Source organism: Allobosea sp. P4_H5 (assembly GCF_056400825.1).
In genome coordinates this window covers 330,156-512,238 of the sequence record NZ_JBFUKM010000003.1, presented here as the reverse complement: position 1 = coordinate 512,238, position 182,083 = coordinate 330,156, and the positions used below count along the sequence as shown (strand labels likewise).

Here is a 182,083-nt window from a genome sequence, read left to right as displayed (position 1 = left end):
GGCCTCGGCGATGTGCTCGCGCTCGAGCTCGGCCGGGGCGTCGCGATAGTCGATCCATTTCAGGCCGTGGGTGGCGATCTCCCAGCCGGCCTCCTGCATCGACGAAACGATCTCGGGATAGCGCTGCAGGGCCGAGGCCACCGCGAAGACTGTGACCGGCAGGTTGCGCTGCGTGAACATCCGCCAGAGCCGCCAATAGCCGGCGCGCGAGCCGTATTCGTAGATCGACTCCATGTTCATGTGGCGCTGGCCGGGCCAGGGCGCGGCGCCGACGATCTCGGAGAGGAAGGCCTCCGAGGCGGCATCGCCGTGCAGGATATTGTTCTCGCCGCCCTCCTCGTAATTGACCACGAACTGCACCGCGATCCGGGCCTGCCCCGGCCAATGCGGGTGCGGGGCGCTCCGGCCATAGCCGACAAGGTCGCGCGGATAAGTCGTGCTCATCAGGTGATTCAAGTCCATGCGAGGGTGAGTCAGGGGCGGCCGCCAAGCCGTTGGCGACAGGTCCGTTTTTCAGCTGCCGCGATAGGTCGAATAGCTCCATGGCGAAGCGAGGAGGGGCACGTGGTAATGCCCATTCGGCTCGGCGATGGCGAAGCGGATCGGTACGAGGTCGAGGAAGGCCGGCTCGGGCAGCTTCGTTCCGAGATGCCGGAAATAGTCGCCGATCGCGAAGGTCAGCTCATAGCTGCCGACCGGCAGCTTGCCGGTGAGCAGGGGCGCATCGGTACGGCCATCGGCGTTGGTCACCACATCGGCGATGCGGCTGCGGCTGCCGTCCGGCAGCAGCGCGTCGAGCGCGATCGCGACGCCCACGGCCGGCTTGCCGTTGACCGTGTCGAGCACATGCGTCGACAGACGCCCCATGGCCTATAACCTCTCGTTGAAGCTGCGCTGAGCAGCTGGAATGCTGCTTGCCTTCCAAGGCTGCGAACCTAGTCTGGACTGCGATGCAAGTTCCCTCCCGGATTCCGCCCTGTCAATTCGCGCGCATGCGGCCCCGATCGGAGCCCGCCCGTGCTTGAGGCCTATTTGATGGAATGGGGCAGCCAGCTCTTGCGCTGGCTGCATGTGATCGCGGCGATCGCCTGGATCGGCTCGTCCTTCTTCTTCATCCACCTGGACGCCTCGCTCAGGGCCGCGCCCGATGCGCCGAAGACCGAATCCGGCCAGCCGACGCAGTTCCTCGCCTGGCAGGTTCATGGCGGCGGTTTCTATGCGATGCGCAAATACCTGGTCGCGCCGGAGGTGCTGCCGAAGGAGCTGACCTGGCACAAATGGCAGGCTTACTGGACCTGGATCTCCGGCTTCTTCCTCCTGGTCTGGGTCTATTACGCCCAGTCCGAGCTCTACCTGATCGACCCGGCGGTGATGGCGCTCTCGCCCTTCGCGGCGGGCGCGATCGGCATCGCCGCATTGGCCGGCGGCTGGCTGTTCTACGACCTGCTCTGCAAATCACCGCTCGGCAAGAACGATGTCGTGCTCGGCGTGCTCGGCTTCGGCTATGTGGTTGCCGCCAGTTGGGCCTTCGCCTCGGTCTTTTCCGGGCGCGGCGCGCTGATCCACACCGGCGCGCTGATGGCGACGATCATGTCGGCCAACGTCTTCTTCGTGATCATGCCGGGCCAGCGCAAGACCATCGCCGCGATGGTCGCCGGCGAGACGCCCGATCCGAAATACGGCAAGCAGGCCAAGCAGCGCTCGCTGCACAACAACTACATCACCCTGCCGGTGCTGTTCCTGATGCTGGCGAACCATTACCCGGTGACCTACGCCAATTCGGCGGTGATCCCGGCGCTCGTCGCGCTGATCATCGTCGCCGGCGCGCTGATCCGGCATTTCTACAATGTCCGCCATGCCGACCATGCCAAATCGCCCTGGTGGACCTGGGCCGTGGCAGCGCTTGCGCTCTGGCTCGCCTTCTGGGTGGCGATGGCGTCCTCGCCCGGCGGCCGCGAGCGGCTCGGCCTGAAGCCGCTTGATCCGGTGAAGCCGGTGATGCTCGCCGGTCTGGTGCCGCCTTCGCCGGAGGTCGCCAACATCGTCACCGGCCGCTGCGCCATGTGCCATGCGCCCGAGCCGTCCTGGCCAGGCATCGGGATCGCGCCCAAGGGCGTCTTCCTGCACGAACCCGAGCTGATCGCCCGCCAGCGCCGCGCCATCGGCGTGCAGGCGGTGCTGACCCATGCCATGCCGCCAAACAACCTCTCGGGGATGACCGCGGACGAGCGGCGCGTCCTCGCCGCCTGGGTAGCGCAGAAGCGCTGATTCCGCCGCGCCGGCGCGGCATGGTGACGCTGCCACGCCACAGTCGGGCGCCTGATCCACAGCGTTCAGTTTCATTCAGTTTCGGTTCATCGCGGAACCATCATCGTCGAACGTGATCACATCGGCGTGATCGGCGCGTGATCATGCGCGCCGGGTGCGCCAGGGGCCTTGGGGGTCCAGTTGAAAGCGGTTTGGAGATCGGGCTCCAGCTACTGGCTGGCGGCTGCGCTGTTCTGTTGCGCCTGGGTGGCGCTGTGCTGGCCCTGGCTGTCGGGGGCGGTGACGATTCCGTTCGACGCCAAGGCGCATTTCCAGGCGCAGATCCAGTTCCTGGCGCAGGCGCTGCATTCGGGGCAGTCGCCGTTCTGGACGCACAACGTCTTCGCCGGCTCGCCGCAGGTCGCCGACCCGCAATCGCTGATCTTCTCGCCGGCGATCCTGCTGGCGCTGTTCAACCCCTCGCCGAGCTTCCGCGCGGTCGATGCCTATGTGCTGGCGCATCTGCTGGTCGGCGGGCTCGCCATGCTGATGTTCTTCCGAGACCGCGACTGGCATCCGGCCGGCGCGCTGCTCGCGGCGCTGGTCTTCGCCTTCGGCGCTTCGGCCGCCTGGCGGGTCCAGCATGTCGGGCAGATCGCCAGCTTTGCCTTCTTCGGACTGTCGTTCTGGCTGACGGCGCGGATGCTGCAGCGCGCCTCGCTGCGCTATGGGCTGCTCGCCGGCTTTTCCGCCGGCATGATGGTGCTCGAGCCCGACCAGGTCGCGCTGCTCGGCGCCTATATCCTGATCGGCATGGTGGTGGCCTACTGGCTCTGCGAGGGCTGGACGGGTTTGCGCGAGAGTCTCGCGCCGATCGCGGCCGCCTGCTTTGCCGGTATCGTCACCATCGCGGTGCCGCTGCTCTGGACCTGGCTCTTCGCCGAGGCGACGACGCGTCCCGCCATCGATCTCGTCGAAGCCGGCAGGGGCTCGCTGCACCCGGCCTCGCTGCTGACCGCCTTCGTCGGCGACCTGTTCGGCGTGCGTGACCCGTCCGTCGAATTCTGGGGACCTTACGCCCCGGACTGGAACGCCAAGGAACTCTTCCTCTCGAAGAATATGGGGCAGGTCTATCTGGGAGCGCTGCCTTTCCTATTGCTGATCGTGCCGGGCCTGACGCGCGGCTGGCTCTGGGACAGGGCGATCCGGCCCTTCACCATCCTGTTCGTGTTGATGGTGCTGTTCGCGCTCGGCCGCTACACGCCGGTCTTCCACCTGGCCTATGACTATCTGCCGGGCGTCAAAGTGTTCCGCCGGCCGGCCGATGCGACCTTCCTGATCGGCGGGCTCGGAGCCGTGCTCTCGGGCTATCTGCTGCATCGCATGCTCAGCGAGGAGAAGCAGGGCGCGATCTGGCGCGATCTCGGCATCGGCGCCGGCGCGATCGCCATACTGATCGGCGTTGCCCTGCTGGTAGCGCGTCAGGCCGGACATCTCGGCCAGGCCTGGCTGCCGAGCGCCACCGCCGCCGCCTGGTTCGCCAGTGCGCTCCTGCTCCTCGTCGTGCTGACGCGCTGGCGCGGCGCTGCGACCCCGCTTGCCGCAAGCCTGTTTATCACGGGCGTCGTCGCTGCCGACCTTGCCGCCAATAACGGCCCGAACGAGGCTACGGCGCTGGCGCCCGAGGTCTACGACGTGCTCAGGCCGGAGACCAAGAACGAGACCGTCGCCGTGCTGAAGAAGCTCACGGCGCAGCCGTTGGATTCAGCCCGGCGCGACCGGGTCGAGCTGCTCGGCATGGGGTTCGAATGGCCCAATGCCGGCATGATCCACGGCTTCGACCACACGCTGGGCTACAATCCGCTGCGCCTGGCAGACTTTTCGGACGCGGTCGGCACGCGCGATTCGATCGCGGCGCCGGGCGAGCGCGTGTTCACGCCGCTGTTCCCGTCCTATCGCTGCCGCCTCGCCGACTTCCTCGGCCTGCGCTACATCGCGACGCGGGTGCCGATCGGCCAGGTCGACCGCTCGCTGCGCGAGGGCGACCTCAAGCTCGTCGCCTACACCAAGGACGGCTACATCTACGAGAACCCGCGGGCGCTGCCGCGCGTGATGTTCGTCGGCGGCTGGGAGCTCGCCGATTTCGATGGAATGAAGTCGGCCGGCAAGTGGCCGGACGCCGATCCGCAGCGCGTCGTCCTGCTCGACCAGGAGCCGGAGCCCGGCGTGCCGGAGGGGCCGGTCGCGAGCAATGCCGAGGTCAAGCTCAAGCGCTACCGCAACACAGTGGTCGAGATCGAGGTGACGAGCGCGCAAGCGGGCTTCGTCGTACTGAACGACATCTGGCATCCCTGGTGGAAGGCCGAGCTCGACGGCCAGGAGGTCGAGATCCTCAAGGCCAATGTCCTGTTCCGGGCCGTGCAGGTCCCGGCGGGCACGCACAAGATCCGCTTCAGCTTCCACCCTCTGGAGGGCGCGATCGCCGAACTGCGCGACCGCGTGACGCCGCCGGAGGAGGAGGGCGTGGTCGCGGAGGCGCCGACGCATAGCGGTCCCTCGGGCTCGCCGGCGACGCGCATCCAGCCGGTGCCGCGGGAGCCGGTCTCGCGCCCGGCGCACGACATGGCCGCACATGAGATGCTGCCGTCCGCGTCGGCGATATCGGTGGTGCGGTAGACCCACGACGCGACTTCCCTTCTCCCCCTGCGGGAGAAGATGGCCCGAAGGGCCGGATGAGGGGTCGCGCAGGTCTTCGAAGGTCTGGATGCTGGGTTCGCGATTCCTGTCGCGCGACCCCTCACCCTAGCCCTCTCCCGCAAGGGGAGAGGGGACGGCGCGAGCCTCAAACCACGCCGAGCTTCTTCTGCAGGGCGCTCGACGAGGTCGTGTACTGGAAGGTCAGCCGCTTCTCCGGATAGACGTAGCGGTGGACCTTCTGGGCGGCGAGTGCGGCCTCGTGGAAGCCCGACAGGATCAGCTTCAGCTTGCCGGGATAGGTGTTGATGTCGCCGATGGCGAAGATGCCAGGCACATTGGTCTCGAACTTCTCGGTGTCGGCCGGGATCAGGTTCTCGTGGAGGTTCAGGCCCCAGTCGGCGATCGGGCCGAGCTTCATCGTCAACCCGAAGAAGGGCAGCATCGTATTGCAGGCGATCTCGAACTCGGCGCTGGCATTGTCGCGGCAGATCGCGCCGTGCAGGTCGTTGCCTTCGCCCTTGAGGCCCAGGACCTGGCCGAGCCGCAGATCCATCGCGCCGGAGGCGACGAGGGCGCGCATCTGCTCGACCGAATGCGGCGCGGCGCGGAAATCGTCGCGCCGATGCATCAGCGTCACCCGCTTGGCGATCGGCTGCAGGTTCAGCGTCCAGTCGAGCGCCGAATCGCCGCCGCCGACGATCAGGATCTCGCGGTCGCGGAAGACCTCCATCTTGCGGACGGCATAGTGTACGCCGCCGCCGTCATGACGGCCCTCATAGGCCTCGATGCCGGGAATCGGCGGCTTCTTGGGCAGGAAGGAGCCGCCGCCCGCAGCGATCAGCACCGTCTTGGCCTCGAACACCGTGCCGCCATCGGTGCGCAGGCGGAAACGCGGGGCCTCGGCTGAGCCGAGCACCTCGATCTGCTCGATCATCTGGTTGAGATGGAAGGTCGCGCCGAAGGGCTTGATCTGCTCCAGCAGGTTGTCGACCAGCCCCTGGCCGGTGACGAGCGGAAAGCCGGGGATGTCGTAGATCGGCTTCTCCGGATAGAGCTCGGCGCATTGGCCGCCGACCTTGGGCAGGATGTCGACAAGATGAGCCTTGATGTCGAGCAGGCCGAGCTCGAACACGGCGAACAGGCCGCAGGGGCCGGCGCCGATGATCAGCGCGTCGGTCTCGACGGTCTCGCCCTCGATGATGGCGGCGATGTTCATGGGTCTTCGTTCCTCAGGACGGCTTCAAGGGCCGCCGGTCGCCCCCCGTTGCCGGAAATCCGCCGGCCTTGCAATGCGACATGGCGCAAGGCCGGGCGGGCCGGGCCGCATGCGGGTGGAGGCGCTCAGCCGCCGGTTTCGGCGGTGAGGCCGGCTGCGGCGATGCCGGCGAGTGCCGCCGCCTCGTCATTGTCCGAGGTGTCACCGGAGATGCCGACGACGCCGATGAGATTGCCGCCGGCATCGCGGATCAGAGCGCCGCCGGGCACAGGCACGACCGGGCCGCCGACCGAGAGAGCGACGCCGTTGATGAAGTGCGGGCGCTCCATCGCCATCTTGTTGAGCGTGCGCGGGCCGACGCCGAGCGCGATCGCGCCATTGGCCTTGCCGAGTGCGATCTCGCCGCGCTTCAGGCTGGTGCCGTCCTGGGCGAGGAAGAATTTCTGCACGCCGCGCGCGTCGAGGACCGCGATGGCGAGCGGCTTCAGCCCGTTCTCGCGGGCATATTTCAAGGCGCCATCGACGATCACGCTGGCCTGTTCGAGGGTAAGAGCAGTCATGGCTGGCCTTTCACGGTGTCGGCATCGTTAGGCTCCGTTCTGCCAGCGCCGGCGACGCGAGGGAAGGGCGAGCAGCAGGTTTCGTCTTGCAGTTGTCGTTCCAAATGGGCTTGATGGATTGCCCGTCCGGGAATGTGTTCCGCAAGGTGACGCCACTTTTGCGACTAGAACATGCTCCAAGGCTGTCGGGTTGCGTGAAGTCCTAGCGTTCGACCAATCCTGGTCGAACGGAAGGCGCGCCAGGAGAGCATGCTATGGGTCTGTTCAACTTCATCAAGGAAGCCGGCGCCAAGATCTTCGGGTCGAGCCCGGCCAATGCGGCGACGGCAGATCAGTTGCAGAAGGAACTGGCCGGCCACGGCCTGCCGTCCGACGTCAAGATCGACGTCTCGGGCGACAAGGTGAAGGTCTCGGGCAAGGCGTTGAGCACCGAGGAGGCGGAGAAGATCATCCTGGCGATCGGCAACACCGCCGGTGTCGGCTCGGTCGAATCGGAGCTGATCGTCAACAAGGAGGCCGCCGCCGCCGTGTTCTACACGGTGAAGAAGGGCGACACCCTCTGGAAGATCGCCGAGGAGAACTACGGCAAGGGCAAGGGCGCCAAGTACACCGAGATCGTCAAGGCCAACACGCCGCCGGTGAAGGATCCCGACCTGATCCAGCCGGGCTGGGTGCTGCGCATTCCGCCGCTGGCCTGAGCCGGCGCGGCGTCTCCGCCGCTTGCCAATTGGTTGCAAATGAAACTATTATGACCGGGAGGCCGTCGACGACGGCCTCCCGGCTTGCGTTCAGGCCGGTTTCCACCTCAATAGTGCAAGACGCGAGACGGGACGGGCGGCCAGGCCGCCGAAGACCCGCGGCAGGGCGAACGCAACAACCGAGATCTTCCGGGGAGGGACAGATGACTTTTGACCGCCGCAGATTCCTGACGCTCGCCGGCTCGGCCGTGGCTGCGCCCGCCGTGCTGCGCGCCACGCGCGCCAATGCCCAGGAAGTGACGCTGCGCATGCACCATTTCCTGCCGCCGGTGGCGAACGGGCATTCCAAGTTCCTGAAGCCCTGGGCCGACAAGGTCGGCGCCGAATCGAACGGCCGGATCAAGATCGACATCTTCCCGTCGATGCAGCTCGGCGGCACCCCGCCCCAGCTCTACGATCAGGCCCGCGACGGCGTCGTCGACATCGTCTGGACCTTGCCCGGCAACACGCCCGGCCGCTTCACCGGCATCGAGGCGTTCGAACTGCCGTTCGTGCCGAACAAGCGGGCGCTGGTGAACTCGCTGGCGCTGACCGACTACGCCGCCGAGCACCTCAAGGACGAGTTCAAGGACATCCATCCGATCTGCTTCTGGGCGCATGATCACGGGCTGATCCACGCCAACAAGCCGGTGAAGACGATGGAGGACCTGAAGGGCCTCAAGCTGCGCTTCCCGACCCGACTCGCCGGCGAGGCGCTGCGTGCACTCGGTGCCAACGCCATCGGCATGCCGATCCCGCAGGTGCCGGAATCGCTGGCGCAACGCGTCATCGACGGCTGCGTCGTGCCCTGGGAAGTGGTGCCGTCGATCAAGGTGCAGGAGCTGGTCAAGAATCACACCGAAATCCCGGGCTCGCCGACCTTCTATGTCGCGACCTTCGTGCTCGCGATGAACAAGGCCAAGTACGAGGGCCTGGCGCCCGATCTCAAGGCGATCATCGACAAGAACTCGGGCGCTGCCGCTGCAGCCATGGCCGGGAAGGTCTGGGACGAGCAGGCCGTCGTCGTCTCCGAGATGGTGAAGAAGCGCGGCAACACCATCATCACGCTGGAGCAGGCCGAGGCCGAGCGCTGGCACAAGGCGACCGCGCCGGTGATCGATGGTTGGCTCAAGACCGCCAAGGACAAGGGCCTCGACGGTGAGAAGCTGCTCGCCGCTGCTCGCGCCGCGCTGACCAAGCACCAGAACGCCGCCTGACGCGATGACCGACAGGGCAGGGGAAGAGAGGCCGCCATCGCGCATCGACGCGGTGGCGGAGGCGGTCGCGCTCATCGGCGGAGCGCTGCTGATTGTGGTCGCGACCATGGTCGTGGTCAGCGTGACCTTGCGCAGCGATCTTATCGGCGCCGCCGGCGTGCCCGGCGATTTCGAGCTGGTGCAGATGGCGACCGCGGTCGCCGCCTTCTGCTTCCTGCCGCTGTGCCAGTTGAAGCGTGGCAACATCTTCGTCGATACCTTCACGCTGAAGCTGCCGCAGCGCTGGCGCGACGGCATCGATGCGCTCTGGGACGTGGTCTATGGCCTCGCCATGGCGCTGATCGCCTGGCGGCTCGGCGTCGGTGCGCGCTCGGCGCTCGCCAGCGGCGAGAACACCATGGTGCTGCAGCTGCCGGCCTATCTGCCGATCGCGATCTGCGCGGTGCTCGCCGGTTTCGTCGCGCTCGCGGCCTTCGTCAGCGCCAGCCGCCTCATGAGGCAGCCCCGATGAGCGGCTTTTCTCTCGCGATCACCGGCTTTGCTGTCATGCTGGCGCTGATGGCGCTGCGCCTGCCGATCGGCCTCGCCATGCTGGTCGTCGGCAGCGCCGGCTATATCCAGCTCAACGGGCTCGAGCCCTTCCTCAATTACATCCGCACCACGCCCTATCAAATCTTCGCCAATTACACGCTCTCGGTGATCCCGCTCTTCGTGCTGATGGGTGCCTTCGCCGAGCGCTCAGGATTGGCGGGCGACCTATTCAAGGCGGCCTCGGCCTTCGTCGGCCATCGCCGCGGCGGCCTCGGCATGGCGATGATCGGCGCCTGCACCGGCTTCGGCGCGATCTGCGGCTCCTCGGTCGCGACCACCGCGACCTTCGCCCGCGCTGCGTTGCCGCAACTGCGCAGCTACCGCTATGATCCCGGCTTCGCCTGCGGCGTCACCGCGGTCGGCGGAACGCTCGGCATCCTGATCCCGCCCTCGGTGATCCTCGTCGTCTACGCGATCTCGACCGAGCAGAACATCGCCAAGCTGTTCCAAGCGGCGCTGATCCCCGGCCTGATGGCGGCGACGTTCTACTGCATCACCATCTGGATCATGTCGCGGGTCGACGGCACGCTCGCGCCCGCCCATCAGCGCACGCCCTGGCGCGAGCGCTGGCCGCTGCTGCTCGGTGTCATCCCGGCTCTGGCGGTCGCGGTGATCGTGGTCGGCGGCATCTATGGCGGCGTCTTCACGCCGACGGAAGGGGCATCCGTCGGCGCCTTCATCATGCTGGCGATTGGCCTGTTCCGGCGCACGCTCGGCTTCGACGGCGTCAAGCAGGCGATCCTGCAGACGGCCGAGACCTCGGCGATGATCTTCGCGATCCTGCTCGGCGCCGAGGTGTTCAACGCCTTCCTGGCGCTGACGCAGGTGCCGACTGCGGCCGCGGAGATGATCGCGGCCTCCGGCTGGGCGCCCTATACGGTGCTGGTCGGCCTGCTGCTGTTCTATATCGTGCTCGGCGGCGTGATGGACGAGCTCGCCATGATCCTTTTGACGCTGCCGGTGTTCTTCCCGATCGTGACGGCGCTCGATTTCGGCATGCCGGTCGACGACATCGCGATCTGGTTCGGCATCCTCGTGCTGATCGTGGTCGGCATTGGCATGACCTGCCCGCCGATCGGGCTCAACGTCTTCGTCGTCGCCTCGCTGGCGCGCGATGTGCCGGTGACGCGGATCTATCGCGGCGTTCTGCCTTTCGTCGCCTCCGACGTGATCCGGCTCGGCATCTGCGTGGCATTCCCGGCGCTGAGCCTCTATCTGGTGAAGCTCCTGAACTGAGCGACCGCGAGAGCAGCAGCATGATTGTTGCGGTACCCGATGGATGCCGCAGGGGGTGTCTGTAACACACTGTGATATATAGGTAATTGCTCGAAACGTGCCGCATCAATCTGTGATTGTAACCCGAACTGCTTCCTCAGTTTTCTGCTCATGATTTCGAGGGGTTTGCTGAGGCAAACAACAGGTACAAAAAAGCCTCCGAGAACCGGAGGCTTCAGGATTCCAAATTGACCGGCGAATAGAACGACTATTTGGCGAGCTCGGCGATGCAATGCGCGACGACGGTCCGTTCATAAAATCTGGCTTGGACCTTCTGTCGGTCTAAAGCGGGTTCTATTCCTTTCTCTCGGAATTTGTCTTCCATTTTCCGGAAGGAAACGCCGGACTCCCTTGCCAGGGCATGAAGTGAAGCGAAGCGAAGTGAAAAACAGTCCATGTCTTCCATCGATACGACGCGTTGCTTCCAATGTGTTGTTGAATTTATAACAGATTTAGCAGGAATTATTCCAAGATCAACGAGGTTTACGACAACTTTATAGTTGGTTTTCAATTTTTGCGTGACTTCTCTCAGCGAAAGAATCCCGTCGTTTGTCTTGTCGAGAAGCGAGCAAATCTCATCTGGGTCAACGAAGATTGCTGGGAATCCCGAAATCTCTGGTCGAAATCGAATCCGCTTAAGTTTGCCGCTTAGAATGAGGTCGACAATCTGAACAGCAGTGCAAGCACCTCGGGTCGCTGCACCGCTAATTGGCAGAAACCCCTTTTCGCCTGGCTTAATCTCGAAAGCGTCCTTCATCAGGCTTTCAACGAACAGATCGAGGTCTCGCTTGGCGAAAGCATGATTGAACGAGCGGTCGATACCGCCGACCATGAAGGGGCGCAGGTGCCCTGCTTGAAAGAGTTGCCGTTCAGTATGATTGGGAATATTCAAATATTTCCCCGCTTCCTGTAGCGACATCTCCTCTGAAATAAGACCGAGCAGATCACGGGCGGCGTTGGCGTCGAAAAAAATGGCCTCGTCAGTTAGAGCGAGCTGAGCTGTCGAAATATGACCGGCCGCATGAAGCAGCTTTCGCAGGCGTCCCGTGTGGGCTCCCGTCTCCCGCCCGGCGGATCGTACTGAATGCAGACGGCGGATCGTCACCTCTCGGCCGAAGATCACGTCTCCTGGTCCAAAGGGGAGCGTCTCGATAACATGCTGCCTAAAAACTTCCTGAACCGGATCATAGGCGGGATCGCCCATTTGCAGGCGCAGCCACCTGTACACGCGCCCAAAGAGAGACTGAAGGCTCCACTTGCCATTTAGCGGTCCAGCCTGCTCTTGCAAGCTGGTAAGAAGGCCTCGCACACCTTTCTCTCCTATCGCCGCTATCTCATACCCAGCGCTCCCCGCGTCGTGCCACTCGGCGTCAGTAAGCGAGTTCATACTGACGCGCTTCCCCGAAACAGCAACCGCCCCAAACACTTCGCAGGTCTTCGCCGCAGCATAGAAGGGCAGGGTGTTTAGGAATGACGCCTCGTGCTGATTCTTACCGCTCAGCCGGTTGGACAGGTAGTTTTGAAGTAACGACGGCAGGCGCCGAGGAGCTTCCCCAACCCAATGGCTCAGATCAGATAGCGCCGGCTGCACATGCCATGCGAAGTCGTGCAGCCGCGCGGAACGCCTGTCGTCTGCGATGGTCACGAGCCCAACTCCGTGCTCTGGGCAGGTTCGAAGCGGCTCAATGAGCCAGTTCAGTCTGCCAAATGGCCGGGTGGAATTTGGGCCTCGGCCTGTCTCAATGTCGAGAGCGAGGCAGTGGGGGCAAACCCGGACTGCCGCTCGACACAGCGATTCTCGCGTCAAGATTTGATCGCCGATCGCGTAGTCGCGGCCGCTGACTTTCACGGTGGCGGCTGCGCGGAGTGCGGTAGAATCCGCTCGGCAACGGTAGGCTAGGCGATCAAGGGAAGGCGGGACGCCATCGACAATGTCCTGGAACGCAAATCCAGCATCCTTGCAGAAGTCGCGCGCCGTTCTACCAACCAGCAGGGCATTGCGAGAGCACAGGCTTGCGGGCGTTTCATTGTTGCCCAGAGCAACGGTCATTCTAGGGGGAAGCTGAGTCACTTGTTTCTCGTATCGCGGGGAGCTTTGAATTTCGCCGGGATGGCGCTTGCGTCCGGGCTTTCGCCTAGAATTTCGCGCTTGAGGACCTTTCGCGGGTCGATCAGATGCCATTCGGTGATTGCCGCGTTGAACACGTTATCACCGGGTAGACATCCGGTTCGTGCGGCGAACGCCGCCGCGAAATGCTCCATCGCGAGCGATCGCGACTCTTGCAGAAGCCCGCTCCAGATGGCGTCCTGCACGAACTCTATCGCGATGCCGAGGCGATAGATGGAGGCATGAAGGAGGCGAGCGATGAACTCATCGCTCTCCAGGCTTTCGATGGAAAGTGCGGCCTTTTCACCGCCGAACGACTTAAGCAAATGTCGAATGAGCGGAGCATCCTTCGCCAGGTTCAGATCCTCGAACACGACGAAACGCGTGCGCCGCCAGACCTGCTGATCACCGTCCTCGCCTGCATCTTCATCGCCAGAGAGCATTGAAGTGATTGACGGCAGACCAGATAGGATCAACCAGACCGGCCATCGCGGGCTTTGCATCAAGCCCTTCAGCGAGTCCTGCACCTTTCCTATTTCAACGACATTCCGCGACTGTTGGACGTGCTGTAGCTCGTCGATATGCAGGAAGCGGATGCCACGGAGCTGGAGCTGATGGTGAACCAGCTCCCAGACAACGTTCTCCCTGAGCTCCCTGCTTGTCGTGTAACGGAGCGCGTTCAGAATGCTCACCCCGAGTAACCTTAGCGTGCAGGGGGACGGGGTTGTGAGCGAGATCAACATGCAGTCGGAGTCTGGGTCACCGTAGCCGGCGAACTCCTCACGCTTCAGAAAATGTCGATCGAGAGTCCGCGACTTGCCGGTGCCCGAACCTCCAATGATGGCTAGGGCGCGCCCCTCCTTTAGGCGCCCCACGCAGCGGGCTGAGCCCGCTATGGAGGCACCCTCGGCCAGGAGGAAACTATCGATATGTTGGTCGACCTCGGCATCCACCACTCGGTCACGCGCAGTGACGAAATAGGCAGATGAGATGCCGGCCATGACCTCCGCACTGTGTGTGCGCCGCCCCGATTGGAGGCGGCGCATACGGCTGACAGGATCTTCATGCAGATCGGTTGTGATCGTGGTTTCGCCCATGATCAAATCAATCCTCCATGAAGAAGCTATCGCCGCCGGGGAGAACGTCCGACGCGCGTGCAGAGTCATCGGCTGCCGCCGGCGGCTCGAGTTCATCCATCGCGTCGAAAATGGCGGGGGCGGCGCCTGCATCCGATGCGATTTCGAAGTCGCGGAAACGCGCCTTCTCGAACTTGGCAATCTCGGCTGAACCAAGAATTGGAGATGCGATGCCCGCTCGACGCGCAGCCTGATCTGCAGTCTCCTGGACGTCCCGAACGGCCTGCTGCACCACCGGCAGAGCCAGGGCAGCCATGCTCGCATTCGTCCGTCGCAGGAGGCTCTCGGCTTCAAGCCAGCGCGTCACCGAAATGCCATCGAAGCCCGACTTCACGCAAGGCACTTCGCACCACCCCACCTGGGTACGAACGGAGATCTTGCCCAGATCGGCGGGATTGACGCGGACGAGTACCGGCTTCTGCCGGAAATCAGCACGCAGCCGCTGAAGCTGGAGGCTCTGGTAGCGCAGTCCCAGAACACGGATGCCTTCATTGCCGATGCGGCGCTCAAGTGTAATGCCAAATATATGGCGATTTACGTCGGGGTCTGGGTTCGGAAGGACAGGAAAATCGCGGGTGAGCCGCAGCCAGGCGTTCCGCGGGGTTTCGCCTCCGAGGCCCGAATGGGGCCTATTGTGGTACACGTCCACGATCCACCGAACGATCATCCGGCCGATTTCAGCGATGTCAAGGGTTGCGCGGGCTTCGGCATCGTAGTCCCCCTTCGCGACCACATTCGCAAACGTCTGCCCGTCCATCCGCGAGAAGAGGCCATTCAAGGTGCGGAAGCCGCGCTCCTTCCGGCCGCGCATCTGTGGCAAGCCTGCAGGAGGAAAGAGCAGTTCCGCGCCCAGATCGGTGACGGCTGCGCAATACTCGTGACTGAGGAATTGCGAACCAGAGTCCTGTACGACGCATTCGGGCGACCCGTACATGTCCCATGGCGTCAGGCACCCGGCGGCCGCCGCGTAGGCCGACTTGTCGTTAACTGCCATCTCGAGCGTGGCCACGGCGGTTGACGCTGAGAGATTTTCCACGAGTAGAGCTGCAGTGTAGCAGCGCGTTGCAGCATCGATCGCTGCAGAGAGCCAATAGCGCCCGCGCTTGATCTCGTCCTTCAGCTTCGGCGAAAGGGTTTCCCAGATTCCCGCATCGATCAGGATTGCCTGCAGCGGGATGAGGGTTTCGTCGAGTTCTAGACGCTCGAACGGCCGGGTAACCTCCAGTCCACCGCGCACGATGAAGAACTTCTTCCGAGCAGCTTCCGGAGAGGTTCGGCCTGCTTCGACTTCGAAAGGATCCAGCGCGTTGATGACACGCTCAAACGCCTTTCGGCTGGGCTTGAAGAGAGGGCGCAGGCCTTGCTTTTTGCGGTCCTCGTTCTGCAGATCAATTTCTGCGTGGAGATCGTGCAGCAGGTCTGACCTCTTTGGCTTGCGATTACTCTTGTACATCTCGGCATATTTGGCCATGAGGGCGCGCTCCTCAGCTCCGAAGCGCACGCTCCTGCGGTCGCCGCACCGACTCCAACCGTCGGAGAACGCCATTGCGTTGTAGTGGCACGCTTCATATTTGCGGAGCCAACGACGCAACGTCCGAGGGCTGGGCGGTCGCTTCACGGACACGTCGGCGGAGCCGCAACGGCCGTTAGCGAACTCTCTCGTGAGGAGTTCGGCGACAATCTGGGCGACTGCCAGCTTCAGCGACTTGTCCGAGCGACTAACCTTGCCCTCGGCCTCCAGTTTCAGAATGCGATCGCAGATCGTTTTGCGCCAAAGCACCTTTATCTGCGTCTTGGGGCTGAGATCGGTGATCCGCGACGTACCGCGTGGGAGGCGCAGCTTCGCCGTTGTCTTCTTGTAGAAGCCAGGATCGATACTCAGGCGGCCAGCCTGCCGCAAAGCGTGAAATTCTTCGTGGGTGAAGGATTCGTGCAGATCGGGGTTGTCGACACGCCGGAGGACATGACCGATCCAATCATATGTTGCTGGCGAATATTCGGTGCCGTCGATGGTGATCTTGTCTTGATGCGAGAGGTTCCACCGCGGAGCGGTGCTCGAGTGCACAAGACGCGTGGGGTTCAAAGCATTGGTCATGTCATCTTCTTTCAGAAATGGGTTTCGGAGGTGCAGGAAAGGCGCACGAAGCTAGTTCGGGAGATGCGCCCGGGGCCGAGGTGCTGCAGCACGCCATCGGCGATGAGGCAGAGAAGGGCCATGAAGCCGAAGCCATCGTTGCGGGTGACCGAGAGCACGTCGCGGATCGTCATCGAGCCGCGGAGCGTCCTGGCAAATTCGAGGACCGTCTCGATGTCGTCACTGTCCCTGGATCGTAAAGCTCGGTGCAGCAAACGTGCGTCTGCCGAACGATCACGGGTGATGTGTTGCTCAGTGCGGATATGAAAATGGCCCGCGACATGGGGCTGCTGGTCCCGGATCAGGGCGACAGTTTTGCGAATGCCGCTGGGTTCAACCCTTTTTGCGGGCTTCACAAAGAAGGCTGTGCTCGTGCCCGCCTTCATGTCTGCGACGAGGTCGATGGTGTGCTGGTGGATCTCGCCGTTTTCGTCGACGTATTCGACCGGGCCGACTTGTTCGCGCAGGTTCGCCACGGATGGCGTAGTCAGCGCAATATAGGCCAGATCGCGCTCTGGGATGCTCTCGAAAACAATCTCGCGATTTGTGCGAGGGTTTACGAGCGATCCTCGGAATGAGGCCCGCGACTTCTTGGCTGGCCGTCTACTCGCGACAGATGCTCTTGGCGGAATCCAAACTCTGTCGAGCCTATCCCGCTTGAGTTCGCGATTTTGGTCGAGAGTGAGCGGGGGGTGAGCTTCCGCGCTTGGCGTAGCCGGCTGTTGGGTCTTGGCCTGTTCATAAATATTCTTAGCGTACGGCGGCGGAGGAATTGGATATTTCGGTAGTTTCGTGAATGAGATCATTTGGGTTTCTATGCGATAGACACACTACCGCGTTCCCAATATCTCGCGAACACTGCTTGCGTTCGTACGCAAGCTCGTGTATAAACGAGAAACTGAGTTCGGCAGCTGCCGGATTTGGTTTAGGCTTGCTCTGAGGTTGTGAGGCCTGGAGGAGCTTGCCGCTGAAGGGGGCGTCCTGATTGCAGTCAGGGTGCCCCTTTTGCTTGGGCGTGTTGATTACGTGTCTACATATGCGGCTCCTTGTCGTTTTCGGGCCGGTGGCACACGATCACCGGAAATTCGATTATCGTTGCAGTTCGGGCCGGCTTCGCTTCCGCCTCGGCTGCTTCCACCCGCCTTCGTCTTCCGTCGCGCCGCGTTGCGCGCAAGGATCTGCTGCGGTCGCAATTGGATATCTCGCGCATGACTTGAGCCAGGATGGCATCTATTTGGTCTTCAGTACGACTGGCTTTTAGCTCGGCGTTCTTTCGTTCGACGCGCGTGACGGTCTGCCATCGAAAGTAAATCTTGGGTGCCTAAGATTCCACTATGCACCGGATAATAGTTCTGAGTTGCGCTGTGGTTCATTGATCAGAGCACCGATTTGGGCGCGAGCCGGCGGTCTCGACAAAGCGAATCCCTTGCGCGAACGTGGGTGCGCGCGTATGGGAGACGCGTAGTCGAGTAGCGGCTTCGGTCATTACAAGGCACCGATCGGATGTCCGTGGGTTCTCAGGCCTCTGGGGACACCGATCGAACGGATAGCAAAAACGGCATCATGCTTGCAGGCATGATGTCCTTTTTGCTTTTACTCATCTTTCTCTTGCGAGATGAGGACTAGGGGCACAATTGCGCAAGCGGGTCTGGCTGCGTTTGCTGCTCGCTGCTCGGCAAGCTCAAGCACAAACCGCGCAACAGCGATCGAGGCCGCATGCGATGCTTGCTCGAAGGCGGTGTCGCCGAACTCGACTTTGATGGTCACCAGTCTAAGAGCGATCCCTGCTAAGCACGTCATGTTGCACCCCTCCGATTGTTGCAAAGGCCATGGCGATGCGTTCTCGCGGTCCAGCGCGAGGCGAATTTCATCTACATTCTCGTTCCTCTTCCTCACAGTTCACTGGCTTTGAGAGCGGGATCGGTTTTCCGATCGCCTCACAGCTTTTCTATTCCGTTCTGGAATTGGGGGGTGATTAGCCCTCGGCGAACTGATTCGCTCGACAAGTATGTTTCTGCCGGATGATTGGTTTCCTTTGCAAGTGGAATAAAATCGGCCTAAAAACCAATAAATCGGCCTAAAAATAGCGCTATGTGAAGCGGATTATTTTTCGCGTTGACGGGATTTTTTTGCGTTGCTAACGGAGACTGATTCGAATACGCAAATTCGCTGCCGAAAGATATCTTTCGGCAGACCGGTCCCCTTTTGCGCTGATCGCGGCGCCGGTATAATTAAATTGAAAATTCAGTTAGGGTTTTTAAGGCTGTAAGCCGTATTTTTCGCGCGTCGAAAGAAGCTATCTTTGGATTTATTCTTGCGGCTGTAATGCGACATATAGCCGCGATTCTTGACTGGAATTCACGATATTTTGCAATATCGACAACGACGGTCGAATTTCGCTTTCCCCAACCTGCGTAAGCCGAGCAAATACTGACCGGCCACGATTGGTAGACGAAAATTGCGCGTGGCGTTGCGCCGAAGTTTCGCGCCCTCGGTCTACGCGACTCTTCCTCTTGGAATGGCTGACTGGGGAAGAGCGCGCTCTTGACCTGGCTCCGTGGCGCCAGTCGCCGCAGAAGCACTCTCTCTGCTATGGCTGATTAAAAATTCGCAAGAGCACCGGCACCTCGCAGCCGATTTCATCGAATTCCTCATCGAGGATCGATGCGTCGTCCATGGGGTTTCCGCCCGGCCAGCGGCGGGCGGAATATGGACGTTGCCAGTCTGAACTCGAGATTGGCGCGGAACGCATCGCAGCTCGTGCCTGCGTTGGAGTGGGGCGCACAACGTGGATCATTGAAGTCCTCATGGTAGGGAGAAGTTCAGGGTAGCCAGTAGGCGCGGGCGGATTTCTCCATGCGTCTGCACTGCGGTGGCGTCCGCCGACGGTTGCAAGCGCGAGCAACGATAAAATTATACATAATTAATAAAATATTGCACTGATGGTTTGGAAATATGGTTAACGGGCGGCCTGGCTCGCCGATTGAATGGTCGTCGTCTTGAGCTCTGGCTCGGTATAGACCACAACCCCTATCACGGACTCGCCGCAGACAAAATTAGCTCCGGCGTCTTCTAGGGCCCGTCTAATTCGGTTGTTCAGCGCGATTTTCGGCTCGATGAAGCCGCTTTCGAAATCGTTGATCGTTTTCCGCGAGACTGCGGAATTCTCCCAGAGCCAGGCCTGCGCCTTGTCGAGCAGCAGGCGAGCGGCCTTGCACACGAAACCCGGAATTGGCGCATTCGGGGGGAGAGGGAAAAGCGGTTGGCCGGTGAAAACGGCCGGTCCCGATTCATTTAGGTGGAATAATTTTATAGAACTTGTATAATAGCGTCTGTCGCTGAACGGCCTCTCAGCGCTGGGCGGCTTCTCCTTCGGCGATCGGGTTTTGGGCGGAGATGTCATTCGGGCTGCTGCGCTCTTCACCAAATTTCTCAATGAAGCCCTGACATCGGACTTAGATCCACCGATCGCGGTGAGCCGTGCAAGGCGAGCTTAGGGCTGTCGGTCGAGTCGGATTCTGTCGTTCGTCAAACATGACAAATGCGCTGCCGCCGGTCGAGGCCAGCGGTGCGCGAATTTCCAACTAACCACCGCTGACCGCGCTCCGGCGCTAGTCAGTGGACTTAGCACTGGCCTGAAGTGCGCAGCCGAGTTCCCGGTTGCGCGCCGACGCCTCGCTATCGCTGGCGAGGACACTCACTCCAGAACGAGGATTGTCATGATCGAAGCGAGCTTCGAAGAACGCGCCCGCGTGAGCGCGCCGGCGATGCGGACATTCTTAAACATTGGGCGCCGATGGAATTTATCCGAAGAGCAGCAGTCAAGGCTGCTGGCGTGCGACGTCGCGACGTTACGCGAATGGGCTGAAATCGCTCAACAGCACAAGTCGCTTGCCCTCGAAACAGATACGTTGATGCGTGTTTCTGTTGCCCTTGGGGTGTTTGCTGACCTCCGTCTGCTCTTTATGCCGATCGCGGGTGCACGCGAGGAGCGTAGGTGGCTGTCGCGCCCGCGTCAGCTTGCTCCTTTCCACGGCCGCGCTCCGCTCGAGCTCCTTTACGGCTCATTCGAGGAACAGATGACGGTTCGTCGGCACCTCTCTGCAGGGGGAGAGGGTGCAAGCCCGCGGACCGAGATCGCCCTAGATGCGACGGCCCATACGGAGAGTGACATCGTTTGGACGGGCGCCCAATCTGATGGGATCAAGGCCATTTGCTTTGATGCGTTCGGCACCGTTGTCGAGATCGCCGACAAGCGCCGCCCGTTTCACACGCTTCTGCAGAACGAGCCTTCGACGCTTGCCGTCAGAGCACTCACACAATCTGTCGGGTTGCGGGAACTCTCGCGAGACATGGCCGCGCCAGAAAGTGACGAGCGGCTAGCGGGACTCGAAGCAGATGTTGCGGCGGAATGCGCTTCGGTCCAACTGCGACCGGGCATGGAGCAAATATGGGCAGCCTTGCGCCGGGCAGGGCTCAAGATCGCCGTTTGCTCAAACTTGGCGGTGCCCTACGAACAGGCGCTGCTCGCGCAGCTTCCGGGGGAGCCGGATGCGCTCGTGCTGTCATTTCAAGTGGGTCTGATGAAGCCTCAGCGTGAGATCTATCAACTGGTCTGCAACCAGCTCGCGCTGCAGCCGCCCGAAGTCTTGTTTACGGGGGATAGTCTGGAGGCCGATATCGTCGGCCCGACCGATGCGGGCGCTTTCGCGATGCCAATCCCGGAATTCGAAGCCTCGTTCGCGGCGCGCGCATCCATTTATGCACCGCCTGCCATCGCTCAGCTGTTCGAGCGAATTGCCGCGGCAAAGGCAGGCTGACTGCCGTAGGTCATACCTGTTCGAGTTTCCTCAATCTCAATCGATTGGAGGCTGTATGCGCTTGCTCGTCATTTCTGATTTGCACCTCGAATTCGGCCCGTTCAAATTTTCTTCGGCTCTACCGGACTTCGATGTTGCAGTGTTCGCCGGCGACATTGGCAAGCCCGTCACCGCCGCGATCGAGTGGATTCAATCCGAACGGCAGAAAACCCTGAAGGATCGCCCGGTGATCTATATCCCCGGGAACCACGAATTCTACGGGAGCGAAATGAAGTCGGCCCTTGCCAACGGTCGTGCGGCAGCGGAGTTGGCCGGTATAGAACTCCTTGCCCGCCAGTCGGTTGTCATCGACGGAGTGCGATTTATCGGCTGCATTCTGTGGACGGATTATCGGCTGCATGGAAGGCCCAAGATGTCGATGATCGTGGCCGGGCAGGAGCTCAACGATCATCGGCTGATCCGATACCGTGAGCATGATGGCCACTATAGCCGATTTATGCCGTGGCACGCTGCCGCCGAGCATCGGCTCGACCTAGCATTCATCCGCAGCGAACTCGCGGCTGTCCACGATGGGCCGACTGTCGTCGTCACTCATCATGCACCGCATCCAGGATCTGTGCAGCCCCGACACCAGGGAAGTTCACTTTCGCCCGCCTTCGCATCAGACCTTGGTACGCTCATCGAGGAGTTTCAGCCGGAAATCTGGATTCACGGTCACAACCATGGATCACATGACTATAGAATCGGCCGTACGCGGATCTTCGCAAATCAGGCTGGCTATCCAAACCTGCATGGTGACCGAGAAAATCCCGGGTTTGATCCGCATTGCGTCATAGAGGTTTGAACCCGCGCTGATGGCAACGTTCTCCTCCTTCAGCGCCAGCGAAGCTCGTGTGCAGAAGCGCGATATTGATGGCCCCTCCACCGTCGCCTTGAACTTCGGCAGCAAGCTTTCCGGGGCGTGAGGCTTCGGAAAGCTGATTCCGTGGACAACGACATCTCGGCGGCCGACCTTGCCGGGCAGGGGAATGGCTGCCGCTGAACCTTTGAAAAACGCGACGCTGTCGGGAAAAACAAGTTCCCTGGCGATCCGCGACTCGGCATCGTGATTGCCGCGAATTCCGAATGTCCGAATTTCGGCTTCATCGAGCCGGCGGAGCTGCGCGGCGATAGAGCCGGCCGTTTTCATGGACGTCTGATCGCCGTCGTAGAGGTCGCCCGCGATCAGCAGCGCATCGACTTTCTCATCGAGGCACAGATCAATCGTCGCGACGAACGCCTTTCGCGTCGCGCTCGCCACTAGCTCAGCGAGCTCGGGGTTCCGCAGCGCCAGTGACTTTAGCGGGGCGTTTATGTGCAGATCCGCGCAATGGACGAAGCGAAAACCGGAAATGACGCTCAAGCCTCCATCCGTAAGCAAGTTCCCAAGCAGCATAATGGGTGCGTGGCATGGTCCGATAGAAACGCTACTGAGCTTGTCCGCAACAAAATCAGCCTGCAAGGCAAGCCCAGAGGCTTGTCACCATAGTCGGCGGGCTACTCCGGCTTGGCAGTATGAGATTCGCATCCGCCCCCTGAAGCGGTTGCTCTCACATTCGTGCGTGGACTTTTTCAAGGTCCGCGGCGTGCCTCTAGAAAAAAAGGGGGCGCAAACAGACAATCAGGCGAGCCCGGGCGATAATTTGCCTTGATCTGCTCGAAAACATTAGACGCTGTATCGAAATGGATTCTCTGCAGAGAAGCCGCCGGAGTTTGAGATGTCAGAAGCCAACGCGGAAACCATCGATCTCGTTGCCCATATCGTATCGGCCTACGTGTCGAATAACAGCGTTCCAGCGGCGGAGCTTCCCGCACTGATCGCCACCATTCATTCGGCGATCACGGCCTTGGGCAAAGAGCCGGCCTTGCCGACGCCCGCCGAGAAGCCCGCGCCGGCAGTCTCGATCAAAAAGTCGATCACGGCCGACTTCCTGATCTGCTTGGAGGATGGGAAGAAGTTCAAGTCGCTCAAGCGCCACCTGCGCACGGCCTACGACATGACGCCCGATGAGTATCGCGCGAAATGGGGCCTGCCGCCGGACTATCCGATGGTTGCTCCTGCCTATGCCGAAGCTCGCTCGAACCTGGCCAAGTCCATGGGTCTGGGGCAGCAGCGCAGGAAGAGTCCGCGCGGCAAGGCGGCCTAGCATCGGAGCGGGCCTGCGCTCGCCGACGCTTGGACTGTGTCCGCTTCGAGAGCGAGCACGATCCCGACTTTCTTGTTTTGGCGCCGACGGACAGACGGCCGGCGAAGGAAGTGACGGCTGCACAATGAAGTCAGTATCCACCCAGATCGACCTGTTCGACGACGCACCCGGCTACAGGGAGGCGCCTCGACCGGCCCCGCGAAAGCGTGGGGCCAGTGCGCCGGCGCTTTCAGCAGGTTGGAATGAGGAAGAAGCTGCGCAGCGGCTGGAGCAGGGCGGTCGCTACAGGGTTCTGCGCAAACTCGTGCCGCGCGCGGTGATCCCGCGCGCGGAAAGCGCGTTTCCAAACCTTGCGGTCCTGGTCGATACGGAGACGACAGGTCTCAACCACGCCAAGGACGAGATCATAGAAATTGGAGCTGTCGCCTTCACCTACGACGAGGGATCGATCGGCGACGTCGTGGGCATCTATAGCGGCCTGCGTCAGCCCTCGGCCCCGATTCCGGCAGAAATTACGCGGCTGACGGGCATTACTGACGAGATGGTTGCTGGGCGCGATATCGATGTTACAGCGCTAGATGCATTGATCGAGCCTGCCGATCTCGTGATCGCCCATAATGCAGCGTTCGACCGGCCGTTCTGCGAAAAGCTCTCGTGGTCCTTCGTATCGAAAGCCTGGGCGTGTTCGGTCAAGGAGATTCGGTGGGCGGATCTTGGCTTCGAGGGAAACAAACTCGGATACCTCGTGGGCCAAACTGGCCTGTTCCATGAGGGCCACCGCGCGACGGATGATTGTAATGCGCTTTTGGAGGTACTGGCGAGGCCGGCGGGGGAGGGTGGTGCGCCGCCATTCTCGCAGCTCTTACGGTCAAGCGAGCGTAGCCGCGTCCGCATCTATGCGGAGAACGCGCCATTCGACATGAAGGACCACCTCAAAGGCAGAGGCTATCGCTGGTCGGATGGAAGCGACGGCAGGCCGAGAGCTTGGTGGACGGAGATCGATGACGCGCTCGAGGAGGAAGAGGTCCGCTACCTCCGCACTGAGATTTACTGCTGGGAGGATGCGGAGCCATTGATACTGCGGCTTACAGCGCATGATCGATACCGTGCCTAACGGACGGCCATCACTCTGACAGAAGCTGGCCCTTAGCCGAAGTTGGGAGCGTCGGGTTTGGGGCAGTGCAGTCAGCGATTGCACAAGTCGCTGGCCCGGATTTCCGCCAGTGTCAACCTCGCTCTTCTTCATCGGAATGCCCCGGCGGCCAAGACCCGAGCATGTCAACATGTTCGTCTGCCTGCGCGTAGAGCGGCCGACCGACAGCCCTATCCGACCGTTTCGGGGCTTCCTAAGCACTGCCGCAAGATTTCATATTTTTCCGGGATCGAGCCGCCCATTAGACCAATGCCGTAACGCGTCCCCCGGGGCGGGGCGCGAAAAAATCGGCAAGGGCGGACAATGTCAGTTGAGAAGATAGACACGCTCGTCATCGGTGCCGGCCAGGCGGGGCTTGCCATGAGCGAGCATCTTGGCCGCAGCAGCGTGCCGCATCTCGTGCTGGAGCGGCATCGCATCGCCGAGCGCTGGCGCTCTGAACGCTGGGACTCGCTCGTCGCCAACGGTCCGGCCTGGCATGACCGCTTTCCCGGCATGACCTTCGCCGATGTCGAAAGCAGCGTCGGGCCGGACGATTTTCCGGGCAAGGAAACCGTCGCCGATTATTTCGTCGCCTTTGCCAAGAAAATCGCGGCCCCCATCCGCTGCGGCGTCGAGGTGCTGAAGGTCGAGCGCAACCCGGGCCGCCCCGGCTTCCGGGTCGAGACCTCGGAAGGCGTGATCGAGGCCGAGCGCATCGTCGCCGCGACCGGGCCCTTCCAGACGCCCATCATCCCCGCCGCGGTTCCCGAGCGGGCCGGGCTGCTGCAGATGCACTCCACCGGCTACCGCAATCCCGCGCAATTGCCTGATGGTGCGGTGCTGGTCGTCGGTTCCGGCTCGTCCGGCACCCAGATCGCCGAAGAGCTGATGCAGGCGGGACGGCGCGTCTATCTCTCGGTCGGCCCGCACGACCGGCCGCCGCGGGGCTATCGCGGCCGTGATTTCTGCTGGTGGCTGGGAGTGCTCGGCAAATGGGACGCAGCAACCCGTGAAGCGGGCAAGGAGCATGTCACCATCGCCGTCAGCGGCGCGCATGGCGGCCATACCATCGATTTTCGCCGCCTCGCCGCCCAGGGCATGATCCTGGTCGGGCGTACGGAATCCTGCACGGACGGCGTCGTCCGCTTCGCGCCCGATCTCGTCGAGAACCTGCGGGCAGGCGATGAGAACCATGACGCCCTGCTCGACGAGGCCGACGCCTATGTCGCCCGCAACGGCCTCGACCTGCCCGAGGAGCCTAACGCCCGCGACCGCGTCCCGGATGCCGACTGCATCGCCCGGCCGATCCTGTCGCTCGATCTCGCGGAGGCCGGCATCGGCACGATCATCTGGGCGACGGGTTTTCTCGCCGATTACGGCTGGATGCAGGTCGACGCCTTCGACGAGAGCGGCAAGCCCAAGCATCAGCGCGGCGTCTCCTCTGAACCCGGCATCTACTTCCTCGGCCTGCCCTGGCAGTCGCGGCGCGGCTCCAGCTTCATCTGGGGCGTCTGGCACGATGCGAAATACGTCGCCGACCAGATCGTGATCCAGCGCCAGTACATGGCCTATCACGCCGCCGCCCGGGGCGAGCTCGAACTGGCCTGACCCGACACACTTCAACAGACCCGACGGAGGCCGAGATGGCGCATACCCGCATCCGCAAGTTCAATACCAAGGACACCTATCCCGAGCAGAAGCTCGACAATGACCTCGCCCAGGCGGTGGTGACCCAGGGCGGCAAGATCGTCTGGCTGCGCGGCCAGTGCCCGCAGAACCTCGACGATGCCAAGAACCTCGACAGCCACGACCCGGCCGAGCAGACCCACAAGGTCATGCAGAACATCAAGCAGCTGATCGAAGAGGCCGGCGGCTCGATGGAGCATCTGGTCAAGGTCGTCGTCTACATCACCGACGTTCGCCATCGCGAGGCGGTCTATCGCACCATGGGCGAATACCTCAAGGGCGTGCATCCGGTCTCGACCGGCCTCGTGGTGCAGGCGCTTGCTCGGCCGGAATGGCTGGTCGAGATCGACGGCACCGCCGTGATCCCGGAGTGATCGCGTGACCTTCTCTCTGGTCGCCCGCTGCGCCCGGACCGGCATGTTCGGGGTCGCGATCTCCTCGTCCTCGCCGGCCGTCGCGGCGCGCTGCTCCTACGCGCGCGCCGGCGTCGGAGCCGTCGCCTCGCAGAACGTCACCGACCCGACGCTGGGCCCGCTGGCGCTCGACCTGATGGAAGGCGGTATGAGCGCTGCCGCGGCGATAGCCGAGGTCCGCCGGCGCGGCAAGTTCATCGAATACCGCCAGGTCCTGGCGGTTGACCGCGACGGCGAGACCGCGATCCATTCCGGCCCGAATTCGCTGGGAATCTGGACGCAGGCGCAAGCACGGGACGTCGCCTCCGGCGGCAATCTCCTGGCCAATGACGGCGTGCCGCAGGCGATCGTCGACGGTTTCCTCTCCTCTTCCGGCGATCTCGGCGACCGGCTGATCGCGGCGATGCGTGCCGGCCTGGCGGCTGGCGGTGAAGCCGGGCCGGTGCGTTCGGCGGGGCTCAAGATCGTCGACAAGGTCAGCTGGCCGGTCGCCGATCTGCGCTGCGACTGGACGGAAGACTGCCCGATCGAGGCGGTGGCGACGGCCTGGGAGGTCTACAAGCCCCAGCTCGACGCCTACATCCAGCGCGCGATCGATCCGCGGCAGGCGCCGTCCTATGGCGTTCCTGGAGACGAGTGAGCCACGAGTTGCCGCTCCGCTGGTCGCAGTGAGGTCAAGCCTCGACGCGCGTCCGGTCCGTCATGACCGGAGCGATCATGCCGGGGATGTAGGCGCGCGAAATGCGCGCTTCGCAATGCGCCTGGAAGGCCTCGATCAGCTTCGACTTGGCGAGCGACGCCAGCGTCGCGACGCCGATCGTCATCGGGCGATGCTGGCCGGCGAGCCGGATCGAGACCAGCTTACGCCCATCGAGCGACTGATCAGAGCGCGGCCGCACGTTGAACAGCGCATAGCCGGCGCCGTTGGCGACCATCGCCCGCACCACGTCCGGATAGGCCGAGCGCGCCGCGATCGTCGGTACGACGCCCGCAGTCATGAACAAGGCCAGGAAATATTCGCGGCTCAGCGGAAGGTCGAGCAGCACGAGCGGCTGTTCCGCCAGTTCCTCGAGCGTGGCCGCGCTCTGCTGCGCCAGCGGGTGCGTATCCGCCACGACGATATGGGGCGGCAAGTTGACCAGCGGTACGAACGCGATGTCGTCGGGCACCTGCAGATCGTAGGTCAAAGCCACATCGACCTCGGAACGGCGCAGCCCCCTCAGAAGATCCTCCTGGTTGCCCTCGACATGGCGGATCGTGGTCTCTGGGAAAGCCGCGACGAAACCATTGCTGAGCTCCGGGACCAGCATCGGCGCCAGCGTCACCATGCAGCCGAGCGAGAGCGTGCCACGCACGGTGCCAATCGTGTCCGCAGCGACGGTGTAGAGGCTTTCGGCCTGGCCGACGACCCGTTTCGCCTCGCTCAGCAGCGCCCGGCCGACCGGCGTCAGCGACAGGCCCTGGGCGTGATGGCGGATGAAGAGCTGCACATTCAGCTCCCGCTCCAGATGCGAGATCGCGGTCGAGATGGAAGGCTGCGAGATATGGATCATCTCGGAGGCGAGGGTGATGCTGCCCGTCTCGCCGGCCGCGATGAAATATTCGAGTTGGCGCAAGGAGAACCGCATCTGGCCAGCATAAAGCACGATAGAAGCGGGCCGGCAAAGCGGAGGATCAGGCCGCGATCCTGTCGAGCAGCCGGTCCATCATCCGGTCGCAGGCCGCGAGTTGGACGAGCGCGATGAACTCGTCCGCCTTGTGCCCCTGCTCCATCGAGCCCGGCCCGCAGACCAACACCGGGATTCCCAGCCGCTGGGAGAACAGCCCGCCCTCGGTGCCGAAGGCCACTTTGCACAGGGCGCTTTCGTCGAGGATCCCGCGCAGGAAGGCGACGGCCTCGGAGGAAACCGGCATCGCCAGCCCCGGATAGTCGTTCAGGCGCTCGAAACCGATCCCGGCATCCGGAAAGCGCTCGCGCCGCGCTGCGACGAGGGCGGCCGCCTCGTCCATCAGCCGGGCCAGGACCGCCTCGGGGTCGTCCTCGGCGACGTTGCGGATCTCGAAATCGATCGTGCAGCGCTCCGGTACGATGTTGAGTGCGGTCCCGCCCGCGATGCGCCCCGCATGCAGCGTGGTGTAGGGGATGTCGTAATCGGTGTCGCGCGAGCCGTCCCGCTCGATCTCGCTCTGCAGCCCGCGCAGCGCGCCGATGAAATCGCAGGCGAGATGGATGGCGTTCAGCGTGTTCGGCGCCAAAGCGGAGTGCCCGGTGACGCCGCAGCAGGTCGCCCGCGCCGCGAGCTTGCCCTTGTGCCCGGTCGCGATCGCCATCGCCGTCGGCTCGCCGATGATGGCGAGCTTCGGCCGCAGCGGCCGGCCAGCCAGCCGCTCGATCAGCGAGCGCACGCCGACGCAGCCGATCTCCTCGTCATGGCTGAAGGCGAGATGGAGCGGCGTCTCGAGCTTGCGCGCCGAGGCCCGCGCGGCCAGCGCGAGCGCCGAGGCGACGAAGCCCTTCATGTCGGCTGTGCCGCGTCCATAGGCGCGACCGTCCGCGATCCTCAACCGGAACGGGTCGTGGCTCCAGTCCTGGCCGTCCACGGGCACGACGTCGGTGTGGCCGGAGAGCATGACGCCCGGCCGGTCCTTGGGGCCGATGGTGGCGAACAGATTGGCCTTGCGCCCATCCTCGGCCTCGATGATCTCGCTCTCGATGCCATGCCCGGCGAGGAAGTTGCGCACGAAATCGATCAGCGGCCGGTTCGGATCACGGCTGACCGTGGCGAAACCCACCAGCCTGTCGAGGATCGTCAGCGTGTCCATCGCCGCGTTTGCCTGGGCTTAGAGATACAAATGCCGCACGGCATCGCTGCCGAGCAGCTCGGCGGCGTTTCCCGCCGCCACGACCCGCCCCTTGGTGAGCAGGATGCCGCGATGGGCGATGGAGAGCGCCATCTCGGCATTCTGCTCGATCAGCAGCACGGTCGTGCCGTTGCGGTTCACGGCCGCGACCGTGTCGAAATACTCGTCGATCAGCTTCGGCGAGAGGCCGAGCGACGGCTCGTCCATGATCACGAATTTCGGCTTGCCGACGAGCGCGCGCGCCAGCGCCACCATCGCCTGCTCGCCGCCCGAAAGCGTGCCGGCGCGCTGGCGGATGCGTTCGCGAACGCGCGGAAACAGCTCCAGCATCTCCTCCAGCCGGTCCTCGAACCCGGCCTGGTGCCCCTGCGCCTCGTAGCCCAGGCGGATGTTGTCGCGCACCGAAATGTCGCCGAAGAGGCGCCGGCCCTCCGGCACGAAGCCGACGCCGAGCGCGCTCAGCGCCTCGGTCCGCGAGCCCTTGAGGTCCTGCCCCATGATCGCGATGCGGCCGCGCGCCAGCGGCAGAAGCGCCGAGATCGCCCGGAAGATCGTGGTCTTTCCGGCGCCGTTGGGCCCGAGGATGCAGACCAGCTCGCCCGGCTCGACGCTGAGCGAGACGTCGCGCAGCATCGCCACCACGCCGTAATTGGTGTCGACGTTCTCAAGCCTGAGCATGCTGCGCCCCCTTGCGGCCGAGATAGGCCTCCTGCACACGCGGGATCAGGCGGACCTCCTCGAAGGTGCCCTCGGCGAGCTTCTGGCCGTAGTCGAGGACCAGCACCCGCTGCGGCAGCGATGCGATCAACCGCATGTCGTGCTCGATGATCATCAGGGCGAGGTCCGGCCGCTCGGCGCAGACCGAGCGGATATCGTCCATCAGCGCGTCGGTGTCGGCATCGTCCATGCCGGAGGAAGGTTCGTCGAGCAGCAGCACCTTGGGCTCGCTCGCCAGCGCGCGGGCGATCTCGAGGCGCCTGCGGTCGGCCTGCGGCAGCTCGCCCGCCGGCCTGTGGCGCTGGGCGTGGAGCTCGCGCGAGACCGCCTTCAGCAGGCGCTCGGCGATCTCGGCTGCGGCGTCGAGCTCGGCATCGGCCTTGCGGCGGTTGAAGATCGCATCGAACACCCCGGTCTTCATGTGGGTGTGGCGGCCGATGATGACGTTGTCGAGCACCGAAAGGTCCGCGAAGAGCCGGCTCGACTGGAAGGTGCGCGCGATCCCCTTGGCGACGATGCGATGCGCTGGCTGGCCGTTGAGCAATTCGCCTTCCAGCCGGACCTCGCCGGAGGACGGCACGTAGAGCCCTGTGATGATGTTGAGCAGGGTCGACTTGCCGGCCCCGTTCGGCCCGATGATGCCGAGAACCTCGCCCTTGCGCAGCGAGAAGTCGACCTCGGCCATGGCGACCAGGCCGCCGAAGCGCATGGTCAGGTCCTGGCCTTGCAGGATGATCGCGGAATCCATGGTCAGCCTCCGTAGCGGCGCAGCCGCTGCGGGAAGATTCCCTGCGGGCGGATCATCAGGAAGGCGATCACGGTGATGCCGAAGAACAGGATGCGGTAGTCGGAGAAGGCGCGCAGCTTCTCGGGCAGCAGCGTCAGCAGGAAGGCGCCGACGATCACGCCGAGCGTGTTGTCCATGCCGCCTGCGATGACCATGGTCATGATCGTCACCGAGACCAGGAAGGTGAAGTTGTCGGGCGAGATGAAGCCGACATAGAAGGCGTAGATCGTGCCCGCAAAGCCGGCCAGGAACGCGTCCACTGCGAAGGCAAGCACCTTGTACCAGGTCGTGTTGATGCCCTGGCAGCGAGCGGCGAGCTCGTCCGCCCGCAGCGCGTTCCAGGCCAGGCCGATCCGCGAATGGTGCAGCCGCCCGGCGAACAGGATCGCCACGCCGACGAGCAGCGCCGAGAGGTAGTAGAAATTCGCCTGGGACGGCAGCGAATGCCCGAAGATCACGAGGGGCGAGGCGAAGGAGTGGCCGAAGAGCTCCGGCGCCGGGATTCCCACCAGCCCGTTGGGGCCGCCGGTAAATTCCAGATTGTTGAGGAGCTGGTGCACGACGACGCCGAAGGCGATCGTCACCAGCGCCAGATAGCTGTCCCGCGTGCGCATCGAGGGGATGCCGAGCAGAAAGCCGAAGATGGTAGCGACCACCGCCGAGGCCGGCAGCGCCAGCCAGAAGCTGACGTCCCAGTGCAGAGCGAGCAGGGCCGAGGCATAGGCGCCGATGCCGTATGAGGCGCCGGTGGCGAAGTTCGGGATGTTGGCGCTGCCGAGCTGGAAGTTCAGCGCCAATGCCAGCACGGCATAGAGCTGCGCGATGATCAGCAGATGCAGCGCATAGGAGCTGTTCTGCAGCACGAAGGGAAAGGCGAGCACGATCGCGATGCCGAGCAGCGCCGCGAAGCGCCGGTTAGCGCCGAAAGCCTGCTCGATGCCGGCCTCGATCGCCGGCAGGCGCTGCATCGCGACGAGCGCGCCGCCGAACAAAGCGAGCAGGCCGACCACCGCGCGCCAGTCGTCGACCAGCAGGAACTGGCGCAGGAAGGCGGCGCCCGCGATCTCCGTCAGCGCGACGAGCACGAGGCCACTGGCGGCGCCGAGCGTCGCGCGGGCGGGGACTGTCACATCCGTCATCGGTTCAGACCTTTTCGACGACGGTGCGGCCGAAGAGGCCGGCCGGCCGGAACACCAGCACGCCGATCACCAGCAGGAAGACGAAGACCAGGCGATAGGCCGCGCCGTTCGGCACCACCGCCTGCACCAGCGTGTCGAGGCCGGCGATCACCAGGCTGCCGATGATCGCGCCGGGCATCGAGCCCAACCCGCCGACCACCGCCGCGGAAAAGCCGATCAGCCCGACATCGATGCTGAAGTCGAAGCGGACGATGCCGGCATAGCCTGCGAAGAACAGGCCGCCGACGGCGCCGACCGCCGAGGCGATGAAGAAGGTGATCCGGAAGATCTTTCCGGGCGCGATCGAGAGCAGGCGCGCGGCGTCGCGGTCCTGCGAGACGGCCTTGATGTGAAGGCCGAGTCGGGTGTTGCCGAGCAGGAAGAAGAGCCCGCTCACACACAGCACCGAAACCGCGATTGCGACGAGGTTGAAGACCGGCACCGTCACGCCGAGCGCATTGATGCTGCCCTGGACGAGACGCGGCACCGCATGCGGATTCGAGCCGTTGGGGAAGAGATGGCGGATCAGCTCGCGCAGCACGATGCCGAGCGCGACGGTGGCGACCAGGGCCATCATCGCGGGCGCGTTGCGGAAGCGCTGGATGACGAGGAAGTCGAGCAGGATGCCGAGCAGCCCCGTCAGCGCGATGGCGAGCGCGACGGCGAGCAGCATGGTGCCCGGCGTCGCTGCCGCCCCGAGCGCCGCCGCGAAGGTCTGTATCAGCGCGAGCGCCAGGAACGGTGCGATCAACGCCACGTCGCCATGGGAGAAATGGATGATGTTCAGCACGCCGAAGAGCAGGCTGAAGCCGACCGCAATCAGGGCATAGATCGAGCCGAGCGTGATCCAGTTCAGGATCTGTTGCAGGAGCTGCTCGGCCATTCCGTTCCCCTCTTTGTCTTGGCAGTCGCCTTGTGGCCGCTTGCCCGGCTGTGCACCAGCCCGCATGCGGACAGGAGTCGTAATTTCGGAATCTCTGCTTTGATTGTCTTGAGGCAGCAGCCGGATGGGTTCGTTCCGCTCCCGGCCAGTTGCTTAGGGAAACCGGGGCCCGGGGTTCGAAATATCCGATTTGCTTCGCGTTTCCGGAACGGCGGATTGTCCCGCCGAAGCATCTTCGGGACCGGCATGGCCGACCGTTGGAGCTCGACATACATCCTGGAGGGGATCATGACTTTCAAGTTCGGCGCCGGCACCGGCTCATTTTCGGCATTGCTGCGCGCCTCGACGATCGCCGCGGCGATGGCATGGAGCGCTGCGACGGCCTACGCCCAGGAAACCGTCAAGATCGGCTTCATCGGCCCGCTGAGCGGCGGCAACGCCCAGCAAGGCCTTTCGGCCCGCAACGGCTTCCAGCTCGCCATCGATCAGGCGAACAAGGCAGGCCTGCCCTTCAAGCTGGAGGCCGTCATCCTCGACGACGCCGCCAACCCGCAGACCGGCGTCGCCGCAGCGCTGAAGCTCACCAATGATCCGCAGGTGGCAGCCGCGACCGGCCACTGGAACAGCGGCGTCGCACTGGCGACCATCCAGGTCTTCCAGCGCGCCGGTGTGCCCTTCATCGTCTGGGGCGCGATCTCGCCCAAGATCACCGAGCGGAACAACCCGATGATCTCGCGGGTCGTGACGACGCTGGTCAACACCAACGAGCCCTTGGCCAAATGGGCCGCCGAGTCGGTCGGCAAGAAGGTCGCGATCGTTTCCGATACGAGCGACTACGGCTTCGCCAACTCCCAGAACTTCTCGAGGTTCTACAAGGCCGCGGGCGGCTCCATCGTGGCCGCCGAAGCCGTGCCGGTCGGCACGACCGACTTCCGCGCTCTGCTGACCAAGGTCAAAGGCAGCGCCCCCGACGCGATCTATTTCGGCGGTGTCGTCACCGAAGCAGGGCTGGTGCGCCAGCAGATGGTCGAGCTCGGCATGGCCATACCGATGATCGGCGTCGACGGCTTCCATGACGCGGAGTTCATCAAGATCGCCGGCGCGGCTGCCGAAGGCACCGTCTCCGGCATCGTCAAGGAGAAGGGCAATCCGCAGCTGGAGAAGCTGACCAAGGATTATCAGGCTGCGAACTTCGCCGAGCCGGCGACGACCTACACCAAGAATGCCTTCGATTCCGCCAACATCCTCATCGAGGCGATCAAGAAGGCCGGCACCAAGGACAAGGCCGCCATCGCCAAGGCGATCCGTGAGACGCAGTACGACGGCGCGATGGGCCACACCAGCTTCGACGAGAACGGCCAGACCAAGCTGCCGGTCGAACTCGAGTTGCGCACGGTGAAGAACGGCGCCTGGACGACGCGCTGACAGCCCTATCCTGAGCAGCCGCTTTCGGAAGCGGGTCGGCGGACGACGCGGACCCGCTTCATTCGCATCTGGGCGCTTGGATACGCGACAATACGGCCGGCTCCTCGATGGCCGAGTCGCCTTGATAGGCCTCGATCCCGCGCTCTACGGGACGCACAGCCTTCGGCGGACGAAAGTTGCGTTGATCTGCTAGAGAACCGGAAACCTTCGGGCCTGTCAGTTGCTACTGGGCCATTCCAAGCTGGAAAGCACCGTCCGTTACCTTGGCATCGAAGTTGATGATGCCCTGATCCTGTCGGAGCAAACGGACCTATAGCTCCACCACCGCCACTGGGGGCCTCGCGCTGGACTCCCTAGCCCGCGGCTCGCCAATCTCGCCGCGGTGCTTGTGCATGTCCGCAAAGAGTCGGAAGCGGATGGAGATAGCTCGGGCTGCCAACTTCCGCTTTCGGGCTTACCTCGAATGTCGGCTCCTGGCGCATTTGGCCAGCGACCGGCCGACAATTGCACGATGTGGCCCAGCTTCGTCCGTTTCAAGCCGCAGCTGGGACCTTGGTTCAGATCCGGTTGTCCCACACCTGGAACTGGTGATCCTGGAGCATGTCCTCGATCACCTTCGACAGGACATGGGCACTTGCACGCCAAGCTCAATGATCGGCGTGCTTCTTGTCACCGAACAATTTCACCAACGGTCGGACCTGAGCGCATTCGCGAAGCGCCGGCTGCCAGAGCGAGGGCGACTATAAGAAGTAGCGCCGCAGCGAGAAACGGGATTTGCGGCGATATCTGATGTAGGGCCGCCCCGGCAAGCGGACCTATCGCCAGGCCCATTCCCTGGCCGACCACATTGAAGCCCGCAGCCTTTCCCTGGGCATCCACTCCCGCCCGCAGACTGAGTGAAGCAAGGTTGCCGGGCAGCATCAACCCGAGCGCAGCGCCGAGCAGAACGAGCGCGCCGAACAGCTCGGTGTAGCTTCGCGCGAATGCAGCCAGCAGCAGGGCCACGGCCGCCAGCAGCGCACCTGTGCCAAGCAGCGTCTCCGGCTTGAAGGCAAGCATGCGCAACACCACTCCCTGCACGATAATCATCGCCAAGGCTGTTGCCATCAGCGCCAGTCCTGCCTTGGCGATAGAGGCGTCCGACGTGAAACCGAACGCATCTTGCAGGCGGAGCGCCACGGTCTGCTGCACGATGCTGTGGGCGGATATGGAAACGAGCGTGATGGCGAAGAACGGCCAGATCCGGGAGAGATTGAGCCCGGTAGTCGGAGTGGCGGCCTCCTGATCGTCGTGCCTCGGTTCCGGGGCCATGAGTGTGACGCTCATGAGCGCCAGCCCGGCGAGACCCGAAACGAGCAGAAGGGCCAGGACCGCATCGCTGCCTCCGATGCGCCATGCAAGAGCCGACCCGATGATCGCCCCGAGTCCGTAGGCTGCGCCGAGGATGCCCATACCACCAGCGCGCGCCTCCGGCGCCGTGATGTCCGCGACATAGGCCTGAGATGCAGGGAGGAGTCCCCCAGACAGTAGCGTCTGCGCCGATCGCGCCGCGAAGAACAGGCCGAGCGCCAGGACGGCGCTTATCGTCCCGTCCAGCCGCCGCCCGACGATGAAGCCGAACGCCAAGGGAGCCAGCACCGCGCCGGCAAGGGCGATCATGATGACGGGGCGGCGTCCGATGCGCTCGCTCAGATAACCCCAGACCGGCGCCGCGATCATCAGCAAGAGCGCGGAGGCTGAAAGGATCGCTCCCGTCTGTATGTCGGTGAATCCGAGGCGGCGCCCGAGCGGTGGCAGCACGACGAGCAGAAAGGACTGGCCTGCCGCGTTGGCCATGAGGGCGAGGAACAACGCGGCCTGTGCCAGGCTATGTCGGGATGGCGGCATGGTGTCCTCGAAACGGGATATGCAGAGCGAGCTTGGAGCCTTACCGGCCGTTGCCGGAGAACCGACACGCGATCAATCGGATCCATCTCCTTCCGCGAAGCGGCGGAGCGCTCCGGGGTTGATGATGGTGATCGAGCGGTAGGTGTTGCTGAGCCATCCGGCCGCAGAGAAGCGCTTGATGGCGGCGTTGACCTGTTTGCGCGAGGCGTTCGCCATGACACCGATCTCGCTCTGGGTCAGCGGGATCGGCGCCTCTCCGATCCAGGTCGTGCGCTGAAGCACCGAAGCGATCCTGCGATCCGCCTCGGGCTTCTGGAGATCGTGGATCACGCGAAACAGGAACTCGACGTTCATCATCAGCATGACCGCGACATGGCGCACCACCGCCGGATCGCGCGCGGCCAACTGATCGAGCGCATCGAGGGGAAGATGCAGCATGGTCGTTTCGACCAGCGCCCTCAGCTCGCCGCGACGCGGCTGCCGCGTGAGAAAGCAGCCTTCGCCAGTCCAATAGCCGGGAGCGCCCAAGAGAATCAGGCGCGGCGTCGCACCCGCTGGGGCAAGGCTGATGCTGACGGTCCCCGCCACAAGCCCGTAGACCCCTCCCGCGGGATCATCGAGGCGAAACACGGTCTCGCCTGGGGCAAATTGCTGCAAGACCGAGCGCTGCAGTACCGCGGTTTGAAAGGCTTTTGGTAACAACGGCAGCCAGCCACGCTCGCCCATGATCGTATCGGCTTCAACCCGACTGATCTGCCTCATAAAAAAAGCTCCGGCATTGTCCGATTTCGGACAAATACGGATTTTGGGGTGTCTACACTAGCACGAAGGTTGCGCAGCCCCCGTTTTTCTTGGTGCTACCCATAACTTGCTGCGCTCATTGAGCAGAACGAACGGGGCGTATTGCAACGGTGTGAGGATAGATCGTGGCCGTTGGCCACGAAGTCTCGGAACAATCGAGGGAGAGGCAATGGCCATGCCGGAAAGTCAGACGCGTCGAGAGCCTGAGCTGCTAATGGTTGGCGCCTTGACTGTCATCGCCTTTCTGGCAGCGACGCCGGCTTCTGCCCTGCCGATCGCAATGCCCATCCATGATCCGGGGTTAGTGACGCCCGCCGCGACGGTGGTTCGCTCGGGCATGGTTCGAGGGCCGCGTGGCGGTGTCGCAACCGGACGTAGCGTCGTGACGACGCGCCCGGTCCGCCCGCCGCGGCCGGCCGTGCGCCCGCTGCCTCCTCCCGTCCGATGGGTCAGGCCGGCATCCTATTGGTGGCGCCCAGGCATGGCAGTCGCAACCGGCGCAGCCATCGGCTTCGTCTCCGCTGCCGCCGCCGCGAGCTGGGCCGGGTCCCCGCCGGCATCCGGTTACTGTTGGTACTACACCGACGCTGATCGGACGAAGGGGTTCTGGGATGTCTGCCCGAAATAAGCTCGTCGCCGGGCGCTGCGGCCAGCTCCTTCCAAGCCATATTAAGAGTAGGAATTCATGAAGCGGATTCTCGCCGTCTCAGCGATCCTGGCCTGCAGCCTGCCGGCAGCCGCCGCGGATCTCGCGCCTGCTGTGAAAGCCCCGTCCTCGTTCGCCCCGGTCGTCGCTCCGAGCTTCTCCTTCACCGGTTATGGCTGGGCCTCGGCCCTTCATGGGCGCGCCTCGACGCTGCCGCCGCTGCCCGCCGCCAAGGTCGACCTCAGCTTTGGTGACATCCTGAAGGACTTCAACGGCGGGCTGATGGGCGTAGCCGAGATGCGGATGGGCAACTGGGGCTTCATCGCCGACGCCATGCTCAGTCAGGTGACGTCGGGAGCAGCGCTGCCGGGGCCGTATTTCTCCAGCGTGAAGCTGCGCTCGCAGACACTCACCTTGCAGGCCACTGTCCTGTACCGGCTCTACAGTGACGCCAGCTTCGACGTCGACCTCGGCGCGGGCCTGCGCTTCTGGAATCTCGACAACCGCCTGACGATCGGCCCCGGCGCGCTGAACCTTGCCATCCAGCATTCCGAAGGGGAGAGCTGGCTCGATCCGGTGGTGGCCGCCCGCCTGGTCGCTCGCCTGGGCGGGCCATGGAGCGTGACCTTGATGGGGGATGTCGGAGGCTTTGATGCGGGCTCCCGGCTGACCTGGCAGGCGCTCGGCACGGTGAACTACCAGTGGAATGAGAACTGGCTGTTCCACGCCGGTTATCGCGCCCTGCATGTCGACTACCGCAAGGGGCGCTTCCTCTACGGCACGACCATGCACGGCCCGATCCTGGCCGCGACCTACCGGTTCTGACGGGGCTCCGGAGACGATCATGTCCGTGCTCGATATCTTCGCCTGGCTCGTCCTGGTCGTGCTGCTGTTCAGCTCGGTCACCGTCGTGGTCCTGCTTGCAATGCTTCCCGGCCTGATCGCGCGGCGGCGCGGCCACCCCTGGGCCACCGCCGTCGCCGTCGGCGGCTGGGTCACGCTTTTCCTCGGCTTCGTGCTGTGGCCCGTGGTGCTGGTCTGGGCCTATGTCGACGTGCCGTTGCGGCCGGCCGATGATGCGGAGGCCGTGCGATGATCATCGTCCTCCTCAACGTCTATCTCGTCCTGCTCTTCCTGCTGGTGAAGCTTGGGATCGTGCGCTTCAACCTGTTCTGGAAGGTCTCGCCGGTCCTCGTTCTGCTGCTCCTGCTCATCGGTCTCTTCATCCCGATGAACTGGGGCGCTCCCCAGGGCGCCGCGCTCGTCGTGCGCAACTCCGTGGCCATCGTACCATCGGTCGCGGGCGAGGTGATCGACGTTCCCGTCGAGGCGAATCAGCCGCTCAAGGAGGGAGACGTCCTGTTCAGGATCGACCCGGTGCCGTTCGAGGCCAGCGTCAAGGCGCTCAAAGCCCAGCTGACCTTTGCCGAATTGCGACTTGAACAGATGAACCAGCTCCAGAGCCGCGGCACCGGCAGGAGCTTCGATGTCGAGCAGCGCGAGGCGGAGGTTGGGCAGTTGCGCGCGCAGATCGAGGCCGCGCAATGGAACCTCGACAAGACGACTGTCCGCGCTCCGGCCGATGGTTATGTAACGAATGTCGCCCTGCGGAAGGGGGCACGGGTGGCCAGCCTGCCACTCGCCCCGGTGATGGCCTTCATCGACACATCGAAGACCATGATCGGCGTCTCGATCGATCAAAATGCCGTTCGCTATGTGAAACCGGGACAGCCCGTCGAGCTGACGTTCAAGCCACGGCCTGGCGTCGTTGTGACCGGGCGGGTCGAGAGCGTCCTGCAGGCGATCGCGACCGGTCAGGCCCAGGCTTCGGGGAGCGCGATCGCGCCCCGCGCCGTCGTTGCAGCGCCCTTCGTCGTCCGGGTCAAGCTCGATGACGCTGGCTTTGCCGACGCGCTTCCCGCAGGGGCCGTCGGCGATGCCGCGATCCTCACCGAGCGGGTCAAGCCCGCTCATCTGATCCGCCGTGTGATCCTCCGGCAGATCGCGATCGTCAACTACGTCAATCCGTTCTGAGCCGTTCGGACCTCGGCTGGGAGAATAACATCATGGCAGGCACCGTTTACATCAACAGACGGGCTCTGCTCGCGTCGGTCGCGAGCATCGGTGCGGGGAGCTTGCTCGGCCCGACCGCAAACCCGTCGGGGGCCGCGGCGAGCGAAGCCGAGACGTTGCGCGCGATCGCGAAGGAGGCGACGATCTGGGGCTTCCCGCTCGTCGATAACTACCGCATCCAGTATTCGTACTTTGCGGACCGCGGTGGCCCCGAGTTCAAGGCGCCCTGGAACGTGATCGCCAACACGGCGCGCGTCTATACGCCCGAAGACAAGGCGATCCAGACGCCGAACTCGGACACGCCCTATTCCTATATCGGCGCCGACCTGCGTGCGGAGCCGCTGGTGATCTCCGTTCCCGCGGTGGATGCCGGGCGCTACTACTCGCTGCAATTCATCGACCAGTACACCTTCAACTTCGCCTATGTCGGCAGCCGCGCTACCGGCAACGAGGCTGGCAGCTTCCTGCTCGCCGGGCCGAGCTGGAAGGGGCGCAAGCCTGCGGGCGTGAAGAGCGTGATCCGCTGCGAAACCGATTTCGCCTTCGTGCTCTATCGAACCCAACTCTTCGAGGCGGCCGACATCGAGAAGGTCAAGGCGATCCAGGCGGGCTACAAGGTGCAACCGCTCTCGCAATTCCTCGGCAAGCCGGCGCCGAAAGCAGCTCCCGCCATCGACTTTCCCAAGCCGCTGTCACCCGAGCAGCAGCGCAGCTCGGCCGAGTTCTTCCAGATCCTGAACTTCATCCTGCGCTTCTGCCCGACGCACCCTTCCGAGCGCGACTTGCGCCGACGCTTCGCACGCATCGGCGTCGGACCGGGCAAGGCGCTGCATATCGCCAAGCTCACGCCTGAACGGCGCAAGGCTCTTGAGGACGGCATGGCCGATGCCTGGAAGGCGTTCGCCGCCTTCAAGGCCGCTGAACTCGACACCGGCAAGCGCGCGCCGGCAGAGGGCTTCGGCACCCGCGCTTTCATGAAGAACGACTATATGGCCCGGATGGCGGGGACCGCGCTGGGCATCTACGGAAATTCCAAGCAAGAGGCGCTCTATCCCGTCTACTACACAGACTCCGCTGCCAAGCCGTTCGATGGCAAGAATGGCCGCTACACGATGCGGATCGATCCCACGAAGGACCTGCCTGTCAACGCCTTCTGGTCGCTCACCGTCTACGAACTGCCGCAGAGCCTGCTGTTCGCGAACCGGCTGAACCGATACCTGATCAACTCGCCCATGCTGCCTTCGCTGAAGAAGGACCCGGATGGGATGGTGACGCTCTATCTCCAGCACGAATCTCCCGGACCTAATCTCGAGGCCAATTGGCTTCCTGTGCCGCCTGGGTCGTTCTGGGCGATCCTGCGGCTTTACTGGCCCAAGCCGGAAGCGCTCGCGCAAAGCTGGAAACAGCCGCCGCTGGTCCGCGCGAACTGACGATAAAGGAAACAATCATGCGAAAGACGCTTGCCCTTTCCGCTGCGATCGTCCTCTCGGCCGTCAGCATCGCTCGAGCCCAGGCGCCCGAGCCCAAGGCAAACCCCGTGACGGTCGAGAATTTTGCTCGCGCCGAATCCGATCTCTACTTCGGAGGCATCGTCAGGAACGGGGGCTTCGGCAAGTTCGATCACACCCGCGAACCCGCGCCGCTCGACAAGCAGACGATTATCCGTCTCAACCGGGACACGCTCTACTCGTCAGCGGTGTTCGACCTCGATGCCGGGCAGGTCACGATCACGATTCCCGAAGCCGGCAAGCGCTTCGTCTCGATGCAGGTCTTCGACGAGGACCAGTACACGCACCAGGTCGCCTATAAGCCGGGCAGCTATACGCTAACGCGCGGCGCCATTGGCACTCGCTATGCCGCCGTGGCCTTCCGTACGCTGGCCGACCCGGCGAACCGGCAAGACATGGCACAGGCCCACGCCGCGCAGGACGCGATCAAGGTCGAGCAGCCGGGTGGGCCGGGCAGGTTCGAAGTGCCGGCCTGGGATCAAGCCAGTCAGAAGAAGGTCCGCGATTTGCTGATCGCTCTCAGCGATACGCTGCCTGACAAGAACCGGATGTTCGGCACCCGAGCGGAAGTCGATCCAGTGCGCTTCCTGCTGGGGGCGGCCTCCGGCTGGGGCGGCAATCCCGAGAAGGAAGCCACCTATCTCAATGTTTTTCCGGAGAAGAACGACGGCAAGACCGCCTATGGTCTGAAGGTGCCGGCGACGGTGCCGGTCGACGGCTTCTGGTCCGTCACGGTCTACAACGCGGAAGGCTTCTTCACCCCGAATGAGCTCAACGCCTACTCGCTCAACAATATCACCGCGAGGAAGAGCGCCGACGGCAGCTTCGATATCCAGTTTGGCGGGTGCGACGGCAAGATAGCCAATTGCCTGCCGATCACCAACGGTTGGAACTACATGATCCGTCTGTACCGGCCCCGTGCAGAGATCTTGAGCGGCAGCTGGGCGTTTCCGGTTGCCGCGGCGAAGTAGGTCGCATTTCGATGCCTGATCCCCGTTCTTCCTCCCCGGCCTCGACGCGGTCATTCTTCCGTCTGCTCTGCGCTGTCGGCGTCCTGTGCGGCGGAGCTTCGCATGCTGCAGCCCAGATGCGAGATGGCGTGCCCGAGCTCGCTCCCGGGGTCCCGGCAGGCTATCGGAAGAAGGAGCAGCGGCTCGCGGGCGCCGCGCTCTTGCCAGCGCCGCCGACCTCCGGCTCGGCCGCCGCGGCCTTCGATGCGCAGATGCATGCCAGAGCTGCCACACTGCGCGGCACGCCGCGTTGGCATCTGGCGATCCGCGATGCGAGCCTGGATCCGGACAAGCTGACAGGCGTTTTCGCGTGCCCCGTGGGCGTTGCAATCACGCGAAAGGATATGCCCCGGCTCTATCAGCTGTTGCAGCGGATCGCAGTCGATACGGGCCTGTCGACGGAAGACACCAAGCATCGCTACAGGGCGATCCGCCCCTTCGTCGCCTATGGCGAGACGAATTGTACGCCCGACGAGGATGCGGAATTGCGCGCGGATGGCTCCTACCCGTCGGGCCACACGGCCCTCGGCTGGGGGATGGCTCTGGCGCTCGCCACCGTCGATCCTGAAAGTGCCCAATCCGTCCTCGCGCGCGGCCGCGCCTTCGGCGAGAGCCGTATGGTCTGCAATGTGCACTGGCAGAGCGACATCATCGCTGGGCGCTTCATGGCCTCCGCGACGATTGCGCTGCTCCATGCAGTGCCGGAGTTCCGCGAGGATATCGCGATCGCGCGCGTTGAGTTGGCGGCCGCGAGACAGAGGAGCACCAAGCCAAACGAGGATTGCGAAGCGCAGGCCAAGGCTCTCGCAATTGGCCTGCCCGGCGCGCAATAGCCAAGGCTTCGACGCATACGTTCGCGAGTTCCGAGGATAGCTATCAACGAAACGCTGGGGGTATCGGCCCCGATTTATAGGTAGGGAGCTTCACCAACCCTGCGAGGAATGCCCGCTTTCGGGCGGCGAGCCAATGTCCGATTGTGGCGCAGCACGGTCGCGAGGCTGCCTGCTTCCAATGTTCTCGCAGAAGCCGGATCAGAACCGCATCTCGACGCGCCCCTTGAGGGCGTGATCGCGGGAGCGTTCGCCGATGGCGGCGGAGTAGGTCAGGCCGAGCGCGGTGGCTTGCGAGATCCGCCAGTCGAGCCCGGCTTCGGCGGTGAGGGCGTCGCGGTCGATCCTGGCGGCGAAGACCGTGGCCGGGGTGGTGCCGGCGACGAAGGCCGTCCTGGCCTGCGGGGTGAGCTCGCCAAAACCGTGGCGCCAGCCGAGCATGGCCCGGGCGAACAGCGGCATCGCCCCGATTTGCGCCTCGGCCCGCAGGCCCAGCGTGGTGAAGCCCAGCGTCTGGTCGGAGGAGAGCACGCGCAAGGCCGCCGCCCCGCCGCGCTCGGTGCCGGCATCCGTGCTGACGCGGATCAAGGCGAGTTGCGCGAAGGGCTCGAGCGCAAAGCCCTGGAAGGCGAAGCCATAGCCGAGCTCGGCGAAGCCTTGCGTCACCGAGCCCGGACGCTGCAGCCGCAGCAGGTCGCCGAAGCCGCGGATCTGAACCTGGCGGCGGATGTCGCTCTCGGACCAGGAATAGGCCGCGCCGGCGTCGAAGCGCAGGTTGCCGAAACGCGCCCCGGCATAGAGCGCGGCATGGCCGCTCTCGAGCTTACCCGAGGACAGGCGGGCATCGAGATCGAAGCGCGACTGGCTGTAGCCGCCGGCGACGCCGAGCTTCAGCGACGAGCCCGGCGCGTCATAGAGCATCAGATCGGCGCCGAGCAGCGCGCCGCCGCTGCGGCGGCTCATGCTCGCGGCGTTGCCGTCGCCATCGCTGTTGCCGGTGCTGCCGAAGGCGGTGCCCCAGAGCGCATAGCGCGGCTGCGGCACCGGCGCGGGCATCACGACGCCGCCCTTGCGGCCGGGCAGATCGGCGCTGAAGCTCGCCGCGACCTGAGCGGGCGCCTGCGTCAGCAGCGGGCCGCGCAGATGGCCGAGGATGGTGTCACGCACCAGCCGGCTCTCGTCGATCATCACCGAGACCGCCTGGGCATGGGCTTCGCCCGAGAGCAGGTCGAAGCCGGCGCGGGCTTCGGCCGCCGTCGCCGAGACCAGCGCGTCATAGACCGCATTGCCGACCCCGAGCCGCTCCGCCGCCACCGCGATGAAGCCCTGATTGCGGGTCGCGGCGATGTAATTGCCGCCCGTGCTGCCGGAACTGCTGCCCCCCGAGCTGCCACCGTTGCCCGGTCCGAACGAGGTGTCGTTGCGGGTCATGGTCAGCGTGACGTTCTGACTGTCATAAGCCAGCGACGGTGTCAGGAAGGCGAGGTTCGAGGTCACCGCCGAAAACCGGCCGGAGACCCCGCCGCTTGCCGTCAGGATGGTGTAGTTGGTCGAGGCCGCGTAATTGCCGTTCTCGGCCAGCACCTGCACCGTACCGCCGCTGATGCTGGCACTGCCGGAGGCGACGATCCTGTCGCCCTGGCCGGCGGCGTTGACCTCGACCTGGTAGGTTGAGCCTGAGGCGAAGGCGACGTTGCCCGAGACGGTCAGCGTCCCGATCGAGTTGCCGGGCGCAACCGTGCCGCCGCTGGCGACGCTCACCCCGCCGATCGTGCCGGAACCACCGAGCGTCGCCCCGCTCATCACGGTGACCGCCGAGGAGGCGAGCGATCCGTTGACCGAGAGCTTGCCGACCTCGACCGTGGTCGAGCCGACCAGCGCGCTCGTGCCTGTCAGGTCGAGATTGCCCGCACCGCGCTTGGTGAAGGAGCCGGTTCCGTTGATCGCGTTGGCGAAGCTTGCATCCGTCAACTGGTCGATGACGAGTACGCCGCTATTCATGATCTGGCCGACGCCGAAGCTGCTGGCCGAGCCGATCAGCGTGCCCTGCGCGATCAATGTTCCGCCGGAATAGGTGTTGGCGCCGGTCAGGGTCAGCGATCCGGCCCCGCGCTTCTGCACGTCGCCCATGCCCGAGATCGCGCCGGCGAAGGAGATGTCGTCCGAGCGGTTGAAGGCGAGCGTGCGGTTGTTGACGACAGCGCCTGTGATCGAGCCCGAGGTGCCGCCATCGCCGATCTGCAGGACGCCGTCGGTGATCGTGGTCCCGCCGGCATAGGTGTTTGTTCCGGTGAGCACCAGCGTACCGTTCCCGGTCTTCGCGAGGGCGCCGCTGCCGCTGATGCCACCCGACCAGGACAGGTCGGCGTCGGCCTGGAAGATGCCGCCTGCGGCATTGAGTACGACATTGCGGGTAGAGGAGAAGCTTGCCGTCGTCCTCAGCGTGCCACCGTTCAGACTCAGGCCGCCAGAGATCGCGCCGAGATTGGCATCGGCCGAAACCTGCAGCGTGCCGCCATCGATCGCCGTTCCGCCGGTGTAGCTGTTGTTGCCCGAGAGAATGAGCCTGCCGCCGCCGACCTTGACGATGGCCGTGCCGCTGCCATCGACAATGGTCGAGGCGATACTGGCGACGACGCCGTTGTCGACATTGAAGGTACCGGCCCCTCCACTCGCGGGCGCGATCGAGAGCGTGCCGCCGCTTAGCACATAGCCGCTGGTCGAGAATTGCAGCGTGTCGAAGCTCACCGTGCCTGACACGCTCACCGCACCGCCCGCGGCACCGGCGAAGATGCCAACCGAACCGCCCCAGCCCCCATTGGTGCTGCCGGTGCTGTCGGTCCAATTGGTGCCGAACGCCGACCAGGTACCGGCGCCACCGTTGACGGTGCCGTTGGCCGTGGTGTTCGCGCCGTCCCAGAATTGCATGGTCTGGCCGGTGCCGAGCACGACGAGATTGACCTGTCCCGCCACGGCCGTATCGACTTGCGCGCTGGCGATGGCGAAGCCGCCGCGGGTCGAGGTCACGCTCTGGCTGTCGAAGCTGCCGGTGAGCGTGCCGCCATAGTCGAACAGGCGATAATAGCCGGCCGCCGCAGCGCGCGCGTCGAGCGCGCCGCCGAGCGTGAGGTTGCCCGTAACTTCGACGAGGTCGTTGCCGGTGACGGGGTCGCTACCGCCGACCACTCCCGGCGTGTTCAGCTCGAAGACCGAGGTCGAGCCGCTGTTGAGCGTCAGCGATCCGACCGTCAGCGTGCCTGGGCTGTGGCCCGCCGACAGAGTGCCGTCCACGGTCACGGCCCCGGCGATGCTGCCGGCCCCGGACAGGGTCGCGCCGGCTGCGACCGTCACCGCGCCGAGTCCGGTCAGCGCGCCATCGACCCGCAACTCGCCGGCGGAAACCGTCGTGGTGCCGCCATAGCTGCTGGCCCCGCTCAGCGTCTGCCGGCCGCTGCCCTGCTTGACGATGCCGCCGGTGCCGCCGATCGAGCCGGCGAAGACCTGGTTCGTCGCATTGCCGAAGGCCAGCGTATTGGCGCCGAGCGTGATGGTGCTGCCGGCGCCGCCAGACAAGGAGCCGGTGGTCCGGTTGCCGGATGCCCCACTGATGTCGAACCCGGCGCCGGTACCGGAGAGGCTGAGGCTGCCGCTCGACGCGAGGCTGCCCGCGCCGCTCAGCGCGAGCGTGCCGTCGTTGATCCTGGTGCCGCCGGTGTAGGTGTTGGCGCCCGTCAGCGTCTGTCGGCCGCTGCCCTGTTTGACGATGCCGCCGGTGCCGCCGATCGAGCCGGCGAAGGTCTGGCTCGTCGCGTCGCCGAAGGTCAGTGTATTGGCGCCGACCCAGATGGTGCTGCCGGCGACGCCGGACAGCCCGCCGATGGTTCGGTCGCCGGATGCGCCACTGATGTCGAACTCAGCGCCCGCCGCGGCGAGGGTGAGGCGGCCGCTCGCTGCGAGGCTGCCCCCACCGCTCAGGGCGAGCATGCCGGCATTGACCGTGGTGCCGCCCGCGTAGGTATTGATGCCCGTCAAGATCAGGGTGCCCGTGCCCTCCTTATTGAGCCCACCATCGTTGCCCGAGATCGCACCACTGAAGGTGGAGCTCGCATTTTGCGAGCCAACGGTCAGACCCGCGCCGGGACCAAGCACTATCAGCCCACTGCCGCTGAGATCGTTCACCGCCAAAGAAGAGTTCAGTTGGTGCGCACCGTCTATCTGGAGATTGCTGGAGCTTTCCACTGCCGCGGGGTTGCTGGTCGTCAACGTCACGCCGGGGCGAACCTCGAGAGTACCGATGCTGGCGCCGGTGCCGGTCCAGGTGCTGTCCCCGGAGAAAATGAGGCGCGACGCTCCTGTTATACTGGTCGAAAATGTTCCTCCGCCGATCGTAAGTGGTTGTCCGGCAATGCCGATCTGGCCATTGCCCTCAAGACGGGAGATCGTGGTCGCGTCACTCGAGAGATAGACTGTCGCATTGTTGTTGATCGTGAGGGATTTAGCCTGGCTCAACACGGCGCTGAGTGAATGAACGACGACGCCACCGGGCGGTACGAGCATAGACGTCAATGTCCCGCCGTCCACGACAATATTGAGATCGATTCCTCCTGCCCCTTCCCAGCCATTGAAGTTGATATTGCCCGTATCCGAGGCCGACCCGAAATAGACAGTCGCTCCTGTCAGGAAACCGTGGAAGTAGACATTCATGGAATGTCCGGCAACCGCAGATATTCGACCGACTGACCCTGTATCCGCGATTATTCTGCTACCAAGGCTGAGATCGTCGAGAGCGCGGATATGGCCCGCCGTTCCCACGAACATAACCCTGTCGTAGGGGAATGGGTTATCAGTCGAAACTTCGGCCAGGCCTCCAATGTTGCCAACAGTTTGGGAGATCGCAAATTTACAGTCGGCGTTCTGAATTAATAGAACTAAGAACGTGAGAAGAATTCGTTCTTTGTACGTTGAGCGTTTTGATTTCGCTGATTGAGCGGTACTGCCAGCCTGTGGCCGGATGCCTGCTGGATCCCCCGGGCGAGTAGCGGTCTTTCGCATGGCAGGCTATGAATCGGCTCAGTCGATTGTCGTCGGGGCAGACGCATCAAGCCATGCCGACCTTGCGTTGCAAAGTCCAAAATCCGCACGCATCCGGCCATGCATGATGCTCCGGAACCGGCTGCGCGCGCCGATTTGCTCCACCGCTCAATCGCGCTCCATGTCGACAGAGGTCCATGGCCCTATGCCGCCAGCCTGATCCACCACCGCGGGTTCCGCGATGCGCTACGCTTATATTGCGCTGCAGTGATCCAGCGACCGGAGATGCCCTGGCCGGCGGATAAATTCTTCGGCCAGAGGCTGCGCTATCTTGTGTCTTTTTCTCTGATCGGTCTCGATGCGCGCTGGCGCCGGGGGGGCGGCGAGGCGCCGACGCTCGCTACACTCCAGCGTGTCGCGCCAGCCAGCGCTCGGCAGATCGCAGAGCTAGTCGTCACGCTCAGGCTGGGCGGTTACGTCACCGCGCAGCGACTGCCCGCAGACCGTCGAGCTTTGCGGTTGAGCCCCTCGATGACACTGCTTCAGGAAATCGGCCGCTCACCCCTGGCTTTTCTGGAGGCCTCCGAACGCTTGGTTCCGGCTGCGTCGCCGATGGTTGCGAAGCTTCGGTTGGATGCTGCTGCGTTAGCGGATTGGCTCGGAGCCTCCTATGAGATGTTCCTGCAGGAGGACGTCTACTTCGGTCCCTTTTGCAACGTAGTCGAATTCACCGGTCAGGATTGTGGGTACTCCGTGCTGTCGGCCGTGCTGGCCACACACTATGCCGCGCTGTCGGGCGTCGCCGCCCCGGCGCCCCTATCCTACAGCGGATTGGCCGAGCGATTTCGAGTCTCACGTCAGCACATCGGCAATATCCTCTCGAGCGCGGAACGACGCGGATGCTTCAGCGTCGGCCGCGGCGGTCGCAGCGTTGCCATTTCGGCAGACTTCTTGTCGGAGTTTGAGACTTGGGCAGCAGGGCAGATGGCACATTACCGCGTGCTCGCCGAGCGTGTATGACGGGTGCGGGCAATGTATTCGGTGTAGTCGCCGCCATAAGCAGTGAGCTAGGTGGGCTTACAGGCCCGCCGTGAACGTAGGTGTACGTCTGCTTTCGGGCAGAGTCTCAAGGTCGGCTCCTGGCGCATCAGACGAGCGACAGATGCAGCATGATGCGCTTCGGATGCGGCATCCCGATGGAGGATGCGTCATGCTTGTCGAAGCTCAGCAGACCCATCAGCGTCCGGCTTGGAATACCGGCCGCATCATAGGTCCAAAGCCGCCCCTGAAGCCGCGTCATATCTGGGCGATCAGGACACGGCTTCAGCACGACCGACGCGTGCGAGATTTGGCGATGTTTAATCTCGCCATCGACAGCAAGCTACGTGGTTGTGATCTCGTCCGGCTTCGTGTGGGCGATGTCATGCTCGGCGGAACCGTGCGGCTGCGAACATCGATCATTCAGCAGAAGACCGGCCGGCCAGTGCCTTTCGAGCTGACGGATCCGACCCGAGAGACGTTGACAGCCTGGCTTAGGAGACGACCAACGGCAACCGGCGATTGGCTCTTCCCGAGCCGCAGCCGACCCGGCGATCACTTGACGACGAGGCAATACGGCCGGCTTCTCGATGGCTGGGTCGCCTTGATCGGCCTCGATCCCGCGCTCTATGGAACGCACAGCCTGCGGCGGACAAAAGTTGCGTTGATCTACAAGCGAACCGGCAACCTTCGTGCCTGTCAGCTGCTATTGGGCCATTCCAAGCTCGAAAGCACGGTCCGATACCTCGGCATAGAAGTTGATGATGCCCTGCTCCTTTCCGAGCAGACGGATCTATGAGCTTTCCAGTCTAGCAAAAGAAGCCCTGCCGCTTGCGGAATTCCAATGGTGGCCCTGCGGTGAACATGGGCGAGGCGGCTTTGATTGCCGCCTCGCCCATGCATGTCAGCCCCCGACGAATGTCAGGATGTCCCTGTTCACGACATCCGCATGGGTCGTCGCCATGCCGTGGGGCAGCTTGTTGTAGATGTTCAGCGTCGCTCGCTTGAGCAGCTTGGCGGTGAGCGGAGCGCTGTCGCCGATCGGGACGACCTGATCGTCATCACCATGCATCACCAGCACCGGGGCCTCGATCGCCTTGAGGTCATCGGTGAAGTCGGTCTCCGAAAAGGCCTTGATGCCGTCATGGTGAGCCTTGGCTGCGCCCATCATGCCCTGGCGCCACCAGTTCTGGACGAGGCTCGGATCCGCTTCGACGCCCGGTCGGTTGAAACCGTAGAACGGTCCCGCAGCGAGATCGGTGTAGAACCTGCTGCGATTGGCCGCGATGCTCTTGCGAAACCCGTCGAATACCTCGATCGGCAGGCCGCCGGGGTTACGGTCGGTCTTGACCATGATCGGCGGCACTGCGCCGATCAGGACGAGCTTTGCCGTGCGCTTTTTGCCGTGACGGGCGACATAGCGCGTGGCCTCGCCGCCACCGGTCGAATGGCCAACATGGACGGCATTGCGCAGGTCGAGATGCTCGACCACGGCCGCGACGTCGGCAGCGTAATGGTCCATGTCATGACCGTCGGAGACCTGGCTGGAACGGCCATGCCCACGCCGGTCATGCGCGACGACCCGGAAGCCCTGCGCCAGGAAGAACAGCATCTGCGCGTCCCAGTCATCGGCGCTGAGCGGCCAGCCATGGTGGAAGACGAATGGCTGCGCCGATTTCGGGCCCCAATCCTTGTAGAAGATCTCGACGCCATCACGGGTCGTCATATAGTTCATGCGTTGGCTCCTTCTGCTATTCCGAGGGGAAACGGCGGCGGGTTGTGCGAAAGACGAGAGCGGGAGCGTGCCAGCCGCCGCCACGCAAGCGCCGCCGCACAAGAGGCCGCGCCGGCTGCAATCAGTTGGGCTGGACGATGGATCGTTCGGCATTGGCGCCTCCGAGGCGCGGCTATGGGGTTGCAATCGACGCCTCCGGGCGATGCTTGGCTGAGCATCTCCTGAAGAGCCGGCATTGAGGCCGCTACAAATATTTCGAGAATCTTGCGGCTTATCGAAGCTCTTCAAGCTTGGACCAAGCATATTTTCAATCAATAAGCTCGGCGTCGGTTCATTCTATGCTAACGTATAGGTCATATCGACTTTTGAATATTTGTTTTCAACAAGCCTCGCCTCAATCTCGGATCTCTTCAGATGGAGATCCGCATGAACAAACTCTCGAACAAGGTCGCTGTGATCACCGGCGGCAATAGTGGCATCGGTTTCGCGACGGCGCGCGCCTTCCTGGCGGAAGGCGCGAATGTCTTGATCGTCGGGCGCCGCCAGGAAGCGGTCGATCGAGCCGTGGAGGCCCTCGGGCAAGGGGCGATCGGTCTTGCCGGCGACGTTGCCGATCTCTCCACGCATGAACGCGTCGCCGCCTTCGTGGCGCAACGGTTCGGCAAGGCCGATATCTACATGGCGAATGCCGGCGGCATCCGGGTCCAGCCGAGCCTGGCGGTGACGCCACAGGATTACGACGTGCAATTTCTCGCCAATGCGCGCGGCACCTTCTTCGGCGTGCAGAAGATCGCCCCGGTGCTGCGCGATGGCGGAGCTATCCTGCTGACCAGCTCGATCGCCAGCCGCAAGGTGCTCGACGGCCACGCCGTCTATGCCGGCAGCAAGGCTGCGATCGAGGCATTCGCCCGCAACTGGGCTTTGGAGTTCAAGGATCAGCGTATCCGCGTCAACGTGCTCAGCCCCGGTCCGACCGCGACGCCGATCATCGGAAAGCTCGGCATCCCGGCCGAGGCGCTGTCACAGGTCGAGAACGTGGCCGCACAGGCGATCCCGTTTGGCCGGATGGGCGAGGCCGACGAGCTCGCTCAAGCCGCGCTTTTCCTGTGTTCAGCGCAGAGTGACTTCGTGACGGGCGTCAATCTCACCGTCGATGGCGGCATGGCGCTGACTTGACCGCAGGCAGAGCGCTCGTTCTTGCGCATCGGGCGCGGTGATCGGACTGCCGCGCTTGGAGCCTGCTCCATGCCGTTGTTCATCCCACCGCGCCACCGCGACCACTTCCGGTTTCGCTCAAAGGTCCTACGCGGCGTTGGTCGCGCGCATTCTCACCGGCAGGGCTTCCCAGGCCCGGATGAGTTCGCCGATCGAGGCGACCTCCATCTTCCGCATCAGATTGCCTCTGTGCAGCTTGACCGTGACCTCGCTGATGCCGAGGTCGAAGGCGATCTGCTTGTTGAGACGTCCCCGCGTCACCTCATGCATGATTTCGCGCTCCCGCGGCGTCAGTGTCTGCACCCGCTCGACATAGCCCTTGATCTTGGCGGCTTCCGCGCGTCGTACCGCATCCAGCCCGATCGCAGCGTTGACCGCGTCCAGCAGCGTCTGATCGCGGACCGGTTTCGTCAGAAAATCGACGGCGCCGGCCTTCATGGCCTGGACGGTCATCGGGATATCGCCATGCGCCGTCAGGAAGATGATCGGCTTGGGATTTCCGCTCGACGTCAGATGCCGCTGCAGATCGAGCCCGCTCGAACCGGGCATGCGGACGTCGAGGATCAGGCAGCCCGGCTGATCGAGGGCGCTGGTCTCAAGCAGGGCTTTGGTCGAGTTGAACGAAATCGCCTCGAAGCCGGCCGACAGCATCAACTCGCACAGCGCCTCACGAACCGAAGCGTCGTCATCGACGATGATGACGAGGGGATGCTTCGCCCCGTCCTGGCGTTGTGCCGGCAGCGACCTCGACCTTGGCGAGAGTGAGCGATCAATGATCATGTTCCAACTTCCACATCTCTCAGAAGCATTGTCTGCGCCGGTCGCTCTTGTTCACGCGAACCGGCGCTCATTTCGCTGGAAGACGCACTATCGACGCAGGGCACGCGCGATCGCCGCGAGCAGCGCCTGGCCGTCGAAGGGCTTGCAGAAGAAGCTCTCCACGGCACGCGCCCTGATCTGGTCGGCGATCTCATGGCGCCCGGTGATCAGAAAGACCGGCAGTTCCGGGCGCTCCCTGTTCACGAGCTCGCGCAGCTCGAAGCCATCCAGGCCCGGCATGCCGATATCGGTGATGAGGAGGTCCAGCCCGGAGAGACCGGCTTGGGTCAAGGCTGCCGCCGACGGGAAGCTGCGAACCGCATAGCCGGCGGATTCGAGCAGATCTTCGAGCGATTCCAGCAACCGCGGATCATCATCGACGACAGCCACGATGTATTTGTGCGTGCACAAGCCTAGATTCCTCCCATCCGGCGCGAATGCTGGATCGGGATTTCCAACCGTTCGGCAATTCGCACCAGGTCGGCGAGCGATGGCGCCGCCATTTTTTGCATGACGTTTCTTCTGTGGATCTGCAGGGTGACTTCGCTGATGCCGAGCTCGGCCGCGGCCTGCTTGTTGAGCAGCCCGCTCACCACCAGAGGCAGGACTTCACGCTCGCGCGGAGACAGCTCCTGATAACGCTGGCGCAGCAGCGCGACCTCGGCACGTTTCGTCCTCGTTTCCCGGTCCTGCGCGATCGCCGAGCCGATCGCCGCCATAAGCGCGGTATCGCTGAACGGCTTGGTCAGGAAGTCGACGGCACCATGCTTGATGGCGCGCACCGATGAGGGAATGTCGCCATGGCCGGTGATGAACACGATGGGCGGATGGTCATCCCGCGCGATCTGTCTTTGCAGTTCGAGCCCGTTGATATCGGGAAGCTCAACGTCGAGGATGAGGCAGGCGGGAAGGTCCGGCTTGTCGGCGCCGATATATTCACCGGCGGATTGGAACAGCGCCGACCGGACTCCGTTGGCCTCGAGCAATTCGCCCAGCGCCTCGCGCAGAGCCTCGTCATCGTCGACGATGAACACGATGGTGTCGTCAACGATCATGGTCCGCTTTCGCTTCGACAGGCAGGGTGAAAATGAAGATCGCCCCTCTGGGCTGATTGTCCTCGGCCCAGAGACGCCCGCCATGGGATTCGATGATGGTGCGCGATATCGCGAGCCCCATGCCCATGCCCTTGGATTTGGTCGAGAAGAACGGCTCGAAGACCTTCTCGATGGCGCTGATACCCGCGCCCGTATCGCGGACTTCGGTGCGGATGAGATCGTCGGTACGCATCGACCGGATATGAAGCGCCCCGCGCTGTGTCGGCTCCATCGCCTCGATACCGTTGCGGATCAAATTGACCAGAACCTGCTGGATCTGGATGCGGTCCAGGGCCAGCGGTGGCAGCCCTGGCTCGACATCGATCTCGATGCGGATCCGCCGCCGGGTCGCCTCTTCCAGCATCAGGTCCCTGGCCTCGCGGAGGATGGTGTCGAGCTGCCAGAAGCTCCGCGCCTCGACCGTCTGCCTGAACAAGGCGCGGACCCTGCCGACCACGTCGGCGGCGGAATTCGCGTCCCGGATGATGCGCTCGACGGTCTTCTGCGCTCGCTCCAGATTGGGCGGGTCCGAGGTGAGCCAGCGTTGGCAGGCATGCGAGTTGGCGACGACGGCCGCGAGGGGCTGGTTGACCTCATGGGCGATCGAGGCGGAGAGCTCTGCCAGGCTCGCGGCCTGTGCTGCGCGCGCGAGCCGTTCCTGCGTCAGGGTCAGCGCTTCCTGCGCCCGCACCTGATCTTCGATCTCGAAGCAGATGCCGTTCCACTGGACGATCTCGCCCTCGGCATTCCGCATCGCGGCGGTTCGCGTCTCGACCCAACGGTATGCGCCGTCGGCTCGCCTGAGGCGATGCTTCATCGCGTAAGGGATGCCCATCGCCAGTGAATGCGCATATCGCTCTTTGACGTCGGGGAGATCGTCGGGGTGGATGATCGCGTCGAGGGTGCCGGTCAGACGCGTCTTGCCCTCCTCGTCCTTGTCACCGAGCCCGAAGCCAAGAAATTCCCGCAGCTTCTCGCTGCGATAGATCGGCTCCCCGTTCGGTGCGGCGCAGTAGATGAGGGCCGGCAGCGTCTCGACCAATTGGCGCAGCGAACGCTCGCTTTCCCGGAGAGCCTCCTCCACCCGCAATTGATCATCAACGTCGTGTGACAGGCCGTGCCACTGGATGATGCTGCCGTCCTCGTCCAGGAGCGGCTCTGCGCGCCCATCCATCCAGCGATAGACGCCATCGTGGCGGCGCAGGCGATAACGCATGGCGAAAGGTCGGCCGCTGCTTAGACAAGCCTTGAGACCGGCCCACACGCGCGCGGCATCGTCCGGATGGACCGCAGCCTTCAGCGCTGCCGCATATTGCTCCGTCTGGGGCTGTTCGAGGCTGCCTTCGTCGAGGCCCAGGAAATCGATGAAGCGGCGGTTGAAGAAGTTCGGCGCCCCAGTTGGAGTCAGCCGCCAAAGGAAGCTCGGCACCAGATCGACGAGCCGCGTCAATTCCTGCTTGCGCAGATGCAGCTCCGTCTGCGTGGTGATCAGATCGTGGATATCGACCGATACGCCGTACCACCGGATGATCTGGCCCGCCTCGTCGCGCAGGGCCTCAGCTCGCGTTTCAGTCCAGCGATAGGTGCCGTCGGCGCGGTGCTGAAGGTATTTGATCGCGTACGGCGCACCCGTTGCGACGGATCGGGCGAATGTCCGCTCCGCCTGCTCCAGAAAATCGGGATGGATCATCCTCTTGAGCGTGAGTGACCCATCAGTTGCCGTAACGGTCTCGGTCGTGGCGCCCGTTACCTCCATCATCCGCCTATTGAGATAGACGGGATGGCCTGCCCCGGTCATGCTCCAGATCATGGCCGGGACCGTGTCGATCAACTGCTCGAGATGTTGCTCTCTGGCGCGCAGGGCAGCCTCGGTCTTCTTGTAGACGTCGATGTCGATCGAGGTGCCGAACCAGCCTGTGATCTGGCCATTGTCATCCCGCGTCGGCCGCGCCGAGATGCGGTGCCAGACATATTGCCCGGTCGCGCGCAGCATCCGGTATTCAATGTTCCACGGCTCGCCAGTCTTCAGGCAGTGACGCAGGGTGGAGGCTGCCCTCTCGACATCGTCGGGATGGACGCCGCGCATCCAGCCGGCTTCGCCGCCGTCGATGAATTCGCGTTCGCCGAGGCGGCGATTGAGGTCCTCCAGGGCCATGTCGATCGCGACCTGGGCAGCCGGCGTGACATAGGTGAACCTGCCCATCGCATCGAAGGCCCAGGCCTTGCCATGCAGGCTCTCGAGCACCTTGGCTGCCTTGACCGCCTCCATGGTCGTTCCTAGGGATTCCGCGACGCTCCACCGATCATCCGGTCGGGAGACCATCGCGTCGACGTCGACGCTCACGCCATAGCCCGGCTCGGCGCGCAACTCCGTCCAGTGGTAGCTGCCGTCCGGCTGGCGCAGCCGGTAGCCCGTCACCTGCGGCACACCCGTCCAGAATGCGTAGGCCGCGGCATGCGCGATCGCGGCCCGATCATCGGGGTGGATCGCGCCGTGCGCCGGAACTGGCCCGAACCCCTCCGGCTGCCCCAGTTCTGGTCGCCGCGGCACAGCGGAATGGTTGCCGCGGCGAAGCGGGGCGGGGACAAGCAGCAGGCCGATACAAGCGGCGACAGCGACAAGCGCCCCGAGCGAAAGCGCAGCTTCCCTTATGGCTCCCGGATAGAACAGGGCAGCTAAGGCCGACGCGGCGAAGGCGATCAGCAGCCCGATCCAGACCGCCAGGATCCAATAGCCCCGAGCATAGAGAAACACCGCGCCCAGCGGAGCCAGGACGCCGAAGAGTGTCCCGGTTGACCAGCATGCCGCGAGACCGACAGCCAGCGAGACGATCATCAACGCCGGCGGCGTTCGGCGAAGCGCTGATACCATGATCGGCTGTCCCTTTCGGAGACGGAATGCCTGGAAACCGTCACAGCTTCGTCTAGCACCAGTCTTCCAAGGCGCGACTGGCTAGCTCACCAGAAACTAGCGCCGGGACGCCGCAGCCGCACTTATGGAAATCCATGACTTGCCGGAAAATCGAGTCGTGAAGAATGAGGCCTAGGCCGGCTCGGCCAGCGAAAGGCCGCTTGCTGCGCAGCAATCATGGATAAGGTCGATGATCTCGTTCCTAGCGGAGGTCCCCGAGGCGAGGCTCGCGATGCGAAACTGCAGTTCCACCTCGATCGCCTTCGCGTCGATACCCTTCAGGGCGACGGCCGGCGGCGGCTCCTTGACGATCCGGGTGCTGGCTTCCAGCACGGATTGCATGGCGCCCTCGACGATGCGCGGCCTTTGCCCGGCGGTAAAGCGAACGCCCAATGTGATGAGATGGGACTCGTCGGGACGGCTCAGGCTGGTCAGGCTCTGCTTGGCCAGCAGGCTGTTCGGCAGCACGACGATGTTGTTCAACCCGGTCAGAAGATTGGTGGAGCGCCAGTTGGTTTCGGTGACGCGACCAGCCGTGCCGTCGCTGAGCTGCACCCAGTCGCCGATTGCATAGGCCTTGCCGAGCGTCAGCGCGATGCCGGAAAAGACGTCGCCGAGCGTATTCTGCAACGCCAGGCCCAGGATGAGCGCGACGACGCCGGAGGTCGTCACCAGGGTGGCGATCGGCAGGCCGAAGACGAAGCCCATCACCGACAGCGCCACGCCGAGATAAATGGCCGCAACTGCCATATCCAGGATCAGGTGCGCCTCCCGCGGCTTGCGGTTCAGCCTGACATAGATGTGGATGAAGCCGATGATCGTCCAGGCGAGATGGGTCCACCAGAGAATCCTGGCGGATTTGGAGAGCAACGCGGTCAGGCCTTCGGCATAGGCATCGTCGGGCTGATGCGGAGCGATGCCGCCCAGGTAGAGCACGAGGCTCATGCCGGCGAAGAACATGATCTGGACAATCAGGCGGCCTGTCGGGCGGTCGCAACCCTGGATGTGCCAGATGACGATGCCGGCAAGTCCCAGGACGTTGATCAGGACAAGCGGGATGGTGTGGTCATCGCCGAACATGAAGGGAGGCCTCGATCACGATCGCCCGCGCTGAGAAGGGCGGTGCCGGGTCGAAACCCGGCTTGCTCGTCTACTTTTTGAGCGGGAACGTGAGTTCCTGCTGGGCGGTATCGACGACGAAGACGGCCAGCAGCTTTGCCGGCTGCGTCCTGCTGGCGTTCTCGCTAACGCCGTGGCGGTCGCCCGGCAGTTCCGAGAAGCTTTCGCCGGCCTTGTAGACCGTGGCGGGCCCGTCATTGACCTGGCTGCGGATCGCCCCTTCGAGCACGGTCGCATAGATGAAGGCCGAAGTCGGGTGCGTGTGGCCCTCCGAAAAGCCGCCAGGTGCGTACTCGACCAGCACACCCCTCATGCTCTTGCCCGGTACGTTCGGCAGTTCGTGGTCGTAGACCACTGTGACCTTCGCACCTTCGCCGCCACCAGGCGTGTCATGCGCCAGAGCCGGGGCAGACAGGAGAGCCGTCAACGCAACGGCACGTACCAATGATCTGATCATGCTTATCGTCCTTTCATGAAGGAACCGATGAGCCGGTTCGGGGCCGGCTCGTCTGCAGGCCGTTACTTCCGGAGAGCCGTCGCGAACCAGCGATCGAAATCGATGCGGCCGATACGGGGGTTGTTGTCGGAGACGAGCGAGCCGGCCTCCAGCCTGGTCCCGAAATAGCGGGCCTTCGGATCGGGGACGACGGTGCGAGAATCTCCGATCGCCTTGAGGTAGCGCGCGACGAAATCGCAGAGGCGCGCGCGTTCGGGGCCGGCGATTTCGACGATGCCATCGGTCGGTGCGGCCAACGCTGCCTCAGCCACGAAATCGGCGACGTCGTCGGAGGCGATCGGCTGCAGATTGCCTGTCGACAGATGGGTGGTCCCGCCAACCGTTCCCGCCTGGGCGATGCCGCCGAGGAACTCCATGAACTGGGTCGACCGCAATATGGTGTAGGGAATGCCGGCCTCGCCAACGATTCTTTCCTGCGCCACCTTGGCACGAAGATAGCCGCTTTCCGGCAGCCGGTCGGTGCCGACGATGGAGAGCGCGACATGGTGCTTCACGCCCGCCTTCTTCTCAGCCGCCATCAGATTCCGGCCCGATGTCTGGAAGAATTCGAGCACGGCCTTGTCCTCGAAGGAGGGCGAGTTCGCGAGGTCGATCACGACCTTGGCATCCTTCAGCGCTTCCGCCAGGCCCTCGCCCGTGATCGTGTTGACGCCGGTATTGGGGGCGGCGGCAACGACGTCATGCCCTTTCTGGCGCAGGCGCTCCGCAGTCTTGGAACCGATCAGGCCGGTTCCGCCGATAATCACGATTTTCATCTGATGTCTCCGTTCGCTGCTATCCCTGCGGCACGCCGTTCGTCAGGCTTGCGGACGAACAGCGCCGATGGGGACGGCCTTGGGCCGAACCGCATATGTCCTAGAGGCGCCTCGGTTCGGCTCGATCGAGAAAGGTTCAGTAGTCCCAGAAGGCCGGGACCCAGCGGAAGGCGTTGCCGTCGACGGCTACCCGGCCGACGGACGGGAACGGCAGATGGGTCGCCACCAGTTGCTCGCCGGTCGCCGCGAGTTCCGTCAGAAGACGAACCCGGACGCGGGCGGCCTCCTCGGGGTCGTGCTCGAAACCATTGTGCCAGTCGGGGTGGTCGAAACCGACAGTGAAGACGGCGTCGCCGGCGAAGGTCAGCCGATCACCGCCAGATGCCAGGCGGACCACGCTGTGACCGGGGGTGTGGCCGCCGGTGCGGCGCACGATCACCCCCGGCGCGATCTCATGCTCCTCGTCGAACGGCCGCAGATGGTTGCGATACTCCCGGGCGAAGCGCTTCGCAGTGGCCCGCAGTGCATCCGGGAAGCCGGCGGGCATGTTGACCTGGCTGAAATCCGGCGCTTCCCAGAACTTGACCTCGGCGGCAGCGACATGGATCCGCAAATCCGCACGAAGCTGCTCTTTCACGCCTTCGACCAGCAGCCCGCCGACATGGTCCATGTGCATATGCGTCAGCACGACATCGGTGACCGATGCGAGGTCGATACCGGCGGCCGCCAATCGCTTGATCAGCTGGCCTGCCTTGGGCAGGTTCAGGTTCGGGTCCAGTCCCAGTCCCGCATCGACGAGAATGGTCTGGTCGCCGCTGCGGACGACGACCACGTTCAGCGACCAGTCGAAGGCGTCCTGCGGCAGGAACATCTCGTTCAACCACGTCGCCCGCTCGGTCGCGGCGACGTTGTGGCCCAACATCTTGGTCGGAAGCGGCAATACGCCATCGCTGATGATCAGCACCTCGATATCGCCGATCTGCACCGCATAGCGCGATGGAACAAGCTCTTCGGGTCCTGTCCTGCTTGGGCGTGAGGCGGTGTCCGGGCTCATGACTGTCTCCTATTGACGCCGCTCTGCTCACGGCACCGGAGACGCTATTGGGAGCCCGTTTTTCGGTCGATTGGGTCTAGGAATAGGGCGAGCCATACCAAATCATAGGTTCGCACCGTCCGGCTGGCTGCCTGGCCCAGGGGCGCGCCGCTCAAACACATCGAAAGGGGCTGCCGCTGAAGGCAAGAATGCGGGCGATGCGAGAACGCGCCCATCCGATGCCGGGCGCAGAAGGGTCCACTCCTATCCATTGGTGTGCATCGACTAGACCGTTGCCTGATTACGCCGGGCACCCGTTCCGAGCCTATTTGCCGACGCCGTTGCCACCGAGAACGTGGCCGATGCGGCGCAGTTGCAGGATTGGCAGGAGGCTCCCGTGGGACAGCCACAAACGATGAAGACCTTTAAGACCGAAGACAGGCCGGGGCCTGACGACCTCGTTCCGTCGCGCTACGCAGTGCGGGTCGGCGAGATCGATGTACTCGTGATTAGCGACGGCGTTCTGGAGCCGCCTGCCGAGTCGATGGCGACCAATGCCGACCCGGCGACCCGGAATGCGTGGCTCGACCGGTCCTTCCTGGCGCATGACACGTTCGATTGGGCGCTGAACGCTGTCGCGGTGCGCAGCGGGGCCCAGACCATTCTCATCGATAGCGGGATTGGTGGTGAAGTTCCGGACTTCACGCGTGCCGGGCTGTTCGGCCATCGGCTGGCCGCCGCAGGCGTCGATCTGGCTGCCGTGACCGATGTGGTGCTGACGCATCTGCACTTCGACCATGTCGGCGGGCTGCTCGTCGAAGGGGTGAAGGAGCAGCTACGTCCGGACCTGCGGATTCATGTCTCCGCCGCGGAAGCCGCATTCTGGAAAGCGCCTGATTTCTCACGCACCGGTATGCCACCGGCGCTTGCAGAGATCGCCAGAAATGCGTCGAGGCGCTTCCTGGATATGTACCAGGCTGAGTTGCGCACATTCGAACAGGAACAGCAGGTTGCGCCGGGCGTGGTCATCACGCGCACCGGAGGCCATACCCCCGGGCACAGCGTGGTCCGCATCGCATCGGGCAGCGACAGGCTGATGTTCGGTGGCGACGCCATCTTCCCGGTCTCGTTCGACCATCCCGAATGGCATAACGGCTTCGAACACGATCCCGAAGAGGCGACCCGTGTTCGGCTGCGCCTGATGCAGGAGCTGGCGACGACTGGCTCCTGGCTGGTTTCCACGCATATGCCCTTCCCGTCCGTCGGGCGCGTGGCGGCGGAAGGGAAACTCTTTCGCTGGGTGCCCGCCTGGTGGGACTACTAAGCGGCTGATCGGACGCTGCCAGGTTGAAAGCCGGCAGCGCCAGAGCGTGGAAGATCTCGGCTGAACCTCACGAACGTACCGAGATCGCGCCCGCTATCCATCCTCAGTGGAGCCAGCCAGTCGCAGCTCACGTCGCAGAGGTTCGATGGCTCCACCGCCCTGTAACGCATACTTGACGGTTGCGGACCGACGTCAGTCGTCCTGGCCGACGCACAGGATGTCCGCTTCCAGGTAAGGATCGAATGTCTGGTTATGGCGCATCAGTTGCGACAGGTCCGATGGCTCTCGCATTGAAGATGGTTGTTGCCTGCGCGTTGCGGACTGAAAGTCCCAGGGGCGCGGCTCAGGCGTATTCGGGGCGGCGCGGCGTGAACACGTCGAGATTGATCACTGGCTCGTCGCCGACGACCTCGCCCCAATGCTCGACATTCGACGGGATCACGACCAGCCCTCCCGGGCCGATCAGATGCTCCTCTCCGCCGATGACGAAGCGGATCGTGCCGCTGACGATATAGGCGATCTGCTCATGGGGATGGCTGTGCGGCTTGGGCTCATGGCCAGGCATCAGCCGGTGCAGCGCCAGCGTGGCGGCACTGCCGGAAAACGCCTTGCGGTCAACGCCCGGGCGCACCGGCGTCCAGGGGATCCCGCTCCAGTCGATCTTGTGGATGTCCATGGCAACTCTCCGATTGTCGCTTTGATTGTCACTTGGCCGCGCCGAGAATTCCCGACGGGCGGATGAACAGGAACAGCAGCAGCACCGACAGCGCCGCGACGTTCTTCAGCCCCGCGCCGAGGCCGACGATGGCGAGCGCCTGCAACAGTCCGAGCAGCAGTCCCCCGAGGAAGGCACCGAAGGGACGCCCGAAACCGCCGACGATCGCGGCGATGAAGCCGCTGATCGCAAAGGGCACACCGACATTGAAGGCGGTGTACTGCGTTGGCGTGATCAGGATGCCGGCGATGGCGCCCAGCGCCGCGCTCAGTGCGAAGGCCAGCGCCAGCATGCGCGAGACGGGAATCCCCTGCAGAGCCGCGGCCTCGCGGTTGATCGAGCAGGCGCGCATCGCCTTGCCGGTGCGCGTCAGGCCGAAGAAGGCGGCGAGTGCGCCCACGATCGTGAGCGATCCGACGATGATCCAGATCAGCTGGTAGCCGAGTGCGACGGAACCGATCATCACCGGCGGCCGGTCCGTGAAGACGGGCAGGGTCTTGGGCTGGTCGCCGACTGCGATCAGGGTCAGTCGCTCGATCACGATCTGGGCGGCGAGCGTCGCCAGGATCATCACGAACATCGTCGCCTTGCGGTTCCAGAGTGGCCTGACGACGACACGCTCGATCGTGACGCCGAGCATGGCGACCGCAGCCACCGCGATCAGTGCGGCGACCGGCAGCGGCACGCCGTTCCGCGCAAACAGCACCTGGGTGATCATGCCGCCGAGCATCACGAACGCGCCCTGGGCAAAGTTCACGATGCCGCTGGCGTTGTAGATGACGCAGAAGCCGATGCCGATCAGCCCATAGACGCAACCGATGCCGAGCCCGCTGACGAGCACCTGCGGGATATAGGACCAGTCAGCCATGGGCCGCCTCCTGTGTGGCTGACTCCCCGGCAGCAGGCTTGCCCATGCCGAGATAGGCCGCGATCACCGCGGGATCGGCGCGGACCTCGGCGGGGGTGCCCTGCGCGATCTTGCGGCCGAAATCGACCACGACGACGCGGTCGGCGGTGTTCATCACCAGCGTCATGTCGTGCTCGATCAGCAGCACGCTGGTGCCGTCCTCGGCGATGCGGCGAATGATCCGCGACAGGGCCGCCGATTCCTCGGTGTTGAGACCGGCGGCCGGCTCGTCGAGCAGGATGAGCCGCGGGCCTGCGGCCATGGCGCGCGCCAGCTCCAGCATGCGCTGGCGGCCATAGGGCAGGGCCGAGGCGGGTTCGTCCGCGAAGGCGGAGAGGCCGGCAAAGGCGAGGAGATCGCGCGAGCGCGCCTCGACCGCCTGTTCCTCGCGGCGCGCGGACGCCGGCCGCAGCAGCGCCGCGAACAGTCCGGCCTTGCCCTGCAGATGGCAGCCGACCTTGACGTTGTCGAGCACGCTCAGATCCTCGAACAGCTTGACGAGCTGGAAGGTCCTGACCAGCCCGCCGGCAGCGATCTCGGCCGGCGGTCGGCCGGTGATGTCCCTGCCCTCGAAGGTGATCCGTCCGGCGCTCGGCGCCAGGAAGCCGGAGATCAGGCTGAACAGCGTGGTCTTGCCGGCGCCGTTCGGTCCGATCACCGCGGTGACGCCCTCGGCCGGCACCTCGAAGGAGACGTCGTCGACCGCGACGAGCCCGCCGAAGCGGCGCGTCACCCCTTCCAGTCTGAGCCGGATCATGAGCGGCCTCGCGGGGAAAACAGGCTGGCGAGCCCGCGCGGGGCATAGATCAGCAGCACGATCAGCACCGCGCCATAGGCCAGGTCCTGATAGTCCTTGAAGGCGCGGAAGGTCTCGGGCAGCAGGCTGACGATCAGCGCGCCGACCAGCGGGCCGGCAACCGTCCCGATCCCGCCGACATAGAGCATGGTGAAGGTGACGATGACCATGTGCAGCCCGAAGACCTCGGGGCTGACGAAGCCGACGACATGGACGAAGAGCGAGCCGGCGAGCGCCGCGAAGCCCGCCGAGAGCAGGAAGGCGATGAGCTTGTAGCGGGAAACCTCGATGCCGAGCGCCGTCGCCGCCTCCTCGCTGCCTGCGACCGCCGAGAGCGCCCGTCCGAAACGCGAACGCCGGATGCGCGCGGCGGCGAAGGCGCAGGCCGCGACGACCAGCGACAGCAGGATCAGCTGGCCGCGATCCGAGGTGACCTCATAGGGGCCGATGCCGAAGGGAGGGATGCCCGAGATGCCCATATAGCCCTGCGTCACCGACTGCCATTCGACCGTGATCTCATAGGTGATCAGGCCGATGGCGAGCGTGCCCATGGCGAGGTAGTGGCCCTTCAGCCTGAGTGTCGGAAAGCCGACGATCGCGGCGACCAGCACGGCGGCCACGATGCCCAGCAGCATGGCGGGCAGGGGCGGCCAGCCATGGCTGGCGGTCAGCACAGCCGAGAGATAGCCGCCGATCGCGGCGAAGGCGTTTTGGCCGAAGGAGACCTGCGCGGCAAAGCCCATGAACAGGTTCAGGCCGGTGACGAAGACCGCATAGATCAGCGCGAAGGAGACGACGGTCGCCGCATAGCCGCCGACCACCATGGCGTAGCCGACCACGATCGCGGCGAAGAGCCAGGGCAGCAGGCCGACCAGCCCGAACGAGCGCCGTTCAGGCGAAGTAATGCTGGGCGAGGTCGTCATGGGAGGTGATGTCACGCGGATCGAGTTCGGCGACGATGCGCCCGAGCGAAAGCAGGTAGACGCGGTTGGCGAGCTCGAGCGCCAGCGGCGCCTTCTGCTCGACCAGCACGATCGACAGGCCTTCGCGGTTGAGGAGGCCGAGCGTCTCCAGGATCTCCCCGGTGACGCGCGGCGCAAGGCCGAGCGAGGGCTCGTCCAGCAACAGGAGCTTCGGCCCGGCCATCAGTGCGCGGCCGAGCGCGAGCATCTGCTGCTCGCCGCCCGACATCGAGCCTGCGGCCTGGCCGAGCCGTTCCTTCAGGCGCGGGAACAGCGTCAGGACGCGTTCGCGGCGGCGGGCGAACTCGGCCTTGTCGCGCAGGCGATAGGCGCCGAGTTCGAGATTGTCGGCGACGCTCATCGGGGCGAACAGGCCGCGCCCCTCCGGCACCAGCACGATGCCGCGTGCGGCGACCGCGACCGCATCGTTCCGCGGCAGCGCCTCGCCGCGGAAGCGGACCTCGCCGCCATTGGCCGACAGCCCCATGATCGCGCGCAGCAGCGTCGACTTGCCGGCCCCGTTGGGGCCGAGCACGGCAACGAGCTCGCCTTCGCCGATGCGCAGGTCGACCCCATGCAGCGCATGGATATGGCCGTAGCGCGCCGAGAGGGCGGTTGCGGTCAGAATGGGCGGGGCAGTCCCCGCCCGGGGCACGGCCGCGGCGGCAAGGCTCATTGCACCACCTTGACCTTGCCGCCTTCGATCGTGGCGAGCACGAACGGGTTTTCGGTGATGCCCTGGTGCAGCTCCGGCTTGAAGTTGTAGATGCCGGTCGTGCCCTGGAAGCCGCTCAGTTCTTCATAGGCGGCGCGGACCTTCTCGCCTTCGAAGGACTTCGCCTTCTCGATCGCGGCGGCCGTCAGCATGACGCCGTCCCAGCCGCGCGAGGCCCAGTTCGGGTCACGGTCCTTGAATTTCTCGCGCCAGGGATCGAGGAAGCCCTTGATGCTGGCCTTGAGCGCGCCTTCCGGCAGCGCCTCGTAGACCTGCGAGGGCGAGGCGACGAAGAAGAACTTGTCGCCCAGCACCTCGGCAACCGGGCCGAACACGGCGAGGTCTTCCAGGCTGGTCAGCAGCAGCATGTCGGCGCCGAGCTGTTTGATGTTCTTGGCGGCGGTCAGGGTGGTGCCGCCGAGCCCGATCTTCAGGATCGCCCCGGCGCCGGCCGAGCGCGCCTTGCTGATCTGGACGCTGAGATCGGCGTCGTCCTGCTTGTACTGGTCGACTGAGACGACTTCGAGCCCGAATTTGGCGGCGTTGCGCTCGGCCACGCTCTTCTGGAGGTTGGCGTAGGGCGTCGGGTCGTGCAGCACCGCGATCTTGCGGATTTGGGTCTTCTCCTTGAGGTATTCCAGGCGCTTGTCGACCTCGAAGCCGGCCGGCGGCAGCGTGCTGAAGGCCCAGACCAGATGCTCGGCCTGCGTCGGCAGGATCGAGCACAGCATCATCGGCACCTTGGCGCGCTGCAGCAGGCCGGCCGCGGCGAAATTGCCGGCCGAGACGCAGCCGCTGACGAAGACGTCGACCTTGTCCGAGCTCAGCATCTTCCGGTAGACGGTCACCGCCTCCTGCGGCTCCGAGCGGTTGTCCTCGACGACGACCTGGATCTTGCGGCCCATCACGCCGCCCTTGGCGTTGAGCGCGGCAGCGGCAAGCTCGACGCCGTCGCGCCAGGCACGGTCGACGGTCGCGGCATAGCCGGTCAGGCCGGCGGAGACGCCGATCTTATAGGGCTCCTGGGCTCTGGCGGGCAGCGCGCCAGCCAGTGCGAGGCTTGCGGCAAGGCCTGCCGCCAAAAGGGTCTGCTTCATCATCCGTCCTCCCCGTTTTGCGTGATCCCGGCTCGTGGCCCCGCTGCGAGGCCCTGCCTTTTTCTAGGCTTGTTCAGTCTGGTGGCGGCCGCCATCAGGTCGGCTTGCCGTAGCCGCCGCCGCCCGGCGTCTCGAGCAGCACAACGTCGCCGGCCTGCATGGTCAGCTTCCTGGCCTCGCTGACGGACTTGCCGTTGACGAGGAAGCGGCCGGGCGCGCCGGCAAGGCCGCCATCGATGCCGTCAGGCCCGCGGTCGAGCCGGCTCGGCACGGCATTCAGCAGCCAGGGATGCTCGGTCAGCACATGGAACTGGATGATCTGGCCGTCGCCGCCCTGCATCCGGCCCTTGCCGCCCGAGCCCGGCCGCAATTCCTTGCGGTCGAAGACGATCGGCATCGCCGCTTCCAGGATCTCGATCGGCACGGCCGCGACGCCGGTCGGATAGCAGGTCGCGCTGGGGCCGGGCTTGCCGGCGCGGGCGCCCATGCCGCCGGAATAGTTGAACATCGACGAGGTGAAGGGCTCGCCGCTGGGTTTACGGCCCTGGATCTGGATGGTCCAGACCGCACCCGACCCTTCCGCCAGCACACGCTCGGGCATGACCTGATGCAACGCCTTCAGGATCGGCATTGGCACATACATGCCGACGACGTGGCGCGCATTCACCGGCGCCGGATAGGCGCAGTTGACGATCGAGCCGACCGGCGCCCGGACTTCGATCGGCGCCAGCGAGCCGGTGTTGTTCGGCAGCTCCGGATTGAGGCAGGAGCGGATCGCGAAGGTCGAATAGGCGTGGGTATAGTTCAGGACGACGTTGATGCCAGTCGTCGTCTGCGGCGAAGAGCCGTCGAAGTCGACGATGATCGAGCCGTTCTCGGCATCGACCGTGACGGCCGTCCTGAGCGTTATGACCTCGCCGCCCGGCACGTCGAACACCGCCTCGCCGTGATAGGTGCCCGGCTTCAGCTTGCGGATGGCGTTGCGCGTCGCCTCCTCGGAGCGGCTGATGATCTCGTCCGACAGGGTCTCGATGTCGGCAATGCCATAGCGCTCGCACAGCGTGACCAGATGCTCAGCCGCGGCCTCGCCGGACGAAACCTGCGCCGAGAGATCACCGAAGACGGCGTCGGGCGTGCGGACATTGTGGCGGATGATATCGTGCAGCATCTGGCTGGGCTTGCCGCGCTCATAGAGCTTGAGCGGCGGAATCCAGAGGCCTTCCTCATGGACGTCGCGAGCACCCGCTCCGATGCCATAGCCGCCGATATCGGTGTGGTGGATGGTCGAGCCGATATAGGCGAGCAGCTTCTGTCCGTCGAAGATCGGCGTCAGGATGGTGATGTCGAAGAAGTGCCCGGCCGAGAGCCAGGGATCATTGGTGATCAGCACGTCGCCGGGCTCGCAGCGATCCTTGAACAGGCGCACCAGATGGGCGCCGGCGAAGGCGAGCGAGTTGATGTGGCCGGGCGTGCCGGTGTTGGCCTGCACCACCATGCGCCCGCGCTGATCGAACAGGGCGCAGGCGAGGTCGCCGGCCTCGCGCACGATCGGGCTGAAGGCGATGCGCTGCAGCGCCTTGGCCCGCTCGGTGACGATGCCGATCAGGTTCGACCAGAGGATTTCGAGCTCGACGCCATCCATCGGATGTGACCTTGCCATCGGGTTCAACCTTTCGTGGCGACGATGCAGCCGAGCGCGTCGATCGTCGCGCTCCAGCCGAGCGGCAGCGCGGTCGTGGTCTCGCGCTCCTCGATGATGGCGGGGCCTGCGATGGTCTGGCCGGTGGCGAGCGCCGAGCGCTCGTAGACAGGAACCGACTGGCCGTCCTCCCAGGCATGGACCGACCGGTGGCGCTTGGGCGTCCCGGGCGCGATCGCGGGCACGGTCCGGCCGGCGGACTGGGGCAGGGGGCCGCGCGCGACCACACGCCAGGTCACCAGCTCGATCGGGACATGCGAGGGGTTGACGCCGTAGAGCGTGCGATAGGCCTCCTCGAACTGCGCAGTCAGCGCGCCCGTATCGCGGCCGAGCCGCGGATCGGCTTCGAAGATGATCGTGACCTCGTGCTGCTGGCCGACATAGCGCATGTCGGCACCGACCAGGATCGTGACCTCGGCGGGCGCGCAGCCGGATTCGCCCAGCGCCGTCAGCCCTTCCTTCTCGAGATCGCCGAGGACGCGGTCGACGCGTGTCCAGTCGAGCTGGTCGATCCGCGTCAGGTCGCTGCGCACGAGATCGAGCCGCACGGGGGTGACGAGTGTGCCGAAAGCGGAGAGCACGCTCGATTGCGGCGGCACGATCACGCTGGTGCTCTGCAGCAATTCGGCGACGCCGCAGGCATGCAGCGGCCCGGCGCCGCCGAAGGCGAACAGCGGCAGGCCGCGATAATCGACGCCGCGATCGGTGGCATGGGTCCGCGCCGCCGAGGCCATTGCTTCGGTGACGACGCGGTAGATGCCGCGTGCCGCCTGCACCGGGCTGAGGTCGAGCGCCTGCCCGAGCCGGGTCATGGCGCCGTCGCAGGCCGCCTTGTCGAGCGACATGTCGCCGCCGAGGAAGTTCTCGGCATCGATCAGGCCGAGCACGAGATCGGCGTCGGTGACGGTCGCATTGCGGCCGCCGCGGCCATAGCAGGCCGGGCCGGGATCGGAGCCGGCGCTCTCGGGACCGACCTTGAGCAGGCCGAGATCGTCGACATGGGCGATGCTGCCGCCGCCGGCGCCGATCTCGATCAGGTCGATCGAAGGCACGGTGACGGGCAGGCCGCTGCCTTCGCGGAAGCGATAGCGACGGTCGACCTCGAACAGCCCGGTGATTAGTGGCGTACGGTTCTCGATCAGGCAGGCCTTGGCGGTGGTGCCGCCCATGTCGAAGGACATCAGCCGGTTGATGCCGAGGAGCTCGGCATAATGGCAGGCCGCGAGCGCGCCCGCGGCCGGTCCGCTCTCGATCATCCGCACCGGGTTCCGGCCCGCCGTCTCGGCCCCGACCACGCCGCCGGAGGACAGCATGATCAGCGGGGTGTTGGCGAAGCCCTCGCCGCGCAGCCGGTCGCTCAGCCGCTTCAGATAGGGCTGCGAGATCGGCATCGCATAGGCGTTCACCGTCGCCGTCGAGGCGCGCTGGTATTCGCGAATCTGCGGCGCGACCTCCGAGGAGGTGCAGATGAAGACGTCGTTGAGTTCGCGCGCCAGGGCGGCCGCGACCAGCGCCTCGTTGTCCGGATTGGCGAAGCTGTTGAGGAAGCAGATCGCGACGGCGCGCGCGCCGCTGGCGCGGATCTCGGCTGCGAGCCTGGCGATGTCCTGCGGGCTCGGCGCTAGCGCCAGCGTGCCGTCGGCGAGGACGCGCTCCTTCAGGCCGAAGGTCAGCTCGCGCGTGACCAGCGGCTCGGGGAACTCGATCTGCGGATCGTACATGTCGTAGCGGTGCTCGTTGCGGATCGCGAGCACGTCGCTGAAGCCCTCGGTGACGACGAGCGCTGTCGGCAGGCCCTTGCGCTCGATCAGCGCGTTGGTCACGACCGTCGTGGCATGGACCACGACACCGTCGACTGCGTCCGCGCCGATACCGGCTTTGTCGAGCACGGAATCGACGCCCCGGAAGAAGCCTTCCAGCAGGTCGTGATGCGTCGTCAGCGTCTTGTCGACGCTGAGGCCGCCGCGGGAATCGCGCAGGACGATGTCGGTGAAGGTGCCGCCGATGTCGACGGCCAGCGAATAGGTCATGCTCTTAGTCTTTCCAGGTCAAGCCGCGCGAGATGCGCGCGGCGCTGCTGACGACTTCACGGATCTGTTCGGGATCGGGAACGGGCGGGATGAACTGCGTCGCGCCGACGATGGCGATCGAGCCGACCAGTGCCTTGCGATGGTCGAAGACGGGGGCCGCCAGCGTGTTGACGCCGGTGATCACCTGATCGGGCGCCGTTGCCCAGCCGCGCTCGCGGACGAGCGCGATGTCCGCCAGCAGCGCCTCGCCGGAGACGATCGTGTGCGGCGTCCATGCTTCCAGCTTGCCGCCGGCAACGGCCTGGCGACGCTCCGGCGAGCCGAAGGCGAGCCAGATCTTGCCATGCGCGCTAGCGTGAAAGGCGAGGCGGGTGCCCGGCCGCATGGCGAATTCGATCATCGTGCGGCCCTGGATCAGCTCCAGGACGATCAACTCCTCGTCGATCACGTCGCAGAGTGTGACAGCCTGGCCACTGCGGTCGCGAAGCGTCATCAGCTCCTCGCGCGCTGCCGAGACGATGTCGAAGCGCTGCCGCAGGGCCTCACCCAGCACCATCAGCTTGATCCCGGCCTCATAGCGCCCGGTTTCGGATTCCTGCCGGACGAAGCCGTGGCGCTGCAGCGTCACCAGGTGGCGATAGATCGTCGCCTTCGAGGCGGAGAGCGCATCGGCGATCTGGGCGAGCGAAGCCGGACGGCTCTGCTGCACCAGATACTCGACCGCGTGAAGCGCGAGATCGAGCGTGCTGGTGCCGGCAGGCGCAGGTTTCCCCGCAGCTTTTGGCTGATCCGTCGGCAAGAGCGTTCCTCTCAATGCATTTCATATATTGAAATGTCATTTTATTATTTGATACGCTACGAGCTAATCGATCTTGCTGTCAAGATGCCGGCAAGGCTGCCACGCCGGGAGCGGTCAAACGTTTGGATTGGCGCGATGGTCGATTGGCGAGGCTGATGAGGCGCACCCAACCAGTGCTGCCCAAACACATCGCCCAGATCTGCAAGGAATCGCCGAGGGACCGTCGCGGGCGGCACCGAACGTCTGCAGCTGGACAATCGCCCGACGTCCGCAATTGGCGCATTTGGCCGCCTGGCTGACGTCAGCCAACGGCGACGACGGGATCTGAAGCCTGTTCGAGGTTGTGGCCTACGCAAGATCAACCGTTGGGGCAAAGCATCTGCCGAAGGTCCTCGTGGAGATCATCCTGATGCTCTAAGCCGACCGATAGCCGCACGAGGCCGGGTGGACAGTCGGATGCCTCTCCTTCCGTGCCCCGCCGGTGCTCGATCAGGCTCTCGGGCGATCCGAGCGAGGTTGATAAACGGAAGACCCTAGCGCGGGAACACAGCGCAATGGCTGCCGCAGCATCATCCAGCTCGAAGGAGAGCATACCGCCGAAGCCCCCCTCAAACTGGCAGCGGGCCAGTTCGTGCTGCGGATGCTGCGGCAGGCCAGGATAATGCACGGCCCGCAGCTGGGGCTGGGTTGCAAGCCATGAAGCAAGCGCCCAGGTCGTCTTGGAGACGCGTTCCATCCTGAGCGCAAGGGATCGCATGCCGCGCAGGAGGAGCCAGGCCTCAAAGGGTGGCAGAATGCTGCCTTGATCCTCGCGGGCAGCTACGATCTCACGCCACCACGCGTTGTTTTCGGATGCGACGAGGACGCCAGCGACCAGGTCGCCATGGCCGTTCAGATACTTTGTCGCCGAATGCAACACGAGATCGGCGCCCAGCGTCAGCGGCCGGCAGAGCACCGGGGTCGCCGCCGTCGCATCGACCAGCAGCTGGGCGCCGTGACGATGCGCGAGCGCCGCCAGCGCAGCGAGATCCGGCACCCGCCAGAGTGGGTTGCTCGGGCATTCGGCCCAGACGAGCCGCGTAGGCGCGGCAGCGAGACACCAGGCAACCGCATCGGGATCGCAAAGGTTGACCCGCTGCAGTCCCAAGCCGAAGCGTTCGGCGAAGGCCCCGATAATGCGTCCGAACTCGTAATAGAGGCCGCTGTCGATCAGCAGCCGATCGCCCGGCCTGAGGGTTGCGAGCACAGCCTGAGCAGCAGCAGCGCCCGCCCCGAAGGCAGCAGCCGCTTCGCCGCCATCGAGCTGGCGAAGAATGGTCTCGACGAGCTTCGCCCCTGCGTTTTCCGAGCGGGCATAGCCCATCGCGCCATTGCTGCCGGATCGTCGATGGGTCACGCCGGGATGGATCGATGGCACCAGCCCTCCTGTCGAAGGATCGGCTACGTGATCAAGCTGGGCGAGAATGGTTGCGGCGCGCATCGGAATATTCTGCTCCAGGGTCGGCTCACTTTAGAAACCTATTGTCGATTGTCGATCCTCGATCCAATTGCGATGGCCGAGGATCCGTGCGACGTTCGGTCTCCCTTACCGTCCGTCAGAGCCAAGATGTCCACCGACCGCCCCAACGATCCCGCCGCCGACATCGATCGGCACGTTGCGGCCATCGAGCCGCAGCTGATCACGGTCCGGCGCGACATCCACGCCCACCCGGAAGTCGGTTTCGAGACGGTGCGGACGGCCGAGCTCGTCGCGCGTGAACTGGAGCGGATCGGGCTCGCGCCGCAGCGTGGGGTCGGGCGCACCGGCGTCGTCGCCGAGATCGCCGGCGGGGCACCTGGCCCTTGCTTGCTGATCCGCGCCGACATGGATGCGCTGCCGATGCAGGAGCGGACGGGGCTTCCTTTCGCCAGCACCATCCCCGGCAAGATGCACGCCTGCGGCCACGACCTGCACACGGCAACCCTGCTCGGCGTCGCCTCCGTGCTGCAGGCGATGGCGCCTCAGCTGCGAGGCAGCGTGCGGCTTGTGTTCCAGCCGGCGGAGGAGACTGTGGAAAGCGGAGCCGCCGCTATGGTCGCCGATGGCGCTGCCGACGGCGTCGCCATCGCGCTCGCCTTCCACAACCGGCCCGAAATGCCGGTCGGCCGTTTCGGCTATATTCGGGGAGCATCCACAGCCTCGAGCGATGAGTTCGACGTGATCGTGCGTGGAAGGTCCGGCCATGCGGCCCGTCCGCATTCCGCGCTCGATCCGATCGTGGCGGCGTCGGCGATGGTCATGCAGCTCCAGACCGCGATCTCGCGCGTCATGGACCCGACGCGCTCGGCGGTTCTGACGATCGGCCACATCCAGGGCGGCTCGACGCACAACATCATCCCCGACAGTTGCCTCTTCCTGGGCACTGTTCGCTGCCGCTCGCCGGAAAGCCGCGATACGATGGAAGCAACCTTCCGCCGCATCTGCGAAGGTGTCGCCGCCTCCATGGGCGTCACCTGCGAGATCGACTACAAGCGCGGCGCTCCGGCGCTGATCAACGATGACAATGTCGTCGACGCGGTGATCGGCTCGTTGAGCGCCCAGTTCGGTGCCGGCCGGATCGACCAGCTCGAGGGCCGTTTCGGTGCCGAGGATTTCTCCTATTTCTCGGAGCGGATCCCATCATGCCAGCTGCTGGTCGGCTCGTCTCAGCCCGGCCGAGACGACCGGGTCCATAATTCCGATTACCAACCCGACGAGCGCTGCATCGGGCTCGGCGTCGCGGCGCTTTCCCGCACCGCACTCGACATCCTGTCCTGATCCCCCAGCCATTTTTGACAAGGCACCGGAGACCTCGCCATGACGATCACACGCTCCGATTTCCTCAAGCTCGGCCTCGGCGCTGCAGCCGGCATGGTGCTCGGCGCCGCCCCGCGCTCCGCCACTGCAAAGGAATGGAAGCTCATCCGCGTCGCCACCGAGGGCGCCTTTCCTCCCTACAACATGCATGCCCCGGACGGACGCCTGATCGGCTTCGAGCCGGAGCTGCTGCAAGAACTGTCGATCCGCATGGGCGTGAAATGCGAGATGATCGCCCAGGCCTGGGACGGCATGATCGCCGGCCTGACCGACGGCAAATACGACGCCGTCATGGACGCGGTCTCGATCACGCCGAAGCGCGAGGAGGTCATCGCGTTCTCCCGTCCCTATGCTGCCGCCGGCTCGGGCTTTGCGATCATGAAGGAAGGCAGCATCAAGTTGCTGCCCGGCACAGGCGCGCCGCGTGTGCCTTTCGCGGATGAGGTTGCCGCCAAGAAGGCGATCGACGAGCTCGCCAAACCCCTCGCCGGCAAGACCGTCGCCGTGCAGGTCTCGACCATTCAGAACGATGTCCTCAATCGCTATTTCAAGGATGTGCTGACCATCCGGACCTATTCGTCCGGGCCCGACACATTCCTCGACCTCAAGAGCGGCCGCGTCGATGCGGTGATGGCCTCGCAGATCAACATCCAGGCCAACGCCAAGAAGTCGAACGGCGAGATGATCCAGTCCGGCTACCTGTTCACCGGGGGACTGCTCGGCGTGGGGTCCGGGGTCGGCGTGCGAAAGAGCGATCCGGAACTGAAAGAGATGTTCGACAAGGCCCTGAAGTCGACCATGGACGACGGGACCCTGAAGAAGCTGGCGCTGAAGTGGTTCGAAATGGATATTACCCCCGCGAGCTGACGCAGGCGGATCCAGCGGGATGGATGACAGCCTGACATTGCTCGGCTTTGGCCCCGAGGGCTGGGGCCATGCGCTCTTGAATGGCGGGCTGATGACGCTCGCTGTCTCGGCCTGTGCCTTTGCGCTCGGCCTCGGACTGGGCACATTGCTCGCCTGGGCCCGGATCGCCGGAGCGGCGCCGGTGCAGCGTCTCGCGCAGGGCTACGGCGTCGTCATGCGCGGCATCCCGGACCTGCTGGTCATCTATCTGTTCTACTTCGGTGGCCGGCAGATCGTATCTGCCGTCGCCAAGCAGTTCGGGCATGTCGGGACGGTCGAGATCAGCGGCTTCGCGGCCGGCTGCCTCGCCATCGGCCTTCTGTCGGGCGCCACGCAGGCGGAGGTGCTGCGCGGCGCCTTCCACGCCATCGCACCAGGCACGCTCGAGGCAGCGCGCGTGACCGGCATGGGCCGCTGGACGATGTTCCGGCGCATCATCGCGCCGCTGGCGCTGCGGACGGCACTGCCGGGCCTCGGCAACCAGTGGCAGTCCGTCATCAAGGAATCGGCTCTGGTTTCCGTCACCGGCCTGGTCGAGACGCTGCGCGCCGTGACGGTCGCCGCAAACTCGACCGAGCTGCCTTTCCTGTTCTTCCTCGCCGGCGGCGCGATCTATCTCGCCATCACCACCATCTCGGGTTTTCTGTTTCGCATCGCCGAATGGCGCTCCATGCGAGGGCAGCCAGCCGCAGCCGGACGAGGCTGAGCGATGGATTTCGCCTTCATCGCTCAAACGTTCCCCAAACTGCTCGCCGGCCTGCCGCTGACGCTGCTGCTGGCGGTGCTGTCGCTGCTCGGTGGTGGCCTGATCGCGCTCGGCCTTTCCGGCCTGAGAGCCTCGTCCTGGTTCGGCGCGCGCATCGCAGATTTCTACGTCTACATCTTCCGTGGCACGCCGCTGCTGATCCAGATCTTCCTGATCTATTACGGGCTCGCCCAGTTTTCGGCCGTGCGCCACTCCGTGCTCTGGCCGCTGCTGCGCGAGCCCTATGTCTGCGCGCTGCTCTCGCTGATGCTGAACGACGCGGCTTATACGTCCGAGATTCTGCGGGGAGGCCTTCGTGCCGTGCCTGCCGGAGCGATCGAAGCGGCCCGCGTCGCCGGCATGACGCGGCCGACGCTGCTGCGCCGCATCGTGCTCCCGCTGGCCTTCCGCCAGGCCCTGCCGGCTTACGGCGCCGAGATCACGAGCATGGTCAAGGCGACCTCGCTCGCCAGCGTGGTGACGCTGATGGAAGTGACGGGTATCGCGCGCGCCGAGGTCTCCGAAACCTATCGCGCCGTCGAAATCTTCCTCTGTGCTGCGGTGATCTACCTCGTGTTGGTGACGGTGATCGCGCGGGCGGTCGATCTGCTGGAGCAGCGCCTCACCCCCTATCGCCGCCCGACCAGCGCCCGGAGCGTGGCATGAAGCCGATCACGGTCAAGCTGACGCATATTCACAAAAGCTTCGGCAGCCAGGAGGTGCTGCGCGGGGTTGATCTCGCGGCCCGCGACGGCGAGGTCATCGCCATCATCGGCGCCAGCGGCTCCGGCAAGAGCACCCTGCTGCGCTGCATCCCCCTTCTAGAGATTCCCGATCAGGGCGAGGTCAGCGTCGGCGACGCGCAGATCCGTATCAAGGATGCTGGACACCGCTTCTCGCGGGCTGAGCGGCAGGCCGTCCGCCGGTTACGCGGCCAGCTCGGCTTCGTCTTCCAGAGCTTCAATCTCTGGCCGCATATGACGGCGCTGCAGAACGTCATGGAGGTACCGCTGCATGTGCAGGGGCGCCCCCGCGCCGAGTGCCGCGAGGAGGCCGAGGCGATGCTCGCCAAGGTTGGCCTCGCCGACAAGTTCGATGCCTGGCCGGCGCATCTGTCCGGCGGCCAGCAGCAGCGTGTCGCCATCGCCAGGGCCTTGGCAATGCGGCCGCGCGCGCTGCTCTTCGACGAGCCGACCTCGGCGCTGGATCCCGAGCTCGTCGGTGAAGTGCTGCGCGTCATCCGGGCACTGGCCGAGGAAGGCCGCACGATGCTGATCGTGACACATGAAATGGCCTTCGCGCGTGAGGTCTCGAACCACGCCATCTATCTGCAAAATGGACGTATCGAAGAGCAGGGTACGCCTGAGCAGATCTTTCTCGATCCGCAATCCGAACGCACGCGCCGTTTCGTCGGCATGCAGCGCGGAGGCTGAGGAGGTCGTCATGCCGCTGACAAGCGACCAGCAGCCGATCGAGCGGCTCAGCCTCGCGGATGTTGCGATGCGCCGCCTCCGCGATGAGATCGTGCGCGGCCGACTCTTGCCGGGCGAAGTGCTGACCGAGATCGCTCTGGCGGCCCGGCTCGGCGTTGGGCGCGGCACGGTGCGCACGGCGCTGTTCGCGCTCGAGGCCGACGAACTCGTCGTGCGCGCGCCCTATTCCAACTGGCGCGTCGCCAGCCTCGACGATCAGGTCATCTGGGAAATCTACACGCTGCGCGAGGCGATGGAGGGGCTCGCGGCCCGCATTCTCGCCGAACGGGCCGAGAAGCAGTCTAAAGGTGCTATCGCGGCCGCCTTCGCGCAGTTGGCGCCGGCGGAAACCGGTTCGATCGATGAGCGTGTCGCGGCCGATCTCGGCTTTCATCGGGCGATCGTTGAGGCCACGCGCCACCGTCATCTGATCAAGCGCTACGGCGCACTCTCCACCAAGATGGAGTGGCTCTATCGCTGGTCCGAAACGCATTGGCCAGCGCGCTTCCCGCTTGAGGCCGATCATCGCGCCTTGTTCGAGGGTGTGACGCGCGGCACGCCCGACGAGGCCGAACGGGCCGTGCGCGCCCATATCGACCCCAGCCTCGCTGCGGATCTCGATGGATATCAGGGACTCATGGCGGCTGGCGGCACGTTTTCGGAAACAGCGTCGTGAAGAGCGGTTGGTGATGGCGGATCAGGTGATCGTGCTCGATGGTGGGATGGGCCGCGAACTCAAGCGTATGGGCGCTCCGTTCCGCCAGCCCGAATGGTCCGCGCTGGCGCTGATGGAGGCGCCGGAGACTGTGGTCGCGGCCCACCGCGCCTTCATCGAGGCCGGCGCCGAAGTCATCACCACTAACAGCTATGCGGTCGTGCCCTTCCATATCGGAGAGCAGCGCTTTGCGCAGGATGGCGCGCGGCTGGCCGCTCTTTCGGGCCAACTCGCGCGGCGCGCCGCCGATGAGGAGTTGCGGCGCAGCGGGCGCACCATCAGAGTGGCCGGATCGCTCCCGCCGCTGTTCGGCTCCTATCGGCCTGATCTCTTCGACGCCAAGCGGGCTCCCGAGATGCTGGCGGTGCTGATCGAGGCGCTGTTGCCATCCGTGGATCACTTCCTCGCCGAGACGCAAAGCTGCATCGAAGAAGCGTTGGCGGCATGCGTGGCGGTCGTCCCCACGAGCAAGCCGATTTGGATCTCTTTCACACTGCAGGATGCGTGCGGTGTCGGCTGCCTGCCGGCACTCCGCTCCGGTGAAAGCGTCGCGGAGGCCGTCGCCGCTGTCCGAAAGGCTGGAGCCGCCGCTGTGCTCTTCAACTGCAGCCTGCCGGAGGTGATGGGCCCGGCTGTCGACGTCGCGCGCTCCGTGCTCGGCGATACCGGGCTCCCGATCGGCGTCTATGCCAATGCCTTCCCGGAAAAAACCGGGAACGCTGCGGCCAACGAGGGCCTCAGCGACCTGCGCGACGATGTCGGGGGCCAAACCTATCGTGACTTTGGGCGAGATTGGCGCCGCCGCGGGGCACGCATCATCGGCGGTTGCTGCGGCATCGGCCCGGATTCGATCTGCGCGCTCCATTCTGAATTCAAAGCCGATTGAACGTCCGCTCCTGGCCAAAGTGCCAAGTTCCGCTTCTGGCGCATCCCATCCGGAAAGAAGGCGGGCTTGGGTGCCCATAGCTGACGCCTGGAGCGTCCGCTTTTTGGCATTTCAGCTCAGCGTCTGGCCGCAAGTTAGAAGTTGGCCCGTTTGCGGACTCAGAGGCTGTCAGCTTTCGGGCGGTCTCATTACCGAACCTGATGTGCGTGTCCTTGCTGTCTTGGCCGTCGGGCTGGTAGCGATGCGGAAGGCCGAGCAGGACGATTGCGGGCGTGGTCGCGGCGCTCTTGTCAGTCGGGCGGACATTCAGCTTCCGGGCGACGGCATCGCCGATCGCATCGACCAGGGCGTCGAACTGCGCCTTGCTGAGCCCCGCCGGAGGTTGAGGTGCTTGGGCGAAAACGGGAGGGGCGGCGCCCGCGATCGCGCATAGCAGGAAGCAGCCATAGAGCCACGCAATCAGCCCCGCCATGCCCCCTCTCGCCGACTGGCGGCGGGGACGCTCCGATGCCGCTAGCCGATCACCGCCCATCAGGTTTCACCCCTAGCTCCGGTCTATTGCTACGAGCGGCATCCGCCGCTCGCCGTCAGTGGCCACTGAAGACAAGGGTCTTGACCGGCAAGACGAGCGCCTGGATGCGCAACAACAGGGCGTGCACCAGGCCAACAGCATCGACAGCGTGCAACGCGATGCGCCGCAGCGTGCCGGTGTCCTTCGCTGCGATCACGTCGTGGTTGCTGCTATAGGCGTTGGCGATGCAGCTGCTACCGGGCGTCACGCCGTCGAGTCCGCCCTGGTAGAGCGGTTCGAGGAAGGTGAGGATCGTCCCGGGCCGAACCACTTGCTGGGCATCGATCAGTTGTTCGCCGCTGCGGAGCTGGCCCGCGGCGATGAAGTCCTGCACGCCCGTCACAACCATCGGAATCACCTGCCATGGCTTCGAGATGCAGGTGACCTCGGCAACCATGCCGACCTTGATGACCTGAGCCTCGATTTGACCGAAGCCGGCCTGCAACCGCCCGCGGCCGGCTTCTTCCGGGATGATGATCCCGGCCGGGCGCATGAAGGGGTTGACGACATCGCCGGGCCGCAGCGTGAACTGCTCGATATGCCCGTTGAAGCCAGCCCGCACCACGGTCTTGGCCAACTCGACCTCGGCCTGGGCCAGTGCAGCCTCGGCGCTGGCGCGTTCGGCCGGAAGCAAGGTGGAAATCTTAGTCTGGGCGGCGCCCTGCGATGCCGTCGTCGAGGCGACCGCCGCCTCGCGGCCAGCGACGATGTTCTCGAGCTTCTCGATCTCGCGGGTCGCGACGATGTCGTCGTTGCGGCGCTTCAATTCGCGCTTGGTCTGCAGCTCGTCGAGCGCCTGCTGCAGCGCACTCTTCGCTTCCTGGATCTTGCCGTCATAGCTGAGGATATCGGCCTTCGCGACGACGAGCGCGGCATCGACCTCGGCGAACTTGCGCCGCGCAGTCTCGACCGTCGCCTGTTGGCTGGTACTGTCGAGGGTGAAGATCGGCGTGCCCTGCGCGACCTTACCGCTGGCGCCGACATGCACCTGTGCAACACGGCCGTTGATCTCCGGCACGATCGGCACCGTTCGGAAGAAGACCGTGGCGCTGGTCGTCGACGGATGGTTGTAGAAAATCACCGTGATCAGGCCGACGGTCAGCATCACGCAGGTGACGATGCCCCAGCGCAGCTCGAACCAGACTGAGTAGAACGTGATCTCGCGACCGAACCGTTTGCCCTGGCGGTAGCGGCGATAGAGATAGTCGGGGAGGATGGTGAAGAGCGCGCAGACGAGAAGCTCAAGCATGGTTCTTCTCCTCAATGCCGGCGCCCGCGTCCAGCGTGTTTCCCTCCGGCCCGGGCAGGGCGGCCTCTGCGTCTGATGCCGCGTCGCCGCCCCGGCCCGGCGCGATACCGGCCATTTTTTCAAGGGAGCCGGCCATGCGGCCGAACATCCCGGGAATGTCGGGCAGGTCGATCAGGGCGAGCAGCAGCCCCGCGACCCAGAAGGCATGGACATGCGTGAAGAGCGCGAGCAACCCGAGAACGGCGACGATCTCGAACTGGATCTTGTGCGTCTTGTGCGCCATCCGCTCGGGCAAGGTGTGGAGGCGTAGGAAGAGCAGGCCGATGCCCAGCACCGCTCCGAGGAGGACGATCGCCGCGACCACCATCAGGTAGTCCGTTCCCCCCGGTGCGGTGATGAAGCTCGGCAGGTGGTGAGGGGCGGTGGGGTTCACGGCGGCGTTCATGGCGACATCCCTGGCTTCGGGAAGCTACGGGCGGACCTACTGCTTGAATCCGATCAGGACGCCGTCGGCGCCCAACGAAAGCTGCAGGCCTCTCCTTTGCGTCGCCAGGTGCATCATCACGCCCTTGGCATTGCGCAGCCAGAGCGTGCCGCGGCCCTGGCCGCCGATCGCCCAGCCCTCACGGATCTGGACATAGGCGCCCGCGATATCCTCGACCTGGTTCAGGCCATAGACCGAGCCGGTCGCCGTTAGTCGCGACGCGCCGATGCCGCCGATGCCGAGGCCGCCGATGGTGATGTCATAACTGCGGTTGTGGAAGCGGAGTGTGCCACCGCCGATCGCCCCAGAGCCGACGAAGGCGACCTGGAGCTGCTTGATGCGAACGGTGGCGCTGGGCGGGCCGCTGGGGCGTGCCTGTGCGTAGGCGCCTCCGCCAGCCAGCAGGAAGCTCAGAATGAGGGCCGCTATCCTGACAATCATGGTGTTCTCCGGATGGTTGTTCTTTGCGCGTCTCGGGCCGACTGAGCCCAAGCTTGGTTCGGGAGCTCGGATAATCGGCTTTCGGATCCGCCGCCGGTTGAAGCGCGGCGAGCCCAGTCATGAAAGGCAATCGAGGACCGAACTTTCGCTGGCAGGCCCTATCGATAGCGATCCAATGTCGCCTCGACCTCGGCCGCGAGTTCGTTCATCAGGCTGCGATATTCGACGGTGCGAGCCTCCTTCACGGGGGACGACGATTGCTCCCAGTGCAGAAGTGCCGCTTTGGCCTCGGCGAGATCGGTGCAAAGCGAACAGAATTCCTCGTTCGTCCTGGCGAGTTCCTCAATGGCATGTCCCCGATCCGGAAAATGGGCGACGGCGACCAGCAGGTTTCGATCCATGATGCAAACCGGACGGCTGCTGAAGGCGATGCGGATGCGCCACCTCACGATCGGGAGCATTGCGCTGTAGCTGGCAACCCGGGAGTAGTTTACGGTAGGATACGCTGGCGCAATGTCGGAACGGATCTGGGGGTCCTATGCTCGACGGCCACAGCATCGCCGATGGAACGGATCAGGCGCGCGCGTTGCCTTCGGCAGACGACGTGCGGGCGGAGCTTGACCGGCTCATCGCGAGTCCCGAGTTCAACATCCCGGGCCGGGCCAAGAAGTTCCTGCGCTATATCGTCGAGGAAACGCTGGCGGGACGCGCGGCCCGCATCAAGGCCTACACCGTCGGAACGGAGGTCTTCGACCGCGATTCCGCTTTCGATGCCCAGAACGACCCGGTGGTGCGGATCGAGGCCGGGCGACTGCGGCGCGCGCTGGAGCGCTACTATCTGATCGCCGGAGCGGCGGATTCCGTCACCATCTCCATTCCAAAGGGCGGTTATGTGCCGCTTTTCGAGTTGCGTGCGGCCCGGCAGGCCGCGCCGTTAGCCCCAGTGTCGCCTGCGCCCGACCCGGCTTCCTTGCCGCCGCCGCAGCGACGTGTGGCCTGGCTCGGAGCCGGCATGGTCCTGTCCGCCATTCTGTTCATCGGTATCGCTGTGTTGAGCGGCCCACGCGACGTTCCCAAGCCGACGATCGAAGCCCCGGCGGTATCGACTCTTGCCATCACGCCGTTCGTTAATCTCGGCGATATCCCGGAGGCGAAGATCTATGCCGAAGGGCTGACCGAGGAGGTCATGAGCCAGGTCGCGCGCTTCAAGGAACTGTCGGTCCTCGGGCGCGAAACCTCTCGGAATATCCCGCCCGGCGCCGATGCAGCGCAGATCTATCGCACGCTTGGTGCTAGATATGTCCTGGAGGGAAGCGTTCGCGCCGCGACCAATCAACTGCGGGTCACTGGCCGGCTGCTCGATGCGAGGACTGGGACAGTGCTGTGGTCCCAGAGCTATGACAACGACTTGCATGTGCGCGATCTCCTCACAATCCAGAACGATGTAGCGCAGAAAGTCGCCACCGCCATTGCGCAACCCTACGGCATCATCTTCCAGGCCGACGAACTACGGACCGGCGCGAAGGCGCCGGACAATCTCGAGGCCTATGCCTGCTCCCTCAGGTTTTACGGCTATCGAACCGCACTCTCCGCCGAGAGCCATGGCGCCGTCCGCGGGTGCCTCGAACAGGCCGTCGCCGCCAATCCCGGCTATGCAACCGGCTGGGCGATGCTGTCGATCCTGTATCTCGACGAGAATCGCTTCGGCTTCAACCCAAAGCCGGGCTCGCCAGCGGCCATTCAGCGTTCGACAGATGCAGCGCGCCGCGCAATCCGTCTCGATCCCGCAAATGTGCGGGCGCTTCAGGCACTCATGATGGCGCTGTTCTTCTCCCAGCAACCGGCGGAAGCGCTCGAAATCGGCGAGCGGGCCGTGGCCTTGAATCCGAACGACACCGAGTTGCTCGCCGAGCTCGGTACGCGCGTGGGGCAAGTCGGCGCCTGGGCCCGCGGCACTGCTCTGCTGGAGCAGGCACTTGCCCGTAATCCCGCGCATTCCGACTTTTATAATGGGGTCTTGGCTCATCACGCCTATATGCAGCGCGATTATCGGCGCGCCGAAGCGCTGATCCGGCAGGTCAGCCTGAACAAGTTCCCACTCTACCACTTCGTCGCCGCCATCATCTACGCCCAGCTCGACAGGAAGCCGCAGGCGGCGGCGGCGAAAGGCGAGTTCCTCCGCCTGCTCCCGAAATTCTTCGAGGATTGGGAGCATGAGATGACCAAGCGCAACTACCGGCTGGAAGATGCCACCCACCTGGCCGAAGGCGCGCGGAAGGCCGGCTTTCCGTTGCCGGCCACGACGGCGGCGGAGACCGCTTTCGGGGGCGCTTCCCCGCAGCACTGAGCGCCGGGGCCACCCCGAACATACAGGATGCTACATGCCATGTAGCTGCGCCCCTGCTAATCGGGGACAAGGCGATCCGGTGTTTCGAGGCGGCCAGAGCGAACTTCCGACAGGCTAGCTGCCCCGACGCGGTGGGGGCCTTTTCGGATAGAGCGGGGCAACGGCAGTGTGCATGGCCACAGCGGAGCACGTCAGAATTCGAACCTGGCTCATCGCAACGCTTGCCGTGGCGGTGCTGGGAGCAGGTTGTGGGACCCGGCCGGAGACCGGCTTCCTCGCCCCAGTTGCAGCGATCGACGCAAAGGGGACGGCCCACACGATCCTGGTTGCGACGACCCGTAAGCGGGATGAGAGGCCGGGCACCTTCTTCGGCGGGGAACGCGCAACGCCTCTGGATTTCGCCAGGATCGAAGTCTCGGTCCCTCCCGGGCACAAGTCGGGCGAAATCGAATGGGCCTCGACGGCGCCGGGGAACGCACAGACCGATTTCGTCGTTCGCCGCGCCGGCTATCTAGACGGCGAGAAGGCGTTCGTCCGATCGCTCAATGCGCAGCTCGCCGCGCGTCCGCGCGGCAACCGCAAGGTGATGCTGTTCATCCACGGCTACAACACGATGTTCGCCGAGGGGCTCTACCGTTTCGCCCAGGTCGTTCACGACGCCAAATCACCCGCCGTGCCGGTGCTGTTTACCTGGGCGTCGCGCGGTGAGCTGACGCAGTACGTCTATGACAACAACAGTGCGACGACGGCGCGCGACGATCTCGAACGGACCATCCGCCTGATCTTCGCGAGCGACGCCGAAGAGGTGAATATCCTGGCCCATTCGATGGGTAACTGGGTCACGGTTGAGGCGCTTCGGCAGATCAAGATCTCCGGCGGACTGGCGCAGGTCGGCAAGCTCGGCAACCTCGTGCTGGCGGCGCCCGATATCGACATCGATGTCTTCAAGTCGCAGATGCAGCGCTTCGGCAAACCCAAGAAGCCCTTCTTCATCGTCCTGTCCAAGGACGACAAGGCGCTGGGCGCCTCGCGCTTCATCGCTGGTGGCCAGGAGCGTCTCGGCGCCGGAAGCAACACGGCGGAGCTCGCCGAGCTCGGCGCCGTGGTCATCGATCTGTCGGACGTTGCGGCAACGGACTCGTCCAATCACGGCAAGTTCGCTCAACTCGCGGCCATTGCACCGCAATTGGAGCACGCATTGGCCCAGGGCGTCGACAGGAAGCCCGGCGCCGCCCAAGAGGCGATGGGAGAGTCCCTGAGCACCGTCATTTCGCTACCGATCAAGATTCTCGGCCTGCCGCTGAAGATCATCGCGCAATAGCCACGAGCCGACGCAGAACGACCGGAGACCTATTCGATACGCCCATTCAAACCAGCGGAGGAGACACTCATGACGGCGAAATTTTCTGTCCTTTCGGCCTCGGCACTGCTGGGCGGGCTCATGACCCTAGCCCCGATCCAACCGGCGGAGGCGGTTGTCTACTGCAAGACGGTCGGCATCCCGAAAGGCTGCGTCGCTCGGGTCGGAGCACCCGTCGCTCGGCGCGCTGTCGTAACACCGGGTTTGGGTGCGGCCGGCGTCGGAATACGCCCCGGCACGCCGATGAACCGTGGTGGGCCGGTGAACCGAGCCGGCAGGCGCTAACTACCGGCTTCGATCTCGCTTCCCGGGGCGATTGACGGTGTTCAACTTCACATATGCGAACTCGCAACGGGCTTTGAGCAGCTTGCGGCGCGGCTGGAACTTGGAAGGTGCGCTGCCGGTGCTTGTACAGGCCGATAGCGATGAGGCGGTGGAATGACGAATGGCGTTCATTTCGGCTTTGCAGTTCGACGCCGACGAAAGCCGAAAATTGTTCGTAAGATCTGCAAAATGGAGATGTCCGATGTTGAAGAGCATGAGCGTGATCGTCGCAGTTTCGCTCGGGCTGGGGGTTGCGGGTTGCGCGACCAATCCGACAGTCACGAGCCAGACAGTCATCGTGGCCGGTATCGGGCCGGTGGAAGTCGAGCGACTTGATGTCGAGGTCGCCGCCGTAAATCCCGCCGAGCGCATTGTGGTCATTCGGCAGGGCCGCCAAACATGGCCGGTCGCAGTGCCGGAAGTATTCGGAAACCTGCAAAACATCGGCCCCGGTGACAGGGTCGAGGTTCAGCGCGTCGAAGGCGTGATCCTTGGCGCCAAGCGTGCTCGCAAGGGTGCCAAGCCTGCGATCATCTATACGGAGGCGGTCAGCGACCCCTCCTTCCAGAACCTGCCGGAAAAGTTCGTCGTGCGGTCGCTGACGTTGACCGCGAGGTTCGAGAGTTTCGATCCGACAACCAACGTCGTGAACTATGTCGGACCGGCCGGAGCGCGGACCCATACTGTGTCGGACCCCGTCATCCAGAACGATCTCAGGCGTCTGAGGCGCGGTGACATGGTCGAACTGACCTTCGCACAAGCCTTCCACTTCCGGAAGTACTGACCCCTCGGCTCATCGAGGCGTATGGATGGCTAGGTCGGGCGCGAGCTCAAATCCAGAAGGAAGCGAGCATCGCGTCCAGCTCCGGCGAGAGCGCCGGAGAACACATCTCCAGCAATATGCTGAGGGGGAGGTTGGCGCATTGAATCAGCGCCGGATGTTCGATGATGGCCCATTGCCGACGTTCGGAGTGTTTGCTTTAGGGCAGCTGTCAGAGCCGGCAGTCAAGCAGCCCAGATTGCCTCACGGTTTGCGGGATTCATCGGGTCCAGATAGGCGGCTTTTGCTGTTTATTCAGTTTAGGCCGCAAGCAGATCGCCAGTGCGAATGGCGAGCTCGTCGGCGACAGTCAGGTTGGGGCTGACGATCGGTTCGAAGGAAAACGAGTCACCACCTCGTTCGTCGCGTGGCTGAAACCGGCAGGAAGCTCCCGGTCCAACCCGCGGGTTGCGGGTCGAACGTTACGCCAGGCAGTCGCCATGCTTGAACTCACTCGCTCCACCGATGAGGCTGACTGACCCGCCACTTGCACCCAGCGCTGTAACGCCGAGCCTGCGACATGATCAAAGCCATACTCAATAGCGTCGCCACAGCCTGGATTGCGCGCGATGTCGAGCGCGGCGACATCCCTGAGGGGATGACCGTTCCATTGACGCTGCTCGCGGCAAGGTTGCCCGCGCCGATCCTCGTGGTTGGAGCGCTTGGCTACGGCCTCTACCGTCTCAACATCGAAACGCGAGCGCACCACGCCAAGGACGTGACTCTCAAGCGCCGACGCTCAGCGCCACGGAAAGCGCCTTCAACCTCGGCGCGCCGCGGCCGCGGCAGCACGGCTCAGAGCTGATCCGTTGTTCGGAGATCAGCTCTTCTTGGTCCGCGTCCGATCAGGCAAAGCGTCGATCGCCTCGGCAGCGCCCTGATCCCTATGGAGCACGCCTTCGCGCAACACCTTGCGGGCGGCCTCATTCTTCTTGTTGGGGTCGGTCGCTAGCGGTTTCGTCTTAGGCGTCGCTTCAAGGCCGATATCCTTCGGCTTCTTGCCAGCGTTCCTGGCGCTGGCCGCAAAGGTGGCGAGAGCTTCGGGTTGCTTGGCCATGGCTTTTCCTCCGTTTGCGTTGCAACCGGAGCGGGGCCTGGTTGTTCCCTGGCTTAGGAAAGCCGCCGGCCGGCGGGCTGGTGGCGTAGCGTGCGAGCTGCGGAGACGGCCTACTCGGCCTTGAGATCTTCCGCAGACGACTTGCCCGACCTCTTGTCCGCAACGACCTCGTAGGAAATCTTCTGACCCTCTTGCAGTTCCCGAAGGCCGGCGCGCTGCACCGCGCTGATATGAACGAACACGTCCTGACCGCCTCCGTCCGGCTGAATGAAGCCGAAGCCTTTCGTGGTGTTGAACCATTTCACTGTGCCGGTCGCCATTCCCGCCTCCTTGTTGGGATTGCGAGCATGGCTGCCGTCGCCTTGGAGGGCAACTGTGCGGGAGGGGCTTTAAATTTTCAGAACCCTGTCATTTGCTATTGCGCCGTTGAGGGGCTCCAGCCATGGAGGCCAGCCCCTAGAGTCTGCTTATGCCTATTACTCCCGCGCAATTCCTCAGATCGAACCTCCTGCTGCTCGCAGGTGGTGCGATTGCTCTGCTGATCATAGTTCTCGCGGCGTTCTGGTTGACCTGGGTCTCCGAACGCCAGTTCGAGGAAGTGGTCGCGGTACGCGAAACACGAAGTGCGACAGCCGACCTTCTATCGCTCGCCCAGGATGCCGAAACCGGCCAGCGCGGCTACCTGTTGTCGCGTGATGCCGCTTATCTTGCGCCCTACACCGATGCCGTGGCCAAGTTCGAGACGACGCTGCAGCGCGCGAAAGCATCCGCCGGAGCCGCCGAACTGGCGCAAGCAGAGGTCGCGCGACTGGAAGAGGCGCTGCGCGGGAAGCTGGCTGAGCTGGCGCAAACCGTCGCCTTGGCGCAACGCGGCGCCTGGGACGACGCAATCGCCACACTTCGTCGAGGCTCCGGCCGCGATCTGATGGATGAAGCCCGCGTTGGACTCGGCAAGGTCATCGCGCAATCCGAGCAACGGTTGCAGCAGGCGATCGCCGACCAGGAAACCGCATCGGCGCGGTTGCGCTGGACCATCGCTCTTGGTGCACTGGTGATCATTCTCTTCGCGGCCGCGGCATTCTGGACGATTGCGCGATATACTCGCGAGATCATCCTCGCCCGCACCGAGGTCGCTGCCCTGAACATCGGGCTGGAAGACCGCGTGCAGCAGCGCACCGAAGCGCTCACACGGGCTAACGAAGAGATCCAACGCTTCGCCTATATCGTGACCCATGATTTGCGAGCGCCGCTCGTGAACATCATGGGCTTTACGAGCGAGCTCGAAGCGACTGCGGCACCCATCAAAACCTATTTCGATGCCGTCGAAGCAGCTACCCCGGCGATACTGGAGGAAGCCCGCACGGCGGTCGACGTGGACCTGCCGGAAGCGATCAGCTTCATACGGTCCTCGACGCGCAAGATGGATGGACTGATCAACGCCATCCTGAAGATCTCGCGCGAGGGAAAACGGATCCTGCGCGCCGAAGCGATCGATCTCCCATCCGCGCTCGAAGCTGCTGCGGCGGCCGTCCATCATCAGGCGAGTGAGAACGGCGACGGCATCACCGTCGATTGTCCGCCGCTCAAAATCCGTAGCGACCGTTTATCGATGGAACAGGTTCTCGGTAACCTCCTGGACAATGCGATCAAGTACCGGTCGCCGAAGCGCGAGCTCAAGGTGCTGATGCGCGCGAAGCGGGAGAAGTCCGGCTGGGTAGTCATCGAGATCGAAGACAACGGCCGAGGCATTGCACCGACCGACCACGAACGGATTTTTGAGCTCTTTCGTCGATCCGGAACGCAAGACAAGCCAGGCGAAGGCATCGGGCTGGCGCATGTCCGGACGATCGTCCGCAATCTCGGCGGCGACATCACCGTCAGGTCCGAGTTGGACACTGGCACGACCTTCTCGATCTTGTTGCCGCCTGACCTCAGCGCGGTTCAGCGGAGTGCCTCCACGTGAGCAATGGAAAGCCGGTTTCGATCGTGATGATCGAGGATGACGAGGGGCATGCCCGTCTCATCGAAAAGAACATCCGCCGAGCAGGTGTGAACAACGAGATCATCCCGTTCCAGAACGGCACGGACGCGCTGGCGTTCCTGTTCGGTGCGGACGGGACGGGTGAAGCCAGCTCCCGTCGGCAGCTGCTCATCCTGCTCGACCTGAACCTGCCGGACATGGCTGGCGTCGACATCTTGGAGAGGGTCAAGGCGAACCAACATACCCGCCGCTCGCCGGTCATCGTTCTGACTACGACCGACGACAGCCGCGAGATCCAGCGCTGCTACGATCTCGGTGCGAACGTCTACATCACGAAGCCCGTCGACTACGAGGGCTTTGCCAACGCTATCAAGCAGCTGGGGTTGTTTTTCTCGGTGATGCAGGTTCCAGAAACCGAATGATGCGATCGGCGGCGACGCGGTAATGCCCAACCGCACAATCAAGGTCCTGTACATTGATGACGACGCCGCCTTGGGGCGGTTCGTTCAGCGGATTCTTGGTCGCCGCGGCTACCAAGTCGATCACGTGACGACCGCCGAGGATGGGCTCGTGCGTCTGGACGAGGGCGAAATCGACGCGGTCATTCTCGACCACGACCTCGGCGCGACCTCAGGCCTTGCCGTCCTCGAGGATCTGAAAGCACGCGAGCAAGCGCCCCCAGTCGTCTATGTCACCGCTTCGACTGAGCTCTCCATCGCGGTCCAAGCGCTCAAGGCGGGCGCCGTCGATTATGTCGTGAAGGCAATCGGCGATGATTTCGAAGTGCTACTGGTTGCTGCGCTTGAACAGGCCGTCGAACGCGCCCGACTGATGCGGGCGAAAGAAGCTGCTGAGCAAGAGGTTCGGCAGGCCAGGGACCGCGCCGAAATGCTGCTGGCGGAGGTCAACCACCGCGTAGCTAACAGCCTGGCGCTCGTCAGTTCACTAGTCCGGATGCAGGCCGGTGCTGTGAAAGAGGCTGGCGCCAAGGCGGCGTTGGCAGAGACGCAGGCACGCATCACGGCCATCGCGAACCTGCACCGTAGCCTCTACACCTCGACAGACGTCCAGCGGGTCGATCTCGCAGCCTATCTGGAAACGCTCGTCGGCGAATTGGGCAACTCGATCACCGCTTCGGGCAGGACGCCGATCGTCAAGCTCGACGCCGAGCCGGTCTCGATCAAGACGGATCGCGCCGTCTCCGTCGGCATGATCGCGACGGAACTCGTCACCAATGCCCTGAAATATGCCTACCCGGCCGGCGAAGGAGAGGTCCGCGTCAGCATTACCCGGACCCAACCCAATCAGATCACGCTCAGTGTTGCTGACGACGGTATCGGCTGGACGAGGGACGGGACGGCAAAGGGCAGCGGGCTTGGCGCGAAGATCATCGCCGCGATGTCGAAAAGCCTGGGATCGCACCTTGAATATCGCAGCCAGCCAATCGGCACGCTGGCGTCGATCACATTCGATGAAAAGCTGGGATAGAGCGAACGCTAGGCTAGCGCGCGACCGTCGGCCTCGGACTAGAGGTTGATTGCAATCGCCAACGCCAGATTGAGCGCCAGGGCAAGATAGATCCAGAACTCCAGGGAAAGGTCGCACCGCATTCGATTTATTCCTCGCTCGTCGCGAGCAATTCCGCGGCAAGCGGATCGTTCCGCGTTCCGGGGGATTTGATGCAAATGCCAGAGATGTTGGTGAACGATCGGTTGCCATCGCCCGCATTGGAATCTTCGAGCGCGCCTCAGCCGCTCCTCCGTTGACTCGTGCAACAGGTGGAACATGACGATGAACTGGATAACGGCCGCAGGCGCCATTGCCGCGGTTTGCTCGATGGTCAGCTTCGTGCCGCAGGCCTGGCGCATCGTCAAATCTCGCGACACCAGCTCGATCTCGCCTACGATGTACAGTTTCACCGTGGCGGGTTTCGCACTTTGGACCTTCTACGGCGTTGGACTCGGCGAGTGGCCGTTGATCGTGACGAATAGCGTCTGTCTGCTGCTTGCCTCCTTCATTCTCCTGATGACGTTGCTGCCGCAGGCGAAAAAGGACGCAATGGCTGATACCATGGATCCTGATTCATAAGATCGAGGGCTGATGGACAAGGACCATTATCTTCGCGGGCTCGTTCGGAAGCTCGAGACGAGTTCGCCCTTGCAATCAGAGGAGCGAGACCAGCTTCTCCGGCTGCCGCTGATCCTCAAACAGTTCGAGAGCGGGCACGACATCGTCAGCGAGGGGGAGCGCACGAAGCAATGCTGCCTCGTCGCTGAAGGGCTGGTTTGCCGCTATAAGATCGTGGGCGACGGGCAGCGCCAGATCCTATCCTTGCACCTGCCGGGCGACATCCCCGATATCCATTCGCTCCTCATCGAGCTGATGGATCACAATCTCGCAACGCTCACGCCCGCGACCGTCGGCTTCATTCCTCATGAGGCCGTTCGGGCCCTGACCCGCTCTTATTACCGGATCGCGGAAGCATTCTGGCGCGAGACGCTCGTGGAGGCCGCCATCTACCGCGAGTGGATGGTGGGAATCGGCCGGCGCTCGGCTCCGAGCCGTATCGCTCACCTGTTCTGCGAGTTCATCACCAAGATGACGGCGATCGGCCTTTCCGACGGCAAGACCTGCGAGCTGCCACTGACGCAGCCGGAAATCGCCGATGCACTTGGACTCTCCACCGTTCACATGAACAAGAAGCTGCGAGAGATCAGGCAAGCTGGGCTAGTGCGCCTTCGGTCAAACAGGCTGACGATTCTTGATTGGGCAGGCCTGTGCAAGCTGGCGGATTTCGATCCCGACTATCTGCATTTGCGGGAAGTCCGCTCCAAAAAGTGAGTTTGCGCTGGAACACCGGAGGGCGAGCCGCATTTGACAGGCATGCCCCGGTATTTCTTTCACACGCGCGACGGCCAGCACGTCGAATTGGACGACGAGGGCACTGAATTGCCCAATGACCAAGCTGCCAAAAATGCTGCGAAGGAGCTTCTCGCTGGAATCAATCGCGAAAAGCTCCCCAATGGCGACCACATGGAATTGGCGGTCGTCGTAAGGGATGCCGCTGGTGCTGACATCTATACGGTGACCCTGAATCTCGACGGCCACTAGGGGCTCGCATTCCCGCTCAACCGTTTCAGCAAACCGCGGCGTTTCGAAGCAATCCACCGAACCACTTCAAGGCGCTGACACGGAACTTCTCTTCGCTGCCGCCGTTGTTTGTAGCAACTGGCTAACTCTCTGGCACATAAGGAGATTCCGATGCGAAACGTGGTTCTCACGTTCCTTTTCTGCGCCTTGATGTCGACGGCGGCCATCGCGCAAACGTCGACCACCGCCCCGACGCCGTCGCCGAACGCTCCGGCGGACGCCAACGCGCCGCTACCCGGCGCCAACAGCTTCACCGAAGGGCAGGCCAAGAGCCGGCTTGAGGCCAACGGCTATTCCAATGTCGGTAGCCTCAAGAAGGACGACAACGGCGTCTGGAAAGGCACTGCGACCCATTCCGGCGCACAGGTCAGCGTCTCAGTCGACTATCGCGGCAACATCACCCGCAACTGACCACCGGCCTTCTATCTCAAGACGAGGAGAATTCTCATGCGTACTGTCACCCGTTCCTACGAGACCTACGATGCTGCGCGCCGGGTGGTCGACGATCTCCAGGCTGCCGGATTCCCCGCGGCGAACATCAGCCTAATCGGCCGCCACGCGAGCACTGACGACAGCAACGCTGGGGAGGGCGCCGGCATTGGTGCGGCTCTCGGCGGCGCGGCGGGCCTGCTCGCCGGACTCGGCCTTCTCGCCATCCCCGGGATTGGCCCGGTCGTCGCGGCTGGTTGGCTTGCGTCCACCGCAGCCGGTGCCGCGGCGGGCGGCGTGACCGGCGGAATCATCGGCGCGCTCACGAGCGCCGGCGAGGATGAGGCGAGCGCCAACTATTACGCCGAAACGGTGCGGCGTGGCGGTAGCGTCGTTTCGGTGAAGGCCCACGAGGACCAGGCGCCGGCGGCGGAGGCCATCATGGATGGCGCGGCTCCGATCGATCGCGACGCACGGCTCACGGACTATAGGAATGAGGGCTGGTCGCAGTTCGACGAGCGCGGCGAGCCGTACCGTCCCATCATCTGATCTTGCATCGCCCGATCTTGCTCCGCCGGCCAATCTGGCGGGGCATTTCTTTTGTCTGAGTGATTAGGAACCGGGCGGCTGCGCAAGGCGTTTTCTGGCGGATTGATCAGCCCGAGAGGCAAGCCTTGCCCGTAGATGACTTCGTTTCTTGCGAACGCGACCCATTCGCGGTGCTGGTCGACCCAGTGGACATCGCGCGCGTCCATGCTGCCGTCGACTGCGCCTGGTCGGCGCTGCGATTGCGGTGCCTCATCCCGTCTGATTGCCAGCCTGCAAGAGCGAGCCTGTATGGGATCGTGGCGAGCAACATCCATTTCGCGACCGATGATCATGAACTCATTCGCCGGTCGGTCGATCGTTTCCTGATCAGCCGCCGTCGCAAGCGCGCAAGAAGCAACTAGGCCACAGGGCCGCGCGCGCAACACCAGGGATTCCGCGGTGAAGTTGGCCAGCTTCAACATCAACGGCATCAAAAGCCGTTTGCCGGTCCTGCTGCGGTGGCTGTCCGAAGCTGAGCCGGACGTCGTCTGCCTGCAGGAGCTGAAGGCGCCTCAGAGCAAGTTCCCGGAAGCCGCGATAAGAGCCGCGGGATATGGGGCAATCTGGCACGGGCAGAAGAGCTGGAATGGCGTTGCCATCCTGGCCCGCGGTTCCGACCCGATCGAAACACGCCGAGGTCTGCCGGCCGATGAAGAGGCTGCTCCGAGCCGCTATATCGAGGCTGCCATTGGCGGGGTGCTGATTGGGTGCCTCTATACGCCGAACGGCAATCCGGCGCCGGGTCCAAAGTTCGATTACAAGCTCGCCTGGCTGGAGCGGCTCACCTCTCATGCAGCTGAGCTGCTCGCTCACAAGATTCCGGTCGCTCTGATCGGCGACTTCAACGTGATTCCGACCGAGATTGACGTCTACAAGCCGGAACGCTGGGTCGACGATGCGTTGTTCCGGCCTGAGGTGCGCCAGGCCTTTCGAGACCTAATCGCGCAGGGATGGACCGACGCAATTCGGGCCATGCATCCGGATGAGCAAGTCTACACCTTCTGGGACTATTTTCGGAATGCCTGGGGCCGGAACGCGGGGCTTCGGCTCGACCATTTGCTGCTGAGCTCGGAACTATCCAAGCGGCTCGTCGCCGCCGATGTTGATCGGCATGTGCGCGGCTGGGACAAGGCGAGCGACCATGCTCCGACGTGGATTCAGCTGGGCCCGGCGAAATAGTCTCGTTCGGGTTCAGTTCGCTGCAATAGCGGCCAGCAGATCAGCGCCACATGCCTCGCATCTTGGCGCGAACGTCGATCTTTGGCCCGGTCGAGGCCGACCGTCCGTCAGCGGGCGCTACGAGAGGCCAGGCGCGCCGCTTGAAATGCATCAAGAGATTGTTTGGGATGAAGCGCGTGCGCGCTGCATAGACGTGCCGGTCACCAGTCGACGACTGGCCGTGTGTGAAGAAGCGCTGCGGCACCATCAGATGCAGATCATCTTTGGCGCGCGTCATCGCGACATAGAGCAGCCGGCGTTCCTCCTCGATTTCGTCCTTGGCGCCTGCGCCTAAGTCGATCGGAATGCAGCCATCCACCACGTTCATGACGAAGACCGACTTCCACTCCTGCCCTTTGGCCGAATGGATGGTCGAGAGGATCAGGTAGTCCTCGTCGAGATGTGGCATGCCGGCTTGGTCGCTGGTGGCATCGGGTGGATCGAGCGTCAGCTCGGTCAGGAAACGCTCGCGCGAGGGATACCCGCCAGCGATCTGCTCGAGCTGCAGGAGATCGGCCTGGCGCGTCGTCGCGTCCTCATGGATGCGCTCCAGATGCGGTTCGTACCAAAGCCGGGCGCGCTCGATCTCGGCCGGCCAGCCCGACTTGCCGGAGCGCAGCGTCTCGATCGCCTCAACGAACGCGGTCCAGTCCTCGCCGGCTCGGGCCGGAGCGGGGGCATCGCGCAAGGCTTCTGCCCCGTCGGGCGCCTGCGCCAGGTGCTCGATGACACGCTGGGCCGAGGTCGGCCCGACGCCCGGCATGAGCTGCATGACGCGGAAGGCGGAAACCCGGTCGCGCGGGTTCTCGACGAAGCGCAGCAGCGCGAGCAGGTCCTTGACGTGCGCGGCGTCGAGGAATTTCAGCCCGCCGAATTTTACGAACGGGATGTTCCGGCGCGTCAGCTCGATCTCGAGCGGGCCGCTATGGTGCGATGCCCGGAAGAGCACGGCCTGCTGTTTCAGCGCCGCGCCGGCCTCGCGGTTCTGCAGCACCATCTCTGCGATAAAGCGCGCCTGGTCGGCCTCGTCCCGGACATTGACCAATTCCGGTGCTGCCCCGGCGGCGCGATCGGTCCAGAGGTTCTTGGTGAAGCGCTCGGCGGCGAGATCGATCACTGCATTGGCGGCCCCGAGGATCGCCTGTGTCGAACGATAGTTCTGGTCGAGCGTGATGACTTCGGCCGGCGGCGAGAAGGCGAGCGGGAAGTCGAGAATGTTGCGGACGGTCGCGGCGCGGAAGGAATAGATCGACTGCGCATCGTCGCCGACCACCGTCAGTCCGCGGCCATCGGGCTTAAGCGCCAGCAGGATCGACGACTGCAGCCGGTTGGTGTCCTGGTATTCGTCAACCATGACGTGGTCGAAGCGTTCCCCGACATCGGCAGCGAGGTCGGCGTCGGTCATCGCCTGCGCCCAATAGAGTAGCAGGTCGTCGTAATCGAGCACGTTCTGCTGCTGCTTGGCCTCGACATAGGCCGCGAAGAGCAGCTTCAACTCCTCCGCCCAGGCGATGCACCAGGGATAGGACAGCCGCAGGACGTCCTCGATCGGCTGCTCGGCGTTGACGCAGCGCGAATAGATCGCGAGGCAGGTGCCCTTGGTCGGAAAGCGCGCCTCGGTTTTCGAGAAACCGAGCTCGTGCCGGACCAGGTTCATCAGGTCGGCGGCATCCTCACGGTCATGGATGGTGAAGGCGGGATCGAGTCCGATTTGCTCGGCGAGATCGCGCAGCAGCCGCGCGCCGACGCCATGGAAGGTGCCAGCCCAGTTCAACGCATCGACGGCGACTCCGGCGCCTTCACCCATCACCTTGCGGGCGATGCGTTCGACGCGGCGGATCATCTCGGAGGCGGCTCGGCGCGAGAAGGTCATCAGCAGGATGCGCCGCGGGTCGGCGCCGCAGACGATGAGATGGGCGACGCGATGCGCCAGCGTGTTGGTCTTGCCAGAGCCGGCGCCAGCGATGATCAGCACTGGTGGGGCAGGGGTGGCATCGCCGCCATGCGATACGGCCCGTCGCTGCGCCGGATTGAGGCTGTCGAGATAGACGTGCGCGTTCATGTCGATTCGGTCTGCTGAAGTTGAAAGGCAGCACGGGTTGTATGCGTCGGCGATGTGGAATGACTGCTATCACGTTGCCCGCGGGCGGCCTGAGCGACGTCCACACATCCGACTCCGCCACGCCAGTTCTTATTATGTTCTCACGTCGGAGGGCAGAACGCAAAGCTGCCAGAGATTGCGCTCTAGCCCCTCATCCGCCTTGCCCGAGTAGCGCTCATTTTGCTTGACCGGCGACACTTGAAAGTCGGTCGGGTTGAGTGCCCAAGCCGTGATCGATGTCGGCGGATTCCTCGGTATCAGCGCGAAGCCGGTAGCCGTCCCTTTGAGCGAGCTCGAGCTCATGCGCGTTGAGGACGATGACGTTCACGCTGTCACGACTTGGACGAAGGATCAATTGAAGGCGATGCCGGAGCACGTCGACGCGTAAGGACGCGGGCCTGCTGCGTTGTAATGATCGGCCCGGTCTCGCTCGCGCGGGGCCGGGCCTTTTTGTCTTTTGATATTGCCGGCTCTCACGGCCGGGCTAAAATTCCACCGTTGGTGACATAGTCTGGAGAAAGGAGATGCCATTCTCATCACTGACGGACCCGGTCGAACTTGCCCGGGCGCGCGCAGCGCTTGACGCAGCCTGGGACGAAATCCGGTTGAGCCTGCCCGATCCATGCGACGAGCGAGAGCGATTGCGCCTCGCTTACATCATCGCCAGCTTGACGGTCATTGCGGAGGATGAGGACGATCTGACCCGACGCGCCGTTGAGCGGTTCCGACGAGCACAAGCATCTTGAGGAACGGCCCGTCGGATCTCCGGCGGGGCCATTTTGCACTACTGCGCTGGAAGCGCCTTTGCGTGCACCTTGTCCATCCTCGCTAAGGCGGATTGCAATTTGACCAGGGTTAGCGGATCGAACAAGAGTTCGACGTCGGTTGAGCCGTCGATTGCGAGTTTGATGATTGCTCCCTCCGTCGGATCCTCGCTGATGATGATGTTGATCACATCGAGCACCGTCGACGGTGTGCTTGGCTTTCCGTGCATGTCCGGCTCTCGCCTACTGGAACGGCGCCGGTCGCCGCTCGGATATTTTGACCCGAGATTTCGCCGGCCTCAAGTCAGCCTGGGGTAAGCGCTGGCCTTCCACAGCCTCCAAACAGGGTGGGTATCGCGTATGGAACCTCATCGCGGTGTTAGCGTGAGCCTTGGCGCTCTATCCGGGCAGTGCCTCTCTTCGATTGGTCGCCCCCAACAAGGCATCGGCGAGAGGCACCTTCCTCAGGCGTCGCCCAGACGATCGACGCGTTCGGTCGTCTCGATATCCTCGTCAACAACGCCGGTGAGCAGCATCCCGATCAAGAGATCGCCGATATTACCGAAGAGCAGCTTCGCAGGACATTCCAGACTAATATTTTTGGCATGTTCTTCATGACGCAGGCTGCCAGGCCACATTTGAAGCGGGGGGCAGCGATCGTCAACTGCACGTCGGTCACCAGCTACAAGGGCTCGTCAGAGCTGCTCGACTACAGTTCAACCAAGGGCGCAATCACGGCCTTTACGCGCGCTCTCGCGGCTAACCTGGTCGGAGACGGCATTCGCGTCAACGCGGTGGCACCGGGTCCTATCTGGACGCCGCTCAATCCTGTGGGCGGCGCGAGCAAGGAGAAGTTGGAGCACTTCGGCGAAGGCACACCAATGAAGCGGCCGGGGCAGCCCAACGAAGTGGCTCCCAGCTTCCTGTTTCTGGCGTGCGAGGACGCCAGCTATATGACTGGCCAAGTGCTGCATCCCAATGGCGGAACGCCGGTCAACGGATGATCATTGGCCCCTCGGGCTCTTCAGCTCGGTTGTGCCGCCAGCTTTTGGACGTACGTTTCGAGAGTTGTAGCGCCTCGGACCGGATCGTCGGAGAGATCAAAACCTCCATCGAGGCTGACTTCGGTCATTCGTGCATAGGAGGCAGCCGCCGCCTCGGAGAAACCGAGTAGGAGGAACGCTTCCTTCCACTTACTGCGCGGCGTGACCTCAACTTTAACTGGATCGCCGAGGGCACCCGAGAATGCCTCGGCGACGTCTTCGCTCGAATAGCGTTTTGGACCTTCAACATATCGAACGCCAATGTCAGTGGGCGGTGACAGAAGTCTCTCGGCGGCAACTTTGCCGAGATCATCTGGTGCGACCATCGGGATCGAGACATCCGCCGGAAACATGGTCGGCAGCTTGCCCGTTCGGCGGACGGTCTTGAGCAGCCCATCCCAATTGCTCATATAGTAGCCGGCGCGATTTATCGCTGAAGGGATCGATTGCGCACGGAGGCCTTCTTCGAGTTCCCAGAGAACATTGAGATCGCCGATGCGCTCACCAGGCTGGGCGCCACCTGTCGACTCCGCGACAACCTTCTCCAGCCCTGAGCCATCCAGAGCGCGCAAGATGTTGGCGACTGTGCGTCGTTCGACGACATCCGTGTTCTGCGACGTGTCAGCGGGAGGATTGAGCAGGAAGGCCCGTCGTCCTCGCTGAAATGCAGCCCTCAGGGAAGGCACATCCGCGACATCGGCCTTCACAAGCTTAGCGCCCTTCGCGAGCCATCCGGCAGCATGATCCGGGTCGCGCGTGACAATCGTCACCGCTTCGCCTCGGCTCAATAGCATAGCAGCTGTTGCCGAGCCGACGTGCCCGGTCCCGCCCATGATGACGAACATGGATGGTTCCTCCGTTCTCGTATCCGAAATCTGGTGACACAGGCGCAGCGCGGCCGTCGTGTGGGTCCAGGAACTGTGATGCATAAGCCGCATCGCGCTCCGGATGGCAGCTGCTCAAGATTGATGTGAGCGGCAGAAGCCCGCTCCGAAGAGCGGGCCTGTCGATTAGGTACCTGGCTGCGGCCGCGCACCGGCCAGCCGATTATTCGATTATCTGGACGACTCGACCCGTGTTCGGCTCGACGAGAACGGTCCGGTTGTTGACCACGGTGTAGCGATAGCCGCTCACGCCGTATTCGGTCGGAACCTCGCGATATACGACGCCTTGCTGCGGCAGGACGGTGCCGACCGCCATCGGCTCGGCATAGGTGTAGGAAGGGACGCGCTGCTCGACCACATACGCTCGGAAGCGCGGCGAATCGTCGATCATTACCCCACCGGCCGGGTCCCGCTTTAGGGGGGCCTCCACGCTGCCTGCGCCGAGCGCCGGATCGCGGGTTGAGCCGCCGGCTGGATCGCGGACGACTACCCCAGAATTCTGTGCGAACGCCATGGCAGGTAGCAGTGCGAGCCCGGCAGCGAAAAGAGCATTCCTGAGCATGTGACGTTCCTTCATCACGGTGAAAGCCGAAGTTCACACTTCGCTATCCCTCAGCCCGAAGAACTGCCCGACTATGCGGAGGTTCCGATGTGGAGCAGAGATCAAGTCAGCCGCTGGGCCCGCGGTCTTTGTTGCCACGGCTTGCGGTTTCGATCGCGGTGGCGAGAGAGACTAACTTGAGCCCCATCGGCCTGTGCCCGCATCGCCCTCAGAGGAGATCGGCGGAACATTTTATAGGGATTCTAAGTTGTCGGCACGATCTGGGGGGCACCCACCAGGAGGTCGACATGAAGAAGATCATTCTAGCTGCCGCAATCGCAATGGCACCTATCGGGGCTTTCGCCCAGAACCCGCAAGGCGCGCAGGGCGGAGCTGCGGCTGGCGCGGCGACCGGCGCAGTTGGCGGTGCGGTTGTTGGAGGCCCGGTAGGCGCGGTCGTTGGTGGAGTTGGCGGCGCGGTTGTCGGCGGCATCATCGGAGACAACACCCCGCGGTTCAAAACCTATGTGACAGAGCAGCGGGTGCCTTCTTACACCTACAAGGAGGAGGTCCACGTGGGGGCGGTTCTGCCCGAGCGCGGCGTGACCTATCGCGAAGTGCCGGCCGAGTACGGCGCCAAGGGATATCGGTACACGGTGGTCAACAACCGCACGGTCCTGGTTGAGCCGGGGACGCGCAGGATTGTTCAGGTGATCGAGTAGCGCGCCCAGGCCCCGCGTGCACGCGGGGCCGTCCCGTTGGTTGATCTCTCAGAATTGAGCAGTTCTATCAGCACCGACCTGCGCCTCGCTGCCTTCGCCGTCTAATGGCCGACGCATTACCGCGTCGGCCGCTTTTCCAAGGGCCATGGCATTGCACGTTCCTTCTCGCCGCACAGTTCTCGCGTGGGCCTCTAGCGCTTGCGTACTGGCAGACCGATCTGTTCAGGCCCAGGCGCCTGCAGGGCCAGCCAGACTCTTTAGCTATGACGAGGTTGTTGAACGGGCGACTGCACTGGCGAAACAGCCATTCGACGCCGAGGGCGCAAAGATTCCCAGAGAGCTGTCGACTCTGAGCTATGACAGCTATCGAGAAATCCGCTTCCGTCGCGACAAAGCATTTTGGCGTGATGGCGGATCGGATTTCCGGTTACTTCCATTCCATCTCGGTTTTCTACACGACAAGCCCGTTCAGGTTCACATCGTCAACAATGGCAACGCGGTGCCAATCCCGTTCACAACCAGCCTGTTCGAATACGGCAAGGTCCTCGTTCCGAAAGGGCTGTCGCCAGCATTGGGGTTCGCTGGCTTCGCAGTGACCACTAACCTGAACGACCCGAAGGTTCAGGATGAAGTTATCTCCTTCCTTGGCGCTAGCTATTTCCGGCTGATCGGCCGGGGGCACCGCTACGGGCTTTCGGCGCGCTCGCTTGCGCTGGACGTCGGTGGCAAGGGCCCCGAGGAGTTCCCCTTCATGCGGGCGCTATGGGTGGAGGAGCCGTCCCGCGAAACGACCGAACTCGTCATCTATGCTCTGCTCGACTCCCCTTCGGTCGTTGGAGCCTTTCGTTATGTCGTCAGTCCGGGTCGCGACACCTACATGGACGTCACTGCAACCGTCATTCCGCGAAGGGAGATCGAACGGATCGGCATCGCACCGCTGACGTCAATGTTCCAGGCCGGCGAGGGGGATCTTGGCCAGCGAACCGATTTCCGTCCCGAAATCCACGATTCTGATGGGCTGATGATGCAGTCCGGCACTGGAGAATGGATCTGGCGCCCCGTCCGAAATCCCAAGGCACTGCGCATATCGAGCTTCGGGGACAAGAAGCCGCGCGGCTTTGGTTTGATGCAGCGGGACCGCGACTTCGGCAGCTACCAGGACCTCGAAGCGCGCTACGATGCGAGACCGGGTTACTGGGTCCAGCCGCAAGGGGACTGGGGGGAGGGACGGATCGACCTTATCGAAATCCCCACTGTGAACGAAGCCTTCGACAACATCGTCGCGTGCTGGATACCCAAAATGCCCTTGCCCAGCGGACAGGCTGCGGAATTCCGCTATCGCATCTCGGCGATCTCGACGACCTGGCACCTGCATCCCTACGCGCAAGTTCAGCAGACATTTAATGGCTCTGACATCGAAGACGGTGTTGTCGACGGGAACGGAACCAAGCGCTTCATCGTCGATTTTGCCGGTGGGAATCTCGCATATTATCAAAGTGATCCCGATCGCCTAGAGCTGATCGCAACGGCGACGGGCGGCACCGTCACCTCGAAGATATTGACGTTTAATACGCCGCTGAAAGGGGTGCGGGCTATCGTCGACGCATCGCTGCCCGACGGTCAGTCAGCCGAACTACGCATGTTCCTTCGGGCAAGAAATCGCACTTTGAGTGAGACTTGGACGGCGACCTGGTCGGTTCCGCCCGGCGATTCCACACGGCCACAACCACCTCGGACCGAGCCGGCGCGCAATTGACGGCCTGTCCATTCGTGTTTCCACGCTCATGACAGTTCGACGGCATCCTCTGATCGTTGCAGTTCTCTCGGTGGTCCTCGGAGCCGTGGGTTGCCTCGTCATAAGCAACCTGCTGCCAGAGCCTCAGGAACTAAGGGAACCGATCCCCCACAATCTGACTGCCTCGGATCGCCAGCTCAAAACATCGATGGGCGCCCTTTTTGGATCGAACTATATCCCCGGGAACAAGGTTGAGACACTCGTCAACGGCAACCGGATCTTTCCCGCGATGCTGCGCGCCATCGGCGAAGCACGGCAGACGATCAATTTCGAGACGTATATCTACTGGCGCGGCGCGATTGCTGAGAACTTCGCGGACGCTCTTTCCGCGAAGGCTCAACAGGGCGTTAGCGTGAAGGTGCTACTTGACTGGGTCGGCAGCTTACCAATGGAGGAGAAGCTGATTGAGCGGATGCGGCACGCCGGCGTCGAGGTCGTCCGGTTCCGCCCGATCGCTTGGTACTCCTTGGACCGGATTAATAACCGCACGCACCGCAAATTGCTGGTTGTCGACGGGCGCGTAGCATTCACTGGCGGTGTCGGCATTGCCGACGAATGGAACGGCGACGCGCGTTCGCCGAACGAATGGCGCGACAACCACTATCGCGTCGAAGGGCCAGCAGCGGCCGAATTCCAGGCGGCGTTCGCCGAACACTGGATCGAGGCAACCGGCGAGCTACTACTAGGCGACCGCTTCTTCCCGGAGATTGTCCCGGAAGGCGACCGTGCTGCCCAGGTCGTCGTCAGCTCGACCCATCAACGAAACGTCATGCACCTGATGCTCATGAGCGCGCTCGCCTCCGCGCAAAAGAGCATCCGGATCGCAACGCCCTATTTCGTACCAGACGAGCTCACGCGCCGACATTTGCTCGAGGCCCGGAAACGGGGTGTCGACATCCAGATCCTCGTCCCCGGTCCCCAGACCGATGCGCGCCTAGTGAGAAACGCATCCCGCCACTTGTGGGGTGATTTGCTCCAGGTCGGGGTCAAGATCAGCGAGTATCAGCCCACTTTCTTCCACTGTAAGCTTGTGATCGTGGATGATCTCTGGACGTCGGTTGGGTCGACGAACATCGACGATCGTGCCTTGAGACTCAACGATGAGGCGAACATCAATCTGTTTGATCCGGAATTCGCCCGTACTCAGACGATCTTGTTCGGCGAGGACGCCGCCGCTTCCAAGCCCTACACCTTTTCAGATTGGCAGAATCGCTCGGCGAGCAAGAAAATATCGGATTGGCTAGCCAGCCTAAGCCGGTCGCAGATCTAACAAGATATCAAAGGAACTCGATCGCATTCCCGCACGTCCAGCGGGGGCACGCCGAGAGGCCAAAGCGGCGAGCTATGCTGTGCAATCTCCGGGGCCGCAAACCTAGTTCCAAATTGGACGTCATCGGAACGACCAGCCGCAAGTCGAGTTGAGAGACTGGCAGGTCAGATGAGAGTCGTCTCTCCGGCTCCGATCGGTGGCAAGCGGCATCAGCAATGAGGACACCGTCATGGCGACTTCCAAGGGACGTGCTTCAAACGACACGACCGCGCGACTCGGTTCGGGTGGGGAACTGCACCAGTCGTCCAGCGATCCCGAGACGCGCATCACTACTAATCACGGCGTTCCCATCAGCGACAACCAGAATTCGCTCAAAGGCGGCCAACGCGGTCCGACCTTGCTCGAAGACTTTGTGTTGCGCGAGAAAATCCAACACTTCGATCATGAGCGCATTCCCGAGCGCATCGTTCACGCCCGCGGGTCAGCGGCTCATGGCTTCTTCGAACTGACAGAGTCTTTGGCGGAATTCTCGCGCGCCAAAATCCTGACCGAGGTCGGCGCCAAGACCGAAGTTTTCACCCGCTTTTCAACTGTCGCGGGCGGCGCCGGATCGGTCGATACGCCGCGCGACGTGCGCGGCTTTGCCGTCAAGTTCTACACGAAGGAAGGCAACTGGGATCTCGTCGGCAACAACATCCCGGTCTTCTTTATCCAGGATGCGATCAAGTTTCCCGACCTGATCCACGCGGTGAAGATGGAAGCCGATCGTGGCTATCCGCAGGCGGCGAGCGCGCACGACACCTTTTGGGACTTCGTCGGCCTGATGCCCGAGTCGACGCATATGGTGATGTGGGCGATGTCCGACCGTGCCATCCCGCGCTCGCTTCGCATGATCGAGGGTTTCGGCGTCAACACCTTTCGCCTGCTGGACGACGAGGGCCGGCCGACTTTCGTCAAGTTCCATTGGCGCCCCAAGCTCGGCACCCAGTCGACCTGCTGGGACGAAGCGGTGAAGATAGCAGGCGCCGACCCGGACTATCACCGTCGCGACCTGTACGAGGCGATCGACAAGGGTGACTTTCCCGAATGGGAGTTCGGCGTGCAGTTGCTGAGCCAGGACGAAGCCGATGCTCTGCCCTTCGATATCCTTGATGCGACCAAACTGATCCCCGAGGAGCTGGTGCCGATCCGCGTAATCGGCCGGATGGTGTTGAACCGCAACCCGGACAACTTCTTCGCCGAGACGGAGCAGGTTGCATTCCTCCCGACCAATCTGCCGCCCGGCATCGACGTCTCGGAAGACCCGCTGCTGCAGGGCAGGTTATTCTCCTATCAGGACACCCAGCTCTCGCGGCTCGGTACGGTGAATTTTCATCAGCTGCCGATCAACAAGGCGAAGGGCTGTCCCTTTCAGAATCTCCAGCGCGACGGGCACATGCAGACGCAAGTGTTCAAAGGCCGCGCCAACTACGAACCCAACAGCCTGTCGGCAGCCGGCGAGGAGGGTGGTCCGCGCGAGGATCCGGTCGGCGGGTTCCGCACGGCCGCGGTGCCGGTTGAGGAGCACAAGGTGCGACTGCGGGCCGAGAGCTTCGCGGACCATTATAGCCAGGCGCGTCTGTTCTTCCGCTCGCAGAGCGAGATCGAACAGGCGCATCTAGCCAGCGCACTCGTCTTCGAGCTCTCGAAGGTCACGCTTGAGCATGTTCGCAACAGAGTACTCGCCAACCTGGGCAATGTTGACGCCGACTTGGCAAGGCGCGTCGCTGAGGGCTTGAACGTCCCGCCGCCGAAGCCTTCAAAGGCTGCACTCACTCCCCAGAACATGGATCTATCGCCTGCGCTCAGGATAGTGGGGAAATATCCGGAGACGCTGAAAGGCCGAGCGGTAGGCATTCTTGTCACCGATGGAGCCGATGGCGCGACGGTCGACGCGGTTAGGAAGGAAGTCGAGGCAGAGGGCGGCACAGTCAAGATTGTGGCGCCGAAGATCGGCGGTGTGACCTTGAAGAATGGCAAGATCCTCAAGGCAGATGGCCAGCTTGCCGGCACCCCGTCCGTAATCTTCGATGCCGTTGCTCTTGTTGTCTCCCGGGAAGGGTGCGCGCAACTGCTTAAAGAAGGCGCGGCTATCGCATTCGCGATGGACGCCTTTGGGCACCTCAAGGCGGTCGGCTTTACAGATCATGCCAAGCCACTACTGGATAAGGCAGGCATAGTCGCCGATGGAGGCGTGGTCGATCTAGCGCTCAACGCTGCGGATTTCCTGGCCGCCGCGCGAACGCGGCAATGGGACCGAGAGCGGAGTGTTCGATCCTTGGCCTGAGGCTGGCTACGCCTTTTGGTTCACGATCGAACCCTTCACGCAATTTGTGCTGAGTGAAGGGGTCAAGGCCCGAGAGGCCACGCGTCCACAACATGGCTATTCAGGACCCTGTCAAATGATGGCGCGCTCCAAGGGAGGCATCGCTAATGTGCGACTGCCAATTGAGCCTGACTCCGAGAGGCATGTGCAATTGGGCGCTGCCTCGCAGGCCGGTGGCTTGGAGCAAACATGGACCATCAATATGCGGTAGGTGATCGTGTCAGCCTCGCTTTTGGCTTTCACGACATGGATGCCATCGGCACCTACATCGTTTCACGGCTTCTCCCGTCGCTCATTGATGGAGAACCTCAGTATCGGGTGAAGGACTCCGATGATCGAGAGCGCGTAATCGGGGAAGCACAGATCGCGGGAGCCAAACGGCAGGGTAACCGGGTTCAACGGCCGCAGAGCCCGCAGAATCCGATAACCGGCTTGCTCAATCGCTCGAACTAAAAGCTGAAGCAATTGTCGAGCCGCGCCTATGCACGGCGCAGCCGGACTGCAACTTTCTTCAGCACGCCTTGTAGGAACCCAATCATTCGCCGGGTGTTGCGCTTTCATCATCCCCGGGAACAGCGCAATGGACATTCGCGTCGGCTATCGCATCGAAATCGTCACCGCCCAGCCCACCCCCGCCATCCTCCTGCTCGACCCTCACCCAAGCCGCGACGCTGATCTCGTTCAGGGGAGGGGCCCCGTCATCTCGGCATTGAGCGACGGCGCTCCCATCAGCGCATCGGACTATACGGATGGGTTCGGCAATCGCTGCAGGCGGCTCGCGGTGCCGGCAGGCGGCGCGGTCTTCTCGCATGATGCGGTCGACCGCCCCGTTCCAAAGACGTGAGCGGACATCAGTGCGTCGTTCCGCGGCTCCCATACATAGGGCGGGCTCGATAGTGGTTGCAGCAGACGAGCACGATACCCAAGCTGTGCTCAAGCAAGCCGCGACCAAAAAATTATTACCTGCCAAAGAGATGAGCCGGAACGGCCGGGGCGCTCGCGCATTCCCTTTGATCGGAGAAGGCGCCATGGCAAAGTTTCGGATAACAACCAAGGACGCAACGGGACGCTCGACGAGCAAGATCGACGCCCCCAACGAGCAGGTCGCAGCGGCTGAAGCGCAGCGGGCCTTGGCCGACATGGCGAAGGACGAGTTGCCCAACGGCAAGCGCTTCTCCTTCAAGGCGCGTGTTCGAAACGAGGCTGGCGATGAGACATATCGCGCCTCTCTCAATTTTCATGGCCGAAGCCGAAAAGCGCCGCATGGGAGAAGTTAGATTAATCGGCGGGTTCCAACCGCGCGTTTGAGCGCCGCACTCCCGCCGACCGTGGCCTGCTTCCTTCCTGTCGCCCCGCCCAGCCCGCAGTATCAGCTGCAAGGGCACCGCCTGGGTACATCCGAGCTCGCAGCCGAGGGATGCCTATCGCGGCTGGAGTCATAGCAAGAAACTGCGGCATGCCCCCCTCAAGGGCCTGCGAGACATTGCCGACGATGCGATGATCCCCCGGGTTTTCTAGCCGCAGGGCATTGTCTTTTGACATGGACAACTGGCGCGAAGGCGCGCCCTATGGGGTGGCCGTTGTCTCCATACTGCTTCTGGAAATGACCGCGTGCGGCGCGTTGTGACGCCGCCAAGCGGAGACACGCTATGATTACCGGAAAGGGCTTTTTGAACCTGCGCGATAGGCGCAGGGCGGAAGTATCGTACCAATTCGCTAGCGATTATGACATGCGCCGGGCGGGTTATCTTCTCTTCGACACGACCGAGTTCGACGATGGCCTGTTTTGCCATCGCGTCGTCCTTGAATGCGAGGATCGTACGGCCGTCCTTCTCGTGGTCATGAATCGCAGTGACAGACATCTGGCCGTCCGTGGTCGGATTCTTGTACCTGTCGACGAAGCCCCATAGGGCCAGCATAAATGTCTCCGGAGCGAGTGACTGCGACCTTCCCATGGTACGAGGAGGCGGATTTTAGCGAACTTATGGTTCTCGCCGGCGATGCGGGTCCGCCGCATCTGAATTATAAACTCTGGTATCGCAGTGCGATGCAGACGGTTGATGGCTTTCTTCGCGCCGGTCACCCGAGTTCGCCGCTGCTCGAATGGCGGAACTAGACAAGGCAGGAGCGTGCCGTGCCAGAGCTCATAGGTCCGTTTGCTCCGAAAGGAGAAGTGCGTTCAACTTTGATGCAGAGGTAGCGAACGGTGCTTTCCAGTTTCCTGTGCCTAGAAGAATCTGGCGAGCGCGCAGATTAATCTATCATCCAACTGCCTCGGAGCGATGCTGCGACGATCATGCGCTGTGGAACCTCTGGCGGGCGGGATGCGTTTCGTTTGATGTTGAACATATAGTGAACATGGAGGCTTGCTTGGCGCAGCTCACCACGCTCCAGAAGCTGGAGATCCTCAGCGACGCGGCGAAATATGACGCCTCCTGTGCCTCCTCCGGCACGACCAAGCGCAGCTCGGTCGGCGGCATGGGCGTTGGCTCGACCACGAGCTCGGGCATCTGCCATTCCTATGCGCCGGACGGGCGTTGCATCTCGCTGCTGAAGATCCTGCTGACCAATTTCTGCTCCTACGATTGCGTCTTCTGCATCAACCGCAGTTCGAGCAATGTCCGGCGGGCGCGCTTCACGGTCGAGGAGGTCGTGGCGCTGACGCTGAATTTCTACAAGCGCAACTATATCGAGGGCCTGTTCCTCTCCTCCGGCATCATCCGCTCGCCGGATTACACGATGGGCGAACTGGTACGTGTCGCCGAAAGCCTGCGGCTCGATCACGATTTCCGCGGCTATATCCATCTCAAGCTGATCCCAAGCGCCAGCCAGGACCTGATCGACCGCGCCGCATTGTTCGCCGACCGGGTCTCGATCAATGTGGAATTGCCGAGCGAGACCTCGCTGAAGCGTTTCGCGCCGGAAAAGCAGCCGCTCGACATCCGCAGCGCCATGGGCGGCCTCAAGCTGAAGATCGACGAAGCCGCAGTCGAGCGTGAGCGCTCCAGGCGGGCGCCGGCCTTCTCGCCGGCCGGGCAGAGCACGCAGATGATCATCGGCGCCGACGATGCCAGCGACGCGACCATCCTGCAGCGCAGCGCCCATCTCTACGGCGCCTATGGTCTGCGCCGGGTCTATTATTCCGCCTTCAGTCCCATCCCTGACGCGTCGAAGCAATTGCCGCTGTCGGAGCCGCCGCTGATGCGCGAGCACCGGCTCTACCAGGCCGACTGGCTGACGCGTTTCTACGGTTTCGAGGTCGATGAGATCATGGATGCAGCGCCCGGTGGCATGCTCGATCTTTCCGTCGATCCCAAGCTCGCCTGGGCCCTGCGCCATCGCGGCCGCTTCCCCGTCGACGTCAACCGCGCCGAGCGCGAACTGCTACTGCGTATTCCGGGGCTCGGCACGCGCAGCGTCGATCGCATCCTCGCCATGCGGCGGTTCCGGAGCCTGAGGCTGGAGGATGTCGGGCGGCTGGTGCGTTCGCTGCGCGTGCTCAGGCAGTTCATCGTCACCACGGACTGGCGGCCAGGGGCCGCGCTCGACGGCGACAGGCTGAAGGCGCAGCTGGCGCCGAAGCCGCAGCAACTGGCGCTGCTCTGATGTTCGTCGCGCGTCTTTCCCATCCCGCCGATTTCGAGGGCTGGCGCGGCTTTGCGCGCCGCTTCGCGCAAGCGCTGGTGGCGCCGTCGGCGATCGACTGGCGTGTCGGCGACCATGATACCGGCCTGTTCGGCGAGGATGTGGTCGAGGGCGGCGAGGGCAGGGCGCTGAGCGTGCCGCGCGCCTTCATCGCCCTGGCGCAGGAGGTTATCTGCCACAGCGATCCCGCGCGTTTCGATCTGCTCTACCGCCTGCTCTGGCGCCTGCAGGAGGAGCGCGAACTCCTCCAGATCGCCTCCGACCATGCTGTTCACCGCGCCGAGGCGTTGGCCCGCTCGGTCCGGCGCGATATGCACAAGATGACCGCCTTTGTGCGCTTCCGCGAGGTCGATGACGGGGAGGGTGGCGAGGCCTTCGTCGCCTGGTTCGAGTCCGAGCACCACATCCTTCAGAAGGTCGCGCCCTTCTTCGTCGAGCGCTTCACCACCATGCGCTGGACGATCCTCACACCGCGCGGGACCCTGCTCTGGGACGGACGCGAGCTCAGGCTCGGCGAGGCGGCGACGCGCGCGCAGGCTCCAACAAGCGACGCGATGGAGGAGTGGTGGCGGACCTATTACGCCAGCATCTTCAATCCGGCCCGGCTGAAGCCGAAGGCGATGAAGGCGGAGATGCCGGTGAAATACTGGCGGAACCTGCCCGAGGCCGAACTGATTTCTCCCCTGATCGCCGATGCGGCGCGGCGAACGCAGGAGATGATCATGAGCGCTCCGACCTTACCGCAGAAGCGACGGGCGGCGGCAGCCTCTCCCGACCCGGCCGCTTCCGACCTTTCCGCGATCGAGAGCTGGGAGGAGGCCGCGGCCGCCGCGCGCGCCTGCCGGCGCTGCGATCTCTGGTGCGATGCGACGCAGACGGTCTTCGGCGAAGGCCCGCGCAGTGCTCCGGTCGTCTTCGTCGGCGAGCAGCCGGGCGATTACGAGGACCTCGCGGGCAAGCCTTTCGTCGGCCCGGCGGGCAAGGTCTTCGACCGCGCCATGGCCGATGCCGGGCTCGATCGCGCCAAAGCCTATGTCACCAATGCGGTGAAGCACTTCAAATTCCAGCTGCGCGGCAAAAGGCGCATCCACGAGAAGCCGAATGCGGGTGAGGTCAAGGCTTGCCGCTTCTGGCTCGATCTCGAACTCGGCTTCGTCAAGCCGCAGCTCGTCGTGGCGCTGGGCGCGACCGCGCTCAAGGCGCTGACTGGCCATGCCGGCCCGCTGACGGCGGCGCGCGGGCGCGAGCTTGCCTTGGCGGACGGTACGCCGTTGCTGGCGACCGTCCATCCATCCTATCTGCTGCGCCTGCCGGACGAAGAAGCGAAGTCTGCTGAGACCAAGCGCTTCATCGCCGATCTCAAGCATGTCGGCAGCCTTGCGCCGGGCTTGCGCTTGCCGAGAGCGGCTTGACGGGGCGGGCTCACGTTGGGCGTTGCCCCCAGGGATCGCTCGCCATCTGCCATCTCGCTTTGATGGAGCGCCCTAGTTTCGAAGTGGAAGATTGTTATCTCGACAAGCCGACATCGGGATGTTGCTTTCGGGTATCGCACCGTCCGCCAATTTTTAGTTCCACGAACGTCCGCACGCTGGCCGCTCTCCAACGTCCGCAAATGGCGCATCGCGGCGATATGGCATGGTCGCGATGTGCGTCATAGATGCGATCAGCGTCGGCGAACCCCTCAATATGATTTCGGCTGCCCGAGCACCTTTTCAGCGATGAAAGAGAGGATCAGCTGCTCGCTGATCGGGGCTAACCGGGTCACCAGCACTTCGCGCAGCAGACGCTCGACCTGGTACTCCTTGGCATAGCCCATGCCGCCATGGGTCATGACCGCCTGCAGGCAGGCGTCGTAGCCGGCGCGGGCGCCGAGGAACTTGGCGCCATTCGCTTCGGCGCCGCAAGGCTTGCCGGCGTCGTAGAGCGCGGCCGCCTTCATCGCCATCAGCCAGGCTGCCTCGAGTGCGATCCAGCGCTCGGCCAGCGGGTGCTGGATGCCCTGGTTCTGGCCGATCGGCCGGCCGAAGACATTGCGTTCCCGCGCATAGCGCGCGGCCCGGCCGAGCGCGTCCTGGCCGATCGCGATCGCCTCGACCGCGATCAGGACGCGCTCGGGGTTAAGGCTGTCGAGCAGGTAGCTGAAGCCCTTGCCTTCCTCGCCAATGCGGTCCTCATCCGGGATGAAGACGTCGTCGATGAAGACCATATTGGAATCGACCGCGGCGCGGCCGTGCTTGGCGATGCTCTTCACCTCGAACTTCGAGCGGTCGAGGTCGGTGTAGAAGATCGTCATGCCCTCGGTCGGACGCTTGGCGTCCTTGCGCGCGGTGGTGCGGGTGAGCAGCAGGATCTTGCTGGCGACCTGCGCGGTCGAGGTCCAGATCTTGCGCCCGGAGACGCGATAGCCGCCCTCCACTTTGGTCGCGAAAGTGGTGATGTTGGTGGTGTCGAGCCCGGCATTGGGCTCGGTCACGCCGAAGCAGACCTGGTCTTCGCCCGAGACCAGCCGCGGCAGCCAGCGCTGCTTCTGCTCAGGCGAGCCGTGCACCACGATCGGATGCGGGCCGAACATGTTGATGTGGATCGAGGAGGCCGCCGCCATCGCCCCGCCACAGCCGGCGACGGTGTGCATGACCAGCGCCGCCTCAGTGACGCCGAGCCCGGCTCCGCCGAATTCCTCCGGCATGGTGACGCCGAGCCAGCCATCGGCCGCCATCGCCTGGTGGAACTCTCGCGGGAAGCGAGCGTCGCGGTCGCAGGCGGCCCAGTATTCGTCGTCGAAACGCCTGCATACCGCGGCGACGCCATCGCAGAGCGCTCGTTGGTCGTCGTTCAGCTCGATCATCTCAAGAACTCTCGCTTGATCTAGAAGGCCGTCTTGTCGGCGCCCTTGAGGCCGAGCATGGCGCGGGCATCGGCGGGGCTGGCGATCTCCAGCGAGAGCTCGCCGAGGATGCGCCTGATCTTGTCGACCTGCTCGGCATTCGAGCGCGCCAGCACCCCCTTGCCGAGATGGAGCGAGTCTTCGAGCCCGACGCGCACGCAGCCGCCGAGGATCGCGCCCATGGTGACGAGGCTGGTCTGGTGGCGGCCGGCGCCGAGCACCGAGAGGATGTAGTCGTCGCCGAACAGGGAATCGGCGACGCGCTTCATGTGCATCAGGTTCTCGGTGTCGGGGCCGATGCCGCCCAGCACGCCAAAGATGCACTGCACCAGGAACGGCGGCTGAACCAGCTTGCGCTCGACGGCCCAGGCCAGGTTGTAGAGATGGCCGACATCATAGCACTCGAACTCGAACCGGGTGCCGTGGGCGCTGAGCTCGCCGATGCCGCGCTCGATCTGCGCGAAGGTGTTGGAGAGGATGAAGTCGCGCGTCATCTCCAGATAGCCCTGTTCCCAGGGCTGCTTGTAGGCCTTGATCTTCTCAGCCGCCGGGAACAGCCCGAAATTCAGCGAACCCATGTTCATCGAGGCCAGCTCGGGTTTCAGCGTGTTCGCGGCGAGCAGACGCTGGTCGAGGCTCATGCCGAGCCCGCCGCCGGTGGTGATGTTCACCACCGCGTCGCAGCCCTGCCTGATGCGCGGCAGGAAGCGCATGTAATCCTCCGGCGCCGACGAGGGCGAGCCGTCGGCCTCGTTGCGGGCATGGAGATGCAGGATCGCAGCCCCCGCTTTGGCGGCATCGATCGCGTGTTTGGCGATCTGCTCGGCATTGACCGGCAGCGCCTCGGACATGGACGGAGTGTGGATCGAGCCTGTCACGGCGCAGCTGATAATGACCTTGTCGAGACGCTTCATGATCTACGCTCCGGCTTGGCGGCAGGCGGTGGCGATCGCGGCTGCGACGGCGCGGATCTCGGCATCGACCGCATCGACGTGGTTGTGCAGGCGGGCGAAGCCATGCGGCAGGCCGGCGGCGCAGCGATGCGTCACTGGCACGCCGGCCTCTGCGAGCCGGTCGGCATAGGCCTCGCCCTCGTCGCGCAGCACGTCGTATTCGGCGGTGACGATCAGGGCCGGCGGGAGGCCGGAGAGATCGGGCGCTCTCAGCGGTGAGATGTCCGGATCGCCACGCTGCGCCCGCGGCGCGTAATGGTCGAAGAACCAGAGCATGTCCTTGCGCGTCAGCGGTAGGCCGTCGCCATGCTGGCGATAACTCGGCCGGTCGAAGTCGCAATCGCTGACGGGGTAGAGCAGGGCCTGCAGCGCGAATGCGACGCGGCCGCGCACCCTGCGCGCCGCCACCGTGCCGAGATTGGCGCCGGCGCTGTCGCCGGCCACGACCAGCGGGACGCTTGCGCCGCAGAACTCCGCCACCTTCTCGGCAGCGAAGAGCAGGGCATCCTCGCAATCCTCCAGCCCGGCCGGAAATTTGCGCTCCGGCGCGAGCCGGTAGTCCGGCAGCAGCACGGCGCAGCCGCTCAGCGTTGCGAGATGGCGCGCCAGCACCTCGTAATCGTCGAGCTCACCGATCACCCAGCCGCCGCCATGGAGATAGACGACGAGCCCAGTGGGAGCCGTCTTCGGCAGCACAAGCCGCGCCGGGATCGCGCCACTGCGTGTCGGGATCGAGAGGTCGGTGATCGACCCGACTTCGGCTCCGGGCCCCAGCGCCGCACGTCCCGCCGCGACGAGCGCGCGGCTCTGCTCCGGCGTGCCGTCCGACAAGGCCGGCCGGCCGGCTGCGGCGAAGCTCTCCATCATCATCTGGAAGAACGGGTGCAGCGGCATCGCACGGCTCTCAGGGGGTCAGCACGACGCGGCCGAGGACCTGCCCGCGGCGCAGATCGTCGAGTGCGGCGGGGGCAGCAGTCAAAGGGCGACGGTCGAGTGGCGTCGCCGGCAGGCCATGCTCGCGCACCAGCGCCACCAGCTCGCGCAGCTCGGCCGGGCTGCCGATATAGCTGCCCTGGATCGTCAGCGCCTTCATCGGCACCAGCGGGACGGCGAGGGTCATCGCTCCGCCGAACAGGCCAACGATCACGAGCCGGCCGCCCTTGTCCAAGGTCTCGACCGCGAGCGTCGCGGTCTCGCCGCTGCCGACGAGGTCGAGCACGCCGAGGACGCTGCCGCCGAGGGCCTTGCGCAATTGGGCCGCGGCGTCGGGTGCTTTCGGGTCGACGGTTGCGAGTGCGCCGGCGGCCATCGCTGCCTCGCGCTTGCGCGGATCGAGCTCGACCACGACTGCGCCCTTGCCGCCGAGCTGCTTCAAGAGGCCGATGGCGATCAGCCCAAGCCCGCCGGCCCCAATGATCGCGAGCGGCTGACGCTGGAGCAGCGGTCCGAACTTCTTCAACGCGCTGTAGGTGGTGAGGCCCGAGCAGACGAGGGGGGCCGCGGCGACGGGATCGAGATCGCCGATCTCGACCAGATAGCGCGGATGCGGCACCAGCACGTAGTCGGCATAGCCGCCGTCGCGGTTGACGCCGAGGAAACGCGGCGCCGCGCAGAGATGCTCGTCGCCGACGGAGCAGGCGGCGCATTCGAGGCAGCCGATCCAGGAGCAGGCAAGGCAGCTTGCGCCGATCGTGACACCTTTCGCCTCGGGGCCGAGCGCGACGACCTCGCCGGCGCTCTCATGGCCGAGCGTCAGCGGCAGTTTCAACCTGTCGGCGAAGGAGAGCTTGCGCTCGCCACCAAGATCGTAATGGCCCTCCCAGAGATGCACATCGCTGTGGCAGACGCCGGCGCCGCGTACCTTGAGCAGGACCTCAGTGCCGGTGGGCTGCGGGCGCGGCTGTTCGCCGGCAGCGAGGGGCTGGCCAAATCCGGTCAGCTGATAGCAGCGCATCATCGCTCGCATCGGTCTTCTCCTCCCAGCCGCATTCTTTCGCCTCGGTGGCCACGCTTGTCTTGGGACATGGGTAGCTCTCAGTGATTAAATCGTCAAATGGTTTGACCATTTAATGGTCGCTTGTTATCAACAAGCCAACTGGGAGGATGGAATGGAAGGGCTCGCGACGCCGATCGCCTATGCGATGGCCGGCGACTACGCCGCGGACGGACTGCAATTGCTGATTGGCGGGGCATGGCGGAAGGGCCGCGGCCCGGCGCTGCGCGTCACCAATCCAGCGACCGGCGGCGTGCTCGCCGAGCCGACAGGCGCCTCACGCGATGATCTCGACGCAGCGCTCGCCAGCGCGGAGGCAGGGTTCGAGCTCTGGCGACGGACGCCGGCGACCGGTCGCGCTGCGGTCCTCGCCCGAGCTGCTCAGCTGCTGCGTGAGCGAACCAAGGTGATTGCCCGGCTGATGACGCTCGAACAGGGCAAGCCACTGGCCCAATCCGAGCTCGAGATCAGTCTCTGCGCCGAGACCTTCGACTGGTATGCGGCCGAGGCCGGCCGTGCCTATGGCCGCATCATCCCGGCGCGAAGCCATGGTGCACGGCAGATGGTGCTGCCGGAACCGATTGGCCCTGTCGCCGCCTTCACGCCCTGGAACTTTCCGGCGCTCCTGGCCGCCCGCAAGGTCGCGCCGGCGCTGGCTGCGGGCTGCAGCTGCATCCTGAAACCGGCGGAGGAGACGCCCGCCTCGGCGCTCGCACTTGGCCGTGCCCTGGTCGATGCCGGCCTGCCTGCCGGCGTGCTCAACATCGTCTTCGGAGACCCCGCCGAGATCTCGCGGCATCTCATCGCGTCCCCGGTGATCCGGAAGGTCACCTTCACCGGTTCGGTCCCCGTCGGCCGGAGCCTTGCGGTCCTGGCGGCGGAGCGGATCAAGCCGTGCACGCTGGAACTGGGCGGGCATGCGCCGGTCATCGTCCTCGACGATGCCGACATCGATGCGGCTGCGGCTCTGTCGGCGATCGGCAAGACCCGCAACGCCGGCCAGGTCTGCACCTCGCCGACGCGCTTCTACGTGCAGCGGCCGGCCTATGAACGGTTCGTCGAGCGTTTCGGCCAGGCACTCGCAAGCATCAGGCTCGGCGATGGCCTCGACCCGAATGCCGGCATGGGCCCGCTGGCCAATGCGCGCCGCCCGGAGGCGATGGAACGGCTCGTCGCCGACGCCATCAGCCATCAGGCCGAGGTCGTGACCGGCGGCGAGCGGGCAGGGGAGCGCGGCTTCTTCTGGCGTCCGACCTTGCTCGCCAATGTGCCCGACGATGCGGCGGCGATGAGCGAAGAGCCCTTCGGCCCGCTCGCTTTGGTGAGCGCGTTCGACGAACTCGACGAGGCCATCGCCCGCGCCAACCGCAGCAAGGTCGGCCTTGCCGGCTACGCCTTCACGCGCTCGGCTTCGGCTGCCGTCAAGCTTGGCGAGGAGCTCGAGATCGGCGTCCTCGGCCTGAACTCCTTCGCCGTCTCGCACACCGAAGCGCCGTTCAGCGGCGTGAAGCAGAGCGGCTACGGCTACGAGGGCGGCAGCGAAGGGCTCGCCGGCTTCCTGCACCAGAAATACGTCCATCACAGCTGACGGCATCATCAGCCGGGCCGGCCTTCGCGCTGGCATCGGGCAATAACGCAGCGCTCAGGGAGGAGCAGCCATGTCACCGAACGCCTTCGATCAGCCTCCAGCTTCTCGCCGCCGTCGGCTGCTTGCCCTCGCGGCGCTGCCCATCGCGCTTGCTCTGACTAGTCTGGAACTTCGGGCTCAGCAGCCGGCGCCGTTCAAGATCGGCGCGCTCAGCGACATGTCCGGCATCGTCGTCGACCTGTCGGGGCCAGGCACGGTCACCGCGATGAAGCTGGCGGTCGAGGATTTCGGCGGAACGGTGCTTGGCCGGCCGATCCAGGTGCTCGAGGCCGACCATCTCAACAAGCCCGATGTCGGCATCACCGCGGCACGCAAATGGTATGACGAGGGTGTCAGCGCGATCTTCGACGTCGGCATCACCTCGGTCGCGCTCGGTGTGCAGGAGCTCGCCAGGGACAAGAACAAGCTCGCGATCTATCTGAGCTCGGCCTCCAGCGACCTCACCGGCAAGAACTGCAGCCCGAACGGCATCCACTGGACCTACAACAACTACAGCCAGGCGCTGGGCGTCACGAAATTCTACACGCAAGCTGGCGAGAAGAACTGGTACTTCATGACGGTGGACTACGCCTATGGCGTCAACGTCCAGCGCGACACGACGGCGATGATCGAAGCCGGTGGCGGCAAGGTCGTCGGCGCCTCCCGCCATCCCTTCGACACCAAGGATTTCTCCTCCGACCTGCTGAAGGGACAGACCTCCGGCGCCAATGTGATCGCACTCGCTACCACGACCGCCCATGTCGCCAGCATCGTCAAGCAGGCTGACGAGTTCGGTGTCCGCCCCAAGCAGAAACTCGCCGCGCTCAGCCTGACCTTGCATGACGTCAAGGCCATGGGCCTGTCGACGGCTCAGGGTCTCTTGGTGACCTCGCCGTTCTACTGGGACCAGAACGACGAGACCCGGGCCTTCGCCAAGCGCTATTTCGAGCGCTTCAAGAAGATGCCGAACATGGTCCAGGCCAGCGCCTATGGCGCGGTCATGCACTATCTCAACGCGGTCAAGGTTGTCGGCGAGGACGACGCCATCAAGGTCGCGGCCAAGATGAAGGAGACGCCGGTCAACGACTTCATGACCAAGAACGGCAAGATCCGCGCCGATGGCCGCGTCGTCCGCGACATGTACATCTTCCGCGTTAAGACGCCGGCAGCCTCGAAGGGGGAATGGGACCTCTACGAGACGCTGGCGACGATCCCCGGCGAGGAGGCCTTCCAGAAGGCCGATCCGGCTGCCTGTCCGCTGGTCAAGGGCTAAGGCACCTTCCAGCCGGCCCTGGCTTCGTGCCAGGGTCGGGCCTCCGGGTGCGAGTGAGGAGACGACGATGACGAACCGCCAATGGCGCCTTGCCTCGCATCCGCAGGGCCTGCCGACGCTCGAGACCTGGAGCCTGCATGACGCGCCGATGCCGGAGCCCGGGCCCGGCCAGATCCTGGTCCGGACGCAGTGGCTCTCGCTAGACCCCTATATGCGCGGCCGCATCAGCCCCTCGACGAACTATGCCAAGGGTGTCGGGCTCGGGGAGCTGATGCAGGGCGGCGGTGTCGGCGAGGTCGTCGCTTCGAACCATCCGGACTGGAAGCCCGGCGACATCGCCGAGGCGATGGGCTTCGGCTGGCAGGAATATGCGGTGCTGACGCCGGACCTGCCCGGCGCTGCCAAGGCCAACAAGGTCGATCCGGCGCTCGGCCCGCCGCAGGCAACGCTGTCCTGGCTCGGCATGCCCGGGCTAACCGCCTATATCGGGCTCTTCGAGATCGGCCGGCCCAAGCCCGGCGACACGCTCGTCGTTTCGGCGGCCTCGGGCGCCGTTGGCCAGCTCGTCGGGCAGATCGGCAAGCTCTGCGGGGCGCGCGTGATCGGCGTCGCCGGCTCTGACGAGAAGCTGGCCTGGTGTCGCTCCGTCGGCTTCGACGCGACGCTCAACTACAAGACGACGAACGACCTCACCGCCGCTCTGGCAGCACTCGCGCCCGGCGGTATCGACGTCTTCTTCGACAATACCGGCGGGCCGATCCATGACGCCGTGCTGCGTAATCTCGCAGTCGGGGCGCGCGTCGCCATCTGCGGCCGCATCGCGCTCGCCAATGACTTCGAGCAAGAGGATATCGGGCTGCGCGCCTCCTCGCGCCTGATCGTGACGCGGGCGCTGGTCCAGGGCTTCATCGCCTTCGACTGGTGGCATCGGCGCGGCGAGGCGATGGCGCGGCTTGCCGCCTGGCACCGCGAGGGCAGGATCCAGACCAGGGAGGATGTCCTCGACGGCTTCGAGCGCATGCCCGAGGCGTTCCTGCGCATGATGACGGGTCGCAATTTCGGGAAGCAACTCGTACGACTGAAGGCGTGAGCGAATCCCCTGCACCAAACCTTGCGCCGCTGGCCGGCGTCCGTGTCGTCGACCTGACGGCGATCGTCATGGGGCCGCTGGCGACGCAGCTGCTCGCCGATCTCGGCGCCGACGTCATCAAGGTCGAGCCGCCCGAAGGCGATATCCTACGCAAGGCAGGCGCGCCGCCAGGCTCGGATCGCGGGCCGCTCTTCGTCCATCTCAACCGCAACAAGCGCAGCGTCGTGCTCGACCTGAAGAGCCCGGAGGGGCGCGCGGCACTGCTGCGGGTCGTCGCCGAGGCCGACCTGTTCGTGCACTCGATGCGCCCGCAGGCCATGGCCCGCCTCGGGCTCGGCTACGAGGCGCTCTCGGCGCTCAATCCGCGCCTGATCTATGCCGGACTGTTCGGCTTCGGCCAGCGCGGACCCTATGCCGAGCAGGGCGCTTTCGACGACCTGATCCAGGCGATCTCAGGCCTCGCCGACCTGCTCGGCCGCACCAGCGACGGCCAGCCGCGCTATGTTCCCGCCAATCTGGCCGACCGCACGGTCGGGCTCTATGCTTTCGGCCTGATGAGCGCGGCGCTGTTCCAGCGCGAGCGCACTGGCATTGGCTGCGAGCTCGGCATCCCGATGTTCGAGACGCTGGCGAGCCTGCTCTTCGGCGACCATCTCTTCGGCGAGACCTTCAAGCCTGCCTCCGCTCCTATCGGATATCCGCGCCTGATGGTGCGCGACCGCGGTCCATTCCCGACCAAGGACGGACACATCTGCTGCATGATCTACACGGACGCGCAGTGGCGCAGCTTCCTGAAGGTGGTCGGCCGCGACCCCGATTTGTCACGCGATAGCCGGCTCACCGACATGACGGCGCGGACCATCCATAGCGATGCCCTGTTCGAGATGGTCGGTGCGATCACCCGTGAGCATCCGACCGCTCATTGGGTCGCAACCTTGCGGGAGGCGGGGCTCACTGCGGTCGCGATGCGCTCGCTGGAAGAGCTCTGCGATGATCCGCATTTGCTGGCCACGGGCTTCTTCCAGGACGCGACCTGCGAGGACGGCCAGAGATTGCGGCTGTTCGGCCCGGTCGGCGACTGGAGCAATTGGCGGCCGGCCTTGCGACGTTTACCGCCGCATCTTGGGGAACATACGCGCGCGGTACTGGACCAAGGTGGCTGGGGCTAGCTGCCTTCTGCCTTGTCTTTGCTCTTACCATTATACCTTTTCAGGCGTATGATATGGCTTCCCGCCTGCGGAACCGAGCGAGATGACGAAACGGGGCGATTCTCCGGAGCCGATGCTGGGACGGATCTCCGTCCAGAAGTCCTATGAGGTGCTGGCCGACAAGCTGCGCCAGACCATCCTCGATGGCTCGCTGGAAGAAGGCACGCATCTGCCGACCGAGCGCGAACTCGTCAGCCAGACTGGCCTGAGCCGCGGTTCGGTGCGCGAAGCCCTGCGCAAGCTCGAGGTCGAGGGGCTGGTGAAGACCAAGCTCGGCCGCCTTGGTGGCAATATCGTCAGCCGGCCCGGCAACGACTCGATGGCGCATTTCGTCACGCAATTCGTTCGCGGGCGGCGCCTGTCGCTACGGACGCTGCAGCAGACGCGCGAGACGCTGGAGCCCGGACTTGCGCGTCTTGCCGCCGAGCATCGTAGCGCCGACGACATCGTCCGCCTGCGGGATCTGAACGCCGAGATGGCGCAGGCGCTGGGCGATCGCGATCGCTTCGCCGAGATCAATATCGCCTGGCACAACGCGGTCGCGACGGCGAGCTGCAACGATCTGCTGGCAGCCTTCCTCTACTCGATCTCCTATGACGTCGTGGTCTCGACCGTGAGCGACGAATACGACACCTCCAGCCTGCGCCAGGAGGTGGTGAAAGCGCATGAGCGCATCATCGCGGCGATCGTGGCAGGGGATGGCGATGCCGCCTTCCGCCGCATGGAGCGTCACGTCAAGGCGACGCGCGCCAAGACCAGGGCACGCGAGGAAACCGACCTGCCGGACTAGGCTCCGCGTTCAACCTTCCGCCGCGACAACAATCGCACGAGCCAGCTTCAGATGCGGGATGTCGTACATCTTGCCGTCGATGCCAATCGTGCCGATGCCAGGATCGGCGTCGAAGGCAGCGACGATCCTTCTGGCCTGTGCCAGATCCTCCGCCGAAGGTGAGAAGCAGCGGTTGATCGTCTCGACCTGATCAGGGTGGATCGCGATGCGCCCGGTGAAGCCGTCGCGCTGTGAGATGCGGCAGCTTTCCTCCAAGCCCACCGGATCGCGGAAATCGGCATAGAGAGTGTCGATGCGTGCGACCTCGGCCGCGGCCGCGGCGAACAGGCACATGCTGCGCACGACCCGATAGGGCTGGGTCCAGTCGCCGTCCGGCTGCTTGTTGGTGCTGGAGCCGACGACGGCGCCGAGATCCTCCGCACCCCAGGTCAAGCCGGCGAGGCGCTCATGCGCCGGGGCATAGCTGCCGAGATTGAACATCGCGACCGCGGTCTCGGTCGAGACGACGATGATCTTGACCGTACCGCGCGCCATGCCGCTGCGGGTTTCCAGCGCGTCGAGATAGTGTCCGATCCGGACGATGTCCGCCGCGCCATTGGCCTTCGGCACCATGATCCCGTCGAGCCCGGGCCGGACCACGGCTGAAAGGTCCTCCAATGTCAGCCCGGTGTCGAGCGCGTTGACGCGGACCCAGAAGCTCCAGCTTCGCGGCGCGTCCGCGGCGAGCATCTCCTGAACCATCTCGCGCGCCACCGGCTTTCGCGCAGGGGCGACCGCGTCTTCGAGATCGAGGATCAGGCCGTCGGCGCCGCTAGCCTGGGCCTTGGCGAATTTCCGCTCGCTGTCGGCGGGAACGAAAAGCAGTGAACGCAGTCTCATGGGGTCGCCTCCCTATGTCGTGACGACAGGGTTAGCGCGCCAAATCGATAATCGTCAAATGGTTTGACCATTTTATAATTTGCGCTAGCCTAGCGTCCAAAGGCGGTAACGCGTTGCCGCCGGGCAGGAGGACGCAGCTCATGACAATGGAGGCCAACAGCCGGCCGGCCGGCGACAGCCGCTTCGATGTCGTGATCGTCGGCGCCGGCTTTTCCGGGCTCTTCATGCTGCACCGGCTGCGCGGCCTCGGCTTTTCCGTCCGCGTCTGCGAGGCCGGCTCGGATGCCGGCGGCACCTGGTTCTGGAACCGCTATCCCGGTGCGCGCTGCGACGTCGAAAGCATGCAGTACTCCTACTCCTTCGACGAGGCGCTGCAGCAGGACTGGCGCTGGAGCGAGCGCTTCGCCACCCAGCCCGAGATACTGAGCTACATCAACCATGTCGCCGATCGCTTCGACCTGCGCCGCGACATCAGCCTCGATACGCGCATCGCATCGGCGACCTATGATGAGGACGCCGCGGAATGGGCTCTGACCACGCAAGCGGGCGAGCGGATCGTTGCCCGCTTCTGCATCATGGCGACAGGCTGTCTCTCGGCCGCCCGCATCCCCGATTTTCCCGGAATGGTGGACTATCGCGGGCGCGTCTATCACACCGGCCACTGGCCGCATGAGGGCGTCGACTTCAGCGGATTGAACGTCGGCATCATCGGCACCGGCTCGTCGGCGATCCAGGCGATCCCGCCGATCGCGGCACAGGCCAGGCACCTCACCGTCTTCCAGCGCACGCCGAATTTCAGCGTGCCGGCACGTAACTGGAGGATGACCGACGCCTATGAACAATCCTGGAAGCAGGACTATGCCGCATTACGCCGGCGCGCTCGCGAGGAGACGCGGTCCGGCACGATCTACGAGTTCAGCGACAAGGGCGCCCTCGCTGTCGATGCCGAGACGCGCTGGCGCGAGTACGAGCGGCGCTGGCAGCAGGGCGGTGCCAATTTCATGCACGCCTACAACGACATCCTGGTCGACAAAGCGGCCAATGACACAGCCGCCGAGTTCGTTCGCGGCAAGATCCGCGAGACCGTCGCCGATCCGCAGACCGCGGAGGCACTGCTGCCGCACGGCCACCCGCTCGGAGCCAAGCGCATCTGCGTCGACACCGATTATTATGAGACCTTCAACCGCGACAACGTCACGCTGGTCGATGTTCGCCGGGCGCCGATCGAGCGGCTGACGCAGGGCGGCCTGCGCATCGGCGGGCGGGACTACGCCTTCGACGCCATCGTCTTCGCCACCGGCTTCGATGCAATGACCGGCGCGCTCGACGCCATCGCCATCCATGGCCGTGGCGGTGCGACGCTCAAGGAGGCCTGGTCGGCCGGCCCCCGAACCTATCTCGGCCTGATGAGCGTCGGCTTCCCGAACTTGTTCACCGTCACCGGCCCAGGCAGCCCCTCGGTGCTGAGCAATGTCATCGTCTCGATCGAGCAGCATGTCGACTGGATTGCCGACTGCCTGGCGCATCTGCACCGGCAAGCGATCAGCACGATCGAGCCCGAGCAGGCGGCGCAGGATAATTGGGTCGCCCATGTCAACGAGGTCGCGCATCGCACGCTCTACCCGCAGGCCAACTCCTGGTACATGGGCGCCAATGTCCCCGGAAAGACGCGGGTTTTCATGCCCTATATCGGCGGTGTGAATGTCTACCGGCGCATTTGCGACGAGGTCGCCGCTGAGGGCTATCGCGGCTTTCGCCTTGCCGGCGCACCGGCGCTCGAGATCAAGCTCGAACCATGCGCAGCGCTTTAGTGACAGGCGTGCCGGGCGGTCATTTCCAGGGAGATTGCGGATGACGGGTTTGACGAGGAGAGCGCTGCTGGTCGCGGCCGCGCTGGCGGCTGGGATTGGAGCCGCGCAGGCACAATCCGAGAGCTATCCGCAGCGGCCGGTCACGCTCATCGTGCCGTTTCCTGCCGGCAGCGCCACTGACGCCGTGGCGCGCAAGGTCGGCGAGGGCCTGCAGAAGCAGCTCGGGCAAGGCTTCATCGTCGAGAACAAGGCCGGCGCCGACGGCATCATCGCCGCGCGCCAGGTCGCGAGCGCAACCCCGGACGGCTACACGCTGCTAATCACCACCAATACCACGCACTCCGCCAATCCGAGCATCTACCAGCATCTGCCCTATGATCCGAAGAAGGACTTCGCCCCGATCGGCGGCGTCATCCGCATCCCCTACATGCTGGCGGTTCGCTCCGATTTCCCGGCCGACGATTTCGGCGGCTTCGTCAAGACGGCCAAGGCTGCGAAGCCGCCACTCTCCTATGGCAGCGGCAATACCGGCGGGCGCGCTTCCGGCGAGTTGCTGAAATCCCTGCTCGGCTTCGACATGGTCAATGTGCCCTATCGCGGCACGCCGCAGGCGATGACCGACTTGATCGGCGGGCGCATCGACGTCTTCTTCCCGGATCCCGCCAGCGCGCTCGGCATGATCCGGGAGAAGAAGTTCAAGGTGCTGGCGGTGACGGGGCCGAAGCGGATCGGGAGCCTGCCGGAGCTGCCGACCCTGATGGAGCTCGGTGTCCGCGACTTCAACATCGTCGCCTGGGTCGCCGCCTTCGCGCCGGCCGGCACGCCGCAGCCGATCGTGCAGAAGCTCAACACGGCACTCAACACGCTGCTGCGCGATCCCGAGATGATCGGCTTCATCAACCAGATCGGTTCGGAGGTGCTCTCGACCAGTCCGGCGGAGCTTGGCGCCTTCGTCGAGGAGGATGCGAAGCGCTGGGTCGATCTGGTCGAGATCGCCAAGATCGAGCGCAAGTGATCGCGGCCGGGCCCTGCCCATTCCCATCAGACAGAGTGAAGCGCCCGGCCCAGGGCGCGGGAGATCGATCGTGGCCAAGCCGCTTCAAGGTGTGAAAGTCCTCGACCTGACCAAGGTCCTCGCCGGCCCGCTCTGCGCGCAATATCTCGGCGAGATGGGCGCTGACATCATCAAGGTCGAGCCGGTCGGCACCGGCGACGAGACCCGCGGCTGGCCGCCCTTCCGCGCCCCCGGGCTCGGCGCTGTCTTCCTCAGCGCCAATCGCAACAAGCGCAGCATCGCTGTCGATCTCAAGACCGAGCAGGGGCAGGCGGTCGTGCATCGCCTCGCCACGAGCTGCGACATCGCGATCGAAAGCTTCGGCACCGGGGTGGTCGAGCGCCTCGGCATCGATGCCGCAACGTTGCGCGGGCTCAATCCGCGGCTGATCTATTGCAGTATCTCGGGCTTCGGCCGCGCCGGGCCGATGCGCGACGCGCCCGGCTACGATGTCATCCTGCAGGCCTTCTGCGGTGTGATGGCGCTGACCGGCGACGAGAGCGGCGGCCATATCCGCAGCCCGATCTCGCCGATCGACCAGATGACCGGCACGCATGCGCTGAGCGGCATTCTCGCCCTGCTTTATCAGCGTGCGGTGACCGGGCAGGGCGGCACCGTCAACGTCTCGCTCTACGACACCGCAATGGGCCTGCTCGGCTATAATCTCCAGACCTTCTGGGAGAAGGGCGTGCAGCCGGCGAAATGTGGCTCGAGCCACGAATCGCTCTGCCCCTACCAGGCCTTCGAGGCGCAGGACGGGCCGATCATGATCGGCGTCGCCAACGACAATCTCTGGCGCAAGTTCTGCGCGGTCGTTGGCCTTGAGGAGATCGTCGATCACCCCGATTTTCGCAGCAATGCCGATCGCGTCCGCAACCGGGCCCGGACACTCGCGCAGGTTCAAGCCGCGCTGGCAGGGGGAACGGTGGCGCATTGGCACGCGACGTTGTCGCGGGCCGGCATTCCCTGTTCGCCGATCAATTCGCTGGCGCAACTGCTGGCCCATCCGCATACCGCCGCGAGCGGGATGGTGCTCAACTACGAGCACCCCGCCGCCGGTGGTCTCAAGGGCATCGCCCAGCCGGTGCGCTTCGATGGTGAGCCGGTGAGACCGGGCCTGCCGCCGCCGCTGCTCGGGCAGGATACGGATGCGGTGCTGGCCGAGATCGGCCTCTCCCAGAACGAGATCGCGGCGCTGCGTGAACTGCGCGCGGTCGCCTGAGGAAGTGAACGAGGCTCATGTCCATCGACCTCGACCGGGACGGCGCCGTCGCGATCATCACCATCAACCGCCCGGAGCGGCGCAACGCCATGGATGCCGAGCATTATGCCGGACTCTCCAGGGCCTGGACCCAGGTCCGTGACAACCCGGTGATCCGCGCAGCGATCATCACCGGCGCCGGCGACAAGGCCTTCAGCGCCGGTGCCGACCTCAAGAGCTTCACCGCCGCGCCGGCACCGCTGGCCGAGCTGATGCTGACCCAGCAGGGTCAGCTCCTCAATCGCGGGCTCGAGATCTGGAAACCGGTGATCGCGGCCGTGAACGGCGCCTGCCTCGGCGGTGGCATGACGCTGGTTCTGGCGACCGATATCCGGGTTGCCGCTCGGCATGCGAGCTTCTCGGTCGCCGAGGTCAAGCGCGGGCTCTTTCCCGCCAATGGCGGCACCCAGCGGCTGATCCAGCAATTGCCGCATGCGATCGCGATGGAGCTTCTCCTCACCGGCGACAGTATCGATGCCACGACGGCCGAGCGCTGGGGGCTGGTCAATCGGGTCGTCGAGCCCGATGAGCTCATGCCGGCGGCGCTGGGTTACGCCCGCCGCATTGCCGAGAACGCGCCGCTGGCCGTCCAGGCGGCGAAGGAGCTGGCGCTGCGCAGCCGCGATGTCGACCTCGCCAGCGGCCTTCGGCTGGAGCAGCTGATGCTGCGTCTGCTCCAGACCAGCGCCGACGCAAGCGAGGGCGCCTCCGCATTCAGCGAGAAGCGGCCACCTCGTTACACCGGCGCCTGAACCGCAGCATTTTCAGCCGAGGAGCGACAATGGCCGGCCTTTATTTCGATGAGCTCAGCGTCGGGCAGATATTCCGCCACGAGATCCGTCGCACCATCACGGAAGCGGACAATGTCTGGTTCAGCGCGTTGACCCACAATCCGGCCTATCTGCATCTCGATGAGGAATATTGTCGAACCGAGACCGAGTTCGGCCAGCGCATCGTCAACAGCGCCTTCACGCTCGGGCTGATGGTCGGCATCTCGGTCGGCGATACCACGCTAGGAACCGCGATCGCCAATCTCGGCTGGGATGAGGTGCGCTTTCCCAAGCCGCTCTTTCATGGCGATACGATCAGGGTCGAGACCGAGGTCGTCGAGCTCCGCGAAAGCCGGTCGCGACCGCAGGCCGGCATCGTCACATTCCTGCACCGTGCCTATAACCAGCACGGCGATCTCGTCGCCCAGTGTCGGCGCTCCGGACTGCAGAAGAGGCGGGCCGTTGTCTGATAATTGGGAAGTGATTACGGATCGCAATGGGCCGCCATGCATCAAGAAGTCAGGCAGTTCGAGGAGATGCTCAATCCTCTTGAAGGTGCGCGCCTTGGCAGCGCCGGCGCGGCGATGCTCGTATCGCGCTTAGTCTGATCGTCAGCCGTCACGGCGTGGAGCGACATTCGGCGGCACGCCGCACTCTTGATCGAACCTCGCGCGGACGTTCTCGTTCATCCCTTCAGTCCGCTCCGATCTTTTTCGTGGCAATGGGGAGAGCGGAAGTTCGCTCTCGGGAAAGTGGTGCTTCCGGACATCGATCAAGCCAGCTCCCGCTTGATCGAGGTAAGCCTCCGCAATGGAAAAATGTGAGGTCCCACGACCCGTCTCATGCGACCGCTTCCATATCTGACGTCGGGTCTCCGCGGCCAAGGCTGGTCTTCAACCTAGCCGACATCGACAACCGCAGCGCCAAAGCGGCCAGCGCCGCGGCGACAAAGCCGAGATTGCGCGGCCCCCTTCGATGCTGAGGCCACCGATCGAGCCGGACAGCCGATAAGCACGGCGTCGGTCTGCTTCGGCGGGACGGGCTCTAACGTATGCATGCGCCGGGGCATGTGAACCGCCCCGGGTTTGTCGGAGGCCCCAACTCCTGAGAGGATGGGGCTATGACGAGCAAGACGACGAACAAGTTCTCGCCTGAGATGCGCGCGCGCGGTGCGGATGGTGCTGGATCACGAAGCCGAGCATCCGTCGCGCTGGGCGGCGATCATGTCGATCGCGGGCAAGATCGGCTGCACGGCGCAAACGCTGAACGAGTGGGTGAAGAAGGCTGAGGTCGACAGCGGCCGAAAGCCCGGGCTGACGACGGACATGGCGGCGAAGCTCAAGGYTCTCGAACGCGAGAACCGGGAGCTGCGCCAAGCGAATGAGATCCTGCGCAAGGCGTCGGCGTATTTTGCCCAGGCCCTTTCGGCGAATGCAGGCATTCGCCTGTCGGGTAAGAGGAGCTCGACCGCCGACACCGGTCATGATCGCGTTCATCGACGATCACCGCAGGGCCTATGGGGTCGAGCCGATCTGCAAGGTGCTGCCGATCGCCCCGTCAACCTATCGTGAGCATGTCGCCGAACGGGTCGATCCGGGGAAGCTGTCGGCTCGGGCGAAGCGGGACCTGGAGCTGAAGCCTCAGATCGAGCGCGTGTTCGGGGAGAACTTCGAGGTCTATGGCGCGCGCAAGGTCTGGCGGCAGATGTTGCGCGAGGGGTTCGACGTTGCCCGCTGCACGGTCGAACGCCTGATGTCGGACCTTGGCCTGCAAGGTGTCATTCGCGGCAAGCCGATCCGCACGACTATCCAGGACAAGGCCGCGCCGTGCCCGCTGGATCATGTCAACCGGGTGTTCCRCGCACCGGCGCCGAACCGGCTCTGGGTCTCGGACTTCACCTACGTCTCGACCTGGTCAGGCTTCGTCTATGTCGCCTTCGYGATCGATGCCTATGCTCGGCGGATCGTCGGCTGGCGAGTGAGCCGGACRGCTCATGCCAGCTTCGTGCTGGATGCTCTTGAGCAGGCTCTTCACGAGCGTCGTCCTGTTCACCGGGGCGGCCTGGTGCATCATAGCGACCGAGGCTCTCAATATGTGAGCATCCGCTATACCGAGCGCCTGGCCGAGGCAGGCATCGAGCCCTCCGTCGGCAGTGTGGGCGACAGCTACGACAACGCTCTCGCCGAGACGATCAACGGGCTCTACAAGGCCGAGCTGATCCATCGGCGCGGGCCGTGGCGATCCTTCGAGGCTGTGGAGTTCGCGACGTTGACCTGGGTCGACTGGTTCAACCATCGCCGATTGCTGGAGCCCAGCGGCAACATTCCGCCGGCCGAAGCCGAGGAGCGCTACTACGCCATGCTGGATGAGCCAGCCATGGCGGCGTGACTCAAACCAAACGGCCTCCGGCGAACCCGGGGCGGTTCAGCACTGCCTGCAAGCGGGCATTCACATCAAGAGATATCGGCGGTCCGGACAGGCGCCCTATTTCACACTCGGCAACACTAGACCGAACGGTACGGCTGGTCGGCCATACCGTTCGGGCTTGCGTATCCGTCAGAACGCTGGAAGCGGCTTCCAGGCGTCGCCCATCCACTTCTCATAGGCCTTGGGGATGGCGCCGTTCAGGATGTTCACGAACAGGAAGGTGTTGACCCAGCGCTGGAAGTCGAAATCGCCGCGGCGCACGCCCATCGCATAGACATTGCTGGTCAGCGTCAGCTTGCGCTCGAACTTCTTGTCGGGATAGCGCTTGTTCAGTTCCGAGGCGAGGTAGGAGACCGTGCCGGCGGCATCGACCTGCCCGGCGACGAGCGCGTTGAGATTGGCGCTGTCGTCGGCGAACTGGACGAGCTGCAGGCCCGGGATGTTCGCCTGGGCGATGAGATTGGCGTAGGCCGAGCCGCGCGCGACGCCGACGCGCTTGCCGGCGAGGTCGGAGAGCTGCGTCGCCTTCAGCTCCGGCGGGCCGATCACCATCGATTCATGCATGCCATAGGGCGCGGTGAAAAGCACCGATTTGGCCCGTTCGGCCGTGATCTGCAGCGTCGAGGCGATCACGTCGGCCTTGCCGGTCAATAGGCTCGGGATGCGGTTCTCGTTGTTGACCGGCACGATTTCGAGCTGCACGCCGAGCTCCTTCGCCAACATCCTGGCGATCTCGACGTCATAGCCGTCCGGCTGCATCTCGGCATTGGTGGTGCCGAAGGGAGGCGAGGCGGTGTTCACTCCGACCAGCACCTTGCCGCGCTTCAGCACGGCGTCGAGCGTCTGGGCCTGGGCGGTCGCGCCGGCCAGCACCAGCGGGATCACGGCTGCCAGGTTGCGCAGCCAGTTTCCGAACCTCATCGTCATCGTCTCTTTCCCCTCTTCTAGCGTTGACGGACTAGGGTTTCAGTGGAACCGTGCCTGGCGCTGCTCCAGCCATTCGGAGAGCAGGGTGAAGGGCAGGCACATCACAAAATAGGCCGCCGCCACCGCGCTGAAGGCGAGCAGCGGCTGGAAGGTCGCGTTGCTGACGATCTGGCCGGCGCGGGTCAATTCGATGAAGCCGACGATCGAGGCCAGCGAGGTGTTCTTGATCACCTGGACGACGAAGCCGCAGCTCGGCGCCAGCGCGATCCGCAGCGCCTGCGGCAGGATCACCAGCCGCATCCTGAGCCAGCGTGACAGGCCGAGCGCCGAGGCGCCTTCCCATTGGCCCGGCGGCACCGCCCGGATCGCGGTGAGCCAGATCGTCGAGAAATAGGAGCCGGCATAGAGCGTCAGCGCCAACGCGCTCGACAACAGCGCACCGATGTCGAAACCGGCGGCGCTGAGCCCGAAATAGGCGATCAGCAGCAGGATCAGCAGCGGCGTGCCCTGGACGAATTGCACGAACAGCATCTGGCCGCGGCGGACGAATGGGCGGCGGCTCAGGCCGAGGCCCGTGAGCAGCGCGCCGAAGGCGCCGCCGCCGGCGAGCGCCAGCAGCGACAGGAGCAGCGTCCAGCGTAGCGCCAGGACGATATAGGTCAGCTCGTTGACGCCGATGCTGCGCATGGTTCAGGCCCAGACCCGGCTGCCGCGGAACAGCCTCAGCCCCAGCAGCCAGAGCAGGAGCCGCTGCAGGTAGTTGAGGAGGAGGTAGAGCCCCGCCGCCACCGAGAAGGCCTCGATGCTGCGGAAGGTGTCGGAATTGATGTCGGAGACGACGGCGGTCAGCTCCTGCGCGCCGATGGCGCAGGTGATGCCGGTCGACAGCATCAGCAGCACGTTCTGGCTGATCAGCGCCGGATAGACGCGCGCCAGCGCCGGCGGCAGCACGATGAAGGCGAGGATCTGCCAGGGCCGCAGCGCCAGGCTCTTTCCCGCCTCGATCTGCCCGCGCGGCGTCCCGGCGAGCCCGGCGCGGATGATCTCGCCGGTATAGGCGGCGTTGTTCAGCACCAGCGAGACGCAGGCCGCCGCGACCGGCGAGAGGCGGATGCCGAGCGAAGGCAGTCCGAGATAGATGACGAAGAGCTGCACCAGCAGCGGCGTGTTGCGGAAGATCTCGACATAACCGCGCGCGAGCCAGCGCAACGGCCAATGCGCCGAGCGCCGTGCCAGCGCGATGGCGAGGCCCGCGCCGGTGCCGAGGAGCATGCCGACCAGCGTCAGCAGGATCGTCAGGACGAGCCCGTCCACCAGAAGCGGCCATCGCTCGAGGACAGGCCCGAAGGTGAGCGAATAGCCGGTCATCGCGCCGCGATCACGGTAGCGGGCGCGGCGTCATCATCGGCCCGGCGGCCGAGAGACTGTCGGCGCGGCAGAGCCCGAGCGCCGCCGCGCTGTACCACCAGGAATTGTCGGCCCAGCGCACGATCATGCATTCGGTGCTGACCTTGATGTGCTGCCCCTCCATCGAATGGCCGAGCGCGATATGGGCGATCGTCTCCGGCAGCCCGGCCGCCAGGCAGATATGGGCGCCGTAGACGGAGTGGCGCAGCGAGGGATAGCCGGCCTGGTCGGGCCGCTCCTGCCAGCGGGCGAGGTTGACCGGGTCGCATTCCCAGCACTTGCCGATGTCGTGGCAGAGCGCGCCGGCGAGCACGAGGTCGCGGTCGATCTCGACCTGCGGGAAGGTCGAGGTGAACTCGTCGACGATCGCCATGGCGAGCTTGGCGACCCCGCGCAGATGCAGCTCCTGCGAGCCCTGGTGCAGCACGAAATGATTGGGCGCGCCCTCGCCCGGCATGTCCGAGATGCGGGTGAAGGAGGAATCGCGCAGCGACAGGGCCCAGGCGCGGATCACCGCCTCGCGCAGCGCCTCGTCGCCGATGCCGAGGATCTCCGGCAGGTCCTCCAGGATGCTCGCCCGGACCTGCGGCGGCACATTGCTCAATTCCGATTCGGGCAGGGTCGGCACGAAGAACCTCGGCTGTCTGGCGCGTCTTGGGAGAGGAGCCTAAGCCCAGCCCTTTCCTGGTTTCCAATCGAAAATGCGGCTAGGCTGATAGAGCCATTGTATCGGATTGCCGATGACGAGCCTGAAACTGATCGAGGCCTTCTATTGGGTGGCGAAGCTGCGCAGCTTCCACGCCACGGCGCGACGGCTCAATGTGACGCAGCCGACCGTGACCTACCGGGTCAAGGAGCTGGAGCGCCAAATCGCCCGCCCGCTGCTGGTCCGCAGCGACCAGCCGGTGCGCCTGACGCCGCAGGGCCAGGCGGTCTTCGCCTATGCCGAGCGGTTCGTCAGCCTGATGGAGGAGATGCATGAGCATCTCGGGCGCGACAGCCCGGTGAGCGGCGTGCTGCGGCTCGGCGTGATGGACGCCTTCGCGGCGATCTGCCTGCCCGACCTGCTCCGGGACCTGTCCGAGCGGCATCCGAACCTCGCCGTCTCGGTGGTGGTCGACCTCAGCCACAGCCTGACGCTGAAGCTCGATGCCGGCGAGCTCGACATCGCCGTGGTCTCGACCCCGCCGAGCATCGCCGGCCTGCGCTATCTGCGCCTCGGCGCGCTGAATGTCGCCTGGATCGCGACGCCGCATTATCGCGGCATCGTCCGCGATGCCCGCACCTTGTCGCGCCAGCGTATCTTCTCGACGCCGCCGCCCTCGAATGTCGGCACGATCATCGCCGACTGGTTCCGCAATGCCGTGATCGATATGCCGACGCTGAGCATCTGCAACAGCATGCCCGCCATCGTCGGGCTCGTCACGGCCGGCGCCGGCATCGGCGTGATGCCGGTCAAGCTGGTCGAGGCGGCGATCAAGGCTGGAACCTTGTGCGTCCTGGAAGAGATCGAGCCCGTGGCCCCGCAGGACGTCTTCATTGGCGTGCCTGTCGGCGTGCTCGACCCGGTCATACCCGTCACGACAGATGCGATCCGTGCCGTGGCCGGCCACCACGCCTTTTGTGACTGACGTCGGTTTGCAAGCAGTCGGGCCGCAAATGGGTGCTTCGCTCAGCTCCACGTATCCGGGAGCTCGGTTATCATGCAAATTCCGCTGAATGGCTCGCCGCGTCGAAGTCATGATCGGCGTTGGCGACTTGCCAGACATGCAAGCTGCGCCACCAGCAGACTCTGGCTCACGACCCGACGACTTAGCCGTCGAGCCGGCGGGTAGTCCCTCGTGGACCAGCGTCGATGGCGACCGGTTGTAAGTCCAAGCATGACTCAGACAGTGCTTGTGACCTTCCGGTATCGCGAGCTTGCACCGCAACTGTGGTTAGGCTTCAACTCTATTAACTCTAACATCTGGGGTTAAGCGCAGCACGTCCTCCAGATCGAGGTGGCTATGACCGGTTCGAAGACAGAGCTTGTGGCTTCGGCCGAAAGGTCGCAATTGCCCCATACCCCGCCTCCTTCGATGCCCACAGGGCTGAAGTCCGACCGGCAAAGCCGATCGGAGACAGGCTTGCCGACAACCGACGTGGGCACACTGCTGCTGCATTGGCTGACGGTCGTGGCGGTCATAGTGAGTCTCGCCACCGGACTGCGCATTTCGGCGGATGCGCTCGATGCGGTGATCTCGCGATGGATGGCGCCCATCCTGCCGCAAGGCGAGATCTGGACTGTCCATATCATCGCCGGCTTGACGCTTTTCGGCGCATCGACGGCTTACGTCATCTATATGGCGTCGAGCGGTCTCGGCGGTCGCGTCGCTTTGCGGCGGCTTAAGATGTGGCGGATGGCCGGCGCGCCGAAGCTGCAATGGATGAGCTTCAACACCCTGCTCCATTGGCTGCTCTATGCCCTGGTTGTCGTGCTGATGATCTCGGGCATTCTGCTTTATCTCGGCTTCGGCGGCTGGGTGGTCTCCGTCCACTTGACGGCCGCCATGAGCACGCTCGCCTATACGTTCATCCACATCCTGGCGCATTTCGGCTACGGCGGTTGGCGCCAGCTCATCCGGATCTTCAGGCCGGCCCGGCTCGTGCCCACGGCAGGGCAACGCAGTCGATGGCCCTTGCTGCTGGCCGCCGTTGTCGCGATTCCTGCGTCAGTCGCCGCGATCGGTCTCGACTTCGGCAGCCGTGACGAGCTGATCGCGGCGCAGACGCGAACGCCACCGAAACTCGACGGCGTGCTCGATGACGAGGCCTGGCGGATTGCCCGGCCGGTCCGCGTCAGGACCCAGCAGGGAGCCAATCTCGGCGGCTCGGGCGAATCGACCGTCGAGATCCGAGCCGTTCAGGATGGCAACAAGATCTATTTCGCATTCCGCTGGCAAGACCCGACGCGCTCGCTCGCTCGGCTCCCCCTGCTCAAGCAGCAGGACGGCTGGCACCTCCTCGGCGCCCATGCCGGCAATGCAGATGTCGTCGACTTCTACGAAGATAAGTTCGCAGTGATCTTCTCGCGCTCGGACGGCTTCGGAGCCGGTGGAGCGACGCATCTCGGCCCGAAGCCTCTCGACGACAAGCCGTCATCGCTCAATCAGCGCGGCCTGCATTACACCAGCGACGGCTCGATCATCGACATGTGGCAATGGAAAGCTTCACGCGGCGGCCTGCTCGGCTACATGGACGACCAGTATATCGGCCCGCCGCGCGAGCCGACGGCCGACGAAGCCGCCAAGCGCGCCCGTTACCAGGGCGGATACTGGAACGACCCCGGGCGAGCCTTCTACAGCTATAATTTCGGCTTCGAAGGACCCGGCGGCTATGCCGGCCCGGTCACACCGAAGCGGCTGCCGATCGATCCGGCCGCGGCGATGGCGGCTCTCGGCCGCTTCGACGCAAAGAATCCCGAGCTGATTCACGATGAAGGCACCCGGTGGTGGCTGACCGAGACCGACAGCGCGCCCTATACCGCGGAGGCCGATGCTCGCATCCCGGTCGGCACGATCATGCCGGGAGTGCTGATCCTCGGCGCCTACGAGGGCGATCGCGCCCAGATCCGTGCCGGAGCGCGCTGGAAAGACGGGTACTGGACCCTGGAGGCCTCACGCGATCTCAAGACGGGAAGCGCCTATGATGTCGACTTCGAGCCGGGCAAGCCGATCTACCTGTGGGTGGCGGTCTTCGACCACACGCAGACGCGCCATACGCGCCATGTCCGCCCGATCGCGCTCAAACTGCCTTAGTGCCGATCCGGCCGGGCGGAGCGGCCGGAGAATCCGTTTCCAAGTTGACAATACAGGACGCTCACCGAGACTTGCCGCCCCGATCAGCAACCGCGAACAGTGCAGGCTATGGCTAAGCCGATATCCCTTGTCGTGAATGGGGCAGCGGTGGCGGTCGCGCGGGGGGACACCCTGCTCGAAGCCGCGCTGGGCGCCGGCATCGTCATCCCGCATGATTGCTGTACCGGGCAATGCGAGACCTGCCGCGTTCGGATCTATGCCGGCGAGGTCAATGCGCAGGGAACGCGGCAGGGCGATACGGTACTGGCGTGCCAGGCGCGAGTGACGGGCGAGGCCGTCCTCGAATTCGATGCCGTTCCCGAGGTCCGCAAGCTGACCGCAACCGTCGCGGATATCCGGCAGATCTCTCCCGACATCGTCGAGACGACCCTCCTGCTCGCGCGGGACTTCACCTATCTTCCGGGGCAGTACGTCAAATGCAAGTTCAGCGGCTATCCCAGCCGCGACTACAGTCCGACGCTGCGCAGCGACGGGACGGGCGAGCGCAATGAGCTGATCCTGCAGATCCGTCGGCAGCCCAGCGGGGCGGTGTCCCCCGATCTGGGAACGCGCATCCGCCCTGGCCACAAGGTGACCTTGCGGGGGCCGTTCGGCAGCGCGTTTCATCGGCTCGACGCCGGGCGGATCATTCTGATCGCGGCGGGCACCGGCTGGGCCCCGATCTGGGCCATTGCCCGCGCCGCCCGCTACCGGGAGCCGTCACGGGAGATGGTCGTGATCGTCGGAGCGCGCGATCCGCGCAATCTCTACATGGCCGAGTCGCTGGCCTGGCTGGCCGAGACCGGTGCCGCGAAGATCATGCCGACCAGCAGCGGCGGCTCGGCGGCCGGCATCCTGAGGGGTCGCCCCACCGATCATCTGCCGGAGCTGCGGCCGGACGACACGGTCTACGTGGCGGGAGCCCCTGAACTGGTGGCGGCGGTGCAGGCGCGTTGCGAGGCGGCCGGCACGACCTGCCATGCCGACCCTTTTGTCGTATCTCCGACGAAGCGGACGATCAGAGACAAGATCGCAGGTCTTTTCTTTGCGCGTGCGGCGTTATGGCCCAAGGCGCGGCAGACGCAGCCTTCACCCTTGAACGCGAGCTTCAAGGGGTAATCGGAATGGCGCCGAAATCCCGGATCACGTTGCCTGCGTCCGGTATCCGAGTGAAGGCGATGAACTTCTCGGCCTCCGGCGTCAACGCACCTTGTTTGTAGACATAGGCGACCTCGCCGCTGCTTGCATAACGCGCGTCCGAGGGATGGAGACCGTCGATCGTCAGCACCTGCGTGCCGATGTCGAGCAGCCGGCTATAGGGTCCGAAGCCGATCGCGCCCTCCGTCAGGCGAACCGTCTCGACAGCCTCCTGTGTCGACGTCGCCGTCTTCGAGCGTTCGGTGATCGCGAGCTCCCGCCAGCCCGGCATTGTCGCGCGCAAGGTCGTGAGAGTGCTGTCGGATTCCTCGCGGCGCACGACGCGGATGCGCTGGTCGGCTCCGCCGACTTCCTTCCAGTTGCCGAACCGGCCAGTGTAGATGCCCGCCAACTGTTCTACGCTCAACTCGGTGATGCCGGCGCTCGGGTGAACGAAGAAGGCACAGGAAATCTTGGCGACCGGCACGTAGACGAGGCCCCGTGCCCGTTCGGCATCCGTCAGGACCCGAGCGACGCGGGCCAGCTTGGCCGTTCCCGACCCGACTGCGGCGATGCCGCCGCCCGAGCCGATGCTGGGAGGGATCTTGACGTCTATGCTCGGCTCGACGTCGCGGAAGCGCTTGGCGACGGCTTGCAGCATCTCCACACCGTCCCCGGTGCCGACCACGATCAGCTCGTCCGCCCGAGTGGGATTGCAGAGGGCCAGCAGGCCAAAGATCAATGCAGTAGAGCGGGATATCATCGAAGGATAAAATTTTCCGCGAAGCTCTGCCAGAACTGGCATGGCCGTATGAATAAATTCTAACCAGAAACATAAAAATAAGAGGTTCATTCTGCTAGATTTTCATTTACGCAAGCTTCAATGGTAGCGGCTAGTATGGGCGGGGATGTTTATCGTGGAGTAGACTGAGTGCCGCAGGAGCAAGCCAGAGCCGGGCGGGCCAGTGAAGCTGGTCGAGCCACCGCGGACGGCTTCCTGCGCCCTGCTTTGAAGTCCATCGGCGCCTGGAGAACGCGTTTGCGGGCTGCCTGGCGTGTCTGGATTTCGACATCCCATATCGGGACACATCTCGCCTTCGTCGTCATGCTGACAGGGGCTGTGACTTTTGCCGTTGTCGGACTCGTCGCGCTGCTGCGCCTCAACGAGGACGCCGTCGAACAGGCGCGGGCGCTGGCACAACTGTCGCGCCAGCAGGTCGCGCGCAGGCTCGATGCCGAGGCCTCGCTTGCCCAGGCGCGCGTCTCCGTGCTGCTGGACGAGGCCAGCCGCCAGACACGCTATCTCGCGCAGCGGCTCGATATCGTGAAGGCGGTGGCCTCAGGCAATCATATCGCGATTCAGGAGCTGCTCGCTCCTGCCGGTGTGACAGGCGAACTCGACGCCTTGCTGGTCGTCGACGCGACCGGCGCCGTGATCGGCGGCAGCCGCACGCCGGATCTCCTAGCCGCTTCGGAAGCCTTGACGCTCCTGGGCGTCAAGGAGGTCGTCACCTCGATTTTCAAGGACAATCAGCGCTCGGTGAGGCGGGCGCACCATGCGACCTACCGCGTGTCGGAAAGCTTCGGTTCCGCGGTGGGACTTCCGCAAGATCGGGCCATCGCTCATCTCGCGGCAGAACCCGTCTTCGACGATTTCGGCGACGTAGCGGGTGTGCTGATCGGGCTGAAGACCCTGGCTCCGTCGGAAAGAACGCTGGAGCTCTTCGCCGGAATCGTTCAGGCAGGTGTCGCGGTGGCGGATGGCGACCGGGTGATTTCCGCCGGTGGCGAGCCGCCGGTCGGCCTTCGGCCAGCTGTGCCGCAAACGCCCGGCGGGCTGATCACCATACCGGGAAGCGGGCGTGTGGCGCGCTGCATCGCAGACAAGATCGGCCTCCTGGTCTGCGTGCATGTCGATGCCGGAGAGGTCGAGGCAACCCAGAGGGAGCTTCAACGCGTCAGCGAGGAACAAGCCGGCACGCTGTTCCGTTGGTTCTTGCTGCTGGCGGCGGGCTCAATCAGCGTTCTGGTGTTCGTGGTCCTGCTGAGTGTCAAGCGGGCGACCCGTGGCCTGCCCCAATTGGCTTCCGCCGCCACGTCGGTCGCACGTGGCGATCTCGATATCCCGTTCAACGCATCCGGCATTGGCGAAGTTCGTAGCCTCGGGCTGGCGTTCGAGGTGATGCTCTTCAATCTCCGGGAGAGCCTCGGCCGCATTCGGCAACTCGCCTTTTTCGATCAGATGACGGAGCTCTCCAACCGGGAGAAGATCCGCATCGACGGAGCCAGCACCCTGTTGAACGGCAAGGATGAGGTGGCCTTCTTCTTCATCGATGTCGATCGCTTCAAAGCCATCAACGACACTTTCGGCCACAAGACCGGCGACGTGCTGCTGCGCCAGTTGGCCTCTCGCCTCACTCATTTCTTCAAGGCGCGGCAGGAGGCCGGAGAGCTTCGCCATTTCTCGGTCGGACGCCTGAGCGGCGACGAGTTCCTAGCTATCTTGAGCGGAGCGCTGACCATCGACGGTCTTCAAGCCTGCGCGGAGGCTTTGATCCAGAGACTGGGCGAGATCTACGTCATCGACCGCACGCATATGACGGTCGGAGCCAGCATCGGCATTGCAGTCGCCGGACGAGATGGCACCGGCTATGACGAACTTCTCGTCAATGCCGATGTCGCGATGTACGAGGCCAAACGGAAGGGGCGAAACGCCTTCGCCTTCTTCACCGCGGAAGCGGCGGAGCTCATGCATGAGCGGCGAACGCTCGAGCAGGATTTGCGAGCTGCGCTGCGGGACCGCTCGCTCGATGTTTTCTACCAGCCGATGATTTCTCTGATCGACCATGGCGTCGTCGGTGCCGAAGCCCTGGTCCGCTGGGCTCATCCTACGCGGGGGGATATTCCACCGGGGAAATTCATCGGCATCGCGGAAGAAGCCGGTTTGATCGCCGAGCTCGGCCAATTTGTCCTCGAGCGCGCGATCGAGGAGGTTCGCGGCCTGAACGACATCACGATATCGGTCAATGTTTCCGTGCTCCAATTGGAGGACCCGACTTTCGCAGCCTCGGTCGAGAACTGCCTTCTGAAGGTCGGGATCCCGCCATCGCGCCTGGAGCTGGAAGTCACGGAATCCGTGGCCATGCGCGCCTCGGACGTCGTTCAGAGGCAGCTGCGGCAGTTGCGGACGCTTGGTGTCCGCTTCTCGATCGATGATTTTGGAACTGGCTACTCCAATCTCTCGATGCTGGCCCGTCTGCAGTTCGATACGCTCAAGATCGACCGTTCTCTGATCCAGGGGGCGCGCGAAAGTATCCAGCAGCAGACGATCGTCCGAACGATCTTATCGCTAGCCCGATCATTGGGCTTTGGTACCATTGTCGAGGGCGTCGAGCGGATCGACGACTTGGCTTTCGTGATGAAGGAAGGCGCGGCCGTAGCGCAGGGCTATTATTTCAGCGAAGCCCTTCCAATCGGAGCTTTCGAAGTCTTCGTGAATGCAAGACGCCTGCGTCAGCTCTCCAAATTAGGGCAGCGGCACTCAAGACAACCCGAACCTTACACTGATACTAAGCGCCTATCACGGTAGATCGAGACATTTCAAACATCTTCGATCTGAGCTTGTCGCGCCCGACAGGGCAGTGAACGCATTCCGTCGGCTCTGCACCTCAGGCCGCCCCAATATCGGCTCGCATTCGAGATAGGGGCCGAATGATGCCGCAGGCATACCTGACCGTATCGGCGAATCTCCCCTTGTCGGTCACTCAAAAGCGACGAATCAGAAGCCTGCGTTGCTCCAGAAGCGGAAATTGGCGTGAAGCCGCAAAGCAGACATTGTCAGTATGCTTGAGCACTAGCTTAAATTAGCAGGGGCGCTGCAGAATGATATCCATCACAATGCTTTCTCGCGGCCTGAGTTAACGGCGAAAGCACAAAATCGATCATTTTAAGCTATCTGCTCTGATAATATTCTCTCTTAAATAAAGACCGTACCAATTCCGCGTGCTTCGAACCTTTCTCATTTCCATGACGCCAAAAGACCACATAGCGGTAAGTTGCGGTTGGGCGGAACGGGATAATCGCGAGATCGTTTCCCAGCGTTTCATACTGCTTCGCGTTGAATTCATTATCGACCGATACGCAGAGCCCGTTTGCGATATACAAGGCACCCAACCCGATAGAATCGACATAAATATTGGCCGCAGAGGCATCTCGCCTCGGACCCGAAACCCTCGATCCCAGCGGGTTGGCCGCATATTGGCGTTCGATCGAGAGCAGTTTCTCGGAAACGAGATCGTCCTCGGTGATGAACTCCTTCCGTGACAGCGGATGATCTGCGCGCATGACGCAGACATTCTGGATTTCAGCGATCTCCAGCCACTGGAAAAACCTTTCGTCCAAGGGCAGTCGCGAGATGCCGAGACGAGGGCCAGGGAACCGTCGATGTCGAGAATGCAAGGCAGGAGTTGCATTCGCTGAGGGCGCGACGAGCGCGCGCGTCGGATCGCGATTGGCGCGCCCTCAGCTGAGTTTGCATGTCGAATGCTGCGAGGACATTTGCTGCGAGGACATCGAAGCGCAGCGTCGATGAATCACAAATAGAGCTTTTCCCAAGCCCACTCAGCTTTGGGCTGCGCGTGAAGGCCCCAGAACAGATCGGCGACCTCCTCCGCTTCCGCGCTAGCCGGGCTGACCAACTTCGCCACGGTGACGACCCCGACATGGACGCCGTGGCCGCGGCTGACCTCAAACAGGCCTTGCGCCATAGCACGAATACCGGCCTTGCCGACGCTCAGCGTCAGCAGATCGGGATGGGGCGTGGTGGCGAGGCCCCCGCCCGTGAGCAGTATCGATCCCGAGCCACGGTCGTAGAAAGCGGGCAGCGCTGCACGAAGCGCGGCGAGAGCGCCGGTGACGTTGACGGCGACGTCGTCCTCGATCGTGTCGACGGCCAAGTCGCCCAGCGGGTCGGTGCGCAACTGCCCGTCGCTATAACGCAGTACGCCGGCATTATAGTGCAGTACGTCGATGTCGGGTGCGTAACGGGAGACCAGCGCGTCGACTGCGGCAGCGTCGCGGACGTCGACGATCTCCTCGACGACGTCGGCACCGTGCCCCGACAGCGTATCCGACATGCCCTTCAGCTTGTCGGCGTTTCGAGCGGCCAGCACGACACGAAAATCCTCACGGGCGAAGCGCTCGGCCGTGGCGAGCCCAATACCCGGACCCGCTCCGATGATGAGAACGGCTTTCGACATGATGGTTGTCCTTGAATGTGGTTTGAACAGGAGTGGACCTCGCCCGGCACCTCAGGCAGCCGGAAAGTCTGCGCCCTCGGTGACGGCGGCCCAGGCGTCGAAGTCGGTCCGGAGCTCGGCGAGCTTTTCGCGCGCACCGGCGAGCGCGGCCTTGCCCAGCAGCAGCCGCAGCGGCGGTTCGGTCGCATTGACCGCCATGACAATGGCTCGCGCCGCCCGCTCGGGATCGCCCGGCTGCTGGCCGTCATAGCCGGTGATGGTGCGGCGGAAGGCACCAGCTGTATCCGCGTAATCGTCGATCACCGTGCCGGCATGCCCTGGCGAGCGGCCCGCCCAGTCCGTCCGGAACGGACCCGGCTCAACGATCAGCACCTTGATGCCGAGGGGCGCGACCTCGCGCGACAGGCTCTCCGAAAGCGCCTCGACCGCGAATTTCGTAGCCGCGTAGAAACTGAGCGAGGGTAAGGCGCGCAGGCCGCCGATCGAGGAGATGTTGACGATCGTGCCGGCGCGACGGCGGCGCATGCCCGGCAGCACGGCGCGAGACATCTGTGCCAGCCCCCAGACATTGGTCTCGAACATGGCGCGCACCGCACCCATGTCGCTTTCCTCGAAGGCGCCGAAGTAGCCGACGCCGGCATTGTTCACGAGTACGTCGATGCGGCCGAAGCGCGCCTCGGCGGCCTGGACGACCTCGGGGATGTCGGCTTCCCGCGTGACGTCGAGCTTGAGGACGAGGGTGCGCTCTGCGTGGTCGGTCCCGATATCCGCGATCTGCGCCGGGTTGCGGGCGGTGACGACGACGTTGTGTCCGAGCGCGACGACGTGCTGGGCCAACGCGCGGCCGAAGCCGGTCGAGCAGCCGGTGATGAGCCATGTCTGTGGCATGGAACGAGCCTCTAAAATTGAGAAAAAGGTTGGGGCGCACGCCGCCAGTCGCGGCGCGCGACGGGGATCAGACGACCTGGGCGAGCTCGATCAGGTTGCCGAAGGGATCGGCGATGAAGGCGAGCTTGCGGCTGATGTCGTCGAGCTTGAACGGCTCGGTGACGACCGTGACGCCCCGGGCCCGCAGTGCCGCAACGCTCGCATCCATGTCGGCAACGTTGATGCAGAAATGGTGCAGGCCGGCCTGGCGCAGGCTCTCGCCGAGATCGGCATAGGTCGGAGCCGGTGTCGGCAACGGATCGCCACCCGCCAGCAGCTCGATCATGAAGTGGTCGTCATTGGGCAGTGCGAGATAGGCGAGCTTCTGATCGGCATAGGGCCACTGGTGGACAATGCGGAAATCGAGCTTCCCGACATAAAACGCGATCGCGTCGTCGAAGGACGGCACGCGCAGCGCGACGTGGTGGCCGCGCAGGTCGGCGAAGGGCGAAGCGGCGTTGCGAGTGGGCAAGGTGAAGTCGGCCATGGAAACCTCCATCCGGTGATCGGCCGGCGGGATGCCGGCTGCGATGACGTGAAGGTGGCTCAACTCGACTTCCGCGATTAGATCGGTAAATCTTCGCATGATGCTGAGTGAGGATCATCAATGCGTGCGACAGAACTCTCAGAGCTTTCCGCCTTCGACGCTGTCGCGCGCAACCTGAGCTTTCGCCGAGCCGGGGAGGAGCGCGGTGTCACGGCGTCTGCCATCAGCCATGCCGTCAGCAACCTGGAGGAGCGCGTCGGCATCCGGCTGCTCAACCGCACGACCCGCAGCGTCTCATTGACCGATGCCGGCGGGGTGCTGCACGCACAGCTCTCGCCCGCCTTCGCGGATATCGGCGCAGCACTCGACGCGCTCAACAGTTTTCGCGATACGCCCTTCGGCAAGGTCAAACTCAACGTGCCGAGTTCGATCGCGCCCTTCGTGCTCGGCCGTGTGCTCGGTCCGTTGGTCAAGGCCAACCCGCAGCTCCAAGTCGAGATCGTGGCGACCGACCAGCTCGTAGATATCGTCGACGAGGGCTTCGACGCCGGCATCCGACTCGGCGAAAGCCTGCGCGAGGGCATGGTGGCGGTGAAGATCCGGCCTCGGCTGCGCATGGCCGTCGTCGGCTCACCCGCGTACTTCGACGAGCGGCCGATGCCGATGACCCCGCGCGAGCTCTCTCAGCATGTCTGCGTCCAGAACATGTATCCGAGCGGCGTCCGCTACGCGTGGGAGTTCGAGTTGAAGGGGGACGCGATCGCCTATCACCCGACGGGTCCGATCGCGCTCGATGATCACGAGCTCATGGTCCAGGTCGCCCTGTCGGGTGCTGCGCTCGCCTATGTTTGGGAAAACCGAGCTGAACGCGACATCCTTGACGGCCGCCTTGTACGCTGCCTCGACGAATGGTGTCCGCCCGAAGACTGGCTCTACCTCTACTATCCCAGCCGCCGGAACATGTCGGCAGGGCTTCGCGCGTTCATCGACGCGGTGAAGGCCTGATCAGGATGCAGCAACGCGCCAGGAGCGGACATGGACCCGTTGCCGAAAAGCGGATGTCGACATCGTGGCTAGGCGAAGGCGGCTCTGTTCAGTGCGCCTGCTGCATGGCTCGAGCGGAGGATATCGATGAATTGCCCATGGAATTGCCGGGGCGCGACGACGAGGCTGCGGCATTGCAGCGGGTCGCCCTTGCCGTCGATCTCGGTCGCCAGGCATCCGGCTTCGCGCGCGATGATCACGCCGGCCGCCAGGTCCCAGAGATCGAGCTTGGCGCCGGAGGCCCAGAAACCGTCGAAACGGCCTTCGGCGACATAGGCGATCTCCAGCGCAGCCGAGCCCGGACTGCGGATGCCGGAGACCCGCGGCATGATCGCCGCCATCTCTCGGGCGGCCTTCTCGGTGTCGCCCTTGCCATTATAGGGAAAGCACGTTCCGACGACCGCATGGGCGAGGGACTTGCGGCTGGAGCCGTTCAGCCGCCTGTCGCCGAGATAGGCACCTTGCCCGGCCGCAGCCCAGAACATCTCGCCGCTCAGGGGATTGTAGGTCACGCCCGCTGTCACCTCGTCGCCTTCCATCAGGGCGAGCGAGGCCGAGAATTGCGGTATGCCGTGCAGGAAATTGTTGGTGCCGTCGAGCGGGTCGATGATGATCCTGAGCCCGTTTCCGGCATCGGGCGAGGCTGCGCCCTCCTCGCCGAGCACTGCGACGTCCGGCAGTTTTTCGTTGAGATGGGCGATGATCAATCGTTCGGACTCGATGTCCGCGGCGGAGACGAAATCGGACGGGCCCTTCTCGAGGATGGGGAGGGCGGAGAGGCGCGCGAAATTCTCGGCGAGCGAGGCACCGCCGATGCGCGCGGCTTCCTTCATGGATCTGACGATCTCGCTGCGGGTCCGGGGCTTGTTGGGCATGATGGCTGACCTGGCTGAAGTCGAAGGACTCACCGGCGATTTCACGCCGCTGGCATGATCCCAACTCGCGGCGCCGCGATCCGGTTTAGCGCCGCCTGATGCAGCTCGGGATTGGCCGCGGCCAGGCAGCGCCCGCTCGAATGCAGGGTCAGCGGCGCTCCGTCCCAATCGGTGATGACGCCGCCGGCATTGGCGATGACCGGGACATGGGCGAGGACGTCATGCGGGGTAGTGAAGCGGTCGATCGCGATATCGATCCCACCCGAGGCGAGCCGCCCGTAGGAATAGCAGCTGCCGCCATAGACGCACCAATGCACGGATGAGCGCAGCGCCTGGAAAATCGGCAGGCTCGCGGGATCGTAGAGCTCGATATTGCTGGTCGAGAGGACGGCTTCGGGCAGGAGCTTGCGGCCGGAGGTCGTGACGCGGGTGTCGTTCAGGGTGGTCGGGTAGCCCTCGGCGCCGACCCAGCGCTCGCGCGTCATCGGCTGGTCGATGACGCCGAGTATGGGCAGGCCGCGGCGGGTGAGCGCGATCAGCGTGCCGAAGACCGGGATGCCGGCGACGAAGGCTTTTGTGCCGTCGATCGGGTCGAGCACCCAGACATATTCGACATCGGTCGCCTGCGCGCCGAATTCCTCGCCCTGGATGCCGTGCTCCGGAAAGGCCTCGCCGATGCGGCGGCGCAGTTCCGTCTCGACGCCACGGTCGATCTCGGTGACCGGGCTGTCGTCGCCCTTCGAGACGAAGGCGTTGTTGTGGCGGGCGGCGTCGCGGATGATCGTGCCGCTCGCCTCGGCCAGCCCCTGGGCGAAGGCGATGAAGTTCCTGATATCGCTAGTCGGCATGACGGACCTGTCCGGGAATTGCAGCTGTGCTCGTGAGCGGGCGCTGGTGCTTGCTGAGCGCGTATTCGAGGTATTTGAAGCAGCGCGTGATCACGAGCGTGATCGCGAGGTAGATCAGCGCCGCCATGATGAAGACCTCGTAGGGGGAGAAGGTGCTGGCGACGATGGTGTTGGCGACGCCGGTCAGCTCCATCAGCGTGATCGTGCTGGCGAGCGAGGTGCCCTTCAGCATGCCGATCGCCTGGTTGCTGTAGGCGGGCAGCATGAGCCGAAAGGCGATCGGCAGCACGATCAGGCGCTGGACCTGGAAGGCGGACATGCCGCAGGCGCGGGCCGCCTCGACCTCGCCGGCGGGAACGGCCTGGATCGCACCCCGCAGGATGTTCGTCGTATAGGCGGTCGAATGCAGCGCGCAGGCGAGCAGAGCGCAGATGAAGGGCTGGCGCAGCCAGGGCCAGAGAAAGCTCTGGCGCACGAGATCGAACTGGGCGAGGCCGTAATAGACGATGAAGATCTGCACCAGCAGCGGCGTGCCGCGAAAGAAATAGACGAAGCCGTAGATCGGTGCGCGCGTGAGGCGGGAGCCATTGGCGTAGAGGATGCCGAGCGGCAGCGCGCAGACGAAGCCGATGATCTCCGTCAGCAGCAGCAGCTTGAGGGTGAGGACCGCTCCTTCCAGCAGGCGTGGGAGGCTGTCGATCATGAGCGACATGTCCATGATCAGACCCTCCGGACGCCGCGGTTGGCGCGGTTTTCGAGCAGCTCGATGATGAGGGAGTTGGTGATGGTCAGCAGGAGATAGATCAGGGCCGCGAGCATGTAGAAATGGAACGGGCTGCGCGTCACCGAGGTCGCGATGTAGCTGACGCGCATCAGCTCCTCGAGCCCGACCACGGAGATGAGCGAGGTGTTCTTGATCAGCGAGATCCAGATATTGCCGAGCGCCGGCAGGGCGTAGCGCCACATCAGCGGCAGGCGGATATAGATGAACAGTGTCAGCGGCGACATGCCGAAGGCCTTGGCCGCCTCGATCTGGCCGGGCGGGATGGCGAGGAAGGCGCCGCGGAAGATCTCGGCCGCATAGCCGCCGAAGACGAGGCTGAGCGCTAGCACGCCGGCACCGAGCGCCGGCATCTCGAAATAGGTGTTCGGGCCGCCGATCCAGCGTAGGGCCGCCGAGAGCGCTACCGTGCTGCCGAAATAAACCAGGAGGATGATCAGCAGTTCCGGCGTGCCGCGGATGCAAGTCGTATAGAGATCACCCGCTGCGCGTAAGGTCCGCGACGCGGAGAGCTTGGCGAGCGCGACGAGGAGCCCGATCACGAGCCCTGCCAGCAACGACAGGAACGCGACCTTGAGCGTGACCATCGTTCCCCAGAAGAGCTGGGCGCCCCAGCCCTGAAAGAGATCAGCCGTCATGGTTCAATCCCGTGAGGGGCGGCGCGGGAGGCAAGGTGGTGCGGCGCACAAGCCCTGCTCCCGCTCGACGAGGCCGGCTGGCTCAATCGTTCCAGACGCTGGGCAGGACGGTGAACTTCCAGTACTTCTGGTTGATCGTCTTGAAGGTCCCGTCGGCGTACATGCCCTTGAGCGCGTCGTTGACCTTGCCCAGCAGCTCCGCCTCGTTCTTGCGCAGGCCGACGCCGACGCCCGGCCCGAAATACTTGATGTTCTCGAGTTCGGGGCCGATGTACTTGAAGCCCTTGCCCTGCGGCTCGGCGAAGAAGCCTTCCATCTTGATCGGCCCGGCCATGATCAGGTCGACGCGGCCCGAGACGAGGTCCAGCAGCAGGGTCTCGTAGTTCTCGTAGCGCGAGATCTGCACACCGGGGAACAGCTCGGAGAAATAACGGTCATAGGTGCTGGAGCGGATCAGCCCGACGACCTTGCCGTCGAGCGCCTTGGGACTGGGTGTGCCGTCGGCCGTCACCGGCTCAAGCTTGGAGGCGTTCGGGCCGACGAAGCGGCCGGTCGACGAGCGGTAGGGAATGCTGAAATCGATGCTCTTCTGCCGAGCCTCGGTGATCGACAGGCTGGCGAGCACGAGATCGAACTTGCGCGCCGTCAGCGCCGGGATGACCCCTTCGAGCGACTGGCAGACGAAGCTGAGCTCGAAACCGGCGCGCTTGCCGATCTCGCGGGCGATATCGACATCGAAGCCGGCTAGTTCTCCGTTTGCGGTGCGGTAGTTGAAAGGCGGGTTGGTGCATTCGGTGCCGACCTTGACCTCTCGGGCGAAGGCGGAGCCTGCCAGCAGCAAGGCTGCGCTGGCCAGTAGGGTGAGAGCCGTCTTCTTCATGGGTCTTCTCCTCACAGAACCCGCTGCAGGAAGCGCCTGCACCGCTCGGAGGCCGGATTGCCGAAAATGTTGTCCGGCGTGCCGCGCTCTTCGATCTTCCCCTCGTGAAGGAAGAGCACCTCGTTCGAGACTTCGCGGGCGAAGCCCATTTCGTGGGTCACGACGATCATGGTCCGCCCCTCCTCGGCCAAGAGGCGCATGACCCTCAGGACCTCACCGACCAGTTCGGGATCGAGGGCGGAGGTCGGCTCGTCGAAGAGCAGCAGCTTGGGCTCCATCGCTAAAGCGCGGGCGATGGCGCAACGCTGCTGCTGGCCGCCGGAAATATGGGCGGGATAGTGGAAGCGCTTGTCGAACAGGCCGACCTTGGCGAGCAGGGCCTCGCCCCGCTCCCTAGCCTGCGCCTTCGGCACGCCAAGCACCTTGATCGGCGCAATCGTGACATTGTCGAGGACGGTGAGGTGACTCCAGAGGTTGAAGCTCTGGAACACCATGCCCATCCGGCTGCGGATCCGGCTGATCTGTCTGGCGTCCAGGACCGGAGCGCGGTTTCCGCTGCGGCCGAGGCTGATCTGCTCGCCCTCGAAGGCGATCGTGCCGATTTCCGGCATTTCGAGCAGGTTGATGCAGCGCAGGAAGGTGCTCTTTCCCGAACCGCTCGCCCCGATCATGCAGATGACGTCACGCTCGCGAGCAGCCAGGCTGACACCCTTGAGAACCGGGAAGTCGCCATAGCTCTTGTGGATATCGTCCGCCGTGAGGACGGTTTTCGCCTCGGGTCGAGACACGTTATCCCTTTCGCGCGTGTTGCATGACCGGCTTTGTCCGATCGCGATTGGCAGGGACGGTATCGGCGGCTAAAAATTGCCTCAAGTACCAATTTCTTTAAGTAGAGCATACCAATCTTGAGGTATGCTTGACCGTTCGCGTCGCCGGCCGCTCAATCCACGGCAGCAGCAGGCCGGCCCGCCCCGACCGCATCCGCGACAGGATATGAACGCGAGCTTCAACTATCCCTTCTGGAACACGATCGCGCTGGCGCCGGACGGGCCGGAGCCGCTCTATGACCAGATTGCCGGGCAACTTCGGGCGCTGGTCGTCGCCGGCGCGATCCCGCGCGGCATGCGTCTGCCGCCTTCGCGCCAGCTCGCAGGTGAGCTCGACGTCTCCCGCTCGACGATCGTGCTCGCCTATAACCGCCTGAAGAACGAAGGCTATGCGCATGGGCGCACGGGCGCGGGCACCTATATCGAGAAGGACCTGCCCGAGGATCTGCACCGCCGCATCGGCGAACCGGCGCCGGCGACACCGCCACTCCGGCAGCCGCGCGTGCTGGCCGCGCGCGGTAGTGCCCTGATGGGGTTGGCGCTGCCGAGCGAGCGCGAGCTCGGCTATGATCTCAGCCCGCTGCTGCCGGCGCTGGACGAATTGCCGTTCGGGGATATCAGCCGCAGCACCGCCGAATACTGGGGCTCGGAGCCCTGGCCCCAGTTCAATTTCAGCGAGCGCCTCGGCCTGCCGGCCTTGCGCCAGCAGATCGCGAAATATCTAGGAGAATACGAAGGCGTGCCTTGCCGGCCGGAGCAGATCGCCGTCGTCGCCAGCACGACGCAGGCCTTCATCCTGCTTGCGCAGCTGCTGCTCGACCCCGGCGGCGGTGTCGTCATCGAAGACCCCGGCTATCCGACACGGGTGGCCGCGCTGGTGGCGAATGGTGCACGCGTCCTGCCCCAGCGCGTCGATCTGGAGGGGCTCAGTATCGACCGCTTCGGCCCGGAGACCGACGATGCCCGGATGGTGATCGCTTCGCCGACCAATCAGTTTCCCTATGGCTCGACCATGTCGATGGAGCGCAGGCTCTCCCTGCTGGCCTGGGCTCGAGCCCGGAACGCCTGGGTGATCGAGTACGACTACAGCAGCCCGATCGGCATCAACCGCCAGCCGCTGGCGTCCTTGCTCTCGCTCGACGCCGACCAGCGCGTCATCTTCATCGGCAATATCAACCGGATCTTCTCGCCCTCGTTCGGCCTGACCTATCTGGTGCTGCCGCCCGATTTGGTCGAGCTGTTCTATCGCGCGAAGCTGGTCTTTTCCTGCTATCTGCCGCCGCCGCTGCAACAGATGGTGGCCGACATCATGGGCCGCGGTGTTCTCGCTAAGCATGTCCGGCGCATGCGGCTCATCTATCGCGAGCGGGCGACGATCCTGGTCGATGCCTTGCGGCAGGCCCTGGATGGCCGGCTGCTCATTCCCGACGTCACGGCAGGGCTGCACCTCACCGCCCATGCGTTGGGACCGCTCGACGACGCCGCAGTCACCGATGCGGCGCGGCAGCGCGGCATCGATGCGCCCGCTTTGTCGCGCTATCGGTTGCAGGACCGGACGGCGACGGGCTTCGTCTTCGGTTTCGGCAATACCGCGCCGGAGCGCATCACCCCGGCCGTGCGGCGCTTCGCCGAGATCATGGCTGTGGCCTAGGGTTTTTGGAAAGCGATCGTTTCGCCCGGCGGCAACAGAGCCGGGACAGGAGGATGGGATGATGGACAGGGATGGCTTGGCCGCGAGGCTGATCGGCGAGCATAACGGGAAGGAGAAATTCCGTCCTTTCGCCGCGGCGAACGGCATCGCCTCGTCGACGACGCCTACGCCGTGCAGGAGCGCTATGTCTCTCTGCTGAAGCCTCGCTGTGGCGCTCCCGTCGGCTACAAAATCGGCCTGACCTCGCAGCGCATGCAGGTGATGTGCGGGATCGACCAGCCGATCGCCGGCATCGTGCTGGCCGACCGGCTGCACCGCTCCGGCGCACGCGTCGCGATCGCCGACTACGGCCGCATCGGCCTCGAATTCGAGATCGCCGTGCGCATTGGCAGCGATCTTCCTGTCGGAGGGCCTGCCTGGACGCCGGAGAGCATCGCAGCGCATGTCGCCGGCGTCTGCGCCGCCATCGAGATCGTCGACGACCGGGCTGCCGACTATGCCGCGCTCGACGTGCTCTCGCTGGTCGCCGACAATTCCTGGAATGGCGGCGTGGTGCTGTCGGAATTCCGCAGCAGCTGGCCGGCGCTGGATGCCGTCGCGGGGGTCGTCAGCCGCAATGGTAGGGAGCTCGACCGCGGCCACGGACGCGACGTGCTCGGCCATCCTTTCGCGCCGCTCGCCTGGCTCGCCAATGCGCTGGCGGCAAAGGAGCAGAGCCTGCGGGCCGGCGAGATCGTGATGACCGGCAGCCTCGTCACCACCCGCTTCCCGATCGAGAGCGAGACCTATCGCTTTGAACTCGAAGGCATCGGCGCCGTTGAGCTCAACGTCACTGCCGCGGCAGAACACATGCCGGAGCCCAGCAATGACGCATCGCCTCGCCGCCCTGATGAGCCGGGCCCTGCACCACTGACGAGGCCCTGATCCTCCAGGGCGGCCAGCAGGGGTTCAATCTCGTCGCCAAGATGCTGATCGACAAGAACGACATCGTCGTTGTCGAGGACCCGACCTTCCTGGGCGCGCTGATCGCCTTCAACGCCTGCCAGCCGCACTATGTCACCGTCAGCATGGACGAGGAGGGCATGGATGTCGCGCCGCGCGACGAACGAAGCACTAAATGCGCGGCACGCGCTCCTAGCCGATTTAGTCGCGCGGAAGCAGAGATCTCTATCGTCGGCTAGGGGCCATTCCGGGCCGCCCGACTGCCGCGCTCAGCATTAGCAGGCTGCCCCGGAGCAGACGTTCCAGAGGTCGGCTATGGGCCATTTGCGGAAGTGGAAGCTCTGCGAGAGCCGGCTACATAAGCAGCGACTTGGACTCCCTACTGAAGCCGGATCATCCAGTAAGCTCATGAATTCGATCGTTTTGAAGGTTGAAGTATCGCGAATTTAGATCGAACGTAGCCGCAGAGCGTCGATTCTCCGTGTAATATCGGTCGCCGTTCTCGCCGAGGAACCCGACCGTGGCGTTCAGCCAGAACCGGAATTCTCCTACCGAGAAACTGAACACATTGCCTCTCGGCTGCGAGCACCACGACGCTCGCACCTGCGATAGGCGGCAGACGGTGACGATGAGCATGATCGGATTGTTGTTGCTCCGCGCCCATAGAGGGCCATCCCCAACGAATGAATCGATATCCTGCTCCGAAAACTCGAAACCGCGTGACAGCCCGACTGATGCGACATCTTTGAAGGGATGCGAGTGAAACTCCCCCCAGGAACGCGAAGTGAGGAGACCACCGCGCGACGAAGTTATCCTTCAACGGCAACGCTTGCGGGTTCGGAATGACATAGCTGTCGCCTCGGCGTGCCGAGATGTTGACCGAAGCCTTCGCGATGAAAATCGTCGTGAGGTCGAGACTGATTTTCCTGTGCCCCCACAGATAACCGAACGTCTCGACCTGCTCGAAATCTCGGCCTTGCCCGTCTCCTAGGCAACACGCCTCAATCGCTGCCAAAGCCAGAGATTCAAGAGCATCGTCGGCTATCCTGATCAGATATCGCATCACAGAACGGCAAAGTTCTCAACGCGTTTGGCTGCGCGCGACACGGCGATCGCGCCTGCATTTGAAGTCCGTCCCCTTCAGCCGGCACCCACGCATCGATGTCCCCCCGCGCATGCCCGATAGCCCGTTTGAGCGTCTCGTCGATTCGGAAACCCGCAGCCGCGATGCGCATTTCGGGCGCGCAACGGCATTTTAGCGCCCTCAGCGTGACCCCACAATGGATTTGGCCCCGGAGAATCCAGACAACCCATTGAAATGACCACGCTTTCTGAGGATTTCGTTCTATGCCTCAGTTCTTTGAGACTAGGGCTCTGAGTACGAGCTGCACGATCCCTAATCCTCGCCGCTACCCGCAAAAATCGCCGCTCAAGCGGCAAAATCATCGGAACCTGCGCACCTCGGCGTAGGCATTTTCAGCGATTGGGCTTTTGTAGGCGATTTTGTGAGTCGCTGATGAGTGCTTTAGAATTTTCTCAGCAAAATCAGCACATTATAGGATAAAATGGCGGACAGGGAGGGATTTGAACCCCCGATACCCTTGCGGGTATGCCGCATTTCGAGTGCGGTGCATTCAACCACTCTGCCACCTGTCCGCGGTCGCTCTGGTCGAGGCGGGGTGCTTACTACACACTGCATCCCCGCTGCACAAGCCTTTCCGGAGCGATGCGTCCCCAACGCCGTCATCGCCCTGAAATCAACCGTTGCCATGCTGCTTTTCCTTGACGGCTCGCCCCTGCGCGACTAGGAAGCCGCGTCCGGCGTGGGGAAACCCGCGCCTGATCTCTTTTGGCTGCCGCCGACCATGCCGCTTCGATGCGGCAGGCGCAGCAGGCCTCAAAGAGCAAACCCGACCACGCAACCGACTGCCAAAAAGCCGTCCCGCGTGCGCCCTCCAGGGGCACATGACCGGGCGGGGCTCAACATGGAGAACACTAAGATGTTCGCAGTCATCAAGACCGGCGGCAAGCAGTTCCGCGTCGCCGCCAATGACCGCATCACCGTCGCCAAGATCGAGGGCAACCCGGGCGACACCGTCGCTTTCGGTTCCGTCCTGATGCTGACCGATGGCGAGAAGTCGACGATCGGCGCCCCCTTCCTCGGCGACATCACCGTCGCCGGCGAGATCGTCGAGCAGGCCCGCGGCGAGAAGGTCATCGCTTTCAAGAAGCGCCGCCGCCAGAATTCCAAGCGCAAGCGCGGCTTCCGCGCCGAGCTGACCGTGGTGCGCATCACCGACATCCTCACCGGCGGCAAGAAGCCGGAGATGAAGAAGGGCGAAGCCGCCCCGGTCGCGCTCAAGGCCGGCAGCGAAACCGTCAAGGGCAAAGCAGCGGCCAAGCCTGCCAAGGCCAAGGCTGACGCCAAGGCCGAGGGCCTCGACGCCTCCAACCTCTCGCTGATCTCGGGCGTCGGCCCGACCATCGAGAAGAAGCTGCGCGCAGCCGGCATCACCTCCTGGAACGACATCGCCGCCTGGACCGAGGCCGATATCGCCAAGTGGGACGAAGAGCTCAAGCTGCGTGGCCGCGCCACCCGCGAGGAGTGGGTCGAGCAGGCCAAGGAACTGCTCGCCGGCAAGCCGCCGCGGGCCAAGGCCGACCAGGCCGAGCTCGCTTCCGGCGAGGACTACTGATCGGCGCTGACAGGCACCGCGCAGCTTCACGCCCGGTCGGGGTGGCTTTTGCCGCCGATTCGGGTTACATCGACTGAAGAGTTTTTGAGGTAGGGCGTTATGGCTCACAAAAAGGCAGGCGGCTCGTCCCGCAATGGTCGCGACTCCGAAAGCAAGCGCCTCGGCGTGAAGCGTTTCGGCGACCAGGCGGTCGTGGCCGGCAACATCATCATTCGTCAGCGCGGCACCAAATGGCACGCCGGCGTGAACGTCGGCATGGGCAAAGACCATACGCTCTTTGCCACGTCGAACGGTCGCGTCCGATTCACGACGAAGCTCGGCCGAGCTTTCGTGAACGTAGTCCCGGCCCAAGAGGCCGCAGAATAAACGGCGGATAGGGAATGTTCTCGATCCGCCGGTTCCATCGAACCGGACGGATCAAGGGAATAAAAGCCCGAAAGCGGGTTTCCCGAAGGTCAGCGAGGGGGAGATGGGACCAAAGCCCATCTCCCCCTTTCGTTTGCGCCGACGGAGAGACCCGATGTTCCCCGAATTGACGAGAGACGACGTCTTCCGGCTCGAGACCAGGCGGCTGTGGCTGCGCTGGCCGCGGATTGCCGACGCCACCGCCATCCTGCGCCTTGCTGGCGAGAAGGCCGTGGCCGAGATGACCGCCTCGATTCCGCATCCCTATCCGACCCAGGCGGTCGACCCCTTCGTCTTCGCGACGCGCAAGGGCAATGCCCTCGGCGAGCATCTCGTCCTGGCGATCACCCCGCGCGAGAAGCCCAACGAGCTGATCGGCATGATCGGCGCGCACAAGCAGGCGACCGGACGGCCGTTCATCGGCTACTGGCTCGGCACGCCGCACTGGAACAAGGGCTATGCCACCGAAGCGGTGCAGGCGCTGATCGACACGATGTTCTCGCTGGTCGAGATCGATGCGGTCGAGGCCGACACCCGCGTCATCAACCCGGCCTCGCGCCGGGTGCTGGAGAAGAGCGGCTTCCGGCAGGAGGGTTCCTTCCTGAAGTCGCTGCCGGCACGTGGCGGCCTGTTCCCCTGCGAGCAGTTCCGGCTCGACCGCTCGACCTGGGCGGCGCTGAAGAGCTGGAGCGCCTCCGGCTGGACGCCGCTTCCGGCGGATGAACAGCAGCAGCAGGCCGACAGCCGCAGCGAAGAGCCCTGCCTCGCTTGAAGCCCTCGGCCCCGCCCTCCCGGGCGGGGTCGAAATCCTTCTTCACCGCATCAGCCCGGCCGAACGCAGCGCATCCTCGATGATCTTGCGCACGCCAGTGGCTGCAGGCGGCGTAGCCGACCGATCGGTCACGCGCGGTTCAGGCTCCGGCTGCGCCGGGCCGGCGGCCGTGGCAGGCTCTTGCACCGGGAGCGGAGCGGCCGGCGTTTTCGCGTCCGGTTTGGCCTTCTCTGCCTCACCGGCCGCCAGCCCCCAGAACCGGGCGATCCGCTGTGTCGAGGAAATGCCGGCGGCCAGCATATACGGCCCCGGTCGGCCGATTCCGTCGCCGGCAATCGGCGTACCATGGCCCATTCCGGCAATGCTGTACTCCTCGATCAGGTTGCGGCCATCGGCGTCACGCCAGACCCGGCGCCTCTGGCCGTCGACCGTTTCGCTCGCAGACGGCTCGGCAGGCAGGTCGTGGACGCCGCGCCATTGCGCGATGAGCGCTGCGGCATTGGCAGGGGCGACGGTGCGGTCGGCGCTGCCCTGCCAGATCGAAATTGTCGGCCAGGGTCCATCATGCTGCGAAGCGGAGCGCACCAGATCCTGCAGCCTTTTCTCCCCAGGCAGTCCATGGGCCCGCATGCGGTCGAAGGCTTCGGGAATGGTGGCCGCGACGCCATAGGGCAGACCCGCAATGATCGCGCCACCGGCGAGGAGCTCGGGATAGGTCGCGAGCATGACGCCGGCCATGGCCCCGCCAGCTGATAGTCCGGTGATGAAGACGCGGTCCCGATCGAGGCCATGGCGTGCGATCATGGCTTCGATCATCTGACTGATCGACCGCGCCTCGCCCTTGCCGCGCTGCGTATCGCCCGGCTCGAACCAGTTGAAGCAGAGATTGGCGTTGTTGGCGCGCTGCTGCTCGGGAAACAGCAGCGCAAAGCCGTCGCGATCGGCCAGTGTCGACCAGCCGGAGCCAAGATCGTAGCCGGAAGCGGTCTGGGTGCAGCCATGCAGCACCACGACGAGAGGCGCGCCGGCAGGAAGCCCGGGCGGAAGATAGGTCCGGGCGAGCAGAGCGCCGGGATTGCTGCCGAACTCCGGCAAGGTGCCGAGGCGGCCAGACGCATCGATACTCGCCCCGCCCCCCAGCTGGGTGCGGTAGGCCGATAGGCGGGCGATTGTGTCGGAGAGCTTTCGCATCGTCATGGCCCTTGTGTCGTCAGCCGCCGGAGTGGCGCTGGCGGGTGACAACGTCCGAGATGGGCATTCGTTGCTGCACTGCAACATAATTTCGGAAAAGAGCGACGCAGTCGGACCGGAGAAGCGTCGCGACGCATTGCTCTCCTGCGCTCATGCGACTACCTACTCCTCCATGAAATTCCTCGACCAAGCCAAGATCTACGTGAAGGCCGGAGACGGCGGCGCCGGCTGCGTCTCATTCCGGCGCGAAAAATTCATCGAATTCGGCGGACCCAATGGCGGCGATGGTGGGCGCGGCGGCGACGTCGTGGTCGAATGCGTCCAGGGCCTGAACACGCTGATCGACTTCCGCTTCCAGCAGCACTTCAAGGCCAGGATCGGCGAGCACGGCATGGGCAAGGACCGCCATGGCGCCAATGGCCCGGCGATTGTCCTGAAGGTCCCCCCGGGCACCGAGATCCTCGACGAGGACGGCGAGACGCTGATCGCGGACCTGACCGAGCCCGGCCAGCGCTTCGTCCTGTGCAAGGGCGGCAATGGCGGCTTCGGCAACGCCTATTTCAAGACCTCGACCAACCAGGCGCCGCGCCATGCCAATCCCGGCCTGCCGGGCGAGGAGCGCTGGGTCTGGATGCGGCTCAAGCTGATCGCCGATGCCGGCCTCGTCGGCCTGCCCAATGCCGGCAAATCGACCTTCCTCGCCACGGTGACGGCGGCCAAGCCGAAGATCGCCGATTATCCCTTCACCACGCTGCATCCCGGCCTCGGCGTCGTCCGCGTCGACGCACGCGAGATGGTGCTCGCCGATATTCCTGGCCTGATCGAGGGCGCGCATGAGGGCCATGGCCTCGGCGACCGCTTCCTCGGCCATATCGAGCGCTGCCGCGTGCTGCTGCACCTCGTCGAGGGCGCAACCGAGCATGCCGGCAAAGCCTACAAGACGGTGCGCAAGGAGCTTGCCGCCTATGGCGCCGACCTCGACGAGAAGCCGGAGATCGTCGCGCTCTCCAAGGTCGACGCGCTGACGCCGGAGGCACGCAAGGAACAGCTCGCCCGCCTGAAGCGCGCCAGCGGCCGCACGCCGATCGCCCTGTCGGCCGCCTCGGGCGAAGGCGTCGAAGCGGCGCTGCGCGCGGTCTTCGCGGTGGTCGAGGAAGCGCGCGCCCAGGAGGTCAAGGACGAGGCTCCGGCAGAGGAGAGCGGCTGGCATCCTTGACAGCCGTTCACAACTTCGACTTGCGCGGCGGTCACTCCTGGTCTTGAAGTCGGCGATTGCCCGCTTTGGACCATTCCAGCCATGCTGAGACGACAGACTGCCCTCGCCTTCTCCGCCACTCTCCTGGCAGGAACGGCTTTTGCCCAGGCGCCGGCGCAACGCCCCGCCCAGCCGCGCCCGGTCCAGGCGCAGGCGACTCCGACGCCCGGCGCCGTCTCCCAGCCCGACAATACCACCGCGACCTATGGCGACTGGATCCTGCGCTGCCAGCAGAGCGTTGCAGCCCGCGTCTGCGAGATCGTCCAGACCCTGGAACAGCAGGGCCAACGCGGCCCGATCGCGCTGGTTGCCATCGGCCGCCCGGTCAAGAGCGAGCCGATCAAGCTGGTGATCCAGGTGCCGCCGAACCTTGCGCTCGGCGACAAGGCCAGCGTGCGCGTGGTCGTTGCCGAGAAGGACGAGGCGCTCGCCGTCTTCCAGCGCTGCCTGCCCGGTGGCTGCTTCGCCGAGGCGACACTGAGCGACGACGTCTTCAAGCGCTGGCGCGGCTTCAGCGAGGCCGGCCAGATGCGCTATCTCGACGCCGGCAAGCGCGAGGTCACGCTGCCACTTTCCTTCCGCGGCTTCCCGGCGGCCGCCGAGGCGCTGCAGCGCGAGCCCTGATCCTGCGCGTCAAGCCCGGGCTTGCCCCGAGCATCTCAGGCCGGAAGAGGTGCTAGTCAGCGCCTTCTCGTCAGGAAATTCTCGGGCCAAGCCCGAGAATGACGCTCTTCAATGCGCCGCCGACGGCTTTGCATCGCGCAAGGTCGTCAGCGCCACGGCGATGCAGAAGACCATGCCGGCGATCGCGATCAGCGCGACCGCATGGAAGCCGGTCATGAAGGCCTCACGCGCCGCCTGGAGCAGATGTGCCGACTGCTCGTGCGTCAGCCGCTCGGCCGCGGCGAGCGCCCCGCCTAGCGTCGAGCGCGCCGGCGCCAGCGTCGCGCTGTCGACGCCCGCGACCGAAAGCCCCGCCATGCTCTGGCGATAGAGCGCCGCCCCGAGGCTGCCGAACACCGCGACGCCGAGCGCGCCGCCCAATTCGATACTGGTCTCGGACATGGCCGAGGCTGCTCCTGCCCGCTCCTGCGGCGCCGAGCCGACCACGATCCCGGTCGTCAGCGCGATCACCGGTGTGAAGCCGATCGAGAACAGGATCGACGAGGCGACGATCGGGACGAGGTTCGGAGCGAAGGCAAGCCAGGCGAAACCAAGGCCGGAGAGCACCATGCCGCCGGCCATCAGCGTCGCGGGCTTGAAGCGCACGGACAGCGGCGTCACCGCGAAGGAGGCGAGCGTGAAGGCGACTGCAGAAGGCAGCGACCAGATGCCGGCTTCCAGCGGCGTCAGCCCGGCGACCAGCTGCAGATACTGCGCCATGAAGATGAAGCTGCCGAACATCACCATGATGCCGGCGAGGTTGATCGCCAGCGCCGCGCGGAAGGCGGCAATCCCGAACAAGGTGAGATCGACCATCGGATCGGCAAGGCGCGTCTGCCGACGCGCGAACACCAGGCCGAACACCAGCCCGGCGACGATGCAGCCGGCGGCATAGGCCGAGAGTCCGAACTCGGCCCAGTGCTTGATCCCGTAGATCACCGGCAGGATCGCCGCCAGCGAGAGCAGAGCGCTCGGCAGATCAAGCCGCCCTGCCTGCGGCGCCTTGTATTCCGGCAGCAGGATCGGCCCGATCACCAGCAGGATGAGCATCGGCGGCACTGCGATCAGGAAGACCGAGCCCCACCAGAAATACTCGATCAGCGCACCACCGATCAGCGGGCCGATCACAGCCCCTGCCGAGAAGCTGGCGATCCACATCGAGATCGCGAAGGTGCGCTCGGTCTCGTCCTCGAACATCACCGCGATCAGCGAGAGCGTCGAGGGCGCCAGCGTCGCCCCGGCGATGCCAAGCAGCGCCCGCGTCATGATCAGCATCTCGGTACTGCTCGAGAAGGCAGCGACGGTCGAGGCCAGGCCGAAGGCGGCCGCGCCGATCAGCAGGAGCTTGCGCCGGCCGATCCGGTCGCCGAGCGTGCCCATGGTCATCAGGAAGCCGGCGACCATGAAGCCGTAGATGTCGATGATCCAGAGCAGTTCGCCCGCTGTCGGCTTGAGTTCGCGCGTCAATGTCGGGACCGCCAGGTTCAGCACCGTCAGGTCCATCGAATAGATCATGCAGGGGAAGGCGATCGCGATCAGGCCCAGCCATTCGCAGCGGGTGGCCTTACGCGCCGGCGCGGCGGCGTTCGTCGGGGTCGTCACGGCAGAGACTCTTTCAATTTTTTAAGCCGGAACACTGCCAACAGAATGTGGCAGCTCCTGTCAGCAGCTGCCCGCCACGCGCGCATGCCCGGCATGCTTGCGGCAGCGCCGACACGCCAGCTTGGCGCTATGCCGGCCGCGCCCGCCGCAGCAGCAGCGTGTCATGCCCGGAGAAGCTGACGATGCGCTCGTCCCGGAAGCCGAAGCGGCGCGCCAACCGCAGTGAAGGCTGGTTTTCCGGCGCGATCAGGCAGACCGAGCTGTCATGCGCGCCTTGCCCGTCGAGCCAACCGAGCGCGGCGGTGAGCGCCTCGCTCGCGAACCCCTGCCTGTGCGCCCAGCCCGCCAACACCCAGCCGGCTTCGGGGATGCCGCGGATCGACGGCTCGATCGCCCGGTGGAAATCAGCGAAGCCGAGATCGCCGACGAAGCGACCGCTCGCTTTCTCGGTCAGCGCCCAATAGCCGTAGCCGAGCAGCGGCCAGAGCCCGCGATAGCGCAGCAGCCGCATCCAGGCGTCCTGAGGCGTCGAGGGCTGGCCGATATGGTGCACCACCGCCGCATCGCCCCACATCAAGGAGAGCGGCTCGAAATGCTCGACGCCGTGCAGGTCGAGGACGAGGCGTTCGGTCTCCAGGCGAATAGCTTCAACCCTCCGCGAATTGCAGCCTATAGAGTCGTGCATAGGCGCCGTCGCGCGCGATCAACCCGTCATGGTCGCCGGTCTCAACCACCTTGCCCTCGTCGAGCACGACGATCTGGTCGGCCTCGCGCACGGTCGACAACCGGTGCGCGATGACCAGCGTCGTCCGGCCCTTCATCAGCTCCGCCAGCGCCTCCTGCACCAATCGTTCCGACTGGGTGTCGAGTGCGCTGGTCGCCTCGTCGAGCAGCAGGATCGGCGCATCCTTGAGGATGGCGCGGGCAATGGCGAGGCGCTGGCGTTCGCCCCCCGAAAGCCGCGAGCCGCGCTCGCCGACCTTCGTGTCATAGCCGTCGGGCATCGCCATGATAAAGTCGTGCGCCGCCGCCGCCCTGGCCGCAGCGACGATGTCCGCCTCGCTCGCACCCGGACGGCCGAAGCCGATATTGGCGCGCACCGTGTCGTCGAACAGCACGACATCCTGGCTGACCACGCCGATCTGGCCGCGCAGGCTGCGCAGGGTCACGTCGCTGATGTCCTGCCCGTCGATCTCGACCCGGCCCTCGGTCGGATCATAGAGCCGCGGCACCAGCGCCAGCATGGTCGACTTGCCCGAGCCGGAACGGCCGACCAGCGCCGTGGTCTTGCCGGCCTCCGCGACGAGATCGATGCCTTCGAGCCCGCGCTGGTCGTCGCGATAGCGGAAACGCAGGTCGCGGAAGGCGACCTCCCCACCATTCACCGCCAGCGGCCTGGCATCCGGGCGCTCGGTGATCAGCGACTTCTCGTCGATCAGCGCGTAATAGCGCTTCAGCGAGGCGCCGGCCTCCTGGACGATGGCGTTGAGATTGCCGAGCGAGCGCATCGGCTGGGCCGCCAGCAGCAGCGCCGAGACATAGCCGGTGAAGTCGCCGACGGTGGAACTGCCCGAGGTGATGCGCACGCCGATCGCCGAAAGCACGCCGGCGACCGCGAGCCCGCCGGCGACCTCGAGCAACGGATCGAGCCGGCCGCGGGCATTGGCCGCCTTCATCTTCAACGCCCGGATCGTCTCGAAGGCCCCGGCCGCGCGTTCCTTCAGATAAGGCTCGAGCGAATCGGTCTTGGCGACGCGCGCGCCCTGCAGGCTCTCGGTGACCAGGCTCGCCATGAGTCCGGTCTGCTCCTGCTGCGAGGCCGCCATACGGCGCAGCTTCTTGCCGATCCGGCCGATCGGCCTGGCGACGATCGGCGCGATCAGTAGCACGACCGCGGTCATCTTCCAGTCGATCCAGAGCATGGCGCCGACCAGCGCTATCGCCGTCATCACGTCGCGGACCGCGATGTTGACCAGCCGGGTCAGCGCCTCCTTGACGAAGGTGAAGTCGGTGGTGAAGCGCTGCGTGAGCGAGGCCGGGTTTTCCCTCTGAAGCTGCGCCAGGTCGGCATCGATCAGATGGTCGTAGAGCGCGCTCTGCATGTCGGCCTCGATCCGGCTGACGACGCTGTTGGTCATCACCGTCTGCGTCAGCAGCGAGAAGCCCTTGATCGCGGTGACGATCACCACGACGACGGCGACGGCGTTGACGACGCCGATCTCGAAATCAATCGACTTCGACACCAGCCGCTCCATGCGGCGCACGAAGCCAGTCGCCTCGGCCCCGATCGGGTCGGCGAAGGCGTCGAAGGCCGCCTTGATCAGCAGCGGATAGAAGCTCGTCGTCGCCGCGATGACCACGACGAGACCGAGGATGGCGAGGAGTTGCGGCGTGTAGTGCCGCCCGCGCTCGCGCCAGACTCGGGCAAAGAGCGCAAAGGTGTCGTCGGTGACGCGGCCGATCTTCATGGCGCGCGGCCTAACATGGCCGCCATGCAAGCGCCACTGCCGGTCTTGCTCCGGACACGAAGCTGACGTCCGATGGCCATGAGTTGATTCACCAGATTCGAGAGCACATGCCCCTTTCCCCGCCGGCCCGGCCCGGACAGTCCTTCGCCGAGATCGATACGCCCGCCTTGATCATCGATCTCGACGCCTTCGAGCGGAATCTCGTCACCATGGCGGCTTTCGCCGAGGCGACGGGCGTACGCCTGCGCCCCCATGCCAAGACGCATAAGAGCCCGGAGATCGCCCTGCGCCAGATCGCCCATGGTGCGGTCGGGCAATGCTGCCAGAAGGTCGGCGAGGCGGAGGTCCTGGTCGCCGGCGGCGTCACCGATGTGCTCGTCACCAATGAGATCGCCGGCGCCGCCAAGCTCGACCGGCTGGCCAAGCTCGCCCGCGAGGCCCGAATCGGGCTCTGCGTCGACCATATCGAGGGGGTGCGCGAGGCGGCCGAGGCGGCAGCGCGCAACGACGTCGTCCTCGACGTGCTGGTCGAGCTCGACATCGGCGGGCGCCGCTGCGGCGTCGCTCCGGGCGAGGCTGCGGTCAGGCTCGCCGAGGCAGTGGCGCGTAGCAACACGCTGCGCTTCCGCGGCGTGCAGGCCTATCACGGCTCGGCCCAGCACATGCGCTCGGTCGACGAGCGCAGCGAGGCGATCGAGCGCGCCGGCCTGCTCACCCGCAATGTGATCGAGCGCCTCGCCCAGGCCGGTCTCGCTTGCGACACCGTCGGCGGCGCCGGTACCGGAACCTTCGAGCTGGAGAGCCGCTCCGGCGTCTGGAACGAATTGCAATGCGGCTCCTACATCTTCATGGACGCCGACTATGCCCGTAACCGCATGGCCGACGGCTCGACCTTCAACACCTTCCAGCACGCGTTGTTCGTGCTCGCCGGGGTGATGAGCAAGCCGGTGCCGGACCGCGCCATCGTCGATGCCGGCCACAAGACCGCAGCGGTCGATTCAGGCATGCCGGTGCCCTGGCAGCGCGACGGCGTAGTCTACACCAAGCCCTCCGACGAACACGGCATCCTGACCGGCGATCCCGTCGCCGTGCCGCATCGCGGCGAGCGCGTCCTGCTCGTGCCCGGCCATTGCGACCCGACCGTCAACCTGCACGACTGGTATGTCTGCGTGCGCGGCCTGGGTGGCCCGGACGCTCATGTCGAGGCGGTCTGGCCGGTCGCAGGGCGCGGCGCGCTCGGCTGATTGCAGGGGGCATGATGTCGTCCGAAAACCGGCATCCCCTTTCCGGCATCATGCCCTGATGCTCGCCGAGCTGGCACTGCAAGCCCTGACGCCGGCTGCGCCGCTGGCGCGCCGGTTCGGCCTGCTGCGGGAAGGGATCGCACTATGGTCGCGCGGCCGGCGCCAGCGCAAGGCCTGGGAGCCGCATCAGGCCCGCTGCCGCGCCATCATCGCCGAGGTCGCAGCCTCCCTGCCACGCCGCCGCAAGGTCGTGGTGCTCGGCTCCGGCCCTGCGCGCGACATCCCGCTGGACGCGCTCTGCGCCAGCTTCGAGGAGGTCGTGCTCGTCGATATCGTTCATCTGCCGCTGCTGCGCCTGAAGCTCTGGCGGCAGGGCAAGGTCAGCCTCCTCAGCCGCGACCTCACCGGCGCGATGGCCTGGCTCACCGGCGAAGCGGAGGGCCGGCAGGACCCGCTGGCGGACCTCGCCAACGACGACAGGATCGACCTCGTCATCTCGGCCAATTTGCTCTCGCAACTCGCCTGGCCGGTCGCCGACTGGCTCGAGGACAACCCCGCCCGCGCCGCTGCCCTGCCCGACAATCTGCCGGCCCGCTGCATCACCTGGCATCTCGACGACCTCGCCCGCTTCAAGGGCCGTGTCTGCCTGATCAGCGATGTCGAGATGATCGAGCGCGACCGCGGCGGAGCGATCCATGATCGGCTCGATCTGATGTACGGCGTCGGCCTGCCACAGGAGGACGAAAGCTGGCTCTGGCCGGTCGCACCCTTCGGCGAGGCCGAGCGCAACCGGGAATATGTGCACAAGGTCTGCGCTTGGCGAAGATATGAGGGCCGCTCGTCAGCCCTCTGACACCGTGTAGACCTTGTGGACCACCCCGTTCTCGGTCCTGTGGGTCCGGAAGCCTCGCGCCTCATAATAGGCAAGGCCTAGCGGGTTGTCGTCGCGGATAGCAGCATCGATCCGGCCGATGCCCGCCTCCGAAGCAGCCTGCTGCGTGACCGCGAACAGCGCCGTTCCGACACCCTTCCGGCCCGCATGCGGCGAGACATGCGTCCCGATGCTCCCCCAGCCATCCGGCGTTCCATAGGGATCGCCAAGCCGCGCCCGGCGCAGGGACTGAAAACCGAGGACTGTCCCGGCATCATCGAGCGCGACCGTGCAGGCGATGCGGTCGGGATGGGCGATATAAGTCGCGAGAACAAAGTCGGGATCACTGGGACGCTCCCGCCCATACGCGACGATGATGGCGCGTAGGACCGCGCTCATCGCTTCCGCATCGCTGGTAACGGCCGGTCGCGTGCGCATATCGACGAGTCCTTCAACTGCGAGGTTCGCCATCACGCCACAGCCAGACGCCGCCTGACGATCTCGGTGTGGAAGCGTGCGCCGTGGATCAGCCCTTCGTCGTCAAAGTCGTAGCGTGGGTTGTGCAGCGGAGCGCTGTCGCCATTGCCGACGAAGGAGAAGCAGCCCGGCACATGAGCGAGGAAGCGGGCAAAATCCTCCGAGCCGGTGAAGGGCTCCGACACCACCGAGACATTCTCAGGCCCGAGCACGTTCCGCGCCGCCTCCAGTGCCGCCTCGGTTTGGGCCGGCTGGTTAAGCAGCGGCACGAATTCGCGCGTGTAGCTCACCGACTGCTCGACATTGTAGGCGCGCGCGATGCCTTCGCTGATCACGCGCATCTGCGCCTCGATATCGGCGCTGACCTCGGGGTGGAAGCTGCGGGCATCGCCGAGGATGCGCGCCTGTCCCGGCAGGGCGTTGCGGGTGCCGTCGGTGATCAGCTCGGTCACCGAGACCACGGCGATGTCAGCCGGGCTGAGGCGGCGCGAGACGATGGTCTGCAGGCTCGTGACCAAAGCGCAAGCGGCGACCAGCGTCTCGTTGCCGACATGGGGGCGGGCGGCATGGCCGCCGACGCCGGTGAGGACGATCTCGAAATTGTCCTCCGCCGACATGATCGGGCCGGTCCGGGTCTGGAACTTGCCGACCGGCAGCTTCGGCGCATTGTGCAGCCCGTAGATCTCCTCGAACGGAAAGCGCTCCATCAGCCCGTCATCGAGCATGGCGAGCGCGCCGCGCCCCCATTCCTCGGCCGGCTGGAAGACGAAGCGCACGGTGCCGTCGAAACCGCCCTCCTCCGCCAGCAGCTTCGCCGCGCCGAGCAGCATGGCGGTATGCCCATCATGGCCGCAGGCATGCATGACGCCGGGATTGCCGGAGCGGTGGGAAAACTCGCTTTGCTCGGGGATGCGCAGCGCATCCATATCGGCCCGCAGCGCGATCGCCCGGTTGCCGCTGCCGCGCGTCAGCGTGCCGACCACGCCGGTGCCGCCGACACCCTCCGCGACATCGTCGAGGCCGAACTCGCGCAGCTTGGCCGCGACGAAGGCGCTGGTGCGCGTCTCCTCGAAGCCGAACTCCGGATGGGCGTGCAGGTCACGTCGCCAGCCGGTCATCTCCTGCACGAGCTTGTCGAGATCGATCGTCACGGGCTGTCCTCGCCTGCTTCACTCCGCCGGAAGACTATGTCGACGCGAGCGCAACAGGCGCTGCAATTGCCCGCCGCATTTGCAAGCTTGTTTCGCAAGCGTCCGCTTAGCGGTTCAGCCGCACGCTCCCACTGATCGAGAGGTCATAGCCACCGAACTCCCTTGCTCGCACCGCCATGTCGGCACCGTGCATCCAGGCGAGCAGCTTCTGCGTCGTCGGCTCGAAATAGCTCCGCCGGCGCATCACCAGATCGACGTGCTCCCAGACCAGCGGCAGGAAGGCGAGGCCGAAGGCCATGGCGATGGCGCGCGCGGCGATGCCGCAATCGGCCCGTCCAGAGCGGATCGCCAGCGCCAGATCCTGGCCGGTGGCGCAGACGCCGTCGGCGAGGATCATCCGATCAGAGGGAACCCCGGCGCACTCCAGCAGGCTGAGCAGAAGCAATTGCGCCCCGGCACCGCGCTGGCGCTGGGCGAAGCGGGCGCCCTTGGCGATCGCCGCGCCGAGCCCGTCGATCCCGAGCGGATTGTCGGGTGCGATCAGCAGCCCCTGCTCGCGCCGGGCGAAGTTGATCACCACCGCATCGTGCAGGGAAGGTTCGGCGCGGATCGCCGCGAGGTTGGCGGCGTCATCATCCGGCATCGCGTGCAGATGCAATGCGGCGATGGCGACCTCGTTACGTACCAGCCGGTCGAGCCCGGCCTGCGACCCCTCGGCCAGTAGCGCCAGCCCACAGCCGGATTCGCGGATCGCGAGCTCCAGCAGCGAATCCTGGCTGCCACCGACGATCGGCGGTGGCGGGACCGCGTCGAACCCGGCCGGGCGCGACAACCCGGCCTCGAGCCAGCGGTCGAGGCCGCCGCGCGGGAACAGCCATTTGCCGGAGACCTTGGTGCAAGGCACCGCGCCTTGCCCGACCAGTTCGTAGAGCTTGCGCTCCTTGAGGCGCAGATAGGAGGCCGCTTCCTCGGTGGTAAGCCAGACCTGATCCTGCATCAGCCTGCACATGCCTGCGCTGGTTACGACATTGGCATTTGGTCGCATTGAACTCTACCAATTGCAAATGCTTGCAATCTCAAGGCGAGCGCGCGGGAGCAGGCTTTGGACGTCGGCGCGATCTTTCAGGCGGCCTTTGCGCTGGTGGTCGGGCTCGACCCCGGCTTCCTCGGTATCGTCTTCCTGTCGCTGCGCGTGACGCTCACCGCTGTGTTGATCGCGGCACTGATCGGCCTGCCGCTCGGCGCGGCGCTGGCACTGGCGCGGTTCCCGGGCCGCTCCGCCATCATCGTCTGCCTGAACGCGCTGATGGGCCTGCCGCCGGTCGTCGCAGGCCTTGCCGTCTTCCTTCTGCTCTCGCGCTCCGGCCCGCTCGGACCGCTCGGCCTCTTGTTCACGCCGACCGCGATGATCATCGCACAGGTGATCCTGGTGCTGCCGATCGTGATCGCGCTGACCCGGCAGGTGATCGAGGATCTATGGAGCGAATATCGCGACCATTTGCGCTCGGTCGGCCTGGAGGGCCTGCGCGCCATCCCGACCCTGCTCTTCGACGGGCGTTTCGCGCTGGCAACGGCGCTGCTCGCCGGCTTCGGCCGGGCCAGCGCCGAGGTCGGCGCCGTCCTGATCGTCGGCGGCAACATCGCCGGCTACACCCGCACCATGACGACGGCGATTACGCTGGAGACCTCCAAGGGTGACCTGCCGCTGGCGCTCGGCCTCGGCCTCGTCCTGCTCTCGCTGACGCTCGCCATCAACGCCATCGCCTTCGGCGCCAGCCGCATCGGCGCGCGCTATGCGGGTTGAGCGATCATGCTGAGCGTAACCTCGATCCTACCGCTCACAGTCGAGGCCGCCGCCTTCTCCGGCGACGGCAAGCTCTTGGTCGAGCCCAACAGCTTCATCATTCCAGCGGGTGGGCTCACCGTGCTGCTCGGACCGAACGGCGCCGGCAAGTCGCTGACCCTTCGCCTCTGCCATGGCCTGCTGACGCCGAGCCGCGGCGCGGTGCGCTGGGCCGCAGGAACCGAGGGCCGGTCCAAGCGCCACGCCATGGTCTTCCAGAAGCCGATCATGCTGCGCCGCTCGGTCGAGGCCAACATCACCCATGCCCTCGCCGCCGCCGGTGCCAATAGCACCGAGCGAAAGGCCCGCGCCGCACAGGCGCTTGACCGCTTCGGCCTCACCGGACGCGCCAGCCAGCCGGCTCGCCTGCTTTCCGGCGGCGAGCAGCAGCGCCTCGCCATCGCCCGCGCCTGGGCGCTAAGGCCCGAACTACTCTTCTTGGACGAGCCGACCTCGCAGCTCGACCCTGCAGCGACGCGCCAGATCGAGGACCTGCTCTCCGGCCTCGTCGCCGAGGGCATCACCGTGATGATGTCGACCCATGATCTCGGCCAGGCCCGCCGTCTCGCCGACCGCGTGCTCTTCCTGCATCGCGGCCGACTGGTCGAGGACGCGCTTGCACGGGACTTCTTCGCCGGCCCGCACTCGGCTGAGGCGCGCGCCTTCCTCGCCGGCGAACTGCTCTGGTGAACCACAAAGACCAACGACAGGAGAAACGCCCGATGACCGCCTTGCCCCGCCGCTCTCTCCTCGCCGCCGGCCTGTTCCTCGGCCTGGCCGGCGTCGCGCTTGCTCAGGCTCCGGCCGGCGAGCGCTTCATCACCGTGGCCTCGACCACCTCGACCCAGGATTCTGGCCTGTTCAACCACATCCTGCCGCTGTTCAAGGCCAAGACCGGCATCGAGGTCCGCGTCATCTCGCAGGGCACCGGCCAGGCTCTCGACACCGCCCGCCGCGGCGATGCCGACGTCGTCTTCGTCCACGCCAGGGCGCAGGAGCTGAAATTCGTCGAGGAGGGCTTTTCGACCGAGCGCCGCCCGGTGATGTACAACGACTTCGTCCTGATCGGCCCCAAGAGCGATCCGGCCGGCGTCGCCGGGACCAAGGACATCGTCGCCGCGTTGAAGAAGATCCAGGAGAAGGCCGCGCCCTTCGTCTCGCGCGGCGACAAGTCCGGCACCCATGCCGCCGAGCTCAATCTCTGGAAGGTCGCGGGCGTCGACATCGCCGCGCAGAAGGGGCCCTGGTATCGCGAGATCGGCCAGGGCATGGGCGCGGCGCTCAACACCTCCGGCGCCATGGGCGCCTATGTCCTCTCCGACCGCGCCACCTGGATCTCGTTCAAGAACCGCGGCGATCTCGTCATCTCGGTCGAGGGCGACCAGCGCCTGTTCAATCAGTACGGCGTGATGTCGGTGAACCCGGCCAAGCACCCGCATGTGAAGGTCGCCGACGGCAAGCTCTTCGCCAACTGGCTGACCAGCCCGGAAGGCCAGAAGGCGATCGCCGACTACAAGATCGACGGCCAGCAGCTCTTCTTCCCGAACGCCGGCCAGGCGGGAGCCTGAGCCGATGCGCAGGCTCGCACTCGCCGCCCTCGTCAGCCTGTGGCCGGCGCTCGTCCCGGCGCAACAGGCCGAAAAACCGGTGCTGCTCCATGCCGCCGGCAGCCTGAAGAACGCGCTGACCGAGGTCTCCAGGGCCTTCGAAGCCTCGGCGCGCATTCCGGTCACGACCAGCTTCCGCCCCTCCGGCCTGCTGCGCGAGGCTCTTGCCAAGGGCGAGCCGGCGGAGGTCTTCGCCTCTGCCAACATGGATCACCCGCTCGCGCTGGCGAAGGACGGCAAGTCCGGCCCGGTCGTGCTCTTCGTGCGCAACGAGACCTGCGCCTTCGCCCGTCCAGGGCTCGACGTGACCAGCAACACGCTGCTCGCGCAGATGCTCGATCCGAAGCTCAAGCTCGGCACCTCGACGCCGAGGGCCGACCCGTCCGGCGATTATGCCTGGCAGGTCTTCGCCAAGGCCGAAAAGCTCAAAGCCGGTGCGAAGGCGGCGCTGGAGGCCAAGGCGCTGCAGCTCGTCGGCGGCCCCAACAGCGCCCCGACCCCGCCCGATCGCAACGGCACCGGCCATCTGCTGGCGACCGGCGCGGCCGACCTCTTCCTCGGCTACTGCACCAATGCCGACCCGATCGCGCGCGAGCAGCCCGGCATCCGCATGGTCCGGCTGCCGGAGAAGCTGCTGGTCGGCGCGGACTATGGGCTGACGGTGATGAACGGCGCCTCGCCGAACGCCTACCGGCTCGCCATGTTCATCCTCTCGCCGGACGGGCAGCGCATCCTGGCGCGGCACGGCTTCGTCGCGCCCGGCCTGCCTCGCGAGGGGAAGTGAGATCTTGACTGCGCCAGCCTCGGTGAGCCTGCACGCCGCTGGCAGCCTGCGCGGCGCCCTGCTCGACATCGCCGAAACGTTCCAAAGCGAGACCGGAGTTCCCGTCTCCGCGCAGTTCGGCGCCTCTGGCCTGCTCAGGGACCGGCTCGCCAGAGGCGAGGCCGGCGAGGTCTTCGCCTCGGCCAATCTGGAGCATCCGCAGGCGCTGGCACGGGCCGGCCTCGCCGGGCCGGCCGTGCTCTTCGCCCGCAACGAGCTCTGCGCTTTCCTGCGGCCGGGACTGGTCGCGACGAGCGCCAATCTGCTCGATCTGATGCTCGATCCCAAGGTCAGGCTCGGCACCTCGACGCCGAAAGCCGATCCATCGGGCGACTACGCCTTAACCGTCTTTGCGCGGGCGGAGGCGGTGAAGCCCGGCGCCAAGGCCGCGCTCGAAGCCAAGGCCTTGAAGCTGACCGGCGGACCCGAATGCCTGCCGGCACCGGAAGGTCTCAACGTCTACGGTCACAAGCTGGCGAGCGGCGAGGCCGACATCTTCCTGGCCTATTGCACCAATGCCCAGCCGCTGGCGAAGGAACAGCCGGGGATCGCGATGCTGCGCCTGCCGGACCAGCTCGCAGTGGGTGCCGATTACGGCCTGACGGTGATGAACAAGGCCTCGCCGGACGGCTACCGGCTCGCCATGTACATCCTCTCGCCGCAGGGTCAGGTGATTCTGGCAAGGCATGGCTTCGTCGCGCCCGGCCTGCCGCGCGCGAGATAGCGGGAAGGGCACCGTCATGGATTGGCAAGCGACCCGGCCGGGCGAAACCGAAGCCGCTTTGCCCGAGCGCAGCGATGCCCGCCTCGTCTTCATCGGCCGCATCCGCACGCCCTTCGCGACGCGCGATGATTGCCCGCGTCAGGGTAGCCAGGACGGACCCATTTGCCGCGTCGAGATCGATCCGCATTGGCATCAGGCGCTCAAGGGCATCGAAACCTTCGGCGAGCTCGATCTGCTGTACTGGATGCACGAAGCCAGGCGCGATCTGCTGACGCAGACGCCGCGCGGCGGCGGCACGCTCGGCACCTTTGCGCTGCGCTCGCCGGTACGCCCGAACCCGATCGCATTGTCGCGGGTGAAGCTCGAAGGCGTCGAAGGAGGCACCCTGCTCGTGCGCGGGCTCGACTGCCTCGACGGCACGCCGCTGCTCGACATCAAGCCTTTTCGCTGCAGCCATTCGCACGGCACACCGGGAACGTCCCATGCCGCATCCTGATCGCCGCGCCGTCCTCGCCGGCCTCGGCGCGACGATCGCCACCCCGCGCCTCGCTCGCGCCGCAACCATCCGCGACGGCGCCGGCCGCGAGGTCCCGGTCCCCGGCAAGGTCGAGCGCATCTTTCCGGCCGGGCCGCCCGCCGCGATCCTGGTCTACACGCTGGCGCCCGACCTGCTGATCGGCTGGCCGCGCGCCAACCGGCCGGAGGAGCGCGAATTCCTGCTGCCAGGGATCGGTGACCGGCCAGAGGTGGGCCGGATCACCGGCCGCGGCAACAGTGCCAATCTCGAAGCCGTGTTGCAGGCCAGGCCAGACCTCATCATCGATTCCGGCTCGACTGGCCGCACCTATGTCGAGCTCGCCGAGCGCGTGCAGCAGCAGACCGGCATCCCCTACGCCCTGCTCGACGGCCGCTTCGACCAGACTCCGGCAAGCTATCGCATCCTCGGCCAGCTCACCGGCCGCAGCGAGCGCGCCGAGACGCTGGCGCGCTGGTGCGAGGACAGTTTCGCGACGATCCGCGGCCGCATCGCTTCGATCCCACCCGAGAAGCGCCCGAGCGTCTATTATGCCCGAGGCCCGCGCGGGCTTGAGACCGGGCTCGGCGGCTCGATCAATGTCGAGACCCTCTCCTTCCTCGGTGCCCGCAATGCCGCCGCCGAGCAGCAGGGCAGCGGCCTTGCCCAGGTCTCGCTCGAGCAGGTGCTGGCCTGGAACCCCGATGTGATCGTCACCATCGACCTTGCCTTTGCCGAGAGCGTGCGCAGCGATCCGAATTGGGCCGGCGTGAAGGCGGTACGCGAGGGCCGGGTCCATCACTCGCCGAAACTGCCTTTCGGCTGGGTCGATTTCCCGCCCTCGGTCAACCGCGCCATCGGCCTGTGGTGGCTGGCAAAGCTGCTCTATCCCGCGCAATTCCCCGAGGACATCCGCAAGCTCGCCCGCGACTTCCACACGCTGTTCTACCAGGTGACGCCAAGCGAGGCACAGCTCGATCGCGTGTTGGCGGGGCGGGGGTGAGGGGATGATGCTCTTGCTGCAGGTCGCCTCGCCTGCTTCGCTGCGCCCGCAATGACCTCCTCCCTGCGCGGCAATCTGATCGCCCTTGTGCTGCTGGCGTTCGCCGTGCTCGCCGCCTTCGCGCTTGGGCGCTTTCCGGTCGCCCCTGGCGATCTCGGCCGCCTCGCCTGGTCGCTGGTCACGGGCGAACCCTCCGGCCTGCCGCCTCAGATCGAGACCGTGGTCTGGAACATCCGCGGCCCGCGCATCCTCGCGGCGATCCTGTGCGGGGCCGCGCTTGCCATCGCCGGCTGCGCCTTCCAGGGCCTGTTCCGCAACCCGCTGGTCTCGCCCGACATCCTCGGGGCCTCCTCGGGCGCAGCGCTCGGCGCTGTCATCGGCATCTATCTCTCGCTCGGCCTGTTCGGAATCCAGCTCGCTGCATTCGTGGGTGGGCTCGTCGCGGTCGGCGCCGTCTATGCCGTCGGCTCGACGATCAGGCGCGGCGATCCCGTGCTCGTGCTGGTACTGACCGGCGTCGTCGTCGGCTCGCTGCTCGGTGCCGGTATCGGCCTGGTGAAGTATTGGGCCGACCCCTACAACCAGCTCCCGGCCATGACCTTCTGGCTGCTCGGCAGCCTCGCCGGCACGGCCAAGCCCGACCTCATCCCCCTGCTCGGCCCGGTCCTGATCGGCGCCGTCATCCTGCTGGCGCTGCGCTGGCGCATGAACGTGATGTCGCTGCCGGAGGAGGAAGCGCGTGCCCTTGGCCTCGCCACAGGCCCCTTGCGCATCGCCATCATCGCCGCGGCCACGCTGGTGACGGCGGCGAGCGTCGCGGCGGCCGGTATCATCGGCTGGGTCGGCCTCGTCGTGCCGCATCTCGCCCGCTTCCTCGTCGGCCCGGATTTCGGCCGGCTGCTGCCGACGGCGGCGCTGCTAGGCGGCGGCTATCTCCTCGCCATCGACACGTTGGCGCGGACCGCCGCCCCGGTCGAGACGCCACTCGGCATCCTCACCGCCGTGATCGGCACGCCCTTCTTCATCTGGCTGCTTGCTTCGGCACGCGGAGGCTGGTCGTGAGCCTCGAAGCCAGCGCCCTGGCCTATGGCTATCGCGAGCGTGAGATCGGCCGCGACATCGCGCTCGATCTCGCCGGCGGAGAAATCCTGGCGCTGCTCGGCCCCAACGGCCATGGCAAGACGACGCTGCTGAAGACGCTGCTCGGCCTGCTGCCGGCAAAGGAGGGAACGCTCACGCTCGATGGCAGGCCATTGGGTGCACTCTCGATCGGCGAACGAGCCTGCGCCCTCGCCTATGTCCCGCAGGTCCATGCCGGCACCTTCGCCTTCTCGGTGAGCGAGGTCGTGCTGATGGGCCGCACCGCCCGCTCCAGCCTGTTCGCGGCACCGTCTGGCCATGACTGGGACGTGGTGAGCGCGATGCTGGATCGGCTCGGCATCGCGCATCTGGCGCAGCGCCCCTACACCGAAATCTCCGGCGGCGAGCGCCAGCTCGTCATGATCGCCCGCGCTCTCGCCCAGGAGCCGCGTTACGTCATCCTCGACGAGCCGACGGCGAGCCTCGATTTCGGCAATCAGGGCAAGGTGATGAACCAGATCCGCCGCCTCACCGGCGAAGGGCTCGGCGTGCTCTTCACCACCCACGATCCCAACCAGGCGTTGCGCTATGCCGACCGGGCGCTGCTGCTGCGCGAAGGCCGGGCGCTCGCCAGCGGCAAGGCGAGCGAGCTGCTGACGCCGGAGCTGCTCGCAGCGCTCTATGGCGTCGCGATCGAAACCGTCAGGGGCGACGGAAAGCTCGCCTTCCTGCCCGGCTGAGCAACCTCGCGGTGCAAGCGCCGATCCCGTCACAATCTCCTGATCCCATTTACCTACGGTCAGAACATCGCGTGTGATCGTGGCGCCGCCGGCGGGCGTACCGCTTTCGGCGGCATGATCGGCCGGCCTATGCGATGCCTTGGGGGATAGTGAATGAAGCGCATCATCGGAGCCGCGCTCCTCTGTGGCCTCGCCGCGATCTCGGGCACATCGAAAGCAACCGCGCAGCAGCCCACGCAAGGCTCGATCGAAGCGCTGCTGCCGGAGTTCGAGAAGCAGGTCGCCGAGGGCATGAAGGCCTTCTCGGTGCCGGGCGTCGCCATCGGCATCGTCCATGACGACAAGCTGATCTACGCCAAGGGCTTCGGCATCCGCGAGCTCGGCAAGCCCGAGCAGGTCACGCCGGAGACGATCTTCCAGGTCGGCTCGACCACCAAGGCTTTCCTCGCCACGACGCTGGCGCAGGCGGTCGATGCCGGCCGCCTCGGCTGGAGCGATCCGGTCATCGACCATACTCCCGAGTTTCAGCTCGCCGACCCCTGGGTCACCCGCGATTTCCGCGTGCTCGACCTTGCGGCCCAGCGCTCCGGCCTGACGGCTTACGTCAACGACGCGCTCACCATGCTCGGCTACGACAAGCAGACGCTGATCCGCTCGCTGCGCGTCGCGCCGCAGCTGGGGATGTTCCGCTCGGATTTCCGCTATCTCAACATCCCGCATGTCGTCGGTGGCGAGATCGTCGCCAAGGTCAACGGCGCACCGTCCTGGTTCGACTCGCTGCAGAAGAGCCTGCTCTTCCCGCTCGGCATGGCCGCGACCACCGCCACGGCGGAGACGATCACAGCCGCTCCGAACCATGCGCAGGGCCATCGCCTCGCCGACAAGCCGGTCGCCGTGCCCTTTCACCCGTCCTTCCCCTATGCGCTGGGTCCCGCCGGGGCGCTCAACTCGAACATCCCCGACATGGCCAAATGGCTGCGCCTGCAGCTCGGCCGCGGCCAGTTCGAGGGCAAGATCCTGGTCTCCGAGGACAATCTCGACGTCACCTGGACGCCGCGCGTCGCCATGAACGAGCGCAGCTCCTATGCCGTCGGCTGGGTCGCGACCGCGACGCCGCGCGGCCGGATCATCTGGCATAATGGCGGCACCTCCGGCTTCGGCGCGCATGCCGGTTTCCTGCCCGACGGCAAGACCGGCATCGTCATCCTGACCAATCTCGAGAATATCGGCCTGCCGGACGCGCTGGCGATGTGGTTCTACGACCGCGTGCTCGGCAACCCTGCCGTCGACAACGTCGCGCTCGCGGCCGCCGCTGCGAAGACCCGTCGCGAGGCGGCGCAGGCCGAGGCAGCCGGCTTCGCGCCCGGCCCGCTGTCACCGCTCGCCGCCGGCTTTTCCGGCAGCTACGCCTCGCCGATCCTCGGCGACGCCACCGTGGCGCTCACTGGCGGCAAGCTCAGCCTGACGCTGGAGAAGACCGAGGCGCAGCTCCTCCTCGAGCCGAACAAGGACGATCCCTACCTGTTCCAGGCGCGGCTGGCGCCAATCGGCGCCTTCGTCGCGCCGTCCGAGATGTCCGGCGGCGAGCCCTTCGTCCGCCTGCGCTTCGAGACCGACGCCGCCGGCAAGATCACGCAGATGCGCTGGCTCAGTCCCGAGCTGCCGCATAGCTTCGCGCGCGCAGCGCAGTGACGGGAGGGAGCAGCATCATGACGATCCGCATCGCCCTCCTGTCGTTCGCCACCGTTCTCGCCATCAGCTCCACCGCCTCGGCCGCGCCGGCCTTCGCGCCTCTGCCCGAGACTGCCGCCTCCCTACCGGTGGAGCCCGCCCGCTCGGCCCTGCGCAAGTTCTTCGACGCGCTCGGCGACGACGACGTCCATGACGATCATTACGACTGGAACGACTATCGCGACGCAACCTCGCGCAAGGACCGCATCCGCGACTGGCAGCGCATGCAGCTCGACGCGCAGAAGGACTACTGGCGTCAGCAGAAGGACATGCAGAAGCGGGCGATCAAGGCCCAGCGCGGCTGGTAGGTCGCCAGCGTCGCAGCGGTCACGTCAGGGGCTGGCAGGAAACTGCCCCACCCCCCTTACCTTTCCCCATCGGGCTGTTGCATAGTCGCCCAGACGTGGCGTCATGGCGCCACAGGATGGGGAATGGACATGAAGACCTTTGCTCTCGCCGCGGCGCTGCTCGCCGCCGGCACCCTCGCCGCTTCCGCACAACAGCTGGCGCCCAGCCCGACGCTCGATGCGATCAAGGCGCGCGGCCATCTCGAATGTGGCGTGCATCTCGGCCTGCCCGGCTTCTCCTTCGCCAACGACAAGGGCGAGTGGACCGGGCTCGACGTCGACTATTGCCGCGCCCTCGCCGCCGCCGTGCTCGGCGATGCCACCAAGGTGAAGTACACCCCGACCTCGGTTCAGCAGCGCTGGCCGATCCTGCAGTCGGGCCAGGTCGACGTGCTCTCGCGCAACTCGACCATCACCTTCTCGCGCAACGCCACGCTCGGCCTCAACTTCCAGGGCATCAACTTCTACGAGGGCCAGACCTTCATCGTCCGCAAGAAGGCGAACGTGAAGTCGGCCGAGGAGCTCGACGGCGCTTCGGTCTGCGTCGCCGCCGGCTCGACCGAGGAGAAGAACGCCGCCGACTGGTTCCGCGAGCGCAACCTCAAGGTCACCATCACCAATTTCCAGAAGAATGACGACGCCATCACCGCCTATGACAGCGGCCGCTGCGACGCCTACACCGCCGGCGTCGGCGCCCTCGCCGGCCAGCGCGCCAAGCTCAAGGTTCCGGATGACCACACCATCCTGACCAAGCCGATTTCGAACGACCCGCAGGGCCCGGTCACCCGCTATGGTGACGAGCGCTGGCAGCTGATCGTGCGCTGGGTGCTGAACGGCACCATCGCCGCCGAGATGCTCGGCGTCACCTCCAAGAACGTTGACGAGATGAAGGCCAACTCGAAGAACACCGAGGTCCGCCGCCTGCTCGGCGCCGAGGGCGGCTTCGGCGCGATGATGGGTCTGCCCGACGACTGGATGTACAAGGCGATCAAGCAGGTCGGGAACTATGGCGAGAGCTATGAGCGCACCGTCGGCCTGGGCTCGCCGCTGAAGCTTGAGCGTGGCCAGAACCAGCTCTGGACCAAGGGCGGCCTGCTCTTCACCCCGCCGTTCCAGTGAGCGCGCGGCGGCTCGACGCGTGAGCCGCTGTCACTCCGGACAAGCCGCATAGCGGCGCAGTTCCGGAATCCATCGTAAAGCGCCGGAGTCCTGCCATGGATTCCGGCTCTCCGCTTCGCTCCGGCCGGAATGACGGCTGGCCCTCAGCGTTTCCTGCGAGGTCGAGCATCGTGGCCAAGGCCTTCGCCTTCATCAACGACAAGCGCGTCCGCGACGTCTTCTACCAGGCGGCGCTGCTGATCGGCCTCGTGGCGCTGCTGGTCTATTTCATCCGCAACGCCTCGCAGAACATGGTCCAGGCCGGCATCGCCTCGGGCTTCGACTTCCTCTGGCGTACCTCGGGCATCGAGGTGCCCTTCGTCCTGACCAACTACACCCAGTCGGACAACATCCTCGCGCTGTTCTGGGCCGGCGTCGCCAACACGATGCTGGTGACGGTGATCGCGCTGGTGCTGTCGACGGCACTCGGCTTCCTGATCGGCATCGCCCGGCTCTCCTCGATCTGGCTGGTCCAGGCCATCGCCGGCGCCTATGTCGAGTTCGTCCGCAACATCCCGCTGCTGTTCTTCGTGCTGTTCTGGTATTTCGGCGTCATCGCCGCCTTGCCCGCCCCGCGCGAGAGCCTCTCGGTCTTCGGCGTCGCCTTCCTCAACAATCGCGGCCTGACCATCCCGCTGCCGGATGCCGGCGCGACTTTCAAATACGCCTTCATCGCGATCGCGATCTCCTGCCTGCTGCACTGGCTCTTCCTGCGCTGGGCCAGGCGGCGCAAGGAGGAGACCGGCAAGGACGCGCCGATCCTGCGCGTCGGTCTCGTCCTGCTGCTGCTCATCCCCGCCCTCGCGCTCGCCTGGGCGACGCTGGCGACGCGCTGGGACATTCCGGTGCTGCGCGGCTTCAATTATCGCGGCGGCTTCGTCGTCATCCCTGAATTCGTCGCGCTGCTCGCGGCGCTGGTCACCTACACCGCCGGCTTCATCGCCGAGATCGTGCGCGGCGGCATCCAGTCGGTGCCGCACGGCCAGATCGAGGCATCGAGCGCGCTCGGCCTGCGCCCCGGCCCGACGCTGCGCCTCGTCACCATCCCGCAGGCGCTGCGGGTGATGACGCCGCCGATGACCAACCAGTACCTCAACGTTCTCAAGAACTCGTCCTTCGGCGCGGCGATCGCCTATCCCGACGTCGTCAGCCTGTTCATGGGCTCGGCGCTCAACAACACCGGCCAGGCGATCGAGATCATCGCGATGACGCTCGCGGTCTATCTCGTCATCGGCCTCGCCGTCTCGGCCTTCATGAACTGGTACAATGCCCGTATCGCGCTGGTGACCCGATGAGTGCCGCCGCAACGCTTCCGACCAGATGGCGCGAGCGTCTGTTCGGCACGCCGACCATCACCGTGGTGACGCTGCTGCTCGCCGCGCTGATCGCCTGGATCGCCGTGCCGATCATCCGCTGGGCCCTGATCGACGCGACCTGGAGCGGCCAGACCCGCAATGACTGCACCGGCACCGGCGCCTGCTGGGTCTTCATCAAGGCCCGCTTCGGCCAGTTCATGTACGGGTTCTACCCGCTCGAGGAACGTTGGCGGCCGAACCTCGCCGGTCTCGCCTTCGCGCTCTCCGGCGCAGCGATCGTCCTCGCGCCGAAGCGGCTGAAGCTGGGCCTTGGCCTCGCTGCGCTCGTCATCCTGCCGCCGCTCGGCGTCTGGCTGCTCGGCGGCGGCTTCGGCTTGCGCGCGATCGAGACGCGCGAATGGGGCGGGCTGATGCTGACCGTCTTCATCTCGATCTATGCCAGCCTGATCGCGATCCCGCTCGGCATCCTGCTCGCACTCGGCCGCCAGTCCGAGCTGAAGGTGGTCAAGCTGATCTCGGTGCTGTTCATCGAGTTCTGGCGCGGCGTGCCGATCATCGCAGTGATCTTCCTGGCCTCGCTGCTGCTGCCGCTCATCATGCCGGCCGGCATCGGCGTCGACCGGCTGGCGCGCGCCGTGATCGGCCTCGGCTTCTGCATCGCAGCCTACATGGCCGAAGCCGTGCGCGGCGGCCTGCAGGCGCTGCCGAAGGGCCAGCGCGAAGCGGCGACCGCGCTCGGCCTGTCCTACTGGAAGGCGACCTGGTTCATCATCCTGCCGCAGGCGCTGCGCATCTCGCTACCGGCGATCACCAACGAGTTCATCGCGCTGGTCAAGAACACCACGCTCGTCCTCGTCGTCTCGATCCTTGATCTGCTCGGCATCGCCCAGGCCTCGCTCGCCGATCCCAACTGGGTCGGCATGAACATGGAGGCCTATGTCTTCTCCGGGGCCCTGTACTGGCTGATCTGCTTTGCGCTCTCGCGCTGGAGCCGGAGCCTGGAGACGAAGCGAGGGCGGTAGCATTCCGCCGTCATGCTCGGGCTTGACCCGAGCATCTCAGGCCGAAGGAGGCTCCGGCCAGCGCCTTCTCGTCATGAGATTCTCGGGTCGGCGCTTCGCTCCGCCCGAGAATGACGGTGAACCTTCACCCCTTCATGTAGTCGTGGATCTTGCGGCCGAAGGGCAGTGTCAGGTCGGCGATGAAGTGATGCGCGCCCAGCACCTTGCGCACCGGCAGGTCGGCGACCGGCGCGTTGACATGCGGGATCAGATGCAGCCGGCCGGGGCCGATCCATGAGCCCTTCACCGTGATGTCGGTGAGGTTGAGCGCGACGAGCTGGCAGATCTCCGGCTCGCCGTCGACGCCGGGAATGATCTTCAGGTTGACCTGCGTCTTGGTCAGCATCGCCGTGGTCTTCACGCCATTGCCGGCGAGGCTCTCATGCTTGTAGCCCATCGTGCCCATCGCGACCTGCTGGCCGGCATATTCGAGCGTGCCGGTCAGCGTGTCCTTGACCACTTCGAGCTTGGGATGGGCGTATTTCTTCGGGAAGCCCCAGATTTCGCGGCCTGCCGAGATCGGCGGCTCGATGTCGAGATACATCTGCGAGACGAAGCTGACCTCCTCCTCGCCGAACAGGCAGGGGATGACGATCCCGGTCTCGGTATAGGTGCCGAAGCCGGAGGAATCCGGCATCTTGATCCATTCATAGTGCACGATCGGCTGCGCCGTCGGCATCAGCGGCTCGGGCAGATGATGGCGGATCAGCTCCGGATCGGTCTCGTAGCTGATGATCATGTATTCGCGGTTGATGAAGCGATAGGGCCCGGCCGGATAGCTCGGCCCGGCGAGCGGCATCGAGGGCAGGTCGAGGATCTGCTGGCGGTTCATGGTCGTGCCCTCACTGCGCGGTCCAGCCGCCATCGACCGGCAGGATGACGCCGGTGATCGACTTTGCCGCATCGGAAGCGAGGAAGACAGCGAGCGCCGCCACCTCCTCGCTGGTGACGAACTGCTTGGTCGGCTGGGCATGCAACAGGACATCGTTGATGACCTGCTCCTTGGTGAGATTGCGCGCCGCCATGGTCTCGGGAATCTGCTTCTCGACCAGGGGCGTCCAGACATAGCCGG

The 182,083-nt window shown here is 64.8% G+C and carries 170 protein-coding genes, 1 tRNA gene, 5 pseudogenes and 1 other annotated feature (1 of these 177 running past the window's edge); of the genes and pseudogenes, 96 read left to right on the top strand and 80 right to left on the bottom strand.

The annotated features are described in order from the left end of the window. Both AC1DS0_RS09005 and uraH read right to left on the bottom strand, forming a co-directional pair. The coding region (locus tag AC1DS0_RS09005; protein WP_476814015.1) for a polysaccharide deacetylase family protein at positions 1–444 on the bottom strand (444 nt) is incomplete at its 3' end. A 69-nt stretch (positions 445–513) separates the two neighbouring features. Beyond that, positions 514–867 carry a hydroxyisourate hydrolase gene (uraH, locus tag AC1DS0_RS09000; protein WP_476814014.1) on the bottom strand — a complete coding sequence of 118 codons (354 nt, stop codon included), beginning with the start codon at positions 865–867 and terminating at the stop codon, positions 514–516. Between the two features lie 168 nt (positions 868–1,035). Between uraH and AC1DS0_RS08995 the strand changes: the two genes are divergently transcribed. After that, positions 1,036–2,268 (top strand): urate hydroxylase PuuD, encoded by a 1,233-nt coding sequence (locus AC1DS0_RS08995; RefSeq protein WP_476814030.1) that lies wholly within the window; start codon positions 1,036–1,038, stop codon positions 2,266–2,268. A 180-nt stretch (positions 2,269–2,448) separates the two neighbouring features. Further along, positions 2,449–4,923 carry a YfhO family protein gene (locus tag AC1DS0_RS08990; RefSeq protein WP_476814013.1) on the top strand — a complete coding sequence of 825 codons (2,475 nt, stop codon included), beginning with the start codon at positions 2,449–2,451 and terminating at the stop codon, positions 4,921–4,923. Positions 4,924–5,089: 166 nt separating this feature from the next. On the opposite strand, the gene AC1DS0_RS08985 is transcribed toward AC1DS0_RS08990, so the two are convergent. Further along, positions 5,090–6,160 (bottom strand): NAD(P)/FAD-dependent oxidoreductase, encoded by a 1,071-nt coding sequence (locus AC1DS0_RS08985; protein ID WP_476814012.1) that lies wholly within the window; start codon positions 6,158–6,160, stop codon positions 5,090–5,092. 125 nt (positions 6,161–6,285) lie between these two features. Further along, positions 6,286–6,720 (bottom strand): GlcG/HbpS family heme-binding protein, encoded by a 435-nt coding sequence (locus AC1DS0_RS08980; protein ID WP_476814011.1) that lies wholly within the window; start codon positions 6,718–6,720, stop codon positions 6,286–6,288. Between the two features lie 254 nt (positions 6,721–6,974). Here AC1DS0_RS08980 and lysM point away from each other — a divergent pair, with 254 nt between their 5' ends. The 4 genes from lysM to AC1DS0_RS08960 all read left to right on the top strand — a co-directional run bounded on the left by lysM (position 6,975) and on the right by AC1DS0_RS08960 (position 10,501). After that, the gene (gene lysM / locus AC1DS0_RS08975; protein ID WP_476814010.1) at positions 6,975–7,418 is read left to right on the top strand and encodes a peptidoglycan-binding protein LysM; all 444 of its coding nucleotides are present in this window, start codon (positions 6,975–6,977) and stop codon (positions 7,416–7,418) included. Between the two features lie 203 nt (positions 7,419–7,621). Beyond that, complete coding sequence (locus AC1DS0_RS08970; protein ID WP_476814009.1) at positions 7,622–8,674, top strand: TRAP transporter substrate-binding protein; 1,053 nt, start codon at positions 7,622–7,624, stop codon at positions 8,672–8,674. Between the two features lie 4 nt (positions 8,675–8,678). After that, positions 8,679–9,185, top strand: coding sequence for a TRAP transporter small permease (locus AC1DS0_RS08965; RefSeq protein ID WP_476814008.1), 507 nt, complete (start codon positions 8,679–8,681; stop codon positions 9,183–9,185). Continuing rightward, positions 9,182–10,501, top strand: a complete 1,320-nt coding sequence (locus AC1DS0_RS08960) for a TRAP transporter large permease (RefSeq protein WP_476814007.1) — start codon at positions 9,182–9,184, stop codon at positions 10,499–10,501. Before AC1DS0_RS08965 ends, AC1DS0_RS08960 begins: the two co-directional genes overlap by 4 nt. A 247-nt stretch (positions 10,502–10,748) precedes the next feature. On the opposite strand, the gene AC1DS0_RS08955 is transcribed toward AC1DS0_RS08960, so the two are convergent. From AC1DS0_RS08955 to AC1DS0_RS08930, 6 genes and pseudogenes are all read right to left on the bottom strand, one after another. Beyond that, complete coding sequence (locus AC1DS0_RS08955; protein ID WP_476814031.1) at positions 10,749–12,185, bottom strand: MerR family transcriptional regulator; 1,437 nt, start codon at positions 12,183–12,185, stop codon at positions 10,749–10,751. A gap of 12 nt (positions 12,186–12,197) precedes the next feature. Then, positions 12,198–12,590: pseudogene (locus tag AC1DS0_RS08950) on the bottom strand (TniQ family protein); the annotation flags it as partial. 17 nt (positions 12,591–12,607) lie between these two features. After that, on the bottom strand, positions 12,608–13,744 hold the full coding sequence (locus AC1DS0_RS08945) for an ATP-binding protein (protein ID WP_476814006.1): 1,137 nt from the start codon (positions 13,742–13,744) through the stop codon (positions 12,608–12,610). Positions 13,745–13,751: 7 nt separating this feature from the next. Continuing rightward, positions 13,752–15,878 (bottom strand): transposase, encoded by a 2,127-nt coding sequence (locus tag AC1DS0_RS08940; protein WP_476814005.1) that lies wholly within the window; start codon positions 15,876–15,878, stop codon positions 13,752–13,754. A gap of 11 nt (positions 15,879–15,889) precedes the next feature. Further along, positions 15,890–16,393 carry a hypothetical protein gene (locus AC1DS0_RS08935; RefSeq protein ID WP_476814004.1) on the bottom strand — a complete coding sequence of 168 codons (504 nt, stop codon included), beginning with the start codon at positions 16,391–16,393 and terminating at the stop codon, positions 15,890–15,892. A 2,483-nt stretch (positions 16,394–18,876) separates the two neighbouring features. Continuing rightward, the gene (locus tag AC1DS0_RS08930) at positions 18,877–19,137 is read right to left on the bottom strand and encodes a hypothetical protein (protein ID WP_476814003.1); all 261 of its coding nucleotides are present in this window, start codon (positions 19,135–19,137) and stop codon (positions 18,877–18,879) included. A 499-nt stretch (positions 19,138–19,636) separates the two neighbouring features. Between AC1DS0_RS08930 and AC1DS0_RS08925 the strand changes: the two genes are divergently transcribed. Both AC1DS0_RS08925 and AC1DS0_RS08920 read left to right on the top strand, forming a co-directional pair. Continuing rightward, positions 19,637–20,737, top strand: a complete 1,101-nt coding sequence (locus AC1DS0_RS08925) for an HAD family hydrolase (protein WP_476814002.1) — start codon at positions 19,637–19,639, stop codon at positions 20,735–20,737. A gap of 55 nt (positions 20,738–20,792) precedes the next feature. Further along, the gene (locus AC1DS0_RS08920) at positions 20,793–21,581 is read left to right on the top strand and encodes a metallophosphoesterase (RefSeq protein WP_476814001.1); all 789 of its coding nucleotides are present in this window, start codon (positions 20,793–20,795) and stop codon (positions 21,579–21,581) included. Between the two features lie 25 nt (positions 21,582–21,606). On the opposite strand, the pseudogene AC1DS0_RS08915 reads toward AC1DS0_RS08920, so the two are convergent. Continuing rightward, positions 21,607–22,172 (bottom strand): annotated as a pseudogene (locus AC1DS0_RS08915) (metallophosphoesterase family protein); the annotation flags it as partial. 322 nt (positions 22,173–22,494) lie between these two features. Between AC1DS0_RS08915 and AC1DS0_RS08910 the strand changes: the two are divergent. The 5 genes from AC1DS0_RS08910 (at position 22,495) to AC1DS0_RS08890 (ending at position 26,797) form a co-directional block, all read left to right on the top strand. After that, the gene (locus tag AC1DS0_RS08910; RefSeq protein ID WP_476814000.1) at positions 22,495–22,923 is read left to right on the top strand and encodes a Ros/MucR family transcriptional regulator; all 429 of its coding nucleotides are present in this window, start codon (positions 22,495–22,497) and stop codon (positions 22,921–22,923) included. Positions 22,924–23,047: 124 nt separating this feature from the next. Then, entirely contained in the window at positions 23,048–24,037 is a 990-nt protein-coding gene (locus AC1DS0_RS08905) for a 3'-5' exonuclease (protein ID WP_476813999.1), read from the top strand. A gap of 342 nt (positions 24,038–24,379) precedes the next feature. Then, positions 24,380–25,666: a flavin-containing monooxygenase gene (locus AC1DS0_RS08900; protein ID WP_476813998.1), complete on the top strand. Its 1,287-nt coding sequence runs from the start codon at positions 24,380–24,382 to the stop codon at positions 25,664–25,666. Between the two features lie 35 nt (positions 25,667–25,701). Further along, positions 25,702–26,118, top strand: coding sequence for a RidA family protein (locus AC1DS0_RS08895; protein WP_476813997.1), 417 nt, complete (start codon positions 25,702–25,704; stop codon positions 26,116–26,118). 4 nt (positions 26,119–26,122) lie between these two features. After that, positions 26,123–26,797: a DUF1028 domain-containing protein gene (locus AC1DS0_RS08890; RefSeq protein ID WP_476813996.1), complete on the top strand. Its 675-nt coding sequence runs from the start codon at positions 26,123–26,125 to the stop codon at positions 26,795–26,797. Positions 26,798–26,831: 34 nt separating this feature from the next. On the opposite strand, the gene AC1DS0_RS08885 is transcribed toward AC1DS0_RS08890, so the two are convergent. The 6 genes from AC1DS0_RS08885 to AC1DS0_RS08860 are packed head-to-tail and all read right to left on the bottom strand — an operon-like array spanning position 26,832 to position 32,584. Then, positions 26,832–27,785 (bottom strand): LysR family transcriptional regulator, encoded by a 954-nt coding sequence (locus tag AC1DS0_RS08885; RefSeq protein WP_476813995.1) that lies wholly within the window; start codon positions 27,783–27,785, stop codon positions 26,832–26,834. A 46-nt stretch (positions 27,786–27,831) separates the two neighbouring features. Beyond that, entirely contained in the window at positions 27,832–28,980 is a 1,149-nt protein-coding gene (gene argE / locus AC1DS0_RS08880; protein WP_476813994.1) for an acetylornithine deacetylase, read from the bottom strand. A gap of 18 nt (positions 28,981–28,998) precedes the next feature. Continuing rightward, a complete protein-coding gene (locus tag AC1DS0_RS08875; protein WP_377006871.1) occupies positions 28,999–29,697 on the bottom strand; it encodes an ABC transporter ATP-binding protein in 699 nt (232 codons plus the stop codon). Then, positions 29,684–30,484: an ABC transporter ATP-binding protein gene (locus tag AC1DS0_RS08870; protein WP_476813993.1), complete on the bottom strand. Its 801-nt coding sequence runs from the start codon at positions 30,482–30,484 to the stop codon at positions 29,684–29,686. The genes AC1DS0_RS08875 and AC1DS0_RS08870 overlap by 14 nt, the downstream gene beginning before the upstream one ends. 2 nt (positions 30,485–30,486) lie before the next feature. Beyond that, entirely contained in the window at positions 30,487–31,662 is a 1,176-nt protein-coding gene (locus tag AC1DS0_RS08865; protein ID WP_476813992.1) for a branched-chain amino acid ABC transporter permease, read from the bottom strand. A gap of 4 nt (positions 31,663–31,666) precedes the next feature. Beyond that, a complete protein-coding gene (locus AC1DS0_RS08860) occupies positions 31,667–32,584 on the bottom strand; it encodes a branched-chain amino acid ABC transporter permease (protein ID WP_476813991.1) in 918 nt (305 codons plus the stop codon). A gap of 288 nt (positions 32,585–32,872) precedes the next feature. Here AC1DS0_RS08860 and AC1DS0_RS08855 point away from each other — a divergent pair, with 288 nt between their 5' ends. Then, positions 32,873–34,009, top strand: coding sequence for a branched-chain amino acid ABC transporter substrate-binding protein (locus tag AC1DS0_RS08855; protein WP_476813990.1), 1,137 nt, complete (start codon positions 32,873–32,875; stop codon positions 34,007–34,009). A gap of 76 nt (positions 34,010–34,085) precedes the next feature. Continuing rightward, a pseudogene (locus AC1DS0_RS08850) lies at positions 34,086–34,325 on the top strand (site-specific integrase); the annotation flags it as partial. A gap of 353 nt (positions 34,326–34,678) precedes the next feature. Here AC1DS0_RS08850 and AC1DS0_RS08845 read toward each other — a convergent pair. Both AC1DS0_RS08845 and AC1DS0_RS08840 read right to left on the bottom strand, forming a co-directional pair. Beyond that, positions 34,679–35,896: an MFS transporter gene (locus AC1DS0_RS08845; RefSeq protein ID WP_476813989.1), complete on the bottom strand. Its 1,218-nt coding sequence runs from the start codon at positions 35,894–35,896 to the stop codon at positions 34,679–34,681. Positions 35,897–35,968: 72 nt separating this feature from the next. Then, a complete protein-coding gene (locus AC1DS0_RS08840; protein ID WP_476813988.1) occupies positions 35,969–36,658 on the bottom strand; it encodes a Crp/Fnr family transcriptional regulator in 690 nt (229 codons plus the stop codon). Between the two features lie 724 nt (positions 36,659–37,382). Here AC1DS0_RS08840 and AC1DS0_RS08835 point away from each other — a divergent pair. From AC1DS0_RS08835 to AC1DS0_RS08810, 6 genes are all read left to right on the top strand, one after another. Further along, positions 37,383–38,168: a hypothetical protein gene (locus AC1DS0_RS08835; RefSeq protein WP_476813987.1), complete on the top strand. Its 786-nt coding sequence runs from the start codon at positions 37,383–37,385 to the stop codon at positions 38,166–38,168. Between the two features lie 19 nt (positions 38,169–38,187). After that, entirely contained in the window at positions 38,188–38,439 is a 252-nt protein-coding gene (locus AC1DS0_RS08830; RefSeq protein WP_476813986.1) for a DUF3302 domain-containing protein, read from the top strand. Then, complete coding sequence (locus tag AC1DS0_RS08825) at positions 38,436–39,377, top strand: HlyD family secretion protein (RefSeq protein WP_476813985.1); 942 nt, start codon at positions 38,436–38,438, stop codon at positions 39,375–39,377. The genes AC1DS0_RS08830 and AC1DS0_RS08825 overlap by 4 nt, the downstream gene beginning before the upstream one ends. A gap of 32 nt (positions 39,378–39,409) precedes the next feature. After that, positions 39,410–40,846 (top strand): DUF1254 domain-containing protein, encoded by a 1,437-nt coding sequence (locus tag AC1DS0_RS08820; protein ID WP_476813984.1) that lies wholly within the window; start codon positions 39,410–39,412, stop codon positions 40,844–40,846. Between the two features lie 17 nt (positions 40,847–40,863). Beyond that, on the top strand, positions 40,864–41,895 hold the full coding sequence (locus AC1DS0_RS08815) for a DUF1214 domain-containing protein (RefSeq protein WP_476813983.1): 1,032 nt from the start codon (positions 40,864–40,866) through the stop codon (positions 41,893–41,895). Positions 41,896–42,023: 128 nt separating this feature from the next. Next, entirely contained in the window at positions 42,024–42,767 is a 744-nt protein-coding gene (locus AC1DS0_RS08810; RefSeq protein ID WP_476813982.1) for an acid phosphatase, read from the top strand. A 198-nt stretch (positions 42,768–42,965) separates the two neighbouring features. On the opposite strand, the gene AC1DS0_RS08805 is transcribed toward AC1DS0_RS08810, so the two are convergent. Then, positions 42,966–47,321 (bottom strand): autotransporter domain-containing protein, encoded by a 4,356-nt coding sequence (locus AC1DS0_RS08805; RefSeq protein WP_476813981.1) that lies wholly within the window; start codon positions 47,319–47,321, stop codon positions 42,966–42,968. A 594-nt stretch (positions 47,322–47,915) separates the two neighbouring features. On the opposite strand from AC1DS0_RS08805, the gene AC1DS0_RS08800 reads away from it, so the two are divergent. Together AC1DS0_RS08800 and AC1DS0_RS08795 are read left to right on the top strand one after the other, a co-directional pair. Next, a complete protein-coding gene (locus AC1DS0_RS08800; protein ID WP_476813980.1) occupies positions 47,916–48,815 on the top strand; it encodes a MarR family transcriptional regulator in 900 nt (299 codons plus the stop codon). Between the two features lie 190 nt (positions 48,816–49,005). Next, positions 49,006–49,632, top strand: a complete 627-nt coding sequence (locus AC1DS0_RS08795) for a tyrosine-type recombinase/integrase (protein ID WP_476813979.1) — start codon at positions 49,006–49,008, stop codon at positions 49,630–49,632. 105 nt (positions 49,633–49,737) lie between these two features. Here the strand turns inward: AC1DS0_RS08795 and AC1DS0_RS08790 are convergent, their stop codons facing one another. Beyond that, the gene (locus AC1DS0_RS08790) at positions 49,738–50,568 is read right to left on the bottom strand and encodes an alpha/beta fold hydrolase (protein ID WP_476813978.1); all 831 of its coding nucleotides are present in this window, start codon (positions 50,566–50,568) and stop codon (positions 49,738–49,740) included. A 426-nt stretch (positions 50,569–50,994) separates the two neighbouring features. On the opposite strand from AC1DS0_RS08790, the gene AC1DS0_RS08785 reads away from it, so the two are divergent. Then, the gene (locus tag AC1DS0_RS08785; RefSeq protein WP_476813977.1) at positions 50,995–51,744 is read left to right on the top strand and encodes an SDR family NAD(P)-dependent oxidoreductase; all 750 of its coding nucleotides are present in this window, start codon (positions 50,995–50,997) and stop codon (positions 51,742–51,744) included. 126 nt (positions 51,745–51,870) lie between these two features. Here AC1DS0_RS08785 and AC1DS0_RS08780 read toward each other — a convergent pair whose 3' ends face one another. From AC1DS0_RS08780 to AC1DS0_RS08745, 8 genes are all read right to left on the bottom strand, one after another. Next, positions 51,871–52,563: a response regulator transcription factor gene (locus tag AC1DS0_RS08780; protein WP_476813976.1), complete on the bottom strand. Its 693-nt coding sequence runs from the start codon at positions 52,561–52,563 to the stop codon at positions 51,871–51,873. 87 nt (positions 52,564–52,650) lie between these two features. Beyond that, on the bottom strand, positions 52,651–53,013 hold the full coding sequence (locus tag AC1DS0_RS08775) for a response regulator (protein ID WP_476813975.1): 363 nt from the start codon (positions 53,011–53,013) through the stop codon (positions 52,651–52,653). 2 nt (positions 53,014–53,015) lie between these two features. After that, entirely contained in the window at positions 53,016–53,657 is a 642-nt protein-coding gene (locus AC1DS0_RS08770; protein ID WP_476813974.1) for a response regulator transcription factor, read from the bottom strand. Continuing rightward, on the bottom strand, positions 53,647–56,568 hold the full coding sequence (locus AC1DS0_RS08765; protein WP_476813973.1) for a PAS domain-containing protein: 2,922 nt from the start codon (positions 56,566–56,568) through the stop codon (positions 53,647–53,649). Before AC1DS0_RS08765 ends, AC1DS0_RS08770 begins: the two co-directional genes overlap by 11 nt. 171 nt (positions 56,569–56,739) lie before the next feature. Further along, positions 56,740–57,687: a mechanosensitive ion channel family protein gene (locus AC1DS0_RS08760; protein WP_476813972.1), complete on the bottom strand. Its 948-nt coding sequence runs from the start codon at positions 57,685–57,687 to the stop codon at positions 56,740–56,742. Positions 57,688–57,757: 70 nt separating this feature from the next. Then, positions 57,758–58,183: a cupin domain-containing protein gene (locus AC1DS0_RS08755; protein WP_476813971.1), complete on the bottom strand. Its 426-nt coding sequence runs from the start codon at positions 58,181–58,183 to the stop codon at positions 57,758–57,760. A 62-nt stretch (positions 58,184–58,245) separates the two neighbouring features. Then, entirely contained in the window at positions 58,246–58,998 is a 753-nt protein-coding gene (locus AC1DS0_RS08750; RefSeq protein WP_476813970.1) for an SDR family oxidoreductase, read from the bottom strand. 136 nt (positions 58,999–59,134) lie between these two features. After that, entirely contained in the window at positions 59,135–60,052 is a 918-nt protein-coding gene (locus AC1DS0_RS08745; RefSeq protein ID WP_476813969.1) for an MBL fold metallo-hydrolase, read from the bottom strand. 394 nt (positions 60,053–60,446) lie between these two features. Here AC1DS0_RS08745 and AC1DS0_RS08740 point away from each other — a divergent pair, with 394 nt between their 5' ends. Beyond that, positions 60,447–61,355, top strand: a complete 909-nt coding sequence (locus AC1DS0_RS08740; protein WP_476814029.1) for an MBL fold metallo-hydrolase — start codon at positions 60,447–60,449, stop codon at positions 61,353–61,355. A gap of 343 nt (positions 61,356–61,698) precedes the next feature. Here the strand turns inward: AC1DS0_RS08740 and AC1DS0_RS08735 are convergent, their stop codons facing one another. The 10 genes from AC1DS0_RS08735 to AC1DS0_RS08690 all read right to left on the bottom strand — a co-directional run bounded on the left by AC1DS0_RS08735 (position 61,699) and on the right by AC1DS0_RS08690 (position 72,555). Beyond that, positions 61,699–62,031 (bottom strand): cupin domain-containing protein, encoded by a 333-nt coding sequence (locus AC1DS0_RS08735; protein ID WP_441514503.1) that lies wholly within the window; start codon positions 62,029–62,031, stop codon positions 61,699–61,701. Between the two features lie 28 nt (positions 62,032–62,059). Continuing rightward, on the bottom strand, positions 62,060–62,938 hold the full coding sequence (locus AC1DS0_RS08730; protein WP_476813968.1) for a branched-chain amino acid ABC transporter permease: 879 nt from the start codon (positions 62,936–62,938) through the stop codon (positions 62,060–62,062). After that, positions 62,931–63,734 (bottom strand): ABC transporter ATP-binding protein, encoded by an 804-nt coding sequence (locus tag AC1DS0_RS08725; protein ID WP_476813967.1) that lies wholly within the window; start codon positions 63,732–63,734, stop codon positions 62,931–62,933. The genes AC1DS0_RS08730 and AC1DS0_RS08725 overlap by 8 nt, the downstream gene beginning before the upstream one ends. Further along, positions 63,731–64,696 carry a branched-chain amino acid ABC transporter permease gene (locus AC1DS0_RS08720; protein WP_476813966.1) on the bottom strand — a complete coding sequence of 322 codons (966 nt, stop codon included), beginning with the start codon at positions 64,694–64,696 and terminating at the stop codon, positions 63,731–63,733. Before AC1DS0_RS08720 ends, AC1DS0_RS08725 begins: the two co-directional genes overlap by 4 nt. Further along, positions 64,665–65,411 carry an ABC transporter ATP-binding protein gene (locus AC1DS0_RS08715; protein WP_476813965.1) on the bottom strand — a complete coding sequence of 249 codons (747 nt, stop codon included), beginning with the start codon at positions 65,409–65,411 and terminating at the stop codon, positions 64,665–64,667. Before AC1DS0_RS08715 ends, AC1DS0_RS08720 begins: the two co-directional genes overlap by 32 nt. Continuing rightward, positions 65,408–66,547 (bottom strand): ABC transporter substrate-binding protein, encoded by a 1,140-nt coding sequence (locus AC1DS0_RS08710; RefSeq protein WP_476813964.1) that lies wholly within the window; start codon positions 66,545–66,547, stop codon positions 65,408–65,410. The genes AC1DS0_RS08715 and AC1DS0_RS08710 overlap by 4 nt, the downstream gene beginning before the upstream one ends. Positions 66,548–66,641: 94 nt before the next feature. After that, positions 66,642–68,207 carry a hydantoinase B/oxoprolinase family protein gene (locus AC1DS0_RS08705; RefSeq protein WP_476813963.1) on the bottom strand — a complete coding sequence of 522 codons (1,566 nt, stop codon included), beginning with the start codon at positions 68,205–68,207 and terminating at the stop codon, positions 66,642–66,644. A gap of 5 nt (positions 68,208–68,212) precedes the next feature. Continuing rightward, positions 68,213–70,276: a hydantoinase/oxoprolinase family protein gene (locus AC1DS0_RS08700; RefSeq protein WP_476813962.1), complete on the bottom strand. Its 2,064-nt coding sequence runs from the start codon at positions 70,274–70,276 to the stop codon at positions 68,213–68,215. A gap of 4 nt (positions 70,277–70,280) precedes the next feature. Then, complete coding sequence (locus AC1DS0_RS08695; protein ID WP_476813961.1) at positions 70,281–71,075, bottom strand: IclR family transcriptional regulator; 795 nt, start codon at positions 71,073–71,075, stop codon at positions 70,281–70,283. Between the two features lie 358 nt (positions 71,076–71,433). Next, complete coding sequence (locus AC1DS0_RS08690) at positions 71,434–72,555, bottom strand: trans-sulfuration enzyme family protein (protein ID WP_476813960.1); 1,122 nt, start codon at positions 72,553–72,555, stop codon at positions 71,434–71,436. Here AC1DS0_RS08690 and AC1DS0_RS08685 point away from each other — a divergent pair. Genes AC1DS0_RS08685 through AC1DS0_RS08655 form a run of 7 tightly spaced genes read left to right on the top strand, consistent with a single transcriptional unit; the run spans position 72,520 to position 78,635 of the window. After that, positions 72,520–73,872 carry a M20 metallopeptidase family protein gene (locus AC1DS0_RS08685; protein WP_476813959.1) on the top strand — a complete coding sequence of 451 codons (1,353 nt, stop codon included), beginning with the start codon at positions 72,520–72,522 and terminating at the stop codon, positions 73,870–73,872. The two genes, AC1DS0_RS08690 and AC1DS0_RS08685, sit on opposite strands and share 36 nt — an antisense overlap. A gap of 39 nt (positions 73,873–73,911) precedes the next feature. Next, complete coding sequence (locus tag AC1DS0_RS08680) at positions 73,912–74,778, top strand: transporter substrate-binding domain-containing protein (RefSeq protein ID WP_476813958.1); 867 nt, start codon at positions 73,912–73,914, stop codon at positions 74,776–74,778. Between the two features lie 19 nt (positions 74,779–74,797). Next, complete coding sequence (locus AC1DS0_RS08675; RefSeq protein WP_476813957.1) at positions 74,798–75,523, top strand: ABC transporter permease; 726 nt, start codon at positions 74,798–74,800, stop codon at positions 75,521–75,523. Positions 75,524–75,526: 3 nt separating this feature from the next. Further along, a complete protein-coding gene (locus AC1DS0_RS08670) occupies positions 75,527–76,228 on the top strand; it encodes an ABC transporter permease (protein ID WP_476813956.1) in 702 nt (233 codons plus the stop codon). Continuing rightward, the gene (locus AC1DS0_RS08665; protein WP_476813955.1) at positions 76,225–76,995 is read left to right on the top strand and encodes an ABC transporter ATP-binding protein; all 771 of its coding nucleotides are present in this window, start codon (positions 76,225–76,227) and stop codon (positions 76,993–76,995) included. Before AC1DS0_RS08670 ends, AC1DS0_RS08665 begins: the two co-directional genes overlap by 4 nt. Continuing rightward, positions 76,898–77,710, top strand: coding sequence for a GntR family transcriptional regulator (locus tag AC1DS0_RS08660; RefSeq protein WP_476814028.1), 813 nt, complete (start codon positions 76,898–76,900; stop codon positions 77,708–77,710). The genes AC1DS0_RS08665 and AC1DS0_RS08660 overlap by 98 nt, the downstream gene beginning before the upstream one ends. A 13-nt stretch (positions 77,711–77,723) precedes the next feature. Continuing rightward, positions 77,724–78,635, top strand: coding sequence for a homocysteine S-methyltransferase family protein (locus AC1DS0_RS08655; RefSeq protein ID WP_476813954.1), 912 nt, complete (start codon positions 77,724–77,726; stop codon positions 78,633–78,635). On the opposite strand, the gene AC1DS0_RS08650 is transcribed toward AC1DS0_RS08655, so the two are convergent. The 5 genes from AC1DS0_RS08650 to AC1DS0_RS08630 form a co-directional block, all read right to left on the bottom strand. Next, entirely contained in the window at positions 78,622–79,107 is a 486-nt protein-coding gene (locus AC1DS0_RS08650; protein WP_476813953.1) for a hypothetical protein, read from the bottom strand. The genes AC1DS0_RS08655 and AC1DS0_RS08650 overlap by 14 nt on opposite strands. A gap of 115 nt (positions 79,108–79,222) precedes the next feature. Then, entirely contained in the window at positions 79,223–80,455 is a 1,233-nt protein-coding gene (locus AC1DS0_RS08645) for an HlyD family secretion protein (protein ID WP_476813952.1), read from the bottom strand. After that, complete coding sequence (locus tag AC1DS0_RS08640; protein WP_476813951.1) at positions 80,448–80,900, bottom strand: hypothetical protein; 453 nt, start codon at positions 80,898–80,900, stop codon at positions 80,448–80,450. The genes AC1DS0_RS08645 and AC1DS0_RS08640 overlap by 8 nt, the downstream gene beginning before the upstream one ends. A 36-nt stretch (positions 80,901–80,936) precedes the next feature. Then, complete coding sequence (locus AC1DS0_RS08635; RefSeq protein ID WP_476813950.1) at positions 80,937–81,380, bottom strand: hypothetical protein; 444 nt, start codon at positions 81,378–81,380, stop codon at positions 80,937–80,939. Positions 81,381–81,538: 158 nt separating this feature from the next. Continuing rightward, a complete protein-coding gene (locus AC1DS0_RS08630; protein WP_476813949.1) occupies positions 81,539–81,841 on the bottom strand; it encodes a hypothetical protein in 303 nt (100 codons plus the stop codon). A 77-nt stretch (positions 81,842–81,918) separates the two neighbouring features. Here AC1DS0_RS08630 and AC1DS0_RS08625 point away from each other — a divergent pair, with 77 nt between their 5' ends. The 4 genes from AC1DS0_RS08625 (at position 81,919) to AC1DS0_RS08610 (ending at position 87,036) form a co-directional block, all read left to right on the top strand. After that, on the top strand, positions 81,919–83,727 hold the full coding sequence (locus AC1DS0_RS08625; protein ID WP_476813948.1) for a tetratricopeptide repeat protein: 1,809 nt from the start codon (positions 81,919–81,921) through the stop codon (positions 83,725–83,727). 172 nt (positions 83,728–83,899) lie between these two features. After that, a complete protein-coding gene (locus tag AC1DS0_RS08620; protein WP_476813947.1) occupies positions 83,900–85,048 on the top strand; it encodes an alpha/beta hydrolase in 1,149 nt (382 codons plus the stop codon). Between the two features lie 484 nt (positions 85,049–85,532). Further along, the gene (locus AC1DS0_RS08615) at positions 85,533–86,195 is read left to right on the top strand and encodes a hypothetical protein (RefSeq protein ID WP_476813946.1); all 663 of its coding nucleotides are present in this window, start codon (positions 85,533–85,535) and stop codon (positions 86,193–86,195) included. Positions 86,196–86,751: 556 nt separating this feature from the next. Further along, the gene (locus AC1DS0_RS08610) at positions 86,752–87,036 is read left to right on the top strand and encodes a hypothetical protein (RefSeq protein ID WP_476813945.1); all 285 of its coding nucleotides are present in this window, start codon (positions 86,752–86,754) and stop codon (positions 87,034–87,036) included. A gap of 15 nt (positions 87,037–87,051) precedes the next feature. On the opposite strand, the gene AC1DS0_RS08605 is transcribed toward AC1DS0_RS08610, so the two are convergent. Together AC1DS0_RS08605 and AC1DS0_RS08600 are read right to left on the bottom strand one after the other, a co-directional pair. Then, on the bottom strand, positions 87,052–87,288 hold the full coding sequence (locus AC1DS0_RS08605; protein ID WP_476813944.1) for a hypothetical protein: 237 nt from the start codon (positions 87,286–87,288) through the stop codon (positions 87,052–87,054). Between the two features lie 110 nt (positions 87,289–87,398). Next, on the bottom strand, positions 87,399–87,608 hold the full coding sequence (locus AC1DS0_RS08600; protein ID WP_476813943.1) for a cold-shock protein: 210 nt from the start codon (positions 87,606–87,608) through the stop codon (positions 87,399–87,401). Between the two features lie 149 nt (positions 87,609–87,757). Between AC1DS0_RS08600 and AC1DS0_RS08595 the strand changes: the two genes are divergently transcribed. The 9 genes from AC1DS0_RS08595 (at position 87,758) to xth (ending at position 94,615) form a co-directional block, all read left to right on the top strand. Beyond that, entirely contained in the window at positions 87,758–89,251 is a 1,494-nt protein-coding gene (locus AC1DS0_RS08595) for a sensor histidine kinase (protein WP_476813942.1), read from the top strand. A 26-nt stretch (positions 89,252–89,277) separates the two neighbouring features. Then, a complete protein-coding gene (locus AC1DS0_RS08590) occupies positions 89,278–89,691 on the top strand; it encodes a response regulator (protein ID WP_476814027.1) in 414 nt (137 codons plus the stop codon). A gap of 22 nt (positions 89,692–89,713) precedes the next feature. Next, positions 89,714–90,757 carry a sensor histidine kinase gene (locus AC1DS0_RS08585; RefSeq protein ID WP_476813941.1) on the top strand — a complete coding sequence of 348 codons (1,044 nt, stop codon included), beginning with the start codon at positions 89,714–89,716 and terminating at the stop codon, positions 90,755–90,757. A gap of 297 nt (positions 90,758–91,054) precedes the next feature. Then, positions 91,055–91,357 carry a SemiSWEET family sugar transporter gene (locus AC1DS0_RS08580; RefSeq protein WP_476813940.1) on the top strand — a complete coding sequence of 101 codons (303 nt, stop codon included), beginning with the start codon at positions 91,055–91,057 and terminating at the stop codon, positions 91,355–91,357. A gap of 12 nt (positions 91,358–91,369) precedes the next feature. After that, positions 91,370–92,110, top strand: coding sequence for a Crp/Fnr family transcriptional regulator (locus AC1DS0_RS08575; RefSeq protein WP_476813939.1), 741 nt, complete (start codon positions 91,370–91,372; stop codon positions 92,108–92,110). A gap of 42 nt (positions 92,111–92,152) precedes the next feature. Beyond that, positions 92,153–92,380, top strand: a complete 228-nt coding sequence (locus AC1DS0_RS08570; protein WP_465248244.1) for a DUF6894 family protein — start codon at positions 92,153–92,155, stop codon at positions 92,378–92,380. Positions 92,381–92,530: 150 nt separating this feature from the next. Then, on the top strand, positions 92,531–92,830 hold the full coding sequence (locus tag AC1DS0_RS08565; protein WP_476813938.1) for a PepSY domain-containing protein: 300 nt from the start codon (positions 92,531–92,533) through the stop codon (positions 92,828–92,830). A gap of 36 nt (positions 92,831–92,866) precedes the next feature. After that, on the top strand, positions 92,867–93,397 hold the full coding sequence (locus tag AC1DS0_RS08560) for a hypothetical protein (protein ID WP_476813937.1): 531 nt from the start codon (positions 92,867–92,869) through the stop codon (positions 93,395–93,397). A gap of 438 nt (positions 93,398–93,835) precedes the next feature. Continuing rightward, positions 93,836–94,615 carry an exodeoxyribonuclease III gene (gene xth / locus AC1DS0_RS08555; RefSeq protein WP_476813936.1) on the top strand — a complete coding sequence of 260 codons (780 nt, stop codon included), beginning with the start codon at positions 93,836–93,838 and terminating at the stop codon, positions 94,613–94,615. Positions 94,616–94,655: 40 nt separating this feature from the next. On the opposite strand, the gene AC1DS0_RS08550 is transcribed toward xth, so the two are convergent. After that, the gene (locus AC1DS0_RS08550) at positions 94,656–96,716 is read right to left on the bottom strand and encodes an ATP-dependent helicase (RefSeq protein ID WP_476813935.1); all 2,061 of its coding nucleotides are present in this window, start codon (positions 96,714–96,716) and stop codon (positions 94,656–94,658) included. A gap of 265 nt (positions 96,717–96,981) precedes the next feature. On the opposite strand from AC1DS0_RS08550, the pseudogene AC1DS0_RS08545 reads away from it, so the two are divergent. After that, positions 96,982–97,143 (top strand): annotated as a pseudogene (locus AC1DS0_RS08545) (PRC-barrel domain containing protein); the annotation flags it as partial. A 396-nt stretch (positions 97,144–97,539) separates the two neighbouring features. On the opposite strand, the gene AC1DS0_RS08540 reads toward AC1DS0_RS08545, so the two are convergent. Beyond that, positions 97,540–97,749, bottom strand: a complete 210-nt coding sequence (locus AC1DS0_RS08540; RefSeq protein WP_476813934.1) for a hypothetical protein — start codon at positions 97,747–97,749, stop codon at positions 97,540–97,542. 180 nt (positions 97,750–97,929) lie between these two features. On the opposite strand from AC1DS0_RS08540, the gene AC1DS0_RS08535 reads away from it, so the two are divergent. Continuing rightward, complete coding sequence (locus tag AC1DS0_RS08535; protein ID WP_476813933.1) at positions 97,930–98,523, top strand: SDR family oxidoreductase; 594 nt, start codon at positions 97,930–97,932, stop codon at positions 98,521–98,523. Between the two features lie 20 nt (positions 98,524–98,543). Here the strand turns inward: AC1DS0_RS08535 and AC1DS0_RS08530 are convergent, their stop codons facing one another. Both AC1DS0_RS08530 and AC1DS0_RS08525 read right to left on the bottom strand, forming a co-directional pair. Then, positions 98,544–99,407 carry an NmrA family NAD(P)-binding protein gene (locus AC1DS0_RS08530; protein WP_476813932.1) on the bottom strand — a complete coding sequence of 288 codons (864 nt, stop codon included), beginning with the start codon at positions 99,405–99,407 and terminating at the stop codon, positions 98,544–98,546. 202 nt (positions 99,408–99,609) lie between these two features. Beyond that, positions 99,610–100,008, bottom strand: a complete 399-nt coding sequence (locus tag AC1DS0_RS08525; RefSeq protein WP_476813931.1) for a DUF1236 domain-containing protein — start codon at positions 100,006–100,008, stop codon at positions 99,610–99,612. 287 nt (positions 100,009–100,295) lie between these two features. Here AC1DS0_RS08525 and AC1DS0_RS08520 point away from each other — a divergent pair, with 287 nt between their 5' ends. The 9 genes from AC1DS0_RS08520 (at position 100,296) to AC1DS0_RS08480 (ending at position 111,196) form a co-directional block, all read left to right on the top strand. Next, positions 100,296–100,709 carry a DUF1236 domain-containing protein gene (locus AC1DS0_RS08520; RefSeq protein WP_476813930.1) on the top strand — a complete coding sequence of 138 codons (414 nt, stop codon included), beginning with the start codon at positions 100,296–100,298 and terminating at the stop codon, positions 100,707–100,709. A gap of 145 nt (positions 100,710–100,854) precedes the next feature. Further along, complete coding sequence (locus AC1DS0_RS08515; RefSeq protein ID WP_476813929.1) at positions 100,855–102,465, top strand: OpgD/OpgG family glucan biosynthesis protein; 1,611 nt, start codon at positions 100,855–100,857, stop codon at positions 102,463–102,465. A gap of 187 nt (positions 102,466–102,652) precedes the next feature. Next, positions 102,653–103,774, top strand: a complete 1,122-nt coding sequence (locus AC1DS0_RS08510) for a phospholipase D-like domain-containing protein (protein WP_476813928.1) — start codon at positions 102,653–102,655, stop codon at positions 103,772–103,774. A gap of 229 nt (positions 103,775–104,003) precedes the next feature. Beyond that, positions 104,004–106,100 carry a catalase gene (locus AC1DS0_RS08505; protein ID WP_476813927.1) on the top strand — a complete coding sequence of 699 codons (2,097 nt, stop codon included), beginning with the start codon at positions 104,004–104,006 and terminating at the stop codon, positions 106,098–106,100. 228 nt (positions 106,101–106,328) lie between these two features. After that, positions 106,329–106,592, top strand: coding sequence for a hypothetical protein (locus AC1DS0_RS08500; protein WP_476813926.1), 264 nt, complete (start codon positions 106,329–106,331; stop codon positions 106,590–106,592). Positions 106,593–106,719: 127 nt separating this feature from the next. After that, a complete protein-coding gene (locus AC1DS0_RS08495) occupies positions 106,720–106,983 on the top strand; it encodes a hypothetical protein (RefSeq protein WP_476813925.1) in 264 nt (87 codons plus the stop codon). An 85-nt stretch (positions 106,984–107,068) separates the two neighbouring features. Further along, complete coding sequence (locus AC1DS0_RS08490) at positions 107,069–107,416, top strand: DUF6894 family protein (protein ID WP_476813924.1); 348 nt, start codon at positions 107,069–107,071, stop codon at positions 107,414–107,416. Positions 107,417–108,497: 1,081 nt separating this feature from the next. Continuing rightward, positions 108,498–109,745: a putative DNA modification/repair radical SAM protein gene (locus tag AC1DS0_RS08485; RefSeq protein ID WP_476813923.1), complete on the top strand. Its 1,248-nt coding sequence runs from the start codon at positions 108,498–108,500 to the stop codon at positions 109,743–109,745. Further along, on the top strand, positions 109,745–111,196 hold the full coding sequence (locus AC1DS0_RS08480; protein ID WP_476813922.1) for a UdgX family uracil-DNA binding protein: 1,452 nt from the start codon (positions 109,745–109,747) through the stop codon (positions 111,194–111,196). The genes AC1DS0_RS08485 and AC1DS0_RS08480 overlap by 1 nt, the downstream gene beginning before the upstream one ends. A 269-nt stretch (positions 111,197–111,465) precedes the next feature. On the opposite strand, the gene AC1DS0_RS08475 is transcribed toward AC1DS0_RS08480, so the two are convergent. From AC1DS0_RS08475 to AC1DS0_RS08460, 4 genes are read right to left on the bottom strand one after another with little or no spacing between them, the layout of a single operon-like run. Beyond that, positions 111,466–112,629 carry an acyl-CoA dehydrogenase family protein gene (locus tag AC1DS0_RS08475; RefSeq protein WP_476813921.1) on the bottom strand — a complete coding sequence of 388 codons (1,164 nt, stop codon included), beginning with the start codon at positions 112,627–112,629 and terminating at the stop codon, positions 111,466–111,468. A gap of 20 nt (positions 112,630–112,649) precedes the next feature. Next, positions 112,650–113,582 (bottom strand): 3,5-dioxohexanoate:acetyl-CoA acetone transferase, encoded by a 933-nt coding sequence (gene kce / locus AC1DS0_RS08470; RefSeq protein WP_476813920.1) that lies wholly within the window; start codon positions 113,580–113,582, stop codon positions 112,650–112,652. Positions 113,583–113,585: 3 nt separating this feature from the next. Beyond that, the gene (locus tag AC1DS0_RS08465; protein ID WP_476813919.1) at positions 113,586–114,515 is read right to left on the bottom strand and encodes an alpha/beta hydrolase; all 930 of its coding nucleotides are present in this window, start codon (positions 114,513–114,515) and stop codon (positions 113,586–113,588) included. A 10-nt stretch (positions 114,516–114,525) separates the two neighbouring features. Beyond that, positions 114,526–115,575, bottom strand: a complete 1,050-nt coding sequence (locus AC1DS0_RS08460; protein ID WP_476814026.1) for an alcohol dehydrogenase — start codon at positions 115,573–115,575, stop codon at positions 114,526–114,528. 187 nt (positions 115,576–115,762) lie between these two features. Here AC1DS0_RS08460 and AC1DS0_RS08455 point away from each other — a divergent pair, with 187 nt between their 5' ends. The 5 genes from AC1DS0_RS08455 to AC1DS0_RS08435 all read left to right on the top strand — a co-directional run bounded on the left by AC1DS0_RS08455 (position 115,763) and on the right by AC1DS0_RS08435 (position 121,602). Continuing rightward, positions 115,763–117,202, top strand: a complete 1,440-nt coding sequence (locus tag AC1DS0_RS08455) for an NAD-dependent succinate-semialdehyde dehydrogenase (RefSeq protein ID WP_476814025.1) — start codon at positions 115,763–115,765, stop codon at positions 117,200–117,202. 70 nt (positions 117,203–117,272) lie between these two features. After that, positions 117,273–118,514: an ABC transporter substrate-binding protein gene (locus tag AC1DS0_RS08450; RefSeq protein WP_476813918.1), complete on the top strand. Its 1,242-nt coding sequence runs from the start codon at positions 117,273–117,275 to the stop codon at positions 118,512–118,514. A gap of 67 nt (positions 118,515–118,581) precedes the next feature. Continuing rightward, positions 118,582–119,604, top strand: a complete 1,023-nt coding sequence (locus AC1DS0_RS08445; protein WP_476813917.1) for an NADP-dependent oxidoreductase — start codon at positions 118,582–118,584, stop codon at positions 119,602–119,604. Next, positions 119,601–120,773: a CaiB/BaiF CoA transferase family protein gene (locus AC1DS0_RS08440; RefSeq protein WP_476813916.1), complete on the top strand. Its 1,173-nt coding sequence runs from the start codon at positions 119,601–119,603 to the stop codon at positions 120,771–120,773. The genes AC1DS0_RS08445 and AC1DS0_RS08440 overlap by 4 nt, the downstream gene beginning before the upstream one ends. Before the next feature lie 82 nt (positions 120,774–120,855). Next, positions 120,856–121,602, top strand: a complete 747-nt coding sequence (locus tag AC1DS0_RS08435; RefSeq protein WP_476813915.1) for a FadR/GntR family transcriptional regulator — start codon at positions 120,856–120,858, stop codon at positions 121,600–121,602. Positions 121,603–121,611: 9 nt separating this feature from the next. On the opposite strand, the gene AC1DS0_RS08430 is transcribed toward AC1DS0_RS08435, so the two are convergent. Next, the gene (locus tag AC1DS0_RS08430) at positions 121,612–122,481 is read right to left on the bottom strand and encodes an HpcH/HpaI aldolase/citrate lyase family protein (protein ID WP_476813914.1); all 870 of its coding nucleotides are present in this window, start codon (positions 122,479–122,481) and stop codon (positions 121,612–121,614) included. A gap of 140 nt (positions 122,482–122,621) precedes the next feature. Between AC1DS0_RS08430 and AC1DS0_RS08425 the strand changes: the two genes are divergently transcribed. The 6 genes and pseudogenes from AC1DS0_RS08425 (at position 122,622) to AC1DS0_RS08400 (ending at position 129,765) form a co-directional block, all read left to right on the top strand. Further along, positions 122,622–124,292, top strand: coding sequence for a flavin-containing monooxygenase (locus AC1DS0_RS08425; RefSeq protein WP_476813913.1), 1,671 nt, complete (start codon positions 122,622–122,624; stop codon positions 124,290–124,292). A gap of 40 nt (positions 124,293–124,332) precedes the next feature. Next, positions 124,333–125,307, top strand: a complete 975-nt coding sequence (locus AC1DS0_RS08420) for a Bug family tripartite tricarboxylate transporter substrate binding protein (protein WP_476813912.1) — start codon at positions 124,333–124,335, stop codon at positions 125,305–125,307. A gap of 70 nt (positions 125,308–125,377) precedes the next feature. Next, positions 125,378–126,568 (top strand): CaiB/BaiF CoA transferase family protein, encoded by a 1,191-nt coding sequence (locus AC1DS0_RS08415; RefSeq protein WP_201302987.1) that lies wholly within the window; start codon positions 125,378–125,380, stop codon positions 126,566–126,568. A gap of 17 nt (positions 126,569–126,585) precedes the next feature. Beyond that, positions 126,586–127,359 (top strand): enoyl-CoA hydratase/isomerase family protein, encoded by a 774-nt coding sequence (locus AC1DS0_RS08410; protein ID WP_476813911.1) that lies wholly within the window; start codon positions 126,586–126,588, stop codon positions 127,357–127,359. Positions 127,360–127,367: 8 nt separating this feature from the next. Continuing rightward, a complete protein-coding gene (locus AC1DS0_RS08405) occupies positions 127,368–127,847 on the top strand; it encodes a MaoC family dehydratase (protein WP_476814024.1) in 480 nt (159 codons plus the stop codon). A 650-nt stretch (positions 127,848–128,497) separates the two neighbouring features. Continuing rightward, a pseudogene (locus tag AC1DS0_RS08400) lies at positions 128,498–129,765 on the top strand (IS3 family transposase). Continuing rightward, positions 128,820–128,934, top strand: a sequence feature (AL1L pseudoknot). (Overlaps the previous pseudogene by 115 nt.) A gap of 168 nt (positions 129,766–129,933) precedes the next feature. On the opposite strand, the gene AC1DS0_RS08395 reads toward AC1DS0_RS08400, so the two are convergent. The 4 genes from AC1DS0_RS08395 to AC1DS0_RS08380 are packed head-to-tail and all read right to left on the bottom strand — an operon-like array spanning position 129,934 to position 132,766. Then, positions 129,934–130,731 (bottom strand): transporter substrate-binding domain-containing protein, encoded by a 798-nt coding sequence (locus AC1DS0_RS08395; protein ID WP_476813910.1) that lies wholly within the window; start codon positions 130,729–130,731, stop codon positions 129,934–129,936. 39 nt (positions 130,732–130,770) lie between these two features. Beyond that, positions 130,771–131,418, bottom strand: a complete 648-nt coding sequence (locus AC1DS0_RS08390; RefSeq protein WP_476813909.1) for an amino acid ABC transporter permease — start codon at positions 131,416–131,418, stop codon at positions 130,771–130,773. 3 nt (positions 131,419–131,421) lie between these two features. Continuing rightward, a complete protein-coding gene (locus AC1DS0_RS08385; protein WP_476813908.1) occupies positions 131,422–132,099 on the bottom strand; it encodes an amino acid ABC transporter permease in 678 nt (225 codons plus the stop codon). Positions 132,100–132,109: 10 nt separating this feature from the next. Beyond that, a complete protein-coding gene (locus AC1DS0_RS08380; protein ID WP_476813907.1) occupies positions 132,110–132,766 on the bottom strand; it encodes an HD domain-containing protein in 657 nt (218 codons plus the stop codon). A 112-nt stretch (positions 132,767–132,878) separates the two neighbouring features. On the opposite strand from AC1DS0_RS08380, the gene AC1DS0_RS08375 reads away from it, so the two are divergent. The 3 genes from AC1DS0_RS08375 (at position 132,879) to AC1DS0_RS08365 (ending at position 137,093) form a co-directional block, all read left to right on the top strand. Further along, entirely contained in the window at positions 132,879–133,769 is an 891-nt protein-coding gene (locus AC1DS0_RS08375) for a LysR family transcriptional regulator (protein WP_476813906.1), read from the top strand. Positions 133,770–134,264: 495 nt separating this feature from the next. Continuing rightward, on the top strand, positions 134,265–135,935 hold the full coding sequence (locus AC1DS0_RS08370) for an ethylbenzene dehydrogenase-related protein (protein ID WP_476813905.1): 1,671 nt from the start codon (positions 134,265–134,267) through the stop codon (positions 135,933–135,935). 108 nt (positions 135,936–136,043) lie between these two features. Next, positions 136,044–137,093: a 2Fe-2S iron-sulfur cluster-binding protein gene (locus tag AC1DS0_RS08365; protein ID WP_476813904.1), complete on the top strand. Its 1,050-nt coding sequence runs from the start codon at positions 136,044–136,046 to the stop codon at positions 137,091–137,093. Here AC1DS0_RS08365 and AC1DS0_RS08360 read toward each other — a convergent pair. Continuing rightward, positions 137,083–137,964: a PstS family phosphate ABC transporter substrate-binding protein gene (locus AC1DS0_RS08360; protein ID WP_476813903.1), complete on the bottom strand. Its 882-nt coding sequence runs from the start codon at positions 137,962–137,964 to the stop codon at positions 137,083–137,085. The two genes, AC1DS0_RS08365 and AC1DS0_RS08360, sit on opposite strands and share 11 nt — an antisense overlap. A gap of 78 nt (positions 137,965–138,042) precedes the next feature. Here AC1DS0_RS08360 and AC1DS0_RS08355 point away from each other — a divergent pair, with 78 nt between their 5' ends. Further along, positions 138,043–140,700 (top strand): bifunctional diguanylate cyclase/phosphodiesterase, encoded by a 2,658-nt coding sequence (locus tag AC1DS0_RS08355; RefSeq protein WP_476813902.1) that lies wholly within the window; start codon positions 138,043–138,045, stop codon positions 140,698–140,700. 362 nt (positions 140,701–141,062) lie between these two features. Here the strand turns inward: AC1DS0_RS08355 and AC1DS0_RS08350 are convergent, their stop codons facing one another. From AC1DS0_RS08350 to AC1DS0_RS08335, 4 genes are all read right to left on the bottom strand, one after another. Further along, positions 141,063–141,569, bottom strand: a complete 507-nt coding sequence (locus tag AC1DS0_RS08350) for a LysR substrate-binding domain-containing protein (protein WP_476813901.1) — start codon at positions 141,567–141,569, stop codon at positions 141,063–141,065. 134 nt (positions 141,570–141,703) lie between these two features. Then, positions 141,704–142,369, bottom strand: a complete 666-nt coding sequence (locus tag AC1DS0_RS08345; protein ID WP_476813900.1) for an SDR family NAD(P)-dependent oxidoreductase — start codon at positions 142,367–142,369, stop codon at positions 141,704–141,706. A gap of 51 nt (positions 142,370–142,420) precedes the next feature. Continuing rightward, positions 142,421–143,257: an oxidoreductase gene (locus AC1DS0_RS08340; RefSeq protein WP_476813899.1), complete on the bottom strand. Its 837-nt coding sequence runs from the start codon at positions 143,255–143,257 to the stop codon at positions 142,421–142,423. 67 nt (positions 143,258–143,324) lie between these two features. Next, the gene (locus AC1DS0_RS08335) at positions 143,325–143,846 is read right to left on the bottom strand and encodes a VOC family protein (protein WP_476813898.1); all 522 of its coding nucleotides are present in this window, start codon (positions 143,844–143,846) and stop codon (positions 143,325–143,327) included. A 57-nt stretch (positions 143,847–143,903) separates the two neighbouring features. On the opposite strand from AC1DS0_RS08335, the gene AC1DS0_RS08330 reads away from it, so the two are divergent. Further along, the gene (locus AC1DS0_RS08330) at positions 143,904–144,788 is read left to right on the top strand and encodes a LysR family transcriptional regulator (protein WP_476813897.1); all 885 of its coding nucleotides are present in this window, start codon (positions 143,904–143,906) and stop codon (positions 144,786–144,788) included. 68 nt (positions 144,789–144,856) lie between these two features. Here AC1DS0_RS08330 and AC1DS0_RS08325 read toward each other — a convergent pair whose 3' ends face one another. The 6 genes from AC1DS0_RS08325 to AC1DS0_RS08300 all read right to left on the bottom strand — a co-directional run bounded on the left by AC1DS0_RS08325 (position 144,857) and on the right by AC1DS0_RS08300 (position 149,637). Next, positions 144,857–145,660, bottom strand: coding sequence for an inositol monophosphatase family protein (locus AC1DS0_RS08325; protein WP_476813896.1), 804 nt, complete (start codon positions 145,658–145,660; stop codon positions 144,857–144,859). Between the two features lie 83 nt (positions 145,661–145,743). After that, positions 145,744–146,550 carry an inositol monophosphatase family protein gene (locus AC1DS0_RS08320; protein ID WP_476813895.1) on the bottom strand — a complete coding sequence of 269 codons (807 nt, stop codon included), beginning with the start codon at positions 146,548–146,550 and terminating at the stop codon, positions 145,744–145,746. Continuing rightward, a complete protein-coding gene (locus AC1DS0_RS08315) occupies positions 146,540–147,268 on the bottom strand; it encodes an ABC transporter permease (protein ID WP_476813894.1) in 729 nt (242 codons plus the stop codon). Before AC1DS0_RS08315 ends, AC1DS0_RS08320 begins: the two co-directional genes overlap by 11 nt. A gap of 2 nt (positions 147,269–147,270) precedes the next feature. After that, positions 147,271–147,969 carry an ABC transporter permease gene (locus tag AC1DS0_RS08310; RefSeq protein WP_476813893.1) on the bottom strand — a complete coding sequence of 233 codons (699 nt, stop codon included), beginning with the start codon at positions 147,967–147,969 and terminating at the stop codon, positions 147,271–147,273. 82 nt (positions 147,970–148,051) lie between these two features. After that, the gene (locus tag AC1DS0_RS08305) at positions 148,052–148,849 is read right to left on the bottom strand and encodes a transporter substrate-binding domain-containing protein (RefSeq protein WP_476813892.1); all 798 of its coding nucleotides are present in this window, start codon (positions 148,847–148,849) and stop codon (positions 148,052–148,054) included. Between the two features lie 11 nt (positions 148,850–148,860). Beyond that, the gene (locus tag AC1DS0_RS08300; RefSeq protein WP_476813891.1) at positions 148,861–149,637 is read right to left on the bottom strand and encodes an ABC transporter ATP-binding protein; all 777 of its coding nucleotides are present in this window, start codon (positions 149,635–149,637) and stop codon (positions 148,861–148,863) included. 205 nt (positions 149,638–149,842) lie between these two features. On the opposite strand from AC1DS0_RS08300, the gene pdxR reads away from it, so the two are divergent. The 3 genes from pdxR to AC1DS0_RS08285 all read left to right on the top strand — a co-directional run bounded on the left by pdxR (position 149,843) and on the right by AC1DS0_RS08285 (position 152,508). Next, positions 149,843–151,327: a MocR-like pyridoxine biosynthesis transcription factor PdxR gene (gene pdxR / locus AC1DS0_RS08295; RefSeq protein WP_476813890.1), complete on the top strand. Its 1,485-nt coding sequence runs from the start codon at positions 149,843–149,845 to the stop codon at positions 151,325–151,327. Between the two features lie 171 nt (positions 151,328–151,498). Beyond that, entirely contained in the window at positions 151,499–152,251 is a 753-nt protein-coding gene (locus AC1DS0_RS08290) for a 2-keto-4-pentenoate hydratase (RefSeq protein WP_476813889.1), read from the top strand. A gap of 41 nt (positions 152,252–152,292) precedes the next feature. Next, entirely contained in the window at positions 152,293–152,508 is a 216-nt protein-coding gene (locus AC1DS0_RS08285) for a hypothetical protein (RefSeq protein ID WP_476813888.1), read from the top strand. 1,327 nt (positions 152,509–153,835) lie between these two features. Here the strand turns inward: AC1DS0_RS08285 and AC1DS0_RS08280 are convergent. After that, positions 153,836–153,925, bottom strand: a tRNA-Ser gene (locus AC1DS0_RS08280). Positions 153,926–154,269: 344 nt separating this feature from the next. Here AC1DS0_RS08280 and AC1DS0_RS08275 point away from each other — a divergent pair. From AC1DS0_RS08275 to AC1DS0_RS08265, 3 genes are all read left to right on the top strand, one after another. Beyond that, complete coding sequence (locus AC1DS0_RS08275; protein WP_152013810.1) at positions 154,270–154,965, top strand: 50S ribosomal protein L21; 696 nt, start codon at positions 154,270–154,272, stop codon at positions 154,963–154,965. Positions 154,966–155,064: 99 nt separating this feature from the next. After that, positions 155,065–155,331, top strand: a complete 267-nt coding sequence (rpmA, locus tag AC1DS0_RS08270) for a 50S ribosomal protein L27 (protein ID WP_091842353.1) — start codon at positions 155,065–155,067, stop codon at positions 155,329–155,331. A gap of 154 nt (positions 155,332–155,485) precedes the next feature. After that, a complete protein-coding gene (locus AC1DS0_RS08265; protein WP_476813887.1) occupies positions 155,486–156,142 on the top strand; it encodes a GNAT family N-acetyltransferase in 657 nt (218 codons plus the stop codon). 42 nt (positions 156,143–156,184) lie between these two features. Here the strand turns inward: AC1DS0_RS08265 and AC1DS0_RS08260 are convergent, their stop codons facing one another. Beyond that, on the bottom strand, positions 156,185–157,333 hold the full coding sequence (locus AC1DS0_RS08260; RefSeq protein ID WP_476814023.1) for an extracellular catalytic domain type 1 short-chain-length polyhydroxyalkanoate depolymerase: 1,149 nt from the start codon (positions 157,331–157,333) through the stop codon (positions 156,185–156,187). A gap of 172 nt (positions 157,334–157,505) precedes the next feature. Here AC1DS0_RS08260 and obgE point away from each other — a divergent pair, with 172 nt between their 5' ends. Together obgE and AC1DS0_RS08250 are read left to right on the top strand one after the other, a co-directional pair. Next, on the top strand, positions 157,506–158,549 hold the full coding sequence (gene obgE, locus AC1DS0_RS08255; protein WP_476813886.1) for a GTPase ObgE: 1,044 nt from the start codon (positions 157,506–157,508) through the stop codon (positions 158,547–158,549). Between the two features lie 81 nt (positions 158,550–158,630). Then, positions 158,631–159,212 carry an invasion associated locus B family protein gene (locus AC1DS0_RS08250; protein ID WP_476813885.1) on the top strand — a complete coding sequence of 194 codons (582 nt, stop codon included), beginning with the start codon at positions 158,631–158,633 and terminating at the stop codon, positions 159,210–159,212. Positions 159,213–159,320: 108 nt separating this feature from the next. Here AC1DS0_RS08250 and AC1DS0_RS08245 read toward each other — a convergent pair whose 3' ends face one another. The 3 genes from AC1DS0_RS08245 to AC1DS0_RS08235 form a co-directional block, all read right to left on the bottom strand. Further along, positions 159,321–160,853, bottom strand: coding sequence for an MFS transporter (locus AC1DS0_RS08245; protein WP_476813884.1), 1,533 nt, complete (start codon positions 160,851–160,853; stop codon positions 159,321–159,323). 127 nt (positions 160,854–160,980) lie between these two features. After that, positions 160,981–161,538 carry a GNAT family N-acetyltransferase gene (locus tag AC1DS0_RS08240; protein ID WP_476813883.1) on the bottom strand — a complete coding sequence of 186 codons (558 nt, stop codon included), beginning with the start codon at positions 161,536–161,538 and terminating at the stop codon, positions 160,981–160,983. Further along, positions 161,501–163,321: an ABC transporter ATP-binding protein gene (locus AC1DS0_RS08235; RefSeq protein WP_476813882.1), complete on the bottom strand. Its 1,821-nt coding sequence runs from the start codon at positions 163,319–163,321 to the stop codon at positions 161,501–161,503. The genes AC1DS0_RS08240 and AC1DS0_RS08235 overlap by 38 nt, the downstream gene beginning before the upstream one ends. Positions 163,322–163,428: 107 nt before the next feature. Here AC1DS0_RS08235 and AC1DS0_RS08230 point away from each other — a divergent pair, with 107 nt between their 5' ends. Then, entirely contained in the window at positions 163,429–164,565 is a 1,137-nt protein-coding gene (locus AC1DS0_RS08230) for a DSD1 family PLP-dependent enzyme (protein WP_476813881.1), read from the top strand. Between the two features lie 58 nt (positions 164,566–164,623). Continuing rightward, on the top strand, positions 164,624–165,418 hold the full coding sequence (locus AC1DS0_RS08225) for a hypothetical protein (RefSeq protein WP_476813880.1): 795 nt from the start codon (positions 164,624–164,626) through the stop codon (positions 165,416–165,418). Here AC1DS0_RS08225 and AC1DS0_RS08220 read toward each other — a convergent pair. From AC1DS0_RS08220 to AC1DS0_RS08210, 3 genes are all read right to left on the bottom strand, one after another. Continuing rightward, entirely contained in the window at positions 165,407–165,907 is a 501-nt protein-coding gene (locus AC1DS0_RS08220; RefSeq protein WP_476813879.1) for an N-acetyltransferase family protein, read from the bottom strand. The two genes, AC1DS0_RS08225 and AC1DS0_RS08220, sit on opposite strands and share 12 nt — an antisense overlap. Continuing rightward, complete coding sequence (locus AC1DS0_RS08215) at positions 165,907–167,064, bottom strand: M20 aminoacylase family protein (RefSeq protein WP_476813878.1); 1,158 nt, start codon at positions 167,062–167,064, stop codon at positions 165,907–165,909. The genes AC1DS0_RS08220 and AC1DS0_RS08215 overlap by 1 nt, the downstream gene beginning before the upstream one ends. A 106-nt stretch (positions 167,065–167,170) precedes the next feature. Next, positions 167,171–168,073, bottom strand: a complete 903-nt coding sequence (locus tag AC1DS0_RS08210; RefSeq protein ID WP_476813877.1) for a substrate-binding domain-containing protein — start codon at positions 168,071–168,073, stop codon at positions 167,171–167,173. Between the two features lie 93 nt (positions 168,074–168,166). Here AC1DS0_RS08210 and AC1DS0_RS08205 point away from each other — a divergent pair, with 93 nt between their 5' ends. From AC1DS0_RS08205 to AC1DS0_RS08140, 14 genes are all read left to right on the top strand, one after another. After that, positions 168,167–168,868, top strand: coding sequence for an ABC transporter permease (locus AC1DS0_RS08205; RefSeq protein ID WP_432212033.1), 702 nt, complete (start codon positions 168,167–168,169; stop codon positions 168,866–168,868). 6 nt (positions 168,869–168,874) lie between these two features. Then, positions 168,875–169,597 carry an ATP-binding cassette domain-containing protein gene (locus AC1DS0_RS08200; protein ID WP_476813876.1) on the top strand — a complete coding sequence of 241 codons (723 nt, stop codon included), beginning with the start codon at positions 168,875–168,877 and terminating at the stop codon, positions 169,595–169,597. Between the two features lie 32 nt (positions 169,598–169,629). Further along, positions 169,630–170,475 carry an ABC transporter substrate-binding protein gene (locus AC1DS0_RS08195; protein ID WP_476813875.1) on the top strand — a complete coding sequence of 282 codons (846 nt, stop codon included), beginning with the start codon at positions 169,630–169,632 and terminating at the stop codon, positions 170,473–170,475. Between the two features lie 4 nt (positions 170,476–170,479). Next, positions 170,480–171,298: a molybdate ABC transporter substrate-binding protein gene (locus AC1DS0_RS08190; RefSeq protein ID WP_476813874.1), complete on the top strand. Its 819-nt coding sequence runs from the start codon at positions 170,480–170,482 to the stop codon at positions 171,296–171,298. Positions 171,299–171,302: 4 nt separating this feature from the next. Next, a complete protein-coding gene (locus AC1DS0_RS08185; RefSeq protein ID WP_476813873.1) occupies positions 171,303–172,061 on the top strand; it encodes a molybdate ABC transporter substrate-binding protein in 759 nt (252 codons plus the stop codon). 16 nt (positions 172,062–172,077) lie between these two features. After that, the gene (gene tsaA / locus AC1DS0_RS08180) at positions 172,078–172,557 is read left to right on the top strand and encodes a tRNA (N6-threonylcarbamoyladenosine(37)-N6)-methyltransferase TrmO (protein WP_476813872.1); all 480 of its coding nucleotides are present in this window, start codon (positions 172,078–172,080) and stop codon (positions 172,555–172,557) included. Continuing rightward, complete coding sequence (locus tag AC1DS0_RS08175; RefSeq protein WP_476813871.1) at positions 172,544–173,578, top strand: iron ABC transporter substrate-binding protein; 1,035 nt, start codon at positions 172,544–172,546, stop codon at positions 173,576–173,578. Before tsaA ends, AC1DS0_RS08175 begins: the two co-directional genes overlap by 14 nt. A 51-nt stretch (positions 173,579–173,629) precedes the next feature. Next, the gene (locus tag AC1DS0_RS08170) at positions 173,630–174,640 is read left to right on the top strand and encodes a FecCD family ABC transporter permease (RefSeq protein ID WP_476813870.1); all 1,011 of its coding nucleotides are present in this window, start codon (positions 173,630–173,632) and stop codon (positions 174,638–174,640) included. Then, a complete protein-coding gene (locus tag AC1DS0_RS08165; protein ID WP_476813869.1) occupies positions 174,637–175,398 on the top strand; it encodes an ABC transporter ATP-binding protein in 762 nt (253 codons plus the stop codon). Before AC1DS0_RS08170 ends, AC1DS0_RS08165 begins: the two co-directional genes overlap by 4 nt. A gap of 153 nt (positions 175,399–175,551) precedes the next feature. Further along, the gene (locus AC1DS0_RS08160) at positions 175,552–177,090 is read left to right on the top strand and encodes a serine hydrolase (RefSeq protein ID WP_476813868.1); all 1,539 of its coding nucleotides are present in this window, start codon (positions 175,552–175,554) and stop codon (positions 177,088–177,090) included. A 17-nt stretch (positions 177,091–177,107) separates the two neighbouring features. After that, the gene (locus tag AC1DS0_RS08155; protein ID WP_476813867.1) at positions 177,108–177,437 is read left to right on the top strand and encodes a hypothetical protein; all 330 of its coding nucleotides are present in this window, start codon (positions 177,108–177,110) and stop codon (positions 177,435–177,437) included. Positions 177,438–177,566: 129 nt separating this feature from the next. After that, a complete protein-coding gene (locus AC1DS0_RS08150) occupies positions 177,567–178,595 on the top strand; it encodes an amino acid ABC transporter substrate-binding protein (protein ID WP_476813866.1) in 1,029 nt (342 codons plus the stop codon). Between the two features lie 170 nt (positions 178,596–178,765). Further along, the gene (locus AC1DS0_RS08145) at positions 178,766–179,929 is read left to right on the top strand and encodes an amino acid ABC transporter permease (RefSeq protein WP_476813865.1); all 1,164 of its coding nucleotides are present in this window, start codon (positions 178,766–178,768) and stop codon (positions 179,927–179,929) included. Next, positions 179,926–180,972 (top strand): amino acid ABC transporter permease, encoded by a 1,047-nt coding sequence (locus AC1DS0_RS08140; protein ID WP_476813864.1) that lies wholly within the window; start codon positions 179,926–179,928, stop codon positions 180,970–180,972. Before AC1DS0_RS08145 ends, AC1DS0_RS08140 begins: the two co-directional genes overlap by 4 nt. A 124-nt stretch (positions 180,973–181,096) precedes the next feature. Here the strand turns inward: AC1DS0_RS08140 and AC1DS0_RS08135 are convergent, their stop codons facing one another. Both AC1DS0_RS08135 and AC1DS0_RS08130 read right to left on the bottom strand, forming a co-directional pair. Beyond that, positions 181,097–181,843, bottom strand: coding sequence for an acetoacetate decarboxylase (locus tag AC1DS0_RS08135; RefSeq protein WP_476813863.1), 747 nt, complete (start codon positions 181,841–181,843; stop codon positions 181,097–181,099). A 10-nt stretch (positions 181,844–181,853) separates the two neighbouring features. Continuing rightward, positions 181,854–182,083 carry the final stretch of a 3-hydroxybutyrate dehydrogenase gene (locus tag AC1DS0_RS08130; protein WP_152013834.1) on the bottom strand. 553 nt of this gene lie beyond the right edge of the window, so 230 of the gene's 783 nt are visible here — the last part of the coding sequence; its start codon lies off the right edge, out of view; its stop codon occupies positions 181,854–181,856.

Bases quoted from the DNA above. Each gene is read 5' to 3' on its own strand.
- uraH (WP_476814014.1), bottom strand. From the start codon at position 867: ATGGGGCGTCTGTCGACGCATGTGCTCGACACGGTCAACGGCAAGCCG.
- AC1DS0_RS08995 (WP_476814030.1), top strand. From the start codon at position 1,036: ATGGAATGGGGCAGCCAGCTCTTGCGCTGGCTGCATGTGATCGCGGCG.
- AC1DS0_RS08985 (WP_476814012.1), bottom strand. From the start codon at position 6,160: ATGAACATCGCCGCCATCATCGAGGGCGAGACCGTCGAGACCGACGCG.
- AC1DS0_RS08980 (WP_476814011.1), bottom strand. From the start codon at position 6,720: ATGACTGCTCTTACCCTCGAACAGGCCAGCGTGATCGTCGATGGCGCC.
- lysM (WP_476814010.1), top strand. From the start codon at position 6,975: ATGGGTCTGTTCAACTTCATCAAGGAAGCCGGCGCCAAGATCTTCGGG.
- AC1DS0_RS08970 (WP_476814009.1), top strand. From the start codon at position 7,622: ATGACTTTTGACCGCCGCAGATTCCTGACGCTCGCCGGCTCGGCCGTG.
- AC1DS0_RS08965 (WP_476814008.1), top strand. From the start codon at position 8,679: ATGACCGACAGGGCAGGGGAAGAGAGGCCGCCATCGCGCATCGACGCG.
- AC1DS0_RS08960 (WP_476814007.1), top strand. From the start codon at position 9,182: ATGAGCGGCTTTTCTCTCGCGATCACCGGCTTTGCTGTCATGCTGGCG.
- AC1DS0_RS08945 (WP_476814006.1), bottom strand. From the start codon at position 13,744: ATGGGCGAAACCACGATCACAACCGATCTGCATGAAGATCCTGTCAGC.
- AC1DS0_RS08940 (WP_476814005.1), bottom strand. From the start codon at position 15,878: ATGACCAATGCTTTGAACCCCACGCGTCTTGTGCACTCGAGCACCGCT.
- AC1DS0_RS08925 (WP_476814002.1), top strand. From the start codon at position 19,637: ATGATCGAAGCGAGCTTCGAAGAACGCGCCCGCGTGAGCGCGCCGGCG.
- AC1DS0_RS08920 (WP_476814001.1), top strand. From the start codon at position 20,793: ATGCGCTTGCTCGTCATTTCTGATTTGCACCTCGAATTCGGCCCGTTC.
- AC1DS0_RS08910 (WP_476814000.1), top strand. From the start codon at position 22,495: ATGTCAGAAGCCAACGCGGAAACCATCGATCTCGTTGCCCATATCGTA.
- AC1DS0_RS08905 (WP_476813999.1), top strand. From the start codon at position 23,048: ATGAAGTCAGTATCCACCCAGATCGACCTGTTCGACGACGCACCCGGC.
- AC1DS0_RS08900 (WP_476813998.1), top strand. From the start codon at position 24,380: ATGTCAGTTGAGAAGATAGACACGCTCGTCATCGGTGCCGGCCAGGCG.
- AC1DS0_RS08895 (WP_476813997.1), top strand. From the start codon at position 25,702: ATGGCGCATACCCGCATCCGCAAGTTCAATACCAAGGACACCTATCCC.
- AC1DS0_RS08885 (WP_476813995.1), bottom strand. From the start codon at position 27,785: ATGCGGTTCTCCTTGCGCCAACTCGAATATTTCATCGCGGCCGGCGAG.
- argE (WP_476813994.1), bottom strand. From the start codon at position 28,980: ATGGACACGCTGACGATCCTCGACAGGCTGGTGGGTTTCGCCACGGTC.
- AC1DS0_RS08875 (WP_377006871.1), bottom strand. From the start codon at position 29,697: ATGCTCAGGCTTGAGAACGTCGACACCAATTACGGCGTGGTGGCGATG.
- AC1DS0_RS08870 (WP_476813993.1), bottom strand. From the start codon at position 30,484: ATGGATTCCGCGATCATCCTGCAAGGCCAGGACCTGACCATGCGCTTC.
- AC1DS0_RS08865 (WP_476813992.1), bottom strand. From the start codon at position 31,662: ATGACGGATGTGACAGTCCCCGCCCGCGCGACGCTCGGCGCCGCCAGT.
- AC1DS0_RS08860 (WP_476813991.1), bottom strand. From the start codon at position 32,584: ATGGCCGAGCAGCTCCTGCAACAGATCCTGAACTGGATCACGCTCGGC.
- AC1DS0_RS08855 (WP_476813990.1), top strand. From the start codon at position 32,873: ATGACTTTCAAGTTCGGCGCCGGCACCGGCTCATTTTCGGCATTGCTG.
- AC1DS0_RS08845 (WP_476813989.1), bottom strand. From the start codon at position 35,896: ATGCCGCCATCCCGACATAGCCTGGCACAGGCCGCGTTGTTCCTCGCC.
- AC1DS0_RS08840 (WP_476813988.1), bottom strand. From the start codon at position 36,658: ATGAGGCAGATCAGTCGGGTTGAAGCCGATACGATCATGGGCGAGCGT.
- AC1DS0_RS08835 (WP_476813987.1), top strand. From the start codon at position 37,383: ATGAAGCGGATTCTCGCCGTCTCAGCGATCCTGGCCTGCAGCCTGCCG.
- AC1DS0_RS08830 (WP_476813986.1), top strand. From the start codon at position 38,188: ATGTCCGTGCTCGATATCTTCGCCTGGCTCGTCCTGGTCGTGCTGCTG.
- AC1DS0_RS08825 (WP_476813985.1), top strand. From the start codon at position 38,436: ATGATCATCGTCCTCCTCAACGTCTATCTCGTCCTGCTCTTCCTGCTG.
- AC1DS0_RS08820 (WP_476813984.1), top strand. From the start codon at position 39,410: ATGGCAGGCACCGTTTACATCAACAGACGGGCTCTGCTCGCGTCGGTC.
- AC1DS0_RS08815 (WP_476813983.1), top strand. From the start codon at position 40,864: ATGCGAAAGACGCTTGCCCTTTCCGCTGCGATCGTCCTCTCGGCCGTC.
- AC1DS0_RS08805 (WP_476813981.1), bottom strand. From the start codon at position 47,321: ATGCTCGTACCGCCCGGTGGCGTCGTCGTTCATTCACTCAGCGCCGTG.
- AC1DS0_RS08800 (WP_476813980.1), top strand. From the start codon at position 47,916: ATGCATGATGCTCCGGAACCGGCTGCGCGCGCCGATTTGCTCCACCGC.
- AC1DS0_RS08795 (WP_476813979.1), top strand. From the start codon at position 49,006: ATGCTTGTCGAAGCTCAGCAGACCCATCAGCGTCCGGCTTGGAATACC.
- AC1DS0_RS08790 (WP_476813978.1), bottom strand. From the start codon at position 50,568: ATGAACTATATGACGACCCGTGATGGCGTCGAGATCTTCTACAAGGAT.
- AC1DS0_RS08785 (WP_476813977.1), top strand. From the start codon at position 50,995: ATGAACAAACTCTCGAACAAGGTCGCTGTGATCACCGGCGGCAATAGT.
- AC1DS0_RS08780 (WP_476813976.1), bottom strand. From the start codon at position 52,563: ATGATCATTGATCGCTCACTCTCGCCAAGGTCGAGGTCGCTGCCGGCA.
- AC1DS0_RS08770 (WP_476813974.1), bottom strand. From the start codon at position 53,657: ATGATCGTTGACGACACCATCGTGTTCATCGTCGACGATGACGAGGCT.
- AC1DS0_RS08765 (WP_476813973.1), bottom strand. From the start codon at position 56,568: ATGGTATCAGCGCTTCGCCGAACGCCGCCGGCGTTGATGATCGTCTCG.
- AC1DS0_RS08760 (WP_476813972.1), bottom strand. From the start codon at position 57,687: ATGTTCGGCGATGACCACACCATCCCGCTTGTCCTGATCAACGTCCTG.
- AC1DS0_RS08755 (WP_476813971.1), bottom strand. From the start codon at position 58,183: ATGATCAGATCATTGGTACGTGCCGTTGCGTTGACGGCTCTCCTGTCT.
- AC1DS0_RS08750 (WP_476813970.1), bottom strand. From the start codon at position 58,998: ATGAAAATCGTGATTATCGGCGGAACCGGCCTGATCGGTTCCAAGACT.
- AC1DS0_RS08745 (WP_476813969.1), bottom strand. From the start codon at position 60,052: ATGAGCCCGGACACCGCCTCACGCCCAAGCAGGACAGGACCCGAAGAG.
- AC1DS0_RS08740 (WP_476814029.1), top strand. From the start codon at position 60,447: ATGAAGACCTTTAAGACCGAAGACAGGCCGGGGCCTGACGACCTCGTT.
- AC1DS0_RS08735 (WP_441514503.1), bottom strand. From the start codon at position 62,031: ATGGACATCCACAAGATCGACTGGAGCGGGATCCCCTGGACGCCGGTG.
- AC1DS0_RS08730 (WP_476813968.1), bottom strand. From the start codon at position 62,938: ATGGCTGACTGGTCCTATATCCCGCAGGTGCTCGTCAGCGGGCTCGGC.
- AC1DS0_RS08725 (WP_476813967.1), bottom strand. From the start codon at position 63,734: ATGATCCGGCTCAGACTGGAAGGGGTGACGCGCCGCTTCGGCGGGCTC.
- AC1DS0_RS08720 (WP_476813966.1), bottom strand. From the start codon at position 64,696: ATGACGACCTCGCCCAGCATTACTTCGCCTGAACGGCGCTCGTTCGGG.
- AC1DS0_RS08715 (WP_476813965.1), bottom strand. From the start codon at position 65,411: ATGAGCCTTGCCGCCGCGGCCGTGCCCCGGGCGGGGACTGCCCCGCCC.
- AC1DS0_RS08710 (WP_476813964.1), bottom strand. From the start codon at position 66,547: ATGAAGCAGACCCTTTTGGCGGCAGGCCTTGCCGCAAGCCTCGCACTG.
- AC1DS0_RS08705 (WP_476813963.1), bottom strand. From the start codon at position 68,207: ATGGCAAGGTCACATCCGATGGATGGCGTCGAGCTCGAAATCCTCTGG.
- AC1DS0_RS08700 (WP_476813962.1), bottom strand. From the start codon at position 70,276: ATGACCTATTCGCTGGCCGTCGACATCGGCGGCACCTTCACCGACATC.
- AC1DS0_RS08690 (WP_476813960.1), bottom strand. From the start codon at position 72,555: ATGCGCGCCGCAACCATTCTCGCCCAGCTTGATCACGTAGCCGATCCT.
- AC1DS0_RS08680 (WP_476813958.1), top strand. From the start codon at position 73,912: ATGACGATCACACGCTCCGATTTCCTCAAGCTCGGCCTCGGCGCTGCA.
- AC1DS0_RS08675 (WP_476813957.1), top strand. From the start codon at position 74,798: ATGGATGACAGCCTGACATTGCTCGGCTTTGGCCCCGAGGGCTGGGGC.
- AC1DS0_RS08670 (WP_476813956.1), top strand. From the start codon at position 75,527: ATGGATTTCGCCTTCATCGCTCAAACGTTCCCCAAACTGCTCGCCGGC.
- AC1DS0_RS08665 (WP_476813955.1), top strand. From the start codon at position 76,225: ATGAAGCCGATCACGGTCAAGCTGACGCATATTCACAAAAGCTTCGGC.
- AC1DS0_RS08660 (WP_476814028.1), top strand. From the start codon at position 76,898: ATGGACGTATCGAAGAGCAGGGTACGCCTGAGCAGATCTTTCTCGATC.
- AC1DS0_RS08655 (WP_476813954.1), top strand. From the start codon at position 77,724: ATGGCGGATCAGGTGATCGTGCTCGATGGTGGGATGGGCCGCGAACTC.
- AC1DS0_RS08650 (WP_476813953.1), bottom strand. From the start codon at position 79,107: ATGGCGGGGCTGATTGCGTGGCTCTATGGCTGCTTCCTGCTATGCGCG.
- AC1DS0_RS08645 (WP_476813952.1), bottom strand. From the start codon at position 80,455: ATGCTTGAGCTTCTCGTCTGCGCGCTCTTCACCATCCTCCCCGACTAT.
- AC1DS0_RS08640 (WP_476813951.1), bottom strand. From the start codon at position 80,900: ATGAACGCCGCCGTGAACCCCACCGCCCCTCACCACCTGCCGAGCTTC.
- AC1DS0_RS08635 (WP_476813950.1), bottom strand. From the start codon at position 81,380: ATGATTGTCAGGATAGCGGCCCTCATTCTGAGCTTCCTGCTGGCTGGC.
- AC1DS0_RS08630 (WP_476813949.1), bottom strand. From the start codon at position 81,841: ATGCTCCCGATCGTGAGGTGGCGCATCCGCATCGCCTTCAGCAGCCGT.
- AC1DS0_RS08625 (WP_476813948.1), top strand. From the start codon at position 81,919: ATGCTCGACGGCCACAGCATCGCCGATGGAACGGATCAGGCGCGCGCG.
- AC1DS0_RS08620 (WP_476813947.1), top strand. From the start codon at position 83,900: ATGGCCACAGCGGAGCACGTCAGAATTCGAACCTGGCTCATCGCAACG.
- AC1DS0_RS08615 (WP_476813946.1), top strand. From the start codon at position 85,533: ATGGCGTTCATTTCGGCTTTGCAGTTCGACGCCGACGAAAGCCGAAAA.
- AC1DS0_RS08610 (WP_476813945.1), top strand. From the start codon at position 86,752: ATGATCAAAGCCATACTCAATAGCGTCGCCACAGCCTGGATTGCGCGC.
- AC1DS0_RS08605 (WP_476813944.1), bottom strand. From the start codon at position 87,288: ATGGCCAAGCAACCCGAAGCTCTCGCCACCTTTGCGGCCAGCGCCAGG.
- AC1DS0_RS08600 (WP_476813943.1), bottom strand. From the start codon at position 87,608: ATGGCGACCGGCACAGTGAAATGGTTCAACACCACGAAAGGCTTCGGC.
- AC1DS0_RS08595 (WP_476813942.1), top strand. From the start codon at position 87,758: ATGCCTATTACTCCCGCGCAATTCCTCAGATCGAACCTCCTGCTGCTC.
- AC1DS0_RS08590 (WP_476814027.1), top strand. From the start codon at position 89,278: ATGATCGAGGATGACGAGGGGCATGCCCGTCTCATCGAAAAGAACATC.
- AC1DS0_RS08585 (WP_476813941.1), top strand. From the start codon at position 89,714: ATGCCCAACCGCACAATCAAGGTCCTGTACATTGATGACGACGCCGCC.
- AC1DS0_RS08580 (WP_476813940.1), top strand. From the start codon at position 91,055: ATGACGATGAACTGGATAACGGCCGCAGGCGCCATTGCCGCGGTTTGC.
- AC1DS0_RS08575 (WP_476813939.1), top strand. From the start codon at position 91,370: ATGGACAAGGACCATTATCTTCGCGGGCTCGTTCGGAAGCTCGAGACG.
- AC1DS0_RS08570 (WP_465248244.1), top strand. From the start codon at position 92,153: ATGCCCCGGTATTTCTTTCACACGCGCGACGGCCAGCACGTCGAATTG.
- AC1DS0_RS08565 (WP_476813938.1), top strand. From the start codon at position 92,531: ATGCGAAACGTGGTTCTCACGTTCCTTTTCTGCGCCTTGATGTCGACG.
- AC1DS0_RS08560 (WP_476813937.1), top strand. From the start codon at position 92,867: ATGCGTACTGTCACCCGTTCCTACGAGACCTACGATGCTGCGCGCCGG.
- AC1DS0_RS08550 (WP_476813935.1), bottom strand. From the start codon at position 96,716: ATGAACGCGCACGTCTATCTCGACAGCCTCAATCCGGCGCAGCGACGG.
- AC1DS0_RS08540 (WP_476813934.1), bottom strand. From the start codon at position 97,749: ATGCACGGAAAGCCAAGCACACCGTCGACGGTGCTCGATGTGATCAAC.
- AC1DS0_RS08530 (WP_476813932.1), bottom strand. From the start codon at position 99,407: ATGTTCGTCATCATGGGCGGGACCGGGCACGTCGGCTCGGCAACAGCT.
- AC1DS0_RS08525 (WP_476813931.1), bottom strand. From the start codon at position 100,008: ATGCTCAGGAATGCTCTTTTCGCTGCCGGGCTCGCACTGCTACCTGCC.
- AC1DS0_RS08520 (WP_476813930.1), top strand. From the start codon at position 100,296: ATGAAGAAGATCATTCTAGCTGCCGCAATCGCAATGGCACCTATCGGG.
- AC1DS0_RS08515 (WP_476813929.1), top strand. From the start codon at position 100,855: ATGGCATTGCACGTTCCTTCTCGCCGCACAGTTCTCGCGTGGGCCTCT.
- AC1DS0_RS08510 (WP_476813928.1), top strand. From the start codon at position 102,653: ATGGGCGCCCTTTTTGGATCGAACTATATCCCCGGGAACAAGGTTGAG.
- AC1DS0_RS08505 (WP_476813927.1), top strand. From the start codon at position 104,004: ATGGCGACTTCCAAGGGACGTGCTTCAAACGACACGACCGCGCGACTC.
- AC1DS0_RS08500 (WP_476813926.1), top strand. From the start codon at position 106,329: ATGGACCATCAATATGCGGTAGGTGATCGTGTCAGCCTCGCTTTTGGC.
- AC1DS0_RS08495 (WP_476813925.1), top strand. From the start codon at position 106,720: ATGGACATTCGCGTCGGCTATCGCATCGAAATCGTCACCGCCCAGCCC.
- AC1DS0_RS08485 (WP_476813923.1), top strand. From the start codon at position 108,498: ATGGAGGCTTGCTTGGCGCAGCTCACCACGCTCCAGAAGCTGGAGATC.
- AC1DS0_RS08480 (WP_476813922.1), top strand. From the start codon at position 109,745: ATGTTCGTCGCGCGTCTTTCCCATCCCGCCGATTTCGAGGGCTGGCGC.
- AC1DS0_RS08475 (WP_476813921.1), bottom strand. From the start codon at position 112,629: ATGATCGAGCTGAACGACGACCAACGAGCGCTCTGCGATGGCGTCGCC.
- kce (WP_476813920.1), bottom strand. From the start codon at position 113,582: ATGAAGCGTCTCGACAAGGTCATTATCAGCTGCGCCGTGACAGGCTCG.
- AC1DS0_RS08465 (WP_476813919.1), bottom strand. From the start codon at position 114,515: ATGCCGCTGCACCCGTTCTTCCAGATGATGATGGAGAGCTTCGCCGCA.
- AC1DS0_RS08460 (WP_476814026.1), bottom strand. From the start codon at position 115,575: ATGCGCTGCTATCAGCTGACCGGATTTGGCCAGCCCCTCGCTGCCGGC.
- AC1DS0_RS08455 (WP_476814025.1), top strand. From the start codon at position 115,763: ATGGCCGGCGACTACGCCGCGGACGGACTGCAATTGCTGATTGGCGGG.
- AC1DS0_RS08450 (WP_476813918.1), top strand. From the start codon at position 117,273: ATGTCACCGAACGCCTTCGATCAGCCTCCAGCTTCTCGCCGCCGTCGG.
- AC1DS0_RS08445 (WP_476813917.1), top strand. From the start codon at position 118,582: ATGACGAACCGCCAATGGCGCCTTGCCTCGCATCCGCAGGGCCTGCCG.
- AC1DS0_RS08435 (WP_476813915.1), top strand. From the start codon at position 120,856: ATGACGAAACGGGGCGATTCTCCGGAGCCGATGCTGGGACGGATCTCC.
- AC1DS0_RS08430 (WP_476813914.1), bottom strand. From the start codon at position 122,481: ATGAGACTGCGTTCACTGCTTTTCGTTCCCGCCGACAGCGAGCGGAAA.
- AC1DS0_RS08425 (WP_476813913.1), top strand. From the start codon at position 122,622: ATGACAATGGAGGCCAACAGCCGGCCGGCCGGCGACAGCCGCTTCGAT.
- AC1DS0_RS08420 (WP_476813912.1), top strand. From the start codon at position 124,333: ATGACGGGTTTGACGAGGAGAGCGCTGCTGGTCGCGGCCGCGCTGGCG.
- AC1DS0_RS08410 (WP_476813911.1), top strand. From the start codon at position 126,586: ATGTCCATCGACCTCGACCGGGACGGCGCCGTCGCGATCATCACCATC.
- AC1DS0_RS08395 (WP_476813910.1), bottom strand. From the start codon at position 130,731: ATGACGATGAGGTTCGGAAACTGGCTGCGCAACCTGGCAGCCGTGATC.
- AC1DS0_RS08390 (WP_476813909.1), bottom strand. From the start codon at position 131,418: ATGCGCAGCATCGGCGTCAACGAGCTGACCTATATCGTCCTGGCGCTA.
- AC1DS0_RS08385 (WP_476813908.1), bottom strand. From the start codon at position 132,099: ATGACCGGCTATTCGCTCACCTTCGGGCCTGTCCTCGAGCGATGGCCG.
- AC1DS0_RS08375 (WP_476813906.1), top strand. From the start codon at position 132,879: ATGACGAGCCTGAAACTGATCGAGGCCTTCTATTGGGTGGCGAAGCTG.
- AC1DS0_RS08365 (WP_476813904.1), top strand. From the start codon at position 136,044: ATGGCTAAGCCGATATCCCTTGTCGTGAATGGGGCAGCGGTGGCGGTC.
- AC1DS0_RS08360 (WP_476813903.1), bottom strand. From the start codon at position 137,964: ATGAACCTCTTATTTTTATGTTTCTGGTTAGAATTTATTCATACGGCC.
- AC1DS0_RS08345 (WP_476813900.1), bottom strand. From the start codon at position 142,369: ATGTCGAAAGCCGTTCTCATCATCGGAGCGGGTCCGGGTATTGGGCTC.
- AC1DS0_RS08340 (WP_476813899.1), bottom strand. From the start codon at position 143,257: ATGCCACAGACATGGCTCATCACCGGCTGCTCGACCGGCTTCGGCCGC.
- AC1DS0_RS08330 (WP_476813897.1), top strand. From the start codon at position 143,904: ATGCGTGCGACAGAACTCTCAGAGCTTTCCGCCTTCGACGCTGTCGCG.
- AC1DS0_RS08325 (WP_476813896.1), bottom strand. From the start codon at position 145,660: ATGAAGGAAGCCGCGCGCATCGGCGGTGCCTCGCTCGCCGAGAATTTC.
- AC1DS0_RS08320 (WP_476813895.1), bottom strand. From the start codon at position 146,550: ATGCCGACTAGCGATATCAGGAACTTCATCGCCTTCGCCCAGGGGCTG.
- AC1DS0_RS08315 (WP_476813894.1), bottom strand. From the start codon at position 147,268: ATGGACATGTCGCTCATGATCGACAGCCTCCCACGCCTGCTGGAAGGA.
- AC1DS0_RS08310 (WP_476813893.1), bottom strand. From the start codon at position 147,969: ATGACGGCTGATCTCTTTCAGGGCTGGGGCGCCCAGCTCTTCTGGGGA.
- AC1DS0_RS08305 (WP_476813892.1), bottom strand. From the start codon at position 148,849: ATGAAGAAGACGGCTCTCACCCTACTGGCCAGCGCAGCCTTGCTGCTG.
- pdxR (WP_476813890.1), top strand. From the start codon at position 149,843: ATGAACGCGAGCTTCAACTATCCCTTCTGGAACACGATCGCGCTGGCG.
- AC1DS0_RS08285 (WP_476813888.1), top strand. From the start codon at position 152,293: ATGCTGATCGACAAGAACGACATCGTCGTTGTCGAGGACCCGACCTTC.
- AC1DS0_RS08275 (WP_152013810.1), top strand. From the start codon at position 154,270: ATGTTCGCAGTCATCAAGACCGGCGGCAAGCAGTTCCGCGTCGCCGCC.
- rpmA (WP_091842353.1), top strand. From the start codon at position 155,065: ATGGCTCACAAAAAGGCAGGCGGCTCGTCCCGCAATGGTCGCGACTCC.
- AC1DS0_RS08265 (WP_476813887.1), top strand. From the start codon at position 155,486: ATGTTCCCCGAATTGACGAGAGACGACGTCTTCCGGCTCGAGACCAGG.
- AC1DS0_RS08260 (WP_476814023.1), bottom strand. From the start codon at position 157,333: ATGCGAAAGCTCTCCGACACAATCGCCCGCCTATCGGCCTACCGCACC.
- obgE (WP_476813886.1), top strand. From the start codon at position 157,506: ATGAAATTCCTCGACCAAGCCAAGATCTACGTGAAGGCCGGAGACGGC.
- AC1DS0_RS08250 (WP_476813885.1), top strand. From the start codon at position 158,631: ATGCTGAGACGACAGACTGCCCTCGCCTTCTCCGCCACTCTCCTGGCA.
- AC1DS0_RS08240 (WP_476813883.1), bottom strand. From the start codon at position 161,538: ATGCACGACTCTATAGGCTGCAATTCGCGGAGGGTTGAAGCTATTCGC.
- AC1DS0_RS08235 (WP_476813882.1), bottom strand. From the start codon at position 163,321: ATGAAGATCGGCCGCGTCACCGACGACACCTTTGCGCTCTTTGCCCGA.
- AC1DS0_RS08230 (WP_476813881.1), top strand. From the start codon at position 163,429: ATGCCCCTTTCCCCGCCGGCCCGGCCCGGACAGTCCTTCGCCGAGATC.
- AC1DS0_RS08225 (WP_476813880.1), top strand. From the start codon at position 164,624: ATGCTCGCCGAGCTGGCACTGCAAGCCCTGACGCCGGCTGCGCCGCTG.
- AC1DS0_RS08220 (WP_476813879.1), bottom strand. From the start codon at position 165,907: ATGGCGAACCTCGCAGTTGAAGGACTCGTCGATATGCGCACGCGACCG.
- AC1DS0_RS08210 (WP_476813877.1), bottom strand. From the start codon at position 168,073: ATGTGCAGGCTGATGCAGGATCAGGTCTGGCTTACCACCGAGGAAGCG.
- AC1DS0_RS08200 (WP_476813876.1), top strand. From the start codon at position 168,875: ATGCTGAGCGTAACCTCGATCCTACCGCTCACAGTCGAGGCCGCCGCC.
- AC1DS0_RS08195 (WP_476813875.1), top strand. From the start codon at position 169,630: ATGACCGCCTTGCCCCGCCGCTCTCTCCTCGCCGCCGGCCTGTTCCTC.
- AC1DS0_RS08190 (WP_476813874.1), top strand. From the start codon at position 170,480: ATGCGCAGGCTCGCACTCGCCGCCCTCGTCAGCCTGTGGCCGGCGCTC.
- tsaA (WP_476813872.1), top strand. From the start codon at position 172,078: ATGGATTGGCAAGCGACCCGGCCGGGCGAAACCGAAGCCGCTTTGCCC.
- AC1DS0_RS08175 (WP_476813871.1), top strand. From the start codon at position 172,544: ATGCCGCATCCTGATCGCCGCGCCGTCCTCGCCGGCCTCGGCGCGACG.
- AC1DS0_RS08170 (WP_476813870.1), top strand. From the start codon at position 173,630: ATGACCTCCTCCCTGCGCGGCAATCTGATCGCCCTTGTGCTGCTGGCG.
- AC1DS0_RS08160 (WP_476813868.1), top strand. From the start codon at position 175,552: ATGAAGCGCATCATCGGAGCCGCGCTCCTCTGTGGCCTCGCCGCGATC.
- AC1DS0_RS08155 (WP_476813867.1), top strand. From the start codon at position 177,108: ATGACGATCCGCATCGCCCTCCTGTCGTTCGCCACCGTTCTCGCCATC.
- AC1DS0_RS08150 (WP_476813866.1), top strand. From the start codon at position 177,567: ATGAAGACCTTTGCTCTCGCCGCGGCGCTGCTCGCCGCCGGCACCCTC.
- AC1DS0_RS08140 (WP_476813864.1), top strand. From the start codon at position 179,926: ATGAGTGCCGCCGCAACGCTTCCGACCAGATGGCGCGAGCGTCTGTTC.
- AC1DS0_RS08135 (WP_476813863.1), bottom strand. From the start codon at position 181,843: ATGAACCGCCAGCAGATCCTCGACCTGCCCTCGATGCCGCTCGCCGGG.